This is a genomic window from Candidatus Accumulibacter sp. ACC007 (assembly GCF_907163205.1).
Classification (GTDB): Bacteria; Pseudomonadota; Gammaproteobacteria; order Burkholderiales; family Rhodocyclaceae; genus Accumulibacter; species Accumulibacter regalis.
Genome location: NZ_CAJQUD010000003.1, coordinates 170,690 through 335,405 on the forward strand (window position 1 = coordinate 170,690; position 164,716 = coordinate 335,405).

At 63.8% G+C, this 164,716-nt stretch carries 150 protein-coding genes, 1 tRNA gene, 1 other RNA gene, 10 pseudogenes and 1 CRISPR repeat array (1 of these 163 only partly in view); of the genes and pseudogenes, 80 read left to right on the forward strand and 82 right to left on the reverse strand.

Features of this window, described 5'->3' with window-relative positions; all coding sequences use genetic code 11:
* The 4 genes and pseudogenes from QZ634_RS11495 to QZ634_RS11505 all read left to right on the forward strand — a co-directional run.
* Positions 1–581 carry the 3' portion of a DNA modification methylase gene (locus tag QZ634_RS11495; RefSeq protein WP_291988469.1) on the forward strand. It extends 826 nt beyond the left edge of the window, so the window shows 581 of its 1,407 coding nt (coding positions 827–1,407); its start codon lies beyond the left edge, outside the window; it ends in the stop codon at positions 579–581.
* A pseudogene (locus tag QZ634_RS11500) lies at positions 568–1,545 on the forward strand (ParB/RepB/Spo0J family partition protein); the annotation flags it as partial. The gene QZ634_RS11495 and the pseudogene QZ634_RS11500, both read left to right, overlap by 14 nt.
* 320 nt (positions 1,546–1,865) lie before the next feature.
* Positions 1,866–2,249 carry an HNH endonuclease signature motif containing protein gene (locus QZ634_RS21545; RefSeq protein ID WP_366145394.1) on the forward strand — a complete coding sequence of 128 codons (384 nt, stop codon included), beginning with the start codon at positions 1,866–1,868 and terminating at the stop codon, positions 2,247–2,249.
* On the forward strand, positions 2,167–2,556 hold the full coding sequence (locus QZ634_RS11505; RefSeq protein ID WP_366145395.1) for a site-specific DNA-methyltransferase: 390 nt from the start codon (positions 2,167–2,169) through the stop codon (positions 2,554–2,556). Before QZ634_RS21545 ends, QZ634_RS11505 begins: the two co-directional genes overlap by 83 nt.
* Here the strand turns inward: QZ634_RS11505 and QZ634_RS11510 are convergent.
* The 8 genes from QZ634_RS11510 to QZ634_RS11545 all read right to left on the reverse strand — a co-directional run bounded on the left by QZ634_RS11510 (position 2,520) and on the right by QZ634_RS11545 (position 5,773).
* A complete protein-coding gene (locus QZ634_RS11510; protein ID WP_291988471.1) occupies positions 2,520–2,912 on the reverse strand; it encodes a hypothetical protein in 393 nt (130 codons plus the stop codon). The two genes, QZ634_RS11505 and QZ634_RS11510, sit on opposite strands and share 37 nt — an antisense overlap.
* 28 nt (positions 2,913–2,940) lie before the next feature.
* The gene (locus QZ634_RS11515) at positions 2,941–3,132 is read right to left on the reverse strand and encodes a hypothetical protein (RefSeq protein ID WP_291988473.1); all 192 of its coding nucleotides are present in this window, start codon (positions 3,130–3,132) and stop codon (positions 2,941–2,943) included.
* 91 nt (positions 3,133–3,223) lie between these two features.
* On the reverse strand, positions 3,224–3,475 hold the full coding sequence (locus tag QZ634_RS11520) for a hypothetical protein (RefSeq protein ID WP_291988475.1): 252 nt from the start codon (positions 3,473–3,475) through the stop codon (positions 3,224–3,226).
* 166 nt (positions 3,476–3,641) lie between these two features.
* Positions 3,642–4,019 carry a hypothetical protein gene (locus tag QZ634_RS11525; RefSeq protein ID WP_291988478.1) on the reverse strand — a complete coding sequence of 126 codons (378 nt, stop codon included), beginning with the start codon at positions 4,017–4,019 and terminating at the stop codon, positions 3,642–3,644.
* Between the two features lie 114 nt (positions 4,020–4,133).
* Positions 4,134–4,361 (reverse strand): hypothetical protein, encoded by a 228-nt coding sequence (locus QZ634_RS11530; RefSeq protein ID WP_291988479.1) that lies wholly within the window; start codon positions 4,359–4,361, stop codon positions 4,134–4,136.
* Between the two features lie 48 nt (positions 4,362–4,409).
* Entirely contained in the window at positions 4,410–4,682 is a 273-nt protein-coding gene (locus QZ634_RS11535) for a hypothetical protein (protein ID WP_291988481.1), read from the reverse strand.
* Between the two features lie 260 nt (positions 4,683–4,942).
* Entirely contained in the window at positions 4,943–5,134 is a 192-nt protein-coding gene (locus tag QZ634_RS11540; protein WP_291988483.1) for a hypothetical protein, read from the reverse strand.
* 117 nt (positions 5,135–5,251) lie between these two features.
* Complete coding sequence (locus QZ634_RS11545) at positions 5,252–5,773, reverse strand: DUF3489 domain-containing protein (protein WP_291988485.1); 522 nt, start codon at positions 5,771–5,773, stop codon at positions 5,252–5,254.
* Between the two features lie 87 nt (positions 5,774–5,860).
* Between QZ634_RS11545 and QZ634_RS11550 the strand changes: the two are divergent.
* Positions 5,861–6,139 (forward strand): annotated as a pseudogene (locus QZ634_RS11550) (HNH endonuclease); the annotation flags it as partial.
* Between the two features lie 52 nt (positions 6,140–6,191).
* On the opposite strand, the gene QZ634_RS11555 reads toward QZ634_RS11550, so the two are convergent.
* Positions 6,192–6,326 (reverse strand): hypothetical protein, encoded by a 135-nt coding sequence (locus QZ634_RS11555; protein ID WP_291988747.1) that lies wholly within the window; start codon positions 6,324–6,326, stop codon positions 6,192–6,194.
* Between the two features lie 250 nt (positions 6,327–6,576).
* Here QZ634_RS11555 and QZ634_RS11560 point away from each other — a divergent pair, with 250 nt between their 5' ends.
* The 20 genes and pseudogenes from QZ634_RS11560 to QZ634_RS11655 all read left to right on the forward strand — a co-directional run.
* Positions 6,577–7,041, forward strand: coding sequence for a phage terminase small subunit P27 family (locus QZ634_RS11560; RefSeq protein WP_291988487.1), 465 nt, complete (start codon positions 6,577–6,579; stop codon positions 7,039–7,041).
* Positions 7,041–8,753 (forward strand): terminase TerL endonuclease subunit, encoded by a 1,713-nt coding sequence (locus QZ634_RS11565; protein WP_291988488.1) that lies wholly within the window; start codon positions 7,041–7,043, stop codon positions 8,751–8,753. Before QZ634_RS11560 ends, QZ634_RS11565 begins: the two co-directional genes overlap by 1 nt.
* Positions 8,754–8,857: 104 nt before the next feature.
* On the forward strand, positions 8,858–10,033 hold the full coding sequence (locus tag QZ634_RS11570; protein WP_291988734.1) for a phage portal protein: 1,176 nt from the start codon (positions 8,858–8,860) through the stop codon (positions 10,031–10,033).
* A gap of 16 nt (positions 10,034–10,049) precedes the next feature.
* Positions 10,050–10,976 (forward strand): S49 family peptidase, encoded by a 927-nt coding sequence (locus QZ634_RS11575; RefSeq protein ID WP_291988490.1) that lies wholly within the window; start codon positions 10,050–10,052, stop codon positions 10,974–10,976.
* A gap of 260 nt (positions 10,977–11,236) precedes the next feature.
* Positions 11,237–12,031, forward strand: coding sequence for a hypothetical protein (locus QZ634_RS11580; RefSeq protein ID WP_291988492.1), 795 nt, complete (start codon positions 11,237–11,239; stop codon positions 12,029–12,031).
* A 171-nt stretch (positions 12,032–12,202) separates the two neighbouring features.
* Positions 12,203–12,793, forward strand: a complete 591-nt coding sequence (locus QZ634_RS11585; protein ID WP_291988493.1) for a rhodanese-like domain-containing protein — start codon at positions 12,203–12,205, stop codon at positions 12,791–12,793.
* Positions 12,794–12,996: 203 nt separating this feature from the next.
* Entirely contained in the window at positions 12,997–14,298 is a 1,302-nt protein-coding gene (locus tag QZ634_RS11590) for a phage major capsid protein (protein ID WP_291988495.1), read from the forward strand.
* A gap of 36 nt (positions 14,299–14,334) precedes the next feature.
* On the forward strand, positions 14,335–14,781 hold the full coding sequence (locus QZ634_RS11595; protein WP_291988497.1) for a hypothetical protein: 447 nt from the start codon (positions 14,335–14,337) through the stop codon (positions 14,779–14,781).
* A 4-nt stretch (positions 14,782–14,785) separates the two neighbouring features.
* Complete coding sequence (locus QZ634_RS11600; RefSeq protein ID WP_291988499.1) at positions 14,786–15,409, forward strand: head-tail connector protein; 624 nt, start codon at positions 14,786–14,788, stop codon at positions 15,407–15,409.
* On the forward strand, positions 15,406–15,765 hold the full coding sequence (locus tag QZ634_RS11605) for a phage head closure protein (protein WP_291988501.1): 360 nt from the start codon (positions 15,406–15,408) through the stop codon (positions 15,763–15,765). Before QZ634_RS11600 ends, QZ634_RS11605 begins: the two co-directional genes overlap by 4 nt.
* A gap of 2 nt (positions 15,766–15,767) precedes the next feature.
* Positions 15,768–16,250: an HK97-gp10 family putative phage morphogenesis protein gene (locus tag QZ634_RS11610; RefSeq protein ID WP_291988503.1), complete on the forward strand. Its 483-nt coding sequence runs from the start codon at positions 15,768–15,770 to the stop codon at positions 16,248–16,250.
* The gene (locus tag QZ634_RS11615) at positions 16,250–16,612 is read left to right on the forward strand and encodes a DUF3168 domain-containing protein (RefSeq protein WP_291988505.1); all 363 of its coding nucleotides are present in this window, start codon (positions 16,250–16,252) and stop codon (positions 16,610–16,612) included. Before QZ634_RS11610 ends, QZ634_RS11615 begins: the two co-directional genes overlap by 1 nt.
* Before the next feature lie 64 nt (positions 16,613–16,676).
* On the forward strand, positions 16,677–17,318 hold the full coding sequence (locus tag QZ634_RS11620; protein ID WP_291988507.1) for a phage tail tube protein: 642 nt from the start codon (positions 16,677–16,679) through the stop codon (positions 17,316–17,318).
* A complete protein-coding gene (locus QZ634_RS11625) occupies positions 17,315–17,653 on the forward strand; it encodes a hypothetical protein (RefSeq protein WP_291988510.1) in 339 nt (112 codons plus the stop codon). The genes QZ634_RS11620 and QZ634_RS11625 overlap by 4 nt, the downstream gene beginning before the upstream one ends.
* Positions 17,654–17,751: 98 nt before the next feature.
* Complete coding sequence (locus QZ634_RS11630; RefSeq protein ID WP_291988512.1) at positions 17,752–17,877, forward strand: hypothetical protein; 126 nt, start codon at positions 17,752–17,754, stop codon at positions 17,875–17,877.
* Positions 17,878–17,880: 3 nt separating this feature from the next.
* On the forward strand, positions 17,881–20,007 hold the full coding sequence (locus QZ634_RS11635) for a hypothetical protein (RefSeq protein ID WP_291988513.1): 2,127 nt from the start codon (positions 17,881–17,883) through the stop codon (positions 20,005–20,007).
* Between the two features lie 8 nt (positions 20,008–20,015).
* Positions 20,016–20,651 carry a DUF2460 domain-containing protein gene (locus QZ634_RS11640; protein WP_291988515.1) on the forward strand — a complete coding sequence of 212 codons (636 nt, stop codon included), beginning with the start codon at positions 20,016–20,018 and terminating at the stop codon, positions 20,649–20,651.
* Positions 20,648–21,496, forward strand: coding sequence for a DUF2163 domain-containing protein (locus tag QZ634_RS11645; protein WP_291988517.1), 849 nt, complete (start codon positions 20,648–20,650; stop codon positions 21,494–21,496). The genes QZ634_RS11640 and QZ634_RS11645 overlap by 4 nt, the downstream gene beginning before the upstream one ends.
* On the forward strand, positions 21,496–21,912 hold the full coding sequence (locus tag QZ634_RS11650; RefSeq protein ID WP_291988519.1) for an NlpC/P60 family protein: 417 nt from the start codon (positions 21,496–21,498) through the stop codon (positions 21,910–21,912). The genes QZ634_RS11645 and QZ634_RS11650 overlap by 1 nt, the downstream gene beginning before the upstream one ends.
* Positions 21,913–23,222: 1,310 nt before the next feature.
* Positions 23,223–24,167, forward strand: a pseudogene (locus QZ634_RS11655) (phage tail protein); the annotation flags it as partial.
* Positions 24,168–24,677: 510 nt separating this feature from the next.
* Here the strand turns inward: QZ634_RS11655 and QZ634_RS11660 are convergent.
* Positions 24,678–26,242 (reverse strand): IS3 family transposase gene (locus QZ634_RS11660; RefSeq protein ID WP_291986322.1). Its coding sequence is split into 2 segments (ribosomal slippage): positions 24,678–25,801 and positions 25,801–26,242, totalling 1,566 coding nucleotides; the frame shifts between segments, so codons are not numbered across the junction.
* 97 nt (positions 26,243–26,339) lie between these two features.
* Here QZ634_RS11660 and QZ634_RS11665 point away from each other — a divergent pair.
* A complete protein-coding gene (locus tag QZ634_RS11665) occupies positions 26,340–26,918 on the forward strand; it encodes a hypothetical protein (RefSeq protein WP_291988521.1) in 579 nt (192 codons plus the stop codon).
* A gap of 3 nt (positions 26,919–26,921) precedes the next feature.
* Positions 26,922–27,578, forward strand: a complete 657-nt coding sequence (locus tag QZ634_RS11670) for a hypothetical protein (RefSeq protein WP_291988523.1) — start codon at positions 26,922–26,924, stop codon at positions 27,576–27,578.
* Positions 27,579–27,765: 187 nt separating this feature from the next.
* Positions 27,766–29,234: direct repeats of the CRISPR family, unit length 28 nt; unit sequence TTTCTAAGCCGCCATCACGGCGGCAAAC.
* 186 nt (positions 29,235–29,420) lie between these two features.
* On the opposite strand, the gene cas6f is transcribed toward QZ634_RS11670, so the two are convergent.
* From cas6f to QZ634_RS11690, 4 genes are all read right to left on the reverse strand, one after another.
* The gene (gene cas6f / locus QZ634_RS11675; protein WP_291988525.1) at positions 29,421–30,005 is read right to left on the reverse strand and encodes a type I-F CRISPR-associated endoribonuclease Cas6/Csy4; all 585 of its coding nucleotides are present in this window, start codon (positions 30,003–30,005) and stop codon (positions 29,421–29,423) included.
* Between the two features lie 76 nt (positions 30,006–30,081).
* Complete coding sequence (gene csy3 / locus QZ634_RS11680) at positions 30,082–31,215, reverse strand: type I-F CRISPR-associated protein Csy3 (protein WP_291988527.1); 1,134 nt, start codon at positions 31,213–31,215, stop codon at positions 30,082–30,084.
* A gap of 12 nt (positions 31,216–31,227) precedes the next feature.
* Positions 31,228–32,151: a type I-F CRISPR-associated protein Csy2 gene (locus tag QZ634_RS11685; RefSeq protein ID WP_291988529.1), complete on the reverse strand. Its 924-nt coding sequence runs from the start codon at positions 32,149–32,151 to the stop codon at positions 31,228–31,230.
* Positions 32,148–33,380 carry a hypothetical protein gene (locus QZ634_RS11690; protein ID WP_291988531.1) on the reverse strand — a complete coding sequence of 411 codons (1,233 nt, stop codon included), beginning with the start codon at positions 33,378–33,380 and terminating at the stop codon, positions 32,148–32,150. The genes QZ634_RS11685 and QZ634_RS11690 overlap by 4 nt, the downstream gene beginning before the upstream one ends.
* A gap of 246 nt (positions 33,381–33,626) precedes the next feature.
* On the opposite strand from QZ634_RS11690, the gene cas1f reads away from it, so the two are divergent.
* The 6 genes from cas1f to QZ634_RS11720 all read left to right on the forward strand — a co-directional run bounded on the left by cas1f (position 33,627) and on the right by QZ634_RS11720 (position 41,472).
* Positions 33,627–34,547, forward strand: a complete 921-nt coding sequence (gene cas1f / locus QZ634_RS11695; RefSeq protein ID WP_291988533.1) for a type I-F CRISPR-associated endonuclease Cas1f — start codon at positions 33,627–33,629, stop codon at positions 34,545–34,547.
* On the forward strand, positions 34,544–37,969 hold the full coding sequence (locus tag QZ634_RS11700) for a CRISPR-associated endonuclease Cas3'' (protein ID WP_291988535.1): 3,426 nt from the start codon (positions 34,544–34,546) through the stop codon (positions 37,967–37,969). Before cas1f ends, QZ634_RS11700 begins: the two co-directional genes overlap by 4 nt.
* A complete protein-coding gene (locus tag QZ634_RS11705) occupies positions 37,966–39,516 on the forward strand; it encodes a Fic family protein (RefSeq protein ID WP_291988537.1) in 1,551 nt (516 codons plus the stop codon). Before QZ634_RS11700 ends, QZ634_RS11705 begins: the two co-directional genes overlap by 4 nt.
* Before the next feature lie 20 nt (positions 39,517–39,536).
* Positions 39,537–39,764: a hypothetical protein gene (locus tag QZ634_RS11710; protein ID WP_291988539.1), complete on the forward strand. Its 228-nt coding sequence runs from the start codon at positions 39,537–39,539 to the stop codon at positions 39,762–39,764.
* 307 nt (positions 39,765–40,071) lie between these two features.
* Positions 40,072–40,248 carry a hypothetical protein gene (locus tag QZ634_RS11715; RefSeq protein ID WP_366145389.1) on the forward strand — a complete coding sequence of 59 codons (177 nt, stop codon included), beginning with the start codon at positions 40,072–40,074 and terminating at the stop codon, positions 40,246–40,248.
* 69 nt (positions 40,249–40,317) lie between these two features.
* On the forward strand, positions 40,318–41,472 hold the full coding sequence (locus QZ634_RS11720) for a Fic family protein (RefSeq protein WP_291988540.1): 1,155 nt from the start codon (positions 40,318–40,320) through the stop codon (positions 41,470–41,472).
* A 2-nt stretch (positions 41,473–41,474) separates the two neighbouring features.
* Here the strand turns inward: QZ634_RS11720 and QZ634_RS11725 are convergent, their stop codons facing one another.
* From QZ634_RS11725 to QZ634_RS11745, 5 genes and pseudogenes are all read right to left on the reverse strand, one after another.
* Positions 41,475–41,969 (reverse strand): GNAT family N-acetyltransferase, encoded by a 495-nt coding sequence (locus QZ634_RS11725; protein ID WP_291988542.1) that lies wholly within the window; start codon positions 41,967–41,969, stop codon positions 41,475–41,477.
* Positions 41,966–42,244, reverse strand: a complete 279-nt coding sequence (locus tag QZ634_RS11730) for a DUF1778 domain-containing protein (RefSeq protein ID WP_291988544.1) — start codon at positions 42,242–42,244, stop codon at positions 41,966–41,968. Before QZ634_RS11730 ends, QZ634_RS11725 begins: the two co-directional genes overlap by 4 nt.
* Before the next feature lie 12 nt (positions 42,245–42,256).
* Positions 42,257–42,478, reverse strand: a pseudogene (locus QZ634_RS11735) (hypothetical protein); the annotation flags it as partial.
* Positions 42,479–42,673: 195 nt separating this feature from the next.
* Complete coding sequence (locus QZ634_RS11740; RefSeq protein ID WP_291988546.1) at positions 42,674–43,483, reverse strand: mechanosensitive ion channel domain-containing protein; 810 nt, start codon at positions 43,481–43,483, stop codon at positions 42,674–42,676.
* A 10-nt stretch (positions 43,484–43,493) separates the two neighbouring features.
* Positions 43,494–44,780, reverse strand: a complete 1,287-nt coding sequence (locus QZ634_RS11745; RefSeq protein ID WP_291988548.1) for a hypothetical protein — start codon at positions 44,778–44,780, stop codon at positions 43,494–43,496.
* Between the two features lie 73 nt (positions 44,781–44,853).
* On the opposite strand from QZ634_RS11745, the gene QZ634_RS11750 reads away from it, so the two are divergent.
* The 7 genes from QZ634_RS11750 to xerC all read left to right on the forward strand — a co-directional run bounded on the left by QZ634_RS11750 (position 44,854) and on the right by xerC (position 50,607).
* Positions 44,854–45,141, forward strand: coding sequence for an encapsulin-associated ferritin-like protein (locus tag QZ634_RS11750; protein WP_291988549.1), 288 nt, complete (start codon positions 44,854–44,856; stop codon positions 45,139–45,141).
* A gap of 63 nt (positions 45,142–45,204) precedes the next feature.
* Entirely contained in the window at positions 45,205–46,620 is a 1,416-nt protein-coding gene (locus QZ634_RS11755; RefSeq protein ID WP_291988552.1) for a dihydrolipoyl dehydrogenase, read from the forward strand.
* A gap of 91 nt (positions 46,621–46,711) precedes the next feature.
* Positions 46,712–47,341 (forward strand): glutathione S-transferase, encoded by a 630-nt coding sequence (locus QZ634_RS11760; protein WP_291988554.1) that lies wholly within the window; start codon positions 46,712–46,714, stop codon positions 47,339–47,341.
* A 282-nt stretch (positions 47,342–47,623) separates the two neighbouring features.
* Positions 47,624–48,154 (forward strand): GNAT family N-acetyltransferase, encoded by a 531-nt coding sequence (locus tag QZ634_RS11765; protein ID WP_291988556.1) that lies wholly within the window; start codon positions 47,624–47,626, stop codon positions 48,152–48,154.
* On the forward strand, positions 48,151–48,981 hold the full coding sequence (dapF, locus tag QZ634_RS11770) for a diaminopimelate epimerase (protein ID WP_291988559.1): 831 nt from the start codon (positions 48,151–48,153) through the stop codon (positions 48,979–48,981). The genes QZ634_RS11765 and dapF overlap by 4 nt, the downstream gene beginning before the upstream one ends.
* Entirely contained in the window at positions 48,978–49,631 is a 654-nt protein-coding gene (locus QZ634_RS11775; RefSeq protein WP_043567577.1) for a DUF484 family protein, read from the forward strand. Before dapF ends, QZ634_RS11775 begins: the two co-directional genes overlap by 4 nt.
* Before the next feature lie 4 nt (positions 49,632–49,635).
* Entirely contained in the window at positions 49,636–50,607 is a 972-nt protein-coding gene (xerC, locus tag QZ634_RS11780) for a tyrosine recombinase XerC (RefSeq protein WP_291988561.1), read from the forward strand.
* A gap of 17 nt (positions 50,608–50,624) precedes the next feature.
* Here xerC and QZ634_RS11785 read toward each other — a convergent pair whose 3' ends face one another.
* The 9 genes from QZ634_RS11785 to QZ634_RS11830 all read right to left on the reverse strand — a co-directional run bounded on the left by QZ634_RS11785 (position 50,625) and on the right by QZ634_RS11830 (position 59,738).
* Positions 50,625–50,993 (reverse strand): DUF2784 domain-containing protein, encoded by a 369-nt coding sequence (locus QZ634_RS11785; protein WP_291988563.1) that lies wholly within the window; start codon positions 50,991–50,993, stop codon positions 50,625–50,627.
* Positions 50,994–51,084: 91 nt separating this feature from the next.
* Positions 51,085–51,378, reverse strand: a complete 294-nt coding sequence (locus QZ634_RS11790; RefSeq protein ID WP_291988566.1) for a hypothetical protein — start codon at positions 51,376–51,378, stop codon at positions 51,085–51,087.
* Positions 51,369–54,299 (reverse strand): hypothetical protein, encoded by a 2,931-nt coding sequence (locus QZ634_RS11795; RefSeq protein ID WP_366145390.1) that lies wholly within the window; start codon positions 54,297–54,299, stop codon positions 51,369–51,371. The genes QZ634_RS11790 and QZ634_RS11795 overlap by 10 nt, the downstream gene beginning before the upstream one ends.
* Positions 54,296–55,450, reverse strand: coding sequence for a toll/interleukin-1 receptor domain-containing protein (locus tag QZ634_RS11805; RefSeq protein WP_366145391.1), 1,155 nt, complete (start codon positions 55,448–55,450; stop codon positions 54,296–54,298). Before QZ634_RS11805 ends, QZ634_RS11795 begins: the two co-directional genes overlap by 4 nt.
* 1 nt (position 55,451) lies before the next feature.
* Positions 55,452–56,714, reverse strand: a complete 1,263-nt coding sequence (gene grrM, locus QZ634_RS11810; protein WP_291988572.1) for a cyclophane-forming radical SAM/SPASM peptide maturase GrrM/OscB — start codon at positions 56,712–56,714, stop codon at positions 55,452–55,454.
* Between the two features lie 27 nt (positions 56,715–56,741).
* On the reverse strand, positions 56,742–57,074 hold the full coding sequence (locus tag QZ634_RS11815; protein WP_291988574.1) for a hypothetical protein: 333 nt from the start codon (positions 57,072–57,074) through the stop codon (positions 56,742–56,744).
* 311 nt (positions 57,075–57,385) lie between these two features.
* Entirely contained in the window at positions 57,386–57,793 is a 408-nt protein-coding gene (locus tag QZ634_RS11820) for an RNA-binding S4 domain-containing protein (protein ID WP_291988575.1), read from the reverse strand.
* Between the two features lie 2 nt (positions 57,794–57,795).
* The gene (locus QZ634_RS11825) at positions 57,796–58,362 is read right to left on the reverse strand and encodes a response regulator transcription factor (RefSeq protein ID WP_291988578.1); all 567 of its coding nucleotides are present in this window, start codon (positions 58,360–58,362) and stop codon (positions 57,796–57,798) included.
* 20 nt (positions 58,363–58,382) lie between these two features.
* The gene (locus tag QZ634_RS11830) at positions 58,383–59,738 is read right to left on the reverse strand and encodes an ATP-binding protein (RefSeq protein ID WP_291988580.1); all 1,356 of its coding nucleotides are present in this window, start codon (positions 59,736–59,738) and stop codon (positions 58,383–58,385) included.
* Between the two features lie 415 nt (positions 59,739–60,153).
* On the opposite strand from QZ634_RS11830, the gene QZ634_RS11835 reads away from it, so the two are divergent.
* From QZ634_RS11835 to QZ634_RS11850, 4 genes are read left to right on the forward strand one after another with little or no spacing between them, the layout of a single operon-like run.
* Positions 60,154–60,444 (forward strand): FeoA family protein, encoded by a 291-nt coding sequence (locus tag QZ634_RS11835; RefSeq protein ID WP_291988582.1) that lies wholly within the window; start codon positions 60,154–60,156, stop codon positions 60,442–60,444.
* Positions 60,441–62,342: a ferrous iron transporter B gene (locus QZ634_RS11840; protein WP_291988584.1), complete on the forward strand. Its 1,902-nt coding sequence runs from the start codon at positions 60,441–60,443 to the stop codon at positions 62,340–62,342. Before QZ634_RS11835 ends, QZ634_RS11840 begins: the two co-directional genes overlap by 4 nt.
* Positions 62,335–62,598 carry a hypothetical protein gene (locus QZ634_RS11845; protein WP_291988586.1) on the forward strand — a complete coding sequence of 88 codons (264 nt, stop codon included), beginning with the start codon at positions 62,335–62,337 and terminating at the stop codon, positions 62,596–62,598. Before QZ634_RS11840 ends, QZ634_RS11845 begins: the two co-directional genes overlap by 8 nt.
* A 1-nt stretch (position 62,599) precedes the next feature.
* Positions 62,600–64,024: a carbohydrate porin gene (locus QZ634_RS11850; RefSeq protein WP_291988588.1), complete on the forward strand. Its 1,425-nt coding sequence runs from the start codon at positions 62,600–62,602 to the stop codon at positions 64,022–64,024.
* 38 nt (positions 64,025–64,062) lie between these two features.
* Here QZ634_RS11850 and cyaY read toward each other — a convergent pair whose 3' ends face one another.
* Complete coding sequence (gene cyaY, locus QZ634_RS11855) at positions 64,063–64,380, reverse strand: iron donor protein CyaY (protein ID WP_043567593.1); 318 nt, start codon at positions 64,378–64,380, stop codon at positions 64,063–64,065.
* A gap of 36 nt (positions 64,381–64,416) precedes the next feature.
* On the opposite strand from cyaY, the gene QZ634_RS21550 reads away from it, so the two are divergent.
* Positions 64,417–64,593: a lipoprotein gene (locus QZ634_RS21550; protein WP_366145393.1), complete on the forward strand. Its 177-nt coding sequence runs from the start codon at positions 64,417–64,419 to the stop codon at positions 64,591–64,593.
* Positions 64,590–65,861 carry a diaminopimelate decarboxylase gene (lysA, locus tag QZ634_RS11860; protein WP_291988589.1) on the forward strand — a complete coding sequence of 424 codons (1,272 nt, stop codon included), beginning with the start codon at positions 64,590–64,592 and terminating at the stop codon, positions 65,859–65,861. The genes QZ634_RS21550 and lysA overlap by 4 nt, the downstream gene beginning before the upstream one ends.
* Before the next feature lie 69 nt (positions 65,862–65,930).
* On the opposite strand, the gene QZ634_RS11865 is transcribed toward lysA, so the two are convergent.
* On the reverse strand, positions 65,931–66,797 hold the full coding sequence (locus tag QZ634_RS11865; RefSeq protein ID WP_291988591.1) for a pirin family protein: 867 nt from the start codon (positions 66,795–66,797) through the stop codon (positions 65,931–65,933).
* Between the two features lie 137 nt (positions 66,798–66,934).
* On the opposite strand from QZ634_RS11865, the gene QZ634_RS11870 reads away from it, so the two are divergent.
* Positions 66,935–67,855, forward strand: a complete 921-nt coding sequence (locus QZ634_RS11870) for a LysR family transcriptional regulator (RefSeq protein WP_291988593.1) — start codon at positions 66,935–66,937, stop codon at positions 67,853–67,855.
* Positions 67,856–67,899: 44 nt separating this feature from the next.
* On the opposite strand, the gene QZ634_RS11875 is transcribed toward QZ634_RS11870, so the two are convergent.
* From QZ634_RS11875 to rng, 4 genes are all read right to left on the reverse strand, one after another.
* Positions 67,900–71,208 carry a mechanosensitive ion channel domain-containing protein gene (locus QZ634_RS11875; RefSeq protein WP_291988595.1) on the reverse strand — a complete coding sequence of 1,103 codons (3,309 nt, stop codon included), beginning with the start codon at positions 71,206–71,208 and terminating at the stop codon, positions 67,900–67,902.
* A gap of 84 nt (positions 71,209–71,292) precedes the next feature.
* Positions 71,293–72,030 (reverse strand): alanyl-tRNA editing protein, encoded by a 738-nt coding sequence (locus tag QZ634_RS11880; RefSeq protein WP_291988597.1) that lies wholly within the window; start codon positions 72,028–72,030, stop codon positions 71,293–71,295.
* Positions 72,031–72,471: 441 nt separating this feature from the next.
* Positions 72,472–72,548: transfer RNA gene (locus QZ634_RS11885), tRNA-Met, on the reverse strand.
* A 101-nt stretch (positions 72,549–72,649) separates the two neighbouring features.
* Positions 72,650–74,104 (reverse strand): ribonuclease G, encoded by a 1,455-nt coding sequence (gene rng, locus QZ634_RS11890; RefSeq protein WP_291988599.1) that lies wholly within the window; start codon positions 74,102–74,104, stop codon positions 72,650–72,652.
* A gap of 165 nt (positions 74,105–74,269) precedes the next feature.
* Here rng and yegQ point away from each other — a divergent pair, with 165 nt between their 5' ends.
* Both yegQ and QZ634_RS11900 read left to right on the forward strand, forming a co-directional pair.
* Complete coding sequence (gene yegQ / locus QZ634_RS11895; protein ID WP_291988601.1) at positions 74,270–75,526, forward strand: tRNA 5-hydroxyuridine modification protein YegQ; 1,257 nt, start codon at positions 74,270–74,272, stop codon at positions 75,524–75,526.
* 9 nt (positions 75,527–75,535) lie between these two features.
* The gene (locus QZ634_RS11900) at positions 75,536–76,630 is read left to right on the forward strand and encodes a hypothetical protein (protein ID WP_291988603.1); all 1,095 of its coding nucleotides are present in this window, start codon (positions 75,536–75,538) and stop codon (positions 76,628–76,630) included.
* A 142-nt stretch (positions 76,631–76,772) separates the two neighbouring features.
* On the opposite strand, the gene QZ634_RS11905 is transcribed toward QZ634_RS11900, so the two are convergent.
* Positions 76,773–77,378: a riboflavin synthase gene (locus QZ634_RS11905; protein ID WP_291988605.1), complete on the reverse strand. Its 606-nt coding sequence runs from the start codon at positions 77,376–77,378 to the stop codon at positions 76,773–76,775.
* Between the two features lie 134 nt (positions 77,379–77,512).
* A complete protein-coding gene (gene ydiK / locus QZ634_RS11910; RefSeq protein ID WP_291988607.1) occupies positions 77,513–78,637 on the reverse strand; it encodes an AI-2E family transporter YdiK in 1,125 nt (374 codons plus the stop codon).
* A 192-nt stretch (positions 78,638–78,829) separates the two neighbouring features.
* Between ydiK and QZ634_RS11915 the strand changes: the two genes are divergently transcribed.
* From QZ634_RS11915 to QZ634_RS11925, 3 genes are all read left to right on the forward strand, one after another.
* On the forward strand, positions 78,830–79,207 hold the full coding sequence (locus QZ634_RS11915) for a hypothetical protein (RefSeq protein ID WP_291988609.1): 378 nt from the start codon (positions 78,830–78,832) through the stop codon (positions 79,205–79,207).
* Between the two features lie 162 nt (positions 79,208–79,369).
* Positions 79,370–79,957 carry a TRAP transporter small permease subunit gene (locus tag QZ634_RS11920; RefSeq protein ID WP_291988610.1) on the forward strand — a complete coding sequence of 196 codons (588 nt, stop codon included), beginning with the start codon at positions 79,370–79,372 and terminating at the stop codon, positions 79,955–79,957.
* Positions 79,957–81,462 carry a TRAP transporter large permease subunit gene (locus QZ634_RS11925; protein WP_291988612.1) on the forward strand — a complete coding sequence of 502 codons (1,506 nt, stop codon included), beginning with the start codon at positions 79,957–79,959 and terminating at the stop codon, positions 81,460–81,462. The genes QZ634_RS11920 and QZ634_RS11925 overlap by 1 nt, the downstream gene beginning before the upstream one ends.
* A 148-nt stretch (positions 81,463–81,610) precedes the next feature.
* Here QZ634_RS11925 and QZ634_RS11930 read toward each other — a convergent pair.
* Together QZ634_RS11930 and pmbA are read right to left on the reverse strand one after the other, a co-directional pair.
* A pseudogene (locus tag QZ634_RS11930) lies at positions 81,611–82,760 on the reverse strand (TRAP transporter substrate-binding protein).
* Positions 82,761–82,935: 175 nt separating this feature from the next.
* Entirely contained in the window at positions 82,936–84,309 is a 1,374-nt protein-coding gene (gene pmbA, locus QZ634_RS11935; protein ID WP_291988614.1) for a metalloprotease PmbA, read from the reverse strand.
* A 117-nt stretch (positions 84,310–84,426) separates the two neighbouring features.
* Between pmbA and yjgA the strand changes: the two genes are divergently transcribed.
* Both yjgA and mog read left to right on the forward strand, forming a co-directional pair.
* Positions 84,427–84,954 (forward strand): ribosome biogenesis factor YjgA, encoded by a 528-nt coding sequence (yjgA, locus tag QZ634_RS11940; protein ID WP_291988616.1) that lies wholly within the window; start codon positions 84,427–84,429, stop codon positions 84,952–84,954.
* A gap of 2 nt (positions 84,955–84,956) precedes the next feature.
* Positions 84,957–85,583: a molybdopterin adenylyltransferase gene (gene mog, locus QZ634_RS11945; RefSeq protein ID WP_291988618.1), complete on the forward strand. Its 627-nt coding sequence runs from the start codon at positions 84,957–84,959 to the stop codon at positions 85,581–85,583.
* A 9-nt stretch (positions 85,584–85,592) separates the two neighbouring features.
* On the opposite strand, the gene QZ634_RS11950 is transcribed toward mog, so the two are convergent.
* Positions 85,593–87,122 carry a hypothetical protein gene (locus QZ634_RS11950; RefSeq protein WP_291988620.1) on the reverse strand — a complete coding sequence of 510 codons (1,530 nt, stop codon included), beginning with the start codon at positions 87,120–87,122 and terminating at the stop codon, positions 85,593–85,595.
* A 180-nt stretch (positions 87,123–87,302) separates the two neighbouring features.
* Here QZ634_RS11950 and QZ634_RS11955 point away from each other — a divergent pair, with 180 nt between their 5' ends.
* Complete coding sequence (locus tag QZ634_RS11955; RefSeq protein ID WP_291988622.1) at positions 87,303–88,124, forward strand: thymidylate synthase; 822 nt, start codon at positions 87,303–87,305, stop codon at positions 88,122–88,124.
* A gap of 96 nt (positions 88,125–88,220) precedes the next feature.
* Positions 88,221–88,736 carry a dihydrofolate reductase gene (locus tag QZ634_RS11960; protein ID WP_291988624.1) on the forward strand — a complete coding sequence of 172 codons (516 nt, stop codon included), beginning with the start codon at positions 88,221–88,223 and terminating at the stop codon, positions 88,734–88,736.
* 6 nt (positions 88,737–88,742) lie between these two features.
* On the opposite strand, the gene QZ634_RS11965 is transcribed toward QZ634_RS11960, so the two are convergent.
* On the reverse strand, positions 88,743–89,738 hold the full coding sequence (locus QZ634_RS11965; RefSeq protein WP_291988625.1) for a M23 family metallopeptidase: 996 nt from the start codon (positions 89,736–89,738) through the stop codon (positions 88,743–88,745).
* A gap of 25 nt (positions 89,739–89,763) precedes the next feature.
* On the opposite strand from QZ634_RS11965, the gene QZ634_RS11970 reads away from it, so the two are divergent.
* Entirely contained in the window at positions 89,764–90,198 is a 435-nt protein-coding gene (locus QZ634_RS11970) for a DciA family protein (RefSeq protein WP_291988627.1), read from the forward strand.
* On the opposite strand, the gene QZ634_RS11975 is transcribed toward QZ634_RS11970, so the two are convergent.
* The 22 genes from QZ634_RS11975 to rsmI form a co-directional block, all read right to left on the reverse strand.
* Positions 90,185–90,373, reverse strand: a complete 189-nt coding sequence (locus tag QZ634_RS11975) for a hypothetical protein (RefSeq protein WP_291988629.1) — start codon at positions 90,371–90,373, stop codon at positions 90,185–90,187. The genes QZ634_RS11970 and QZ634_RS11975 overlap by 14 nt on opposite strands.
* Before the next feature lie 4 nt (positions 90,374–90,377).
* Complete coding sequence (gene lpxC / locus QZ634_RS11980; protein ID WP_291988631.1) at positions 90,378–91,307, reverse strand: UDP-3-O-acyl-N-acetylglucosamine deacetylase; 930 nt, start codon at positions 91,305–91,307, stop codon at positions 90,378–90,380.
* 97 nt (positions 91,308–91,404) lie between these two features.
* Positions 91,405–92,580, reverse strand: a complete 1,176-nt coding sequence (gene ftsZ / locus QZ634_RS11985; RefSeq protein ID WP_043568393.1) for a cell division protein FtsZ — start codon at positions 92,578–92,580, stop codon at positions 91,405–91,407.
* A gap of 72 nt (positions 92,581–92,652) precedes the next feature.
* Positions 92,653–93,882: a cell division protein FtsA gene (gene ftsA, locus QZ634_RS11990; RefSeq protein ID WP_043568391.1), complete on the reverse strand. Its 1,230-nt coding sequence runs from the start codon at positions 93,880–93,882 to the stop codon at positions 92,653–92,655.
* Positions 93,879–94,610: a cell division protein FtsQ/DivIB gene (locus QZ634_RS11995; RefSeq protein WP_291988633.1), complete on the reverse strand. Its 732-nt coding sequence runs from the start codon at positions 94,608–94,610 to the stop codon at positions 93,879–93,881. The genes ftsA and QZ634_RS11995 overlap by 4 nt, the downstream gene beginning before the upstream one ends.
* Positions 94,611–94,634: 24 nt before the next feature.
* Positions 94,635–95,570 carry a D-alanine--D-alanine ligase gene (locus QZ634_RS12000; RefSeq protein ID WP_291988635.1) on the reverse strand — a complete coding sequence of 312 codons (936 nt, stop codon included), beginning with the start codon at positions 95,568–95,570 and terminating at the stop codon, positions 94,635–94,637.
* Between the two features lies 1 nt (position 95,571).
* The gene (murC, locus tag QZ634_RS12005) at positions 95,572–96,960 is read right to left on the reverse strand and encodes a UDP-N-acetylmuramate--L-alanine ligase (protein ID WP_291988637.1); all 1,389 of its coding nucleotides are present in this window, start codon (positions 96,958–96,960) and stop codon (positions 95,572–95,574) included.
* Positions 96,957–98,042 (reverse strand): undecaprenyldiphospho-muramoylpentapeptide beta-N-acetylglucosaminyltransferase, encoded by a 1,086-nt coding sequence (gene murG, locus QZ634_RS12010; RefSeq protein WP_291988639.1) that lies wholly within the window; start codon positions 98,040–98,042, stop codon positions 96,957–96,959. The genes murC and murG overlap by 4 nt, the downstream gene beginning before the upstream one ends.
* Positions 98,039–99,199 (reverse strand): putative lipid II flippase FtsW, encoded by a 1,161-nt coding sequence (gene ftsW / locus QZ634_RS12015; RefSeq protein WP_291988641.1) that lies wholly within the window; start codon positions 99,197–99,199, stop codon positions 98,039–98,041. Before ftsW ends, murG begins: the two co-directional genes overlap by 4 nt.
* On the reverse strand, positions 99,199–100,566 hold the full coding sequence (gene murD, locus QZ634_RS12020; protein ID WP_291988643.1) for a UDP-N-acetylmuramoyl-L-alanine--D-glutamate ligase: 1,368 nt from the start codon (positions 100,564–100,566) through the stop codon (positions 99,199–99,201). Before murD ends, ftsW begins: the two co-directional genes overlap by 1 nt.
* 1 nt (position 100,567) lies before the next feature.
* Positions 100,568–101,656 (reverse strand): phospho-N-acetylmuramoyl-pentapeptide-transferase, encoded by a 1,089-nt coding sequence (gene mraY / locus QZ634_RS12025; protein ID WP_043568376.1) that lies wholly within the window; start codon positions 101,654–101,656, stop codon positions 100,568–100,570.
* A complete protein-coding gene (gene murF / locus QZ634_RS12030; RefSeq protein WP_291988737.1) occupies positions 101,656–103,029 on the reverse strand; it encodes a UDP-N-acetylmuramoyl-tripeptide--D-alanyl-D-alanine ligase in 1,374 nt (457 codons plus the stop codon). Before murF ends, mraY begins: the two co-directional genes overlap by 1 nt.
* A 5-nt stretch (positions 103,030–103,034) precedes the next feature.
* Positions 103,035–104,540: a UDP-N-acetylmuramoyl-L-alanyl-D-glutamate--2,6-diaminopimelate ligase gene (locus QZ634_RS12035; RefSeq protein ID WP_291988645.1), complete on the reverse strand. Its 1,506-nt coding sequence runs from the start codon at positions 104,538–104,540 to the stop codon at positions 103,035–103,037.
* Complete coding sequence (locus QZ634_RS12040) at positions 104,537–106,288, reverse strand: penicillin-binding protein 2 (protein ID WP_291988647.1); 1,752 nt, start codon at positions 106,286–106,288, stop codon at positions 104,537–104,539. Before QZ634_RS12040 ends, QZ634_RS12035 begins: the two co-directional genes overlap by 4 nt.
* Positions 106,285–106,563 (reverse strand): cell division protein FtsL, encoded by a 279-nt coding sequence (gene ftsL / locus QZ634_RS12045; RefSeq protein ID WP_291988649.1) that lies wholly within the window; start codon positions 106,561–106,563, stop codon positions 106,285–106,287. The genes QZ634_RS12040 and ftsL overlap by 4 nt, the downstream gene beginning before the upstream one ends.
* Position 106,564: 1 nt before the next feature.
* Positions 106,565–107,515, reverse strand: a complete 951-nt coding sequence (gene rsmH / locus QZ634_RS12050) for a 16S rRNA (cytosine(1402)-N(4))-methyltransferase RsmH (RefSeq protein ID WP_291988651.1) — start codon at positions 107,513–107,515, stop codon at positions 106,565–106,567.
* The gene (gene mraZ, locus QZ634_RS12055; protein WP_291988653.1) at positions 107,512–107,958 is read right to left on the reverse strand and encodes a division/cell wall cluster transcriptional repressor MraZ; all 447 of its coding nucleotides are present in this window, start codon (positions 107,956–107,958) and stop codon (positions 107,512–107,514) included. The genes rsmH and mraZ overlap by 4 nt, the downstream gene beginning before the upstream one ends.
* A 353-nt stretch (positions 107,959–108,311) precedes the next feature.
* Positions 108,312–108,685, reverse strand: an RNA gene (gene rnpB, locus QZ634_RS12060) — RNase P RNA component class A.
* A gap of 9 nt (positions 108,686–108,694) precedes the next feature.
* A complete protein-coding gene (locus QZ634_RS12065; RefSeq protein WP_291988655.1) occupies positions 108,695–109,483 on the reverse strand; it encodes a DUF3025 domain-containing protein in 789 nt (262 codons plus the stop codon).
* Positions 109,484–109,487: 4 nt separating this feature from the next.
* Positions 109,488–109,919 carry a hypothetical protein gene (locus QZ634_RS12070; RefSeq protein WP_291988657.1) on the reverse strand — a complete coding sequence of 144 codons (432 nt, stop codon included), beginning with the start codon at positions 109,917–109,919 and terminating at the stop codon, positions 109,488–109,490.
* Positions 109,920–109,993: 74 nt separating this feature from the next.
* Positions 109,994–111,028: a dihydroorotase gene (gene pyrC, locus QZ634_RS12075; protein ID WP_291988659.1), complete on the reverse strand. Its 1,035-nt coding sequence runs from the start codon at positions 111,026–111,028 to the stop codon at positions 109,994–109,996.
* A 124-nt stretch (positions 111,029–111,152) separates the two neighbouring features.
* Entirely contained in the window at positions 111,153–111,992 is an 840-nt protein-coding gene (gene rsmI / locus QZ634_RS12080; RefSeq protein ID WP_291988661.1) for a 16S rRNA (cytidine(1402)-2'-O)-methyltransferase, read from the reverse strand.
* Between rsmI and QZ634_RS12085 the strand changes: the two genes are divergently transcribed.
* The 3 genes from QZ634_RS12085 (at position 111,991) to QZ634_RS12095 (ending at position 113,822) form a co-directional block, all read left to right on the forward strand.
* Positions 111,991–112,401: a YraN family protein gene (locus QZ634_RS12085; protein ID WP_291988663.1), complete on the forward strand. Its 411-nt coding sequence runs from the start codon at positions 111,991–111,993 to the stop codon at positions 112,399–112,401. The two genes, rsmI and QZ634_RS12085, sit on opposite strands and share 2 nt — an antisense overlap.
* Before the next feature lie 180 nt (positions 112,402–112,581).
* Positions 112,582–113,175, forward strand: coding sequence for a phosphoheptose isomerase (locus tag QZ634_RS12090; protein WP_291903302.1), 594 nt, complete (start codon positions 112,582–112,584; stop codon positions 113,173–113,175).
* Entirely contained in the window at positions 113,172–113,822 is a 651-nt protein-coding gene (locus QZ634_RS12095) for a BON domain-containing protein (RefSeq protein WP_291988665.1), read from the forward strand. Before QZ634_RS12090 ends, QZ634_RS12095 begins: the two co-directional genes overlap by 4 nt.
* 89 nt (positions 113,823–113,911) lie before the next feature.
* Here QZ634_RS12095 and QZ634_RS12100 read toward each other — a convergent pair whose 3' ends face one another.
* From QZ634_RS12100 to QZ634_RS12120, 5 genes are all read right to left on the reverse strand, one after another.
* Positions 113,912–114,283 carry a hypothetical protein gene (locus QZ634_RS12100; RefSeq protein ID WP_291988667.1) on the reverse strand — a complete coding sequence of 124 codons (372 nt, stop codon included), beginning with the start codon at positions 114,281–114,283 and terminating at the stop codon, positions 113,912–113,914.
* Between the two features lie 171 nt (positions 114,284–114,454).
* Positions 114,455–116,263 (reverse strand): sodium:solute symporter family protein, encoded by a 1,809-nt coding sequence (locus QZ634_RS12105; protein WP_291868201.1) that lies wholly within the window; start codon positions 116,261–116,263, stop codon positions 114,455–114,457.
* A 10-nt stretch (positions 116,264–116,273) separates the two neighbouring features.
* Positions 116,274–116,528, reverse strand: a complete 255-nt coding sequence (locus tag QZ634_RS12110; protein ID WP_042334185.1) for a DUF4212 domain-containing protein — start codon at positions 116,526–116,528, stop codon at positions 116,274–116,276.
* Positions 116,529–116,732: 204 nt separating this feature from the next.
* A complete protein-coding gene (locus tag QZ634_RS12115; protein ID WP_291988739.1) occupies positions 116,733–118,193 on the reverse strand; it encodes a potassium transporter TrkG in 1,461 nt (486 codons plus the stop codon).
* A gap of 259 nt (positions 118,194–118,452) precedes the next feature.
* Complete coding sequence (locus QZ634_RS12120; protein WP_291988669.1) at positions 118,453–122,328, reverse strand: DUF3683 domain-containing protein; 3,876 nt, start codon at positions 122,326–122,328, stop codon at positions 118,453–118,455.
* A gap of 332 nt (positions 122,329–122,660) precedes the next feature.
* Here QZ634_RS12120 and QZ634_RS12125 point away from each other — a divergent pair, with 332 nt between their 5' ends.
* From QZ634_RS12125 to QZ634_RS12155, 7 genes are all read left to right on the forward strand, one after another.
* A complete protein-coding gene (locus QZ634_RS12125; RefSeq protein ID WP_291988671.1) occupies positions 122,661–123,911 on the forward strand; it encodes a cation:proton antiporter in 1,251 nt (416 codons plus the stop codon).
* A 2-nt stretch (positions 123,912–123,913) separates the two neighbouring features.
* Complete coding sequence (locus QZ634_RS12130; protein ID WP_291988673.1) at positions 123,914–125,044, forward strand: YbdK family carboxylate-amine ligase; 1,131 nt, start codon at positions 123,914–123,916, stop codon at positions 125,042–125,044.
* An 81-nt stretch (positions 125,045–125,125) separates the two neighbouring features.
* Positions 125,126–126,637 carry a threonine ammonia-lyase, biosynthetic gene (ilvA, locus tag QZ634_RS12135; protein WP_291988741.1) on the forward strand — a complete coding sequence of 504 codons (1,512 nt, stop codon included), beginning with the start codon at positions 125,126–125,128 and terminating at the stop codon, positions 126,635–126,637.
* 134 nt (positions 126,638–126,771) lie between these two features.
* Positions 126,772–127,704 carry a cysteine synthase A gene (gene cysK / locus QZ634_RS12140; protein ID WP_291988743.1) on the forward strand — a complete coding sequence of 311 codons (933 nt, stop codon included), beginning with the start codon at positions 126,772–126,774 and terminating at the stop codon, positions 127,702–127,704.
* Positions 127,705–127,717: 13 nt separating this feature from the next.
* A complete protein-coding gene (locus QZ634_RS12145; protein ID WP_291988675.1) occupies positions 127,718–128,899 on the forward strand; it encodes a PatB family C-S lyase in 1,182 nt (393 codons plus the stop codon).
* Positions 128,900–129,162: 263 nt separating this feature from the next.
* Complete coding sequence (locus QZ634_RS12150) at positions 129,163–130,416, forward strand: ISL3 family transposase (RefSeq protein ID WP_291988725.1); 1,254 nt, start codon at positions 129,163–129,165, stop codon at positions 130,414–130,416.
* Between the two features lie 9 nt (positions 130,417–130,425).
* Positions 130,426–133,974, forward strand: a complete 3,549-nt coding sequence (locus QZ634_RS12155) for an EAL domain-containing protein (RefSeq protein ID WP_291988677.1) — start codon at positions 130,426–130,428, stop codon at positions 133,972–133,974.
* On the opposite strand, the gene QZ634_RS12160 is transcribed toward QZ634_RS12155, so the two are convergent.
* Entirely contained in the window at positions 133,971–134,594 is a 624-nt protein-coding gene (locus QZ634_RS12160) for a 5-formyltetrahydrofolate cyclo-ligase (RefSeq protein ID WP_291988679.1), read from the reverse strand. The two genes, QZ634_RS12155 and QZ634_RS12160, sit on opposite strands and share 4 nt — an antisense overlap.
* Positions 134,595–134,599: 5 nt before the next feature.
* Between QZ634_RS12160 and QZ634_RS12165 the strand changes: the two genes are divergently transcribed.
* The 3 genes from QZ634_RS12165 to QZ634_RS12175 are packed head-to-tail and all read left to right on the forward strand — an operon-like array spanning position 134,600 to position 138,888.
* A complete protein-coding gene (locus tag QZ634_RS12165) occupies positions 134,600–136,597 on the forward strand; it encodes a lytic transglycosylase domain-containing protein (protein ID WP_291988681.1) in 1,998 nt (665 codons plus the stop codon).
* 40 nt (positions 136,598–136,637) lie between these two features.
* Positions 136,638–137,603 carry a complex I NDUFA9 subunit family protein gene (locus tag QZ634_RS12170; protein WP_291988683.1) on the forward strand — a complete coding sequence of 322 codons (966 nt, stop codon included), beginning with the start codon at positions 136,638–136,640 and terminating at the stop codon, positions 137,601–137,603.
* Between the two features lie 40 nt (positions 137,604–137,643).
* Positions 137,644–138,888: a multifunctional CCA addition/repair protein gene (locus QZ634_RS12175; protein ID WP_291988685.1), complete on the forward strand. Its 1,245-nt coding sequence runs from the start codon at positions 137,644–137,646 to the stop codon at positions 138,886–138,888.
* Between the two features lie 99 nt (positions 138,889–138,987).
* On the opposite strand, the gene QZ634_RS12180 is transcribed toward QZ634_RS12175, so the two are convergent.
* On the reverse strand, positions 138,988–140,145 hold the full coding sequence (locus QZ634_RS12180) for an SAM-dependent methyltransferase (RefSeq protein WP_291988745.1): 1,158 nt from the start codon (positions 140,143–140,145) through the stop codon (positions 138,988–138,990).
* An 87-nt stretch (positions 140,146–140,232) separates the two neighbouring features.
* Positions 140,233–141,081 carry a hypothetical protein gene (locus QZ634_RS12185; RefSeq protein WP_291988688.1) on the reverse strand — a complete coding sequence of 283 codons (849 nt, stop codon included), beginning with the start codon at positions 141,079–141,081 and terminating at the stop codon, positions 140,233–140,235.
* A gap of 126 nt (positions 141,082–141,207) precedes the next feature.
* On the opposite strand from QZ634_RS12185, the gene QZ634_RS12190 reads away from it, so the two are divergent.
* Genes QZ634_RS12190 through QZ634_RS12200 form a run of 3 tightly spaced genes read left to right on the forward strand, consistent with a single transcriptional unit; the run spans position 141,208 to position 143,765 of the window.
* On the forward strand, positions 141,208–141,945 hold the full coding sequence (locus QZ634_RS12190) for a pteridine reductase (protein ID WP_291988689.1): 738 nt from the start codon (positions 141,208–141,210) through the stop codon (positions 141,943–141,945).
* 27 nt (positions 141,946–141,972) lie between these two features.
* Positions 141,973–142,857 (forward strand): tRNA 2-thiocytidine(32) synthetase TtcA, encoded by an 885-nt coding sequence (gene ttcA / locus QZ634_RS12195; RefSeq protein ID WP_291988691.1) that lies wholly within the window; start codon positions 141,973–141,975, stop codon positions 142,855–142,857.
* The gene (locus tag QZ634_RS12200) at positions 142,857–143,765 is read left to right on the forward strand and encodes an adenylate/guanylate cyclase domain-containing protein (RefSeq protein ID WP_291988693.1); all 909 of its coding nucleotides are present in this window, start codon (positions 142,857–142,859) and stop codon (positions 143,763–143,765) included. Before ttcA ends, QZ634_RS12200 begins: the two co-directional genes overlap by 1 nt.
* Before the next feature lie 80 nt (positions 143,766–143,845).
* Here QZ634_RS12200 and QZ634_RS12205 read toward each other — a convergent pair whose 3' ends face one another.
* Complete coding sequence (locus QZ634_RS12205) at positions 143,846–144,556, reverse strand: ComF family protein (protein WP_291988695.1); 711 nt, start codon at positions 144,554–144,556, stop codon at positions 143,846–143,848.
* Positions 144,557–144,649: 93 nt separating this feature from the next.
* On the opposite strand from QZ634_RS12205, the gene bioB reads away from it, so the two are divergent.
* A complete protein-coding gene (bioB, locus tag QZ634_RS12210; RefSeq protein WP_291988697.1) occupies positions 144,650–145,639 on the forward strand; it encodes a biotin synthase BioB in 990 nt (329 codons plus the stop codon).
* 6 nt (positions 145,640–145,645) lie between these two features.
* Positions 145,646–146,533: a malonyl-ACP O-methyltransferase BioC gene (bioC, locus tag QZ634_RS12215; RefSeq protein WP_291988699.1), complete on the forward strand. Its 888-nt coding sequence runs from the start codon at positions 145,646–145,648 to the stop codon at positions 146,531–146,533.
* A gap of 65 nt (positions 146,534–146,598) precedes the next feature.
* Here the strand turns inward: bioC and ilvN are convergent, their stop codons facing one another.
* The 5 genes from ilvN to QZ634_RS12240 form a co-directional block, all read right to left on the reverse strand.
* Positions 146,599–146,907, reverse strand: a complete 309-nt coding sequence (gene ilvN / locus QZ634_RS12220; RefSeq protein ID WP_043562716.1) for an acetolactate synthase small subunit — start codon at positions 146,905–146,907, stop codon at positions 146,599–146,601.
* 5 nt (positions 146,908–146,912) lie between these two features.
* Positions 146,913–148,595 carry an acetolactate synthase large subunit gene (gene ilvB / locus QZ634_RS12225; RefSeq protein ID WP_291988701.1) on the reverse strand — a complete coding sequence of 561 codons (1,683 nt, stop codon included), beginning with the start codon at positions 148,593–148,595 and terminating at the stop codon, positions 146,913–146,915.
* Between the two features lie 389 nt (positions 148,596–148,984).
* A complete protein-coding gene (locus tag QZ634_RS12230) occupies positions 148,985–150,271 on the reverse strand; it encodes a cation:proton antiporter (protein WP_291988703.1) in 1,287 nt (428 codons plus the stop codon).
* A gap of 399 nt (positions 150,272–150,670) precedes the next feature.
* Positions 150,671–151,102 carry a CBS domain-containing protein gene (locus tag QZ634_RS12235; protein ID WP_043562712.1) on the reverse strand — a complete coding sequence of 144 codons (432 nt, stop codon included), beginning with the start codon at positions 151,100–151,102 and terminating at the stop codon, positions 150,671–150,673.
* A 136-nt stretch (positions 151,103–151,238) separates the two neighbouring features.
* Positions 151,239–151,874: a c-type cytochrome gene (locus QZ634_RS12240; protein WP_043562711.1), complete on the reverse strand. Its 636-nt coding sequence runs from the start codon at positions 151,872–151,874 to the stop codon at positions 151,239–151,241.
* Between the two features lie 122 nt (positions 151,875–151,996).
* Here QZ634_RS12240 and yihA point away from each other — a divergent pair, with 122 nt between their 5' ends.
* Both yihA and hemB read left to right on the forward strand, forming a co-directional pair.
* Positions 151,997–152,707 (forward strand): ribosome biogenesis GTP-binding protein YihA/YsxC, encoded by a 711-nt coding sequence (gene yihA / locus QZ634_RS12245; RefSeq protein WP_291988705.1) that lies wholly within the window; start codon positions 151,997–151,999, stop codon positions 152,705–152,707.
* Between the two features lie 192 nt (positions 152,708–152,899).
* Positions 152,900–153,916 (forward strand): porphobilinogen synthase, encoded by a 1,017-nt coding sequence (hemB, locus tag QZ634_RS12250; protein WP_291988707.1) that lies wholly within the window; start codon positions 152,900–152,902, stop codon positions 153,914–153,916.
* On the opposite strand, the gene QZ634_RS12255 is transcribed toward hemB, so the two are convergent.
* The 4 genes and pseudogenes from QZ634_RS12255 to argB all read right to left on the reverse strand — a co-directional run bounded on the left by QZ634_RS12255 (position 153,909) and on the right by argB (position 160,278).
* Positions 153,909–154,997: an acyltransferase gene (locus QZ634_RS12255; RefSeq protein ID WP_291988709.1), complete on the reverse strand. Its 1,089-nt coding sequence runs from the start codon at positions 154,995–154,997 to the stop codon at positions 153,909–153,911. The genes hemB and QZ634_RS12255 overlap by 8 nt on opposite strands.
* 6 nt (positions 154,998–155,003) lie before the next feature.
* Positions 155,004–158,612, reverse strand: a complete 3,609-nt coding sequence (locus QZ634_RS12260; protein ID WP_291988711.1) for a PAS domain S-box protein — start codon at positions 158,610–158,612, stop codon at positions 155,004–155,006.
* Positions 158,613–158,734: 122 nt separating this feature from the next.
* A pseudogene (locus QZ634_RS12265) lies at positions 158,735–159,288 on the reverse strand (pyrimidine 5'-nucleotidase).
* A gap of 103 nt (positions 159,289–159,391) precedes the next feature.
* A pseudogene (gene argB, locus QZ634_RS12270) lies at positions 159,392–160,278 on the reverse strand (acetylglutamate kinase).
* A gap of 90 nt (positions 160,279–160,368) precedes the next feature.
* On the opposite strand from argB, the pseudogene gluQRS reads away from it, so the two are divergent.
* A pseudogene (gene gluQRS, locus QZ634_RS12275) lies at positions 160,369–161,191 on the forward strand (tRNA glutamyl-Q(34) synthetase GluQRS); the annotation flags it as partial.
* Positions 161,192–161,302: 111 nt separating this feature from the next.
* Here the strand turns inward: gluQRS and clsB are convergent.
* Both clsB and QZ634_RS12285 read right to left on the reverse strand, forming a co-directional pair.
* A pseudogene (clsB, locus tag QZ634_RS12280) lies at positions 161,303–162,465 on the reverse strand (cardiolipin synthase ClsB).
* 72 nt (positions 162,466–162,537) lie between these two features.
* Positions 162,538–162,963, reverse strand: coding sequence for a hypothetical protein (locus tag QZ634_RS12285; protein ID WP_291988713.1), 426 nt, complete (start codon positions 162,961–162,963; stop codon positions 162,538–162,540).
* Here QZ634_RS12285 and nirJ point away from each other — a divergent pair.
* Positions 162,941–164,132: pseudogene (gene nirJ, locus QZ634_RS12290) on the forward strand (heme d1 biosynthesis radical SAM protein NirJ). The gene QZ634_RS12285 and the pseudogene nirJ overlap by 23 nt on opposite strands.
* Positions 164,132–164,338 (forward strand): hypothetical protein, encoded by a 207-nt coding sequence (locus QZ634_RS12295; RefSeq protein ID WP_291988715.1) that lies wholly within the window; start codon positions 164,132–164,134, stop codon positions 164,336–164,338. The pseudogene nirJ and the gene QZ634_RS12295 overlap by 1 nt, the downstream one beginning before the upstream one ends.
* Positions 164,339–164,716 lie beyond the last annotated feature (378 nt).

Sequence of the window (164,716 nt, forward strand, 5' to 3'; positions counted from 1 at the left end):
TCTGGGACCAGGGGCCTGGGATGCCTGGCGACTGGGCCGGACGTTTCGCACCGAGCTTCGAATTCGTCTTCCACTTCAACCACCAGAGCCGCAAACCGAACAAGATCGTGCCCTGCAAGCACGCCGGCCAGGAATCGCACCTGCGCGCCGACGGGTCGTCCAGCGCGATGCGCGGCAAGGATGGCGAGATCGGCGGCTGGACGGCAGCGGGCCAACCGACGCAGGACAACCGAATCCCCGACTCGGTGATCCGGGTGATGCGCCACAAGGGTAAGATCGGGCAGGACATCGACCACCCCGCCGTCTTCCCGATCGCCCTGCCGGAGTTCATCCTCGAGGCCTACTCCGGCACCGGGGACATCGTCTTCGAACCGTTCTGTGGGTCAGGAACGACGATACTCGCGGCACAGCGCACCGGCCGCCTCGCCCGCTCGGTCGAGATCGCCCCCGAGTACGTCGATGTGGCGATCAAGCGCTTCCAGCAGAATTTTGCTGGCGTGCCGGTGACACTCGCAGCCACCGGCCAGACCTTTGTCGAAGTCACTGCCGAACGCCTGGGGAGCGACGATGCTGACCGTTGAGCAGTGGCCGATCGACCGGCTGATAGAGTACGCGCGCAACCCGCGCAAGAACGATCATGCCATCGACCAGATGGCCGCCGCCATCCAGGAGTTCGGCTTTCGGATCCCCTGTGTCGCGCAGTCCGATGGGCGCCTGGTCGATGGTCACCTGCGCCTGAAGGCGGCACGCAAGCTCGGACTCGAAACGGTTCCGGTGATCCTCGCCGATGACCTGACGCCAACGCAGATCAAGGCCTTTCGACTGCTGGCCAACCGCTCGGCGACTTGGGCAGAGTGGGACGACGATCTGCTGCGCCTGGAACTCGATGAGTTGAAGCTCGATGACTTCGATCTGGCACTGACCGGCTTCGATGCCGACCAGTTACTCCAAATCATGGCTGGCGAGGAGACCAGCACCGAAGGCGAGACAGACGACGACGCCGTGCCGGACGTTCCGGAAACGCCGGTGTCGCGGTTGGGTGATGTGTGGGTGCTCGGCAAGCACCGGCTGCTCTGTGGGGATGCCACGCAAGAGGCAAGCTACCAGGTGCTACTCGGTACCGATCGCGTGTCGATGCTCTGGCAAGACCCGCCATACGGCGTGAACTACGCCAACAGCGCCAAGGACAAGCTGCGCGGCAAGAACCGGCCAATCCTCAACGACAACCTGGGCGATGACTTCGGTCCCTTCCTGCAAGCGGCCCTCACCCCGGCGCTGGCGCGCTGCGATGGCGCGGTCTACATCGCGATGTCTTCCAGCGAGCTCGACGTGCTGCAGTCTGCCTTCCGCGCCGCCGGTGGCCACTGGTCGACGTTCATCATCTGGGCCAAAAACACCTTCACGCTGGGTCGCGCCGACTACCAGCGCCAGTACGAGCCGATGCTCTACGGTTGGCCCGAGGGCGGCAAGCGCCACTGGTGCGGCGACCGTGACCAGGGCGACGTGTGGCAGATCAAGAAGCCGGTGAAGAACGATCTGCACCCTTGCCTGTGCCCTGGCACAGAGGTGTTGACGGACAACGGTTGGCGAATTATCGAATCGTTGGTTGCCGGTGACAGCGTCCTTGCGGCGGACGGGAAGTTCCACTCCGTCGAACTGGTGTCGTCCCACGCTATCGAAAAACCTGTTTTCCGACTGACTGTTTCAGGCGTGGAGCGCGCAGTTGATGCCACCGGCAACCACCCATTTCTCGTTTTGCGTGATGGCAGTTTGGCCTGGATCGAGGCTTCTCAAATCATTGAGGGAGATGAGATATGCTCACCAGCAAAGGCTATATCAGAAAATGGTACGGTGATCGGCTACGCATGGAACACGACGTCGTGTGGGAACGAGACTTTGGTGTCATCCCAGACGGGTTTTGCGTCCATCACGTCGACCACAATAAGCAAAATAATCACATTTCAAACCTGCAACTTGTCACCCACCTTGAGCACAAGCGGATTCACTCCGGTTGTGAACTCCGAGATGGTGTTTGGTGGAAGCCCTGCAGCGCTTGCGGATCGCTCAAACCTGTTTCCCCAGAGCACTGGTATATCAGCGCAGGAGGAGCGCCGTATGGATGGGGCTGCCGACCGTGCCACGTCAAAAAAATCGTACAGCTTCGCTCTGCGAAGCGTAAGCAGCACCGAGAAAATAAACTACTCAGGGTTGGTGTGGAACTTGTCGGTGGAGGGCAGCCCTACGTTTGAAACGCGCATCGGCATGTCTCATAACACAATGAAGCCGGTGGAACTGGTCGAACGCGCGATCCGCAATTCGAGCCGGCCGGGTGACTTGGTGCTCGATTGCTTCGGCGGCTCCGGTACCACGTTGATCGCCGCCGAGAAGTCGGGCCGGTTCGCGCGGTTGATGGAACTGGACCCGAAGTACGTCGATACCATCGTTCGCCGCTGGCAGGAGTACACCGGCAAGAACGCCACCCGGGAGTCGGATGGCGTTGAGTTTGATGCGGTGTTGGGTCAGGCCGAGAGTGCTTCCTCGGAGATCGCGCAGTGAATTACAAACCCCGTCAGGTAGGGCAAGCCTTGCGGGATGCCAGAGTCTTTGCTGGTCCGGCGGTTGATCGTCCAGCCCATCCATTGCGTGATGGCGGCGTGAATCGCCTGCTCGACGTGCTTGCCGACCAGCATCTGGTTGCGGACATCATCAGAAAAGTGTCGTCCGTGGCGGCTGTCGAGGAAGAGCCTGACCGATTCGAGAGGCTCGCCGGTGGCGTTGGAGATTGCGGTCATGGCCAAAAGCCATGCGACTTCGGCGTTGTCCTGCATGCCGCCGTAAAAGCCCCAGGCTTCGTTGTCGGTGGCGGGGATCGGGTTGGCGATGGTGTTGGCGATGGTGTTGGCGGTGGTCATGGCGTCTCTCCTGGTTGTGTTTGGCTGTCTACTTGCGGCCCGTAACGGCGGTCAGCTTGCTGCGCGCGGGCCCCGTCCAGAAGCAGGGGCCTTTGCCGCTTTTGGCTTCGGCGTCCCAACGCTCAAGGATCTCGGCGTCGGTCCAGCCTTTGGCGGCGAGGTAGGCGTAGTCGTCGCTGTTGAAGTTGCTGTGCTTGCGGAGGGTCTCGTTGGTGGTCATGGTGTTTCTCCCGTTTGCGTTGATGACACAGACATGATTGCTCTACCACGAACACAAGCCAAGTGCTTTCTCAATCATTTTGGCAACGCTTTCAGTCTTCCCAAATGGACGTTGCATCGCGTGCAATCCCGATGCGCGCCCGGTCGTCGTCGCTTGCTGCTTCGACCACCGCGCTGCCTGTTTTCGTGTTGACGCCCGCTTTGCCGGTGGCACAGAAAGTCTTGCCGTCGTGGATGATGATGCTCGGCGCCGCCTTGCTGAACTCGATCTGGATGCTCATCATGCCGCGGTTGCGACCGTTGGTATCGGTCACGGTGGTCTGGAGGGTGGTCTTGGCGGTCATGGCATGCTCCTCGGGGTAGTTGGTTGCGACACCCGTATGAACGCGCTGTTCGATTGAGAAGGCAAGCGCGTTCTCAATCATCGCGGGCCCATGGCGCCTTGGCTTGCACAGACGCGCCGTGTGGCGTCGTCGTGTCGCCGGCGAGTCCTTGCTTGGCGACGCCGATTCAGCACCACGTCACGCCAGACCGCAGTTCGTGGGCAATCGCCAGCAGGTGAAAGACTTCCTTGAGGCGCCGGACGACACCCTCCTGGTCGATGCCCGGGTCGATGACGCGAACGCCCCGCTGGATGGTCGGCTGGCCGTCGATCTCAACGATGCGAGTCGGCCCGCTCTCGTCGGTCGGTGCGACGGTCTGGATACCCCAGGCCTGATGCAACGCCCGGATGGCCCGTTGACGCAGGCGCGGTAGTTCGGCGAAGTCGATCTCACCGCAACCGTCGGAGGTGTCGATGCCCAGCGCGCCCAGCACGATGGCGGCATTGCGATTGGAGTAGTTGACCTCCGTTTCGGGCTGCTGGTCGATGCGGATGGTGATGCTCATGGTGTGGCTCCCTGGCGTGGTTGATGGCGACACCCCGATGAACGCGCTGTTTGATTGAGAAGCCAAGCGCCACGACGATCATTCGCGTGACCGCACGTCTCGTTTGTGATGGCCTCAACCCTGGCTGTCGAGTTGGAAACTGCCCGGGCCGTTGCCTTCGTCATCGGCGAGAAAGATGATGGTTCGCTTCTGGCCGTTGGGCAAGGTAATGACCAGACCGAAGAATTCGTCGCCGCACTCGTCGACGCCGGTCCGGGCGAGGTTCGTGATGGTGCCGCCCAACAGCGGGCGCAGTTGCTGGAGATGAAAGTCGGCGGCGGAGGGTGGGGTGCTGGTGGTCATGACAGACTCCTTTGGTGTACTGGTGGACGACGGGTGCTGGTCATCGGTTTAGGCGCCCCGCAGGACAGTGATGCCGGCCTGCGCCAGGGTCAACGCGGCGCTCGCGAAGATCGTCTCGGCCATCCCCGGGCACGCGTGGGTGTCGTCGAGCAATTCGTCGACGACTTCGCGAGACCTGGCGCGCATCGCCACGAGTGCCGCCTCGCGCAGTTCGTGGCTGGCGGTCCTGATCTCCGGGCAGAGCCGGATCAGCGTGGTGAGGGCGGCGGTGGCGAGTTGGTTGCCGAGAGTGTCGAGGTTGCTGGTCTGGGTCGGGGTCATGGCGGGCTCCGGATAGTGGGGTTGAGGACGATCGTATGAACGCGCTCTTCGCTGCTGAAGCCAAGCGTTTCGTCAATCTTCTTCTGGCGCCAGGCGTGGCACGACACTCGCCAGCCCTTCGGTGTTGGCCCTGGGGCTTGCACGGTGGCGCCGCGTGGCGCCGTTCAACGACGGGCGAGCACTTGGCCAACCACACGCGTGCGGCCGCCCAAACGCAAGAACGCCCGGTGGCCCGGGCGTCGTGGTGGCACTGTTGCGTTTCATGCCACGTAACGTGGGTCGCCGGTCAGAATTTCAAGCCAGTCCATGACGTAGTGCTCGCCGGAGACGCCTTGGGTGCGCACCTGGCGCACGCGCTTCATGGTGAGATTCCACTCCTTGGCAATGCCGCGGATCGTCTTGTGATGCTTGCGCATCAGGTGCTGGATGGTTTGGGCGCTGAGGGTGTTCATGGTGGTCTCCTGCTGGCGTTGATGACGATCGTATGAACGCGCTGTCTGGCGCCGAAGCCAAGCGCCTTCTCAATCTTTTTCGGGGCGGCTGGATGTTTCCAACCACCCCTTCGGTGACTACCCGATGTGGTAGATGCGCTCACCACCCTGGGGTTTCTCCGAGGTGATGGTCAGCCCGAGCTTCTTCTTGAAAGCGCCGGCAAACGCGCCTCGCACGGTATGGGACTGCCAGCCGGTGGATGCGCAAATTTGCGCAATTGTCGCGCCCTCCGGCCGTTTGAGCAGGGCGATCACCGCCGCCTGCTTGCTGTTCTCGCGGGTGCGGGGCTTCGCCGCTGTCTCTTGCTTCTCTGCCACCCATTGCGCCTCGGTGGCCACCAGGGCGGCTTCCACCTCCGGGTCGGGATGCTTGCTCGGCAGTGCCGGCGGGGTGCGCCCAAGCGCGTCGTAGCCACCCGGCGAGATGAACCAGTCGGTGTCGCTGCCGGTGATCAGGGCCTTGTTGCAAAGCCCCTCGATCACCTTCTTGCGGGCGCCGCCCTTGACGTTGTCAGGGAACCAGACCAAACGTCCATCGGGTTGCTCGGCGGCGTGTTCAAGGACCAGGCGCTGGGTGTCGGTGAGTGCGTTGCGGGTCATAGCGATCTCCTTGATCGGGGTTGATGACGAGCACATGAACGCGCTTTTCAATCACGAAGCCAAGTCTTCCCAACCAGAAAGTTGCGAATGCCCCTACGTGCGCCGACGCCCTGCCGACACCCGGGTTGCGGTGCCGTGCTGACCACGCCCGGCTACTGCGACGCGCACCGTGCCGATCACCGGCAGTGGGACAGCAATACGGGGAAGAGGCAGCGACAAGAGAAACGTGCCCTGCCCACAAACAGCGCCGCGTGGCGAGGCCTGCGCGCTCGGGTTCTGCGTGATGAGCCGCTATGCCGCGAATGCCTGCGGCTCGGTGTCTTGTGCGCCGCCAGCGTCGTCGATCACATCGATGGCGATAGCCACAATAACGACCGATCGAATCTGCAGTCGCTCTGCAGTCGCTGCCACGCCAGAGTCACGGCGAGGCACGACGGCGGCTTTGGCAACCCGAACCGGCGTCGCCAAGCGGACCGAGACTGCTGAGCGTGTCAGCGTCGGTCGCTGGCCACTCGATGTCCGGCTGCGCACGCACGAAGCAAGGCCAGATCATTCGTTCATCATCCAATTATGCGTTCTGCATTCTCTGAAAATGCCATTTGTTTATATAGAGAAGTCCAGATTCGCGAAACAACTCGGCTACAGGCCCCTAGGGGCCTAGGTTCTCTACGATCGCATATGCTGGATGCGTGCGCGTGGTCAATTTTTTGTGCGTGCAAATTAGAAAACTTTTTTTTGGCGGAAAATGGCCAATAACTCCAGTGTTTTCAAGACGTTAGACCATTTCAGGAACCCTCGAAATCATGCCCGGACGTAAGCCCCTGCCGGTGGTCGTCAAGGAGATCAAGGGGACCCTGCAGAAGTGCCGCACCAATGAACGCGAGCCGAAACCGACGACGGCGCTGTGCACGCCGCCCGACTATATGTCCGACAGCGCCAAGGAAGCGTGGAACTACGCCGTGGCCAATTCGCCGCCCGGCCTGCTGTCGGCACTCGACGGTGCGGTGCTGGAGCGCTGGGCGAACTGCTCCGGGCTGTACCGCGAGGCGCTCTCCAAGATCAACAAGGCCGGCGTCTCCGGGATGATCATCAAGACCCCGAGCGGTATCCTGCGGCGCTCGCCGTTGATGGACGTGATCCGGGATCTCGCGCTGGAGATGAAGGGCTACGAGGCCGAGATGGGATTCACGCCAGCTTCGCGTTCGCGGATTTCGCTGCCGGCGAATTCGCCCAAGGATAACGACCCCTGGTCGGACATCGCTGGCTGATGGCGACCCGTAACTACACCGCCATCGCCCGGCGATATGCCGAAGCCGTGGTCGGGGGAGAGATTGCCGCGTGCAAGTGGGTGCGCCTCGCCTGCCAGCGCCAACTCGACGACCTGGAGCGGTTTAAGGGCAGGAACAGTCCCTACCGCTTCAACCCCAAGCTGACGGACAGGCAGGGGCGGAGTTTCCAGCCCGCTGACAATCTCTGCGCGTTTGTGGAGCGCCTTCCCCACGTGAAGGGACCGCTGGCTGGGCAACCGATCCTTCTGGAGCCCTGGCAGGTCTTCATCCTGACCACCGTCTTCGGCTGGGTGAAGCCCGATGGCAAGCGGCGCTTTCGCAGAGCCTATTGTGAAATATGTCGCGGCAATGCGAAGAGCACGCTATCTTCGGCGGTCGCCCTCTACATGCTGGCCGCCGACGGCGAAGGCGGCGCGGAGGTCTATTCGCTGGCCACCACTCGCGACCAGGCGCGCATCGTCTTCGGCGACGCGCAGACCATGGCCCGCCAGTCGGCCGGGTTCCGTACCCGTTTCGGGGTGGGCGTCGGCGCGCACAACCTGCACGTGCTTGCCAGGGGCTCGAAGTTCGAGGCGCTCTCCGCGGAAGGCTCGACGCTCGACGGGCTGAACATTCACTTCGGCTGCATCGATGAACTGCACGCGCACAAGACCCGCACCGTCTACGACGTGGTTGAGACCGGCACCGGCAAGCGCGACAACTCGCTCTTGTGGGTGATCACCACCGCCGGCAGCAACCGCTCGGGCATCTGCTACGAGATCCGCACCTTCGTCACCCGCCTGCTCGACGGCGTGTTCGCGGACGACAGCCAGTTCGGCATCGTGTACGGGCTCGACGACGGCGACGACTGGACGCTCGAAGAGTCGCTGATCAAGGCCAACCCCAACTGGGGCATCTCGGTGCGCCCGGAAGTGCTGCTGCCGCTGCAGGCCAAGGCGATGCAGATGCCCAGCGCGGTGAACAACTTCAAGACCAAGCACCTCAATGAGTGGGTCAACGCGGACACCGCATGGATGGACATGCGTTCCTGGGATCGCTGCGCCGACCAAGGGCTCGATATCGAGTCCTATGCGGGACAGCCATGCTGGATCGGACTTGATCTCGCCAGCAAGACCGACATCGCCGCCCTGCTGCTGGTCTTCGCCCACCAGGAAATCGACGGCGGCTTTGCGGTGTTCGGGCGCTACTACCTGCCCGAAGACACGGTTCACGCCACCGGCAACAGCCAGTACCCCGGCTGGATGGGCAGCGGACGGTTGACGGTGACGCCGGGCAACGTGATTGATTTCTCCTGGATCGAGGCCGACCTGGTCGACTTCGCCTCGCGCTTCGCCATCCAGGCGGTCGCCTTCGACCCCTTCCAGGCAACGCAGTTGTCGACCCGGATGCTGGCCGAGGGATTGCCGATGATCGAGGTACGCCCGACGGTGCTCAATTTCTCCGAACCGATGAAGACTTTGGAGGCGCTGGTCCTGCAAGGGAAACTGATCCACGACGGGGATCCGGTGCTGGGCTGGATGGTGAGCAACGTCGTCGCGCACCTCGACGCCAAGGACAACATCTATCCGCGCAAGGAACGTCCCGAGAACAAGATCGACGGCATCGTTGCGCTGATCATGGCACTGTCGCGGGCGATCACGCCCGGCACCCAGGTGGTGCTCGGTGCGGACTACGAACTGGTGATGCTCTGATGGGGATGTTCAGCTTTCTCTCGCGCTGGATGGCCTCGAGTGACGACCGTTCGCCAGGGGGTGACTTCTGGTTCGAGCCGGTCACGATGCGGAGTTCCAGCGGCATGCGAGTCTCGGCGGACAACGCCATGCGCCTGGCGGCGGTGTACGCCAGCGTGCGCATCCTGGCCGAGACGATGGCGGCCCTGCCGTTCGTGCTCTACCGGCAACGCGCCGATGGCGGCAAGGACCGGGTGACGGATCACTGGCTGTACCGCGTGCTGGCGAAGCGCCCGAATCGTTACCAAAACCCGTATGAGTGGCGCGAGATGTTGCAGGGTCATCTGGCACTGCGGGGCAACGCCTACAACCGGATCGTGGCCAACCGCCGCGGCGAGATCGTCGAGCTAATGCCGATCCACCCGGACAGGATCAGGATGGAACTGATGCCGTCCGGTGACTACCGCTATCGGGTGACCGATCGGCTCGGGGTGGAGACGATTCTGCCGCGGGGCGAGATCTGGCATCTGCGTGGTCTGTCCTCCGATGGCCTGATGGGCATGAGCCCGATCGAGCTGGCGCGCGAGAGTCTGGGCATGGCGCTGGCGGCGCAGGACTACGGTGCGCGCTTCTTCGCCAACGACGCGAAACCCACCGGCGGCTGGATCGAGTTTCCTGGGTCGTTCAAGGACAGCGAGGCCAAGAAGGTGTTTCGCGAGTCCTACCAGGCGGCGCAGTCCGGTGCCAACCGCGGCAAGGTGCTGGTGCTGGAAAACGGCATGAAGTTCCACGAGGTCGGGGTGACCAACCGGGATGCGCAGTTTCTCGAACTGCGGAAATTCCAGATCACAGACATTGCGCGGCTGTTTCGCGTGCCACCGCACATGATCGCGGATCTCGATCGCGCGACCTTCTCGAACATCGAGCAGCAAAGCCTCGAATTCGTCATGCACACGATGACGCCGTGGGCCGAACGATGGGAAGCGAGCATCGAATCCGAGTTGCTGCTCGACGGAGACGATCTCGAGGTCGAGTTTGATTTTGCGAATCTGATGCGCGGCGACGCCGCCAGCCGGTCGTCGTACTACCAGAGCGGGATCCAGAACGGCTGGCTGACGCGCAACGAGGCGCGCATCGCCGAGAACCTCAATCCGCTCGACGGGCTGGATGAGCCGTTGCGGCCGTTGAACATGGTCGAGGAAGGTTCGGCGGAGGACCTGGAGGGCGATGCCGGGCAGGAGCAACGTCCTGCGCAGGATGTGACTGGACCGCAAGACCATGAAGACGCACAGACCGAATGACGATGGGGATGACACGATGAACCACCACTTGCTGGTTGCTGAATTTCTGGCCACCCCCTGGGCGCTGATGCCCGAACGGCTGAATGCGGTCGCGGCAGTGCTCGCGCGCTGGTCGCAGGACGTTCCGGCTGGTGAGGACGTCCTGGCATCGATTGCCGCTGACCGCAACGTGCGGGAGGCACGCCGGCAGGCGACCACGGCGGTGTCCAGTGGCGGGATTGCTGTCCTGCCGTTGTACGGTGTGGTCACCCAGCGCGGCAACATGGTCGACGACGTCTCTGGGCCGGGGAGTGTCAGCACGCAGCAGTTTGCCTCGGCTCTGCGCCAGGCGCTGGCGGATGACTCGGTCAGCCAGATCCTGATCGATATCGACAGTCCGGGCGGCAGCGTCTACGGCGTCTCCGAACTCGCCGACGAGATCGTCAGTGCCCGAGCGCAGAAGCCTGTGGTGGCGATCGCCAACAGTCTCGCCGCCAGCGCTGCGTATTGGATCGGGTGCTCGGCATCCGAGTTCTACGTCACGCCAGGCGGCGAGGTCGGTTCGATCGGTGTCTGGCAGGCGCACTTCGACTACTCGCAGGCGTTTGTCACCAAGGGCGTCAAGCCGACGCTGATCTCGGCCGGCAAGTACAAGGTCGAGGGCAATCCGTATGTGCCGCTGGACGAGGAGGCGCAGGGCTTCATGCAGTCGCGCGTGGATGACTACTACGCCAGTTTTACCAAGGCGGTGTCGTGCGGGCGCGGGGTGCCGATCGCGCAGGTGCGCGAGGGGATGGGCCAGGGTCGTGTGCTCGGCGGCGACGCTGCGCAGGCGCAAGGCATGATCGATGGGGTGGCCACGTTCGAGGATGTCGTCAGGAAGATGCGGCGCGATCCGAGGTCCATTGCCAGACCGCGAGCGTCCCGCCTAGCACAGGTGAGGAATGCCTTGGCAATTCTGTGACAATGGGATGCAAGGTTTGATATCTCGTTGCGGTACGTGACGGGATCAGGCGGTCGAACTGACCGCCTGCGGCGGGTTCGTAGCGGACGCTGAGGAATCTTCTCGAAAGTCGCCGGTGAAGTCCACCGGCTTGTAAAATGTCGTTCGCACATTGCGAAGCGCATGTTCTTGCGACAGTTTCGACATGGGGTGCACAATTTACTTTCGACGGTCGGGTTGGGCGTCATCGGGGCCCGGCGTCACACGGGAGGCTTTTTGTCATGAAAACCGCCGCAAGCGTTCGCTTCCGCACATTCTGCATGATGGTTTTGGTCTGGCCTGGCATTTCGTTCACGCAGGAGCAAACAATAGCCCGATTGCAAACTGAACTGGTCTCCTCATGGTTGGTTACGGTGGAAGGGGAAGACAGAACGCGGACGCTGAGAATAACGGGGGTGACGCAAGACCCCGAGGGCAAACTGCTCCTCGACGCAGCCGTTGGGTGGACCGATGGAAATCAGGTTTCGGTCCCAGCTTCCGCAATCCAATCCGGCCAAGAGACTAAGCTGCTGTTTGTTACACAGGCGGGCGCTCAGGTCGCGGCCGTCCTGATGCCGAGCGGCATCTTCGAGGGCACCTTCACGAACAAAAAAGGGGTTGTGAAGGCGGTTCGGGGCGAAAAGCTTTCGGAGACTGATCTGCAGTTGAAGATAGCTGCGGCTAAGGCGAGCCGGGCGGAGAAAATCGTGCTCAAGCCCTCCGCGGATGTTCCCGAGTCGTGCGCTGCGTTCAGCGGTCAGTGGGTTGGGCGGTGGAGTCAGGGCAATGTTGGTCAGAACTGGCTGTGGATAGCCGAAATTGACGTCAATTGCACCGCAAAGGTGTCTATCGAACGGAGTGACAGCCCCCCTAAGCGCTTCAGCACCGTGGAAATCAAGGGCGACGAGTTGTCCTTTCTGTGCAATTCGTCCACGGGTGGCACCTGCGTTTTCAAGCGTAATGGGAATGATCTTTGGGCAAGCTATTCCAACCCCTCAGGCGGCAAAAATAGTGCCGTTTTTGAGAAGGTCAGATGAGTTGACCTCGTGCCCATCGATGGCCAAATGGACTAGAAACATGCCGCTTTGCTCGGTTCCATCCGACATCCATGCGCCGGAGTCGGGTCACCGTGAATGAAAGAACCAAGACGAGGGATGGCTGCGTCCTCGTTACTGCCGTTTTTGCGCCTATAACTGCCAGGAGGAAGCATGGCCAGAATTCGTTGGGGATTTTCGTCGCTTTTCATTCTTGCGGCTTGCTCTCTTGCTGCAGGGTTACCGGCTGCCGAGGAGGAGAGATCATCCGTTGCACCGGCCGTGACTTCGTCGTATGCGAACGAAGATAAGGATTTCGGAGTTTCTCCTGTATCTCGTCCCAAAAGGGCGCCATATCACGCACCCACGCCTTTGCAGATCCCCGGCGCAACCGTAGTCAAGACAGTCGAATTGAAGCATCTAATCGATACCAACCCTAAGCTGGTGATCATTGACGTTCTTAATCCAAGGACGCCGTCACGGGCAACAATTCCGGGCGCAGTGTGGCTACCCAGGGCCGGTGATGGGGACTTTTTTACTGCGGAAAAGGAGCGATTTGCGGCAGCGCTTCAGAAGCTCACCGGAGGTGAGACGGCACGCCCACTGGTGTTCCTCTGCTTAAACTCCGAATGCTGGTTGTCTTACAACGCATCCCTTCATGCAATCGAGGCCGGCTACACCCAAGTCATGTGGTACCGCGGTGGATCCGAAGCCTGGGCGGCAGCCGGGTACGACATGCGGGGGATGCAAGCCACAAGCTGGTAGCATCCCCGCCTAATGTGGCAGTCGAGGGGCACGGCCCGCAAGCTGCGCTCTAAGGGAAGCGCTGATTTAATCGCGTTTTTGCGGAAGGCCACCACGCCACCCCTTGAAACCACCCGCCGCTCGTCCCCACCCAAGCCGCCCCCGGGCGGTTTTTTTACGCCCATCGAACCCGCCTCGTGCGGGTTCTTGCTTTGGAGAACCACATGAGCAAGCAACTGCGCGAGCTTCAGGCTCGCAAGACCACCCTGGTCAAAGAGGCGCGCGGTCTGACCGACCTCGCCGCTTCGGAGAATCGCGACCTGACCGACGACGAAGTGACCGCCTTCGACGCCCTGCGCGCCAGGATCGACGCCGCCTCGGCAGCGATCGACCGCGAAGCCGCTCTGATCGCCGATGAAGCACGCATCGGTGTCGACCACGTCATCGGTCCGATCGTCACCGACAACCGCGAAGCGGATCCCCGCCGTGGCTTCGGGTCCGTCGGCGAATTCATGCAGGCGGTGTACCAGGCCGACAAGCCCGGCCAGTCCATCGACGCCCGCCTGCTGCTGGGCGGTATCGGCGCCGCCGCACCGAGCAACTACGGCAACGAGGCCGTCGGCCAGGACGGCGGTTTTCTGGTACCGCCGCAGTTCTCGCAGGAGATCTTCAGGCTGTCGCTCGGCGAGGATTCCCTCCTGCCGCTCACCGACAACGTCGAGATCAGCGGCAACAGCATGGCTTTCCCGAAGGACGAGACCACGCCCTGGGGGACCAACGGCATTCGCGCGTACTGGCAGGGCGAAGCGGCCTCGGGCGTTCCCAGCAAGCCGGTGCTGGGCCTGGCGACCTTGCGCCTGAAGAAACTGATGGCGCTGGTCCCGACCACCGACGAGTTGCTCGACGACGCCAACGCGCTGACCAGCTACCTGCCGGAGAAGGTCGCGGTCTCGATTCGCTGGAAGGCCAACGAGTCGATCCTCTTCGGCGCCGGCAACGGCATCCCGCTCGGCTGCATGAACGGCGGCGCCATCGTCACGGTGGCCAAGGAATCCGGTCAGGCGACGCAAACCCTGCTGACCCAGAACCTCGCCAAGATGATCGCCCGCCTGCCGCCGGGCTCTTTCACCAACGCGGTGTGGATCGTGAACAACGATGTCCTGCCGGCACTGTTCACCCTGACGCTTGGCAACTACCCGATCTACCTGCCGGTCGGGCAATCGGTCGGCGGCATCCAGCTCTCGCCCTACGGCACGCTGCTCGGTCGCCCGGTGTTTGTCTCGCAGCACGCCAACACCTTCTCGTCGCAGGGCGACGTGCTGCTGGTCGATCTCTCGTACTACCAGACCATCACCAAGGCCGGCGGCATGCAGACCGCGACCTCGATGCACCTCTACTTCGACGCCGACCTGACGGCGTTTCGCACCACCTTCCGCATGGACGGCCAATCGAAGATCCAGAACCCGATCGCCCCGGCCAAGGGAGCCAACGCGCTCTCGCCCTACATCCAGCTCGCCGCGCGATAGGCGCGGGCAGGAAGCATTTTTCCACAGGAGACGTCCATGTACCCCAACCTCAAGGGCAGCGAAACGCTGTCGCTTCTCGCCACCATCGACCCGGCCAGCCAGGCCGCCGGTACCGTCACCACCGCCTGGGTATCCGCCGCCAACTTCCATGCGTTTCTGGCGCTGGTCGAGACCGGCGTCCTCGGCGCTGCGGCGACCCTGGACGCCAAGATCCAGCAGGCGCGGGACGCCACCGGTACCGGCGCCAAAGACGTCAGCGGCAAGGCGATCCGGCAGATCGTCAAGGCCAGCGGCGACAACAAGCAGGTGCTGATCAACCTGAGGCCCGAGAACCTCGACAGTAACAACGGCTTCGCCTTCCTGCGGCTGTCGCTGACCGTCGACGTCGCCGCCAGCATCGTCGCCGGCAAGCTCATCGGGGTGCATCCGCGCTACGCCACGGCGGAGGTCTTCAACCAGGCCGCGGTGGTCCAGGCGATCTGACCCCATGCCCCTGCAACTCATCACCCCAGCCGCGGAGGAACCGGTGTCGCTCGCCGAAGCGAAGCTCCACCTGCGGGTGGAGTCTGCCGACGACGATGCGCTGATCGGCGCGCTGATCTCGGCGGCACGGCAAGCCGCCGAAACGCTCACCGGCCGCCAGTTCGTCACCGCGCGCTGGAAGCTGGTGCTCGACAGCTTTCCCGGTCCGAGCCTGACGGGCGTTCCTGCGGGACTGCCGTTCTCGCTGCCGGGGCACGCGATCCTGCTGCCGAAATGCCCGGTCCAGTCGGTGTTGGCCATCCGATATCGGGACATGTCCGGCACCCTGCAAACCATGCCGCGAGCGGACTACACCGTGGACACGGCTTGCGAGCCGGCGCGCGTGACGCCGGTATTCGGCAGTGCCTGGCCCGTCTCCTTGCCGCAGATCGGTGCCGTAACGCTGGTCTTCGCTGCGGGCTACGGCGATGCCGCCAGCGTCCCCGCGGGAATCAAGAGTTGGATCAAGCTGCGGGTGGGCAGTCTCTATGCGCACCGCGAGGAAGTCGCCCTGCTGGCGAGCGGCAAGATCGAATCCTTGTCGTTCATCGACGGCCTGCTCGACCCGTACCGAGTGGTGCTGGTATGACCGCCAGCTTCAATCCTGGCCAGGCCAGGCAGCGCATCCGGCTGCAGGCCAAGAGCGTCACCCGCAATGCCATCGGTGAAGAGGTTGTGGCCTGGACCGACGTGGTTACCGACACCGCCGATCATGCGCTCTGGGCCGAGGCCTGGCCGCTCAAGGGACGCGAATTCTTCGCCGCCCAGCAAACCCGCTACGCCGCCGACGTCCGATTTCGGATCAGGTGGCGGGCGGATGTGGTGCGCGAGCAGCGCATCCTGTGGCACGACGAGCCCTACGACATCGTGATGCTGACTGACGTCGGCGCCGGTCGCCACACGCTGGAAATCCTCGCCATCAACGGCATCCGGAACGGACTCTGACCATGAGCAGTGACATCACCGTCCAACTGCAGGGCGTCGAGGAACTGAAACGCGTCCTTGCGCGCGTGCCCGACAAGCTCAGGCGAAAGGGATTGCTGAAAGCCCTGCGCGTATCGGCACGGCTGGTACGCGACGATGCCCGCCTGGCAGCGCCGGTACGGCAGAAGCCGAAACCCAACCACCGGCCGGGCACCGTCAAGCGCGCGATCAGCATCCGCACTTCGAAGTTCGCGCGACGGGCCGGCAACGTGGGGGTGTTTGTCAGTGTCCGGTCCCTGCGCGGCGCCCGACAGAAACGCCTCGGCGCTGCCGGCGCCAATAACCCGAACGACCCCTACTACTGGCGCTTTCTGGAGTTCGGCACGCGCAAGCTGACCGCGCGCCCGTTTCTGCGCCCGGCCAGCCGCAAGCTGCCACAGGTCGCCGAAGCGTTCATCGTCTCGGCTACCGCCGAGATCAACCGGCTCAACACGGGGAGTGAGTGATGTCCGCCGAAACCGAACTGCATGCCGCCCTGTCGGCCAGCACCGCGCTGGCCACCCTGGTCGATACCCGGATTACTCCGGACGTCATTCCCGAGGGAAATCCCCTGCCGGCGGTCGTCTACCAGCGGGCTGGCACTACCGCAGTCAGCACCATTCACGACGGCCAGCCGATCGCTGAAGAAGTCCGTTTTCAGGTCAGCGCCTGGGCGCCCACGCGTACTGTGGCCGACGCTGTGGCGGACGAGGTCGCCACAGCCTTGGCCGCTGCCGGCGTCAGTGTCGCCGATCGTTCGAGCGGCATCGACCCGGAGACTGATCTCAAGTCCGCCACCGTCGAGGTCGACTGGTGGCACGTGTTCTGAACCTCCACCTTCTTCATCACCCGCCCGCCGATTGGCGGGTTTTTCTTTTTCGGAGCCAAATGCCATGTCCAATCCCCGCAAGTGGTCGAACGTCGCCGTCGCCCTGCAGTCGGCGCTGGGCGCCGCGATCACGATTACCGCCGTCACCAAAGCCACGGAAGGTGTCGTCTCCGCGACCAATACCCTCGCCAATGGCGAATTCGTGCTGCTCGCGGTCGAGGGCATGTGGCAACTCAATGACCGGGTCGCCCGGGTCAAGGCGGTCTCCGGGGCCGGCTTCACCCTCGAAGGCATCGATACCACGCTCTTCGACACTTTCACCAGCGGCAGCGCGCAGAAGATCAGCTTCGGGGTCAGCGTCACCACGGCGACCGAGGTCAGTCCGTCCGGCGGCGAGTTCGACTTCATCCCGACGACGACCATTCACGCCGCGCAACAAACGCAGATCCCGGGCACGCCGACGGCCGGTGTGTACACCTTCACCAACGTCTGGGACATCAGCGACGCCGGTCTGCTGGCGATCAAGGCGGCCTCGGACACGCAGACCAAGCGGGCCGTCAAATTCACCTTCGGCGCCGGTGGTCCGATCATGTGCTTCAACGGCTACCCGGCCGGCCAGCTCCTGCCGGGTGGCCAGGCGCAGGCGCTGGTGACCACGCCGACGGTCATCACGCTGTCCGGCACGCCGAGCTACTACGCGTCATGAGCGCCCTCTCCGCAAAGATCCGCAAGGCGCGCGAGCTGCGTGTCGAGACCGGGGGCTTCGTGTTCACGGTCCTGCGCCCAACCCCGCTCGAACGCGAGGAGAAGATTCGGGGCGAGTCCGCCGCGCGCGGCATCCTCTCGCTGGTGATCGGCTGGGAGAACGTCACCGAGGGCGATCTGATCCCCGGCGGCGACCCGCATCCGCTGCCCTTCGACGCGGAGGCCTGCGCCGAGTGGCTGTCGGATCGCCCCGACCTCTTCGCCGGCATCGCCGACGCGGTCGTCAAGGGTTTCGAGGCGCATGTCCTGAAGATCAAGGACGCGCTAAAAAACTGAGCGCCTGGCTGAGCGCGCGCGATCTTCCGGCGCAACTTCAGCCAGGCAATCAGACCACCCCGCTGCCCGTCGCCACCGCGGTCCAGGCCTGGAACCTGATGGGCGGCATCGACTGGTCGGCGCTACCGATCGTGATTGATCTCCTCGGCGTCTCCGACCCCGAAGCCCTCATCACCCAGCTGGTTGCCATCCGCGACCACCAGAACGATCAAGGGAACGACTGAATCATGGCCCTCGCCACGCTCACCATCGACATCATCGCCAAGCTGGCGAACATCGAGCGCGACCTCGGCAGGGTTTCCGGCCTGGCCGAGAGGAGCGCGAAGCGCATGGAGAGCGCGTTTGCCGGGGCCTCGTCGGTCATCGCCAACGCCTTCGCCGGTCTCGCCGGCGCGTTCTCCGTCGGCGCCATGGCAGCGATGGTCACGTCGTCGATCGACGCCGCCGATGGTCTGTCGAAACTCTCGCAGCGTACGGGCGAAACGGTCGAGAATCTTGCGCGCCTGCAGTACGCCGGCAGCCTGGCGGATGTCAGCAATGACGCGCTGGCCACGAGTCTCAAGAAGCTCTCGAAGAATATGGCCGAAGCCGCCAGCGGTACAGGAGAGGTGGCCGACGCGTTCAGGGCCATCGGCGTCTCGGTAGTGGATTCGGCCGGGAAGTTGCGCAGTTCGGGCGACGTGCTCAACGACGTCGCCGACCGGTTCGCCGGCTACGAGGACTCGGCCGCCAAGGCCGCCCTGGCGCAGGCGATCTTTGGGCGCAGCGGTGCGGACCTGATTCCGCTGCTGAATGCCGGATCGCAAGGCTTGAAAGAGATGGGTGACGAAGCCTCCCGGCTCGGCGTCGTCATCTCGACGGAAACCGCGCAGGCCGCGGAGCGCTTCAACGACCAGATGACGCGGGTCAATGCGGCGCTCGGATCGATTGCCAAGCAGACCGCAGCCGAGTTGCTGCCGGTACTCAACGAACTAGCCGATTCGTTGGTCGACATCGCCAAAGAAGGCGTCGGCGCCAGCCGTTCGTTCAGCCCACTGTCGGATGTGTTTCGGGCGTTCATCGTCGTGGGCGGGAATGTGGCCTACGTCTTCAAGGCGATCGGCACCGAGATCGGCGGCATGGCGGCGCAGATGGTCGCTCTGTCCAAACTCGATTTTCGGGGTTTTGCGAACATCGGTGAAGCGATGCGCGAGGACGCCGAGAAGAGTCGCAAGGCAATCGACGCGTGGTCGGCGCGCGTCCTGTCGGCGGGCAAGTCTGCGGGGCAGGCTTTCAGCGATTACAGCAACGAAGGCCGCGGGCGCGGCCTGGCGTCGCCGGCCAAGACCGCCGCGCCCAACTTCAACGTCCCGAAGATCAAGTCCGCCGGTGGCGGGCGCGCTGCCAAGGCGATCGACGATGGCCAGCGGCTGGTCGATCAGTTGCGCGACCAGATTCGCGCGACACAGAACCTGACCGAAGTCGAGAAGCTCGAGGCGGCGATTGCCGACGGCAAATACAGGACCGCCTCCGCGGCGAACCTCGAGATCGCCCGCGGCTACGCCGAAACGCTGGACGCGATCAAGGCCGCCAAGACTGCGGCCGAGGAAGAGGCAGAGGTGCAGCGCCAACGTCTGGCGGTCTTCGCCGAAGGGCGGCGCGTCTTCGAGTCGGTGCGCACGCCGGTTGAAGCGCTCGACGCCGAAGTCATGCACCTGGTCGAACTGCTCGACGCCGGCGCGATCAGCATGGACACCTTCGGGCGCGCTGCGTCCAGAGCCGGCGAAGGTTTCATCCGGATGGGTGAGAAGGCGAAGGAGACCAGCGACGTGATGGACGAGTTCGCCAAATCTGCCGCCACGAACATCCAGTCAGCCTTTGCCGATTTCCTCTTCGACCCGTTCAAGGACGGCATGAGCGGCATGCTCAAGCGCTTCGGCGAGACGATCCAGCGGATGATCGCCGAGGCGGTCGCCGCCGATCTTGGCAAGCGACTGTTCGGCGATCTCGCCAAGGGTGGCGTCGGTGACGGGCTGCTGGGCGGCGCTTTCAAAGTGCTCGGTGGCCTGCTGCCGAATGCCGATGGCGGCGTGTATCGCTCGCCCAGCCTCTCGCGGTTCTCGGGCCAGATCGTCAGCAGCCCGCGCCTCTTCGCGTTCGCCGCCGGTGCGGGCGTGATGGGCGAAGCCGGGCCGGAAGCGATCCTGCCGCTCGCGCGCGGTTCCGACGGCAAACTCGGGGTGCGCGGCGGGAGCTCGACCAGCGTCACCGTCAATATCCATGGTGTGACCAACGCCGCCGAGCTGCGCCGTGCGGGCGGCCAGGTCGGCCGCGAGGTGCTCGCTGCGATCAGCCGCGCGCAGCGTTTTGCATAGGGGCCGACATGCCGGAATTTCTCTCCGAGCGGCTACCGGTCGATGTGCGCATGGGGGCGAGCTATGCCGACGAGTACGCCGTCGAGATCACCACCACGGCCGGCGGCGCCGAGTATCGGCGACTGATCCACGGCTTTCCGGCCCGGCGCTTCACGATCAATTACACGCTGCTCCGGGATGACCTGGCCGCGCGGGTGCTGGCGCTCTACCACCGCGCTTACGGCAAGTTCGCGGGTTTTCGGGTGCGCTGCGCTGACGATTTCTCGACCAACAATCACACCGGAGCGCCGACGGCCACCGACTGGGTGCTGCCGAAGATCTCGAACGGGGTGTACCAGTTGATCAAGGGCTACGGTAGCGGCGCGACGCCGCTCGGTATCGGCCTGCCGTACCGGAATCTGTACAAGCCGGTCGCCGGCACGGTGCTCGTCTCGAAGAACGGCGTCACGCTCAGTTCGGGCGTGTCGGTCGATTACACCACCGGGCGCGTGACCATCACCCCGGCGCCGACCACCGAAGTGATCAAGGCCGGCTGCGAATTCGACCTGCCGTGTCGCTTCAATTCCTCGATCGAGATTACCGCCTTGAGCACGTCCATGCGCGACTGCGGATCGATCGACATCATCGAGCTACTGCAGCCATGAAATCCGTCGTTGCTGATTACCGCTACCGCACCCAGTGCCTGCGCATCGTTCCGGTCACCGGGTCGCCGATCTATCTGACCGACCACCCTCGGGATCTGGTGATGAGCGGGCACACCTACCTGTCGACGGCGGGCTACCAGTTCACCGGCCAGTCGGCGACCGCCGGATTCTCGCCGGCGTCGGTCGACATCGAGGGCATTGCCGGGGCGTCCGGACTGTCGCGCACGGCCGTCGGCAGCGGCCTGTTCGACGGCGCGCGCTGTTACGTCTTCGCAACCTCCTGGGCGGCGCCGGTCGAGGACCAGGAGCCGGTCGTCGCCGGACTCTTCGGCAAGGCGACCCTGCTCGACCACCGCTTCCAGATCGGCGGTGTGTCGCTGATCGACGCGCTGAACCAGACCGTTGGCCAAACCTACGGCGCGCAGTGCCCGAAGCTGTTCTGCGGCACCGAGTACGCCGGCTGCGGCGTGTCGCTGGCGGCCAACACCGTCACCGGCACCTTGACCAGTGTGACCAGTGCCTCGGTGTTCACCGCGTCCGCGCGAACGGAAGCGGCGGACACCTTCGGCGCGGGCACGATCCAATTCACCAGCGGGCCGAATGCCGGGCTGAAAGCGCTGGAGATCAAGAGTTTTGCGGGTGGGGTGATCACCACTTTCGAGCCGTTCTATTACCTGCCGGTGGCCGGTAACGCCTACAGCATGGTGCGCGGCTGCCGCAAGCGATTGTCCGATTGCCAGGCACGCTGGAATGGCTCTGTAACCTTCTCGAACGTGGCGAACTTCGGCGGCTTCCCGTGGATTCCCACCGGCAGCACCTATGCACAGGTCGGACAGGGCGGCTGATGACGGCCGACGATATTCTTGCTGCCGCGCGGCAGTGCCTCGGCACGCCGTTTCGCCACCAGGGGCGGCTGCTCGGTTTTGGTCTGGACTGTGCCGGGGTGGCGATCCACGTCGCGCGCCAGATCGGCGTCGGGCATCTCGACCTGTCCGGTTACGGGCGCACGCCGGCCAACGGCCAGTTGGAGCAGTCGCTCGATAGCCAGCCCTGTCTGGAGCGCGTCGCTAGGGTCGACGACCGGCTTCCCGGTGATCTGCTCTTGATGCGCTTTGCGGGTGACCCGCAGCACCTGGCGATCACCGCCGGCGACACCCTGATCCATGCCTATGAATCGGTGGGCCAGTGCTGCGAGCACCGGCTGTCCAGCATGTGGGCGGCGCGCATCGTGCGCGTCTATCGCTTTCGGGGAATCGAATGAGCAGCGGCGGGCAGGTGGCCGGCGGACTCGTCGGGGCGGTGGCCGGCTTCTTCCTGGGTGGCGGCACCCCCAGCGGCGCGCTGTACGGGGCGCAGATCGGGATGACGCTCGGCGGCTACCTCGATCCGCCCAAGGGCCCGACCGTCAATGGTCCGCGGCTCAACGACCTGTCGGTCCAGACCAGCACCTACGGCGCGGTCATCCCGCGCGTCTACGGCACGGTGACGGTCAACGGCAACGTCTTCTGGCTGGAGAACAACCGGCTGAAGGAAACGGTCACCAAGAAGAAGTCTGGCGGCAAGGGCGGCGGAGGCAAGACGACCACGCGCACCTACACCTACTCGGCGACCTTTGCCGTCGGCCTGTGCCAGGGGCCGATTGTCGGCGTGCGCCGGATCTGGGTCGGTCCGGATCTGATCTACGACGCGGGCTCTTCGGACCCCGATACGCTCGCGGCCAGTAACGCGGCGGCCAGCGGTTTCCAGCTCTATCTCGGCACTGACACCCAGGCGGCCGATGCGCGCATGCAGGCGACGCTCGGTGTCGCCAATACGCCGGCCTGGCGCGGGCTCGCTTACCTCGTGTTCTACGACCTGGCGCTGGAGCGCTACGCCAACAGTCTGGCTGGCGCGCAGGTCAAGGTCGAACTGGTAGAGCAAGGCGTGGTCGGCGGGCCTGCCGACGTGACGTTCTTTTCTCTGCCGAGCCTGACGTCCCACTCGGGACCCTTGTGGGATGGTGTGGATTGGTACGGCGTGATCTTGCTCAACACCTCAACGGCGAGGATGGTGACCTCGCCGGACATGGGGTCATGGACTCAAATCGCCACCATGCCCGCGCGCTCATGGTCCCGGATTCTCTATCATCAGGGGGTGTACATCGCCAGCGCGCCGACGACGCCCGGGTTCTCGGGCGCAGGCGTCGCGACCTCCAGCGACAAGGTGAATTGGGTGGTTCGCTGGAGTGGGTCATTCGGCCGCTGGACTTTGAAATGGATCGTTCCTGGCAACGGCGGCGTTTTATTCATCGAGGGTCAACAAGGCACGGATGGCAACAGCGCGGCTGGAACACGTTCAGTCCTTCTGGATGCCAATTTCGCGCTCGTCAACTACGGCTGGATTGTTCCGAACTTCGATTGTGGCCATTCGCAACCGTGCCATAACGGCACGGTATTCATCGTCGGAGGGAACGTGGGGGCGGTGCCGCGGATCTTCATATCGACCACAGGCGTGGGTACTTGGTCGGAACAGGCCGTACCTGCTGGCGTTTCCCACATCTACGGGATCTGTGCCTTCGGATCATCGTTGCTGATGGCTGCATTTGACCAGAGCACCCGTACGGGCAAAGTGGCCGTATCGACCGACTCGGGTGTCAGTTGGAGTGCATGGGTCAATCTTCCGCCTTGTCTCGGGGTTGGCGGATGGCGAAATCCGAACTGGAACGGCGCTGAATTCTTCCTCTGCGAACACGGAACCTCGCAGTGGGCGACGAGCCCGGACGGCGTGACTTGGGAGGCGCACACGACAACCGCCGGCCTGCCGACCCACCGGCCGGACTCGTTCCAGAAAGGGTGGAACGGGTCGGCTTGGGGGTCCTTCAGCAATGAAGTCGGTGGGGCGTTTCTGTTCACCGCTGCAACAAGCGGCATCACGCCGACCGATACGTCGCTGGGCACCATCGTCTCCGCCGAGTGCCTGCAATCAGGCCTGCTCACCAGCGGCGACATCGATGTTGCATCGCTGACTCAATCGGTGCGCGGTTACCGCGTCGGCAGCATCGGGGCGATCCGGGCGGCGCTCGAACCACTGCAGGCGGCCTGGCCGTTCGATGTCGTGCCGCACGGCTACAAGATTCGGTTTGTGGTGCGCGGTGGTGCGTCGGTGGTCACTATTCCCGCGTCGGATCTCGACGCGCGGGGCGCAGACGACGAGCCGGGGGTGCAAATTACGACCAGCCGGGAGATGGATTCGCAGCTGCCGCGCCGGGTGACGGTGCAGCATCTGGATTACGACCGTGAGCACATCGCCGGCACGCAGTACGCAGAGCGTCTCAATACGGCGGCCATCAATGCCCTGGTGCTCGATCTGCCGATCGTATTGACGGCGACCGAGGCGGCCGGCAAGGCGGAGGTGCTGCTGTATCTCTACTGGCTGGAGCGTTACGACGTGTCAGTGACGCTGCCGCCGACGTACAACCAGTTGGAGCCGGGCGACGTGGTGACGCTGGTTACTCCCGAGGGCAACGTCAGCCTGCGCATGACGGCGATCCATTACACCAGCGACGGGCGGATTGCGTGCCAGGCGAAATACGCCAACGCAGCAATCTACACGCCGACTGCGGTCGGGGCTTCGCCGGTGGTCAGCGGGACGACGACGATTACACCGGTGGGTGCGTCGGAGTATGTGCTGATGGACGTGCCAATGGTTAGTGCGGCACAGTCCGGGCCGTCGTTCCTGGTGGCGATGACGGGCGCGCTGGCGGGATGGAGAGGTGGCGCGCTGATGCAATCGACCGATGCCGGCTCGACCTGGGCGAGCCTGCAGGACTTCGGGCCACCGGGCTCGGCGCTGGGGATCTGCACCAACAGCATCGGGGTGGTGGAGCACCGGGTGATCGACAACGCCAACTTGCTCAACGTGACGCTGACGCAAGGCGAACTATTCAGCGTGACGCAGCTGGCGATGCTCGGCGGGGCGAACCACTTTGCGTACGGGGCAGACGGGCGCTGGGAGATCGGTGCATGTCAAGATACTTGTCGCCTGAGTTCATGCTGCCAATGGCATACTTTTGGCCGTACTGGTTGCCGCCGCCACGACGGCATCCTGTTCCGGGTTGAGCGCCACGGCACGGATGGGCGACCAATTCCGAGTGTGTCGGCTCCAACGTGCCGGGTGCTTCGCACGGGCGTCTTCGTAGAGCAGATGACGGGCCGCCAAGAGAGCCTCATCGTCGCCGGCATGACGTTGCTCTGGGGTGACATAGCGAATGCCGCTATGGCGGTGCTCCGTGTTGTACCAGCGCACGAAGTCGCTTCCCCAGAGGCGTGCCTGTTCGATGGTCTCGAAGCCTCTGGCGGGGAATTCCGGCCGGTACTTTGCGGTACGGAATAGCGCCTCGGCATAGGCGTTGTCGTCGGACACCCGCGGTCGTGAGTACGACGGTTTGATCCCCAGCCAATGCAGCATCGCCAGGACCGTGGTGGCCTTCAGGGTTGAGCCATTGTCACCGTGCAAAACCGGTTTGGACGCCAGGGAATGGATTCCCTCGGCCAGAGCGGTACGTTTAACCAAGTGAGCGGCGTGGTCGGAATCGTCCTTGACCTCGACCGTGAAGCCGACGATCTTGCGACTATACAAGTCCAGGATCAGGTAGAGGTAGAACCACTGTCCGATGACCTGCGTGGGCAGATAGGTCATATCCCAGCACCAGACCTGACGTGGGCCGGTGGCAATCTGCGTCGTGGGCGGCTTGGGGGTAGCGGATGGCGCCTGCGCGCGACCGCGATGGCGCACTTGATCGTGTTCGCGCAAGACCCGGTAGAAGCTTGATTCGCTGGCAATAAAGCGCCCTTCGTCGGCCAAGGCAGGCACGATGCGGGCGGGCGGCAGGGCGGCGAAGCGCGGCTCGTTGGCGACGCTGACGATTTCGGCACGCTCGGTCTCGGTCAGTGCGTGCGCGGGCGTGGGTCGCTCAGCCAGGGGCCGACCATCGCCGCGTTGCAGGCCGACGCCCGCCTTCCAGCGCTGGCAAGTACGCGCATCAATACCGACGATCTCGCACGCTTTGGCCAGCCGGGCGCCGGCCTGGTGTGCATCGTCGATGTGGGCCACGAGAGTTTGGCGATCTTCCAGACGGATCATTCGTCCGCGCCCCCCGGGAAGATCGCCGAGAGCTTTTTTGAGAGCACCAGTAACGCGGCGGTTTCGGCCAGCGCCTTGTCCTTGCGCAGCAGTTCCCGTTCCAGTTCCTTGATGCGCTTTCTGTCGGCTCGCGTCTCTCCCTGGCTGGCGCGTGCTTCACCGGGATCGGCAAGGGCTTCGGTCGCGCCTTGCCGCCAGCGTTCGAGTTCGCTGGGATAAACGCCATGCTCCCGGCACCAGGCACTTTGTCCCGCCTCATCCAGCGCCGCCGTGGCAACCACCGCCTCCAGCCGGCCGGCCGCTGACCAGGCCCGCTCGCGAGCGGGCCTGGTCAGCGCCTCACCCCGCCAACGCTCCAACGTGGTCACCGAAATGCCGACCTCTTGCGCCAAGGCCTCTATCGCCACACTCTCCGGCGGCAATAGCCGCGCCAACACTCGATCCTTCATTGCTTGTCCGTAACGTGCCACTTCTTGTCCTCACTATCGCCCCCATGGTTCAGATCCTATCAAGGCGACAAGTAGTCTGACACAGGGGGAGATCATCGCAGCGCAAGATTGCACGCTGGTGAGTGGCACGAGCTACGTGCTGCAGAATCTGTTGCGCGGACGATTCGGCAGCGAGTGGGCGATGGGGCTGCATTCGGTCGGGGATGCGCTGGTGCTGCTCGACACCGCCGATGTCGCAGCGATCGCGACAAATTCCGGGTCGATCGGCCTGTCGTACATCTACCGCGGAGTGACCGCTGATCGGGACATCAGCACCGATGCCAACCGGGCCTTCGCGTACCAGGGGGTCAATCTCAAGCCGCTGTCGCCGATCGCCCTAACCGGAGACCGGGACCCTTCGAGCAATGATTGGGCACTGACCTGGATTCGCCGCACACGCGACAGCGGCGAGTGGCGGGACTACGTCGATGTGTCGCTCGGCGAGGCCACTGAATCCTACGCCATTGAGGTCTATGCCGACGGCAGCTATGCGACGGTCAAGCGGACGATCACGGCGAGTTCGCCCTTCTGCGTCTACCCGAGCGCCGATCAGGTCAGTGACTTCGGCGCCAACCAGGCGACGCTGTATCTCAAGCTCACTCAGATCTCGGCCACCGTCGGCCGGGGATATCCCCTTACGACTTCTCTCACGAGGTAGACCATGGCCAGCAGCACCACGAATCTCGACCTGATCGCGCAATCGCAGTCGTCCAAGGAAGTGACGGCCAATGCGCTATTCGACGCCGGCAGCCCGGCGACCCTGTTCGGCCGGCGCGCCAGCCTGTGCTCGGGACTCAACTGGTTCTACTACGGCGGAGTGATGATGGTCGATGGCGTGCTGACGGCGATCAGCAACAATGCTGCGGCGCTGACCCTCACCGCCTCGACCACGAATTACATCGAGGCCACGCGCACGGGCGTGGTGTCGAAGAATACCGTGGGCTTTAGCGGCGGATCGATTCCGCTCTACACGGCGGTCACGGGTACCGCCACCGTCACGAGTTACACCGATCAGCGTGCGTGGGTCGCGCCGGCGTACCTGCCCGGCAGGGCGAGTGTCGCGGTGGCGGCTTCCGACGTAACGCTGACGGCCGCAGAGGCGCGTTGCCGGTACTTGACCACGACCGGTGCGCTCACAGGCAACCGCAGCGTGATTGTGCCGAATGACTGGGAGGGCATTGTCTACTGCAGCAACAGCGGTGGGTTTGCGACGACGGTCAAGACGGTTGCCGGAAGCGGTGTAGTGGTGGCGCAGGGGAAACGTGCGTTGCTGCTGGCCGATGGATCCAACGTCGTTCGCGTGACGCCGGATACCTGACAGGCCACCTCGGCCGAACTCGCCGCGTCGAACACAACCCGTCTTTCCTCACCCGACCGCCCGAGGCACATGCCTCCGGCGGTCCTTTTGCATTGGAGCGTCATCTTGCCAGAACCAACCAGTAGTGGCGTCGCCGGGGCCGCTGCGTTCAAACCGAGGCGGTAGAGAATGAGCTTTCCGGCGACGGTTTCTAAGCCGCCATCACGGCGGCAAACCTGTCGTGCGCGAGCATACCGGCCATTTCTGTTTTCTAAGCCGCCATCACGGCGGCAAACCGCTAATACTCAGCAAGGCCTCGTCGCATATTTTTCTAAGCCGCCATCACGGCGGCAAACACAAGCAGCGTTCCGCTGCCTGCGGCGCCATATTTCTAAGCCGCCATCACGGCGGCAAACCTTGTGATGGCCAGCGCAGAAATGCTGGTTGTTTTCTAAGCCGCCATCACGGCGGCAAACTTGACCGGGACGAAATGGACGTCTGGCCCTGTTTTCTAAGCCGCCATCACGGCGGCAAACCGGTGCAAGCTGGGACGCTCTAACCGCATATTTTTCTAAGCCGCCATCACGGCGGCAAACCTCTGCATTCCGATGCGTGTCGGGAAGTCTTTTTTCTAAGCCGCCATCACGGCGGCAAACGGGCGGCTACGTGTCTGGGCATTCCGCTTGCGTTTCTAAGCCGCCATCACGGCGGCAAACGCTGCTCCAGTTCCCGCCGGAGATCGCGCACATTTCTAAGCCGCCATCACGGCGGCAAACCCGAGAGGGCGGCGATCGGCACGTACTTGGCAGTTTCTAAGCCGCCATCACGGCGGCAAACCACAGGATGCCTCCGTACTCTACACCTCGGATTTTCTAAGCCGCCATCACGGCGGCAAACTCTTTCGGCTGGCGTTTTCGAGTGGCTTGTAATTTCTAAGCCGCCATCACGGCGGCAAACGCAGGGCAGCTAACAAGGCCAAGTGGATACTATTTCTAAGCCGCCATCACGGCGGCAAACCTTGATATGTCGGTCAAACTTGCCCACATACATTTCTAAGCCGCCATCACGGCGGCAAACTATGCGGTGGATGCCTGAACACTTGCGAAAAATTTCTAAGCCGCCATCACGGCGGCAAACGACGGCCTCTGGGCGCTCGGCGTGCAATGGACTTTCTAAGCCGCCATCACGGCGGCAAACATGGAGGTCTCCTGTTGCGGGGGTTTGGACTATTTCTAAGCCGCCATCACGGCGGCAAACACCTGCTGAACGACCAATGGTGCCGACATTTTTTTCTAAGCCGCCATCACGGCGGCAAACTGTGGTTCCAAGCCCGGCGGCGTTGCCGGTTGTTTCTAAGCCGCCATCACGGCGGCAAACTAGGTTTCTTTTACAGCTGATACCGTTTGTTCTTTCTAAGCCGCCATCACGGCGGCAAACCATAGCGATAATCACTGCGGCAATTGGCGTTATTTCTAAGCCGCCATCACGGCGGCAAACCGACAGCCTCATAGCTCTTACCACCCCCCGGATTTCTAAGCCGCCATCACGGCGGCAAACGTCGGTAAGCCGGGCCTCTTCTGCCTGCTCGGTTTCTAAGCCGCCATCACGGCGGCAAACACCCCCGGCGACTCATCGGCCCCCACTCGCCGTTTCTAAGCCGCCATCACGGCGGCAAACCGCAACAAAAAACTACGATTTCCCCAATTAATCATCAACTTGGTTGAACACCGATGCCCAATGTGACTTTCTCGCCCCGACACCGTAAGTGCTTGATTCCTGGAGCACTAACGGATCAGGGAGAGAACACCACATTTCCTGGGCGGGGACGCTCTGGCCAACCCAGCGCGTTGATCGCTGCTTCGCTCAAAACATCGGTACCTCATGGGTTCTGGAGAGCCCATAGGCATTGAACGCGCCGTCGGCGCCTTTCCTGTCCGGCAGATCGCGGCGCTGAATTCGAAGCAGAAAGGTCTCCCCGTTGGACTGACTTTGCAGAGCGATCACAAAACCTGGCTGCTCGTCCTGTTTCGCTGGAATCGCAAAGCCAAGCTCTTTCAGCCGATGCCGTGCCCGCTTGCGGGCTGATGGAGAGAGGCGATCGGCAACACGATTTCGGGAGAACGTCGCAAACCGCTGGATTGCAGGCAACTCCTGGATAGTAGCGTCCAAGTGACGAACATAGCGATGGATGTGCGGATGTCGCAAGAAACGCCCCAGCACCTTCTCGTCTTCGGAAAATACGCGTAGCAACCCACCGTGCCCGGTCTCGCAGGCAAGCGGGAAAGCGATGGCGATTTCATTCTGGCTGGAAGCGTTTTCCCCGCACTCCTGAACGATCGCCAGGTGCGTACCTTTAAACATCTGCGACATCAGAAAACTTACCTCCCCCAGATCGAGAGGTCCCGGGCCCCTACGGGCGTCGAGATCAACGTAATACTTCGGATTCATGGGCGCTCCCACCATTCATTAGGTGAAGGTAAGTAAAGGTAACGGCAGGCTGCTTTCTCCACGCGCTTGACCTCTGCTATTCCGCGACAAAGCCAGTGGCTGTGTCAGCATCTGATTTGCCGGGTTTCATGGCCGCTTTCTTTTCGGCGGCAAGCGCTCTCTTGGCACTCGCGTCGGCAGCCTTTTTTTCATTATCAGCGCTTGCCGAAAAGACGCCCCCACGCATCAGACAGGCTGCCAGGTAGACCGAGCGATCGTCTGCGCTTCCTGTCGACTTCATCTCTTTCGCAAGATCTTCGATGGCCATCAGGTGCGAATAGAGATCGGTCTTCGAAGCGACGCTACGAAAGCTCTCCTGATGCTGGTGTGAGTAGCCCATCGGCTCGATCGACAACGGCCCGACATTGGGTCCGAATTCCGGATGCCAAATATCGAACGCACGAATTGCCGCGCCAATTTTTTGCGGATGCATTGCGGCCGTTTCGACTCCACCATCCGGGACGAAATACAGGACTTTGCTCTTTCCGTTCGTCTCCTTCTTCATCTCGAGTTCCTGGCTCGGAAATACCTCCTGTCCGAAACCGATAGTGACCTCCGTATCAATCGACAACATCAGTACCCTGCGCCGATCCGCAAGAGCACCGGCGACGAGGTCGACGAGATCGTCGGGACCCGTAAAGCCCTCGGGTGTTGCCGCCGAGACGTGGTCCGCATCAAAGCGCCACTCCTTGCCCTCGGCCCTGACCAGGACGGTCTTGTCGATGCCATAGCCATTGCGCCAGAGCGCGGCTGCCGCAGCAATGCGCCAGACGATCAAGCGAGCAAGCCGCTCGAATCCGCCGGCGTCGCGGAAGCTATCGAGGAACTGCCGAATCTTGCTGGTGTAGGCGAAGTCGTTACACGACTGTCGATCGGTCGAAATCGCGATGACGTTCATCGAAAACGAAAGGCGTAGACGCTGTGAATCTTCCGGCAGGAATGCGCCATCCACCCTTTGCGGGTTCGGCGTATTGATGTCCTTGAGCGTTTTTGCGTCCCCACGCGCCAGCTTGTAAGCGTCGCCGTGACTGGACTTGGCGCCGCGAACCGAAAACTCGCGTACGGCGATTGGTTTGAGGGAACCGTCGTCCATGACTGCCCGCATGATGCCGTTGCTGTACTGTATGGCGCGGGAAACCGAGAAAAAGGAAGGAAGTGCCACATTGCTCATGATCAACCTCGATTAGGAATTAAAGGACGACGCATTGAAAAGATAGAGCCCCGCCGCGCGATCCGAAAAGGGATGCCAGAAGGCCTTAAAGTCCAGATTACGCATCAGACGCCTGGCGGTGATGAACTCACCGAGCCCGAGAACAGGGGTCGCAACAACGGTGGGAATGTGTGGATCACGCGCTGCGGGGCGGCCGACAAGGGGTGCGGTAACAGCCTGATATCCCCTTTCCAGGGGAACCACCCATCCGGCTTGCTGGCGATGCCATTTCCCTGCGCGCTTGGTATCTTCAGTGTCGCCGACAGCTTCGGGCGACTCTTCGCCACCTTCCTCCGCGCTACCGTCGCTTAGTGGCGTCTCATCAAACAGTGCAAGGGCATCGGCGAATGAATCGAACTCGCGGCCCTTGGTGATGAGGTTGTCGCGAGTGATCATGAACTGCGCGCGTGACGCGCGCACTGCCTTGATCGCCCGGCTCAGCGTTTTGTCATCGCTGCCGGAAACGACTTGCGAAAATCGCTCCCCCACGAAAATCGATCCATTGGCGAAGCGCAGCGATGGCACCACTGTCTTGAGCGCAGTTTGCAAGGGTTCGACGTCGAGTAGATCATCGGAATGGATGATCAGCGTGATCGTGGCGTCGCACTTCAATTCATAATCGAGCACCGAAGGAGCCATTTCCGACCTGCCCTTCCACGGCTTCCACAAAGCCATTTTCGGGGTGGCGGGATTCTTTTCACCCTTGTGCAGCGAATAATTCTCGACGCCGATCGCTACCCGCCGGTTTTCACCGAGCGATAGCGCCTGTCTCTTGAGATGACGCTCCAGGGCATGCACAAAGCCAACCGCGTTGCGAGGAAACGCTGCGCCGCCACCGGTCAGCAGGCTGCCTGACGCGCTGATGCCCACGCCGTGGAATCGAATGGCAGTAATCACAGGAGTTCCTCGATCATTTTTTCAATCAATACATCCCGAATCCTCTGGTCCGCGCTGTGCCGCACGAGGCCCATGTGCGTCCTGGCGACGAGGTCGAACACTTCGATGGCCGCAGCCTGGGCCATTGCCTCGCCGATGGCGTCTGCGCGATTGCGCTTGAGATAGGCTCCGATGGCCCCCTCTTCACCTTTCGCGATCGTCCCGGCAGCCACCAGTTCATCGGCCGCCAGCAAGGGCGCCATCAGCACCTCGGCGAACCAACCGTAAGCGGCTTGTTCCTTGTCGCGTTGCTCGCTATTGCCAACTATTTGCTCGAGCGGAGCAGCACGGGTGAAGGTTTGAATGCTGTCTCCGCGAATGCTGTAGCGTGTGTAAACCCGCCCGCCGCGTGCCATACGCGCCGCGAGGGATGAATCCGCTGCGCCGGGGGGCTCGGCCATCAATAGCTGGAAAGCTCCTCCCAAGTCGCTGCACAGCCCGCCGCCATTAACTGGATTTGCGCCGCCGACCGCACACAGCTTTCGTGACGCAAGCCAGCGGCCAGGGGACTGTGCTTGCCTGTGCATTTCGGCGATCATCGGCTCCGATGCTATGGGCAGAATGATCACATCATCGCATCCTTCTTCTTCGTAAAAGATCTGTTTGCCAAGCGGGTGAATTGCAGTCCCGGCAAGATCACTCCCTAGCTGCTCGTGGTAGGCTGCGGCGGTTTCCTTGCAGCAGCTTGCCGGCATTCCGGCGCGGATCAGCGCCGCAGCTAGTGCAGAGTTTTCGCCGAGCAGCAACTGATCGATAACGCGAGTCGGTTCTTCGTCGAGAACCACTCTGGCCAGCAAGAATTTTGCGAAGCGTATCTTTGCGGCGTCGCCCGAATACAGCAGGCCCGGCGGCAGCAAGGCTTCACTGATGAGCCCCTTGGGAAGAGACGATGCATTTGGCTTGGCCGCAAAAATCGGTCGCGTCGTAACTTCCGGATTCGGAAGTTTGAAACCATACGTTCCGATATTCGGGAGAATCGACGGGAATTGCGAAAAATAAGCTTCGAGGCTTTCTCGCGACAGGTCCTTGGGTCCCGCCTCGGCCAAGAGCGCGCTTGCCCAGCGATCCAGCCCACCAGAATCGGCTGAGCCCAAGCTGGGGATTTCGTCGGTCAGATCCTTCTTCCTGACGGTGCAAACCGATCGCTTCACCATTGCCGCCAGCGAAGTTTCCGAATTCTTCCTGATCATTGAAATCTCCGAAATCGTTTGATGACGGGCCGTATTTTACGGCGCTTGCAGCGAAAAGTTGAAAAAACTTTTTTACACACCATGGATAGTTTTTTTTAGGACCGTGTATAGTGGCGGCACGTTAGCGTGCGGCAGTCTGTTGCCTTGCAAGACGTATCTTCCGCTCGGGACCTGCCCTGAATTGGAGGCTTAGAAAATGGTTTGTAAGAGTTAATTCACCGCCGAGATGGCGGCTGTCGGAGTCTTATGTCCAAACGTTTCGATAAATCGATCGCCATCCTTCATTCGAAACGGGAGGGCATTTTCTATCTCGAACACTGCCGGGTGATGATGCGCGACGACCGGGTTGACTACGCGGTCGACCAGGAAAGTGCGGGCACCTATTACTGGAACATTCCTACCGGCAACACTTCGGTTTTGCTACTCGGAGCAGGCACTTCGATCACCCAGGCGGCCGCGCGACGGCTGTCCGAGGATGGCGTGATGCTGGCTTTCGCCGGTGGGGGCGGCACCCCGATTTTCCTGGCGTCTCAATCGGAGTATCGGCCCACCGAATACCTCCAGGGATGGGTTGGCAAGTGGTTTGTACCGGAAAAGCGCTTGGTGATGGCCCGGCGCATGGCCATCGCGCGCTGCAACTTCGTCGATGCCGCATGGGGCAGGATCAAGCGCGTTGCCGAAGCTGGCGCGTCGCCGCAGCCAATGACCACTCGCTTCCGTTCGGCGATTGCCGCCGCGGCATCGGCGCAGGCAATCATGGAAGCCGAGGCGCAATGCGCCAAGCAGATGTACGCCATTCTGGCCAAGGCTTTTGGTCTGTCCGGCTTTTCCCGCGAGCAGGGGAAGCGTGACGGAGGGGACCTCGCCAATTCGTTTCTCGACCACGGCAACTACTTGGCCTACGGTCTGGCGGCGACAGTGCTTTGGGTCTTGGGCATCCCGCATTCGCTGCCTGTATCGCACGGCCTGACGCGGCGCGGTGCGCTGGTTTTCGACACCGCCGACCTCGTCAAGGATGGAATCATCATGCCCCTGGCTTTCGCGTGCGCTGCTGAGGGCCATACCGATCAGGAGTTCCGGAGCGAATGCCTGCGCGAAATCCGCCGGCTCAACGCCATGGAATTCATGTTCGAAACCATCAAGGCGGTGGCCGTGGAGGTCCGGTGAACGTGATCTTCACTTCGGAGAGTGCTGGCAAGGCCAACGCCAGCGTGCGCAGGATTCTTGACCGCTACGCGACGCGGATCGGCAACAACGCCTGGGAAGCGTCGCTGACGCAAGAGGGACTCGGCACCGTAAAGGCGCTTCTCAACCGGGCGAGTTCGCGACACACCTCGGTCGTGTGCCACCGCATCACCGGCGATGGCGCGCGGGTGGTCGCCTGGATCATCGGCAACAAGCGCGCTTTCACCACCGGTGGTGCCTGCGCCACGGGCTGGACCGCCAGGAAGTTGCGCAAGGAAGACACCGACCTGCCCTACCCCGTGCGGCTGATGTCGAGGCTGGTCTCGCTGGCCGGGCTCCTGCACGACATCGGTAAGGCGAACAGCGCGTTTCAGAAGGTAATTCGCAACGAGAACAGCCAGGAAGCCTTTCGCCACGAAGCGGCCAGCGCCATGATGCTGGGCTGGCTCCATGGCTCTGGCGACGACGGGCAATGGGTCGCTTCCTTCATCGCGGCGATCGACAACGACGAACTCGACGACAGGATTCGCAAGTCACTGCACGCGCAGGCGGCGAAGCACCACGCGGGGAACCAGCAGGGCGAAGATATCGACGAGAGACGGATTTTCTCGGGGGCCGATCGGCGTGCCCTCAAGGAAACCCCCGTGCTTTTCGGCTTGCTGTGGCTGATGGTCGCTCATCATCGCCTGCCCGAGGGCAATCCGCTCGTCTCACTCGCAGCGGCAGAGATCAACTCTTCGGGTCACGCGCGGCTAGATGCGAAAGCTCTGAGGGTCGATACGCTCGTTGCGGAAGGACTGCCGTGGTTACATGATGCCTGGAAGAAGCGCCTGCGCGACGACCTGCAATCGCTAGCCGGCCTCCTAGCCGAACCGCGCTTTGCCGAGGCAAAGACTTGTCTGTTCGATCACCTGCGGCTTTTCGGGCGGCCGGCGCTGCAGCTTGCCGACCACTTGGTTTCGTCAGACAAGCGACCCGACCGGTTGCCTTCGCCGGTCTACGCCTACGCCAACTCGGCCGTGCTCCCCGACGGTTCGCCGACCCTCGGTCAGAAGCTACACGCGCACCTGATCGCGGTGAGCCGCAACGCCGTCCTGGCCGCCCAGGAAATCCTGACGCTGCGTCGCGAAATGCCGGGCGTGGAAGCGGGCGAAATTCCGTTGGCGCTTCGCAGGAAGGGCCGGGATCCGAAATATGCGTGGCAGGACGAGGCGGCGAGCGCAATTCGCGCGCATCGCACGGGCGTTCATGAAGGCGCTTTTTTTGGCGTCATGATCGCCGGGACCGGCTCTGGCAAAACAATCGCCGCCCTGAAAGTCGCCGCAGCGTTCAGGAGCGCTTTGCGCGTGGTCTATGCCTCGCCCTTGCGCTCGCTTACCCTGCAGTCAGGCAACGAGTTCGCCGACATGGGGTTTGGCAGTGACGACATGGCGACGATCATCGGTGACCCGCTGATCCAGAAGATGTTCGACATCGAGGGCAGGTCGCAGGATCTCCGCGAGTCGATCTGCAATCCGGAGTGCGATGAGGAGGCGATCGAGGTCGTGGGCGGCGGTTCATCAGCGGATCTCGGCGAGCGCTTGCGCACGCTGCGGTGCTTCGACGATCGCCAAGTGCGGATGATCACCACGCCAGTGCTCGCGGCAACGCTCGATACGGTGATGAAGCTCGCCGACGGTCGGCGCGGCAGCTACCTGACCCATTTGCTGCGCATGGCCTCCTCGGATCTGATCATCGACGAGGTTGACATGTATTCGCCGGTGGATCTTCTGGCGATTGGCCGTCTCGTCGAAGCCGCGGGTTTCTGGCGTAGCCGCGTTACCCTGAGTTCGGCGACACTCTCGCCAGTGATCGCATTTGCTCTCTTTCGCGCCTACCTCGCCGGTGTCAAATCCCGCGATGCTCTGGACAGCGCGGAGACACGGATCTTCGGCGGCTGGTTTTCGGATTCGACGCCGGCCGTTATCCAGAAAATCGCTTCGCCGGAAGGGTTCGAGCAGGAACACCTGGCGTTTGCCGGGTCGGTTGCGAAGATCTCGGGCGCACAGGGTAAACGGCGCGTTGCCGGATATATTCATCGTCAAGAAACTGCGGATTCCCCCGCCTCAGAGCAGCGGCAGCAGCTATTGTCCCTGGTGGCTGCCGTCAAGCATCTTCACCGGCTCAACGCTGTATCCCTGGCAGACGAGCGTCGCTTTTCCGTCGGCTGCGTTCAGGTGGTCAATGTCTTGCATTGCCAGCGCTTCGCCCTGGCGCTCGCGGCCTGGGCCGCCGAGGAAAAAACTGGCGAGGCGCTCGATATCCGCGTGGTTTGTCTGCATGGCAGACTGTCGCTGGCAAGTCGCAACTGGATTGACGGGCAGCTGAACCGGATGCTTTGCCGAAAGGGAGAAAATGGCGATCTCGCGCCGCTGGCCAATCCCTTCGTGCGGGATTTCGTTGCCGGTTCGCCGTGCCTGAACATCGCGGTGATCCTCGTTTCGACCCTGGAGACCACCGGCCGGGATCATGATTTCGATTGGGGAGTGATCGAGAGCCGACAAGAGCGCGACATTCTCCAGTTTGCCGGGCGGATACGCCGGCATCGACCGGCCCTGCCCGACAGCGGCTTCAAGAACTTGGTGATTTGGGATGTGCCGCTGCGATGGGATGGAAAGCCATGGCAACCGCAGAACACGCGCGACAACCCGGTGGCTTTTAAGCGCTTCGGGGTGGGCGACACGATGGGTGAACCGGTCGACCGCCCGGGGGGGAGCAATCTCACGCAGGTGCTGTTGCGTCGCGCCACCGGAGGGGACGCCGACGCTGGCCGCTATGGGGCGATGCCGAACTACAAGGCGATGATGTCGCAGACCTATGGGAAGGACGCTTTCGTTACGCCGTCGAGGTGCCTGAGTGAAGCGTTTCCGCGCGCGCGCGAATACGACCCGCAGGAAAATGAGGCCTATACGGTGCGAGCCTGCGAGACACAGCGCCTGCGCAACGTGCTGCTCGAACAGCGAAGAAATAAAAACCACAGCCTCGTCGAGTGGCTGGCCAACTGCAACCGGGCCGGCCGATTGCTGAGCTACCATCAGAATCTCTATCGCTTTCGGGCCGGGCGCCGCATGTACCTTTATTGGCACGATTGGCGCGACGGAGAACAGCAGTGGTTCTACGTCGTCGAACCGGGCCGGGAACTGGAGACGTCGAAACCGCAGAGGTGCATCACTGACTTAAACGTCGAAGTAAAGGGCTTCCTGTTCACCTTTGACGAAGAGGCCGAGATCGACGAAATCCGTGCCAAAACCGGGGCATTTCTCAAGAAGGATCGCATCCGGCTCGCGAGCGTATATTTCACGCAGCAGCCGTCTGCTGACAATTCACGGCTGGCCTATCACTGCCAAATCGGCCTAATGGGATGACCAAACTTCTCATCAACCTCACCGACCTTCTGCGCCAGCGCACGGTTGAGGGCGAGCGCATCGAGTACAAGGCCGGATGGAATCCGGACGCGATCATTCGCACTCTGTGTGCCTTCGCCAACGACTTCGAAAACCTCGGTGGCGGTTACGTGGTGATCGGGCAAGATTGCGATGCCAATGGCCAGCCGGTGTTCCCACCGGTGGGGCTGGCCGAGAACCAGCTCGACAAGATTCAGCAGGAATTGTTGGCAGCCTGCCAATTGATCCAGCCGCCGTACTTCCCCGTCTTGAGCATTGAGGAAGTTGGAGGCCGCAAGCTGATCGTGCTGTGGGCCCCGGGCGGACAGAACCGGCCCTACAAGGCACCGGAAGCTGTCACGGCCAATAAGAAGACGTGGCGCTACTACATCCGGCGCTACAGCAGCACGGTGGAGGCCAAGGGCGAGACCGAGCAGGAATTGTTGAGTCTGGCGGCCAAGGTCCCGTTCGATGACCGTTATAACCAGGCAGCACGGGTCGATGATCTTTCCGTACCGCTGATGCAGGCCTTTTTGCAGGAGGTGGGCAGTGCGCTGGCGGCAGATGCGCCGGGATTGTCGGTCGAGGCGTTGGCACGGCAGATGAATGTGACGGGCGGCCCCACCGAATCACCATGGCCGAAGAACGTTGGACTGCTGTTTTTCAATGAGATGCCGGAGCGATTTTTCCCCGGCGTGCAGATCGATGTGGTCTGGTTCCCTGAAGGCGCAGGCGGTGATCGCTTCGAGGAAAAGATTTTCAAGGGGCCGCTGGCGCGGATGGCGCGTGAGGCCCTGAGCTACATTCAGCGCAATTTCCTGCGCGAGACAGTCATCAAGCATCCTGACCGCGCGGAGGCCACGCGGGTCTGGAACTTCCCTTACGCCGCTATCGAAGAAGCCTTGGTCAACGCGGTGTATCACCGGTCTTACGAAGAGCGCGAGCCCATTGAGGTGCGCATCAGCAACGAAGAACTGGTCATCTTGAGCTTCCCCGGCCCGGATCGGTCGATCCGGCTGGAGGACTTTCAGGCTGGGCGTGCGGTCAGCCGCCGCTACCGCAACCGGCGGATTGGGGAGTTCCTGAAGGAACTGGAGATGACCGAAGGGCGCTCCACCGGTATCCCGAAAATTCTGAAGGAAATGGCGGCCAACGGCTCCCCCGCGCCGCTGTTCGAGACGGACGACGACCGGCTCTCGTTCGTGATTCGGCTGCCGCGCCATCCGCTGGCGCTTGTCCCGCCAGTAGACTCCGCGCAAGTCACCGCGCAAGTCACCGCGCAAGTCACCGCGCAAGTCGGGACGTTGCTAGAACGAATGAATGGTGAAATGACCCGGCAGGCGATGCAGGATGCGGTGGGTCTTGCTCACAGGGAGCACTTCCGCAAGACCTATTTGGCACCAGCGCTGGAACAGGGCGTCATCGAAATGACCCTGCCCGACAAGCCCAACAGTCGTAGTCAGCGTTACCGCCTAACCGCACTCGGGCAACGCTGGCTGGATGCGCATTCCAGCGGTGGCGCTGCGTGAAAAGCCGGAGAAATTAAGCCATGACCGTTGAGTCACTTCCTGCCTTCACACGCCTCGCTCGCCAGCGCTGGGAGACCATCCCCACCGATATTCGGCAGCGCCTGCTGGCCAATGTGTGGTGCGGGCATTGCCGCCAAGGGGTGACGATCACCAATTTCACCGGAACCATCAAGGGTGGTAATCTGCTGCTGGAGGGCAAATGCGCCGAGTGCCACGGTGACGTGGCACGGGTGATCGAGGGCTCGTGAGCACAACGCCGCAGAATTACGCACCAGTACTCACATGCCCCGATAGCGAGTTTGTTTCCAGGGAACCACGCACCACCAGACAAGAAGACCAACCCCTCATCGGGTTGGTCTTTTTTTGCTTACTGGCGCGGGTTCGTGGGGAAGCCCGGGGACTTCGGTGATTCGCACGGCGACTGCGATCTGGCTGTTTTCACTCTCTCCTGGCCATTCTTCTCTCCGGCCTCCCACCCGTCGGCGACCAGAAGTCCACGAGCGCCTCCAACGCAACCATCGCCAATTGGCTGCCTTCGGCGGTTCGGGAACCCCCGTGATCGCCGCCGAGAAGTCTGGCCGCTACGCGCGAGTGATGGAACTCGACCCGAAGTACGTCGATACGATCGTCTACCGCTGGCAGGACTATGCCGGCCCGAAAGCCACCCGTGAGTCTGATGGGGTGACATTCGATGATCTGACCAGCGAAGCAGTCGGCGTCTGCGGCGAATAGGAAAGCATTCTCCGCGCCGATTGCGGTGAATATCTTGCCGCTGTGCGCAATGCCCGCCATAATCTCCGCATGGCCAACGGCGATTACACCTACATCTGGCAGGCTCCCGACTGGCCGGCCTGGCGCTACGACCTGGCCGCTTTGGCCGGGCCGTTGGCCGACGTCAGCCGCGCCCAGGGTCTGCTCATTGGCCGGCTGGCCGATGTGGGGATCGCACTGCGGGATCAGGCCAGCATGACGACGCTGACCGAGGATGTTCTCAAGACCAGCGAAATCGAGGGTGAGCGCCTCGACGCCGAGTCCGTGCGCTCGTCGATCGCGCGCCGCTTGGGCGTGGACGTCGGAGCGCTGACGCCAGTCGATCGCCACGTCGAAGGCGTGGTCGACATGGTGCTCGATGCGACGGCAGGCTGCGAGGTAGCACTGACACGAGAACGCCTGCTCGGCTGGCACGCGGCCCTGTTTCCGACCGGCTATAGCGGACTCTCACCGATTCGCGTGGGAATGCTCCGGGACGACGGGAACGGACCGATGCAGGTCGTCTCCGGCGCCATCGGTCGGCAGCGTGTCCACTTCGAAGGCCCGCCGGCAGGGACGCTCGAGGCCGAATTGGGGCGCCTCATCGACTGGGTGAACACCGGCTCCGAAGATCACCCGATCCTGAAGGCGGGTCTGGGGCACCTGTGGTTCGTCACGCTCCACCCTTTCGACGACGGCAACGGGCGTATCGCGCGGGCGCTCGGCGACCTGCTGCTGGCTCGTGCCGATGGTAGTCCGCAACGGTTCTACAGTCTGTCGGCGCAAATCCAGCGCGAGCGGCGGGACTATTACGAAATCCTGGAGCGCACGCAAAAGGCTTCGCTGGAGGTGACAGACTGGCTGAGGTGGTTTCTCGAAACCTTGCGGAGCGCGGTCAGCACCGCACAAGAGACCGTGGACGCCGTACTGGCCAAGACGCGCTTCTGGCAGCGCTGGGCCACGACACCGCTGAACGCGCGGCAGGTGAAACTCCTCAACCGCCTACTCGAGGGATTCGAGGGCAAACTGACCAGCAGCAAGTGGGCGGCCATCGGCAAGTGCTCACCGGATACCGCACTGCGCGAGATCAACGAACTGCTCGTCCTGGGTGTGCTGCGCAAGACGCCTGGCGGCGGACGTAGCACGGCATACGAACTCAACAGAGACGCCATTAACAATTCATGGTCGGAGATCGCCGGCTGCTGAGCTCAGGAAACGACGCCGCTCAAACGCAGCATCAGCGTCGTCGGATGCGCCGGTGAAACCTGAAATCCGTAGTGCTCATAGAATTCCCTGGCCTGGTCATGGAGCGCGTGTATCAGCAAGGCTCTGACCCCGGCGTTCTGCGAAACGATCACCGCCCGCTTGACGGCATCTTGCAGCAAGGAAGCGCCGAGCTTGATCCCCTGGGCGCGATGATCGACGGCGAGCCGGGCCAGCACCATCACCGGAACGGGGTCCGGCATATTGCGGCGCACTGAACTCGTGGCCATCTGACGCGAGACAGCACCCGCGGCCATGGCGTAGTAGCCGTAGATGCGGTGCTCCCGATCGGCCACGACAAACGTGCGGCTTGCCCCGCTCAACTGGTTGGCCATGGCCCGCCGCTTGAGCCACTCGTCGAGCACGGCTTCGCCGCACGCAAAGTCATCCAGACGATGGGCGGCCGACAGTGGCTGCGGCGGATTGAGTTGAAGGGTCATGCCTTGCTGGCGTCGGCTTCCCAGGGCGCCTTGACCGCCATCAGGCGCTCAAGTCCAGGATTGGCGTCCGGAGGCGCGTCAAGCAGGGCGGTGAACTGCCGGAACTTGTCGGCGTTGAGACTGAAAAAAACCTGATCGATCACCACCGCCTGCGCCTTGTCGCAGGCGGCTTCGAGCATGAAGTCCGAACGGTTCTTGCCGAGCAACTGAGCAGCTTGATCAATCAGGTCCCGCTGCTCGGGAAGTGCCCGCAGGTTGATGGCGGCATCGCGCATGAGTTTCTCCTTTTATGCATACACAACAGACACACTAATCGTATGGCGACGTGTATCTGTTGTCAATACACGACGAAGCCCGAGAGTGATGTGCAGGCGGACGCTATTGTAGAAGCCGACGATGCAATCGGTGACGTCTCGGGTGGCCTCCGCAGGGTTGGCATAATTGTCCGGCCAGACACGCTCCCTCTTGAGATTCAGGACGAAGCGCTCCCTGACGGCGTTGTCGCAGCAGGGAAGGCATCGCCAAGGCGATCACTTCGTGATCGCGCCGCCAGATCACCCCACCCGCATGCACGGCAAGCCACCAGTTTTGTCGGGAGGGATGCGGCCTCGTGCTGGCGTCTGCCTCCCGCGGTGCCTTGAGTGCCATGAGGCCCTTCAAGCTCAAGTCCGGGATTGGCGGCCGGTGGCGCTCGCCTACCTCGCTCAGGCCTGCTTGCCGGCGACGACCGGGACGGTGACGAAGCTGACCCCGAGTCGGAGCAGCGCGGCCTTGCCGCGGACGGTCAGATCGCTGATGAAACGAAACTGCTGCCGCGCGTCGATCGGATAAGCCTTCAAGCGGTAGTGCGTTCCCCAGGGCTTCTCGTGCACAACCACAATGATCGGGTCGTCAAAATAGAGGTAGGGGCTGGTCAGGGCGACGTCCTGCAGCACCAGCCGTGCGGCCGCGGCGTCGTGCGCCGGGTGAAGATAGAAATCAGCCACGCACTGGAGCTGGGGCTTACCGCAGTTGGCATTGAAAACCGGATCGTTCCACATCCGCAGGTGCGGGATGCTGACCTGCGTATCGTCCGGGGTGACGATTTGCACCGTGCGCATGCCGATATGCTTTACTTCGCCATAAATCCCGTTGATCTCGATCCAGTCGCCATTGCGATAGGGCATTTCGCCGACCACCACGACGCCGGCGATCAGGCTGCTGGCATAATCCTTCATCGCGAAACCGAGCGCCAGTCCGACCGTGCCGAGCAGGGCGACCATGTTCTGGAATGACGGCTCGATGATCCGCGGGACGAGCAGCAGGAAAGCGACCACCAGGATGCCCAGGCGCAGCAGCGGCACCATCGCCAGCAGATAGAGTCGACGCACGCCATGCAGCTGGTCGGCAAGCCACGGCACAAGCTTCTGCGCAACGACGATCAGTAGCGTCGCAACGGCAACGATCAGCAACAACTCCAGCAGCGTGCCGGTGTCCAGCGTATTGAAGAGTTTTGCCAGTTGAGGGGTTTCCATGCTCGGGGCCTCAGAATTCATCTTTCAAGAAACCACGTCGGCGCAGGAACTCGCGGACCACGGCGTAGGCGGACGCGCTGATCTGCCAGCGCTCGCCGGCCAGGACAACGACGCCGAGGGCCTGCAGTTGCAGCAGGTGCGAGGCAATGCGATGCTCGGGTTGGGGCAGCAGCTCGGGCAGCACCGACACCGGCAATCCATTGTGTAACAGCAACGCGTGCAGGATGAAGGCCATGCCTTCCCCTTTTTCCGCTGGCAAGGGAGGCTCCTGCACGCTCTCGCAGACCCAGACGATCTCGGCATCGGGAGCGCCAGCCTTTGCCCGCTGCACGGCCCGGTCCGCAGCGTCGGACACGTCCTGCTTCGGGTCAGGCTCCTGCTTTGCCGGCTGCTCCTGCTGATCGGGGTGAGATCTCAGCAACGCCCGCCAGGAAGTCCAGGCGACGCCGATGTTGCCACGGCTGTGGACCGCGAGCTGATTGATCTCCGGGCTGACTGCCGACTCGTTCGGCGCGCATGCCAGTTGAACCTCTTTGCCGGTAACGGCGTTGCAGAAGCGCAGACAGCCGCCGTTCTCGCGCGAAACCAGGTCGGCCAGGTAGCGCGACAGGCGCGGCCCGTCGAAGGCCTGCAGGGTCAGCGCTTCCGGCTGGGGCAGCGGCCAGACCTCCTGCAGGTACGCCCAGGCCCAGCTGTCGCACGCGATCACGCCGCGCCCCAGAGCCCCGCTCACCGCGTGCGCGAGCAAACGCCGCACGAGTCCGAGGCCATCGGCGTGGCGCAGGTAGCAGTGTTCGAGGTTCGGCAGCATCCACAGACGATCGCTCGTCGGCCACTCTTCGAGCCAGCGTTCATCACCGCCAAGAATCTGCTCCACGCTTGGTGCCGCCACCGCGTGCACCCGGTGGCGGGCGGCCCAGTGGGCAAGGATCTCCGGATGACCGCTATGCGGCTGACCGATCACGAATCTGACCGGCACAAGCGGTTTCCTGTCGGGCAACCAGTCGGCCAGGGCCAGGTCCAGCGCTGCCGCCGCACAACGCCAGTCAATCGGCTGCACGAGAGACTGCAAACGTGAACCCGACAGCGCCTGCAACTCCGCTGCGGCCTTCACCGGCGTCTGTTCTTCCCTTTCGCCAGCGCGGAAACGCCGTTTCAAGGAGGCCCATTTTTCGAGTGCCGCGCTCGCCCCGACGGGATTCGGAACGCGGTAGTCGGCGAGCCGGACGAACTCCCACAGCGCGGGCGCCGATGCCTCATCCGGCTTCTGTGCTGGCGGATGATGGTCTATGATCATTGGCGGAGACGCTTCCCGCACCGATTCATTCACGATTTCTGTTCAACCCGAAGTGTTGTTGGAGGAATACATAATGGCACACGAAGGCTATCACGAACCCGTTTCCGAACTCAGCGATGAAGCGCGCGACATGCATCGGGCCATCGTCTCGCTGATGGAAGAACTTGAAGCCGTGGATTGGTACAACCAGCGCATGGATGCCTGCAAGGATGCCGAGTTGCGCGCCATTCTCAAGCACAACCGCGACGAGGAGAAGGAACACGCGGCGATGGTTCTCGAATGGATTCGCCGCCGCGACGCGGCCTTCGACAAGGAACTGCGCGACACGCTGTTCACCGACAAGAAACTGGATCACGACTGATCGCCGACGCGATCGCCCGCCTGCCAACGGCGCAGCACCCGCCTCCCAGCGAGGGACCGGAAAATGGAAAAGACCCTTGACGTCATCATCATCGGCGCCGGCTCTGCCGGCCTCGCCGCCCTGCGCGAAGTGCGCAAGCGCAGCGAGAGCTTCCTGCTCATCAACGACGGCGCCTACGGCACGACCTGCGCGCGCGTTGGCTGCATGCCGTCCAAGGCGTTGATCGAAGCCGCCAACGCGTTTCACCGTCGGCACAGCTTCGACGCTTTCGGGATCCGCGGCGCCGCCGCGCTGAGCGTGGACGTGCCGGCGGTGCTGCGCCGCGTGCGCGCCCTGCGCGACGAATTCGTCGCCGGCACGCTCGCAGCAACCAACGAACTGGGCGAGCGCAGCCTGGCCGGCCGCGCCAGGCTGCTCGATGCGCAGACGGTTGCCGTCGGCGACCGCCGCTACCACGCCCGGCGGATCGTCATCGCCAGCGGCAGCCAACCGGTGATCCCGGACGCCTGGCGCGCCTTTGGCGATCGTATCGTGACCACCGACACGCTGTTCGAACGGGAAACGCTGCCGCGCCGAATGGCGGTCATCGGACTCGGCGCAATCGGCATCGAGATCGCCCAGGCGCTGTCGCGCCTCGGCGTCGAAGTCACTGGCTTCGGCGCCAACCCGCGGCTTGCCGGGCTGAGCGACGAAGCGGTCGATCTCACCCTGCGCGAGCTGCTGGACAAGGAATTCGCCTTTCACACCAGCGCAAGTGCCGAGTTGTCGCCGGCCGCTGACGGCATCGAAGTGCGCAGCGGTGCCGTGCGCGTCGTTGCCGACCAAGTGATCGCCGCCATCGGCAGGCGTCCGAACGTCGCTGGCCTCGGCCTCGAAACACTCGGCGTCGAACTCGACGCGCGCGGCATGCCGCCGGTGAACCCCAACACCCTGCAGATCGCCGACCTGCCGATCTTTCTGGCCGGTGACGCCAACGGCCGTGCAGCCCTGCTGCACGAGGCCGCCGACGAAGGCCACATCGCCGGCATCAACGCCACCGCGACCGAGCTGCGCTGCTTCCGCCGCCGCACACCGCTGGCGATCGTCTTCGCCGACCCCAACGTCGCCGTCGTCGGCCAGCGCTTCGCCGATCTCGACCAGGCCACGGTAGTGATCGGGCAAGCCAGCTTCGAACGACAGGGCCGGGCACGAACCGCCGAGCGCAACAAGGGCCTGATGCGCCTCTATGCCGACCGCAACAGCGGCCGGCTGCTCGGCGGCGAGATGTGCGTACCGGCCGGCGAGCACATGGCGCACGTGCTGGCGCTGGCCATCGAACGCGAGCTGAGCGTGCAGGAGCTGCTGCGCCTGCCCTTCTACCACCCGGTGCTGGAGGAAGGCATGCGCGGCGCTCTGCGCGAATTGGCGGCCCACTTGCCCGCGGGCAGCGATTCCGACCTCGCGTCCTGCGGCGCGTACAAGGTCGAGGCGCTGGACTGAAGCCCGGCGTCCCGGACAACGCACAGCAGATTGACCGCGCGCCCCAGGCAACGACAGGGTGTGTAAATGCCCACCAACAGGAGAACCCGCCATGCTCTTCCATGATTGCAAGTTTGCCCCCAGTCCCCGCCTGGTACGCGTGTTCATCGCCGAAAAGGGACTCGACGTCCCGAGCCGCGAGGTGGACCTGCGCAACGGCGAACACCTCTCGCCGGAATACCGCGCGATCAATCCCTACTGCACCGTTCCCGTGCTCGAACTCGACGACGGTACGCGACTGACCTCGTCGCAGGGCTGCTGGCGCTATCTCGAAGAGACCGTTCCCCATCCGCCGCTGCTCGGCACGACGCCGACGGAAAAAGCGCTCATTGCCGACCTGGTGTGGCACATCGAGAACGACGGCTGGCAGGCGATGACCGAGGCCGTGCGCAATTCACTGCCGGGGATGAAGGACCGGGCATTGACCGGCGCCGATAACTACGCACAAATCCCGGCGCTCGGCGACCGCGGCAAGCTGCGCAGCGAACGCTTCCTCGCCCGCCTCGACGAATTGCTCGCCGGACGCGACTACCTCGCCGGCGATCGCTTCAGCGCGGCCGACATCACGGCCATGGTGCTCGTCGATTTCGCCGGCTGGCTGAAAATCACCCTGCCTGCCGACGCCGCCAACGCCCAGCGCTGGTACGCGGCGATCAGTGCCCGGCCAAGCGCCAGCCGGTAAAAGCCACACGCCCCTGCGCCGACAAGTGTGCCTGACTCTTCTGCGCCTTGTCGGTGCGGCGGCAGAGTAGTGAGACGATGGTACCGGATTGCCGCGTCGGCTACGCCTCCTCGCAATGACGGCGGGTGCCCTGCACGCGCCGGCACGCGACCCGGTACAATTCGCCCTTTCGCTCGTCACCCCTCGTCACTGACCGCCACCGCTTGCCGCTCGCCGGCGGCAGCTCGCTGCCCGCTCGGGCAAATCGGCTGGCGTCGATGTGCTGATCGCTTCGGAGCCTGCATGGACATCGTCATCTCACCCCTTGCCGCCGCCGACGTCGAAACGGTCGCCGCACTCGCACGCCAGGTCTGGCAGCACACCTACCTGGGAATCATCAGCCAGGAACAGATCGACTACATGCTCGATCAACGCTATCGAGCGCAGCGGGTGAACGACGAGTTGGGCATGGCCACGGTGTGGTGGGACCAGCTGACCGTCGATGGCCAGCTGGCGGGCTTTGTTTCCTGCCTGCTCACCGGAACGCCCGGCGAGATGAAGCTCGACAAGCTCTACGTCGACCCGCAGCGACAGCGCCTGGGAATCGGTCGTCGCCTGGTCGAACGGGTGGTCGCGCGGGCCCTCGAAAATGCTTGCGAAACACTGATCCTGGCCGTGAACAAGGGCAACAGCAACGCCATAGCCGCTTACCGGAAGCAGGGCTTCAGCATCCGTGACTCGGTCAGCGTCGATATTGGCGGCGGATTCGTGATGGACGACTTTATAATGGCCCGGTCAGTGCTCGCGCCTGCCACCGGACCTCAACAACCATGAAGCTGACATTCGTCAAGATGCACGGACTGGGCAACGACTTCGTCGTGCTCGACGGTATTCGTCAGTCGATCGCGCTGACCCCGGCGCAGCTGCGCTTGCTCGCCGACCGCCACTTCGGCGTCGGCTGTGACCAGATTCTGCTCGTTGAAGAAGCTCGCCAGCCGGACGTCGATTTCCGCTATCGCATCTTCAACGCCGACGGCAGCGAAGTCGAGCAATGCGGCAACGGCGCTCGCTGCTTCGTACGTTTCGTTCATGAGCAGGGGCTGAGCGCGAAACGCGAAATCCGCGTCGAAACCCTCTGCGGAGTCATCGTCCCGCGCCTCGAGGACGACGGCACGGTGAGCGTCGATATGGGCGTACCGGTCCTCGCGCCGGCCAGGATTCCATTCCTCAGCGCCAGTGACGACCTGGTCCAGACGCTGCGCATCGCCGACCATGAAATCGCCATCACCGCCGTCGGCATGGGCAACCCGCACGCCGTACAACTGGTCGACGACGTCGCCACGGCAGCGGTCGAACACGAGGGACCTCTGATCGAACGACACCCGTGCTTTCCGCAGCGCGTCAACGCCGGCTTCATGCAGGTGGTCGACCGGCAGGCGATTCGCTTGCGCGTTTTCGAACGCGGCGCCGGCGAAACACTGGCCTGCGGCACCGGCGCCTGCGCCGCCGTGGTCGCCGGCATCAGCCGCGGCCTGCTCGATTCGCCGGTACGCGTCGAAACGCGTGGCGGTATGCTCAGCATCGCCTGGAACGGCCTCGGCACGCCCGTGCTGATGACCGGCCCCGCAGTCACCGTATTCAAGGGAGAAATCGAAGTATGAAATCCAGCGAAGTCGCAGAGTACCTGCACACCAACCCGCAGTTTTTCGAAGAGCACTCGGATCTGATGGCCAACATGGTCGTCCCACACCCGCATGGCGGGCGAACGATCTCGATCACCGAGCGCCAGATGCTCGCGCTGCGCGACAAGAACAAGCAGCTCGAAAGCAAGATGGGCGAGCTCTTGCAGTTCGGCGAGGAAAACGACGCGATCAGCGAGAAGATGCACCGCCTGGCGGTGGGCATGATCGCCGCCAACAGCTTCCAGGCGGTCCTGCACACGCTGAACTTCCACCTGCGCGACGATCTCGCCGTTCCGCACGTCGCCGTGCGCCTCTGGGACCGCCCGGCCGAAAGCGAGGAATTGCCCGAGTTCACCGAGGTCAGCGAGAAACTGCAGGCGTTTGCGGAAACGCTTGCGCAGCCCTACTGCGGGTCGACCACCGGCTTCGAAACCTCGTCGTGGTTCGGCGAAGCGTCCTTGCACATTCGCTCGCAGGCGCTGATCGCCATGCGCAACGGTGGCGGCACGATGGGCATGATCGCCATGGGCAGCGAGGATGGCGAACGCTTCTACAGCGGCATGGGGACGATCTACCTCGAGCGTCTCGGCGAGATGGCGTCGGCGGCGCTGGCGCGCGTCCTGCGCTGAAAGCATGGAAGTGTCCGCCGCCACGACGGCCAGCGAGCGTAGTGCCAGCATCGGCGCCTACCTCGACGAACTGGCCCAGCAGCGGCGGCTGTCACCGCACACGGTCGACAACTACCGGCGCGACCTGCGCTCGCTCTGCCGCCTGATCGACGAACTGCCGGGCGCCGGCAGCGGAGGACCGTCAGACACCCGCTCCGACCTCGCCTTCGACGCCATCCAGACGCATCACATCAGGCGCTTCGTCGCCCAGCTGCACACCCATGGCCTCGGCGGCCGCTCGCTCGGACGTACGCTCTCCGCCTGGCGCGGCTTCTATCGCTGGCTGGGGCAGCAAGGGTCGGCAGCGCACAACCCGGTGGACAGCGTGCGCCCGCCGAAAAGCCCCAAGGCGCTGCCCAGGACGCTTTCCCCCGACGAGGCCAGTCGTCTGCTCGAAACGGGCGACGAAAGCCCGCTGGCGATTCGCGACCAGGCGATGTTCGAGCTCTTCTACTCCTCCGGCCTGCGCCTGGCCGAACTCGCGGCGCTCGATCTGTCGTGCCTCGAAGACCTGCTGGCCGGCGAGGTGCGCGTCCTCGGCAAGCGCAGCAAGCTGCGCATCGTGCCGGTCGGCCGCAAGGCCCGGGAAGCGGTTGCGGCATGGGTCAGTCAACGCCCACGACTGGCCAGCAGCGACGAAGCCGCTCTCTTCGTCGGACAGCGCGGCCAGCGTCTAGGTGTGCGCATGATCCAGTTGCGACTGGCGCGGCGCGGTCTGGCGCAAGGGCTGCCGGCACGCGTCCACCCGCACATGCTGCGCCACTCGTTCGCCTCGCACGTCCTGCAATCATCGGGCGACCTGCGCGCCGTCCAGGAAATGCTCGGTCACGCCAGCATCGCCTCGACGCAGGTCTACACGCACCTCGACTTCCAGCATCTGGCCACCGTCTACGACCAGGCGCATCCGCGCGCCAAACGCAAAGACGATCTCGAGTAACACCCTGCCGGCTTGAGTCAGCGCGGTCGCCGCCAACGATAGAGCAGCCAGCTGTAAATCCCGACGTTGACGACGATCACCACCGCCGCCAGAACAAACTGGATGTCGCGCGTCAGCCCGACCGGGTAGATGATCGGCAGCAGGTAGTGCTCGATGAAGCTGCCGGCGTAACCGGCCTCACCGGCGGCCTGCCGCCAGGCGTTCTCCAGCGGCGTCAAGGGGCAGATCCCGCCACTTAACTCGATGAATGCTCCCCAACAGGCGGCAGGAAGATGGACCAGTGCGAGCCTTGGCCAGCGCAGCACCGGCCCGCCGCCAAGAACCACGAAAACGATGAACAGCAGATGCGCGAAGACGACAGCGTCTGCCAGCAGGCGGTGAATCATGCGCGCACCTGATCGCCCGTCAGGTACGCAAATGCTGCTCGCCAGCACGCTCCCCCCGGCAGCAGGCAGCGGCCATCCTTGCTCGCCGCGCTCAGTGCGGCGCGTCCGACTGCGGCCCTTGCTTGGGCTGATCCTTCTCGATGTCCCGGGCCAATTTCATCAGGGCCTTCGTACTCCACGGGATGGCGAAGTACTTGCTGTTTTTGTCGTTGCCGCTCGGGTGAAGCAAGGCAATCCAGCCTTCGAGTTCCTCGGACTTGCCGACAACCCAGCCCTCGTTCGCGCTGGCAAAGCGTCCGAATTTCTCCAGGCTGGCGATGGGAGCAGGCAGGCTTGCGCCATCCTGATCGCTGGCACTGCTTTCCGGGTAAACGCTTATGAACACCTCTTCAAATGGCACCTCAGCGCTCTGCCCCGGTGGCCCGGTGCTTGGTCTACCTGACGCGGGGTGCACGCGTGTAATCTGAAAGCAATTTTCCTTGTGGGCGAACATGGTACTGGGTGAAGCACGGGAAAAGTCGCCAGGAGAGCCCTTGGCAAGCCGCTCGCCCAGGCTGCGGCAAGGCGACTTAGGCGGTGCAGGTTCGAGTTTCGTCCAATCCCGTCGGACGACGTGGTATCCAGCGGAAGCGCCAATGCGGTAATCACCCGCCAGGTCTGATCGTCGACGCGGAAGCTCCAACCGCCCGGCGTGCGCCACGTGCCCATGCTGGTCACTTTTCCCGCGGCTCCCGCCCAGCGCTGCACATGCCGCCGCGCGCGCTCGACCGCGTCGTGATCGTTGTGCACCGTGACGGTTCGTGACCTGAAGCCCCACGTCTTGCTGTCCTGACCCGGATTCCAGTCGATTTCGATCACTTCGACGGCGCTCCGACCTCCGCTTTGGTCATCGGTCGAAACGATCACATAGCCCAGCTGCGCGTCAATCAAGATCACCGGTTTCACCAACAGCGGCCGTGCAACGATCTGCTGGCCGGCTATGCAGCCATCATCACTAGAGAAGCGGGCACCATACAGTTCGAGCCAGGTGGCTTGTTGGGCCATTGTTTCGGTGACGAAGATCGCGTCCCGGGGAGCGGCCTTGTCGTTGCCAGTGCGCAAGAACAGCTGCCCTTTGGGGGTGGCCACGACCATGCCAGAGAGATCGGTGATGGCGCAGCTCTGCTCACCCTTCACTTCCAGGTCGGGCAATTGGGCTTCCGCCGGCGCCTCGCCCGCCCCCATCCAGAGAGCGCTTTTCAAGAGCTCGCGCAAGGTTCCGTTGACGCGCGGTTCAGCCTGGCTCTTGAGCTTGGCCAGAAAACGCATCTGAGAAGCGACGCCCGGAAGCCATTGCGAGTTCTCGAACGCCCAAGCCGACATCGCAGGCATGGCCCGGCCCGTACCTTGGCTGGTATTGACGATCGCTTTCGCCGGCTCAATCAACGGCCGCAACACACCGGCTGCGACAGCGAAACTCGGATAACTCTTGGCCACCTGCGCCCGATCGGCGCCATCGCCAGCATCGAAGTACAGCTCGGCCAGATCCTTCACCGGTTTTTGCACGAAGAACGAAAACAGGACCGACGGCAAGAGCAACAGCGTCAGCACGACCGCGACGCGCAACGACCAGCGCAATCTGCTCGCCCCGCGCGCGATCGCACCCTGCCTGGCCATCGACGCGGCGAGAAACTGGTCGATCCTGGGCTCGTACCTGGCGAGTGCCACACCGTCGCTGTCCTGCAGCAGAAGCTTGAACCACGATCTTCGCATCGCACCGTTCGCATACACGCCGTCAAGGTCCGCATCGCGAAGGCGGCGCAACTCAGTCTGACCGAGCAGCAGCTCCGTGCTCTCGTTCTCCGACCATAGTGCACACTTGCGCAAGACGCTCACAAACTCTTCGAAGCGCTCCGCCTCGCGGTCAATGAGAACACGAAACCGCCTCCAGCCGCGAACGAACGACTCGTGCGAGACCTTCAAGGTTACTCGTTGCGGGTTCTCGTCGTCCCAGAACAGGTAGTCAACCGAACCGACGAAACCGTCTTCCACCAAGCCCCACAAGGTCGTTCGCGTATCGACGTCGGCGCCGAAAAGTGAGCGATCGTCCACCGCGATGCGTTGTTGCGTGTACAAACCCCGGCTCCTGAAGGCCAAGTGACGCAACATGGTCTCAACAAGGTACGCCTGCCCGGATTTTTCGTGGCGCGCAAAAACGGCTTCGGCCCAGTTCTCAAGACTGGCGCGCAGTAGATTGACGTGCTCGTCCGCGGGCAATTCGGTGACCAACGAATCAGCCATGGCGGCATGAACCAGATCGCACCAGACAATACGTGCCGGGACTTCGACCTGCTCGCGCTTGCAGGCCTCTTTCCACAGGCGTGCAAGCAGATGCTGCAGCAGTGGCAGGTGGTCCGGGTCATGGGCGATGGCGTTCACGTCAGCCAGCAGCCGCTCGACCACCCGTGCGTCGAATTCGACCGCATCCGGCAGCAGCGTCTTGTCCCTGGTCGCCTGACGATGCCGGAGCCGCAAAAAACGCTGCGCCGGACCAACGATTGCTTCGCGCAACTCGTCCCCGTCGAGGCGACGGACAAGGTAGAAGGACTTGTTGATCGCGTCGGGAAGTTCGAGGTAACTCGCGCAATCGCTGAGGTGCTCGCTACGCATGGTCAGTACCACGTAGCAGCGTGGGTGGGGGTTGAAGAAATGGTCGATGACACGCTCAACCATCAGGCGTGCGTCCTCGTTGTTGGCATTGGTGCGGTGAAAGAGCTCCTCGAACTGGTCGATCACGAAAAGCAGGCGCAGGTCGCCTACGTTCGGACCCGGCGCCGTGAGCAGTTCGTCTGAATAGGTATCGACCAGGCGGGTGAAGCCCGACTCCTGCCGGAACACGCTGGCGATGCTCGCTAGCCGCAGGGTCTCTTGCTCTGCCGAGCCGAGTGGCTTCAGGAACTGGGCAAATCTCCACGCCAGGCGGGTAATGGGAGTGTGCGCCGAGTCACCATCGTCATCCGCAGAGGCATTGGTCCCGGGCGTACAGATCAGCGGGCACCAGAAGTCGCCAGCGCCCAGGATACCGAAGCTGCGCAGTTCAGGTACAACACCCGCGTGAATCAACGACGACTTACCTGAGCCCGAACCGCCGATCACGGCGATGAAATGGGTCTCCCGCATTCGTTCGATGACTTCGCGCACCTGCCGCTCACGGCCGAGCAGGAGCGCGGCCTCGTGGTCGAGAAAGGGGCGCAACCCCGGGTACGGATCGGTCGGCAGTCGAACGAGATCGCCGGCACTCGCGCCGCCCACGGGAGCGGGGCTCATGAGTGGCGCTCCTGGCGCTGCTTCCTGCGCTCCAGCACCTCGCGCAGGAAGGTCTCGAGTCCGGGCGAGTCCTGGTCTGTAACCTTGACGTCACCGCCGCTGGGTGCAGTGAAGCGCAGCACTTTCCAGCCCAGGGCAGAGACCCTTTGCTCCGACAGCGCATGTGGCGGCATCAGGTAGGCCACCACGCCAGGCGCCAGGTCCGGCCCAGGCAATTTCTTTTCCACCGTGTTGATCTGTGCGACCAGCGAATCGGCGGTCTTTTGTCCCCACAACAAGACCACGCCGTCGGCGTCGTCCAGGCGCGGATACTGGTCGATCTTGTCCATCGGCAATCCGTACGGCCGCACGTAGAGCGGCGGCGCCAGCCGCATTCCGGTGACGACCTTTTCCCAGCTGGATCTGATCTGCGCGCCGACGGATTCCCAGTGGTCAACCTCGTTCTGGTTGCTTTCAATGTAGATGCGTACCCACTCGTAGTCGTCGACGGCTGCGGCCCGCGGCAGCACGATTGCGTCGGTAGCCGCTCCAGCCTGCGGCTGGACGTCCGGCGCCGGGCCGGCTGTTTGCTCCTTGGAATCGTCCAGGCTGCGCCTGATCTTCGTCGCAAGATCTTCGCGCAGCCGCACGAATCGTCGCCAGAATTCGGTGGCGACGATCCCTTTGTCGGAATAGATGTCGAGTGGTATGTTCGGCTCGTCATCCTGATAGAAAGGCATCCAGATTTGATCGGACGTCGGGCACAGTGCTTTCCATTTGGCGGTGGCAGTCAAGTTGTCGATTGCGTCTTTGGACAACGCGACGATGTACAGCCGCTCCAGGAATCCGTCGTTGTTGAAGAGCGACTTGAAATACTCGAGCTCCTTCTGACACCAGCCCGAATCACCGTAGTTATCGTGTACGATCAGGATCATCGCGAACGATGCGGCGATGCTCTCGCGCAGCTGCGTCTGCAGGTCGCCCGCGACCGGCCCGTTCTTGCGATCCTGGAAGATCGGAGGAATTTTGCGCTCCATGCGCACTCGTCCACGCAGCGTCATGTTGAGTTCCTTCATGAAACACGTCACCCACGAGTTCCATGCCAGGTCGTCCGCCTGTGCATAGCTGACGAAGACGCTATAGTCGCAGTCCATCAATTTACGTGGCGTCATCTCACCCCCCGTGAGCGGTCAGGCGTGCTCGACCTGACACGGCTTCGTGTTCGAGGCGGGCAAGAACCGCGTCGAACGGCCGTTTCAACATCGTTCGGCAGTACAGCGTTTCGCCGCTGGCAAAGTCGCCGTTCTCATAGAGCTTGTTGGCCGGCGCGCCACCACCGCAGAATCCGTAGTGCGCGCAGCTGGCTTCGCAGGCGCGTGTGCCGCGCACGATCGCATCCCACAGGCGTTGAAAGCGCAGCCCGCGCGCGCTGTCGAAAAAGCCATCAGTCGCGACATTGCCGAGAACGAAGTTGCCGAACTCCGCCGACGGCTGACCGAGCAGCTCCGGCGAGAAGGTGCTGAAGTCGCCGTTATGCGCCACGGAAATCAGTGCGAACGGCTGCGTCTGGGCGTTCTCCGGCCAGTCCTGGTCATGCCAGCGGTAGGTCGGTAGCGGCTGGGCGATCAACTGAAAGGCCATTTCGAGCTCGCGCACGCGCTGCCCACCGGCTCTGCCATAGGCACGTTCGAGCAGCCGGGCCACGAATGCCGCATGCGCTTCCTCGTGACCGTCCAGGCTCGAGTGATGGTGCGTGCCTTCGGCCTCGTCATAGTTGCAGCACAGCTCGGACACCCCTTGCTCGATGAAGAAATCGAGGAAGGCGTCGGCGTTCGCGAAAGTAGCCGGGCCAACAACCGCGATCGCGTGAAAGGCAATGGCGTGCGCACGCAAACACGCCATGCCACGCATGACGGCGGCGTGGGTGCCCCGGTGATCGCGCGTCCGGCGATGCAAGTCGTGCAAGGCGGCAGGGCCATCGACGCTCACGCCGATACGCATGTCGTGTCGCATGAAGAGTTCGCACCAGGCATCGTCAACAAGGGTGGCGTTGGTCTGGATCGAATGCGACAGCACGCACAACGGAGCCAGCACTTCGTGGAGCACTGCTGCGGCCTCGTCGTAGAAATCCTTCGGCATCGTCAGAGGTTCACCGGCATGCCAGACGATGGTCAGTTCGTCGGCCGCGAGTCCATCGTCACGCAAGCGCTCCGCCGCGCGCCGCACCGTCGCCAGTCCCATGCGCGCCGCAGAGTTGCGCGCGGGCAGATAGCAATAGTCGCAGTCGATGTTGCAAAACGGCGTGGGTTGCAGGATCAGCAAGCGCGTGCGGATCGGAGGCGAGAAGTCCAGTGGGTCAAAGCGACAGCGCGTCGTTGCGGGCAGACAGCCTGGAGAACGCTGGGGGAACCATCGAATACGCGATCGAACGGTCATCTGCGAGTCTCCCGGACGGGGCGCGCCTCAGCGGTTAAACCAGTTCGGCCAGTTTGCCCAGTTCGGCCAGTTACCCCAGTTGTTCCACTTGCCCCAGTTGCCCCAGTTGTTCCAGTTGTTCCAGTTATACCACTGTGCCAGCGTGCCCAAGTGCTCGTCAGGAGCTTTTGGCTCGGGCACACGGCTTATCGCGGCGCGTACGGCCAGCACGCGCGTCTCAAGCACCTGACGTGCGCCCGCCGAGTCGACTTGCCCCTGGGTCGTGGCCCCCACCGTGCTGGCCATGCTCGCCACGCCAATCAATGCCAAAAAGGTACGAAGTCTCAACCGAAACCTCGCACGTTTGGTCGGGTTTCTCATCCGTGCCTCCGCATTTCTGATAGCAACTTCTATGGACATACTAGTTCTTCAGCATTGGTTTAGATAGCAAAATCGCGTCCCACGGCGGCAGGACCCGGCCGTGCACCGGCGCCGTGATTTTCTTGCCAATCGAATCCGCGTGGTGCTGTCCGGCGAGGGCTGGGTCAGCCTGCGGCCGAGCGCTACAGACTTCTCATTCATGTGCCTGGCCGGGAGCTCCACGGGCATGCCTCGCCTGCGTGCTGCCGAAGACGGGTTTGCGGCAGCCTTGTGCGGGCAGCTGCTGATGGTCCAACTCGCTGGGCGACCCTTCAGAAGTTGTCGTTGAAGCCGCGGATCAGGCGCCGGGCCTTCTTGGTCGGCCGCCCGCGCAGGTCGCTGCCGGGGACCGGCGCGAGGCGCCTGGCCTCCTGTTGCGCGAGTCGGCGCTCGCGGCTTTCGCTGGTCTCCGCGTAGAGCTGTTGCGCTTCTGGCGCCGGGCGACGCTGTGCGTTCAGGCCACGCACGACGACGTTCCAGACGCTGTCGCCGACGGCAATTTCGAGGCTCTCGCCGACGTGCAGCTCGCGCGCCGCCTTCACCGCTTGACCGGCCAGCCTGACATGGCCGGCAGTGATCGCCTGCGCCGCCAGTGAGCGCGTCTTGTAGAAGCGCGCCGCCCACAGCCACTTGTCGATGCGCATCCGTGCCGCTGTGCCGGGCTCGACAGTGTCGGTCATGGCTACTCCCGCGTCGGCCGCTTGCCGAGCTTTCGCTGCAGCGTCCGGCGGTGCATTTTCAGGGCCCGTGCGGTGGCCGAGATATTCCCCTGCTGCTCGGCCAGAACGCGCTGGATGTGCTCCCACTCGAGCCGATCGACCGACAGGGGCGATCCGGCTACCGGCGTCGCCGAGTCGCCCTCGCTGCTCTTGTTGAGCGCCGCGACGACCTGATCGGCGTCACAGGGTTTGGCCAGGTAATGGAGGGCACCGAGCTTGATCGCCTCGATCGCGGTGGCGATGCTGGCGTAGCCGGTGAGCATCACCACGCGCGTGTTGGGGTCCAGCTCGATCAGTTTCTCGATGAGCACCAGCCCGGAGGCACCCGGCATTTTCAGATCGACGACGGCGTACTCGGGTGGCTGCTCGAGCGCGCTGGCCAGCGCTGCATCGACGCTCGCCGCAACACTCACCGCGTAGCCGCGGCGCTCCAGGGCACGCGCCAGGACACGGCGAAAAACGTCGTCGTCGTCGACCAGCAGCAGCGTCGAGCGCTCGTCGTCAGGCAGTTTCGGCATTCTCTCGGGCATCGCGGGCATCGGCTCAGCTTTCAGTGTTGCGCTTTTAGGCGGGCCAGCGGCAGGGTGACCCGGGTGCAGGCGCCGCCGGGCGGCTGCTCACGGTTGAAGAGTTCCACCCTGCCCCCCAGGCGTTCGAGCGTGGCGTTGGTCAGAAACAGACCGATGCCAAGGCCGCCGGCACGCTGACCACCGTCGACCTTGGTGGTGAAGAAGGCTTCGCCGACGCGCTGCATCGCCTCGCCAGCAAGCCCCGAACCGGCGTCGAGAATCTCGATCCGGCAGGCGTCGGCATCCCAGGACGCGGAGAAGCGTAGCACTTCCTGGCCGGCGCCGTTGGCGTCGGCGGCGTCGGCGGCGTTATCGAGCAGGTTGAGAAGCGCTTGCGCGAGGGTGCGGTCGACAGCGATCAGGGGCGCCGGCTGCGCACCTTGCAAGCTCGCGCTGAGCCGCGCGTGCGGGCGAATCAACTGCCATTCGTCGAGCACGTGCTGCAGGTAGGCGTCGAGCGCCAGCGCGCCCAGGCTGTCCTCGCGGACGTGTCCGGACGAAGCCAGGATCTGCGAAATCGTCTGCTTGCAGCGGTCGACCTGTTCGCGCAGCAGCAGCAGGTCTTCGCGCAGCTCGGCGTCGCCGCTGCCGTGGTTCAGTTCCAGCTCGCGGATGACCACCGCCATCGTCGCCAGCGGCGTCCCCAACTGGTGCGCCGCGCCGGCGGCCAGGGTGGCCAGCGAGAGAATCTGCTCGTCGCGCAGAACCGCTTCGCGCGCCGCGGCGAGTTCGCGTTCGCGCTGCTTGAGCGCCGCTGCCATGCGCGTCAGAAAGAAGGCGACGACGCCAACGCTGATCACGAAGTTCAACCACATGCCGAGAATGTGCAAGGCAAAGCCGCTGCCATGGATGGCGTGCTCGGTAGCACCACCGGTGGCGCGGGCGAGCAGCGCGTCGAACTGGGCGAGATCCCCCTGTGGCGGCGGCAGCGGCAACTTCCAGAAGATCAGAAAGGTGTACGCGGTCAGCGTCACCACCGCCATGGCCCAGGCGTAGCGGGCCGGGAGCATCGCCGCGGCCAGCGTTGGCGGCAGCAGGAACAGCGAAACGAAGGGGTTGGCCGAACCACCGGCAAAATAGAGCAGGACGCCGAGGGCGCCGACGTCGACCGCCAGATGGACGAAGACTTCGCCCTCGCTCGCCGGGCCACCGCGGTCCAGCCGCCAGCGGGTGAGCAGGTTGACGGCAGCGAGCAGGGCGATGACCAGCATCATCGGCGCGACGTCGAGTGGTATCTTCAGCCAGGCCACCGCCAGCAGCAAGACCACGGCCTGGGTGAGCACCTCGATGCGCCGCAGTACAAGCACACGGGTCAGCGGATTCGTGCTTCCGGGCATGAAAGCCGGCGCCTGCCTGTGCTTCCCGTGGCGTTCCTGAGGGGCTCGAAACATCGTTGTCGGCAGCGCTTTTTAGCGGTCGAAAGCGACCATTTTACGCCTAGCCCCCTGCCTTGACCGAGGCTGCGGCAATCTGACGCACGCGTGTCAAGACCATCGCCACGGGTTGGCCACTCGTCGGGAGAATCTGGCCCGAGCCGCCAGCGCCATCGAAGCCTCCAAAAATAACCACGCCACACTATTTTGTTGCGAATGATTCTCATGTATATTGCACCCTGTGCACGCGGAGCCTTACCCATGGTGCACCGCACTGACAGCGACAAATCTCCCGAAGCCCGGACCTCACTGTCTTTTATTGAACGCTGGAACGTATTCGCAGCTCTACAGACGCACTCGCAGGAAGGTGGCAGACGACATGAATGGCGCATTGGAATTGATTTCCCTTTTTGACCTTCCCCAGGGTCACGAAGGTACGGTGAGCAGCGGCAACGTTGCCGCCGCTGGCGGCGACGCTGCTCGCGAGCTGGCGCTGCGGCTGTACGAAATCGGCTTCGTCGACGGCGAGCGAGTACGCGTCGTCGCACGTGGCTTTCCGGGTGGCGAGCCGATTGCCGTACGCGTCGGCGGCACTATCTTCGCCTTGCGCCGCTTCGAAGCCGAGCGGGTGCTGGTCGCTCCGCTGCGCAACGGGCGGGTGAAGCCATGAGCAGTACCGGCGAAGCAGCACTGAGCCTGGTCCTGCTGGGCAACCCGAATTGTGGCAAGACCGCGCTGTTCAACCTGCTCACCGGCAGCCGGCAGAAGGTCGCCAACTATCCGGGGGTCACCGTAGACCGCAAGGAGGGGCAACTGACGACCCCGGCCGGCCGGCAATTTCGCCTTCTCGACCTGCCCGGCGCCTACAGCCTCAACGCCGCCAGCATCGACGAGGAAATCACCCGTGACGTGGTCCTCGGCGCCCTCGCCGGCGAACAGCGCCCGGACATGATCGTCTGCGTCAGCGACGCCACCAACCTCAAGCTCAACCTGCGCCTGGTGCTCGAGGTGAAGCGCCTGGGATTGCCAATGATGCTGGCGCTGAACATGACCGACCTGGCCCGCAAGCGCGGCATCACCATCGACGTCGCCGCGCTGCAGCGCGAACTGGACATGCCGGTGGTCAACACCGTCGCCGTCCGACGCGGCGGCGCCAGCGATCTGCTCGCCGAGCTCGAATCCGCCGTGCCCGCGAAGCCACCTCACCACGCCGCCGCACGGCCACCGGCGGCCGCCTGGCTGGCGCCAGACGCGGCCGACGTGACCGCCACGCAGCGCGAGGTACGCCGCATTCTCGCCGCCTGCGTCCGCGAGCCGGCGATCGACACGCGCTTCGACGAGCGCATCGATCGCGTCGTGCTGCACCCGGTGTGGGGGCTGCTGATTCTGGCGGCCACTCTCTTCCTGATGTTCCAGGCGGTATTCAGCTGGGCCAGGCTGCCGATGGAGATGATCACCGCCGGCGTCGGCGCCTTCGGCGAATTCCTCGGCACCCATATGCCGGAAAGCCTGCTGCGCAGCCTGCTCGTCGACGGCATCGTCGCCGGCGTCGGCGGCGTGCTCGTCTTCCTGCCACAGATCCTGATTCTCTTCCTGTTCATTCTGGCGCTTGAGGATTCCGGCTATCTGCCGCGGGCGGCGTTTCTCCTCGACCGCCTGATGGGGACCGTCGGCCTGTCCGGGCGTTCGTTCATCCCCCTGCTCTCGAGCTTCGCCTGCGCCATTCCCGGGATCATGGCCGCGCGCACGATCAGCAACTGGCGCGACCGCCTGGCCACGATCATGATCGCGCCGCTGATGACCTGCTCGGCGCGCTTGCCGGTCTACGCGCTGATCATCGGCGCCTTCATTCCGCAGACGATGGTCGGCGTCTTCAACCTGCAGGGCCTGGTGTTGTTCGCCCTTTACGTCGCCGGCGTGGTCAGCGCGATGGCCGTCGCCGCGGTGCTCAAGATGACCGTCAGCAAGGGCCTGCAGCATCCACTGTTGCTGGAACTGCCTTCGTACCGTCTGCCGCACGGCCGCAATCTGCTGCTCGGCCTGCTCGAACGCGCGAAAATCTTCCTGCTCCGCGTCGGCAACATCATTCTCGCGCTGACCGTTCTGCTGTGGTTCCTGTCGACCTTTCCCGGCGCGCCGGAAGGCGCCAGCGGCCCGGCGATCCAGTACAGCTACGCCGGCATGCTGGGACAGGCGCTCGAAGTGATCTTCGCCCCGATCGGCTTCAACTGGCAAATCTCGATCGCCCTGGTTCCCGGCATGGCGGCGCGTGAAGTAGCGGTCGGAGCGCTCGGCACGGTCTATGCCCTCTCGGCGACCGGCGACGACGTGGCCGGACAGCTCGGCCCGCTACTGGCCGCGAGCTGGTCGCTGCCGACGGCGTTCTCACTGCTCGCCTGGTTCGTTTTCGCCCCGCAGTGCCTGGCCACGCTCGCCGCCGTCAAGCGCGAGACCAACTCGTGGCGCTACCCGCTGCTGATGGCCGGCTATCTGTTCACCCTGGCCTACCTCGCGTCGTTCATCACCTACCGGGTGGCACTCGTCCTGACCGGGGGCGGCCATGCTTGAGGATCTGATCGTCTATGCGGCCGTAGGCTGCGCCGGCCTCTACAGCGGCTGGCGGCTGCTCCCCGCAGCGGCGCGTTTCTCGCTTGCCGAGCACGCGGCCACGCTGGCGCAAAGCATGGGCTTTGCGAAAACCGATCCCGACGCCGTGCGCCGGCGCGCCGCTGCCCGATCAAGAAGCGCCTGTGGCGGCTGCAGCGGCTGTGCCAGAAAAACGGGACCGCAGCCCGTGCTTTTCATCAACAGGAAGGATTCGTAGCATGCTCCCTCACCATCACTCCCGCCCGGCGGCGCTCGCCATCCTGCTGCTCGGCTCGATCCTCGCCCAGCCCTGGTCGGCAATGGCGGCCACGGCGACTGGCGACCCGGCGAGCGGACGGCAAGACGGGCTGGAAAGCGAGGGCGGACCGGCGCGCGAGGCGACGATGAGCGGGAGTGCTGACGGCGCTGCGCCCGACTGGCAGGAAAGCACGCTCAGCGGCGACTGGAACGGCGCGCGCCGGCGCCTTTACGACGCCGGCGTCGGGCTCGAACTCCTCTATACCGCCGACTACCTGCGCAACAACAGCGGCGGCCTCAAACGCGGTGGTGGCTACATGGGTCACGTCGACCTGATCGTGCACCTCGACGGTGAAAGGCTGCTCGGCTGGCAGGGCGGGTCGGCGTACCTGCAAGTGATCGGCAACAGCGGCGCGCGCGTCAACCTCAACGCCGTCGGCAGCCTGATGGGGGTCGACAACATCGAAGCGCCGGTCAACCGCAGTGGCATTTTCCAGGCCTGGCTGCAGCAGTCCTTCGCCGACGACAAGGCGTCGCTGCGCCTTGGCCTCTATCCGATCGACTCCGAGTTCTACGTCACCGATTCGTCAAGCGTCTTTCTGCATCCGTCGTTCGGAATGTCCGCCGAGGCGGGCGACTTCGGCACCCTGGCCGGCCCGTCGATCTATCCGACCAGCACCTGGGGCGCCCGTCTGCGAGTCGATCCCGACCCGGCCTGGTACGCGATGCTGGCCCTCACCCGCGGCGTTCCAACCGATCGTGCAGCAAGCGCCGGCCCGAACATCAGTTGGCAACAGGGCAGCGGCAGCATGCTCATCGGTGAAGTCGGCCTGCGGCCGGCCGAGCTGGGCGTGCAGCGCGGCGATACCGCTTCGGCGGCCAACGCGGCCGACGGCTTCGCACCGATCAGCAAGCTGGCCCTTGGCGCCTGGCGTTTCACGCCGCAGTTCCCCGAGCTGGTCGCCGTCGATGCAGCAGGAGATGCGAAAATCACGACGCACTGGGGCGCCTACGCTCTTGGCGAACAGACCCTCTTTCGAGTCCCCGATTCCAGTCGCCATCTGAGCGCCTTCCTGCGCTACGGGGTGACCGACGGCAAGACCAACAACATCGATTACTCGCTCAGCGCCGGCATCTCCTGGCAGGGCGTCTTCGCCGGCCGCGAAGACGACGTGTTCGGCATCGCGGCGACGCGCGCGCACGTCGGCCCGCAGGGACGGCAACTGCTCGCGGCCGACCTCGACACACCGCTGTCGTCGAGCAGTGAAACGGTCGTCGAAGTGACTTACAAGGCGCAGCTGGCGCGCGGCGTGATCGTGCAGCCGCTGATCCAGCGCATCCTCAATCCGGGGCTGTCGCTACCCGACGCCACCGTCGCCGGGGCACGCCTGCAACTGGCTTTCTGATCGCTGCCGGCGCGCAGACACGGGTCGGCAAGCGCACGTCAGCGCAGCACGACCGTTTCCCCGGCCTGCGCCGAAACCAGTCGCGACAGGGCGGCCATCAGTTCCTCGCCGCCGCGGGTATCCTGCCAGCAACTGCCGTCCCAGCGGTAATGAAAACCGCCCGACCGGGCTGCCACCCAGACTTCCCTGGCCGAGTTGTGGCGGTTGACGATGATCTTGCCGCCGTCGGCGAACTCGATTTCGAGGACGCTGTCGCCGACCATTTCGAAGTCCAGATCGGCGCCGCTGCGTTCCAGTCCGGCCTCGATCTCCTGCAGCGCTGCGTCGGCAAGCGCGTTGAATTCGCTATCATTCATCCTGTGCTAACATTTCCCGTTTTGGCGATTCGACCTATGCGGCACTATCTTGCGCTGGCTTTGCTGGCAACCATCGCGCTCGCCGGCTGCGGCAGCAGAGGATCACTGACGCTCCCCCCGCAACCGGTGGCCATGACACCCCCGCCAAGCCCGGCGGCGGCTGCCGACGATTCTAGCACGGCGCCCGCGAGCGCCGAGAAGCCGAGCAAATGACGCCCGATCCGCTGACCCCATTGACTCCATTCCACACCTGCAACGGCGTGCTGCACGCCGAGTCGGTGCCTCTCAGCGACATTGCAAGCGAGTTTGGCACGCCGTGCTGGGTCTACTCGCGGCAGGCGCTGGAGAGCGCTCTCGACGAGTTCCAGCACGAACTGGCCGGGCTTGACGCACTCGTCTGCTACGCCGTCAAGGCCAACTCCAACCTCGCCGTGCTCGACGTCCTGGCGCGCCGCGGCGCCGGCTTCGACATCGTCTCGGCAGGCGAACTCAAGCGCGTCCTCGCCGCCGGTGCCGATCCGCAGCGCATCGTTTTCTCGGGTGTCGGCAAGACCGCCGCCGAAATGGAACTGGCGCTGAACACCGGCATCCTGTGCTTCAACGTCGAATCGGCCCCCGAACTCGAGCGCCTGAGCGCCGTCGCCGGCAGGCTCGGCAAGAGCGCGCCGATCAGCCTGCGAGTCAACCCCGACGTCGACGCCGGCACACACCCCTACATCTCCACCGGCCTCAAGGAAAACAAGTTCGGCGTCGCCTACGACGAAGCGCGGGCGCTCTACCGACAGGCCGCCGCCCTGCCCCACCTCGACGTCAGCGGCATCGACTGCCATATCGGCTCGCAGTTGCTCGACGCGGCGCCCTTTGCCGAAGCGCTCGACAAGCTGCTGGTGCTGGTCGACCAACTGGCCAGCGACGGCATCGCCCTGCATCACATCGACCTCGGCGGCGGCCTCGGCATCCGCTATAGCGACGACGATGTACCGACCAGCGTCCACGCCTACCTGCAACCCCTGCTCGAAAGGCTGCACGGCCGGCCCCTGCGCATCCTGCTCGAACCCGGCCGCCGCCTGGTCGGCAACGCCGGCGTCCTGCTCACCCGCGTCGAGTATCTGAAGCCTGGTGAAGTCAAGAACTTCGCCATCGTCGACGCGGCAATGAACGACCTCGCCCGGCCAGCGCTGTACGGCTCATGGCACGACATCGTCCCCGTGGCCGCACGTGCAGGCGGTGCCGCCAAATGGGAAATCGTCGGCCCGATCTGCGAATCCGGCGATTTTCTCGCGCACGGCCGCCAACTGACGCTCGCCGAAGGCGACCTGCTGGCCATCCTCTCCGCCGGCGCCTACGGCATGGCCATGAGTTCGAACTACAACACCCGCCCGCGCGCTGCCGAAGTCATGGTCGACGGCGCGCAAGCCCACCTCGTTCGCCGCCGCGAAAGCGCCGAAGCGCTGTATGCGCTGGAGCAACGCCTGCCCTGACGGCACGCCACGGGAAGGCGGCAACACGGCAGCCCGCTCGTCATTGCGAGGAGGCGCAGGCACCAACAATCAGACTAGCTGGCCGTTCTGATAGTCGAGAATGGCCTGCTCGATTTCGTCGCGGCTGTTCATCACGAAGGGGCCGTACTGGACCACTGGCTCACGCAGGGGGCGGGCAGCGAGTAGCAGAAACGCGGCAGCACCGTCTTCGGCACTCACTTCGAGCCGTTCAACCACCTCGGCAGTCGACAGAATGCCGGCCTCGTGCGCCGCCAGGGCGCGCCGCCCATCGCTTGCGCCGACGCCAAGCCGCCCCTCGTAGGGATAGATGAACGCGTTGTGGCCGGCGGGCAGCGGCTGCGTGAAAGACGTTCCGGCGGGCAGGCGCACGTCGAGGAACAGCGGTTCGGTGCTGATGCCCTGGATCGGTCCAGTGATGCTCTGCGCGTCGACGGTCAGCGCGCCGGCGATGACCTTGACCTCGACGCCGCCCGCCAGCGTGACCCGCGGAATCGCTTCCGGCGGGATGTCGCGATAGGCCGCCGGCTTCATTTTTTCGCGCGCCGGCAGGTTTATCCACAGCTGGAAGCCGCGCATGCGGCCGCTCTGCTGCTGTGGAATCTCCGAGTGGATGATGCCGCGCCCAGCGGTCATCCATTGCGCACCACCGCTGCGCAGGTCACCGCGGTTACCGAGATGGTCCTCGTGCAGCATATGGCCGTCGAGCATGTAGGTAACGGTTTCGAAGCCACGATGCGGATGATCGGGAAAGCCGGCAATGTAGTCGTCGGCGCTCTCGGACGAGAACTCGTCGAGCAGCAGAAAGGGGTCGAGGCGGAGGTTCGGGGCGTGGCCAAGACTGCGGCGGAGTTTGACGCCGGCGCCGTCCGAGGTGGGGATGGAGCGAATCACTTGTTGCAGGTTGCGGGTGTTCATGGGGGCTCCTGTTTGGTGGGTGAAGGCTCGGGGAAGTCGGCAACGGTCAGCACCGTTGGGTATGCACGCATTTAACTATTTACCGTAGAGATAAAAAAGAACAATATTTCGCTACTTTTTATCTATTCATTGGATACATGCCCGAGACTCCCCATGTCACCCTCGAACAATGGCGAGCCCTGATCGCCGTCGTCGATGCCGGCGGCTACGCGCAGGCGGCAGAGGTTCTGCACAAGAGCCAGTCGGCGGTGACCTACGCGGTGCAAAAGATTGAATCGCTGCTCGGCCTCAAGGCTTTCGCGATCCAGGGACGCAAGGCGGTGCTGACGCCGACCGGGCAGATGCTCTACCGCCGCGCGCTGGCCTTGGTCGACGAAGCCAGGGACCTGGAAGGTGCCGCGCTTGCCCTGTCGGCTGGCTGGGAGGCGGAGATTCACCTGGCAGCGGAAATTCTCTTCCCGACCTGGCTATTGCTCGATTGCCTGGCGCGCTTCGGCGTGGAGAGCCCGCGCACGCGTATCACGGTGATCGAATCGGTGCTTGGCGGCACGAGCGAGGCGCTGCTCACCGGCCAGGCCGACCTGGCGATCGCGCCGCAGACACCGCCCGGCTTTCTCGGCGACCCCTTGTTGCAGATGCCGGTCGTCGCCGTCGCTCATCGTGACCACCCGCTGCACGGGCTCGGGCGAGAACTCGGCGCACGTGATCTACGCGAGCACCGCCACGTGCTGGTCAGCGACACCGCCGCGACGCGCGATCGGCGGACGCTTTCGGTGGAAGTGGACCAGCGCTGGACAGTCAGCCACATGGCCAGCTCGATTCAGGCGATACGCATGGGCTACGGCTTCGCCTGGTTGCCGCGTGAGCACATCCGCGACGAGCTGGCGAGCGGGCTGCTCAAGGCGCTGCCACTGCGCGCGGGGCGTGAGCGGCTGGTGCCGCTATATCTGGTTCTCGCGGATCCGGATTTTGCCGGTCCGGGCGTGCGCCGCCTGGCCGAAATCATTCGTGAAACGGTCGCCGCGCGTTGTTCGACGGAGCAGGGCAAGTCGCCCTGATCAGGGTCCGCGTGCGCAGCCGGGCGGCAATCGCCGAACGGTCACTACGGCGTGTCAGGTGCTGACGGTGGCGTCTTCATGAGAATTTCGAGCGGCGAATCGGTGCTCAGATGCACATCGCGTTGCGGATACGACATCGTGATTCCGCGTTCGCGAAACGCCTTGTCGATGGCCATGTGCAGTTCGTGCGTGACGATGCTCCGGTAGAGGACCAGGCGCGTGAACACGCGCAACTCGAACTCCAGGCTGCTTTCGCCAAAACGCAGAAACAGCGCGGCAGGCGCCGGTTCGTCGCAGACGCTTTCATTGCTGCCCGCCACCTCCATGAGGGTGTCGACGACCTGCTCGGTGTCGCTGCCGTACTCGACGCCCAGGGGGACGATCAAGCGCGTGATGGGGTCGGACAGCGTCCAGTTGATGCAGTCTTGGGTAATGAAGGTCTTGTTGGGAATGAGCAGTTCCTTGCGATCCCAGTCGCTGATCGTCGTCGCGCGGATATGGATGCGCGTCACCGTCCCGGTATGCCCGGCGATGGTCACAATGTCGCCGACGCGAAACGGCCGCTCGAAGAGAATGACGATGCCGGAAACGAAGTTGGCGACGATTTCCTGCAAGCCGAAGCCCAGACCCACGCCGAGCGCCGCGATCAGCCACTGCAGCTTGCTCCAGTCGATGCCGAGAAGATTCGACGCGGCGATCAGGCTGACGAGGACGATCAGATAGTTCAAAAGCATGGTTATGGCGTAGCCGGTGCCGGGCGCCAGATTGAAGCGGCTGAGGACCGCCACCTCGAGCGCACCCGGCAAATTCCTGATGGCGACGATGGCGATGGTGAAAACGGTGGCGGCGACAATCAGGCTCCACAGGGTCACCACCTGCGGCGCCAGCGTGCCGTCGCCGGAGCCCATCCGCCAGAGCACGATCTCGTCGAGCGTGCGAACGGCGGGCAGAAGACCTTGCCAGATGGACGCCATGCCGAAAGCAACGCCAATCAGGACGATCAGGCGGAGCAGTGCGCGGCTTTGTCGGCTGATCGTCCGACGGTCGATTTCGTAGCCTTGCACGTCTTCGGGAATCGCGTCAGCCGCGCGTTGCGCGGCATGGCGATCGACGCTTCGTGCGCTCGATTCGGAGTCCGCCTCGCTTGCCCGGGCCAGCATGAGGCGTCGCTCGAAGACGGCAAAGGCACGCTCGAGCGTGGCGTGAACGAGCGTCGCCATGGTGACCAGCAGGATCGATTGCATGGTCAGGCGCAGCAACTGTGAAGCGCTGTAGTGATAGCCGAGCAAGGACAGCACGATCATCGCCAGGGCGATGGCCATCAGTGCCGGATACCACAGGTAGACGATATACCAGAGCCAGTTGTCGCCGTCGGTCTCGGCGAGGCTGAGGCGCGACAGGCGCCACAGCCGGGAAGCGATCCAGGCAATCGCAACACACAGAAGGATCAGGGAAATTCGTCCCAGACCATCACGAATCTCGGGAGCCGCATGGACCGAAACCAGGACCATGACGATGGTGATGGGCACGAAGAGCAGCATCAGCCGCCGCGTGTTGCGACGCAACAGCGTCAGCGTCGACCGGCTCCAGGAGAAATGCACGGCGGCCACGCCGTTCGAGCGAACCAGTTGCAGGATGAACTCCATGAACAGGATCAGCACAGCGCTGGTCGTCAGCGCCGTCTCCAGACTGCGCGCAAAGCCCGTATGGCTGCGGACCAGATAGGCCAGGCCGAAAAGCAGCAGCCCGGGTGGCAGCGCGAGCACCGCGGTAATCGCGAAAGCTTCCAGCGTCAGCGACAGATCGTCGGATTGCACGTTGCCGATGCGCGACGCCATGCGCTGCAAACGCTGCTTCAGCCAGCCGCGGCTGGCGATGGCAAGGAGCAGCAACGCCAGCCCGGCCAGGAATCCGGGCAGGCGGCTGTCCAGGTTTCTGGCTACGGCCTCACGCACATCCCGCCAGTGCGCCGGTTCCGAGAGCCAGGCCACCGATTCGGCGGCCGCGCGCAGTGTCTGCGCACCCATCGGTTGCGCGCTGGGAATCCAGAACAGATGGCTCTCGAGCGCATCGCGCCAGGTATGCGAGCGCTCGGAGAAGTACTTGAGCTGAGTGAGCAGCGCCGACAGTTCGTCGGCGTAGCGCGCCTGCTCGTTTTTCAGGCGGGTAATCAGGCTGCGCCGCTGTTCGAGGAGCGTATCGACCGCGCTGCCCCAGTCGTGTGCAGTGCCACGCAACAGCTTTTCCAACGCGGCCTTGCTCGGCAGGTCGTAAGGCGGACGCTTCTCCTCGAGTTGGAAGAGTGCGATCCGGCTGGTCTCCAGCTCGCGCTCCGCCGCCGCCCTGGCGCTATCGATATTGATGGCGTCCGAAGCCTTGTCCCTTTCCTGGCGCAAGGCGATACCAAAGGCGGCCGAGGGATCGATCTGATTGAGATTGAGCAGACGATCGAGGGTCTCCAGCTTGCTGTTCAGCAGCGAGACGTCGCCGCGCAGGCGAGCACTTTCGGCCTCCGCCTGCTGTCTCCTGGCGAGGATTTCATCGACTGACCGGGCAAGGCGAATGTTGTCCTCGGCGAAACGCCGCAGATCCTCGGGTGCCGCGCCAAGCGACTGCAGGTACGCCTCGAGCCGGCTGACCAGCGCGCTGACGCCGGCTTTGCTGACCCGACTCAGCAGTGCCTGCAGGGCGGCGATGTAGTCGGTCGTGCTGACCAGCTGCTCGGCGAGCAGGTCCGCTTCGGCTTCCATCAGCGCCAGGCGAGCGGGTCGGCTGGCCAGGCGCTGGCTGAGCGCCTCGATGCGGGCCAGGGCGAGACGTTTGGCGGCGGCGCGGGCGGCGGCCTCGGCCTCCTCGGCGGGCTCGGAAGTGCCGACTGCGCGCGCGGCGTCGACGTTGTCCACACCCTCCTGCGCCGTACTCAGCAGTTGTTTGAGCGCCAGCGCCCGCTCTGACTGCACGCTGGATTGCACCCGGGCGAGTTTCGTGCGCAGGATCGCTTCCGCACCCACCGCTTCCAGAAGCGCCTGCTCGACCACGCCCGGCGCCTGCTTTTCGAAGTCCTTGCCGACTTTCGGAGCCTGGTAGGCTTGCTGTTCGGCGCGCAGTCGCTGCCGCTCGCGAGGCAGGTCAAGGAGGGCCTGAGTGTAGGCGCGCGCCTCGTCTTCGAAGCGCTCGGCGGCCTCGATGCGCGAGATGGACAGCCGATACAGGGCGGTGATCTCCGCTTTCTGTGCGGTGCTGAGACTGCCCGACTGTTCGACCGACGCCAGCCGCTGGCGCAGGTCGGCAATACCGGGCAGCGGTGCTTCCTGGGCGCCGACCAGCGACACGCAAAGCAGAACGACGATCATGACGGCGCTGCGGACAACTGCCGCCAGAGGCGTCACCCGGAAAGAAGCAGGCGTTCCCTGTCCGCGTAACGCCGTGGACACCGGTCAGCTCGTGCTATCGACCAGCGGCGCAAAGCCGAGCACGACGCGGCGAGTCAGCGCCGATTTCTTCTCGATCCTGGTGACGATCACCGCGCCGACTTCGCTGGTGTTGGCAACATGGGTGCCGCCACAGGGTTGCAGGTCGACGCCTTCGATGTCGAGCACGCGCACCCGCCCCTGACCGCGCGGTGGTTTGACGCTCATGCTGCGCACCAGCCCGGGGTTGGCGTCGAGTTCTGCTTCCGTGATCCAGCGATGGCGAACCGGGTGGGCCTCGTCGACCAGGCGCGCAAGGCCGGCGGTCAGCGCCTGTTTGTCGAGCGGCTCGGTCATGTGGAAGTCCAGGCGCGCGTAATCGGCAGTGATCGAACAGCCGTCGACCAGGTGCGGGACCAGCGCGCAAAGCAGGTGCGTGGCAGTATGAAAGCGCATGTGATGCTGCCGGCGCAGCCTGTCGATCTGCGCAGTGACCTCCATCCCAACCCCGCAGTGGGCGAGCATCGCCTCCTGCCCGGCAGCCGGAAGATGCAGGACCTCGCCCGGCCGCACGCCCTTGCGGGTATCGAAAATCTCCAGCTCGCTCCCGTCAGCCAGGATCAGCAGCCCCCGGTCGGCAGCCTGACCGCCGCCGACCGGATAGAAGACGGTGCGATCGAGCTGCACCCCGCGCTCGTCGACCTGCGTGACACGCGCCTTACAGGCGGTGAGGGTGGCATCTTCGCGAAACAACTCTGCGGTCATCGGCGGTCCTGGCAAGGAACATCTCGCCCGCCGCACGATCCCTGCGGGCGATCAAGGCAAGCTGAGGATAACGAGTGTATACCGCTACGCGGCAGCCGGGAAGCAAAAGCCCCTCGCGTCACTTCGGCTAAATGCCTGAATCCATTGGGCGTGATGGGTGGAACTGACGCACCGACCCGCGAGTGCACGTCATTGCGGGGAGGCTGCGCCTCCTCGCAATGACGGCGTGGATGCTTGATGCGCGCACGGCAGGGAAACCGCGCCGCGTAAGCAGGGAAGACCCGAGTTTGCCGCGCTCGGCCCAAGGCTCATCACCGCAGGCGAAGACCGTTCCCCTTGCCCCGATTGGCACGGCACCCCGAGAACGCGGCACAGAAAGGCCCCCGGAAGCCGGACGGCAAAAAGCCCCGGCTTTTGACCGGGGCAAATTGCTTGGATCTTTGGTGGTGATGGGTGGAATTGAACCACCGACCTATGGGTTATGAATCCATCGCTCTAACCGACTGAGCTACATCACCTCAGGGCGGCCGATTATAGGACCCCCGCCTGCCTGTGGTCAAGCCGAGCGACGTCGATTGTCGCGGTCGTCGTGCGCCGCCTGGCGAACGGCGGGAGCCACTCACATCAGCACGATGTCGTATTGCTCCTGCGTATAGCTGGGCTCGGCCTGCAGCGAAATTGGCTTGCCGATGAAATCGGAGAGCAGCGCCAGACCTTGCGACTCTTCGTCAAGAAAGCGGTCGATGACCGCCTGATTGCCGAGCACGCGGTATTCGCGCGCGTCGAACTGGCGCGCTTCGCGCAGCAGCTCGCGGAGAATCTCGTAGCACACGGTACGTGCCGTTCTCACTTCACCCCGCCCCTCGCAGGTCGGGCACGCTTCGCAGAGCACGTGGGCGAGCGATTCGCGCGTCCGCTTGCGCGTCATTTCGACCAGCCCCAGGGCGGTAAAGCCGTTGACCGTCAGGCGCGTATGGTCGCGCGCCAGCGCCTTGTTGAACTCGCTGAGGACCGCGCTGCGGTGCTCTTCGTTCTCCATGTCGATGAAGTCGACAATGATGATGCCGCCGAGGTTGCGCAGGCGCAGCTGGCGGGCGATGGTCTGCGCCGCCTCGAGATTGGTCTTGAAGATGGTGTCGTCGAAGTTGCGCACGCCGACGAAACCGCCGGTATTGACGTCGATGGTGGTCATCGCCTCGGTCTGATCGATGATCAGGTAGCCGCCCGACTTGAGATCGACGCGGCGGGCGAGTGCTTTCTGAATTTGGTCTTCGACGCCGTGCAGGTCGAACAGCGGTCTCTGCCCGGTGTAGTGCTCGAGCATGGGCGCGACGGTCGGCGTGTACTCGCCGGCAAACGCGGTCAGGCGCTGGAAGTTCTCGCGCGAGTCGATGACGATGGCGGATGTTTCGGGGTTGACGAAGTCGCGCAGCACGCGCTGCGCCAGTGACAGTTCCTGATAGAGCAGGGCGGGCGGCGCGGCGGTGGTCGACTGCAGCTTGATATCGCGCCAGATCTTGCGCAGGTACTCGATGTCCTTGGCCAGCTCGGCTTCGCTGGCGCTCTCGGCCATGGTGCGCACGATGAAGCCGCCGGGTTCGTCGTCGGGCACCAGGCGCGACAGCTTTTCACGCAGCGCTTCACGTTCGGCCTCCTTCTCGATGCGCTGCGAGATGCCGATATGCTTGTCCTGCGGCAGATAGACGAGCATCCGCCCGGCGATCGATACCTGCGTGGACAGACGCGCTCCCTTGCTGCCCATGGGGTCCTTGATGACCTGCACGAGGATGTTCTGGCCTTCGAAGAGCAGGCGCTCGATCGGCCGCAGCGGTTCGTCGTTCGCGCGCGGCTCGCGGATATCGGCGACATGCAGGAAAGCCGTCCGGTCGAGGCCGATTTCGATGAACGCCGACTGCATTCCCGGCAGGATGCGCACGATGCGCCCGACGTAGACGTTGCCGACGAAGCCACGACTGGCGCAGCGTTCGATGTGCAGTTCCTGAACGGCGCCCTGGTACATGACGGCGACGCGCGTCTCCTGCGGGGTGAAATTGATCAGGATCTCTTCGGACATGGACGGGTGCTCGGGGAAATGGGGAAAGAAATGAGGTTAGAATCGCGACTCGCCGCATTCTACCCTTAGTCCCCTGTCACGCCCCTCTCCCGGACTCCCGCCATCTCTGCCTCGCTCCCTGCCTCCGCTTCTCCCGAGTTGCTCGCGCCTGCCGGTTCGCCGACGATGCTGCGCACCGCCTTCGCCTACGGCGCAGATGCCGTCTATGCGGGCCAGCCGCGCTACAGCCTGCGCGTGCGCAACAACGCCTTCGGCGACCTCGACGCGCTGGCCGGTGCGATCGGCGACGCCCATGGCGCCGGCAGAAAGCTGTACGTGGTCAGCAACGTCCTGCCGCACAACCGCAAGGTGCGCAGCTACCTGGCCGACATGGCGCCGGTCGTGGCGCTCGAACCCGACGCGCTGATCATGGCCGACCCGGGACTGATCGACATGGTCCGCGAGACCTGGCCGGACATGCCGGTGCATCTCTCGGTGCAGGCCAATACGGTCAACTTTGCCGCCGTGCGTTTCTGGCGCAAGCTCGGGATCAAGCGCATCATCCTGTCGCGCGAACTGTCGCTCGACGAAGTCGCCGAGATCCGCCAGGAATGTCCGGAGATGGAGCTCGAAGTCTTCGTCCATGGCGCGCTGTGCATTGCCTACTCCGGCCGCTGCCTGCTTTCCGGCTACTTCAACCATCGCGACCCCAACCAGGGCACGTGCACCAACTCGTGCCGCTGGGACTACAAAGTCAAGCCGGCCGACGGCGAGGCGGGCAATGCGTTGGGCGGCGCCTGCCAGTCCGGGGGCGCTGGCGTCGGTGGCGGTGAGTGGCTGCTCGAGGAGAAGGAACGTCCCGGCAAGCTGATGCCGATCGACGAGGACGAGCACGGCACCTACATCATGAACTCGAAGGATCTGCGCGCCGTCGAGCACGTCCGGCGCCTGACCGAAATCGGCGTCGATTCGCTGAAGATCGAGGGGCGCACCAAATCGCCGTACTACGTCGCGCGCACCACACAGGTCTACCGCCGCGCCATCGACGACGCCGTGGCCGGCCGCCCTTTCGACCCCCGCCTGCTCGGCGAACTCGACGGCCTCGCCAACCGCGGCTACACCGACGGCTTCTACCAGCGCCACCACGAACACGAGAGGCAGAACTACCTGCGTGGCCACTCGGAATCGGGGCGCAGCCTCTACGTCGGCGACGTGATCGAGTGGAACGCGACGCGCTCGCTGGCGCTGATCGATATCAAGAACCGCATTTCGGTCGGCGACCGGCTGGAGATCATCCATCCGTCGGGCAATCGCGTCATCGCGCTCGAGCGCATGGAGAATCTCGCTGGTGCCGAGATCCGCGTCGCGCCGGGCAACGGCCATAAGGTGTGGATCCCGCTGCCGGCCGAGTTGCCGGGCGCCATGCTGGCGCGCTTCGTCTGACTGGCGCCGATGGGGCGACCCGCACACCTCTTCGTCGACATCTCGGCGCACGGTTTCGGCCATCTGGCCCAGGTGGCGCCGGTCCTCGCGGTCTTGACCGCTCGTCTGCCCGAACTGCGCCTGACCATACGCAGCGGCCTGCCCACTGACCGACTGCAATCCCGGATAGGCGCTGATTTCACGCACCTGCAGGCGAGCAGCGACTTCGGCTACGTGATGCACGACGCCGTCAGCCTCGACCTCGCGGCGACGGCTCAGGCCTACCGCCGCCAGCACGCCGACTGGGATGAGCGGGTCGACGGCGACGCCCTACTGTTGCACGGACTGCAACCGGACCTGGTGTTCAGCGACGTCGCCTACCTGCCACTGGCCGGCGCTGCGCGCGCCGGCATCCCGGCAATCGCCCTATGTTCGTTGAACTGGGCCGAGCTCTTTGCCTACTTCTTCGCCCAGGACGCCTGGGCGGCGACGATTCAGCGCCAGATGCTCGACGCCTACAACAGCGCCAAATCCTTCCTGCGCGTAACTCCGGGAATGGCCATGGCCGACCTGCCAAGGCTGCGCGCCATCGGCCCGATTGCCGCACTGGGCGAGGATTGCCGGCAGGCACTGCGCGCGCAGATCGGCTGTCGCAGCGACGAGCGGCTGGTGCTGATCGCCTTCGGCGGCTTCGACAAGCAGCTGCCCATCGATGCCTGGCCCGCCATCCCCGGCGTCCGCTGGCTGGTTCCGCAAGCCTGGCAGGTCAAGCATCCGGGAGCCACCGCTTTCGAGCCCCTGGGTCGCCCGGTCGCCGATCTCCTGCGCGCGGCTGACGCGGTGCTCGGCAAACCCGGCTACGGCACCTTCGCCGAAGCCGCCTGTAACGACACGCCACTGCTCTATCTGCGCCGTGAAGACTGGCCGGAGCAGGATTTCCTCATCGACTGGCTGCAGGTGCACGGACGCTGCCGGGAAGTGAGCGCGGCTGACCTGCTCTCCGGTCGGCTGCGGCCGGTGCTGGAAAGCGTGTGGAGTCAGGTCGCTCCGCCGACGCCGCAGCCGTCAGGCGCTGACGAAGCGGCAGCAGCGCTGTTGCCGTGGCTGACGAGGGTCGGCGAGTAGCTTCAGGGCGGCTGAACGGTTCATTGCCCCCTCAAACTCCAGTAGCGTTTCACGCAATAGGGAACGTCAGATGGTCTTCCGTGATGCGCCCCGGGGTCCTGGGAAAGTCGCCAGACCACGACCAAGCGACGAAGCCGCGCCCTCACCGCTCCGCATCGGCGTTCAGCAGACGCTCGCAATAACGGGCAATCAGGTCGATTTCGAGGTTCACCCGGCTACCCGGCTGCAGGCCGCCCAGGGTGGTCGCGGCGAGCGTGTGTGGAATCAGGTTGATCGTGAACGTGGCGCCGGCAACCGCGTTGGTCGTCAGGCTGACGCCGTCGACGGTGATCGACCCCTTGCGGGCGATGTACCTGGCGAGTTCCGCCGGAGCGCGGATTTCGAGCAGCCGGTTGTCGCCGACCGCGTCGAAACGCAGCACCTCGCCGATGCCATCGACGTGGCCCGAGACGAGATGCCCACCGAGGCGATCGGCGAGGCGCAGCGCCTTCTCCAGGTTGACCGGGCCGGGCGCGGCGAGGCCCACGGTGCACGTCAGCGATTCCGGGGAGACGTCGACAAAGAAGCACTGGCCCTGCTGGTCGACCACGGTCAGGCAGACGCCATTACAGGCGATCGAGTCACCCCGAGCAACGTCATCGAGGTCGAGCTTGCCGGCGTCGACGGTCAGGCGAACGGTCGCTGCGCCATCGTCACGGGGGGTGATCGCGGTGATTTGGCCAACAGCGGCGATGATTCCTGAAAACATGGCAGGGATCCGGCGAACGGGTGATGAAAAGGACGCCGGATTCTAGCACGGCGCCTCCTTACACCGGTCTCGTCCGGCCCGCTGCGACGCGGCGACCCTGGGCCTTCGCCGACTGACAGCCGGGTCAGCGGGGGTCAGCCGGCAGGTGGCTGGCCTTTCCTCTCTGTCCGCGGCGATTCGGCGATGCTCGCCGACGCCGCCTCGGCAATGACCGGAGCATCGTCCAGCCACGCTTCGAGCAGGGTATAGGTAACCGCCAGAACCACCGGACCGACGAAAATACCGACCAGACCGAAAGCCAGCAAGCCGCCGATGACGCCGGCGAGAATGAGCAGCAGGGGCAGGTCGGCGCCTTGCTTGATGAGCAGCGGACGCAGGAAATTGTCCATGGTCCCGACGATCACCGTCCACACCAGCAGGAAGGTTCCCCAGCCGGTATCGCCGCTCCAGTACAACCAGACGACGGCGGGCGCCAGCAAGAGCGTCGGTCCGAGTTGCGCAATGCAGAGCATGAACATCAAGGCGGTCAGCACGGGGGCAAAAGGCACGCCGGCGATGGCCAGGCCGATACCGCCGAGTACCGACTGCACGAAAGCGGTAATGCCGACGCCAAGGGCCACGGCACGCACGGCTTGCCCGGCCAGAACGACGGCGCCTTCACCGCGTTCACCGGCCAGGCGGCGCCCGAAACGGCGCACTTCGTCAGCCGCCCGTTCGCCGGAGGAATAGAGAACCGCCGACAGCGCAACGGTCAACAAGAACTGCACGAAAACCAGCCCGAAACTGCCGACTTCCCTGGCGAACCACTTGGTCAGATTTCCCGCATAGGGGGCGATCTTGGCCGTGAGTTCCGAGGTTCCGACAACCGCCAGCTGCATCCACGCCTGGTCAAGCCGGTGCCCGACCAGCGGCAGGCTGGCCACCCAATCGGGCGGCGGCGGCACCTCGAAGCTGGCAGCAAGCCTCCCCCAGCTGACGATCTGCGGGGCATTCTCGACGAGCGTGGCGATGGCCAGCGACAAGGGAACGACGAGCACCAGCAGGACCAGCAGGGTCATGAACATCACCGCCGGGGCACGCCGATTGCCGAGGTGCCGCTGTATGCGCAGCATTACCGGCCAGGTGGCAACGACGACCATCGTCGCCCAGATCAGCGCCGGCAGAAACGGCCTCAGAATCCAGCCGGAAGCGGCAATCAGCACGCCGATGAAAAGGACGGCCAGGGTTGTTCGGGCGACTTCGGTTCTGTTGGTATTCATCGTTCCCTTGTCCGGATCGTGTTTTCGCGGGGAAGCTCCTGCTCCGCCCGGGTGCGGGCTTCGGCATGCGCATCCCAGGCGTGACGGGCAGTCTGACTGGGCATGGTAGCTCAATTCAGGGCGCCCGGCGTGAGCGGGTGGCAGCGCTGAAGGCACACGCGCACCACAAATACACCCCTGCTGTGCGTACCGATGGACGCGATCATTGCCGTTGCGAGGAGGGTCGTCAAAATCGAACAGGGTTGGGATCGCTTGCGGGCAGCGACCTTCGCCTATGCCTCGACCGCCTTCCCGACGCTTGCCGGCACGCTGATCGCGCGAGCTCGCTGCTTTCCTCAATTCGATGCTGAACGGCAGCAACATGACTCGGATGCGCGAGGCGACCAGTCGATCGACGTCGTCGCGCGTGCGGCCGGCCTCCGGGTGAGACCCACCGACCGCCTGCGCCGGCCAGACACGCCCACGGCTGCCGCCAGCGCCTGCCTGGAGCGTTCTTCTAAACGCCTGATCGGCAAGGCGTTTTTCCATCTCGACGGCATGGTTTCCTATCGCACAATGGATATTGCATAGCTGAAAGATGTGCCATAATCGGCCCGCCTTCTTGCCACCACGCTTGCCGTGTGTTGGTTTTTCGGTGCCGTGGCCGAGCCATACTGCCCAAGAAAGAGGAAACTGGCCGGCGACCAAATGTGAGACGACCGCGTAACCAGCTGTCAAAGGAGGATTTATCCCGTGAATGGTTTACTCAAGCTATCGAGGCTGATCGATCGCCTCACCGAGCTAGTCGGCAGGAGCGTCATCTGGCTGGTCCTGATCGTCACTCTGATCGGCGCCGGCAACGCGGTCATGCGCTACACCATCGACTACAGTTCCAACGCCTTTCTCGAGATTCAGTGGTACCTGTTCTCGGCGATCTTCCTGTTTTGCGCCGGTTACACGCTGATGCGCAACGAACATGTGCGTATTGACCTCGTCGCCGGTCGTTTCTCCCGGCGCGGCCAGGCGATGATCGACATCTTCGGCATCATCTTCTTCCTGATGCCGATGGCCATCGCCATCATGTACATGTCGTGGCCGATCTTTATCCTCGCCTACGAAACCAACGAGCAGTCGAGCAACGCCGGCGGCCTCACCGTCTGGCCGGTTCGCCTGATGGTCCCTATCGGCTTTTTCCTGCTGGTGATTCAGGGCTTTTCGGAACTGATCAAGCGCATTGGCTTCGTGCAGGGCCTGTGCCCGGATCCCGGCGCGAGGTCGCACACGCCGACGTCTGAAGAAGAACTCGCGCTGGCCATCAAGGCGAAGCAGGGAGAACTCTGATGACCGAATTCCTGATCAACAACATGGCTCCGATCATCTTTGCTTCGATGGTCCTCTTCCTGCTCGTCGGCTTTCCGGTCGCCTTCGCGCTCGCCGCCAACGGCATCTTCTTCGGCCTGATCGGCATCGAACTCGGCCTGCTCGGCCCGCAACTTTTCCAGGCGCTGCCGGACCGTATTTTCGGCATCATGAACAACGACACGCTGCTGGCCATTCCCTTCTTTACCTTCATGGGTCTGATTCTCGAACGATCAGGCATGGCCGAAGACCTGCTCGACACCATCGGCCAGTTGTTCGGCCCGATGCGTGGCGGCCTGGCGCTGGCCGTCATCTTCGTCGGAGCGCTGCTCGCGGCGACCACCGGTGTCGTTGCCGCTTCGGTGATCTCCATGGGACTGATCTCGCTACCGATCATGCTGCGCTACGGCTACAACACAAAGCTCGCCACCGGCGTCATCGCCGCGTCGGGAACGCTGGCACAGATCCTGCCGCCATCGCTGGTGCTGATCATCATGGCTGATCAGCTGGGCAAGTCGGTCGGCGACATGTACAAGGGCGCCTTTCTGCCGGCCATCGTGCTGACCACCTTCTACGTCGGCTACGTACTGATGGTGGCCGTTTTCAAGCCCAAATGGGTACCGGCGCTGCCCGCCGAAGCGCGGACGCTGCACGGCAGCAAGCTGCTGCTGCGCGTGCTGACGACGATGGTGCCCCCGCTGATGCTGATCTTCCTGGTCCTCGGCACCATCTTCATGGGCATCGCAACGCCGACCGAAGGCGGCGCCATGGGCGCCACTGGTGCGCTGATCATGGCCCTGGCGCGCAAGCGCCTGACCCTGAGCCTGCTCAAGCAGGCGATGGACACGACGGCCAAACTGACGACTTTCGTGGTCTTCATTCTGGTTGGCGCACGCGTCTTCTCGCTCACCTTCTACGGCGTCGACGGGCATCGCTGGGTCGAACATCTGCTCACCGGACTGCCGGGCGGTGAAGTCGGCTTCCTGATCGTGGTCAACATCCTGATCTTCCTGCTCGCTTTCTTCCTCGACTTCTTCGAACTCTCGTTCATCGTCGTGCCGCTGCTCGGCCCGGTCGCCGAATCGCTGGGAATCGATCTGATCTGGTTCGGGATCCTGCTGGCGGTGAACATGCAGACCTCGTTCATGCATCCGCCTTTCGGCTTTGCGCTTTTCTACCTGCGCTCCGTGGCGCCGGCGTCGGTCAAGACCACCGACATTTACTGGGGTGCGATTCCCTTTGTCTGCATCCAGATCGTCATGGTCGGCGTGCTGATCGCGTTCCCGCAACTGGTCACCTTTGGCCTCGACAAGGAGGTCAAGGTGGATCTCGACACAGTCGAGATCGAAGTCCAGGGCTCGTCCTACGGCGGTGGCGGAGCGTACGGGTCGCCACCCGAAGGCGCGCAGGGCGAGCAGCCCAAGCCGGGTGCAGCGGCAACCGATGCCATCCTCGACATGGTCAAGGAGAGCAAGGAAAAGCAATAGTCGGCACGCTGCTGTCGTCGAGCGGGAAACTTCCGCGCGACGGCAGCAGGAGTGCAGGAGTGCAGAACCCGAAAAGGAAACGGAGGCCATTGGCCTCCGTTTCCTTTCATCCCCAGCACGGCCGACCAGCAGCCGGCGGAAAAGCGTTCTAGCGCTTGGTGCCCATGTAGCTCGAGTAGGCGCCTTCGGCAATGCCGAACCAGAGGTTCTCGTCGGCCTGGAACTTGGAGTAGTCGTCGTAGACTTTCTTGAAGCCGGGGTTCGTCTTGGACGTCTCGGCATAGAGTTCCATGGCCGCCTTGTACGCGGCGTCCATGATCGCTTTCGGATACTGCCGCAGCTGCGTCCCGGAGCCCAACCAGTTGCTTCAAGGCGATCGGGTTCTTGGCGTCGTACTTGGCCATCATATCGACATGCGCGTCGGCACAGGCCATGTGCAGGATGGCCTTGTACTCTTTCGGCAGCTCGGCGTACTTGGCGCTATTCACATAAACCGACAACTGCGGCCCACCCTCCCACCAGCCCGGATAGTAGTAGTACTTGGCGACCTTGTTGAACCCCAGCTTCTGATCGTCGTAGGGGCCAATCCATTCCGCGGCGTCGATCGTACCCTTTTCCAGGGAGGGGTAGATATCGCCACCCGGAATCTGCTGCGGCACGGCGCCCAGCTTGCTCAGCACCTCGCCGGCAAAACCACCGATGCGGATCTTCAGACCATGCATATCGGCAACTGTCTTGACTTCCTTGCGGAACCAACCGCCCATTTGCGCGCCGGTGTTGCCACAGGGAATCGGAACGATATTGGACTTCCCGTACAGTTCGTTCATCAGTTTGGTGCCGTTGCCGTAGCGCATCCAGGCGTCGAGCTGGCGATTGTTCATCCCGAAAGGAATGGCACAGTCGAAAGCATAGGTCGGATCCTTGCCGAAGAAGTAGTACGACGCGGTGTGCGCCATTTCGACGGTGTTGTCCTTGACGGCGTCGAACACGGCCGGCCCGGGGACGATCTCGCCACCGGCGAACACCTGAATCTGGAACTTGCCGCCGGTTGCTTCGGCGACCCGCTGAGCCATGAATTCGGCACCGCCGTAGATGGTGTCCAGGCTCTTCGGAAAGCTTGACGCCAAGCGCCAGCGAATCACCTCGCCGGACACAGCCGGCGCTGGCGTTGCAGCGGGTGCAGCGGAACTTGCAGCCGGCGCTGCGGCTGGCTTTGGCTCCTCTTTCTTACCACATGCCACTAGCCCCAACGCGGCTGCCCCTACCCCTGCCTTTGCAAGAAAATTTCGTCGTTCCACAATTTGTCTCCTGTTTAGGGTTTTATTCCAACGAGTTGCCCGCCGATTATAGCCAAAGGCGTCCGGCATGGAATACGGATTTTCCGAACCTGCAAGAGAAGAGAAAGCCGCACGAGGACACAGGCAGTGCACCGCCCCGAAGTGCTCCTGCCCACAACGATGACCGGACAGGAACTCAGGCGCCGGCCACCTTCATCTGCTCCACGAGCAGCGAACCGACCTGCTTCGAGCCGCGCACCAGAACATCGTTCCCGACGCCGGCAATGTTTCTGAACATGTCGCGAAGGTTGCCGGCGATGGTGATCTCTTCAACCGGATGGACGATCTCGCCGCCCTCGACCCAGAAGCCGGCGGCGCCGCGCGAATAGTCGCCGGTCACGTAGTTGACGCCGTGACCGAGGAGTTCGGTGACCAGCAGGCCGCGCCCCATCTTCTTGAGCAGGCCAGCCAGATTCCGCTTGCCCGGGTGCACGATGACGTTGTGGCAGCCGCCGGCATTGCCGGTGGTCTGCATGGCCAGCTTGCGCGCCGTGTAGGCGCTCAGAAAATAGCCCTGCAACCTGCCGTCAACAATGACTTCACGATCGTGCGTGGCCACGCCGTCGCTGTCGAAATATCCGCTCGCCAGGCCACGCGCCAGATGTGGTCGCTCGCTGATCTGTATTTTTCTGGCGAAGACGCGCTTGCCCAGGCTATCGACCAGGAAGGACGTCTTGCGGTACAGGCTGCCGCCGCTGACCGCGTGAACGAAGTTGCCGATCAGCGATGAGGCAAGCGGTGCCTCGAAGACCACCGGCACCTTGCAGGTCTTGATCTTGCGTGCACCGAGCCGCGCCAGGGCGCGTTGCGCGGCGCGCTCGCCGATCAGTTCCGGCGAACCGATCGCCTGTGCATCGCGGGCAATCGAGTACCAGTCGTCGCGCTGCATGTTCTCGTCCTTGCCAGCGATCATCGAACACGACAGGTAATGCCGCGAAGTCGGGTAGCCGCCCATGAAACCCAGGCTGTTGGCAGACACGAAATGCCCTTCCTGACTCGATACCGACGCGCCTTCCGAATTACTCACCCGCGGGTCGACTGCGAAGGCTGCACGTTCGCAGCGCTGGGCGAGGTCGACGGCGGCTTCGACCGAGAGCAGCCAGGGGTGATAGAGATCGAGATCCGGCAAGCACTGGCTGTCGATGGCCAGGAGGCCAGCATCGGGCAAGCCGGCGCAGGGGTCGGCCGCGGTGAAGCGGGCGATATTCAACGCCGCCTCGACCGTTTCGCGCAAGGCCGTCGACGAAAAATCCGAGGTACTCGCCTGGCCTTTTCGCTGGCCAAGATAGACGGCAACGGCAATCGCCTTGTCGCGGTTGTACTCGATGGTTTCGACCTCGCCGCGACGAACGGTCACCGACTGGCCAAAGCCGTCGGAGACATCGACCTCGCAAGCGCTTGCGCCGCCCTTTTCGGCATGCGCAAGAACGTCACGCGCCAATTGCTGCAGAGTTTCGAAACCATGGCTGAAGCGTGATTGGTGAACGGCGGAGGCGGCTGGACGGGACATGGGGCGGTGGCCAAAGGCAAAAGTCGCTATCATAGCAGCTCCGCGCAGGGCGTCCCTTGCGGCGTCTGTGCACGCGGCCATCCCCACCTGCCATCATGAAAGGCCTCCCTGCTGCCGATGATTCCCCCCGAAGAAGAAGCAAGCCCACCGTCAAAAACGCAGCGCAAGCGGGCCATGGAGGAACTGCAGGCCCTCGGCGAGGAACTGGTGGAGCTGGCGCCCGATCGGCTCAAGAAGATCAACCTCCCGGAGGATCTGCGCACGGCCGTCCGCGCGGCACAGCGCATGACCCGACACGACGAGGCACGACGTCGGCAGCTGCAATACATCGGCCGGGTGATGCGCGATATCGACGACCCGGAACCGATCCGCCACTCGCTGGCCGCGCTGCGCGGCGATTCGGCCGAGGAAACGGGAAAGCTGCACCGCATCGAGCGCCTGCGGACGGCCTTGCTGGCCGACGAAAGCGTGCTCTACGGAATTGCCGAGGATTACCCGGCGGTGGATCTGCAGCATCTGCGTTCGCTACGCCGCGCCGCCTTGAACGAGCAGGAGCAGGGAAAGCCTCCACGCAATTACCGCGCCATTTTCCAGTTTCTCAAGGAACTTGAAGGCGGCGGGAACATGGCGCTTCGCGTGGAATGAGCATGACCAACGATGACGAGCTGCTGATCGGGCTGCTGTCGATCAGCGACCGCGCCGCGCAGGGCGTCTATGCCGACCAGGGAATCCCGGCGCTTGAAGAATGGTTCGGCCGGGCGCTGGCCAGCCCGTGGCGAACGACAACGCGGCTGATCCTCGACGACCAGACGCGCATCGAAGAAACGCTCAGGGAGCTGGTTGATGAGGTCGGCTGCAATCTGGTGCTGACCACCGGCGGCACCGGTCCAGCGCCGCGCGACGTCACGCCGGAAGCCACTCTGGCCGTCGCCGACAAGGTGATGCCCGGCTTCGGTGAGGAAATGCGCCGGATCAGCCTGAACTTCGTGCCGACGGCGATTCTGTCGCGTCAGCTTGCGGTAGTGCGCGGCAAGGCGCTGATCCTCAATCTGCCCGGGCAACCAAAGTCGATCCGGGAAACCCTTGAGGGAGTGAAGGCGGCCGACGGCACGGTACTGGTGAACGGCATTTTCGCGGCCGTGCCATACTGCATCGATCTGCTTGGTGGCCCGTACGTCGAAACGGTCGAGCAGGTGGTCAAGGCTTTCCGACCGAAGTCGGCGCTCCGACGGCCACCCGAAGCGGGCACCGGGGAGCGGCCTGACCGGCCTTGATGGCCATCCTTACGTGGTTGCTTGCTCGCGAAAACAGCCAATCTCGTACTCGGCCCCGGCTTCCTCGAGCTCCATCGGAATCAGCTCCCGGCGCTTGCCCTGATGGCTGAATTCCAGCGTCTCCCGAACGTTGAAGCCAGCCAGTGGCAAGACGATACGCAGGATGCCGGCTTCACCTCGATCCTGTAACCAGATTCCCGGAATGGCCACCGCTGCCGAAAAACCGCGGCGCCGTGGCCGCAGCTCAATGCTCAGCGCCTGCCTGGAGAGCACCTGCACGCCCAGGCTGGCGCCGTCGGTATCGCGCCGGGTAAAGCGTCTGGCGACCCCCAACATCCAGTTGTCGCCGCCCTCCGGCTGGACAGCCAGCAGTGCGCCGATGTTGATGCGCCCGCTTGCCACCTCGCGGACCTGCGCACGAAAGCCTCCGAGACTGACATTCTCGACCACCCAGTTGTCCATCCCCACTTCGTTGCCAGGACGCGGAGCGGCTCCCGAGAAAAGCGAATAGCTGTCATCGAAGCCAAAGAGCACGAGCATTCGCGTCTTGACCGCATGCCGCGTATGGCGGCGCTGGGGCGGGCACTTTGCCCAATAGAGATGGAGATGGCGCAGTACCGGTAACAGAGCGCGTTGCGCGTACTCACCGCCAAGGTTGAGGTCACTTGGAATCTCACCCCGTTCAACCCGATGCAGCAGCTCTTCAAGCGCCGGCAGTGCCGTCCCCGGAGAGAAGAAGCGCAGGCCGGGTCGGCCAACGCCGGGGTGACGGGCCAATCGGAGCGGTGTCGTTCCGGCTGCCGCATCGACCCAATAGACGCTGTCCGGCCGACAATCAGGCAGGAGGACAAAGTGCGGCAGGAAATGGGCGATCAGGCGGTCAGCCAGCTCGATCTGCACGGGCATCAAGCTATCCATCGAGGATGCATAGAAGGCGATGGCGTGCAGGTATTGCTGGGCCACGGTGCACAGCCCTTTCCTGGCCGGATAGAGCGGCACTGCCTTCTGTGCGTTGCCAGCGCCTTCGGCCACCAGATAGGTCTCGCCGAGAGACCTCCAGAGATCTTCGTCAGCGGAGCCGTAGCGAAACGCCAACCACTTCAGCTGATTGCAGCGGGCCGCTTGCGAGCGCACGAGCGCCAGCGGCACAGAGGCCTTGAAAGCGTCGCTGCCTTTGCTCTTTGGCGCAAGCCGGGCACGCTCGACGCAGTCTCTGTAAAGCGTCGCGACCTGGCCCCAATAGCGATAGCTCCGCGTCCACAAGCGCTCTTCTTCAAGTTTCGTCAGGCGCGCGGCGAGCAGGTAATCGCGTGCCACGCGCAGCAGGTGCCGTTGCGCCGCCTCGTCGAGCTGGCGCAGTACGTCGAAGAATTCGTCAACGCGGAAGTTCTCGACATGCTGAAGCGAATCAAACCAGCCGCTTACTTCGTCGACGGCCTTTGCCGGCTTGTCGGCATGCAGCTCGGCAACAATTCGCTTCAGCTCCTTGCTGTCAGCCAGCGGATGATCGGAACGTTTCGCAAAGAAATTGAACATCATTGGACGTGAAGCCTCGTCGCAGACGACTGCGGTTGAACCGCGAATTGTAAACCAGGACGCGCTCCAACGGCTGCCGGATGCGGCCCGGGCACTGAGAAAGCGGGAGCTGGCGAGCCCTCGGACAGCGAAGGGCTGTCGATTACTCTACAATTCGGCCTGAATCAACCACGGGCCCAAAGCATGCAGCAGTATCTCCACCTGATGCGCCATGTTCTCGAACATGGCACGGTCAAGGCAGACCGCACCGGCACCGGTACGCGCTCGGTATTCGGCTGGCAGATGCGCTTCGACCTCAGCGCCGGGTTCCCGGCGCTGACCACCAAGAAACTGCACCTGCCGTCGATCATCCACGAGTTGCTCTGGTTCCTGCAAGGTGACACCAACGTCCGCTATCTGCGCGAGAACGGTGTCCGCATCTGGGACGAATGGGCCGACCACAATGGCGATCTTGGCCCGGTCTATGGGCATCAGTGGCGTCACTGGCAAACGCCGGACGGACGCGAAATCGACCAGATCGCCCAACTCGTCGAGAATCTGAAAAACAACCCCGACTCGCGCCGACACCTGGTCAGCGCCTGGAATCCCGCCGACGTCGAACGTATGGCGCTACCGCCTTGCCACGCCTTTTTCCAGTTCTACGTCGCGCCCGCCGGGCCATCAGACAGCGATCGCCGTGCGAAGCTTTCCTGTCAGCTCTACCAGCGCAGCGCGGACATCTTCCTTGGCGTGCCGTTCAACATTGCCTCGTACGCGCTGCTCACCCTGATGCTGGCTCAGGTTTGCGGTTACCAGCCGGGCGAGTTTGTGCATAGCTTCGGCGACGCGCATCTCTACAGCAATCACTTTGAGCAGGCGCGGCTGCAACTGAACCGCCCGCCGCGCGCCCTGCCGACGATGCGCTTGAACCCCGAGGTAAACGATTTGTTCGCTTTCCGTTTTCAGGACTTCAGCCTCGAAGGCTACGATCCGCACCCGCACATCGCGGCGCCAGTCGCCATCTGATCCGATGTATAACGGCAAGCGCTACTCGCTCAGCCACGTCTTCCCCGCCGATTCCGGCTGCCGAGCGAGCGGCAATCGCTTGCGGAAACGCGGCGAGTGATCGCGCTGATTGCTGCCGTTGCCAGAAACGGCGCCATTGGCCGGCAGCAGAAATTGCTTTGGCACCTACCCGAAGACATGAAGCACTTTCGCCAGACAACCCGCGAAAAGACCGTGATCATGGGCAGGAATACCTGGGAATCGCTGCCAGCAGCGTTTCGGCCATTGCCGGATCGGCACAATATCGTCGTCAGCCGCAACCCTGCTTACCAGGCCAGCGGTGCAACACTGGCAGGCTCGATCGACGAGGCGCTCCGCCTTGCGGGAAATGTCGGCGAGGTATTCGTCATCGGTGGCGCCGACCTCTACCGACAGACGCTGGCGCTGGCAAGTCGGCTGTACCTGACCGAAGTCGCCGAGGACTGCGCGGGAGACAGCTATTTCCCGGAGGTTCCGTCTGCCGAGTGGCGCGAGGTCTCGCGTCGCCCGGGCAGGGACTGTACCGACGACTCATCCGGCGGCGAGAGGGTGGGTGGCCCTTCCTTCGACTTCGTCGTCTACGAACGGCGTTAACGCGGCCTAACGCAATCGCGGCCCGCTCTGACGACTACCCAGCAGGCCGCCCTGGGCCAGCAGCGATAGTGGCTGACTGTGCCGGAAAAAGCGCTCCGGGTCCTGGGCAACCCCCTTGAAGCGTACCTCGAAATGCAGATGTGGCCCGGTCGACCGACCGGTATTGCCACTGGCGCCGATCGCTTCACGCGGACGGACGATCTGGCCCGCTTTGACGTCAATCCGCGCCAGGTGAGCATAACGCGAGGTCAAGTCGTTGCCGTGATCGATGTCGATCAGATTGCCATAGTCGGGGTGATACTCGGCGGCCAGAACGACACCGCCGGCGGAAGCCACAACGCTGGTCCCCGGTTCGGCGACGAAGTCGATACCCTCATGCCTGGCACGTACACGGGCGATCGGGTCGCGGCGATTTCCGAAACCGGAGCCCGTTTGCGCATCCTCGATCGGCCGCAGGGTAGGCAAGAGACTGTTCCTGATGCGCAACTCAAGGAGTTGCGACTCGAGCGCCGTCAAGCTATCGCTCCTCTGTTCGAGGATCCCTTCCAGACGCTCGAGAGCGTCGCGAAGCTCGGGCTCGGAGGGTGACGAGAGGTCGAGCAGCAAGGGGCCGCCCTGTCCGCCCCTGCCTCTGCTCGTGCCGTTCTGCTCGCCCGCTGACCCCAGGGCGACGCCGGCCAGCTTTGAAACACGCTCCCCTTGCGAATCAAGGCGCAGTAGCTGCGCCTGCATCTCGCCAAGTTTGACGGCCATGGCATTGAGGCTGCCGCGCGCAAAGTCCTGCGCATCCGGGCTGTTCTCTTGCGACGCCGCAGCAGCGGCGTTGTCGGTGACGACGTGAGCGGGCGCCAATACAGGCAGGTGCAGCCCCAAGGACGCGAAGAGCAAGGCGGCTGCGGACACCAGCGCCACGAAGCCCAATACCAGCAGCGTCGCCAGGCGCGGGGTAATGGTCAAGGTCTTGGCGGTTGCCAGACGGTTGGAGACGAGAATAAGATGCATGCGTTGCCTCTCCCAGAAACTGCCGATGACGGACTCACTGCACAACTATCTTGAAGGCGCCGACGGTGCTGGCAAGGTCTTGGCACATGCCAGACTCCTGGCCAGACTCGGCGGGCTATTTCAAGAGATCGCGCCACCACATCTGGGCCAGGCGAGCAGCCTGGCCAATTACAAGTCGGGGATTGTACTTATCCACGCCAGCAGCGGCGCAGTCGCAACCAAGCTACGCCAGATGGCACCGACGCTGGTCGACGAATTATTGAAGCGGGGGGTCGAGTGTAGGGGGCTGCAGGTCAAAGTGCAAGCCCGAGCCCGCGCCGCGGCGCCCCACGCCCCAGCGCCAAGGCCGCTCAGCATCAGGGCCAGCGAGCAGTTGAGTGCGCTCAGCGGATCGCTACCGGTGTCGCCCCTGCGCTCGGCACTCGAGCAGTTGTTGGCGCGCTCTGCTAGAGAGGAATGACCGCCACACGCTCGAGGATCAGCAGCGCGAAAACCAGCAGGGCGACGATCAGCGAGTAGCGAAAGAGGCGCCAGGCGAAGTGCAGGTAGCGCGGGTCTCGGGTAAACAGGAAGATCACCACCCCGCCGGCAACGGCAATCACCGTCAGAACCGCCAGCAGGCGCAGCAACCACACCGGCTCAGACCGCCGGCAACGCCAGCCAGCGGGACAGCGACTGTGGAGCCAGGTCGCGGTCTTCGAAACTGACGTATTCCCAGGCTTCTGGACTGTCCAGCAGTCGCCGAGCCAGCGCGTTATTGAGGGCGTGCCCCGACTTGTGGGCGACAAACGAAGCGAGTAGCGGGCTCCCGAGCAGGTACAGGTCGCCGATGGCGTCGAGAACTTTATGTTTGACGAACTCGTCGCTGTAGCGCAAACCCTCGGCATTCAGCACGCGGTACTCGTCAAGCACAACGGCGTTATCGAGCCCTCCGCCTTGCGCAAGGCCGTTCTCGCGCAACCACTCCACTTCCTGCATGAAACCGAAGGTTCGCGCCCGCGCCACTTCGCGAGCGTAGGAGTTTTCAGCAAAATCGATGCTCACCGACTGACCCGTGCGGTCAATCGCCGGATGATTGAAGCCAATCGAGAAGCTCAGGCGAAAACCGTCATAAGGTTCGAAGCGCGCCCACTTCTCCCCGGACTGGTCGCTCTCGCGAACCTCGATCGGACGTGTCACGCGGATGAATTTCTTGGCGACGGGTTGCTCCTCGATCCCGGCGGACTGGATCAGAAAAACAAACGGCGACGCAGAGCCGTCGAGAATCGGCACTTCGGCGGCATCCAGATCGACAAAGGCGTTGTCGATGCCGAGGCCGGCGAATGCCGACATCAGGTGTTCAATGGTACCCACCTTGGCACCGTCGACTTCCAGGCACGAGCACATGCGCGTGTCACCGACGAGCAACGCCGATGCCGGCAAGTCGACGACCGGATCGAGATCGAGGCGCCGAAAAACGATTCCCGTCGCGGGCGCAGCCGGCCGCAGGCACATATTTACCTTGACGCCGGAATGGAGACCGACGCCAGCGGCGCGGATCACGGACTTGAGTGTTCGCTGCTTTAGCATCTGCGTGCAAAAACCGGTGGAATCGACGCATTTTAGCACAGTCTGAACTGCCCTGAAACGCGCCGATCCCGGCAGAGGAGTTAGCACATGGCCGGCTTCAGTCGGCCTGTTTCCTGAGAAACGCCGGAATATCCCAGCGGTCGACACCGCTATTGGCCAGCGCTTCGACGGTCGCGCTACGCCCTTTGCGAAATACCGCCGGCGTCTGATCCAGGCTCGAGTAATCGATGCTCTGCCCGTTTGCAAAACGGCCGTCGGTGCCGGTCGCCTGTGTCGCCGATGTGTTGATCACTTCAAAGCTCTGCCTTTTCGCCTGCGCCTGACCGAGGCCGGTAGCGACCACCGTCACGCGAATTTCCTCGTCGATGCTTTCGTCGTAGACCGCACCGAAGATAATGTGCGCGTCGTCGGCGGCAAAGGCGCGGACGGTGTTCATGACTTCGTTGACTTCCTTCATCTTCAACGAACGCGTCGCGGTGATATTGACCAGCACGCCCTTCGCCCCGGAAAGGTTGACCCCCTCGAGCAACGGTGAGGCGACCGCCCGTTCGGCGGCAATCCGCGCCCGGTCGACACCGGCGGCACTGGCCGAGCCCATCATCGCCATCCCCATTTCTCCCATGACCGTGCGCACGTCCTCGAAGTCGACGTTCACCAGGCCAGGGAAATTGATGATCTCGGCGATCCCGCCAACCGCATTGCGCAAGACGTTGTCCGCCGCCTTGAAGGCATCGTCCATAGACACGTCGTCGCCAAGAACGTCCATCAGGCGGTCATTGAGAATGACGATCAGCGAATCGACGTGCTTCTGCAGTTCGGCGATACCGGCTTCGGCGATCTTCAGACGCTTGCCCTCGAAGCCGAACGGCTTGGTCACCACGGCGACGGTCAGGACGCCGAGTTCGCGTGCCACCTCGGCGACGATCGGCGCGGCACCGGTACCCGTGCCGCCGCCCATGCCGGCGGTGATGAAGACCATGTGCGCACCGGCCAGCGACTCGGCGATGGCCGCGCGCTCTTCCTCGGCAGCGCTACGCCCTGCCTCCGGTTTTGCACCGGCGCCAAGACCCGTCTTGCCAAGCTGCAGGCGCTGCAGGGCAACGCTGCGGCCGAGCGCCTGCGAGTCGGTATTGGCGGCAATGAAATCGACGCCATTGACGCCTTCGCGGATCATGTGATCGACGGCGTTACCACCGGCGCCACCGATACCGATGACCTTGATCACCGTATCTCGGTGACCACCCTGTTCTTCTTTGTCGATGATTTCAAACATTGTCGTCTCCTCTGCAAAAAGCTTGGTTGCTGCTGAAAGTGGGTAATGGCCTGACACCTGACACTGCCGGGGTCAGAAGTTCTTTTCGAACCACGAGCGCATGCGCCCGAAAACCTGTTTGACGTCTCTCGTTTCACGCACCTTCAAGCCACGCTTGCGCTGCGTCTGCGCCTCGAGCAGAAGGCCGCAGGCAGTCGCAAAGCGCGGGCTCTGGACGACGTCGGCGAGCGCTCCCTGATACTTGGGGATACCCAGGCGTACCGGCATGTGAAAGATCTCTTCGCCGAGCTCGATCATTCCCGGCATCACCGAGGCACCGCCGGTGAGCACGATCCCTGACGAGAGAACGTCCTCGAATCCCGAGCGGCGCAGCTCGGCCTGGATCAGCTCGAAGAGCTCTTCGACGCGCGGCTGGATGACGTCCGCCAGGGCGCGGCGCGACAACTTCCGCGACGGCCGGTCGTCGACGCCAATGACCTCAAGCGCGTCTTCCGGGTCGGCGAGGTCGGCCAGCGCGCACCCGTAACGGCGCTTGATGTCTTCGGCCTCGCGCGTTGGCGTGCGCAAAGCCATGGCGATGTCATTGGTTATCTGGTCGCCGGCGATGGGGATCACCGAGGTATGGCGAATCGCGCCTTGCGTCCACACGGCCAGATCGGTGGTGCCGCCACCGATGTCGATCAGACAGATGCCGAGGTCCTTTTCATCCTCGGAAAGCACTGCGCAACTCGAAGCCAGAGGCTGCAGAACGAGATCGTTGACTTCCAGCCCGCAGCGACGAACACACTTGATGATGTTCTGCGCCGCCGAGACTGCGCCGGTAACGATGTGCACCTTGACCTCGAGGCGAAAGCCGCTCATCCCGATCGGTTCGCGGATGCCATCCTGATCGTCGATGATGAACTCCTGGGTCAGGATGTGCAGGATCTCCTGATCGGCGGGGATGGGCATGGCGCGCGCCGTTTCGATCACCCGCTCGACGTCCATCGGAGTGACTTCGCGGTCCTTGATGGCCACCATTCCATTCGAATTGAAGCTGCGGATATGGCTGCCGGCAATCCCGGTATAGACGTCGCGAACCTTGCAATCGGCCATCAGTTCGACCTCCTGCAGGACGCGCGAAATGGTCGCCACGGTCTCCTCGATGTTGACCACCACTCCCTTCTTGAGCCCTCGCGATTCCTGCTGACCCATGCCAATCACGTTTACTCGCCCTTCCGGAGTGAGTTCGGCGACCAGCGCCACGATCTTCGACGTGCCGATGTCGAGTCCGACGATCAGATCTTTGCTATCCCTGCTCATTTCTTTCCTTTGACTTCGTGACCCGCACTGGCTGGGAAGCGCAGTGCAAAGCCGTTGGGATACCGCATGTCCACCGCCAACGGCCGCCCATGGCGGGTATCCGACAGCGTCGGGTAGTAGTCGACGAAACGCTGCAGACGCATCCGAATCGGCGCCTTCGCCTGCTCGCGACCGAGCTCAACCAACATCCCGTCCTCCAGTTCCAGCGCCCAGGCCAGACGCGGCGACAGGGCCACCTGTACCGGTTGCTGACCGATCGGCCGCAGGACCCGTGCAAACTCCTCGTGCCGGCGCAGCACATCGCCCGCCGATCCGCTCGGTCCGCTGAGCCGCGGCAGGCGCTGTCCTTCGGGCAACGATGCGGCAAAGACCTCGCCGAAGATATTGACCAGCTCGCCACGTCCCTCGCCCCAATGCGCCACCGCCTGCTGCTCTTCGATCCTGACGTCGATACGCGCCGGCCACTTCCGCCACACTTCGGCATGCCGCACCCAGGGCAATTGTTCGAGCGCCAGGCGCAACGCTTCCAGATTGACCGTCAGGAAACTGCCACGCAGCAGATCCTCCAGCGATTGCTCGACGTCGCTGCGCTGAACCGACTGCAACTCGTGGGTCACCCGCACCTCGTTGAGCGGAATCAGCCGCATGCGCGGCGCACCCCAGATCACCGCCGCAACCAGCAAAGCCGCACCGGCGGCCAGCAAGAGCAGATCTGCAACAGCGGTCATCAATTGCGGTTTGTGCCACATCGCTCATCCCAGGGCAGCAAGTGCAAGGACGCGGACGACCAGCTCGTCGTAGGAAATCCCGGCAGCGCGGGCGGCCATCGGCACCAGCGAGTGATCGGTCATTCCAGGCGAGGTGTTCACTTCGAGGAAGTAGGCCTTGCGCGACCCGTCGTCCGCCGGCGGATCCATCAGGAAGTCGACCCGCCCCCAGCCGCGCCCCCCGAGAATGCGAAAGGCATGCAGTGCCTGGGCGCGAAGTTCGCGCTCGCGCTTTTCCGGCAGGCCGCAAGGACAACGGTAAGCGGTGTCGTCGCGCAGGTACTTGGCCTCGTAATCGTAGAACTCGGTGATCGGCTCGATCTTGATGATCGGCAGCGCCTGCTCGCCGAGAATGGCGACCGTATACTCGCCACCAAGAATGGCGCGCTCGGCGATGACCAGCGAATCATGCTGCGCAGCTGCAGCATACGCCGCGCCCAGTTCGCCCGTTTGCTTGACTTTGCTGATCCCGATCGACGAGCCCTCGCAGGCCGGTTTGACGAACAGCGGCAGGCCCAGCGACGTTTCGACGACAGCGTGGTCGCTGTCGGCGGCGAGCATCACGTAGTCGGGTACCGGCACGCCAGCGGCGTGCCAGAGCATCTTGCTGCGCCACTTGTCCATGCCGATTGCCGAAGCCATCACACCGCTACCGGTGTAGGGAATTCCCATCAGTTCGAGAACCCCCTGGATCGTCCCGTCTTCTCCATAGCGCCCATGCAGGGCAATGAAGGCACGGTCGAAGGCAGCCAGGTCGTCAAGCTTGCGCGTCGCCGGATCGAAGGCGTGCGCGTCGACACCCTGCCGGCACAAGGCCGCGAGTACCCGTGAACCGCTGTTCAGCGAGACTTCCCGCTCGGCCGAACGCCCGCCGAAGAGGACGGCCACCTTGCCGAAGTTTTTTCTGTCCGCGGTCGTCATCCTAGCCAGCCACCAGCTTGCCGGGGACAGCGCCGATGGAACCAGCCCCCATGGTCATCACCACGTCGCCATCGCGAACGATGTCGAGAATCGCTTGCGGCAGGTCTCCGACATGGTCGACGAAGAGCGGTTCGACCTTGCCTGCGACGCGCAGCGCGCGCGCCAGCGCGCGGCCATCGGCAGCGACAATCGCCTGCTCGCCTGCCGCATAAACCTCGCTCAACACCAGGGCATCAACGGCGCCCAGTACGGTCACGAAGTCCTCGAAGCAGTCGCGCGTACGGGTATAGCGATGCGGCTGGAAAGCCAGCAACAGGCGACGACCCGGGAAGGCGCCGCGAGCGGCGGCGATCGTTGCGCGCATCTCAACAGGGTGATGACCGTAGTCGTCGACCAGACTGAAGCAGCCACCGCCTGGCAAACTGACCTCGCCGTAACGTTGGAAGCGGCGATCGACGCCGGTGAACCCGGTAAGCGCGCTGACGATCGCCTGATCGGAAACCCCCAGCTCGCTGGCCACGGCGATCGCTGCCAAGGCATTGAGAACGTTGTGCCGTCCCGGCAGATTGACGGTAACCGGCAGGCGGCTGATGTTGCCGTTGACCCGGACGCAATCGAAATGCATCTGGCCATGATCGGCGACGACGTTCTCCGCATACACGTTGGCTGCAACGTCGATACCGTAGGTGACGATCTGCTTGCTGACCATGGGCATGATTTCGCGGACATTGGCATCGTCGGCGCAGAGCACGGCAACGCCGTAGAACGGCAGGCGCTGGAGGAAATCGACGAAAGCCTGCTTCAGGCGATTGAAATCGTGGCCGTAGGTTTCCATGTGATCGGCGTCGATATTGGTCACCACCGAGATCACCGGCGAAAGAAACAGGAACGAGGCGTCGGACTCGTCGGCTTCGGCGACCAGAAACTCGCCGGAGCCGAGACGGGCGTTGGCGCCGGCGGCGTTCAAACGGCCGCCGATGACAAAAGTCGGATCCATCCCTCCCTCGGCAAGAATCGACGCCGTCAGGCTGGTGGTCGTCGTCTTGCCGTGCGTCCCGGCGACGGCGATTCCCTGCTTCAGGCGCATCAACTCGGCCAGCATCTGTGCGCGGGGAACGACAGGCACCTTGCGCTGCCGCGCGGCGACGACTTCGGGATTGTCCTCCTTTACCGCCGACGACACGACCACCGCGTCGGCGCCATGAACGTTTTCGGCAGCGTGCCCGAGTACGGTACGCACGCCGAGCCCCGCGAGGCGCCGGGTCACCGGACTCTCGGCGAGGTCGGAGCCGCTGACCTTGAAGCCGAGATTGGCGAGCACTTCGGCGATGCCGCTCATGCCGGCGCCACCGATGCCAACGAAATGGATGATCTTGACCTTATGCTTCACTGCACCAGTTCCTCACACATTCGTGCCACGTCTGCGGCTGCCTCCGGCCTGGCCAGTTGGTGCGCCTGCGCGGCCATTTGCTCGAGCTGAGCATGGGAATAGTTGCCCAGCAGACTGATGGCTTCCGGAGTCAGCTCGCTCTGCGGCAGCAGGGTGGCGCCGCCAGCCAGCGACAGGAAGCGGGCATTGGCCGTCTGGTGGTCGTCGACGGCGTAGGGAAAGGGGACCAGGACGCTGGCCACACCGGTCGCGGCCAGCTCGGCGACGGTCAGCGCGCCAGCCCGACAGAGCACCAGATCAGCCCATTGGTAGGCAGCGGCCATGTCGTCGATGAACGCCGCGCAGTGCGCCTGCACCCCAGCCGCCCGGTAGTTCTCCTGCAGCTGCGCGAGATGCTTCTCGCCGGCCTGATGAACCACTTCCGGGCGCGCCGCTGCGTTGATCAGGGACAGACCCCTGGGGACCATTTCGTTGAGCGCCGCAGCGCCCAGGCTGCCTCCGAGGACCAGCAGGTGCAGCGGTGGCTGGCGGCCGGCGAGACGAACAGCCGGCGCTGGCACACGGTTCATTTCCGGGCGCAATGGGTTGCCTACCCAAACGCCCTTTGGCAGGACATCAGGAAAGCCGCAGGCGACCCGGTCGGCGAACCTGGCAAGAACCCTGTTGGCCAGGCCGGCAACCGAGTTCTGCTCGTGAATCACCAGCGGATAGCGCAACAGGACCGCCATCAGGCCGCCGGGGAAACTGATGTAACCACCCATCCCGAGCACGACGTCTGGCTGCACCCGGCGAAGTTCACGGTGCGCCTGCCAGCACGCGGAGAGCAGGTGGAAGGGGAGCAGGAGCTTGCGCAGCAGGCCCTTGCCGCGCAGGGCGGCAAAACGGACCCAGGCCATTTCATAGCCACGCTCTGGAACCAGCTTCGCTTCCATGCTTCCCGGGGCGCCCATCCAGACGATTTTCCAGTTGCGACTGCTGAGCAGGTCGGCGACCGCCAGGCCCGGGAAGACGTGTCCACCCGTACCCCCGGCCATGACCAGGAGGGTCTTGCCGATCGCGCCAGCCGCTCCCTGCGCGCTCATACCTTGGCTCCACGCATCAACTGGCGATTTTCCCAATCAATCCGCAGCAGTACCGCCACCGCCACGCAGTTGGCGAGAATTCCGGAGCCGCCAAAACTCATCAAGGGCAGGGTCAGCCCCTTGGTCGGGAGCAGACCGGTGTTGACGCCCATATTGATGAAACCCTGAACGCCAATCCAGACGCCGATTCCCTGTGCGACCAGAGCCGAGTACAGACGCTCCAGGGCGACCGCCTGGCGACCAATGGCAAAAGCCCGCTGAACGAGCAGACCGAAGAGCACGATGATCGCCAAAACGCCGACAAAGCCGAGTTCTTCGGCAATGACCGCGAGCAGGAAGTCGGTGTGCGCCTCCGGCAGGTAGAACAGCTTTTCGACACTGGCGCCGAGACCGACGCCGAACAGCTCGCCGCGACCGAAGGCGATCAGCGCGTGCGACAGTTGATAGCCGCGGCCGAAGGCGTCGGCCCAGGGGTCCATAAAGCCGAAAATGCGGTCCCGACGGTAGGGCGAGAGGATGATCAGCGCCGCGAAAGCCGCCGCCAGGACAATGATCAGCACGACGAACAGGCGCGCCCGCATGCCGCCAAGAAAGAGGATGCTGAAGGCGACCGAGATGATGACCACGAAGGCGCCGAAGTCGGGCTCCTTGAGCAGCAGCACACCGACGGTCACCATGGCGCAGGCCATCGGCAGGAAGGCCTTCTTCAGATCGTGCATGTGCGGCATCTTGCGCACAGTGTAGTCGGCGGCGTAGAGGACGGCACAGAGCTTCATCAACTCGGAAGGCTGCAGATTGACGATCCCGAGGGGAAGCCAGCGCTGCGCGCCATTGACCTCACGGCCGACACCGGGGATCAACACCAGGGCCAGGAGCAGACAGCCGCCGACGAACAGCCAGGGGGACCACTGCTGCCAGCTGGCCATTGGCACCTGAAAGGCGACGCCTGCGGCGAGCAGGCCAATGATCAGAAAAATGGCATGGCGAACCAGATAGTACGCCGGCTGATGGCCCGTGCCGCGGGCGGCTTCGGCGGTCGCCATCGACGCCGAGTACACCATCACCATACCGATCAGGAGCAGGATCAAGGTGCTCCACAGGAGTGCCAGGTCGATCTCGGAAGGCAGACGGCGTGGGGTATCGAAGGTGCGCAACATCAGGCAGCCTCCCTTTCCAGGCCGCGGACAGCGTCGACAAAGGCCTCTGCCCGATGCGCGTAGTTGCGATACATGTCCATGCTGGCACACGCCGGCGAGAGCAGAACCGCGTCGCCGCTTTGCGCCTGTGCGGCGCACCAGCGCACGGCTTCGGACATGTCCAGGCAGGAGCGCATCGGGGCCTGGCAGCCGGCCAGCAGCGCGGCGATCAGCGGCGCGTCGCGCCCGATCAGGGCGATCGCGCGGGCATGCCGGTCAAGCGCTGACCGCAAAGGCGAGAAGTCCTGCCCCTTGCCGTCGCCGCCGAGGACGATGGCGACCCTGCAGCCCAGGCCCTCGATCGCGGCGAGCGTGGCCCCGACGTTGGTTCCTTTGGAATCGTCGAAATAGCGAACCCCCTTGATTTCCGCTACCCACTCGACCCGGTGCGGCAGGCCCGTGAAGGCGGCCAGTGCCGGCAGGACTGCCTGCGGCTCGATGCCGATCGCCTCGCACAGGGCCAGTGCAGCCAGCGCATTTGCCGCGTTATGACTGCCCACGAGCTGCAAGGCCTCGAGGGCGATCAGTTTCTCGTCGCCACGCACCAGCCAGCCGTCGGCCACTCCGTAATCGCCCGCCTTCGTCGCCGGGCCAAGGCCAAAGCTGACGCAGCGCCGATCGCTGCGCGCGGCGGCGAGGCTGCGTGGATCGTCGCGATTGACGACCATCACCCCCGCGCCCTGAAAGATGCGCACTTTGGCAGCGGTGTAGTCGTCGAGACCGTCATAGCGGTCAAGATGGTCTTCGCTGACATTGAGCAGCGTCGCCGCGTCGGCAGCCAGGGTATGCGTCGTTTCGAGCTGGAAACTCGACAGCTCGAGAACCCAGACCGCCGGCAGATTGCCGCCGTCGATCGCGCTCAGCAGGGCATCGAGAGCCGCCGGGCTGATATTGCCGGCGACTTGCGTCCGCCGGCCCGCTGCGCGACACAGGGCACCGACCAGCGCGGTGGTGGTGGTCTTGCCGTTGCTGCCGGTGATGGCGATCAGCGCGGCTTGCGGAGCCAAACGGTGCACGGCCCAGGCAAACAGCTCGATTTCGGAGACGAGCGGGACGCCGCGCGCGACGGCGTCCTGAACCAGCGCCTGGTGCACCGGCACGCCGGGAGAAATGGCGATCAATTCGGCGCCGGCAAAGGCTTCAGCGGAGAAGGGACCGGAGAACAGGACCGCCTCGGGGACTCTGGCGCGCAGCGCATCTGCCTGTGGTGGAGCGCTGCGGCTGTCGGCGACGCGCACGCGCGCGCCCTGCCGGGCCAGCCACCTGGCCATCGCCAGCCCGCTTTCGCCGAGGCCGATGACGAGGGTCAATTTCCCGTACAGCTCCATGTCAGCGCAGCTTCAAGGTGGACAAGCCGATCAGCACCAGCATGATGGTGATGATCCAGAAACGGACGACGACCTGTGTTTCTTTCCAGCCGCCGAGCTCGAAGTGGTGATGCAGTGGTGCCATGCGGAAGATTCGTCGGCCCCCGGTAAGCTTGTAGTAGATGACCTGCGCGGCCACCGACAGCGTTTCGGCGACGAAGACGCCGCCCATGATGGCCAGGACGATTTCCTGGCGGACGATGATCGCCACCGTCCCCAGGGCCGCGCCAAGCGCCAGCGCGCCGACGTCGCCCATGAATACTTCGGCCGGGTAGGCGTTGAACCACAGAAAGCCGAGCCCGGCACCTGCCATGGCCCCGAGAAAGATGGCCAGTTCGCCGGCACCCGGAACGTAGGGCAGAAGGAGATAGCGGGCATAGACCGAATTGCCTGCCACGTAGGCGAAGATGGCCAGCGCCGCGGCAATCATCACCGCCGGCATGATCGCCAGACCGTCAAGCCCATCGGTCAGGTTGACCGCATTGCTGGTCCCGACGACGACCAGATAGCTGAGAACGATGAAACCGACGATTCCCAGCGGATAGGCGACCGTCTTGAAGAAGGGTACGATCAGCTGCAGCTGCGCCGGACCGCTGGCGCTCAGGCCAAGATAGAGGGCGACCAGCAGGCCGAGCGCCGATTGCCAGAAGTACTTCCAGCGTGAAGCCAGCCCGCGCGGATCGCGTTTGACCACCTTCTGCCAGTCGTCGTACCAGCCGATGCCGCCGAAACCGACGGTGACCAGCAGGACCACCCATACGTAGCGATTGCTGAGGTCACCCCAAAGCAGGGTCGTGATGCAGATGGCGATCAGGATCAGCGCACCGCCCATGGTCGGCGTTCCCGACTTGACGAGGTGCGTCTGCGGGCCGTCCTGGCGTACCGCCTGACCAATCTTCTTGGCCGCCAGCCAGCGAATCAACGGCGGCCCGGCCATGAACGAGATGATCAGCGCGGTCATCGCCGCGAGGACCGTGCGCAGGGTGATGTAGCCGAAGACGTTGAAGGCGCGTACGTCCTGCGCCAGCCATTGTGCGAGCAGGAGCAGCATCAGTCGCCTCCCGCCATTGAGGGCCGGGCGATGGCGTCAGCCACCCGCTCCATGCGCATGAAGCGCGAACCCTTGATCAAGACCGTGGTATCCGGGGTCAGCTCGGCGATCAAGGCATCGATCAGCTTGTCGAGGGTCTGGTAATGCTCGCCGCCGCTGCCGAAATTGTGCGCTGCGAGAGCACTCGCCTCACCGAGCGTGAACAGGCGATCGATTCCCTGGCTCTTGGCGTAGCCGCCGATTTCGTCATGAAACTGACCGCTCATCTCGCCAATCTCGCCCATGTCGCCGAGGACCAGCACGCTGCGCCCGATCGTCGCCGCGAGCACGTCGATGCCGGCGCGGACCGAGTCGGGGTTGGCGTTGTAGGTGTCGTCGAGGAGCAGCGCATCGTTCAGTGCAGCGCGCCGCTGCAGCCGCCCCTTGAGACCGCGAAAGGCGCTCAGTCCCGCGTGCACCGCTGCCAGCGGCACACCGGCCGCGAGGCAGGCGGTGGCGGCGGCCAGCGCGTTGCGGGCATTGTGCTGCCCGGGCAGGGAGAGCACGATTTCAACCTCGTCACCGCCAGCGGCGACGCTGAGACGGCTTTCGAGACCATGCAGATGGAAGCGTCCCCTGACGTCTGCGTCTTTTTCGAAGGCGAAGGTCATCACCCCGAGGCCACGGCTCTGGCTGCGCCAGAGTTCGGCCCATTGGTCGTCGGCGCAGAACACGGCGACACCGCACTGACCAAGTCCCGAATAGATACTCCCTTTTTCGCTGGCAATTGCCTCCAGCGAGCCCATTCCCTCGAGATGCGCACGTTGCGCGTTGGTGACTACCGCGACGCTCGGGTGGGCGATTCCCGCCAGATAGGCAATCTCGCCGGGATGATTCATGCCCATCTCGATGATCGCCGCACGATGACTGGCCTGCAGCCGCAGCAGGGTCAGTGGCAGCCCGATATCGTTGTTGTAGTTGCCCTGGGTGACCAGCACGGCGTCACCGTAAACGACCTTGAGGATGCTGGCGATCATCTCCTTGGTCGTCGTCTTGCCATTGCTGCCGGTCACGGCGATCAGCGGCAGCGTGAAGCGGCCACGCCAATCCGCGGCCAGAGCGCCGAGCGACAAGCGTGTTTCGGCGACCTGAACCAGCGGCATGGCCAGGTCCTGCAGTGCATCGGCGACGTCGGCAGCGACGACAGCGGCAACTGCGCCGCGAGCCTTGGCGGCGGCCAGGTAATCGTGGCCATCGAAATGGTCGCCGCGCAGGGCAAGGAACAACTCACCGGGGCCGATGCTTCGGCTGTCGGTCGACACACCGCAGAACTCGACGTTTTCGCCGATCAGCCTGCCGGCGGTCGCGCGGGCAACGGCAAGGAGATCCATCATCACGGTCATTGGCTCGTCTCCTGGCGAGCAGCGAGTGCAGCGCGCGCCTGCGCGGCATCGGAAAACGGCCGCCGCACGCCGTGCATCTCCTGATACGACTCGTGCCCCTTGCCGGCAATCAACACCACTTCCGCCGGATGCGCCGCAAGAACGGTGCGCCGGATCGCCTCGCCGCGATCGACCAGGACCTCGGCATTCGGCGCCGCGACGCGAATTTCGTCGAGGATCGTCTGCGCATCTTCACCACGCGGGTTGTCACTGGTCAGCACGACTCGATCGGCGCGCTCTACGGCGATCGCCCCCATCAACGGTCGCTTGCCGCGATCCCGGTCACCGCCACAACCGAAGATGACCGTCAGACCGGCGCCACGCGCCGTGGCGACCGCCCGCAAGGCGCCCAGGGCGCTGCCCAGAGCGTCCGGCGTATGGGCGTAATCGACAACCACCAGCGGCTCGTTGTGGCCACCGATCTTCTCCAGGCGGCCGGCTGGTGAACGCAACTGCGCGAAGCGTTCGGCAACGGCCTTGGGCGTCAAGCCGGCGTCGATCAGGACTGCGGCGACGGCCAGGAGATTGGCAACGTTGTAACGACCGAGCAGCCCGGTCTCGACAAGAGCACGCCCGCTCGGAGCGCAAAGCCGGAAGCGCAGGCCGTCGATGGTTTCCTCAACGTCTTGCGCACGCACGGTTCCCTGCCGACCGTCGGACGCCTCCTGCTGCGTGTAGCCGATCACCTTGGTCGCCGAACTATGCGCCGCCAGCTCACGCCCGAAGGGGTCGTCAAGATTGCACACCGCCAGGCGTAGCCTGGGCCAGCTGAAAAGCCTTGCCTTGGCCTCTGCGTAGGCCGCGAAAGTGCCGTGATAGTCGAGATGATCGTGGGTCAGGTTGGTGAATACCGCGACATCGACGCGGGCACCATCGAGGCGCCCTTCAGCAATTCCGATCGAGCTGGCTTCCAGCGCACAGGCCTGCGCGTCTTCGTCAGCAAAGCGTGCCAGCGAGCGCATCAGCGTCGTTGCCTCGGGGGTCGTAAACCCGGTCTCGGCAAGCTGGCCGGGGAAGCCGGCACCCAAAGTGCCGATGAGCGCGCAGCTGCGCGGGTGGCAGGCGGCAAGCCACTGCGTCACGCTGGTCTTGCCGTTGGTGCCGGTGACCGCGATCAGTGACAGGCGCTCGCTCGGACGCCCGTACACGGCGTGCGCCAGCGGCCCACAGAACGAGCGCAAGGCGTGCACCGGCAGATTGGCGATCCGCCAGTCGGCGTTCCAGACAAAGTCGGCCGTAGCGGCCGTGGGGCTCTCCCAAAGGACAGCGCAAGCGCCCGCGGCGATGGCCGCGGCGATGTGGCTGCGGCCATCGGCCAGGTCGCCGGGGTAGGCCAGAAAGAGATCGCCGACGGCGACCTGGCGGCTATCGTCGGTAACGCCGCTGGGCACCACACCCAGCTCCGCCAGCCGCACCAGCACAGCGCGGGCGGAGGCGTCGGCGACGACGTCCGAGTTGCTCATAACCTGGCCTTGACCGCCGGCTTGGCGCCTTGCGCAACCTCGAGCGGCGCGTCCGGCGCAATGCCGAGCGTGCGCAGGGTGCCGGCCATCACCGAGGCGAAAACCGGGGCTGCCACTTCGCCGCCATAGTACTTGCCACGCGGCTCGTCGATCAGCACGGCAACGATCAGGCGCGGGTCGGACGCCGGAGCAAAGCCGACGAACGAAGCGACGTATTTGGTCGTCGTGTAGCGGCCGTTTTCGAGCTTGCGCGCGGTACCGGTCTTGCCGGCAACCCGATAGCCCGGGATCTGCGCCTTGGGAGCCGTTCCACCGGGGCGCACCGCCATCTCGAGCATGGCCCGTACTTCCCGCGCCGTCTGCGGGCTGAACACCTGCGTGCCGCGCGGCTTCGCCGCACCGACAACACGGGTCAGCGAGAGCGGCACGAGGTCGCCGTCGCGCGCAAAAACGGAATAGGCGCGCGCCAGCTGGATCAGCGACACCGAAAGCCCATGCCCGAAGGACATCGTCGCCTGCTCGATTGGCCGCCACGACTTCCAGGGGCGCAGGCGGCCGCTGACCTCGCCCGGGAAGCCGAGCCTCGGCACCTGTCCAAAACCGACGTTGTGGAACATCTCCCACATCGCTTGCGCCGGCAACATGGCGGCAATCTTCGAAGATCCGACGTTCGACGACTTCTGGATGACCTCGGCGACGGTCAGCACGCCGTAGCGATGGGTGTCGGAAATCGTCGCACCGCCAATTTGCAGGCGACCGGGCGCACAGTTGATCTGGGTGTCGAAACGCACCTTGCCGCTATCCATCGCCAGGGCGATGGTAAACGGCTTGAGCGTCGAACCCGGCTCAAAGGTGTCGGTCAGGGCGCGGTTGCGCAACTGCCCGCCGGAAAGGCTCTCGCGGTTGTTCGGGTTATACGTCGGCCAGTTGGCCAGGGCGAGTATTTCACCGGTCCTGGCGTCAAGGACGACAATTCCGCCGGCTTTTGCCTTGCTGTCGGCGATCGCCTGCTTGAGCTGGCTATAGGCCAGGTACTGGACTTTGGAGTCCAGCGCCAGGCTGATATCTTCGCCATCCTGCGGCGGCTTGACCGATCCCACGTCTTCGACGATCTGGCCGCGCCGGTCCTTGATCACGCTGCGACTGCCCGGCGCGCCGAGCAATTGCGCATGGAAAGCCAGCTCGGCTCCTTCCAGCCCCTTGTCGTCGACGCCGGTGAAACCGACCATGTGCGCAGTCATCTCGCCGGTCGGGTAGAAGCGGCGATATTCCTTGTCCTGACCGATGCCCGGCAACTTGAGCGCGGCCACCTGCGCAGCCACTGGCGGCGGAATCTGGCGACGCAGGAAGACGAAAGGCTTGTCGCTGGTCAGCTTGCGGGCCAGGCCCTGCGCGTCGATCTCCAGCAGTGCGGCCAGATGCTGGGTCTGCTCGGAAGTCAACTGTGCCGCCGGCGGGACTGCCCAGATCGACCTCATCGGCGTCGAAATGGCCAGAACGTCGCCGTGGCGGTCGGCGATACGTCCGCGCGACGCGGTAATTTCGATGTCGCGGCGGTAGCGCGACTCGCCTTTTTCCTGCAGGAAGTCGGTGTCGAGTATCTGCAGGTAGAAAGCGCGGCCAATCAGGACAACGAAGGAAAAGAGAATCAGCAAAGCCATCAGGCGCGACCGCCAGGCAGGCAGACGCAGCTCGAGCAACGGGCTCTCGGCGAATTTGTGAGCGACTTTCCCCTTGAAACGCATCATCGCGACGCGCCCCCAGTCGGCAACGAGGGAAGCAAGGTCTCGGCGTCGGGGGTGCGCATGCCGAGCTTCTCGACGGCGATTTTTTCGATTCGCGGCGCCGTCCCCCAGGTCGACAGTTCGAGTTGCAGTTGCCCGAACTCGATCTCCAGCTGGCGCGTGCGCTCCTGCTGCACTTCAAGCGCCTGAAAGAGCTGCCGCGCCTTGTGTTGCGAAGTCACGACCCCCAGGCTGCAGAGCATCACCGTCAAGAGCAGGAGCACGTTCAGGCGGACCATTTCAGGCCGCCTTCCTGGCCAGCTTTTCGGCCACGCGCATCACGGCGCTACGCGCGCGCGGGTTGGCAGCGACTTCTGCTGCGCTCGCCTTGCGCGCCTTGCCGACCAGGCGCAGATCCGGCTGCGGCAGATCGACGGCACGCAAGGGCAGCTTTCTGGGCAGGCGATCGGGAGCTGCGCCGTCGTGCATGAAGCGCTTGACGATCCGGTCTTCGAGCGAGTGGAAACTGATCACCACCAGGCGCCCACCCTGCTTGAGGACTGTCATTGCCTGCGGCAGCACTAGCGTGAGCTGCTCGAGCTCTTGATTGATATGAATCCGTAGAGCTTGAAAGGTACGCGTCGCCGCGTCCTTGCCAGGCTCGCGGGTCCGCACGGCCGCGCGTACAAGGGCTGCGAGCTCACCCGTGGTTGTAAGCGGCCGCTCTCCCCGAGCAGCCACAACCTTCTTTGCAATCTGGAAAGCAAACCGTTCTTCCCCATAATTCCTGATGACCTCCGTAATCTCCTGCACGCCGGCCCGCTGCAACCACTGCGCGACAGTCTCGCCCTGCGTCGTATCCATCCGCATATCCAGCGGTGCGTCATAACGAAAGCTGAACCCCCGCTCCCCTTGATCGAGCTGCGGCGACGAAACGCCAATATCGAGAAGCACGCCATCGACACCCTGCTCGACGTCGATTCCCGCCATCCGCAAGGCTTCGGTCAATTCGCCGAAGCTCTGGTGCATGACCCGCAACCTCCGGTCCGGCGTCTCCCGAGCCAGCGCCACGGCGTCCGGGTCACGATCGAGCGCGAGCAGGCGACCGTCCGGTCCGAGCCTGTCGAGAATCGCCCGACTGTGCCCGCCGCAACCAAAGGTGCCGTCGACATAGGTCCCCGCGGGTTTGATCTCCAGCGCATCAACCGCCTCCCGCAGCAAAACCGTCTGATGCTGCGACGGCAAGGTCACAGCGCCAGGTCCTCAAGACCCGGCGGCAGACACTGATCGCTGAGAAGAAAGACCGCGTCCTGCTGCCTCTTCCAGCCGCTGTCCGACCAGATCTCGAAATGACTGCCCTGCCCGACCAGCCAGACCTGCTTTTCCAATTCGGCGAACTGGCGCAGCTCGGGAGCGATCAGCAGGCGGCCAGCCGCATCCATCGCTTCTTCGCGCGCATTACCGACCAACAGCCGCTTGATCGCCGCCGATTGCGGATTCATGCTCGAAGCAGCGAGAACCTTGTCGCGAATCGGCTCCCAGGCGGGCTCGGGGTAGAGAAGCAAGCAACGATGCGGGTGCGCAGTCAGCACCAGGCGACCGTCAGCGACCGAGGCCAGGGCCTCCCGGTGACGTACCGGAATGGCCAGCCTGCCTTTCACATCGAGACTCAACGCCGCAGCACCCTGAAACATCAATCCAACTCTTCCCTTGCAATCTTGCCGAGAACACCGCAATCTTCCCACTTTCTACTACTTGCCCCCACTTTAAGACAAAGATTGCGCTAAAGCAAGGACTCTTGCATTGCTTTTCTCAATAGCTACAAGGACTTATGGACGACTTCTGAAGCACGCCAACAGGGACATTGTTTTTATAAAACAATGGCGCAATTTCTGGAGTTAAAGTGATCTCTCAAGAAAGGCAGGCAAACTCGGCCGGCACACGCTTTGCACGTGCGCGAAGCGGCCGAGGAGCGGGCTCGCGGGAGGCGGCCGAGGGGAGGAAAGCTGTTGGATTGGCAGCAACGACTGCCGGTCAGACGGGAATAGCGGGAAGCCGATCGATAAGCCGGGTTCTGTCGTGGACAGCCATTCCTCTAGACGCACTGTTACCAGTACGTTCAAGCAGCCTACCCGGAAGCAGCGCGAGCCACGCCCATGCTTCCCTATTTGGCCTTGCTCCGGATGGGGTTTGCCGTGCCAGCCGTGTTACCACGGCCGCGGTGAGCTCTTACCTCGCCGTTTCACCCTTACCTGCCCGCTCTCGATTGTCTGAGCGCGGACATCGGCGGTCTGTTCTCTGTTGCACTTTCCGTCACCTCACGGTGCCCGGTCGTTAACCGGCATCCTGCTCTGCGGAGCCCGGACTTTCCTCTCGGCGCAAGGTGGTGACCTCTTGCCCAGCGGCTGCCTGACCGACTTCCCACGCTGATTATACGCGCCGCCGCGTTCGCCCCGGGCGGAATTGCCAGGCGTCATCGTAGTACGCGGCGTTTTCGTTGGCGGCCGTCACGCCGGGCAGACCGAGCAGTGGCAGAGGGTGAAAAGCGCTCGGATCGGCGTGCAATCCAGCCGCCACTTCACCCGCCAGACGCCGGTCGACGTCAGCCAGCTGTTCGCACAGCGGCGCGCTTAGCCAGTCGGCGCTGACTTCATGAAGCACGGCCTTGGCGGTCAGCCCGCGAAACGGCTGCAGCAGTTGCTCGTAGGTGGCGTGGCCAAAGACGAAACAGCGCAACGCGCGAGCGAGGTCAAGGCGTCGCTCCCAGAACAGGGTTTTCCATTGGAAGCTGCGCAGCAGGGCCAGCAGGGAACGATCGGAGGAGACGACGATGACGCCGCATTCATCGAAATGTGTCAGCGCATCACGATCGCGACCGCGACCATGTTGCGCGCCGGGCACCGCCATCGACTCGACGTGACGGGCATTCAGCGCCGATTTGCTGAGCGGAAAGCTGAGCCAGACCAGAGCATTGAAGAAATCGTGCCAGTTGGCGGGGCGCGTCTCCACCTCGCCGCGCGCCCAGATGCGCATTTCGTAATCGACCCCGTCCCCTTGCGGCGCAATGAACGAAAGCCGCCGGCCGCTAGCCGTGCGCAGGTCGAGGCGAGCACTGAGCAACTCTAGCGATGCCGCGTCAGGCGCGAAGGGAATGCCCTCGACAAGGGGTGACAATGGCGCAAACAGGCCACCCGGAGACGGCCAGCCGGATGGACTCACTGGTTCACTGCGGCGCCGGCGCCACAGCTTCCGTCTGCCTATCACCCTTCGGCGCGGCGACGAAGGTCAAGCTCCCATTGCGCATCTCGAAGCTGCCCTGCAAGGGGCCCATGCCGTCGGCAGGCTCTTCTTCAAGCCGGGCAAAGCCCTCGCAGGTTCGCGTCTCGACGACCAGCATGCGGCGACCCTGTTTGAGAATCCAGGCGTCGTTCCCGGGCGCGTAGACCTCGACCGGCGTTTCGGCGCCGCCCTTCCCCATGTCGTGGCGGCGCATGCACTCGGGCATCCGCGCCGCCACGATGGCGTAGGAAGCAGTCTTTTCCCAGAAGAAGTTCTTGATGCGGATCAGCGTCAGCGCATGCTGACTCGAAGCGATCTCGAAGGACGCACGCTGATCGGAGCAGGCGACCAGCAGCGGTAGCAGGAACAAGAACAACAAGGTTTTCCGCAACACAGCAAGCCTCCTCATGCGAATCGCGCAGCGGGCACGCGCAGGGCGATCCGCCAACATCAAGCGAGCATCCGCCAGCGCAGCCGCTCGCCGGCACGTAGTGGAACCAGCATATCGTCGCCGAGATAGGGAAACGCCTCGGCGACCAGCCACTCCTCCTGGCGCAGCGTCACCGTCCCGGTATTGCGTGCCAGGCCATAGAAATCGGCACCGTTGAAGCTGGCGAAGGCTTCCAGCCGATCAAGAGCACCGGCCGCCTCAAAAGCTTCCGCGTAGAGCTCAAGCGCCGCGTGCGCCGTATAGCAGCCGGCGCAACCGCAACTGGTCTCCTTGCTGCTCCGCGCATGCGGCGCCGAATCCGTGCCCAGAAAAAACCGCTGGTTGCCCGATGTCGCCGCGCGCACCAGCGCCAGCCGATGCGCCTCACGCTTGAGCACCGGCAGGCAGTAGTGGTGCGGGCGAATGCCGCCGGAAAAAATGGCGTTGCGATTGTAGAGCAGGTGATGCGCGGTAATCGTCGCTGCCAGGTTCGGCCCCGCGCTGGCCACGAAATCAGCGGCATCGCTGGTGGTGATGTGTTCGAATACAAGCTTGAGACCAGGGTAGCGTGCCAGCAGCGGCTGCAGGACGCTCTCGATGAAGCGCTGTTCGCGATCGAAGACATCGACGGCCGGATCGGTCACCTCGCCGTGCACCAGCAAGGGCATCCCGGACCGTTCCATTTCGGCAAGCGCTGCAGCGCATTTGTCGAGATCGCTGACCCCGGAATCCGAATTGGTCGTCGCCCCCGCCGGATACAGCTTCACCGCGTGCACGAAGGCGCTATCGACAGCGCGCCGCACTTCATCGGCCGAGGTGCTATCGGTCAGGTAGAGGGTCATCAGCGGTTCGAACTGCGCACCGCGCGGCAAGGCCGCCAGGATCCGCGCCCGGTATTCGCTCGCCGCAGCGACGGTGGTCACTGGCGGGCGCAGATTGGGCATCACGATGGCCCGGGCAAACTGACGGGCACTATGCGGCAACACTGCGCTCAGCGCTTGGCCATCGCGCAGATGAAGGTGCCAATCGTCAGGACGAGTAAGAGTGATCTGCATTCTTGAACCGCGACAAGGGAAAGACCGGATTCTAGATGATTTTCTCCTGGCGGCCGAAACAGGCCCCAGGGGTCGGCGTCGTCCCCGATCGAAGGCGCGCCTCCTGCGGCCAGCCAGGCAGCGTTCAAGCCTTCAGTCGCAAGGCCAGTTCATACAAGGCTTTCTTGCCGACCCCGGTAATCGCGTGCGCCAGGCGGCTGGCCTGGCTGACCGGCAGGCCATCGTCGAGCAGCAGCTTGACGACCCTTTCGCCTTCGGCACCGTCGTCCAGCGACGCCGCCCCCGAAACGAGCACAACGAACTCGCCGCGCTGCCGGTTGGCGTCTGCCAGCAACCAGTCGCGTGCTTCGGCAAGCGGACAGACATGGATGGATTCGAACAACTTGCTCAGTTCGCGCGCCAGAACCACAGTTCGTGTCGGTCCAAACGCGTCAGCCAGCGCCGCCACCGCGTCGAGAATGCGATGCGGAGCCTCGTAGAAAACCAGCGCGTAGGGCAAATGGGCCAGTCCGCGCAAGGCCTCTGCGCGCTGCCCCGCCTTGCTCGGCAGGAAGCCATAGAAGAGGAAATGCGGGTCATCGAGTCCGGCTGCAGACAGCGCGACGATCGCCGCGCAGGGACCCGGCAAAGGGACGACGCGATAGCCGGCCGCACGCACCCTGGCTACCAGCCGCGCTCCAGGGTCGGACACCGCAGGCGTGCCGGCGTCTACCACCAGCGCCACCGACTCGCCGTTCGCCAGGCGAGCGATGACCTGTTGCGCGGCAGACTGTTCATTATGCTGATGCGCCGCCAGCAAACGTGCTGTACAGCCATAATGTCGGAGTAGCGGCCCGCTGTGGCGCGTGTCCTCGGCGGCCACCCACGCCACCCGCCGCAGGACCTCGATCGAACGCTGGGTCATGTCGCCAAGATGGCCGAGCGGCGTGGGCACCACATACAACGCAGGGAGTTCTTCCGTCATGACGATCCGTCCGCAGGCAAGCGACAAAGATAGCACGGCCGGGCCAGGCGAAAGCCCGCCAACACCGGGCCTCCTCGCCGAGCGGCTGGCGGCGTCCTTCCTCGAGCGCAACGGCCTAACCATCCTGAGACGCAATTACCGCTGCCGCGGCGGCGAGGTAGACCTGATCTGCCAGGAACGACGAGAGCTCGTCTTCGTCGAAGTCCGCCTGCGCCGCAACGCCAATTATGGTGGCGCGGCGGCCAGCATCACCAGCGCCAAGCAACGCCGCATCATCCTCGCCGCGCGCCATTACCTGGCGTCGCAGGCAGGCCAGCGTGAACCTGAATGCCGCTTCGACTGCCTGCTCCTGGACGATCTATCCGACACGGCAATCGAATGGTTGCGTGACGCCTTTGCGGCGCCCTAGAGCGTGCCGCCAACCACTGCCGGCGCCTGCAACCCCAGAGCACCCCGGATCCGCACGCTGGCCGTGCCGCCGCATCATCGCGCCATCGAAGCCGCGGTGATCAGTGTTGACTGCGCGGTCCTCGCGACTCCCTGGTGTTAAGATCCCTGGCTCCTCTTTCAGTCTGGTCAAGCACAGCCCATGAATTTGATCGCCCGTATCAAACAGCACTTCCAGGACAGCGCGCAGACCAAGCTGGACGCCAGCGAACTGCTGGCCGCCCCAATCGCACAGGCGATCGAGGCAATGGTCGGCTGCCTGCTCAACAACGGCAAGATCCTCGCCTGCGGCAACGGCGGCTCAGCCGCCGACGCGCAGCACCTGGCCGCCGAGCTGGTTGGCCGTTTCGAGGCCGAAAGGCACGAGCTGGCGGCGATTGCACTGACCACCGACACGTCCATCATGACCGCCATCGGCAATGACTATGGCTTCAAGATGGTATTTGCCAAGCAGGTCCGCGCCCTCGGCCAGCCAGGCGACGTGCTGGTGGCCATCTCGACGTCGGGAAACTCGCCCAACGTCATCGAAGCGATCAACGCCGCACACGAGAACGAACTACGCGTGGTGGCGCTGACCGGCAAGGGCGGCGGCGCGATCGGTGAAATGCTCTGCGATAGCGACGTTCATATCTCCGTGCCTGCCGAGCGCACCGCACGCATTCAGGAAACGCACCTGCTCGCCATCCACTGCCTTTGCGATGGCATAGACGGCCTGCTCATGGGAGTTGAGGAATGAAAAAGACTCTGGCCACCAGCCTGCTTCTTGCCGTGACCCTGGTACCGACGCTGCAGGGTTGCATCCCGCTGGTCGCCGCCGGCGCGACGCAAGCAACCCTGTCGGCAGTCGATCGCCGCTCTCTCGGCACGCAGACTGACGACGAAACCATCGAATGGAAAGCGGCAGGAAACGTCAGCACAAAGGCGGGGGAGCAGTCGCACACCAACTTCACCAGCTACAACCGCAAGGTGCTGATCACCGGCGAGGTCCCATCCGAGGCGATCAAGGCCGAAGTGGCGCGCCTGGTCGCCGCCATACCGCAGGTCAAGGGCGTCTACGACGAACTGGCCATCGCCCCGGCCAGCTCACTGAGCACGCGCAGCCAGGACTCCTACATCACCACCAAGGTGAAGGCACGCCTGGTGGACTCGGGCAGGGTCAGCGCCGCGCATGTCAAGGTAGTCACCGAAGCCGGTGTCGTCTATCTGCTGGGCCTGGTCACCCAGCAGGAGGCGGACGCGGCAATCCAGGTCGCGCGCACGACCACCGACGTCAAGAAAGTCGTCAACCTGTTCGAGATCATCAGTGATGCCGAGGCCAAGGCGCTGGAGGTCAGGATCGAGCGGCAGCCAGCGAAGCCGGATAGCGTCACCAGCGGCGCATAGAGTCCCGGCAGTCCTTCCGACCAGCGGCCGTAACGGCTACTGCGAGCTGCAGCAACCGCGCGCTCGCGACGGCAAGACGCAGAGAAGCGTCAGCCACGGTCGCCAGGTGCGGCCGGCGCCTTCTTCTTGCCCCAGCTGGCGTGGGCATTCCGGCTGACGATGTAGTCGGCAAAGAACTTCATCCAGATTGTCGACCCGGCAATTGCGCTCCAGATGTCGTACGCGACGCCACCGATGATGATCATCAGGATCACCGCCACCGCGACGCCGCCGGCAACCAGATTGATGGCCGCCGTGTAGGGCGCATACTTCTCCGGCTTGGCGGGTGGCACGCCGCCTTTCAGCGCCACCTCGGAAAAGTCCCTCTTGAAAAGGATGCGCCACGCCCGCCGCAGCCAGAAGAAAGCAATTGGAAAGAGGCCGAGAAACAGTATCCATGTTATCGCGACGCTGATAGTCATCCACTACTCCTTGTGTTTCGCGCCACTGCGCGCACTCAGAAACCCAGAGGTAATTACCATTCAAGGCAACCGAGCAAAGAAAAACCCCGCCACAGCCACCAGCGGGGTTCTCCTTGCCCGCTGCCGCCGACTGGAAGCCGGACGACAGCATGATCATAAAGCCAACTGCGATTAGTGAGCGCCCGTAACAGCCCCTGAGCCACGCGGGATGCGCACTGCTTCGACCATTGCCTGGATGTGGTCCGGAGGTTCCGGGGTCATCTTGTCGACAATGAAGGCAACGCCGAAGTTGACACAGGCTCCGATAGCACCGAAGGCTTCCGGCGTAATGCCGAAAAAGCTGTTTGGCCCACCGATCAGGTGCAGGTACTCGGTTCCCTTGATGAAGAAGATACCCTTGGCTGCGAACACGTAGAAAAGGGTGACGAACAGGCCGGCAAGCATGCCGCAGATAGCGCCTTCCTTGTTCATTTTCTTCGAGAAGATACCCATCATGATCGCCGGGAACAGCGAGCTCGCCGCGATCCCGAAGGCCAGTGCCACGGTACCAGCCGCGAAGCCCGGCGGGTTGAGACCCAGATAACCCGCGATGACGATCGCCACGGCCATCGAGATCTTGCCCGCCAGCAGCTCGTTTTTCTCGCTGATCTCCGGAACGAAGACGTTCTTGATGAGGTCATGCGAGATCGCGGCCGAGATGGCCATCAACAGGCCAGCGGCAGTCGACAGGGCGGCAGCCAAACCACCGGCAGCAACCAGCGCGATCACCCAGTTCGGCAACAACGCGATTTCCGGATTGGCGAGAACGATGATGTCGGCGTTGACCGTCAGCTCGTTGCCCTTCCAGCCAGCACTCTCGGCCTTGGCCTTGAAGGCATCGCTCTTGGACTTGTCGTTGTAGTACTGGATGCGGCCGTCGCCGTTCTTGTCTTCCCACTTCAGCAGACCGGTCTTTTCCCAGCGCTTCATCCAGTCCGGACGCTCCTCGTACACCAGTTGCGAGTCGGCAGCGTAAGGATCGGCATTGCCCATCACCACGCCCGGGGTGATCGTGCGCAGCAGGTTGGTCTTGGCCATCGCCGCAACGGCAGGTGCGGTGGTATAGAGAAGGCCGATGAAGATCAGCGCCCAACCGGCGGAACTACGCGCGGCAGCCACCGTCGGCACCGTGAAGAAGCGCATGATGACGTGCGGCAGACCGGCGGTACCGATCATCAGCGACATCGTGTACACGAACATGTTCAACATGCCGCCAGCGTCTGACGTGGTGTAGTTGGCAAATCCGAGATCGCTGACCACCATGTCCAGCTTGTGCAGGAGCGAGACATCCTGGCCGACAATGTTGGAACCCAGACCCAGTTGCGGGATGGGGTTGCCGGTGAGCTGAATCGAGATGAAGATCGCCGGGATGATGTAGGCAGAAATCAGCACGCAGTATTGCGCCACCTGCGTGTAGGTAATCCCCTTCATGCCGCCGAACACGGCGTACAAGAAGACGATGCCCATACCCGCGTAGATTCCGGTTTCGCTCGTCACACCCAGGAAGCGCGAGAAGGCCACACCGACGCCGGTCATCTGACCGATGATGTAGGTCAGCGAAGCGACCAGCAGGCAGAGAACCGCGACCGTGCTGGCGGCCTTCGAGTAGAAGCGGTCGCCGATGAACTGCGGCACGGTGAACTTGCCGAACTTGCGCAGGTAGGGAGCGAGCAGCATTGCCAGCAGCACGTAGCCGCCGGTCCAGCCCATCAGGAAGAGGCCACCGCCGTAACCCATGTTGGAGATCAGGCCGGCCATCGAGATGAACGAGGCGGCCGACATCCAGTCCGCGCCGATCGCCATGCCGTTCATCACCGGCCCGACTTGACCGCCGGCAGCGTAGAAATCGCTGGTGGTACCGGCACGCGCCCAGAGGGCGATGCCGATGTACAGCGCAAAACTTGCGCCGACGACCAGATAAATCGTTGTTTGCAGATCCATTGTTGGCCCCTTATTCTTCGTGAACGTCGAACTGACGGTCGATTTCACCCATCTTCTTCTTGTAGTAGAAGATCAGCGCGATGAACACGTACATCGCCCCTTGTTGGGCAAACCAGAAGCCCAGGGGATAGCCGCCCAGATGGATGCTATTGAGTGCGGGTGCGAACAGGATGCCCGCGCCAAACGAAACCAGGAACCATACTATTAGGATCTTGGTTAACAACCCGAGCGTCGCCGACCAGTAGGCCTTTCCGCTGTCGTCCATGATTACCTCCTCCAATTTTTTTTCGATCGATTGAGCGGATCCCGAAGCATCCAAGGGAACCACCGGCGCGATTATTGATGTCGATTCTTACTGGAAACTGACACCACACTGGAAAGTCAGGCTTGCGCGGCGAACCCGCGTGGAATCGCGCGGTCGCGCCCGGCGGCGGCAGTCGCCACGGCCAGAGCTCGGGATGGCGACCGGCTAACGCCGCCAGAAGCCCGGCGTGAGCAAGACCAGCAACGTGAAGATCTCCAGACGTCCGAGCAGCATGGCCCAGGTGCACACCCAGGTCTGAAAGTCGGTGAGCACGGCGTAGGTCGTCGCCGGACCGACGAGGTTCAGTCCGGGGCCGGTGTTGTTCAAGCAGGCGACTACGGCCGAGAAGGCGGTGATGATGTCCAGCCGCGTCGCGACCATCAGCAGCGTCATCACGACGATGCTGACCACGTAAATGAACATGAAACCGAGGATCGCGTGCAGCACGTGGTCCGGAATCACCGTCTCGCCGAAGCGAACGGTCTGCAGGCCGCGCGGATGCATGGCCCGCGTCAGTTCGCGTGACACCTGCTTGTAGAGAACGACCGCGCGCATCATCTTGATCCCGCCACCGGCCGAACCCGAGCAGGCGACGAAACTGCCCAGAAAGAGGATCCACAGTTGCCCGAACAGCGGCCACTGAACATAATCGGTCGTCGCAAAGCCAAGCGAAGTGGCCAGAGACACGGAGTGGAAACCGACGTAGCGCAGGGTCGTCAGGAAGTCCGGATAGATCGCCTCCGGCCACAGGTAAAGCGACAGCGCCAGGATGCTCAGAGCGAGAATGCCGAGGAAATAATGCGCCTCGACGTCGGCCAGATAGGCGCGCAGCGAACGCTGCGAGAAGGCCAGGAAGTGGGTGCTGAAGTTGATGCCGGCGAGCAGGGCGAAAAAGACGACCACGAGCTCGATCTCGAGACTGTCGAAGTGCCCGACGCTGGCGTCCTTGGTCGAAAAACCGCCGAGGCCCATCACCGAGAAAGCGTGCATCATGGCGTCCCACGGCTCCATTCCGACGTAATTCAGACTTAGGCCGCAGGCAATGGTGAGAATCACATAGACGACCCACAGACCTTTGGCAGTCTCGGTGATGCGCGGCGTGATCTTGGAGTCCTTCATCGGACCGGGCGTTTCGGCCTTGAGCATTCCGCGGCCGCCAAAGCCGAGCAGGGGCAGGATGGCGACGGCAAGAACGACGACGCCGAGACCACCGATCCAGTGCATGAAGGTACGCCAGAAGTTGATCGATAGGGGTAACTGATCAAGTCCGGAGAGGACCGTTGCACCGGTCGCCGTGAGTCCCGAAACGGCCTCGAAGTAGGCGTCGGTCCATGTCAGTTCGTCGATGTGCAGATACAGGGGAAGGGCGCCAAAAGCGGGCAGCAATGCCCAGATCAGGGCAACCAGCAGAAAACTCTCGCGCACCCGCATCTCGCGGCGCTGCCTGCCTATCGAGAACGAAAGCAGCAAGCCGCTGAGGACGGTGATCAGCACCGCTTCGTCGTAGGCGCCATGCGCGCCGTCGGCGGTCGCCCAGGAGAGGGCCAGCGGGATCAGCATCAGGAAACCGAAGCCGGTGATCAGGATGCCGAGGACGTACAGCGCCGGCGCGAAACGCCCGAACACGCGCGCGCCGCGCGACTGCGCGGGAAGCGACGAAGAACCAGATATTTTCTCGATCCTGGTCACCTGCCTTCTTGACGTCCCCAAGAGCGTTCGGAATCGACCCGTCAGCGGCCTATCCGCGCGGGTCAGGGACAGTGCAAATCAGCCGCAGGAGCGAGGGGACCTCCGCTCCAGGCAGCCGCAATGTGGCGGGCATTCTATACTGAAAGCTTCGCGCAAGCTTCGCCGCCGATCACCCACCATCCGTATCGCCCACGCGCTAAAGCAGCACCCGCTCGATGCCGCCATTGTTGGCCCGGCTGACGTAGCGCGCCAGCCAGTCTTCGCCAAGCAGGCGTTTGACCATTTCGACGACGATGTAATCGGCCTCGGTAGCGCTGTCGTCGTTGTAGCGCGACAGCCCTTGCAGGCACGACGGGCAGGATGTGAGGATCTTGATCGGGCCGGCAAAACCGTCTGCCCGCTGCCTTTCGACGCCGCCGGCGATCTCCTCCTGTTTGCGGAAGCGCACTTGCGTCGACACGTCGGGACGGGTCACGGCCAGGGTTCCTGACTCGCCGCAGCAACGCGCGGAGAGCTCGACCGGCTGCGCCATCAGGCGGTTGACCACCTTGATGCCGGGCATGGTTCGCATCGGCGCGTGGCAGGGGTCGTGGTACAGGTAGCGGCTGCCGCTGACGCCGTCGAGGCAGACGCCTTTTTCCAGTAGGTACTCATGAATATCAAGCAGGCGGCAACCGGGAAAGATCTGCTCGAAGTGGTATTTTTCCAGCTGGTCCATACAGGTGCCACAGGAAACGATGACGGTCTTGATATCCAGGTAGTTCAAGGTATTGGCGACGCGGTGGAAGAGCACGCGGTTGTCGGTGATGATCGTCTGCCCCTGGTCGGCCTCGCCAGCAGCGGTCTGCGGATAGCCACAGCACAGATAGCCGGGCGGCATAACGGTTTGCGCGCCGATCTCGTAGAGCATCGCCTGCGTTGCCAGGGCAACCTGCGAAAACAGCCGCTCGGAGCCGCAGCCCGGGAAATAGAAAACGGCGTCGCCGTCGTAGTCCGGCGCGCTGACCTTGTGCGGATCGCGGATGATCGGCACAATCTTGTCGTCCTCGATGTCGAGCAGGGCACGCGCAGTGCGTTTGGGTAGCCCGCCGGGCATCGGTTTGTTGATGAAGTGGATGATCTGCGAGCGGAGCTTTGGCGAACCGAGCGTCGCCGGCGGCTGGCGCGTTTGCGCCTGAATCAGGCCCAGCGACTTCGCCGCCCGGTAAGCCAGGCGCTGTGCCCGATAGCCCCAGTCGATCATCAGCTTGCGGACCAGCTTGATGGTCGCCGGATCCTTGATTGTCAGAAAGGCCATGGCTGCCGCTTTCGCCGGCACGAACTTCTTCTTGCCCTGCTCGCGCAGCAGATTGCGCATGCGGATCGTGACATCGCCAAAGTCGATGTCGACCGGGCACGGGGTCAGGCACTTGTGGCAGATCGTGCAGTGATCGGCGACGTCGTTGAATTCGTCGAAGTGGCGTAGCGAAACGCCGCGCCGGGTCTGCTCCTCGTACAGAAATGCCTCGATCAGCAAGGACGTGGCGAGAATCTTGTTGCGCGGCGAGTAGAGCAGGTTGGCGCGCGGCACATGCGTCGAACAGACCGGCTTGCACTTGCCGCAACGCAGGCAGTCCTTGATCATCGCCGAGATGTGGCCGATTTCCGACTGCTCCATGATCAGCGACTCGGTGCCGAGCAGCGAGAACGATGGCGTGTAGGCATTGCTCAGGTCACCGCCGGGCAGCAACTTGCCCTTGTTGAAGTGGCCTTCCGGATCAACCCTGGCCTTGTAATCGCGAAAGGGCTGGATTTCGTCGTCGCTGAGGAATTCCAGCTTGGTAATGCCGATGCCGTGCTCGCCCGACACCACTCCGTCGAGCGCCCGGGCCAGGGCCATGATCCGCTCGACCACCGCATAGGCGGCCTGCAGCATTTCGTAGTCATCGGAGTTCACCGGAATATTGGTATGCACATTGCCGTCGCCGGCGTGCATGTGCAGGGCGACAAACAAGCGGCTGCGCAGCGTCTGCTGGTGAATCGCGGCGAGGCGCTCAACGACCGGCCGGTAGACGACGCCGTCGAAAATGCCTTCGAGCTGCGGTTTGAGCTCGCTCTTCCAGGAGACGCGTAGCGAGTAGTCCTGCAGGCGATGAAAGAGCGTCGGCCCGGGTGCGCGATTTTTCAGCTCGCCGCTGCTCAGGCCGCGCGTAGCGAACTGCGCTTCCGCTTCGTGCAGCGGCAGGTCGAGATTGTCGAGCAGCCACTGCCAGCGAGCGCGCACGATGGCCACCGCTTCCAGCGCTGCCAGCCGGCGTTCGCCGATCAGCAACTCCTGGTCGAGTTCGGCATCGCCACGATGCAAAGGCAGATCGCCGTGCAGGAAGTCGCTCAGCGAGTCGCACAGCGCCAGCTTGTTGCCGATCGACAGCTCGATGTTGATACGCTCGATGCCGTCGCAGTATTCGCCCATCCGCGGCAGCGGAATGACCACGTCCTCGTTGAGCTTGAAAGCGTTGGTGTGGCGTGAAATGGCGGCGGTACGCGAGCGATCGAGCCAGAATTTCCGGCGCGTTTCGGCGTCCACGGCAATGAAGCCTTCGGCGCCGCGCAGATTGCACAGGCGCACCACTTCCGACGCGGCGCTCATCACCGCCTTCTCGTCGTCGCCGACCAGGTCACCGATGAGCACCATTTTCGGTCGCCCGGCGTTTTCCGCCTTGCGCTTGGCCTTGGTGGCATAGCCGACGGCGCGCAGGTAGCGCTCGTCGAGGTGTTCGAGTCCGGCGAGCAGGACGCCGGCGTCCTGGCCGCCACCGCCAGGCGCGAAAAGATCGGTGATCTCGACGATCGCCGGCACCGCCTCGCGGACCTGGCCAAAAAACTCCAGGCAGACGGTGCGTGCATGTTGCGGCATGCGGTGCAGAACCCAGCGCGCGGCGACGATCAGGCCGTCCGTTCCCTCCTTCTGCACGCCCGGCAGGCCGGCCAGGAACTTGTCGGTAACGTCTTTGCCGAGACCCGCCTTGCGGAACCTTGGCCCCGGAATGTCCAGGATTTCCGGCTCGCCGTAGAGCGTCTTGCCGTCCTGACGAAAGCGCCTGATCTCGAAGCGCACGCTCTCCTGTTCGTGGATCTTGCCGAAGTTGTGGCCGATGCGCGTCACTTCCATCTCGTGACCGCTCGGGTCAACCAGCTTCCACCAGGCAAGGTTATCGACCGCCGTCCCCCAGAGCACCGCCTTCTTGCCGCCAGCATTCATCGCCACGTTGCCACCAATGCACGAGGCTTCGGCCGAAGTCGGGTCGACGGCGAACACCCGACCGGCGGCCGTCGCGGCCTCGGCGACGCGGGCCGTGACCACCCCGGCGCCGGTACGGATCGTCGCGTACGGGCGATCGCATCCGGGCAGCAGCGTTTCCTCGACGGCGCCGATATTGAGCAACTTCTCGGTGTTGATCACCGCCGAAAGCGGCGTCAGCGGAATCGCACCGCCGGTATACCCGGTACCGCCACCGCGCGGAATGATCGTCAGCCCGAGCTTGATGCACGCGCGTACCAGAGCGGCGATCTCTTCCTCACTGTCCGGGTTCACCACCACAAAGGGGTATTCGATGCGCCAGTCGGTGGCGTCAGTGACGTGCGAGACGCGCGCCAGGCCGTCGAAGGCAATATTGTCGCGGCGCGTATGCCGGGAAAGCGCTTTCCGGACCTTGCTGCGCAGCGTGGCCGTATGATCGAAATGGCGCTCGAAGGCATCCACCGCCGCCTCGGCCGCGACGAGCAGCTGCAAGACACGTTCGTTACCCTGGCGGCGCTTCTCGATCTCGCGCAGGCGATGGCGAAGTGCGCCGATCAGCGCCGTCCTCCGCTCACGGCTGGCGAGCAGATCGTCCTCCAGGTAGGGATTGCGCTGCACTACCCAGATATCTCCCAGCACTTCATAGAGCATGCGCGCCGAGCGACCGGTGACGCGTTCGGCACGCAACTGGTCAAGCAAGGCCCAGTTTTCCGAACCGAGCAGTCGAATAACGATCTCGCGGTCGGAAAACGACGTGTAGTTATAGGGGATCTCGCGCAGGCGTGCGTTCATTGAAACTCTCGGCTAGCGGCAAAAGGCGAATTCTAGCTTATTGCAGTGCAACAGCGATGGCCGCCGATCGGCGGCGCTGGCCACAGGCACCGCCGCGAGTGCGCTCGTTCTTGCCAGCCGGGCAGCAGCAAAAGGTTCCCCCCAGGGCCGTCGCAGCTCGGCTTCCTCGGGTATCCTGTCGCCATCAGCTTGGGAGGGCGCATGAGCAGGAATAGTTGTCGGGCGACTGGTTTCGCCAGCGAGCCGCGAACGCCCGGGCTGCGCGGCAAGCGTGACCAGCGCCTGACCACGGCGAAGCAGCCACGCGCGCGGACGCCAGGTCAGGCAAGGCCGTGCATCGCGCTCGTCAGGCGCGTGGCGCCGACGTCCCGGCTCGTGGGCCGGCCCACTTGATTCACGAAACGCTGCACGGGATCCTGGCCAGCGTTGCCTGGCCGGCGGCGATCGCCACCGCCTGGGTCGTCGGCGAACTCGCCTACCGTCTGCTGTCGCTGCCGCGAATCAGCAGTTATGGCATCGCCGGTTTCGCGATGGCGGCCAGCCAGGGGGGATTTCTCGATAACCCATCGGGAACGCCGGTCGCGCTGCTCGCACATTTTGCCTTCGGACTGATCCTTTTCGAACTCGGCTATCGCATCAACCTGCGCTGGCTGCGCGTCAACCCGTGGCTGGCCATCACCGGCGTGGCCGAAGCGGCCGGCAGCTTTGCGGCAGTGTTCATTCTGGCGCAGGCCTTCGCCCTGCCGATGGTGCCGTCGCTGCTGCTCGCCGCTCTGGCCATGGCCACGTCACCGGCAGCGGTACTGCGCGTGGCCAACGAACTGCAAAGCTCCGGCCAGGTCACCGAACGCCTGTTCCACCTCACCGCCTGCAACTGCGTGCTCTCGCTGTTCGTCTTCAAGGCTGTCGTCGGCTACTGGGTGCTGGCCAGCGCTGGCAGCGCCTTCGAGGCGGTGTGGAACAGCCTGGTGGTCATCGGCGTATCGGTCGCCATCGGCGCGGCCTTCGGTGTGGCCGTTCCGGCGCTGCTCCGCCAGCTCGGCAGGATTGACCGCAACGCGACCGTCGCCTTTGCCGCCGCAGCCCTGCTGCTGACCGCCGTAACGCACGCCTTCAAGTTCTCGCCGCTGCTGGCGGCACTGGCCTTCGGACTGGTCGCCCGGCACCGGCGAGCGATTCTCTCGCAGGCGCAGCGTAACTTCGGCACCCTCGGCGACCTGCTGACCGTGCTCCTGTTCGTTTTTATCGCCGCCTCACTCGACTGGCAGCAGGTGCGCAACGGACTGACGCTGGCGCTGGCGGTCATCGCGCTGCGTCTGGCCGTCAAGATGGCCGCGACGACGCTCTTCGCCCGTCCCAGCGGCATCACCTGGCGAAAAGGCGCGCTGACCGGACTGGCCATGACGCCGATGTCCGGCCTGGTCATCGTCCTGCTCGAGCAGACTCGCCACCTCAAGCTCTACGCCCTCGATCAGGTGGCCGGCCTGGCGGCGATCGTCCTGCTGCTTGAAGTGATTGGCCCGATCCTTACTCGCCAGGCGCTGGTCTGGGCCGGCGAAACGCACCCGCGCGAGGGTCGCTGAGCGTGGCCCTCAACGCCTTCAAGGCCAGCGAACCCCTGAGCATGGGAATCGAACTCGAATTGCAGCTGGTCAACTGGACCGACTTCGACCTTTCCGGCTCGGCCAGCGATCTGCTCCACCTGCTCGGTCACCGGACCTTCCCCGGCGACGTCAAGCCCGAGATCACCGAAAGCATGATCGAGATCTCGACCGCCGTGCATCACAGCCACGCCGAGCTGCTCGCCCAACTGCGCAGCATTCGCGACGCGCTGGTTCGCTCCGGCGACCGCCTCAACGTCGCCGTCTGCGGCGGTGGCACGCATCCTTTCCAGCGCTGGTCCGAGCGGCGCATTTTTCCCAACCCGCGCTTCAATCAGCTTTCAACCCTCTACGGCTATCTTGCCAAGCAGTTCACCGTCTTCGGACAACACATACATATCGGCTGCGCCAGCGCCAATGAAGCGCTCTACCTGCTGCATGCCCTGAATCGCTATGTACCCCACTTCATCGCCCTGTCCGCCTCGTCACCGTTCTTCCAGGGCGTCGACACCCAGTTCGACTCGGCGCGCCTCAATTCGGTCTTTGCCTTTCCCTTGAGCGGCCGTGCGCCCTTGATTTTCGACTGGCGGGAGTTCGCAGAACACTACTTCGCCAAGATGGAAAAAACCGGCGTGGTAAAGAGCATGAAGGACTTCTACTGGGACATCCGCCCGAAACCGGAGTACGGCACGATCGAGCTGCGTGTCTGCGATACGCCGCTCACCGTCGATCGCGCCGCGGCGCTGGCCGCTTACTTGCAGGCGCTCTGCCGCATGCTCCTGCAACGTGATGAAGCGCCGCCGGTCGAGGACGACTATCTGGTCTACAACTACAACCGTTTTCAGGCCTGCCGCTTCGGGCTCGACGGCGTCCTGGTGCATCCCAAGAGCAATGCGAGTCAGCTGCTGCGCGACGACATCCTTGCCACCCTGGTCCGCCTCGAGCCCCATGCCGCGGCCCTGGACAGCGTGACGGCACTCGATCAGCTGCGCCACGAAGTGATCGGTGAAGGCAACCACGCGAGCCTGCTTCGCCAGCACTTCGCCAACGCCGGAAGCGTCCAGGGAGTGGTCGATGCGGCGGTAACCCTCTTCCGGCGGGGAAGAAGCAGGTAGTCGAAGGCCCGCGAAGTGATCGGCGACCGCTTCACCTGCTAGAATCCGCGGTTTCCCTTGCCGCACACTCCCGCCGCCATCATGCCCATGGACTACCTCGAAAGAATTCTCAACGCGCAGGTCTACGACGTGGCAAGCGAAACGCCGCTTGATTTCGCGCCCGGCCTTTCGGCGCGTACCGGCAACCGTATACTGCTCAAGCGGGAAGACCTGCAACCGGTTTTTTCCTTCAAGCTGCGCGGCGCCTACAACAAGATCTTTCATCTCTCGGCGGAGAAGCTGAAACGTGGGGTGATCTGCGCGTCGGCCGGCAATCATGCCCAAGGCGTGGCGCTGGCGGCGGCCAAGGTCGGCTGTCGAGCGGTGATCGTCATGCCGACCACGACGCCGCAGATCAAGGTGCAGGCGGTACGGGCCTTCGGCGGTGAAGTGGTGCTGGTCGGGGAGTCGTTCGACGACGCCTACGCGCACGCCCGCGAACTGGAAAAGAGCGAAAAACTGAGCTTCGTGCACCCTTTTGACGACCCGGAGGTGATCGCCGGCCAGGGGACGATAGGCATGGAAATCCTCCGCCAGCACGGCAAGCCGATCCATGCCGTATTCTGCTGTGTCGGTGGCGGCGGGCTGATTTCCGGCGTTGCCGCGTACATCAAGCGGGTCCGGCCGGAGACCCGAATCATCGGGGTTGAAGCCAGCGACGCCGACGCCATGGCGCGCTCGCTGGCGGCCGGCAAGCGCGTGCGGCTCGACCATGTCGGCCTGTTTGCCGACGGTGCGGCGGTCAAATACGTCGGCGAGGAGACCTTCCGCCTCTGCCAGATGTACGTCGATGAAATGGTCCTGGTAAACACCGACGCCATTTGTGCGGCGATCAAGGACGTCTTCGAGGACACCCGCGCGGTCCTCGAACCGGCGGGCGCGCTGGCGGTAGCCGGCGCCAAGGAATACGCCCGCGCGCACAAATTGAAAGACAAGACGCTGGTCGCCATCGCCTCCGGCGCCAACCTCAACTTCGACCGTCTGCGCTTCGTTGCCGAACGCGCCGAACTGGGCGAACAACGCGAAGCCGTCTTTGCCGTGACCCTGCCCGAGAAACCCGGTGCCTACAAGCGATTCGTGTCGTTGATCGGGTCGCACAACATCACCGAGTTCAACTACCGCTACAACGACCAGCGCGACGCACACGTCTTCGTCGGCATCCAGGTCAGTTCCCGCGCCGAATCGATAAAGCTGCTCGAACAGCTGCACAGGCACGATTATCCGGCCCTCGATCTGACCGACGACGAAATGGCCAAGGGGCACATTCGCCATCTGGTTGGCGGCCACTCGCCACGCATCAGCAACGAGCTTCTTTACCGTTTCGAGTTTCCCGAGCGCCCTGGCGCGCTGATGAAGTTTCTCAACAGCATGAGCGCCGGCTGGAACATCAGTCTCTTTCACTACCGCAACCACGGCGCCGACTACGGGCGAGTACTGGTCGGCATGCAGGTACCGCCGAGTGAAATGAACGAATTCGAGGACTTCCTGAAGAAGGTCGGCTACGCCCACTGGAACGAGACCAACAACCAGGCGTACAAGCTGTTCCTGGGCTAGTTTCACGCCGCAGACACGCGTAGCGGTGATAGGCTTGGCCGGAAACGCCAGCGGCCTTGACCTCTCACACGCCGCTGTTCGTTCCCGAGCCGGTCCAGACACCGCACACTTTCGAGGAGATCATCGAGATGCCCATGAACATCGTCAACGACGTCACCGGCCTGATCGGCAATACGCCACTGGTCAGGCTGCATCGAATCACTACCGGCATCGAAGGCACCATCGCCGCCAAGCTGGAGTTCTGCAATCCGGCGCACAGCGTCAAGGATCGCATCGCCATGGCTATGATCGACACCGCGCAGGCGGCAGGCCGGATCGGCCCGGAGACGATCGTTCTTGAACCGACCTCGGGCAACACCGGCATCGGTCTGGCGATGGTCTGCGCGGCGCGCGGGATCAAGTGCTGCTTCGTGATGCCGGAAACGATGAGCCGTGAGCGCCGCCTGCTGCTCAAGGCTTACGGGGCCGAACTGGTCCTCACGCCCGGGCCGGACGGCATGGGCGGCGCCATCAGCCGCGCCGAAGCCATGGCCGCCGCCGATTCGCGCTACTACATCCCGCAGCAGTTCGAGAACCCGGCCAACCCGGCGATACACCGCACGACGACGGCCGAAGAAGTGTGGCGTGACACGCATGGCCAGGTCGACATTTTCGTCGCCGGCGTCGGCACCGGCGGCACGATTACCGGCGTCGGCGAAGTGCTCAAGGAGAGGAAGCCCGGCGTGCAGGTGATCGCCGTCGAGCCCGACGCTTCGCCGGTGCTTTCCGGTGGAACGAAGGGGCCGCATCCGATCCAGGGCATCGGCGCTGGCTTCGTGCCGAAGGTGCTCAACACCGCGATCTACGACGAAGTGCTGCGCGTCAGCGCGGACGACGCTTTCGCCACCGCCCGCAGAATGGCGACGGAAGAAGGCCTGCTCGTCGGCATTTCTTCCGGGGCCGCGGTATGGGCGGCGATGGAAGTCGCGCGGCGGCCGCAGAACGCGGGCAAGCTGACCGTCGTCGTCATCCCCTCTTTCGGTGAACGCTACCTGTCGACGGCCCTCTTTGCGGACCTCGAAGTCTGAGCGCATTGTGCCGATGCTGCCGGTGAGTGATTTCGTCTTCGACCGCGTCATCGACCGTCGCCACGGCGACTCGCTGAAGTGGAACCGCTACGCTGACCGCGACGTGCTCCCCCTGTGGGTTGCCGACATGGATTTTGCGGCGCCGCCGGCGATCATCAGCGCCCTTGAAAAACGCGTCGCCCACGGCTGTTTCGGCTACGCAGAGGCGACACCGCCGCTGCTCGCTGCCGTCCTCGGGCATCTGCAGCGCGCCTACGACTGGCAGATCGAGGCCGACTGGCTGGTCTGGCTGCCGGGGCTGGTCAGCGGGCTCAACGTCGCCTGCCGCGCGGTCGACGGCGACGTGTTGACGGCTACGCCGATCTATCCGCCGTTCCTCTCGGCACCCGGCCTGGCCGGCAAGGAACTGGCCACCGCCGCGCTGCAGCAACTTGGCGGCCGCTGGGTGTGGGATTTCGCCGCCTTGCAGAGAGCGCTGACGCCGAGCAGCCGCCTGCTGCTGCTCTGCCACCCGCACAACCCGGTGGGGCGCGCCTGGGACGATGAGGAACTCGCCCAGATCGCGGCCTTCTGCAAACGCCACCAGCTGATCGTCTGTTCCGACGAAATCCACTGCCAGTTGCTGCTCGACCGGCACCTGCGACACCGGCCACTGGCGATGATCGACGCCGACATCGCCGAGCGCAGCATCACCCTGATGGCGCCGTCGAAAACCTACAACATTCCCGGCCTCGGTTGCGCTTTCGCGGTCATTCCCAACGCTGCGCTGCGGCGTCGCTTCAAGGCGACGATGCACGGCATCGTCCCGCATGTGAATGCCCTTGGCCTGGCGGCAACGGAAGCCGCCTATCGCGACTGCGACGACTGGCAACAGGCGCTGCTCGCCGTTCTGCGCGACAACCGCGACCGGGTGGCGGCGGTACTCGGCGACATCCCGGGTCTGAGCGTGAACCAGGTCGAGGCGACCTACCTGGCGTGGATCGACGCGCGCGCCCTCGGCGTCCGCGACGCCGCGGCTTTTTTCGAGAACGCCGGCGTCGGCCTGTCCAATGGCGCTGATTTTGGCCTTCCCGGCTGGTTGCGACTCAATTTCGGGTGTCCGCGCGCGACGCTGGATGCGGCACTCGAGCGCATGCTCAGTGCCTGTGCGGCCTTGCCCGGGCGACCGCCACCGGCGAGAAGCGCATTGCTTTAGCCGAACCGCGCGCCTAGCATGCGAGACTCTGGGTGCCAACAAGGGCAATCGTCGTAAATGGGCTCTATGTCGTTTCGTGTGGAACCGGCGATGGGTTTCGCGTTTTGAGGGAGCGGTGATGTCAAGGGCGGACGCAGTCCGGGCGCAGCCGAACCCTTTACATCGCTGCCCGCTTGCTTACGCTTGCTCCGGGCCGAGGAAGGCAGTCTGCCGCCCTCGGCATGGAGGACAATGGCGGTCTTTCCTCTCGCGACCGGTTCCTCATGATTGAAACGCTGTTCACCCAGGCTCTGGGTCTCGTTGCTCCTTGGCAGGTAGCTGAGGTCATCTTCAAGCCAGAGTCCGGACGGATCGATTTCCAGGTCCGATTTGGCGCAGCCATTCATGCTTGCCCAGCTTGCGGTGCAGCGGCGCAGCCGCTGCACGACCGCTTGGCGCGCTCTTGGCGCCATCTGGATTTCTTCCAATACGAGGCCCACCTGCATGCCGAGGTGCCGCGAGTGGCCTGTGCCGGTTGCGGCAAGGTGACGCAGATCGCCGTGCCCTGGGCGCGTGAAGGCAGTCGCTTCACCCTGCTGTTCGAGGCCTTGACGCTGATGCTGGCGCCGACCATGTCGGTCTTGGCAGCTGGCCGACTGCTGCGCGTGCGCAGTCGCAGACTGTGGCGCGTGATCAATCATCATGTGGGCCGGGCGCGCGCCCAGGAAAGTCATGCCAGGGTTCGCGCGATCGGCGTCGATGAGACCGCCAGTAAACGCGGCCAGACGTATATCTCTGTTTTTTATGACCTCGACGCACAGCGTCTGCTGTTTGCCACACCGGGCCGGGACAAGGCCACGCTCGGGAAGTTCGCCAGCGACCTTACCGAGCATGGTGGCCAGCCCACCGCGATCACCCATGTCAGCATGGACATGAGCGGCTCGTTTCAGGCCGGCGCCGCCGAGCACTTTCCAGCAGCCGAGGTCTGCTTTGATCGCTTTCACGTCGTTGCTCTGAGCAGCACGGCGCTGGACGAGGTGCGACGCGCCGAGGTCAAGACCGCGCCCGAACTCAAAGGCACCCGCTGGGGCCTGCACAAGAAACCCGCCGACTGGACCGTCAAGCAAACCGACACCATGTACTGGTTGCAGCGCTCGAACCTCAAGACCGCACGGGCCTGGCGGATCAAGCAGGCGCTGCGCTCCATCTACGCCACCGCCACGACACCTGACGAAGCCAACCCCCTGCTCAAGCGCTGGCTCAGTTGGGCCAGCCGCTGCCGACTCGAACCCTTCAAGCGCCTCGGCCGGACGATCAGCAAGCATCTTCCTGGCGTCCTCAACGGTTTTCACCCCGGCAAGCACAATGGCCGGGTCGAAGCGATGAATCGAGCGCTCCAGGAGGCGCGCGCAAGGGCACGCGGCTATCGCCGCGTCGAAAACTTCATCGCCATGGCCTACCTCATCGCTGGAAAGCTCACTCATTTGCCCGCCTCGCCCTTCGCCCCATTCTTGCCCGTTCCACACGAAACGACCTAAACCCCGTAAATGGCATTCTCTTTTTTTTCACGCCGGCACGGGTCTGGCCGCGCAGCGATCCTGATCAGCGTCGCGCTGGCCGCTGCGGCGATAACCGGCTGGGTGAGCCGTTCGTTGTCGGACGCTGCCCAGGAACGCCTTGAACAACGCTTTCGCCAGGCAGCGGCAACGCGTGCCGACCTCGTCAGCCAGCGGATTGTCGATCAGCTGGACAACCTGACAACCTTGCAACGCCTGTTCAGCAGCGTTGAAACGGTCGATTGGCATGCTTTCGAGGCGTTCGCCGGACCAATGGTCGGCGAACGCGGCATACGCGGTTTTGGCTGGTTGCCCGTCGTCGAGGCGGCTGATCGCGACAGCTTCGAACGCCGCGCCCGCCGGATTTGGGGCGACTCCTTTGCGATCAGCGAACGCAACGCTGAAGGAGCGACACAGCCGGTAGGCGATCGCCCGCGCTATTTTCCGGTCCTCTATGCCGTCCCCTACGAGCCCAATCACCTGGCCATCGGGGTCAATCTGCACGCCGCGTCGAACCGCGGGCCGCTCATCGAGCAGGCGATTGATACCGGCCTGCAGGTGAGCAGCGATCTCGGCCCGCTCCTCATCGACCACCGACAGACCGATACCGTGGTCATCGTCGCACCCGTCTACCATGGCGGCAAAGCCCCCCCCACCCGCGACCAGCGGCGTGCCGCGATCAGGGGCATCGTCCTCGGTGTCCTGAGCATGAATCAGATGTTCGACGCCGCCAACGCCGGGGATACCGAAACCGGCCTGAACGTCTTCCTGGTCGACCAGACGCAGCCTGAGGAACGACAGCTGATTCGCGCCTGGACCCCAGCCGGGCAGCCTCCGGCGCAGCGAGCAAAGGCGGCGGCGATCGGCGGCTACCGCGTCGAGATCGAGATCGGACGGCGGCTGTGGTCGGTAGAGATAGAGGCTACGCCGGGCTGGCTGGAGCGCAATTATTCGCCGATGGTGCCTTACGTTCCGCTGCTCGGCGCGCTGTTCACCCTGCTCCTGCTGACCTACCTGCACACCGTGCTGAACCGGCGCGCGATGGCCGAGGAACTGGTCCGCGAGCGGACCGCCGACCTCCTCGAAAGGCAGAACTCATACCGGACGCTGGTCGAGAATCTGCCGGTGATCATCAGTCGCTACGACGCTCAGTATCGCCACCTGTTCACCAACGCCTCCTTCGAACGTTCGCTGGGCCTTGAACCAGGCAGCGTTCTCGGAAAGACCGTGCGCGAGGTGTTCGCCGACTTCCCCGATCTGGACGCGGCGTTGATCGAGCGCTGGGAGCGTGCGCTGGCAGCAGTCTATGAAACCAACTGTGCGCAGCAGATCGAGTTCGGTTTTCCGACGCTGCACGGTCCACGCTTCTTCGACGGCGTTCTGGTCCCGGAACACACCAAACCAACTGGCGAGACAAGCGTCCTCGGCATTTTCCACGAGATCACCGAACGCCACATGGCCGAGGCCTGGGCACGCAAGCTCTCGCTGGTCGTCGAGCAGAACCCGGCCACGATCATCATTACCGATACCCAGGGGCGTATCGAATACGTCAACGACAAGTTCGTCGAAACGACCGGTTACGCCAAGGATGAGGTCATCGGCCAGACTCCGGCCATACTCAAATCAGGACGTACGGCAGCGGCCACCTACGCCGACCTGTGGGCAAAGCTCAAGGCCGGCGACACCTGGCATGGCGAGTTCGAGAACAGACGTCGCGACGGCTCGCTGTATCACGAACGCGCCATAGTCGCACCGGTCGAGGACAGTCAGGGTCGCACCACCAACTTTGTCGCCATCAAGGAGGATGTCAGCGAGTTGCGGCAGATGATCGACCGTCTGCACGAAAGCGAAAGCCGCTTCCGCGGCGTCGTGTCGGCGATGGCCGAAGGGCTGATGCTGTGGTCGCAGGCGGGAAAACTGATATTTGCCAACCCGGCCGCCGAAGAAATTTTCGCCGACTCGCAGGGAACGTTTTCCGGCGGCGTTTCGCTGGCTGCCGGCACGACCAGGCTGCGCGAAGATGGAACACCTTTTGCCAGCGAGGACTGGCCCTGGGTGATCGCCATCCGCGAAGCCTGCGAAGTGCGCGAAATGGTAATGGGATTGCGCGCCGCCGACGGCGGCGTGCGCTGGATATTGATCAATGCCTCGCCCTTGTGCACCGGCACGGCGACGCAGGCCAACGCCGCCGTAGCCACATTTACCGACATCACCGAGCGCAAGGCAGCGCAGCAACGCGCCGAATTCCTGGCCCACCACGATCCGCTGACCGGTTTGCCCAACCGCCTGCTCCTGCGCGACCGCCTCGAGCAGGCTCTGGCGCTGGCCAGGCGGTCGCACGGCCGCGTCGCCCTGATGTTCCTCGACCTCGACCGCTTCAAGACGATCAACGACTCGCTCGGCCACCCGGTTGGCGACAAATTGCTCCAGGCTGTCGTCGCCCGGCTCGGCACCTGTGTGCGCGAATCCGACACCATCAGCCGACAGGGCGGCGACGAGTTCCTGATCGTCCTCAGGGACGCGGGCGACAGCGAGTCGGTGTCGCGGCTGGCGGACAAGATCCAGCAGCGCATGGGTGAGCCGTTTCTGATCGGCCAGCACGCCTTGTCCACCTCGTTCTCGATCGGTATTTCGCTCTTTCCCGACGATGGCGACGATTTCGACAGCCTGACGCAGAAGGCCGACACGGCCATGTATCACGCCAAGCACTCCGGCCGCAACGCGCACCGCTTCTTCACCGAGCAGATGAACGTCCAGGCGGTCGAGCACATGCATCTCGAAACTCGTCTGCGGCGGGCACTCGAGCGTTCCGAATTCGTCCTGCACTATCAGCCGCAGATCGATCTGGCTTCGGGCGCGATCGTCGGCGTCGAAGCGCTGGTGCGCTGGCAGAGCCCGGATCACGGATTGGTCGCGCCGGCCAAGTTCATCCCGATTGCCGAAGAGACGGGTCTGATCGTGCCGCTCGGCAAGTGGGTCCTCGGCGAAGCCTGCCGTCAGGCGAGCGCCTGGCAGGCGGCCGGGTTGCCGCCCTTCAGCGTCGCGGTCAACCTTTCCGGCGTGCAGTTCCGGCGCAGCGATCTGCTCGAAACGGTGATCAACTCGCTGGTCCTCGCCGACCTCGACTCCCAATGGCTGGAACTCGAACTGACCGAGTCGATCCTGATTCACGACGCTGAAGCCACGCTCGAAACTGCCCGCCGCCTGAAGGCGATCGGCGTCAAACTATCCGTAGACGATTTCGGTACCGGCTACTCGAGCCTTGCTTACCTGAAACGTTTCGCGGTGGACAAACTGAAGATCGCCCGCCCCTTCGTCCGCGACCTGGTCAGCAACGCCGACGATGCGGCAATCGTTCGCGCCATCGTTCAGATGGCGCACGCGCTCAAGCTGCGCGCGATCGCCGAGGGTGTCGAGGATGCCGAGGTCGCCGAGCAGCTGCGTCTCTGTCAATGCGACGAAATCCAGGGTTACTGGATAGCGCGCCCGATGCCTGCCGATGCGCTGGCAGCCTTCGTTCTCGGCCGCCAGCCAGCCTAGCGCAACGGCCGGAAGATACCGGCTTCGGTAACCACCGCGTCGAGTGGCTGGTCGTGCGGCTGGGGAACGATGGTGTCCAGCCGGCCCAGTTCGAATCCCACCCCGACCACCAGGGGTCGCGGCGAGAGCAAGGCCAGGGTGCGGTCGAAATAACCCCCCCCGTAGCCGAGGCGGTAGCCGGCGAGGTCGAAGCCATTCACCGGCAACAACAGCGCCTCGGGAATCAGAAAGTCACCGCCAGCCGGGGTTGGAATGCCATAGCGATCGGCGAACATGACGCTGTCCGCGGACCAGGCGCGAAATGCCAACGCCTGCTGTTCGTCGATGACCACCGGCAGCAAGGCGCTGAAGCCTTGCTTGCCCGCACTGGCCCATTCCTCGATCAACGGCCTGAGATCGGCTTCATTCTTCAGCGGCCAGCAGAAACCCACGGCCAGCGCCGACAAATGCGGGAAGCCGTCACGCAAGTGCGCGCAGACCCGGCCGGAGAGTTGCGCGCACTGCTCGGCAGTCAGCGCCAGGCGGCGATCGAGCAGGCTCTTGCGCAATGCGCTACGCGCCGCCAGGCGCTCGCCGACCGGTCCGTCGACAGCGATTGCCGATATTGGTCCGGCAGCCATGTGATATGCTCAAAACGAATATTTTCAGGGAAATCCAGCTTACCATGAAGTTTCGCGACACCCTCCGCCACACCATCCTGGTCGTCCTCGGCAGCTGGATTCTGACGCCGCTCGGCGCCGTCGCGACGGACGCAGACGAGCAGTTTCTCGCCGCCCGCAGCGCCGCTCGTAACGGCGACAGAGTCCGCCTCGAGCAACTGGCGTCGACGCTGCAGGGTTACGAACTGGCGGCCTATGTCGATTACTGGCAGCTTCTCCTCGACTTGAAGGAGGCCGATCCGGCGACCGTCGCCGCTTTCCTGAACCGGCACCAGAACACCTACGTCGCCGAGAAGTTGCGCACGGACTGGCTCCGGCAAACCGCCAAGCAGCAGCAATGGGCGGCCTTTGACGTCGAGTTCGCGGGTCTGCTGCAAGCTCCTCCGCAGGATCTTGCCTGCTATTCGCTGCAGAGCAGGCGCGCACGGGGCGACCCGACCATGCTCGACGATGCCTTGCCGCTGTGGTTGACCCTGCTCGAGCCGCCGGAACCCTGCTACCCGGTGCTGGAGCTACTGATCCTCGAAAAGCGCGTCCTCGCCGACGCCGTCTGGGCGCGCATCCGCAACCAGTTCGAGGCCAACAAGACCACGGCGGCGGCGTACAGCATGAACTACCTGCCGCCCAGCCAGACGCCGGACAAGAAGTTGGCGCAAACGATCATCGGCGCACCGCTGCCCTGGCTGATCAGATTGCCGGGCGACTTTTCCGGCAATCGCATGCAACGCGAGCTGGCCGTCCTCGGTATCCAGCGCATCGCCCGCAACGACCCACGCATGGCTGCACAGCAACTGCAGCGGATAGCGCCTTCGCTGAACAAGGATCAACAGGCCTGGGCATGGGCCCAGATCGGCCGCCAGGCGGCGCAGAACCACATGCCAGAGGCCAGCGAGTGGTATCGGCAGGCGGGTGATGCGCCACTTTCGGACGACGTGGCGGAGTGGAAGGTCCGCGCGGCGCTACGCGCACAGGACTGGGGCGCCGTGCGCTCGACGATCGAAGCGATGCCGCCGGAACTTGCCGCGCAGCCGGCCTGGATCTACTGGCTGGGCCGCGCCTACCGCGCCGGCGGTCGACTTGCCGAAGCGAATGCGCTGTTCATGAAAATCGCCGGACAACCCGACTTTTATGGCAACCTGGCCAGTGACGACCTCGGCCAGCCGATTGCACCACCACCGCAGGCGTCACCACCGAGCAAGGAAGAATTGGCCACCGTTCACGCCAATCCCGGCGTGCAACGCGCACTGGCCTTCTTCCGCCTCAATCTGCGCTCGGAAGCTGTCCGCGAATGGAACTGGGCCCTGCGCGGAATGAGCGACAGGGAACTGCTGACCGCATCCGCGATCGCCTTGCGTGCCGACATCTACGACCGCGCGATTGCCGCGGCCGACCGTACGCGCAGTGAACACGACTACTCGCTGCGCTACCTGGCACCGTTTGGCGATCAGGTGCGGCCGGCAGCACGCAACCAGGCGCTCGACGACGCCTGGGTGTATGGCCTGATGCGCCAGGAGAGCCGCTTCGTCACAAATGCGCGTTCGGGTGCCGGTGCTTCCGGTCTGATGCAGCTGATGCCGGCCACCGCCAAATGGGTTGCCGGCAAGATTGGTCTCAAGGATTACCACCAGGGCAAGGTCAACGACACCGAAATCAACCTGCTGCTCGGTACCAGCTACATGCGGCTGGTGCTCGAGAGCCTCGACAATCACCCGGTGCTCGCCTCCGCGGCCTACAACGCCGGGCCGGGTCGGGCGCGCAGATGGCGCGCCGACGTGCCGCTGGAAGGGGCTATCTATGCGGAAACGATTCCTTTCGGCGAAACCAGGGACTACGTCAAGAAGGTGATGAGCAATTCGGTCTATTACTCGGCACTGTTCGACGGCCGACCGCAAACGCTCAAGAACCGGCTCGGAGTAATCGCTCCCCGCACCGGCGGCGAAGCCAAGGGCGAGGATTTGCCTTAGAATCATGCTTTCTCGACACTCATTTCACCGGTAGGACCCTATGGAACTCAAGAACGTGCTGTTGATCGGCGGCAGTGGTTTTGTCGGCGGTTGGATTGCCAGCTGCCTTTCGCAACGCGGCGTACGGGTGACGATCGCTACCCGCCACCGTGACAACACCAAGAAGCTGATCATGCTGCCGACCGTCGAGATGGTCGAAGTCAAGGTGAACGATTCACAGGCCCTCGTCGAACTGATGCGCGGCCAGGACGCCGTCATCAACCTGGTCGGCATACTCCACGACAAGGATTCGCGCCTGCCTTACGGCAAGGGTTTCGCCGCGGCACATGTCGACCTGCCGAGGAACATTGTCGCGGCCATGAAACAAAGCGGCGTCCGGCGCCTGGTGCACATGAGCGCGCTGAATGCAGCCGGCGACGGGGCATCGGAGTATCTGCGCTCGAAGGGTGAAGGAGAAGCCGTGGTCGGGGCGGCCATGGACGAACTGGAGATCACGGTATTTCGACCGTCGGTGATTTTCGGCCCGGGTGACGCTTTCCTCAACATGTTTGCCAAATTGCTCAAACTGTTCCCGATTTTCCCGCTCGGCGGCGCCTCCGCGCGCTTCCAGCCGGTCTTTGTTGGCGACGTGGCGAAGGCTTTCTGCGACAGCCTCAACGATCGCAACACCTTTGGCCAGACTTACGACCTCTGTGGTCCTAAGGTCTACACGCTGCGTGAGCTGGTCGAGTACACGGCCCAACTGGTCGGCAAGCGACGGCGCATCATTGATCTTGGCAACGGCGGCTGGGCCTACCTGCAGGCCGGCCTGCTGTGGCTGCTGCCGAACCCGCCGATGTCGCCGGACAACCTGCGTTCGATGGACGTCGACAGCGTCAGCGATGGCGCACACGACTATCCTGGCTGGCAGCCAACGGCCCTTGAAGCAGTGGCGCCGACCTACCTGTCGCCAGCAGAGCAGGGGCAGGTTCGCCTGGATCGCTATCGCCTCCGTGCCGGTCGCTGAGCTGGCTGGCGCGCCGCGCTAAGCGCCGGCCAGCGTCCTGATGGAGATCTTCACCGTCGGCGGCGCCATCCGCGACGAGCTGCTCGGCCTGCCGGTTCAGGATCGTGATTACGTCGTCGTCGGCGCCTCACCCGAGGATATGCTCGCCCGCGGCTTCAAGCCCGTCGGCAGGGATTTCCCCGTTTTCCTGCACCCGCAGTCGCACGCGGAATATGCGCTGGCGCGGACCGAACGCAAGACGGGCCGCGGCTACAAGGGCTTTGCTTTTCGTGCCGCACCGGAAGTCAGCCTGAGCGAGGATCTGGCGCGCCGCGATCTGACCATCAACGCCATTGCGCGCAGTGCCGATGGGATGCTCATCGACCCCCATCGCGGTGTCGATGATCTGGCCGCCCGCGTACTGCGCCACGTCGGCCCGGCTTTCGTCGAGGACCCGGTGCGCGTTCTTCGCCTTGCCCGCTTTGCCGCTCGCTTCACCGCTTTTACGGTGGCCCCGGAAACCATGGCCCTGGCGCAAGAAATGGTCGCCAGCGGCGAGCTCGACCACCTGGTCCCCGAACGCGTCTGGCAGGAACTGGCCAAGGGTCTGCTGGAAGAAAAACCGTCGCGGATGTTCGACGTACTGCGCGAATGCGGCGCGCTGCGCCGACTGCTGCCCGAACTGGACCGCCTTTACGGCGTGCCGCAACGTGCCGAGATGCACCCGGAAATCGATACCGGCGTGCATGTCATGATGGTCGTCGATCGATCGGCGCAGCGCGGCTGCACGCTACCGGTGCGCTTCGCCGTATTGCTCCACGATCTCGGCAAGGGCGACACGGCTGCTGCCGACTTGCCACGCCATCCGGGTCACGAAGTGCGTAGTGTCGAACTGGCGAACGCGGTGTGCAAGCGCCTCAGAGTGCCGGTCGAGTGCCGGGATCTGGCGCTCCTCGTGGCGCGCCATCACGGCGACATTCATCGCGCCGGGCAACTGGCGGCAGCGGAGATAGTCACGCTGCTCGAAAACACCGACGCCTTGCGCCGCCCCGAGCGCTTCGAGCAGCTGCTCGAAGCCTGCACCTGCGACTTTCAGGGTCGCCTGGGCTGGCAGGACGCCGCCTATCCGGCAGCGCTACTTCTTCGCCAGGCCCTGCTGCTGGCACGCGGCATCGATGCCGCGGCGATTGCCCGCAGCTGCCCGGAACCCGCCGAGATCGGCGCGCGGATACACGCCGCACGCGTGGCCGCTCTGGCACCACTCGTGAAGCCCGCGGCCGAGAGTGCGCAGGTGCAGCGCACGTAGTCGGCCAGAGCCTGCCAGCAGGCAAGCAGCAGCGCGAGCCATGCCGGGGACAGGGGCAAGGCGCCACCGACGACAGCTCGACGGCACCAACGGGGGGATTCAGAGGGTCCGGCTGCGGTCGCCGCTGGCAAAGCCGAGCAGTGGCTCGGCAATGCCTTTGCCAAGCGCCATCACCTTGAACAACTCGCCCATTTCCGCCGGTGAAACCAGCTTGTTGGCAGCACTGGCGAGTGGCAGGTAGCGCCGCGCATCACTGCTTGGCGTTCGTGCGAGAACCGCAGCCAGGCCACAGTCAAGGAGGAAGCTCGACTGCGTGCCATAGCCCAGCAAGTCCAGTCCAGCCGAACAAGCGCTTTCGACGATCGCCGTGAAATCGACATGCGCGGTGATGTCCTGCAAACCAGGTAGATAGAAAGGCTCGCCGTGGGCGTGGTGGCGGTAGTGGCACATCAGCGTGCCGGCGCTGCGTTGCGGATGGTAGTACTCGCGGCGCGGAAAACCGTAGTCAATCAGCAACAGGGCGCCGCACCCGAGGCGTGCTGCCCACTCCGCGACCCAGGCACCTGCGGCCAGCGAAACCTCGCTCAGGTAGCCGGGTGGCATTGCGCATTCGGCGGCCAGTGCCAGTGCCCGCTCGCGCAGCCTGCCGCTGGCCGGGCGATCGACCCAGGCAAACTGCCCGTGGGTGACGGCGACTCCGCGCTCTGCGACGCCCGTCTCGTTCCAGACGACGAGGTGCACCGGCATCGCATCGAGCACTTCGTTGGCCAGCACCAGCCCAGCGAAGCGCTCGGGCAGGCGCTCGAGCCAGGACACCCGCGACAGCAGATGCGGCACCTGGGCGGCAATCACCTGGCGCTGGCGCGCCTGCAGTTCGCCGGACAGTTCGAGAATGGCGTAGCTTTCGGGAAGCCCTCCACGCAACTCGAGTTCGCGCAGCAGGTCGGCTGCCAGTTGGCCGCTGCCGGCGCCAACTTCGATGATCTGCGGAGCGCTGAGCGCGAGGATCTGTCGCACCTGCGCGGCGAGCGTCTGGGCAAAAACCGGAGAGAGTTCCGGAGCGGTGACAAAATCGCCCGCCGCACCAAACTTGTGGGCACCGCCTGAGTAGTAGCCCTTCGCCGGCGCGTAGAGCGCAAGGTCCATGAAGCGATCAAAGCCGATCCAGCCACCGCCCGCGTCGATCTCACGGACAAGATGATCGCTGAGCGCGGCGCTGAAGGCCAGCGCCTCGCTCGTCGGCGCGGGTAATGTCATGTCGGCGGCCAGCGAAGGCGGAGCAAGGCGACGATCGAACACAGGCGCTTCACTGCCGGATGCCTCGCCGTCCAGTCGGTCGACGGCTCAGTTCTGGGCAGCCACGAAGCGCACTTGTCCGTACAACTCCGGGTGGGTCATCGCCAGCCAATGCTCAGCCTCTGACTGGGCTCGCTCCCAGGTCGCAGCACGCAAGGCAACGAACTGCGTTTGGCCATTTTCCAGCGCCCATTCGAGGGTATAGGAGTTGAAGCCGCCACGCCCTTGCAGATGGATCTCGCGCGTCAAACTCGGCAGCTCGCGACGTAACTCCGCGCTGTCGTTGGCCAACAGCAGCAGGCGGAACCTGGGCCCCTTCCCCTGGTGCTGCACCACGCACTCCTGTTTCTCGGTGTCTTCCTCGAGGACCTGCCACTCGCTGCAGCCTTCAATGATCGCACCCATCGGCAGGCCGGCTTCATCGCGAACGATCTCGGCACTGACCAGCTGCGTTCCTGTGCCCCCTTCGACGAGTTCGTGCCATGGCAAACCCTGCCGGGTAGGCGGTGGAAATGGCAGCGCATGCTTGCCCTGGCGAATACGCGCAAACAGCGAGGACTTCCTGACGTCTTCGAGATCAATCGCCGGAAACGCCGAACGCGGCTGAGAACGGAAGTTGCCGGCCCCCATGTAACCGACCTCCCAGAGCGTTCTCAGCCACTCGGCGGTGTCCAGGGCGACCTGCGCCATCTGCTCGTCAAACTCGCGCTCGCCCTCTTCCTGCTGCTGTCCGCCGCTTGCCTGCCCGGCCAGCAGTTCACCCTCATGGGCGCGCGCGCGCAGCAACTCCTGAAACAGGCGGGCGACCCATTCGGCATCGTCTGCCGCCAACTGCTCGATGCGCTCCGCCAGAATCATCAGATCGTCGGCGTCAAGCGCCTGGTCCATTTTGCTCATCGTTCTTTTCCCAAGTCTCTCCACCCGCAGTCTACCGCGGTGACGCCAGAACGGGTTGTTTTTCCCGAAGCAGGGGCAATAATCCGTTAAAATCATATCTTTGTTGGTGCCGGCCTGGAATGGGAGATGAGTGGAAAAACGATACTGGTGACCGGTGCGGCCCGGCGGCTGGGCAGTGCGATAGCCCGCGAAATGCACGCCACCGGCGCCAATCTGATGCTCCATTATCGTCAGGCGTCGGCTGCCGCCGCGGCACTGGCCAGCGAACTGAACGCCATCCGGCCGTCTTCGGCAGCCTGCCTGCAGGCGGACCTGCTGGACGTCGAGGCCTTGCCCGTGCTGGTCGCCAATACGGTCGCGCAATTCGGCCGTCTCGATGCCCTGGTGAACAACGCGTCGAGCTTCTTTCCGACGCCCCTGGGCAAGATCGACCTGGCAAGCTGGGACGACCTCATTGGCAGCAATCTGAAAGCCCCCCTGTTCCTGACGCAGGCAGCCGCGCCGCACCTGATGGCTGCGCAGGGGGCGGTGGTCAATATCACCGACATTCATGCCGAACGCCCGCTGAGCGGTTATCCGCTGTACTGCGCGGCGAAAGCGGGGCTGCTTGGCCTGACGCGCGCCCTGGCCATCGAAATGGCACCACAGGTGCGGGTCAACGCGGTAGCGCCGGGGCCGATCCTGTGGCCGGATAGCGACGTTTTCGACAGCGCAGCGCGCGAGGACATCGTCGCGCACACCCTGCTGCAGCGCGCCGGCTGCCCGCGGGACATCGCCCGCGCAGTGCGCTACCTGCTGGAGGACGCGGACTACATCACTGGCCAGGTGATCAACGTGGATGGCGGTCGCACCGCACATCTGTAACTGGTCACGCCGTTGGAGAGGAAACTGGTGGAACAATCGAACACCTTGCAGCGCCTGAGGAGGCGTCTGGAGAGCAATACCGGCAAAGCGATCGCCGATTACAGGATGATCGACGACGGCGACACCGTTCTGGTCTGCATTTCCGGCGGCAAGGACTCCTATACGCTGCTCTCCGTCCTGATGGCCTTGCGCGAGCGGGCGCCGGTCGATTTCCGGCTGATCGCCATGAACCTCGACCAGAAGCAACCGGGCTTCCCGGCCGAGGTCCTGCCCGGCTATCTGGCAAAGCTGGGTGTCGACTATCGAATCGTCGAACAGGACACCTATTCGATCGTCAGAAGCAAGATTCCCGAGGGCAAGACGACCTGCTCGCTGTGTTCTCGCCTGCGCCGCGGCGTCATCTATCGAACCGCCAAGGAAGTCGGTGCGAACAAGATTGCCCTCGGCCATCATCGCGACGACATCGTCCATACGCTGTTCCTCAACCTTCTCTTCGCCGCGCGGCTCAAGGCAATGCCCCCAAAACTGCTGACCGACGACGGCGCGTACGTGGTCATCCGACCGCTTGCCTATTGCAGCGAAAAAGACATTGCGCGTTTTGCCCGCGGCATGGCTTACCCGATCATCCCGTGCAACCTCTGTGGCTCGCAGGACAATCTGCAGCGCCAGAAGATCCGCGAGATGATGGCCGGCTGGGACCAACGCTTTCCGGGACGCACCGAGGCCGTTTTTTCCGCGCTGCAGAAAGTCGTTCCCTCGCACCTGGCAGACCAGACGCTGTTCGATTTCCAGGGTCTACGTCCAGGGGGTGATCCGGCGACCATGGATGGCGGCGATCTGGTCTTCGATCCGACACCGCTCGGCGAAATACTGCCCAGCCTGAAAGGCGTACCGCTGGCGGTGCGCGCGTGATGAGCGACAAGGAAAGGATGCTTTCGGTACTGATTGCCGCCATCTCCGGAAGCTCGAAATTGTTCGAAAAACGGGGCGGCGCGGAAGCTGAGCACGCCGTCGAGCGTTGCCGGAAGCGTGTGGCGCGAGGCGTTGAGGGCTTCCGTGGGCGGCTCGCGAAAAGCGGCAAGCGCGATGTGCTCACGGCTCTCTTCGACAACGCCGATGACGCCTGCCAGGCCGCCATCGCCATGCAGCGGCGGGTGGCCGACCTGCCTCCGGTGTCCGGTGTCCAACTGGCAATCCGCGTTGGTTTTCATCACGGCCAGGTGCGCGAGGACGATGCGGGCGCTCATGGTGAAGGGGCAAGCATCGCCGAGTTCCTTGCCAATCTGGCCAGCGCCGGTCAGACCCTGACCAGCGGCGCGACCAGATCTCTGCTCTCCGCTCCATTGCAATCGGCGACGCGTTGCCTGCAGGAGCAAGCCGAAAACAGCCTGTCAACGGGCGACGAGGTATTCGAAGTGGTGTGGCTCGAGGCCAAGACAAGAGCGGGCAAGACGGGCATTGCAGAGGCAGCGCCCGCGGCAGCGCCATCCAGGGACAGCGGGCGCTTGTGCATACGCTATGGCGGCCAGATCAAAGTGCTCGACAAGACGCGATTACGCGTCGACATGGGCCGTGATGCGAACTGCGGGATCACCATTCGCGACCGCCGCGCGTCGCGCAATCACGCGACAATCGAGCGGCGAGGCGAGCACTTCGTGCTCAGCGATCTGAGCACCAATGGCACTTTCGTAACCGTTAACGGCGAGAGCGAGCTGTTTCTGAGGTGTGAGGAATTCGTCCTGCGCGGCAGTGGAATCATCGCCTTCGCTGCCTCGGCGAGCAGCCCGGCGGCAGACGTTGCCGAGTTCGAGCATCTCTGAGCAGGGCCGGCAGCCAGCAGGCGCTGGGGGGGAGCGTTTTCCAGACCGGTCGTCGCGGCGCCCCTGGCAGCGCGATCCGCTCAGACCGGCGGCAAAGCGCGCGCCAGGACCAGCAGCGTCACCCGTTCTGCGCCACGCAAACGCACGATGCGGGCTAGTTCGTCGAGAGAGGCGCCGGTGGTCATTACATCGTCGATCAGCAACAGACGCTGGCCCGTGAAATCCGCTGCGCACTGGAAGGCGCCGCGGACGTTGCTGACCCGTTCCCGCCAGGGCAGATCGGCTTGCGCAGGAGTGTGCCGGATGCGCCTGCAGCTCTGCCGATCGATCGGAATTCGCCAGGCTTTGCTAACCGGACGCGCCAGCTCGAGCGCTTGATTGAAGCCGCGCGCGCGCAGGCGCAGCGGATGTAGCGGCACGGGAATGATCAGGTCCGCGCAAGCGCTTCCCGGCAGTGCGACAAGCTGGCGGCCGAAGTAGCGGCCCAGAGCAAGGCGATGGCCGTACTTGAACGACTGCACCAGCTTGTCGAGCGGAAAGGCGTAGCGAAACGCCGCCAGGGTCAGATCGTAGCCTGGTGGCTTGGCCAGGCAGCGGCCGCAGACCTCGCCACCCGGCACCGGCAGGGCGCAGCGCGGACAGCATGGCGCGGGCAGATGCGGCAAGTCGGCCTCGCAGGCCGGGCAAAGTGGACTGGCGCCGCTGGTCGCTCCGCACAACAGGCAATCCTGCGTTAGCAGTCCTGCGCACGATCTGAGGATCCGTCTGGCTGTTTGAGTTAAGATTGGCATCCTCGGAGGGCTCGTGGCAAATCCATGGATGGATGAATGAATGAATCCGTGGCACAACGGGCCTCAAATTACCCCAACCCATAGGTCTAGCCAATGAACGCAATTCCTCAAGCCGCGACACTTAGCCCGGATCGCGCCGTTTCGACCCCAGCAGGCAAGTGGTCGGTCGCCGATGTCGAAGCACTTTACCAGCTTCCCTTGATGGATCTGCTGTTTCGCGCGCAACAGGTGCACCGCGAAAACTTCAACGCCAACGAGATTCAACGCTCGACGCTGCTGTCGGTAAAGACCGGCGGCTGTTCGGAGGATTGCGGCTATTGCTCGCAGGCGGCGCGCTACAGCACCGGCACCGAACGTGAAGCCCTGATGCCGCTCGACGAAGTGATCGCCGCCGCACAGGCCGCCAAGGACAAGGGCGCCTCGCGCTTCTGCATGGGCGCCGCATGGCGGGGCCCGAAAGACAAGGACCTGGCCAAGGTCACGGAGATGATTCGCACCGTCAAGAGCATGGGTCTGCAGACCTGCGTCACCCTGGGCATGCTCAAGGACGGGCAGGCCGACGAGCTCAAGGACGCCGGCCTCGACTACTACAACCACAATCTGGATACCGACGCTTCCTTCTACGGACAGGTGATCACCACCCACAAGCACGCCGACCGGATCGACACCCTCGGGCAGGTGCGCGCGGCAGGAATCAAGGTCTGCTCGGGCGGCATCATCGGCATGGGCGAGTCGCGCCGCAACCGCGCCGCGCTGATCGTTCAGCTCGCCAACCTCAATCCACCGCCCGAATCAGTACCGATCAACAACCTGGTGCCGATCCCCGGTACGCCAATGGCCCACGTCGCGCCGGTCGACAGCTTCGAGTTCGTGCGTACCCTGGCTGCCGCGCGGATCACCATGCCCACGAGCTTCGTGCGCCTGTCGGCGGGTCGCCAGGAAATGTCCGACGAGTTGCAGGCGCTTTGCTTTCTGGCCGGCGCCAACTCGATCTTCTACGGCGACAAGCTGTTGACCACCGGCAACCCCGAAGCAGACCGCGACGAAGCCCTGTTCGAGAAGCTTGGCCTGCGCCCGATCTAGTCACCGATGAAGGCACCGGCGCAGTTCGTTGATCAGCGCCAGGTGCGACGCAGTTTTGCCCGCGCCGCGGCGACCTACGATGAGGCAGCCGTGCTGCAGCGCGAGATCGGCAGCCGCATGCTGGAAAGACTGGACTACGTGCGCATCGCGCCGCAGCGCATTCTCGATCTCGGCTGCGGCACCGGCGCCAGCCTCACCGCACTGAACGAGCGCTATCCCGGAGCGCTTGTCGTCGGCGCCGATCTCTGCGAAAGCATGCTGCGGGTGAGCCAGGCCAAACGCTCACGCGTGCGCTGGCTGATGCCCTTCCTGCGCAGCCGGCGAACCCCCTTGCTGGTGGCGCAGGCGAGCGCTCTGCCGTTCAAGCCACAGTCGGTCGGCCTGCTCTGGTCGAACCTGATGCTGCACTGGCTTGACGACCCGCTGGCAGCGTTTCGTGAAGCGCACCGGCTGCTCGACGTCGGTGGCTTGCTCATGTTCTCGACCTTCGGGCCGGACACCTTGAAGGAACTGCGCGCCAGCTTCAACGACGGCCAGGTGCACACGCAACGCTTTACCGACATGCACGACTACGGCGACATGTTGCTTGAATGCGGCTTTTCCGACCCGGTGATGGACGCCGAGCTTCTGACCATGACCTATACCAGCTTCGACAAGCTGCTCGCCGATCTGCGCCAGAGCGGCTCGCGCTGCGCGATGCAGGCGCGCAGCCGTGGCCTGACCGGGCGTGCCACTTGGGCCACGGCACGCGCCGCCTACGCGCGGCTTGCTGACGATGGCCGCGTACCGGCAACGCTGGAAGTGGTCTACGGGCACGCCTGGAAGGCACCGCCGAGGAAAACCCCCGACGGGCTGAGCATTGTCCGCTTCGACCCGCAGCAGCGGCTGCGCTGATCCGGCCGCTGGCCACCTAGGCAGGCAAGCGCCCGGCGATCGCCGCCTGCCCTTGCCGGCGCAAGCTAGCGGAAGAACTCCTCGAGGCGGACGAACACCTCGTGCTCGGCGCCGTGCCGGCGCACAGCCAGGACGTCCTCCAGCTTCTCCACCTGCTTGACCATCTGGTCCAGACGCTGGTCCTCATTGACCAGCAACCAGATGCGACTGGTCACGCCGCTGCCCACCGGCATCACCAGGATGCCTTCGACGTTGTACGCGCGGCGCGAGAACAGGCCGACGACGTGGGACATGACGCCAGGGTGGTTGTAGACGTCCAGTTCGAGCACCGTACGCGCCAGCGCCTCATTTTCCGTTCGTGAGATCGAGTTCATAGCGTTCAGCCTCCGATCATGTCTTTGTTGGCGGCACCGGGCGGCACCATCGGCAAAACCTGTTCGTGCATGGCGATGCTGGCGTGAATCAGCATCGGGCCAGGGGTAGACAAGGCGGCGGCCAGCGCTGCGCGCGGATCGCTCGCCGTATCGAGATCAATTGCCGGCACGCCGAAACCCTCGGCGACGCGGACGAAGTCGGGCATTCCCTTGAACTTCGACGCGTAGATGCGCTCGCCGTAGAACAACGTCTGCTGCTGGAAAACCAGGCCCAGCGACGAATTGTTCATCAGCACGATCTTGACATTGACCTTCTCTTCGGCAGCGGTCACCAATTCCTGCACGTTCATCAGAATGCTGCCGTCGCCGGTAAAACAGACCACCGTCCGTTCCGGCTCGGCGAGTGCCGCGCCGATCGCCGCCGGCATTCCGAAGCCCATCGTCCCGAGACCGCCGGAGGTCAGCCACTGGCGCGGCCGGCGCAAGGGGTAGGCTTGCGCCACCCACATCTGATGCTGACCAACGTCGGTGGTGATGGTCGCCTGATCGTCGAGGCAATCGGCGACGGCGCGGATCAAACCGTAAGGCGTACGCGGGTCGTCGACCCCCGGCAGGCGCAGCGGATGCGCCGCCTTCAGGCTGGCCACACGCGCCAGCCATGCCTGCCGCTGTTGTGCCTCAACCGCTGGCAGCAACATCTGCAGCACGGCGTCGACGTCGCCGGCGATGCCGACGTGCGCGGTCTTGATCTTGTCCAGCTCCGAGGGGTCAATGTCGATATGAACGATCTTGGCCTGCGGGCAGAAACCCGCCACCTTGCCGGTCGCACGATCGTCGAAGCGAGCACCGACCGCAATCAGAAGATCGCACTCGTCAAGCGCGAGGTTGGTAAAGCGCGCGCCGTGCATGCCGAGCATGCCGAGCGACAGCGAATGTTCGACCGGCATCGCACCGAGCGCCATCAGCGTCATCACCGTCGGCAAAGCGGCCTTTTCCGCCAGAGCGACGGCTGCTGCGGAGGCGCCCGAATGGACGACCCCACCACCGAGGTAGAGAATGGGCCGGGAGGCCTCGTTGATCATCGCCGCGGCGACGGCGACCCGCTCTGCGGCCGGCGCTGGAACGGGCTCGGCAACGCCGATGGCGGGCCACTCGCCGACCTCGACCAGTTGATTCTGGACGTCCTTCGGAATATCGATCAGGACCGGCCCTGGGCGACCCGAAGCGGCGATCCGGAAAGCGCGCGGAACGACTTCGAGCAGGTCCTCGGCACAATTGACCAGAAAGTTGTGTTTGGTGATCGGAATGCTCAGACCGTAGGTATCGACTTCCTGGAAGGCGTCGGTACCGATCATCGCTCGCGGCACCTGCCCGGTGATGGCCACCAGCGGAATCGAATCAAGCTTGGCGTCGGCAATCGCCGTCAGCAGATTGGTCGCCCCGGGGCCTGAAGAAGCCAGGCATACCGCCGGTGCGCCGGTGGCGCGCGCAATCCCCTGGGCCATGAAGCCACCGCCCTGTTCGTGCCGGGCGAGCACATGATGAATCAGCGCGGACTGCGACAAGGCATCGTAAATGGGCAGAATCGCACCGCCGGGGATACCGGCCAGGGTACGCACGCCCTGTCGTTCGAGCAGGCGCACGACGATCTGTGCACCGCTGAGGGTTTCGAATGTTTGCTTGGCCAAGGGACTCTCCTTCAATTTAATTGCACTGCTGACTTTGCCGGACGTTGCTGCAGAAAAGCAAAACCCCCGCCCGGCTTTCACCGGCGGGGGTTTCTGGAATGAGTTGTCGTTTCTTCCTACGCTTTGACTTGTCTTCTCCTGGCCCTTGCCGGCGTGTCGCCTGGTACGCGTACCAAACGTACGACACCTACGGGAGAGACGCCGACAGCAACAACCAAACAGGCTCCAGAGGGAGCAAGCGAAAAGACATCATGGTCGTGGAATTGCTGCATCGTCGTCAGCTGGCAGTCATTGGGGCGGAGGAGTAATTAGAACCGAGCGCCGGGAATAATGCAAGCCTTGCAAGGGATCAAGCGTGCCGGGAATGCACCGCCGTCACGCCGACCCGCTCAGGCGCGCTCGCGGACGTCATCCCGGCCCTGCTCGTCGACTGCTTCGCGTGCGCTGAACAGCGCCTCGTCATCGGGAGGCGGCAAGGGCGGCACGTCGGGGAGACCTGCCAGCGGCACCTGCCGGTTGACCTGATAACTGGCGATCAGAATGAACGCCGACGACGCCAGCACCACGAGCATGATCGAGCCATTGAGGTAGCCGGGCAGCGGGAACGTTTCGCGAACGTGCAGAAAGAGCAGGACGGTGATCAAGCCGCGCGGGGCAATCCACATCAGCGGCCCGGCAGCAGCAGGCCCCAGCATCAGCCGCAACATGACGAAACGGCTACCGTACACCACCGTCAGAACCAGACCCGCGCCGAGCCAGGCTGACGACGAGGTGAGATCGGACAAATCCGTCCAGTAGCCGAGCAGTACGAAGAAGAAGCCGCGCACGACGAAGGTCAGTTCAACGACCAGGGTGCGAAACTCGGACAGCGTCGATTCGTATTCTCTACTCACCCACGCGCGAACCGGCCGGAAGCGGGTAACCAGCGACGGCTTGTTGAGCAACAGGCCCAGGAAGAGCACCATGATCAGCGGCGAGAGATGCAGCAGTTCGCCTGTCGCGTACAAGGCGAACAAGCCGGCCAGCAAGGGCACGAAGCGGATCGGCCCAGACACGCGCAGCAATAGCAGCATCAGCACCAAGGCGCAGAGCAGCGATAGAAGAAGCGACAACATGCCGCCACCGAGCAGCGCCAACAGGGCGCCGCCAACGGTACCATCCGAACCGAGCAGGGAAAAGAAAACCAGGACCCCGATGATGTCCGACATCGAACTTTCGTAGGTAATGAATTCGCGCGCCTTGGGCGGCAGAAAAGTACTACTGGGAATGGCGACCGCGCTGCTGATGACGGCGACCGAGGTCGCCAGCAGAGTCGCCTGCACCGTGCCAAGACCCAGCAGCCAACGCCCGGCCAACGCGAAGCTGACGGTAGCGATGACGAAACCGGCCGTCGCCAGGAGAAAGGTCGCCGCGATGAGGCGCAGGCGTTGGCGTCGCAACTCGATGTCCAGAGCGCCTTCCAGGACGATCAGCACGAGGCCGATAGTGCCGATGATCGGCACCAGGGTGCCGGCCCAGCCCAGCGTCACGCCAAAGGAGTCGAGCATCGGCCGTGCCAGGAGGCCGCTGGCCACCAGAACGATTACCGACGGCACGCCCGAGCGTCGGCAAAGGCGCTCGACAGCGAAAACGATGAGCAGGAAGACGGACGCGCTGAGGATAGTGGGATAGGTCATCGTTCGGATCTGGGATCAAGCCCTCGTCGCCGACAAGGGGCATCGCTGCGCGAAAAGCGGGTAAGGTCAACAAACAAGCGGCAGGGGAAACCCGTGACAGAATCCATCAAGACAGCCGACCTCGCCTGCGCCTTGACGGGTCTCGCGTGCGAGCGGTTTGACCGGCGACAGGAAGTCGTGGCCCCGGCTCGTTCTCGCGAACGTCGCTCGGCGCCAAAGCCAAGACAGCGCCGTCAAGAGGCGTGGAAATCTGCGCTTTGGAAAGGCCTCTGGAAAAGCCGACGAAAGCCCGCTGGACGCGGACAATGCGCCCTCAGAAAAACTGCCTGAAGCGTCCGTCGCCGCTGGCGACCCGCCGGCCTGGCCATGAAAGGCGGCCCAGAAGAGCCGATACGGAGATCAGCCAGCGATGTACTTCTCCATCTGCTGGATGATGAACTGCTGTTCGGAGATCGTTTCCTTGACCACATCGCCGATGGAAACGATGCCCAGAAGTTCGTGCTGCTCATTGAGCACCGGCAGGTGACGAAAATGTCTTTCGGTCATGATCGCCATGCACTCGTCGACGGTCTGGTCGGGGGTCACGTACAACACCTTGTTGCTCATGATCTCGCAAACCTGCGTGTCGCGCGAGGACTTGTCTAACAGGGACACCTTGCGAGCGTAATCGCGCTCCGAAAAAATACCGAGCAGTCGATTCTGGTCGACGACGAGGACCGCACCGACGTTGCGTTCGGCCATCACCTGCAAAGCCTTGAAAACCGAATCGTCCGGTGCGACGGTTGCCAGCACGCCACCCTTGCTGTCGAGGATTTGCTTGAGCGTCTTCATGAAACGTCCTTTCTGGTCAAGAAGTCACGACACCATACTAGAGCGTCTGCCGCCCATTGCCAAGAAAAGCCTGACCGTGATGCGGGTACCCGGAAATCCGCAGCGACGCCAGCGAGAGCGCGGGTAGCCAGAGCGTCTAGCGCAGGCCGGCAACATACTCGGCGACGGCGTTGATCTGCGGGTCGGAGAGTTTGCCGGCAATGACGCGCATCATTTTCTCCGCGTCGTTGGCCCGTTCGTGGCTACGAAAAGTCTTCAACTGGCTCACCGTGTACTCGGCATACTGTCCCGCCAGACGCGGATACTGCACCGGCAAACCAGCACCAGCGGGTCCGTGGCAACCAGCGCACGCGGGGATACCCTTGTCAAAGTCGCCCTTGCGCCAGAGCGCCTGACCTTCGGCAAGCAGCTTCTCGTTGGTCGCCACCGAAGGCGTCATCTTTTGCTGCGAGAAGTACACCGCCAGGCTGCGCATGTCTTCATCCGACAGGGCCGCGACCATGCCACCCATGATCGCGTTGTCACGTACCGGCGGCTTTCCGTCGACCGACTTGAAGTTGCTCAACTGCTTGTACAGATACTGAGGGATCTGGCCGGCAAGGATCGGATTTGCCGACGTCGGACTGTTGCCATCGGCACCGTGGCAAGCAACGCAAAGGCCTTCGGCAATTTCCTTGGCTTTTGCCAGGTCAAGCTGTACAGGCGCCTGCTCTGCCGCGAAGGCGGGCAAACTGGCGGCCAGGAGAAGCGCAACTGCCGTTGTACGAATCATGTCCAAACTCCCGTTGACAACAATGACTGATCTGAGGCCGGCGAAGCCAAGCGACAAACCTGATATTCTATATCAGTTTTCCCTCTGGACGCGCGCCTGTCCATCCACTCGCAGGTTCCCTGATGCCCCTCTTCCAGAAAGCCGCTTTCAGCAAGACCGTTGCCGACTTGCGTGATCTGCCGACCGATTCGCAATGCGAAGTCGCCTTTGCCGGACGCTCGAATGCCGGCAAGTCTTCGGCGATCAACACGCTCGCCAATCACACCCGCCTGGCCTTTGTCTCGAAAACGCCGGGGCGAACGCAGCATCTCAATTACTTCGCGCTCGAACCCGGAAAGTACTTCGTCGACCTGCCAGGCTACGGCTTTGCCAAAGCCCCCGAAGAAATCCGCTCGCAATGGGAAGGCCTGCTGGCGCCGTACCTGCGCCACCGTAACGCGCTCTGTGGCCTGGTCCTGATCATGGACAGTCGCCACCCCCTCACCGAACTCGATTTGCAGATGTTCGCCTGGTTCGCTCCGACCGGCAAACCGATTCACGTCCTGCTGACCAAGGCTGACAAGCTGACCCGCCAGCAACAGACACTGGTCTTTCGCGAGGTACAGGAGGTACTGGGCACGATCGGCGAAAACTTCAGCCTGCAGATGTTTTCTAGCCTGCAGAAATCGGGCGTCAAGGAAGCAGAGGCGATCCTTGGCGACTGGCTTGACCTGCCGCTGCGAGACGAGCCAGCACCCCCCTCCGGACTGGCCAGCGAGAAGAAAGCCCGCCCCAAGAAGCGCGGCGCCATCGGCTGGAGCGCGCGCAGCGGCAGCGCAACCAAGAGTCACTAGTCAAGGCACAAAAAAAGCCCCCGGCAAAGGGGGGCCGGGGGCAACATGCCTTACAGGAATAAGGCACCCGCTCAGGGAGGTGAAGCGGGGGATGGGCAAGCCATCCGCTTGGTAAGAGCGGAGTGGCCGACGATAGTTCCCGGCAAACACATCTTTTCCATCAATCGCATCTATTTGATCTTAGCGAATTCCATGAACTACCAGACAGGCTTCCCGGACACGCGTATGCGCCGCATGCGCCGCGACGACTTTTCCCGCCGCATGATGTGCGAATCGCGGCTGAGCGCCGATGATCTGATCTACCCGGTGTTCGTCCTCGACGGCGTCAACCGCGTCGAGCCAATCGCGTCGATGCCCGGCGTTGAACGGCAAAGCCTGGACCGGCTGCTGAAGACGGCGGAGCAGGCGCTGAAACTGGGTATCCCGGCGCTGGCCCTGTTCCCGGTAATCGACGCGGCGGGCAAGACAGCCGGCGCCGAAGAAGCGTACAACCCGGACGGCCTGGTGCCACGGGTAGTTGCGGCGTTGAAGAAAGAGTTCCCCGGACTGGGGGTGATTACCGACGTTGCCCTCGACCCCTACACCAGCCACGGACAGGACGGCCTGATCGACGCCAACGACCCGACCGGCTATGTCTTGAACGACGAAACGCTCGAAGTGCTCGCCCGACAAGCGCTGGTGCATGCGCAGGCAGGCGCTGACATCGTCGCCCCCTCGGACATGATGGACGGTCGGGTAGCCCGCATCCGTCACGAGCTAGACGCGGCGAGGCAGATTCACACCCGCATCCTGGCGTATTCGGCCAAGTATGCCTCCAGCTTCTACGGCCCGTTCCGAGACGCCGTCGGCTCGGCCGGAAACCTCGGCAAGGGCAACAAACACACCTATCAGATGGACCCGGCGAACAGCGACGAAGCGCTGCGCGAAGTGGCTCTCGACCTCGCCGAAGGGGCCGACATGGTGATGGTCAAACCGGGCATGCCGTACCTCGACATCGTCCGGCGGGTCAAGCAGACATTCCAGGTGCCGACCTACGCGTATCAGGTGAGCGGCGAATACGCGATGCTCAAGGCAGCCGCTCAGAACGGCTGGCTGGACGAAAAGGCATGCGTTCTCGAGAGCCTTCTGGCCTTCAAGCGGGCGGGGGCCGACGGCATCCTGAGCTACTTCGCGCTGACCGCGGCCGCCTGGTTGAAAACCTCTAGGTGAGACGCGGCGCGACACGAAAGCCGCGGAACCCGCGCTGCGCGGGACTTTCGACAAAGCGATAGAACAGCCCGCCGGCCAGCAGGCTCGCCGCCCAGGCGAGCATGATGCCGGCCAGATTGAGCCACGGGTCAGCCACGCCGGCGCGAGCAAACAGCCCGTTGATGATCAGACAGACAGGGAAGTGGATCAGGAACACCGAGTAGGAGATCTGCCCAAGGTAAGCGAACAGCGACGACCTCGGCCAGCGCGCCAGAAAGCCGTAGCGGCTCGCCAGGCCGATCGCCAGAGCCACCACCAGTGCCACAGCGATACGCGAACGATAGTCAAACAGCAGAGCAGTGACCACGGCGACGACGATCAGCAACAGCCATCGCACAGCGTGCTTCGCGCGCGCCGCCCAGTAGCTCAGCGCGCCGAGCGCATACGAACCGAAGAAATACAGCGCCCAGCTGTCCCACGCGGCGTCACGGTTGAAGTGATACAACGAAAGCAGTGCCACGGTGGCGACCAGCAACGCACCGACAAGTGCAGTTCCGGCGACGCCACCACCGACACCGCGCGCCAGCCAGAGAATCACCAGCAATAGAGAAAACAACTGAAAATCGATGGCCACGTACCAGACGCCCGCCGACAGACCGTCATAACCCAGGACGCCCTGCAGAAGCAGCGCGTGGGCCAGCAACTGCGCCAGCGTCGGCTGTTCCGGAACAGATTCATGAGTCATCAAGGTGCGGGCAAGGGCGGCGCAGACGATGCCGATCAGCAAGGCCGCGAGGTAGGGAACGGCCAGTTTCAGGTAGCGTTTCAGGAGCAGCCGCAGCGGCTGGCTCGACACCAGCGTACCGGTCGGAGCAAGGCTGCGCGCGGCAAGGAAACCGCCAATCACCAGAAACACCTGCACCACCGCGCGCGCGTGCTGACTCAACCAGGAAAGCAGCTCCGGAATCAACGCGTAGGCGTGGTCCGACATCGGTCCATAGAACGCCAGGTGATGGAGGACGATCAACTGCAGCGCGACGGCCTTCAGCGCATCGATGAATGGCAAACGGGAGCCTGCTGCCGGGAAACTTGCTTCAGCCATCTCGCTTCAGCCCTCGAGGAAGCGCTGCCGGTACTCGTCGAGGGGCATTGGCCTGCCACGCAGATAACCCTGCATCTCGTCACAGCCCTCGCCGGCCAGGAAATCGCGCTGCGCCTCGCTCTCGACGCCTTCGGCGATCACCGTCAGTTGCAGGCTGTGGGCAAGGGCGATCACTGCGCGGGTGATCGCCCGGTCCTCGGCGTCGTCTGGCAAGCCGCGAACAAAACTCTGGTCGATCTTCAGCTTGTTGAGGGGCAGACGCTTCAGGTAGGCGAGCGACGAATAGCCCGTTCCGAAGTCGTCAATCACCAGACCGAGCCCCATCGCCCGCAGCGCATCAAGGACCTGAACGCTGCTTTCGGCCTGGGTCATGATCGCACTTTCCGTAATTTCCAACTCCAGAAACTGGGCCGGCAGCTGCGAGGATTCCAGCGTCTTGCAGGCGGTTTCCTGGATTCGACCGCGCTGGAACTCGACGCCGGAGACGTTGACCGACAACACGCCCGGCTTGAAGCCCGCGGTGAGCCAGGCCGCCCACTGGCACGCGGCGGTGTGTTGGACCCATTCGCCGATCGGGACAATCAGCCCCGACTCCTCGGCAAGCTTGATGAACTCTCCCGGCATCACCAGCCCCAGTTCGGGGCGCAGCCAGCGGACCAGCGCCTCGGCGCCGACCAGCTCGCCGCCGGCCAGCGAGAACTGGGGTTGCAGGAAGACGCGCAACTCGCCGCGATCGATGGCCCGCCGCAAATCGGTCTCCATCTGCAGGCGGGCCAGCGACGACTGGGTCAGCTCCTTGGTAAAAAACTCATAGGTATTGCGGCCGCGCTCCTTGGCCCGGTACATGGCGACGTCGGCATTCTTCATCAGCGTTTCGGCGTCGCCGCCATCGTGAGGGAAGAGGCTGATCCCGATGCTGGCACCAACGTAGAACTCGTGCTCGACGGTCACCGGCGAGTCCTGCAAGAGGCCGAGAATCCTGTCCGCAATGTGCGAAACGGCCGCCGGATCGCCGAGATCTTCGATGATGATCAGAAACTCGTCGCCGCCGAGGCGACCAACGGTATCCGCTTCACGCCGCAGTCGGGTCAAGCGTCGCGCCACTTCACAGAGAACGCGATCGCCGACCTGATGACCGAGGGTATCGTTGATGTTCTTGAAACGATCGAGGTCGACAAACAGCACCGCCAGTCCGCGCTCGTCACGGTGAGCACGCTGCAGCGCCTTGTGCAGGCGATCGCCCAGCAACAGCCGATTGGGCAAGCCGGTGAGCGGATCGTGATGCGCCTGATGGTCGAGCTGATCGTGCGCCTTGCGCAATTCGGTAATGTCGGAGAAGACGCCAACGTAATGGGTCACCCGATCCTGCGGGTCCTTCACGGCGCTGATCGTGAGCGACTCCAGAAACGCCTGTCCGTCCTTGCGCCGGTTCCACAGCTCGCCCCGCCAACGCCCGCAAGTGTGCAGTGTCCGCCACATCTCGCGGTAGAAATCCTGGTCCTGAAGTCCCGACTGCAGGATGCGCGGGTTGCCGCCCACGACATCGTCCTCGCTGTAACCGGTGATTTCTGTAAACGCACGGTTGACGGCGATGATTTCTCCGTTCGGGGAGGTGATGGTGATGCCTTCGGCACTGCTGTCGAAAACCGTCGCCGCCTGCTGGAGGCGCTGCTCCATGCGCTTGCGGTCGGTCACGTCGAGCATGATGCCAACCAGACCGCACGCCACTTCGTCAGACATGCCGTAGATCGCCTTGTGAAAAACGACGTCACGATAGTTTCCGTCGGCGCGCAGCACCTGCGTTTCGTAGACCTGCGAACCCGAACGCTGGAAGAGCTCTTCGTCAGCCGCCATATAGCGGTTGGCGAGCTCGCGCGGCGCGACGTCGTAGACCGTCGCGCCGACCACTTCCCGGCGCGACTTGCCGATCATTTCGAGGAAGGCCTGATTGCAGCCGAGGTAGCGGCCTTGACGATTCTTGTAGAACACCGGCCCCGGGATGGCCTCGACCAGTTGGTGCATGAAGTCGAGCTGTTGCGATAGCTCGTGAGTCCGTTCGGCGACACGCTGTTCGAGTTCGAGATGGCTTTGCCGTAGCGCTTCCTGGGCGGCCCGATGCGCGGTCACATCCTCGTGTGTCCAGATCCAGGTCTGGCGAGCATCCCCGTCGTCTATCGTACGACCGATGATATGGACCCAGATCGGCGCACCGTCGCGGCGAGAGAAGAGAAACTCCCCGTCAAAGGAGTCGCTTCCTGCCGCATCGCCATAGACCTCCCGTCCGGCATCTTCCCAGGCCTTCTCGGTGGCAAAAAGAATGCGCGTCGATTGCCCCGTCATTGCGCCAACGGGATAACCGAAGATCTCCTCGAAACGGCGATTGCAGCGCCAGATCGTGCGCTCGCGCTGATAAGAAATGCCGATCATCGCGTTGTCGAAGATCAGCTGTTGCTCCCAGAGGCTTTCGACGAGCGCCTCCTCGGCTGCGCGGCGCGCGGTGATGTCCTGGAACAGCCAGACGTGACCTTGGTCATGGTTTTCCGGGTCGAGCAGGCTACCGGTGACCTGGCACCAGATCGGCGCGCCATCGGCCTTGCAATACTCGATCTCGCCGATGAAAGTCCCGCCCGCGCCGCTGCCGCGGACAACGCGTTCGTCGGCTTCACGCCACGCCAGCTCACTGGCGAAACAGACGCGCATTGACTGGCCGATCAGCTGCCCGGGCAAATAGCCGAAGATCGTCTCGAAACTTGGATTGCAGCGCTGAATGATCCGCTCGCGGACGAAAACGATGCCGATCGGCGCCCGTTCGAAAATCAACGTCTGTTCGCGCAGCAGTGCGTCCATCGCACGGCTCGCCTGACGCTTCTCGGTGACGTCCTCGTACAACCAGATGTAGCCATCCTGGGGCTTCGCCGGATTGATCATGCTGCCGGTGATATGGCTCCAGATCGCCGCTCCGTCGCGGCGGATAAACGTCGTCTCCCCGCGGTAGATGCCGGTCTCGGAAATTGCCGCGTAAGCCTTGCGGCCGGTCTCCAGCCAGGCCTCTTCACTCGGGTAGTAGATACGCGTCAAGCAACCGATCAATTCGTCTGGCTCATAACCCAGGATTTCGGCAAAACGTCGATTGCAGCGCTGGATGGCACGGTCGCGCAGGATGACGATGCCGGTTTCGGCGTTCTGAAAAATGAGCTGCTGCTCGCGCAGCAAGCGTGCGCCCGCTTCGCGTGCGTCCACCTCCTGCGTCACGTCACGCACGATCCACACGGCACCCTGGCCCGGCGCGGCAGGGTCGATCGCGCGGGCGATGAGATGCGCGACAAAGATACTGCCATCGCGGCGCGCCAGTTGCGTTTCGAGATCGAGGATGTCACCGACGCGCAGGGCCGCGCGCGCTTGCCGGCGCAAGGTCTCACACGCCGCGCTATCGGGGTAGAAAACGAGGTCCGGCTGCCCGACAAGCGTCCCCGCCGGCCAGCCAAAAAGCTCCTCGGCGCGGGGGTTGCAGCGGTACACGCGACGATTGCGCGTGCACACCACGGCAATCCCCGAATGCTCGAGGATGGCCTTGTACTCAAGTAGCTGTTGTTCCAGGGAACCGGACTCTCTCATGGCAACCGACGGCAATTGGTGCGGCCAGAGTCTACACGACTGCGGGAGGTCACGGTGGAGCAAGGCTCACGGTGTACAAGAGCTTGGGCAATCACGGTCCTGGCAGGACCATCGGCCGCCTCTCACAGGCGAGCGAGATGACGCGGCAAGTCGAGAATGGACGCCAGGCGCACGTCCACCCAGGCCGCCTGGCGCGTTGCCGCGCTCACCCAGACCGTTTTCATGCCGAGTCGCTTGGCAGTACGCAGGTTGGGCAGCGCGTCCTCGACCATGATGCAACGCTGCGCGTGCAGACGCTCGCTGCGCAACAGGTGGCGAAAACCGGCGACTGCCGGCTTGGGTTGAAAGCCGATGCGCTCGACCGAGTAGACGGCGTCGAAACAGCGGCGAATGCCGGTCATTTCCAGGACCGCCTCGCTGTAGCGCCCCGGCGCGTTGGAGAAGACGATCTTGCGCCCTGGCAAGCGACCGAGCATGGCCTTCAGGGCGCGCTCGAGACCAGCATCGGCCGCAGATCGGGAAAGTCGTGCGTATGGCGAAGAAAATGGTTCGGATCGATCGCATGATGACGCATCAGACCGAGCAGCGTGGCGCCGTAGCGCTGCCAGTAATGCTGCCGAAGACGCGTTGCTTCGTCCTCGTCCACGCCGAGGTGCTGGCAGATGTACGCCACCATCGACCGATTGATGTGCGGAAAGATATGCGGGCTGGCGTCGTGCAGGGTGTTGTCGAGATCGAAAAGCCAGACCGGCAAGGAAGCGCTCAGCAGAATGCCCCGGTCAATGCGACTTGATCATCGTGCCGACGCCGTGATCGGTAAGGATCTCCAGCAACAGCGCGTGCTCGACGCGGCCATCAATGATGTGCACGCTCTTGACGCCGCTGCGGGCGGCATCGAGTGCCGAACTGATCTTCGGCAGCATGCCGCCCGACAGCGTACCGTCAGCAACCATCTCGTCGATCTCGTTGGGGGTCATGCCGGTGATCAGCTCGCCGCTCTCGTCGAGAACGCCTGGCGTGTTGGTGAGCAGGACCAGCTTTTCGGCCTTGAGGATTTCGGCGATCTTGCCGGCAACGACGTCGGCGTTGATGTTGTAGGTTTCGCCACCCTTGCCGACGCCGATCGGCGCCACGACAGGAATGAAACCGCCTGACTCGAGATGGCCGATCAGCGACGGATCGATCTGCGTGATGTCGCCGACCTGGCCAACGTCGATCAGGTCACCAAGGTTCTCGTGGTTGGCCAGCAACAGCTTCTTGGCACGAATGAAGCTGGCGTCCTTGCCGGTCAAGCCGACGGCCTTGCCCCCGGCCTGATTGATCAGGTTGACGACGTCCTTGTTGACCTGCCCACCGAGAACCATCTCGACGATCTCCATCGTTTCGGCATCGGTGACACGCATTCCCTGGATGAACTTTCCCTTCTTGCCGACCCGGGCGAGGAGGTTTTCGATCTGGGGCCACCGCCGTGCACCACCACCACGTGCATCCCGACCAGCTTGAGCAGCACGACATCGCGCGCGAAGCACTGCTTGAGGTGCTCGTCGGTCATCGCATTGCCGCCGTACTTGACGACGATGGTCTTGCCGTGGAAGCGTTTGATGTACGGCAGCGCCTCGGCGAGAATGGCAGCTTCGTTGGCAGGGGTGAACACACGATCGCTCATGGCTGGAGTCCTTGTAATGACCGGCGCATTTTACGCGGCAGAGTTGGAAATAAAAAGGCGGCGTGCGCGGTGCGCTAGGCGGAGAGCGCGATGAGCCCATCCAGGGTACCGGAGGCCAGCGCTCGGCGCTTGCCTGCGCCTTATCGCGGCCGTTTTGCGCCCTCACCGACGGGCCCGCTGCACTTCGGTTCGCTGTCGCCGCCGTCGGCAGCTATCTCGACGCCCGCGCCAACGGTGGCCAGTGGCTGCTGCGCATCGAGGACGTCGACCAGCCGCGGACGCTTCCCGGCGCCGCCGACGAATCCTGCGCACCCTCGAAGGCTTCGGCTTCGTATGGGATGGCGAAGTACTCGTCCAGAGCCGGCGCCTGGATCTCTATCACGCCGAACTGGTGCGCCTGCAACTCGACGGCGAGGTCTACCCTTGCGCCTGCTCGCGAACGGAAATCGCCGCCTGCTCGCCACCGCGAGCGGTCGACGGCGGCCTGGTCTACCGGGGACCTGCCGCAACGGCCTGACTGGCGGCCGTGCGGCGCGCGCCTGGCGGCTGCGCGTGCCCGACAGGAAGATCGCTTTGGCGACCGCGTTCAGGGCCATGTGGAGCAGAATCTCGACCGCGCCGTCGGCGACTTCATATTGTTGCGCGCCGACGGTCAGTACGCGTACCAACTGGCAGTCGTCGTTGACGACGCCGCGCAAGGAATCAACGCGGTGGTCCGCGGCGTCGATCTGCTCGATTCGACGCCGCGGCAGATCTGGCTGCAGCAACGCCTGGCGCTGGCCACGCCGACCTACGCGCACCTGCCCGTGGTGACCAATGCCAGCGGCGAGAAGCCGCCAAGCAAACGCAGGCGCCAGCCGTCGATCGGTCGGCCGGCAGCGCTGCCCTGGCGGCGGCGTTGCGCTTTCTTGGCCATACCGTACCGCCGGAAATCAGCAGCGGACCGCTGCGTGACTTCTGGCCCTGGGCGATTGCCGCCTGGTCGATCGAGCGCGTTCCCCGCGCTGCGTGGCATCTTCCCGGGCTAGCGCTTGCCGCCATAACCGACGATGCCAACCATGATCCGTACCAGGTTGTAGCTCGCCCAGCGCAGCAGGCGCGAATGCCAGGGCAGGCGTTTCCAGCTATCGACCGGCAGTTCGCGCGCCCCGTTGCGCATTGCCTGGTCGAGACTTTCGCGCAGACATTTCAGCGAACAGCGAATCCTTGACGACGATATTCGCTTCCCTGGCCAGGAGCAGACTGAAGGGATCGATGTTCGACGAGCCGACGGTCGCCCAGTGGCGGTCGACGACCGCCACCTTGGCATGCAGGAAGCTGCGTCGATACTCGAAAATGCGTATGCCGGAGCCCAGCAGGCGGCCGTAAAGCGCCTGCGTGGCGTAGTGCATGAGCCGATACTCGATCCGCCCCTGCAACAGAATGACGACGCGAACGCCGCGCTTTACCGCGTCGTGCAAGGCGCGGCGAAACCGGCGACCGGGCAGGAAATAGGCGTTGGCGAGGAGAATGTCCTTCCCGCGCAGCGCCGATCGCCTCGAGATAGGCCTCCTCGATATCGCGGCGGTGGAGAATATTGTCACGCACCAGAAATGCTGCGGTCTGCTCCCCGCACGGTGCGAGATCGGTCGGCACGCCTCTCGTCACGCGGTAACGACGATTGAGCTTCGCCCACAGCACGATTTCCCATAGCCGATGTTGCGCCTGCTGGATCGGCGCCAGCAAGGGGCCTTCGACGCGAACCGCGTAGTCGTAGCGGGGCGGAATCTGATAAGGCGTATTGAGATCATCGATGACATTGATGCCGCCAACAAAGGCAATTTCGCCGTCGATCACCGCCAGCTTGCGGTGCAAACGACGCAGACGATGGCGGCGCAAACGGAAGCGCGCGATGTCGGGTCGGTAGACCATTGCCTGCACGCCTGCGGCGACCAGCCCCGGTTGCAGGCGGTCGGCAAACTCGCGGGCCCCGAAGCCGTCGACCAGAACGCGTACCGTGACACCGCGTCGGGCAGCCATCGACAGCGCCGCAGCCACCGCCTGGCCCGTCGCATCGTCCTCGAATATGTAGCTTTCCAGGTGCACGTCGTGCCGTGCGCCGTCGATCGCCCTGATCAGCTCCGGAAAGTACTCGCTGCCGCTGTTGAGCAAGGTCAGGCGGTTCCCGGGCAGGAACTCAGCGGCCATGGAGTCGGCTCCGGCTGCGCCGCGTGCACCAGCTTGTTGCCATCATCTGCCCTGCGACCTCGAAAAACCCACTTAGAAACGCCGGCCAACCGGGTCCGCCACCGCCCCCATGCGCACCACGCCCATCACTCCACCATCGCCGCGACGGAGTCCAGCGCCCATTTTCAACGCTTCACGAAGCGGCGTCCAGCGCCATGCACAAAGCGGTTCGCGCAGCTCGGAGCGCTTGGGCGCCGTGAAAATGTGCCATGCCCATGCCATCGGCAGCGCACCAATCAAGGAATCGACGGTCACAGCTTGCCGGCGGGAGAAACGAGGGTGAGAATGCGAGTTTCTCCCCTCGGCGAACAGCCGCCTGGCCAGGCTTGCGCCTGATCGCAGGCCCGGCACCGGATGGTCGGAGCCTTGATCCACGTCAAGGCCGAGCGGCCGGCACTGCTCTCTAATACACGGTTTTCTTTCGGGAAGTGCCACGATGTTTCGAATCTCCCAGTACATGCAGGAACTTGTCGCACCCAAGCAGCCCGGCCCCAAGCAGAACCCGCCGGCGCCGGTGGTGATCTGGAATCTCATCCGCCGCTGCAACCTGACCTGCAAGCACTGCTATTCGATTTCCGCCGACAAGGACTTCCCCGGCGAACTGAGCACCGACGAAATTTTTTCGGTGATGGACGATCTCAAGCGTTTTCGCGTTTCCGGTGCTGATTCTTTCCGGTGCGAGCCGCTGCTGCGAGCGGACATCTTCGCCATCGCCCAACGGGCGAAAGCGATGGGCTTCTACGTCGGGCTGTCGTCCAATGGTACGCTGATCGACGCGACGAACATCGATCGCATCGCCGAGTGCGATTTCGACTACGTCGGCGTTTCGCTCGACGGCATGGGCGCGGACACACGACAAGTTCCGGCGCATGGAAGGTGCCTTCGATGCTTCATTGAAAGGCATTCGCCTGTGCCGTGACCTCGGTCTGAAGATCGGCGTCCGCTTCACGATGACCCAGGACAATGCGCACGACCTGCCGCGCCTGCTCGAACTGGTCGAGGACGAAGGCATCGACCGCTCTACTTTTCGCACCTCAACTACGCTGGCCGCGGCAACAAGAACCGCAAGGACGATGCCCAGCACAAGCTGACGCGCTGGGCGATGGATCTGCTCTTCGATACCTGTTGGGATTATCAGCAGCGCGGCCTGCACAAGGAATTCACGACCGGCAACAATGACGCCGACGGCGTCTACTTCCTCTACTGGGTCAAGAAGAAATTCCCCGACAAGGCGGCCAATATCCGTGCCCGGCTGGCGCAATGGGGTGGCAATTCATCGGGAGTGAATGTTGCCAACATCGACAATCTGGGCAACGTCCATCCGGACACCATGTGGTGGCACTACAACCTCGGCAACATTCGCGAGCGGCCCTTCTCGGAAATCTGGACCGACGTTTCCGATCCCTGATGGCCGGTCTGAAACAGTTTCCGCGTAGCGTCTCCGGACGTTGCGGCGACTGCCAGCACTTCGACATCTGCAACGGCAACACGCGCGTGCGCGCCCAACAGCTGACCGGCGACGCCTGGGCCGAAGACCCGGGCTGTTATCTGGACGACGAGGAAATCGGGTCGAGCCTGGCCGCGAACGCCTGACCGTCACCCCGCACATCAGACTGCGGAGAGCCTGATGAACTGGCGCCTGGGAATTTCTGCCGTCTGCCTAGCAGCGTCTCTTGCCAGTGGATCGTCGTTCGCCGGCGCAGCCGATGTTCCCGGCGTACAGGCACTGTACAAGGAGCACTGTGCCGATTGCCACGGCGAGACGCGCTTCGGCGGTATCGGTCCGGCGCTACTGACGGAGAACCTGGCCCGACTGCGAGGCCGGAAGCGCTGAGTGATGGGCGAAGGGACGGTGGCCACGCAAATGCCGGCGTCGCGACAAGTTGAGCGCCGACCAGGTGCAGAAAACTCGCACGCCTGATCTACGCAAGGATGACGCCGGCGCCGCAATGGGGACGAAGCGAGATTCGCCTCCTCGCAGATGGTCACGACGACGCCGCCAAGGCCCGACCGGCTGGCGCGGGCTGAAAAGGCGCCGACCGCCTCAACTCTTAATCGTCGTCGAAACCGGCGACAATCACGTCTTCGGTACTCGACGGCGGCCCAAGCTCGAAACGCCTGTACCGCTTTTACCGCCGCTACGCGCTGCACGGCGGACAGAAGTTCTCGCCTGCGGCCCAGCCTTCGTCTATTCGCTTCGCGCGACGGCTGT

Excerpts from the sequence above, each read along its gene's own strand:
- yjgA (WP_291988616.1), top strand. The coding sequence starts at position 84,427 with ATGATTCCCCCCGAAGAAGAAGCAAGCCCACCGTCAAAAACGCAGCGC.
- QZ634_RS11905 (WP_291988605.1), bottom strand. The coding sequence starts at position 77,378 with ATGTTTTCAGGAATCATCGCCGCTGTTGGCCAAATCACCGCGATCACC.
- QZ634_RS11840 (WP_291988584.1), top strand. The coding sequence starts at position 60,441 with ATGAGCAGTACCGGCGAAGCAGCACTGAGCCTGGTCCTGCTGGGCAAC.
- QZ634_RS12285 (WP_291988713.1), bottom strand. The coding sequence starts at position 162,963 with ATGTACTGGGAGATTCGAAACATCGTGGCACTTCCCGAAAGAAAACCG.
- ilvA (WP_291988741.1), top strand. The coding sequence starts at position 125,126 with ATGCCCATGGACTACCTCGAAAGAATTCTCAACGCGCAGGTCTACGAC.
- QZ634_RS11510 (WP_291988471.1), bottom strand. The coding sequence starts at position 2,912 with ATGACCACCGCCAACACCATCGCCAACACCATCGCCAACCCGATCCCC.
- grrM (WP_291988572.1), bottom strand. The coding sequence starts at position 56,714 with ATGACCGTTCGATCGCGTATTCGATGGTTCCCCCAGCGTTCTCCAGGC.
- QZ634_RS11720 (WP_291988540.1), top strand. The coding sequence starts at position 40,318 with ATGGCCAACGGCGATTACACCTACATCTGGCAGGCTCCCGACTGGCCG.
- QZ634_RS12160 (WP_291988679.1), bottom strand. The coding sequence starts at position 134,594 with ATGGCTGCCGGACCAATATCGGCAATCGCTGTCGACGGACCGGTCGGC.
- QZ634_RS11865 (WP_291988591.1), bottom strand. The coding sequence starts at position 66,797 with ATGAACACCCGCAACCTGCAACAAGTGATTCGCTCCATCCCCACCTCG.
- QZ634_RS12295 (WP_291988715.1), top strand. The coding sequence starts at position 164,132 with ATGAACTGGCGCCTGGGAATTTCTGCCGTCTGCCTAGCAGCGTCTCTT.
- QZ634_RS11955 (WP_291988622.1), top strand. The coding sequence starts at position 87,303 with ATGCAGCAGTATCTCCACCTGATGCGCCATGTTCTCGAACATGGCACG.
- QZ634_RS11565 (WP_291988488.1), top strand. The coding sequence starts at position 7,041 with ATGGCGACCCGTAACTACACCGCCATCGCCCGGCGATATGCCGAAGCC.
- QZ634_RS11785 (WP_291988563.1), bottom strand. The coding sequence starts at position 50,993 with ATGATTCACCGCCTGCTGGCAGACGCTGTCGTCTTCGCGCATCTGCTG.
- QZ634_RS11795 (WP_366145390.1), bottom strand. The coding sequence starts at position 54,299 with ATGAGCCCCGCTCCCGTGGGCGGCGCGAGTGCCGGCGATCTCGTTCGA.
- QZ634_RS11765 (WP_291988556.1), top strand. The coding sequence starts at position 47,624 with ATGGACATCGTCATCTCACCCCTTGCCGCCGCCGACGTCGAAACGGTC.
- cysK (WP_291988743.1), top strand. The coding sequence starts at position 126,772 with ATGAACATCGTCAACGACGTCACCGGCCTGATCGGCAATACGCCACTG.
- rsmI (WP_291988661.1), bottom strand. The coding sequence starts at position 111,992 with ATGACGGAAGAACTCCCTGCGTTGTATGTGGTGCCCACGCCGCTCGGC.
- QZ634_RS11545 (WP_291988485.1), bottom strand. The coding sequence starts at position 5,773 with ATGACCCGCAACGCACTCACCGACACCCAGCGCCTGGTCCTTGAACAC.
- QZ634_RS12085 (WP_291988663.1), top strand. The coding sequence starts at position 111,991 with ATGACGATCCGTCCGCAGGCAAGCGACAAAGATAGCACGGCCGGGCCA.
- QZ634_RS11915 (WP_291988609.1), top strand. The coding sequence starts at position 78,830 with ATGGACGCGATCATTGCCGTTGCGAGGAGGGTCGTCAAAATCGAACAG.
- QZ634_RS11640 (WP_291988515.1), top strand. The coding sequence starts at position 20,016 with ATGCCGGAATTTCTCTCCGAGCGGCTACCGGTCGATGTGCGCATGGGG.
- QZ634_RS12105 (WP_291868201.1), bottom strand. The coding sequence starts at position 116,263 with ATGGATCTGCAAACAACGATTTATCTGGTCGTCGGCGCAAGTTTTGCG.
- QZ634_RS12165 (WP_291988681.1), top strand. The coding sequence starts at position 134,600 with ATGCTCAAAACGAATATTTTCAGGGAAATCCAGCTTACCATGAAGTTT.
- QZ634_RS12120 (WP_291988669.1), bottom strand. The coding sequence starts at position 122,328 with ATGAACGCACGCCTGCGCGAGATCCCCTATAACTACACGTCGTTTTCC.
- bioB (WP_291988697.1), top strand. The coding sequence starts at position 144,650 with ATGAACGCAATTCCTCAAGCCGCGACACTTAGCCCGGATCGCGCCGTT.
- QZ634_RS11760 (WP_291988554.1), top strand. The coding sequence starts at position 46,712 with ATGCTCTTCCATGATTGCAAGTTTGCCCCCAGTCCCCGCCTGGTACGC.
- cyaY (WP_043567593.1), bottom strand. The coding sequence starts at position 64,380 with ATGAATGATAGCGAATTCAACGCGCTTGCCGACGCAGCGCTGCAGGAG.
- lysA (WP_291988589.1), top strand. The coding sequence starts at position 64,590 with ATGACGCCCGATCCGCTGACCCCATTGACTCCATTCCACACCTGCAAC.
- QZ634_RS12110 (WP_042334185.1), bottom strand. The coding sequence starts at position 116,528 with ATGGACGACAGCGGAAAGGCCTACTGGTCGGCGACGCTCGGGTTGTTA.
- QZ634_RS11690 (WP_291988531.1), bottom strand. The coding sequence starts at position 33,380 with ATGATCAGGAAGAATTCGGAAACTTCGCTGGCGGCAATGGTGAAGCGA.
- QZ634_RS11825 (WP_291988578.1), bottom strand. The coding sequence starts at position 58,362 with ATGCCCGAGAGAATGCCGAAACTGCCTGACGACGAGCGCTCGACGCTG.
- mraY (WP_043568376.1), bottom strand. The coding sequence starts at position 101,656 with ATGCTGCTCCTGCTCGCACAATGGCTGGCGCAGGACGTACGCGCCTTC.
- dapF (WP_291988559.1), top strand. The coding sequence starts at position 48,151 with ATGAAGCTGACATTCGTCAAGATGCACGGACTGGGCAACGACTTCGTC.
- QZ634_RS12185 (WP_291988688.1), bottom strand. The coding sequence starts at position 141,081 with ATGAGCAAAATGGACCAGGCGCTTGACGCCGACGATCTGATGATTCTG.
- xerC (WP_291988561.1), top strand. The coding sequence starts at position 49,636 with ATGGAAGTGTCCGCCGCCACGACGGCCAGCGAGCGTAGTGCCAGCATC.
- QZ634_RS11535 (WP_291988481.1), bottom strand. The coding sequence starts at position 4,682 with ATGACCCCGACCCAGACCAGCAACCTCGACACTCTCGGCAACCAACTC.
- QZ634_RS11995 (WP_291988633.1), bottom strand. The coding sequence starts at position 94,610 with ATGACCGCTGTTGCAGATCTGCTCTTGCTGGCCGCCGGTGCGGCTTTG.
- QZ634_RS11710 (WP_291988539.1), top strand. The coding sequence starts at position 39,537 with ATGACCGTTGAGTCACTTCCTGCCTTCACACGCCTCGCTCGCCAGCGC.
- QZ634_RS11605 (WP_291988501.1), top strand. The coding sequence starts at position 15,406 with ATGACCGCCAGCTTCAATCCTGGCCAGGCCAGGCAGCGCATCCGGCTG.
- QZ634_RS12235 (WP_043562712.1), bottom strand. The coding sequence starts at position 151,102 with ATGAAGACGCTCAAGCAAATCCTCGACAGCAAGGGTGGCGTGCTGGCA.
- QZ634_RS11630 (WP_291988512.1), top strand. The coding sequence starts at position 17,752 with ATGGGCGGCATCGACTGGTCGGCGCTACCGATCGTGATTGATCTCCTC.
- lpxC (WP_291988631.1), bottom strand. The coding sequence starts at position 91,307 with ATGCTAAAGCAGCGAACACTCAAGTCCGTGATCCGCGCCGCTGGCGTC.
- QZ634_RS11525 (WP_291988478.1), bottom strand. The coding sequence starts at position 4,019 with ATGAGCATCACCATCCGCATCGACCAGCAGCCCGAAACGGAGGTCAAC.
- ydiK (WP_291988607.1), bottom strand. The coding sequence starts at position 78,637 with ATGAATACCAACAGAACCGAAGTCGCCCGAACAACCCTGGCCGTCCTT.
- QZ634_RS12155 (WP_291988677.1), top strand. The coding sequence starts at position 130,426 with ATGGCATTCTCTTTTTTTTCACGCCGGCACGGGTCTGGCCGCGCAGCG.
- QZ634_RS11515 (WP_291988473.1), bottom strand. The coding sequence starts at position 3,132 with ATGACCACCAACGAGACCCTCCGCAAGCACAGCAACTTCAACAGCGAC.
- QZ634_RS11635 (WP_291988513.1), top strand. The coding sequence starts at position 17,881 with ATGGCCCTCGCCACGCTCACCATCGACATCATCGCCAAGCTGGCGAAC.
- QZ634_RS11620 (WP_291988507.1), top strand. The coding sequence starts at position 16,677 with ATGTCCAATCCCCGCAAGTGGTCGAACGTCGCCGTCGCCCTGCAGTCG.
- QZ634_RS11740 (WP_291988546.1), bottom strand. The coding sequence starts at position 43,483 with ATGGAAACCCCTCAACTGGCAAAACTCTTCAATACGCTGGACACCGGC.
- mraZ (WP_291988653.1), bottom strand. The coding sequence starts at position 107,958 with ATGTTTCAGGGTGCTGCGGCGTTGAGTCTCGATGTGAAAGGCAGGCTG.
- bioC (WP_291988699.1), top strand. The coding sequence starts at position 145,646 with ATGAAGGCACCGGCGCAGTTCGTTGATCAGCGCCAGGTGCGACGCAGT.
- QZ634_RS11560 (WP_291988487.1), top strand. The coding sequence starts at position 6,577 with ATGCCCGGACGTAAGCCCCTGCCGGTGGTCGTCAAGGAGATCAAGGGG.
- yihA (WP_291988705.1), top strand. The coding sequence starts at position 151,997 with ATGCCCCTCTTCCAGAAAGCCGCTTTCAGCAAGACCGTTGCCGACTTG.
- murF (WP_291988737.1), bottom strand. The coding sequence starts at position 103,029 with ATGATGGATCTCCTTGCCGTTGCCCGCGCGACCGCCGGCAGGCTGATC.
- QZ634_RS12000 (WP_291988635.1), bottom strand. The coding sequence starts at position 95,570 with ATGACGACCGCGGACAGAAAAAACTTCGGCAAGGTGGCCGTCCTCTTC.
- murG (WP_291988639.1), bottom strand. The coding sequence starts at position 98,042 with ATGAGCGCGCAGGGAGCGGCTGGCGCGATCGGCAAGACCCTCCTGGTC.
- ftsZ (WP_043568393.1), bottom strand. The coding sequence starts at position 92,580 with ATGTTTGAAATCATCGACAAAGAAGAACAGGGTGGTCACCGAGATACG.
- QZ634_RS11815 (WP_291988574.1), bottom strand. The coding sequence starts at position 57,074 with ATGAGAAACCCGACCAAACGTGCGAGGTTTCGGTTGAGACTTCGTACC.
- ftsW (WP_291988641.1), bottom strand. The coding sequence starts at position 99,199 with ATGTTGCGCACCTTCGATACCCCACGCCGTCTGCCTTCCGAGATCGAC.
- QZ634_RS11540 (WP_291988483.1), bottom strand. The coding sequence starts at position 5,134 with ATGAACACCCTCAGCGCCCAAACCATCCAGCACCTGATGCGCAAGCAT.
- QZ634_RS12230 (WP_291988703.1), bottom strand. The coding sequence starts at position 150,271 with ATGACCTATCCCACTATCCTCAGCGCGTCCGTCTTCCTGCTCATCGTT.
- QZ634_RS11845 (WP_291988586.1), top strand. The coding sequence starts at position 62,335 with ATGCTTGAGGATCTGATCGTCTATGCGGCCGTAGGCTGCGCCGGCCTC.
- QZ634_RS11880 (WP_291988597.1), bottom strand. The coding sequence starts at position 72,030 with ATGACCGCAGAGTTGTTTCGCGAAGATGCCACCCTCACCGCCTGTAAG.
- mog (WP_291988618.1), top strand. The coding sequence starts at position 84,957 with ATGACCAACGATGACGAGCTGCTGATCGGGCTGCTGTCGATCAGCGAC.
- QZ634_RS11555 (WP_291988747.1), bottom strand. The coding sequence starts at position 6,326 with ATGATCTGGCCTTGCTTCGTGCGTGCGCAGCCGGACATCGAGTGGCCA.
- QZ634_RS21545 (WP_366145394.1), top strand. The coding sequence starts at position 1,866 with ATGGAACACGACGTCGTGTGGGAACGAGACTTTGGTGTCATCCCAGAC.
- QZ634_RS11965 (WP_291988625.1), bottom strand. The coding sequence starts at position 89,738 with ATGCATCTTATTCTCGTCTCCAACCGTCTGGCAACCGCCAAGACCTTG.
- QZ634_RS12150 (WP_291988725.1), top strand. The coding sequence starts at position 129,163 with ATGATTGAAACGCTGTTCACCCAGGCTCTGGGTCTCGTTGCTCCTTGG.
- QZ634_RS11725 (WP_291988542.1), bottom strand. The coding sequence starts at position 41,969 with ATGACCCTTCAACTCAATCCGCCGCAGCCACTGTCGGCCGCCCATCGT.
- pyrC (WP_291988659.1), bottom strand. The coding sequence starts at position 111,028 with ATGCAGATCACTCTTACTCGTCCTGACGATTGGCACCTTCATCTGCGC.
- QZ634_RS11875 (WP_291988595.1), bottom strand. The coding sequence starts at position 71,208 with ATGATCGTCGTTCTGCTTTGCGTGTCGCTGGTCGGCGCCCAGGAAGCA.
- QZ634_RS11580 (WP_291988492.1), top strand. The coding sequence starts at position 11,237 with ATGAAAACCGCCGCAAGCGTTCGCTTCCGCACATTCTGCATGATGGTT.
- QZ634_RS11745 (WP_291988548.1), bottom strand. The coding sequence starts at position 44,780 with ATGATCATAGACCATCATCCGCCAGCACAGAAGCCGGATGAGGCATCG.
- QZ634_RS11870 (WP_291988593.1), top strand. The coding sequence starts at position 66,935 with ATGCCCGAGACTCCCCATGTCACCCTCGAACAATGGCGAGCCCTGATC.
- QZ634_RS11950 (WP_291988620.1), bottom strand. The coding sequence starts at position 87,122 with ATGATGTTCAATTTCTTTGCGAAACGTTCCGATCATCCGCTGGCTGAC.
- rng (WP_291988599.1), bottom strand. The coding sequence starts at position 74,104 with ATGTCCGAAGAGATCCTGATCAATTTCACCCCGCAGGAGACGCGCGTC.
- cas6f (WP_291988525.1), bottom strand. The coding sequence starts at position 30,005 with ATGAATCCGAAGTATTACGTTGATCTCGACGCCCGTAGGGGCCCGGGA.
- QZ634_RS12100 (WP_291988667.1), bottom strand. The coding sequence starts at position 114,283 with ATGACTATCAGCGTCGCGATAACATGGATACTGTTTCTCGGCCTCTTT.
- QZ634_RS11670 (WP_291988523.1), top strand. The coding sequence starts at position 26,922 with ATGGCCAGCAGCACCACGAATCTCGACCTGATCGCGCAATCGCAGTCG.
- pmbA (WP_291988614.1), bottom strand. The coding sequence starts at position 84,309 with ATGTCCCGTCCAGCCGCCTCCGCCGTTCACCAATCACGCTTCAGCCAT.
- QZ634_RS12190 (WP_291988689.1), top strand. The coding sequence starts at position 141,208 with ATGAGTGGAAAAACGATACTGGTGACCGGTGCGGCCCGGCGGCTGGGC.
- QZ634_RS21550 (WP_366145393.1), top strand. The coding sequence starts at position 64,417 with ATGCGGCACTATCTTGCGCTGGCTTTGCTGGCAACCATCGCGCTCGCC.
- QZ634_RS11610 (WP_291988503.1), top strand. The coding sequence starts at position 15,768 with ATGAGCAGTGACATCACCGTCCAACTGCAGGGCGTCGAGGAACTGAAA.
- cas1f (WP_291988533.1), top strand. The coding sequence starts at position 33,627 with ATGTCCAAACGTTTCGATAAATCGATCGCCATCCTTCATTCGAAACGG.
- QZ634_RS12095 (WP_291988665.1), top strand. The coding sequence starts at position 113,172 with ATGAAAAAGACTCTGGCCACCAGCCTGCTTCTTGCCGTGACCCTGGTA.
- QZ634_RS11925 (WP_291988612.1), top strand. The coding sequence starts at position 79,957 with ATGACCGAATTCCTGATCAACAACATGGCTCCGATCATCTTTGCTTCG.
- QZ634_RS11805 (WP_366145391.1), bottom strand. The coding sequence starts at position 55,450 with ATGACGCCACGTAAATTGATGGACTGCGACTATAGCGTCTTCGTCAGC.
- QZ634_RS11585 (WP_291988493.1), top strand. The coding sequence starts at position 12,203 with ATGGCCAGAATTCGTTGGGGATTTTCGTCGCTTTTCATTCTTGCGGCT.
- csy3 (WP_291988527.1), bottom strand. The coding sequence starts at position 31,215 with ATGAGCAATGTGGCACTTCCTTCCTTTTTCTCGGTTTCCCGCGCCATA.
- QZ634_RS11600 (WP_291988499.1), top strand. The coding sequence starts at position 14,786 with ATGCCCCTGCAACTCATCACCCCAGCCGCGGAGGAACCGGTGTCGCTC.
- QZ634_RS11650 (WP_291988519.1), top strand. The coding sequence starts at position 21,496 with ATGACGGCCGACGATATTCTTGCTGCCGCGCGGCAGTGCCTCGGCACG.
- QZ634_RS12035 (WP_291988645.1), bottom strand. The coding sequence starts at position 104,540 with ATGAGCAACTCGGACGTCGTCGCCGACGCCTCCGCCCGCGCTGTGCTG.
- QZ634_RS11595 (WP_291988497.1), top strand. The coding sequence starts at position 14,335 with ATGTACCCCAACCTCAAGGGCAGCGAAACGCTGTCGCTTCTCGCCACC.
- ftsA (WP_043568391.1), bottom strand. The coding sequence starts at position 93,882 with ATGAGCAGGGATAGCAAAGATCTGATCGTCGGACTCGACATCGGCACG.
- QZ634_RS11820 (WP_291988575.1), bottom strand. The coding sequence starts at position 57,793 with ATGACCGACACTGTCGAGCCCGGCACAGCGGCACGGATGCGCATCGAC.
- QZ634_RS11575 (WP_291988490.1), top strand. The coding sequence starts at position 10,050 with ATGAACCACCACTTGCTGGTTGCTGAATTTCTGGCCACCCCCTGGGCG.
- QZ634_RS12260 (WP_291988711.1), bottom strand. The coding sequence starts at position 158,612 with ATGAGAGAGTCCGGTTCCCTGGAACAACAGCTACTTGAGTACAAGGCC.
- QZ634_RS11705 (WP_291988537.1), top strand. The coding sequence starts at position 37,966 with ATGACCAAACTTCTCATCAACCTCACCGACCTTCTGCGCCAGCGCACG.
- hemB (WP_291988707.1), top strand. The coding sequence starts at position 152,900 with ATGAACTACCAGACAGGCTTCCCGGACACGCGTATGCGCCGCATGCGC.
- QZ634_RS12170 (WP_291988683.1), top strand. The coding sequence starts at position 136,638 with ATGGAACTCAAGAACGTGCTGTTGATCGGCGGCAGTGGTTTTGTCGGC.
- QZ634_RS11830 (WP_291988580.1), bottom strand. The coding sequence starts at position 59,738 with ATGCCCGGAAGCACGAATCCGCTGACCCGTGTGCTTGTACTGCGGCGC.
- QZ634_RS11835 (WP_291988582.1), top strand. The coding sequence starts at position 60,154 with ATGAATGGCGCATTGGAATTGATTTCCCTTTTTGACCTTCCCCAGGGT.
- QZ634_RS12200 (WP_291988693.1), top strand. The coding sequence starts at position 142,857 with ATGAGCGACAAGGAAAGGATGCTTTCGGTACTGATTGCCGCCATCTCC.
- QZ634_RS11775 (WP_043567577.1), top strand. The coding sequence starts at position 48,978 with ATGAAATCCAGCGAAGTCGCAGAGTACCTGCACACCAACCCGCAGTTT.
- QZ634_RS11530 (WP_291988479.1), bottom strand. The coding sequence starts at position 4,361 with ATGACCACCAGCACCCCACCCTCCGCCGCCGACTTTCATCTCCAGCAA.
- QZ634_RS11520 (WP_291988475.1), bottom strand. The coding sequence starts at position 3,475 with ATGACCGCCAAGACCACCCTCCAGACCACCGTGACCGATACCAACGGT.
- QZ634_RS11755 (WP_291988552.1), top strand. The coding sequence starts at position 45,205 with ATGGAAAAGACCCTTGACGTCATCATCATCGGCGCCGGCTCTGCCGGC.
- QZ634_RS12090 (WP_291903302.1), top strand. The coding sequence starts at position 112,582 with ATGAATTTGATCGCCCGTATCAAACAGCACTTCCAGGACAGCGCGCAG.
- QZ634_RS11615 (WP_291988505.1), top strand. The coding sequence starts at position 16,250 with ATGTCCGCCGAAACCGAACTGCATGCCGCCCTGTCGGCCAGCACCGCG.
- QZ634_RS11900 (WP_291988603.1), top strand. The coding sequence starts at position 75,536 with ATGGGGCGACCCGCACACCTCTTCGTCGACATCTCGGCGCACGGTTTC.
- QZ634_RS11590 (WP_291988495.1), top strand. The coding sequence starts at position 12,997 with ATGAGCAAGCAACTGCGCGAGCTTCAGGCTCGCAAGACCACCCTGGTC.
- QZ634_RS11645 (WP_291988517.1), top strand. The coding sequence starts at position 20,648 with ATGAAATCCGTCGTTGCTGATTACCGCTACCGCACCCAGTGCCTGCGC.
- murD (WP_291988643.1), bottom strand. The coding sequence starts at position 100,566 with ATGGAGCTGTACGGGAAATTGACCCTCGTCATCGGCCTCGGCGAAAGC.
- ilvN (WP_043562716.1), bottom strand. The coding sequence starts at position 146,907 with ATGAACTCGATCTCACGAACGGAAAATGAGGCGCTGGCGCGTACGGTG.
- ftsL (WP_291988649.1), bottom strand. The coding sequence starts at position 106,563 with ATGGTCCGCCTGAACGTGCTCCTGCTCTTGACGGTGATGCTCTGCAGC.
- QZ634_RS12175 (WP_291988685.1), top strand. The coding sequence starts at position 137,644 with ATGGAGATCTTCACCGTCGGCGGCGCCATCCGCGACGAGCTGCTCGGC.
- QZ634_RS11850 (WP_291988588.1), top strand. The coding sequence starts at position 62,600 with ATGCTCCCTCACCATCACTCCCGCCCGGCGGCGCTCGCCATCCTGCTG.
- yegQ (WP_291988601.1), top strand. The coding sequence starts at position 74,270 with ATGCTGCGCACCGCCTTCGCCTACGGCGCAGATGCCGTCTATGCGGGC.
- QZ634_RS11570 (WP_291988734.1), top strand. The coding sequence starts at position 8,858 with ATGCGAGTCTCGGCGGACAACGCCATGCGCCTGGCGGCGGTGTACGCC.
- QZ634_RS11970 (WP_291988627.1), top strand. The coding sequence starts at position 89,764 with ATGACGGACTCACTGCACAACTATCTTGAAGGCGCCGACGGTGCTGGC.
- QZ634_RS12040 (WP_291988647.1), bottom strand. The coding sequence starts at position 106,288 with ATGATGCGTTTCAAGGGGAAAGTCGCTCACAAATTCGCCGAGAGCCCG.
- QZ634_RS12180 (WP_291988745.1), bottom strand. The coding sequence starts at position 140,145 with ATGACATTACCCGCGCCGACGAGCGAGGCGCTGGCCTTCAGCGCCGCG.
- QZ634_RS11750 (WP_291988549.1), top strand. The coding sequence starts at position 44,854 with ATGGCACACGAAGGCTATCACGAACCCGTTTCCGAACTCAGCGATGAA.
- QZ634_RS12145 (WP_291988675.1), top strand. The coding sequence starts at position 127,718 with ATGCTGCCGGTGAGTGATTTCGTCTTCGACCGCGTCATCGACCGTCGC.
- QZ634_RS11625 (WP_291988510.1), top strand. The coding sequence starts at position 17,315 with ATGAGCGCCCTCTCCGCAAAGATCCGCAAGGCGCGCGAGCTGCGTGTC.
- QZ634_RS12255 (WP_291988709.1), bottom strand. The coding sequence starts at position 154,997 with ATGGCTGAAGCAAGTTTCCCGGCAGCAGGCTCCCGTTTGCCATTCATC.
- QZ634_RS12240 (WP_043562711.1), bottom strand. The coding sequence starts at position 151,874 with ATGATTCGTACAACGGCAGTTGCGCTTCTCCTGGCCGCCAGTTTGCCC.
- QZ634_RS12205 (WP_291988695.1), bottom strand. The coding sequence starts at position 144,556 with ATGCCAATCTTAACTCAAACAGCCAGACGGATCCTCAGATCGTGCGCA.
- QZ634_RS11730 (WP_291988544.1), bottom strand. The coding sequence starts at position 42,244 with ATGCGCGATGCCGCCATCAACCTGCGGGCACTTCCCGAGCAGCGGGAC.